This is a genomic window from Paenibacillus polygoni (genome assembly GCF_030263935.1).
GTDB lineage: Bacteria > Bacillota > Bacilli > Paenibacillales > Paenibacillaceae > Paenibacillus > Paenibacillus polygoni.
In genome coordinates, this window is record NZ_CP127162.1 from 1,857,676 (window position 1) to 2,088,361 (window position 230,686).

The window sequence follows — 230,686 nt, forward strand, 5'->3', positions numbered from 1 at the left end:
CAGAGTGGACACGCAGCTCACCGAAATCAAGAAAGAATTGATCCGGGTAGCGCTGGACAGCGAGGAGCGGACGACATATGAAGGTTCTTAGTTCACAGCGATACATGGATCAACTGAAACAACTGGACCCGGTTCGCATTAACGGAAAAGTTACTCAGGTCATCGGACTGATGGTGGAATCAGAAGGTCCGGATGCAAGTATAGGAGATGTCTGCTACATTTATCCAACGAATTCGGCTGTTCCGCTAAAAGCAGAAGTGGTCGGATTCCGGGATAACAAAGTGCTATTAATGCCCCTTGGTGATCTCCAGTCCATTGGTCCTGGTTGTGATGTAGTAGGAACGGGAAAACCTTTGAATATTCAAGTCGGATCCGAACTTCTGGGTAAAGTACTTGATGGTCTGGGTCAGCCCCTGGATGGTTCACTAATTCCCGCCCGTATGCAGCGTTATTCAACCTCAAGTGCACCGATTAATCCACTGAATAGACCCAGAGTACTTGAGCCGATCAGTATAGGTGTTCGTGCGATTGACGGACTGCTAACGATTGGTAAAGGGCAGCGGGTGGGGATCTTTGCCGGGTCAGGGGTAGGTAAAAGTACACTCATGGGGATGATTGCTCGTAATACATCAGCAGATGTCAATGTGATTGCTCTTATCGGAGAACGGGGACGGGAAGTATTAGACTTTATTGAACGAGATCTTGGACCTGAAGGGCTCGAACGTTCTGTTGTTATCGTAGCTACCTCGGATCAACCGGCACTTGTGCGTATCAAAGGAGCACTAATTGCCACTACCATTGCGGAGTACTTTCGAGACCGCGGCATGAATGTCATGCTGATGATGGATTCGGTGACAAGGTATGCGATGGCTCAGCGTGAAGTGGGTCTTGCGGTTGGTGAGCCGCCAGCAATGAGAGGTTATACACCTTCCGTATTTGCTAGTTTACCTAAACTATTGGAACGAGCAGGGACGGGTCCTGTAGGATCGATTACTGCTTTTTACACGGTCCTTGTGGATGGGGATGACATGAATGAGCCGATTGCTGACGCTGTCCGTGGTATTCTCGATGGACATATTGTGCTGAACCGGGGAATTGCGAATAAAGGACACTTTCCCGCTATAGATGTGCTGGCGAGTATAAGCCGGGTAATGAAAGATATTGCTCCCGCGGAACAGATTGATGCAGCTGAGAATATAAAACGTCTCATGTCAGTCTATAAGAACTCTGAAGACCTAATTAACATCGGTGCTTACCAAAAGGGATCGAATATAGAGATTGATGAGTCGATAGACCGTATAGAGGATATATGGAGGTTTACTCGGCAGAAGGTAGATGAAAAGGTAGTACTGGATGAAGTAAGACAAAGACTAATTACCGAGTTTTCAAGGAGATGACTTAGTACATTATGGGGTTTACTTATCATTTTCAAAAAGTTGTGGATCTCAAGGCGAAAGAGAAAACACAGGCAGAGTGGCTTCTCTCTTCTGCTATTGGAAAGCTGCAAGCCGAAGAAAATCATTTGCTGGAACTTGTGAGAGATCGAGAAAATCTCCTGGAAGGCATTTCTTCTTTCTCATTGCAAAGCGCTTCGGCTTCTAGTTTACAGGAGATGAATCGTTACATTCACTATCTAGATGAATGCATCAGCCGTAAGAATAATGATGTGGCTCATGCTGAAGTGAATGTCAAACAAAACCAAGCTTTTTTGAACGATAAAATGCTGGATGAAAAAGTATGGAACCAGGCGCGGGAAAAAGAAAAAATGCATTATCAACAGGAGATGCTCCTTAAGGAACAAAATGAACTGGATGAAATGGCAACGGTGCGCTTTGCAGTAAGAGCACGTTAAACGAATGTGCGGGCGTGATGCACCGAAGGAGGAATGATGGTTGGTAGACAAGGATCGAGAGGAACTGGAGCGAGAGTCCAGAGGGGCTTGGGAGAAATTTATGATTATTGGAATCCCTGTTGTCTTTTGTCTCGTACTGGTTACTGTACTGCTCGTCGTTCTGAATGTTGATTTCAGAAAAAATGCGATCGATATTGCAAGCAAAATTCCGGTAGTGAAGGAATGGATACCGGAGGAAGCGTTAGATCCAGCAACTCAAAAAGAAAGACAAGCCGAGAAACAAATTGAAAGTAATAAGGCAGTTATCGATAAATTAAAGACACAGCTTGCTGATGCAAAAACGGAGCTTGAGCAGGTGCAAGAGGAGAAAGCTAAACAGGATAGCAAAGTGCAGAAATTAGAAGATGAAATAAAAGAGCTACAGGTAACAACGAGTTCAAGTGGCGATGGAGCAGCCTCAAATGAAACAGAAATCATAGATCCATACTTAAAGCAAGTGAAAGATCTTGCTAAAATGTACGGTCAAATGAAGCCAAGTAAGGCGGCTCCTATTGTTCAAAGTATGACGCTCGAAGAGCAGGTTCAACTTCTTGCGGAGATGAAACCAGATGCACAACGCAGCATTCTGGAGAAAATGACGGCTAAGGCAGCTGCTGAGGTTACAGAGGCACTAAAAAATACAACGACTGCTGAAAGCCGGGCAATTGCTGCGTTGCAGTCCAAAATGAACAACAAACAGGCTTCATCAACGACTACATCTAACAATCGGAACTTGGATAAAAATGAACTGACACAAACCTTCTCATCGATGTCAGCAGACAGTGGGGCAAACTTAATTCTGGAGACGTATAAACTGAGCCCAGATCAAGCGATCACGATCTTAAAAACAGTAGACGATGCAACGAGAGCAAAATTACTAGATCAAATGTCTTCTGCTGATGCTGCTGTTGCTGCAAAAATATTAAATCGCCTGATGGGCAGTAAGAATTAGTTGAACTTTGATATCAAATAAGAGGAGGTGAAAAAAACAAATGATATCTTCTTTTTCACAAGTAGGAAAAGCAGTTCGTTTCATGGATTCTGGATCTGAGGCAAGTAAGACATTGGGAAATGAATCAACTGGGTTTCTAGCGGCTTTACAGGTGAACATGCAGACAACAAGTGAGGGAATGAATCAAGCGGGCAGCAAGGAAACGCCGGCAAAGTTTACTTTTCCTATAGTAAATCCAGATGAAAGTGTTACTCAGGATGGGAATTTAAATACGTTGGACGAAGCGACTCTACTGATGGAAGCAGAAACGATCATTGATGAACTCATTACCACACTTGAGCAAGATGAAGATCTGGATCGTAGTGAAGAACATGAAGAAATGATGGCCGATCTGAAGGGCTGGCTGCAGCAAGCCTTATATTATCTCTATCCTGCAAACAAGGAAGAATCAGCTGAGCAAAACGTATCTCTTAAGGCTGTGAATGCACTATCAGAGGAGCCGGCTACTGTAAAGTATGCACTGCAAGAAGTACTGCACCAGTTAGTAGAAGCAAGTAAAACAAAATCAGAAACAGCTGCACCATTTGAAGATCTTATACATACTCAGGAGCAGCTTACCGAAAATCTGAAAGAGATTTTAGGAAAATCAGATGTAAAAACAGATTCTGTTACAAAGTTAAATTCTCTGATGACCGAACTTAGCCTGTTGGCAAAAAGTAGTTTCGATTCAGCAGAAAAAGCAACGTTTTCGATCGAACCTTCCCTCTTATCGGGGGATGCTGAGAATCTGGATAAATTCAGTGAACAAGGCAGCAGTAACAAGTTAGCAACAAAAGAAGTAATCAAGGTAACGACTCTTGACGAGTCAATACAGCAGAATGCAGATCCCGAAACTTCTCAGGAAGTGAATTCCGAGGATACGCAGGATAATCAAGCAACAAACCTGATTACTGCAGGCCAGTTAGCTATAAAGAATGGAACAGCACCATTAACTAGATCAGAAACGGTTATACCCGTTCAGCAATTTTCGAAAGAAATGTCCGAATTTGTTGTCAGCAAATTTGAGATAGTGAAGCAACAGGGGATGACAGAAGCGGTCATCTCATTAAGACCTCAGCATTTAGGTCAACTGGACGTGCAGTTATCGATGCAAAATGGACATTTGGTTGCAAGGTTCATGACAGAACATGCAGGAGCGAAGGATTTGCTCGAACAGCAAATGACGCAGCTCAGAGCTGTACTTCAGGCTCAAGGGATTCAGGTTGAACGACTTGAAGTGACTCAGAACACCTCATTATCGTCACATATGTATCAGGACGGAGGCAGTTCAAACGGACAGCCCGGTAACCAGCGCAGATCTAAAGAACGAGAGCGTAACAGTGAAGATCTACTAACTACAGCAGAGATTCAGGACGAACTTCGTACTTGGATGCAGGAGCAGCAAGATTTGGAGTTATATACGGAAGGCGAGCAGACAAGCGGATTCACTGCCAAAATATAATGAGCGAAGCGGGGTGTGAACATGTCAGCAGATATCATTTCGACAACGAATATTTGGCCCAACTACTCAGCTTCTAATGTAACTACAGCGGCGAGTAAAGAATCCTCTGATGCGATGGGCAAAGATCAATTTTTGAAAATACTGATTACTCAGTTACAGAACCAGAATCCAATGCAGCCGATGGAAGATAAAGAATTTATCGCTCAAATGGCTCAGTTTACCTCAGTAGAACAATTGTCAAATATATCAGGTCAACTCCAAAATTTATCGCAATCTTTAGGTGCGGTTTCTGGACTGATCGGAAAACAAGTCAGCTGGATTGGTAAAAGTGAGGGTTCAAATGAAGGTGCTGTTCAGAGCGGTGTCGTGGAATCCATTATTATTCGCGATCAAATACAGTATGCGGTTATTCATAATAAAGAAATTCCATTAAAAGACATTACGCAGATCAGTGACGTGAAAACGGAAGATAAAGTCTTGGAAGCGAGTGCCTCTGCTCAGGAGAATAATGTTGTAAGTGAAGAAGCCGATGGGGCTGAGGGATGAGTGGCGTTGTTAGAGTAGGTCAGCTCTATGCAAGCACGGTGAAATCTCCAAGCACCCGTGATACCCATAAGTCCATATCAGAAGAGACCGTTTCTTTTAACAAGTTACTAGATAGTGAGTGTATAAAGCTTAGTTATCATGCTTCAAAAAGGTTAGAGCAGCGTGGAATAGAGCTTGGTAAAAATCATTTAGAAAAGATCGCTGAAGCTGTAGATAAAGCTGCAGCCAAAGGTTCCAAAGAAACACTTGTGCTGATGGAAGAGACCGCTTTTATTGTAAATGTAAAGAATCGAACGATCGTAACTGCGGTAAATGGCCCCTCGTTAACAGAAGGCGTATTCACCCAGATTGATAGTGCTGTTATTATTTCTTAATTTATTTGAAGGCTGGCCCTATCGGAAAGCCTATGGCTTGCGGATCGACAGAAGCAGCCAATCAACCAATCGGAGGTTAAATTAATTATGCTTAAATCCATGTACTCCGGAGTATCCGGCATGAGAGGGTTTCAAACGAAGCTGGATGTCATCGGTAATAATATCGCAAACGTGAATACAACAGGATTCAAATCAAGCCGAGTGATGTTTAAGGATATTATGAGTCAAACTACCGCTGGAGTAACCGCTCCTACAGATGATACCGGTGGTGTGAATTCTAAACAGATAGGGCTTGGAGTTAGTGTAGGATCGATCGATACGATGCATTTAGCAGGCAGTGCACAGACCACGAATAATCCCACAGATCTTCGTCTGGAAGGAGATGGATTTTTCCTGGTCAGCTTATCGGAAGATCAGGAAGTTCCTTACCTTACGCGGGCTGGAGATTTTCATGTAGATGCCAATCGCAGACTGGTTACCTCGGATGGACTGTTCGTGCTTGATTCTGGCGGCGCTCCTATTCAGCTTGATGATGATGTTGTCGCTTTTTCAATCGGTCAGGATGGAACCATTAACCAGCAAATGGCTGATGGAACGATGGAAGCCGGTGTTCAGCTAGGGATCGGTAAAGTATCTAATCCGAGCGGTCTGGATAAAATCGGCGGCAATTTGTATCGAATGACGATGAATGCAAATCTCGATGGTGAGTTTGAAATTGTAACGGCTAATAATGCAGAAGCAGGTACGGGTTCGATCGTGGCAGGGCAGCTTGAGATGTCAAATGTGGATCTAACCGGAGAGTTTACAGAGATGATCGTTGCACAGCGCGGCTTCCAGGCCAATTCCCGCATCATTACCACTTCTGATGAAATACTTCAAGAAGTCGTCAATCTGAAACGTTAATGACTAGTATCTGCGTCAGGGAGCAAAGGCTGCTCCCTGAGTCAGGTTACTGCAGGAGGTATAGAGATGATAGCAGTTACAAAGCTGAACGGAGAAAGCCTGTTTTTAAATGCGTTGCTCATTGAGACTGTAGAAGAAACACCGGATACATATATCACCCTGATCACAGGCAAACGTTTGATTGTTCTTGAGAAAGCAGAGGAAGTCATTGATAAGATCAAGGAATATAACCGGGGAATTGGTATCCATGCGGCGACAATTAAATTGCAGCAGCAAACGGAGGATATGTAAATGAAGAAAATGTTACCCTGGATCTCTACCATTATGCTTGCCGTTACACTGATTGTGCTGGTGGTCATCATTATGAAGGGGCAGATGAATCCGGGAAACGAACAGCCAGCCTCGAAGGTGAGCGAAAGCAAACCACACTTATCAGCAGATGAAATTGTTGAGGTAAGTTCAGAAATTATTGATATCAAAACAAACTTGGCTGATCCTAATTATCTTGTGCAAATGAACTTTGCCTTCCAATTGGATAGCAAAAAGGCAAATGAGGATTTTGAGAAAATTAAAGATTTGGTGGTAACTCCAATTATTATTCAAAAGCTGGCAGAGACAAGCCCTGAAACGCTGAATGTAACGTCAGGAAGAAAGAAATTTAACAGCGAGTTGAAAGTTCTAATTAACAAAGAACTGACAGAAGGCCAAATACAACATATTCGAATAACAAAGTTCCTTTCGACGCCAATGATGTAATGAGTCCTAAGCTCAATTTTAAACCTGCAAGGGGGTGAATGAAATGGTTGATGTATTATCACAAAATGAAATTGATGCCCTCCTCGCAGCACTTTCCTCTGGAGAAATGGATGCTGAAGAGCTGAAAAAGGAAGATAGTCAGAGGAAAATAAGGTCGTACGACTTTAAGAGAGCCGTTCGTTTTTCTAAAGATCATATTCGAAGTTTAACCCGAATTCATGAGAACTTTGCTCGGTATCTAACGACTTATTTTTCCGCTCAGCTGCGCACGTTTGTTCAGATCAATGTGGTTCAAGTAGAACAATTGCCATATGACGAGTTTATTCGCTCCATTCCTAAAATGACCATTTTGAATATCTTTGAGGCAGAACCGCTTCAAGGAAGAATGGTACTTGAGGTAAATCCGAATGTTGCTTATGCAATGCTCGATCGTCTGCTTGGGGGCCCAGGTACATCTACTGCGAAAGTAAACACCATGACTGAGATTGAAATCACCATTATGGAGCGCATTTTCAGCAAAGCATTCGACAGTTTGCAAGAAGCTTGGAAAACGGTTCTTGATATTAACCCCCGCATGGAGGCGTTAGAAACGAATCCACAGTTTATGCAAATTGTATCGCCAAATGAGACGATTGCTCTCATCTCGCTAAGCACAAAGATTGGGGATACGACAGGCATGATCAACCTTTGCATTCCACATGTCGTTGTGGAACCGATCATGTCCAAACTTTCAACCCATCAGTGGTTTATATCCGAGAAAAAATCACGGGCTCCTGAAGAAATGGTCGCTTTGAAAGAAAGAGTGAAAAAAGCCAAACTTCCGATTATCGCGGAGCTCGGTGAATCCCAAATATCGATTGCTGAGTTTCTGTCGCTTGGCGTCGGCGATGTGATCGCACTAGGTAAACCGGTAAACGAAGGATTAACCATTAAAGTAGGCGAAAAGGCCAAATTTATAGGAAGTCCAGGCAGTCTCAGAGACCGAGTAGCAGTACAGATAGATGAGATCCTCATTGAAGGAGTTGAAGAACTTGACGAGTAAAGACTTTTTGTCCCAGGAAGAGATCGATGCTTTATTAAAGCAAACCGAATCGATTTCCAGCGGTGAGCCGGTGGTGCAAACAGTGGATGATTATTTGACCCCGCTCGAACAGGATGCCCTCGGTGAGATTGGGAACATCACATTTGGCAGCGCGGCGACAGCACTTTCTACGTTATTAGGTAATAAAGTAGAAATAACAACACCGAAAATTTCGATTATTAAAAGATCAGAGTTTGAAAAGGAATTCCCTAAACCACATGTGACCGTTCATGTCACTTATGTAGACGGTTTTGAAGGGATAAATTCACTTGTAATCAAGAAAAGAGATGCACAAGTCATCGCGGATCTCATGCTTGGCGGTGAAGGGAATCCAGAGGACGAAGAACTGAATGAAATTCATATCAGTGCCGTTCAAGAAGCAATGAATCAAATGATGGGTTCATCAGCCACATCGATGTCTACTCTATTCAACCGATTCGTAAATATATCACCGCCAAGTATAGATATTCTTAACACAACTAGCGGGGAAGGGTTAAATAATTTCCCTGTGGATGAAACGATGATTAAAGTTTCATTCCGTCTGCTTATTGGGGATTTAATCGATTCTACGATTATGCAATTGCTGAGAGTTGATTTTTCAAAAGACATGGTAAGAATGCTCATTCATGGCACAGAAGAGATGGAAGAGGTTTCTACAGGCCATATGACCGAAGCATCTGCACAGGTGGAAGAACCAGCAAGTGCGCCGCCAGAACCGGCAGTGTATGAATCTCCTGCTTATGAGCAGCAAATGCATCAAGCACAACCGAATGTTCCTTACCAGGATCCTTGGCAAGCACCTATACCGCAGCAGCAGAACCCATATCCAAATTACCCTAACCAAGGGATGCAGCAACCTGCGCAAATGTCGAATCCAGAGCCTCACCATTACGGAAACATGCACGCGCGTGGTGTGAATGTGCAACCAGTGCAGTTCGCAAATTTCCAAAATGGAGCTTTTGGGCAAGCAAACGACAATAATTTGAATTTATTGATGGACATACCACTAAAAGTAACCGTAGAATTAGGAAGGACCCAAAAGCAAATTAAGGATATTCTGGAATTGTCTCAGGGCTCCATCATTGAACTCGATAAACTGGCTGGTGAGCCTGTGGATATCCTTGTCAATCAGAAGCTGATTGCGAAGGGCGAAGTGGTTGTCATTGATGAGAATTTTGGAGTACGAGTAACCGATATCGTAAGCGAGTGGGACCGACTGCAGAAAATACAATAAGCAACATATTCAAGGAGGATTTTAATTAACATGGCAAATCGAATTCTAATCGTGGACGACGCAGCATTTATGAGAATGATGATACGGGATATTTTGAGTAAGAACGGGTTTGAGGTTGTTGGTGAAGCTCAAGACGGAGCACAGGCAATTGAGAAGTTTAAAGAACTTCGCCCTGACTTGATTACAATGGATATTACGATGCCAGAGATGGATGGTATTGCTGCACTTAAAGAAATTAAAAAAGTAGATCCTAACGCTAAAGTGATTATGTGTTCCGCAATGGGACAACAAGCAATGGTAATTGATGCGATTCAAGCAGGAGCAAAAGACTTTATTGTGAAGCCTTTCCAATCGGATCGCGTAATTGAAGCAATTAATAAGACACTAGGCATTTAATGTAAATGACAGATTCAGGTCAAACGGATTCCTTGAGATCAAGTTACTTTGGATCGATCTTCTCTGTCGTATTCGTACTTATTATCATAGTCATTTGTATTGTTCTTTTGATTCGCTTTTTGGGAAGAAAGAATCAATCTTTTTTTCAGAAACGGACGATGAGAGTCATCGGTGGAGTGGGACTTGGACCTGGCAAGTCACTTCAAATTGTCGAAGTTGGCAGCAAGCTTTATATACTTGGGATTGGAGACGATGTGAATAGGATTGACACGTTGTCTGACCCTGAGGAGATCAGAGCGCTAGTCGCTCAGTTTGAAAGGGAAGGGACATCAGAACCTTCCTTCGCCAATCTCATCACAGGTGTAAAGAATAAGCTCAGTAAAAATAAAGCGGAGTCCTTCGACATGGAAGAAGCTTCATTTCATGCTTTATTCGAGAAGAAGCTTCGAGAGATGCCTGATCGTAAGGATCAAATGGAACGCTTGCTTGAAGAAGAAGAAACAAGAGAGCGGTCGAGAGATTCATGAACAAAAAGATGGTAATAGTCTGTTTACTATGGGCGGTTCTCCAACTCACGATGGGGACGGAAGCGTATGCTCAGCCCATCCCGGATATCAATATTGAGATTGGGAATGGGGATAGCGGAGAGCCTGGCACAAGCTCTTTATCCATCATTCTTTTTGTCACCATTATCAGTATTGCACCCGCCATTCTAGTACTGATGACAAGTTTTACTAGAATCGTTATTGTTTTAAGTTTTGTACGAACATCACTGGGTACCAATCAAATGCCGCCAAATCAGGTGCTCGTTGGACTAGCTCTTTTTCTTACTTTATTTATTATGTCTCCAACGATATCTACCATTAATGATGTTGCGCTTCAACCTTACTTAAAAGGCGAGTTAACACAAATGGAGGCACTGAATGAAGCCGCGGAACCCATGAAGAAATTTATGTTCTCACATACAAGGGAAAAAGATTTGCTTCTGTTCATGGATTACAACGGGATGGAGAAGCCGGAAACTTATGAGGATATTCCGCTCACTGTCATGGTTCCCGCGTATGCAATCAGTGAACTGAAAACCGCCTTTCAGATGGGATTCATGATTTTTATTCCCTTTTTGGTCGTTGATATTGTTGTGTCAAGTACCCTTATGGCAATGGGGATGATGATGTTGCCGCCGGTCATGATTTCTCTTCCTTTCAAAATTCTTCTTTTTGTACTGGTAGATGGCTGGTATCTCGTCGTTAAATCATTACTCCTTAGCTTCAGTCCGTAGTGCAAGGATCATCTAGACATTGGGAGGTGGCGCCTTGACAGGGGATTTTATTATTGAGCTAGCAGGGCAAGCAATCTTTGTCGCTCTGAAAATAAGTGCCCCCATGCTGGTCCTTGGACTTGTTGTAGGGCTGATCATTAGTATTTTTCAAGCAACAACGCAGATTCAAGAACAAACGTTAGCTTTTGTCCCTAAGATTGTAGCCGTTCTATTGGCACTATTGTTATTTGGCCCTTGGATTCTCGCAACCATGGTTGATTTCACTTATAACATCTTGGACAATCTTCACAACTATATCGGGTAGGTTGATCAATCATGGAGATGATACTTCAAGGATTTTCGGTAGCTTTGCTAATTTTTTGTCGAATAACAGCTTTTTTTGTAGTAGCGCCCGTGTTTTCTACACCAGGGGTACCTCAAATATTCAAAATAGGATTATCTGTTTTTATTACAATGATTGTTTATTTAACTTTTGGTACGGACCAAGTTATTGCGATGGATGCAGCTTACGTACTGCTTATATTTAAGGAAGTCTTAATGGGACTGCTGCTAGGTTATGTTGCACTTCTCATGATCACGGCGATACAAACAGCAGGAGCGTTCATTGATATCCAGATTGGTTTTAGTATGGCAAATGTGTTTGATCCAATGACAGGTACCTCAGTGCCTCTCACAGGGAATCTGAAGTATGCTTTTGCAATGCTGCTGTTTCTGACCATGAACGGACATCATAGGATGCTCGATGCCATCGTATACAGTTATAGATGGGTGCCTCTTGCTGGAAACGATATTTTTCAGGCATTTTCAAATGGTAGTGTTGCAGAACTCCTGATCCGTGCCTTTGCACAAGCTTTTATGCTTGCGTTTCAGATGGCTGCACCGCTGGTGGTTGCTTTATTTATGACCGACGTAGGGCTTGGATTTCTTGCCAGAACAGCACCGCAGTTTAATGTCTTTGTTATAGGGGTTCCACTGAAAATTATTGTAGGTCTCTCCATGATGTTACTCATCGTACCAGGCTTACTGTACGTTTTTGAAAATTTGTTCGGTGTTTTATTTGAAGCAATGCAAGGAGTCTTAGAGGTGGTTGGTCAGAGACCATAAATAAGGCAAATGCGGGAGGAGAGTAGGATGAGATTTAAACTGGACCTGCAGATGTTTTCCGGAGAGAAGACAGAAAAAGCGACGCCCAAGAAACGTCAGGAAACAAGAAAAAAAGGGCAAGTTGCAAAAAGTATGGAAGTTTCCGGAGCGGCCATTTTGCTCACCTGCTTTATGTGTTTCGTTATTTTTGGTGATTTTTATAAAGAACGAATAACCTATGCTTTTACAGATATCTTTATGCACAGGCTTACTATGGATGTTACGATTCCTAATGTCATGTCAATGTTCGGACAGCTCGGCATTCAGATTTTAATTATTCTTGCTCCTGTTTTTGCGGCTGGCGTTATCGTTGGAATCTTGGTGAATTATTTACAAGTCGGATTTTTGCTCACTGGAGAAGGTCTTACACCCAAATTTAACAAGCTTGATCCGATCAAAGGGTTTAAAAATATTCTATCCATGAAATCCATTGTAGAGCTGCTTAAGTCCGTTTTGAAAATGCTCATTATTGGTTTTCTTGTATATAACATTCTGTGGGGGGCAAAAGATCAGTTCGCCAGGCTCAGCCACCTAACATCAGAGGGAATCCTGACCTTTGCTGCAGAGATGACTAAGAAACTGGGGCTTAATATAGGCATCGCCTTGTTTGTCCTCGCTATACTCGATTATATGTACCAAAAATATGAATACGAGAAGAACATACGAATGTCGAAGCAGGATATCAAAGATGAGTATAAAAAGATGGAGGGCGACCCTCTCATCAAAGGGAAGATTCGTGAGCGTCAAAGACGTATGGCAATGCAGCGAATGATGCAGGAGATTCCAAATGCAGATGTCATCATTACAAATCCAACCCATTTTGCTGTAGCGCTAAAGTACGATGGAAATGAAATGGATGCTCCACAGGTGCTGGCAAAAGGGGCAGATCATGTAGCGCTCCGAATAAGGGAGATTGCGAAGGATAATGGAATTATGCTTATGGAAAATAAGCCGCTGGCTAGAGCATTGTTTCAGCGTGCAGAGATTGGCGATTCCATTCCTGCAGATCTTTTTCAGGCGGTCGCTGAAGTATTGGCATATGTGTATAACTTAAAAGGCAGAAATAAACCATCGGGGAATCGGAGGCACAGAAACCAGTGAAAATAAAAGAATTATCAGTTCTAGTTGGAATTATCGGCGTTGTGCTCATGATGATTCTACCTATACCCGTTGGATTACTAGATGTACTTTTGGTCATCAATATTGCAATTGCACTCATGATCTTGCTCGTAGCGATGAATACGAAGGAAGCTTTGGATTTCTCTATCTTTCCTTCTTTACTGCTTGTAACGACATTATTTCGACTGTCATTGAACATTTCAACTACCAAACATATTCTTGCTGATGCTTATGCCGGAAAAGTAGTTGCGACTTTCGGAAGCTGGATATCCAGCGGACAACCCATTGTTGGTTTTATCGTGTTCCTAATCTTGGTTGTTGTCCAGTTTATCGTGATTACAAAGGGGTCTGAACGTGTCGCTGAGGTAGGAGCAAGATTTACGCTCGATGCGATGCCGGGTAAACAAATGAGTATTGATGCGGATCTCAATGCAGGCCTTATTAACGAACAACAGGCAAAAGAGAGACGCAGTAAAATTGAACGAGAAGCTGACTTTTACGGGGCCATGGATGGTGCAAGTAAGTTTGTGAAAGGCGATGCGATTGCAAGTATTGTGATCTTGCTGATCAATCTCGTCGGCGGATTCATTATTGGGATGGTTATGTTAGGAATGAGCTTTGGCGATTCCATCTCTACGTATTCCCTGTTAACCATTGGGGATGGACTGGTAAGCCAGATTCCTGCACTCCTGATTTCTACAGCTTCCGGACTAATTGTAACTAGAGCAGCATCTGATGGTTCCTTTGCGGATGATATTACAGGTCAGTTATTTTCATATCCAAAGCTTATCTATATCGTGGCAGCTACGGTAACTTTCCTTGGAGTCTTTACGCCAATCGGTCCAATTACTACCTTGCCTCTGGCAGGGCTGCTATTTTTCGGAGGTTGGAAAATGCAGAAGAATCTGAATAGTAAGCAGATTTCCGAGGAACAGATGGAGGAAGAACAGCAGATTGAGGAAGTTCGAAGTCCAGAGAGTGTAATTAACCTGCTTCAGGTGGATCCTATTGAATTTGAATTTGGGTATGGACTCATTCCTCTTGCAGATACCGGACAAGGCGGAGATCTACTTGATCGGATCATTATGATCCGCAGGCAGTGTGCGCTTGAGCTCGGCCTTGTTGTTCCTGTAATTCGGATCCGCGACAATATACAGCTTAGACCTAGTGAATATGTAATCAAGATCAAAGGCAACGTCGTGGGCGGGGGAGAATTGTTACTTAACCATTACTTAGCAATGAGCCCAGGGTATGATGATGATTCGATCAGCGGTATTGAGACGATGGAACCGGCTTTTGGGCTTCCCGCGTTATGGATAGATGAGCTCACAAAAGACCGTGCAGAGTTATCAGGTTACACCGTCGTCGATCCTCCATCTGTTGTGGCAACACATCTGACAGAACTGATTAAGAGACATGCACATGAACTGTTAGGACGTCAAGAAACGAAAGCAATTATAGATAATTTAAGAGAAAGTTATCCAGCACTTGTAGATGAATTGATTCCTACTGTACTTTCAATCGGAGATGTTCAGAAAGTTCTAGCTAAGCTGCTTAGAGAGAAGATCTCTATACGTGACATGGTGACGATTGTAGAGACATTAGCGGACTATGGTACATATACAAAAGACCCAGATGTTCTCACGGAATATGTAAGACAAGCTCTATCAAGACAAATAACTCAGCAGTATACCCTGAAAGGGGAGACGATGCGGGTGATTACAGTAGGACCTAATCTTGAGAAAAAAATTGCCGAGAGTGTTCAGCAGTCAGAGCAAGGGAGCTATTTAGCACTAGATCCTGTATCAAGTCAAACACTGTATCAAAAATTGACGGAACAAGTCAATCGTCTGATTCAGTCGGGTCAACAACCTATTGTTCTTACATCACCTACCATTCGGATGTACCTCCGGCAGATTATTGAAAGAACGATGCAAGATATACCTGTGTTGTCCTACAGTGAGCTAGAACCAAATGTTGAAATTCAAAGCGTTGGGGTGGTGAACTTATGAAAATGAAAAAATACATCGTGGATACCATGCCCGAAGCCATGAAACTCATTCGGAACGAACTGGGACAAGATGCGGTGATCTTATCTACCAAAACCGTTCGAGCAAGTGGTTTAGCTGGAATACTTCGCAAACATAAGATCGAAGTCATCGCAGCAGTTGAAGAGGAGAAAGAACAGCAAAAGGAGCCTGCTGAGGTTCCTTCTGCTGCTATTCCTGCCATGCCGAGGGCTGCTGTTCCTGATGCATACCGAAAGGCAGGGAGTTTGCGTGCAAATGAGACAGCTGCTAGGCCTTTATCAAAAACGAACGAAATAAAGCCAAAGGCGACTCTGCAATATAAAACGCAAGAATCAGAAGAAGCTCCGAGTCCTCCTGCAGAGTTACAGCCGCACCCGGAAGGCGCGGATTTTTCCGTTTCTTTAAGGCAGGGGCTGCGGGCAGGTGAAATAGAAGCAGGAAGTCTGACGGAGCAACTTTTCCAAGAAATCAGTCAGATGAAAACGTTCATGGCTACAATCGCTGAGAGTCAATTAAATGAAGCAAGTTTACTTGGAGATTTGAATGAGATCCGCATGAAACTGAAAGATCAAGGAATTGCCACGGACATTTGGAGCAACTGGATGGATTCTGCAAAAGGGACTCTTCAGGAGTCAGGGGGAGAAGCGGGAGAAAGCATCGTTAGACCTCTGATCGAGGATTTTTTATCGAAGCGGATTACAGACGGAATTAACAAGTCCACTCGTATTGTATACGTGGCAGGCCCTACAGGCGTAGGCAAAACAACAACCATAGCGAAACTTGCTGCCGAGCAGATGTTTAAGCATAAACGAAAGGTGGGGCTCATTACTGCGGATACGTATCGTATTTCCGCTGTTGAACAGTTACGGACGTATGCGGCCATTCTCGGTATCCCGCTTGAAGTCGTGCAGTCACCTGCAGATACCATAAGAGCACTAGATCATCTCTCTGATTGTGATTTGATTCTGATGGACACAGCGGGCCGTAATTATCGTAATGAGATTACGGTTTCTGAACTCAAAAGCTTATTGCCGGATGAACCGGATAGCGAGCTTTTTGTGGTACTCAGCCTGACATCCAAAACAGAAGACATGCTGACGATACTGGATCATTTTCATAAATACGGAACCCCAAAACTGATTTTTACTAAAATCGATGAAACAGATACACTTGGATCACTCTTCAACGTCCTGAAACAGTATCCAAGTAAGCTGGCTTACATTACAACGGGGCAAAACGTACCGGAAGATATTATACTTCCTGATCCGAAGAAACTGGCCGATTTTATTCTCGGGAGTGAGCCGTCATGATAGATCAAGCGGCTTCTCTTAGAGAAATGATGTTGAACAATTCCCTTCCGCAGCTGAATGAGGAGAACTTGGTTCAGGGCAAGAAACTGAATCAAGCCAGACTCATTGCGATATCGAGCGGGAAAGGAGGCGTAGGCAAATCAAACTTCACACTGAATTTAGCTCTAAAACTTCATGCAGCCGGGAAAAAGGTACTGGTGTTTGATGCGGATCTGGGGATGGCGAATATCGATGTTTTAATGGGCGTATCTTCTCGGTTTAGTGTATATCACGTACTCAAGGGTGAAAAAAGAATTCAAGATATTATTCAATTTGGTCCGCATGGACTGCCTTTTGTGGCAGGTGGATCAGGGCTCATTGAACTTTTGACTCTATCGGAAGAAGACATTCATGGTTTTACATCTGACCTGGACCGGCTTTCTAACGAATACGATTATATTTTGTTTGACACCGGAGCTGGTCTGTCTCTAGAGAACAGACGTTTTATTGCCGCCGCTGATGAGTGCATTGTAGTTACGACGCCGGAGCCTACTTCAATTACGGATGCTTACGCATTAATAAAAGTGATGCACAGGCATCTTAGTGAACCAATACCTTTCAGCATGGTGGTGAACCGGGCTGAGAATAGAAGAGAAGCGGAACAAGTCAGCGCTAAAATTGGACTTGTTGCAAAACGATTTTTAAATGCTGCTATTCCTTTGCTGGGGCATGTTTCAGACGATCCGCATGTGATGCGAGCTGTGAAGAAGCAAACACCATTTACGGTGATGTATCCGCAGTGTACTGCCTCCCGAGATATGGAAAGAATTGCAGCAGGATATATGGACCTTGCATTACCTTTGACACAGAATACACAAGGATTCAAAGGTTTTATAAATAAATGGTTAAAGAAAACCATCTAATGTAGGTTTCACTTAAATTCAGGGGTGCCAAAACATGTCAGTCTATCAAGTACTTGTTGTAGATGATTCAGCTTTTATGAGGAAAATCATTACCGATTTAATTGAGCAAGATCCAGCCTTTAAAGTCATGGGTACCGCGGCTACAGGAAAAGAAGCAATAGAAAAAGCAAGAGAACACCACCCTGATCTTATAACCATGGATGTAGAGATGCCTGTACTTAATGGACTTGATGCCCTTAAAGTGATTGTGGCTGAGGACGAGATCCCTATTATTATGCTTTCGGGTATCAATGAAATGGGTTTACGAGAGACGATTATGTCACTAGAAGCGGGAGCATTTGATTTTATACGAAAACCGTCAATTAATCATGGACAGGACATCGAAGAAGTGGGGAAAGAGCTTCGGAATCAGATGAAAGAAGCCATGCTTATGAAGGCGAGGCGTGCAGAAAGAAAATTGAGTGAAGAGTCGCTGATGGAAAAACGAGACTTGCCAACACAAGGGCAGCATGAAGTTCCATCTCTCATCATTCAGAAATTGAATCATTCTCAACTCTCTAAGTCACGTCCTGTAAAAGAGACACAAATAAAAGAACCGAAGCCGATTTTTTCGCCGAAGCCAGTCACAGGTAAGAATAATAAGAGTTCTAAGAATAACAAGACCGACAAGATCGATAAAAAAGTCAAGAATAGCAATCCGAAAAAAACGAACGTTTCTTCATTTGAATTTCCTGTGTCTTTGGAAACTCATGATATGTCCAAAGCGTTTCAACGCAGAAATATAGCGAATATGCCGGAAGATATACAAAGTGAAAAAGAAAAGACCCATACGATGTTCCAGCAACTTGTAGCGATTGGATGTTCTACCGGTGGACCGCGGGCGCTTAAAACGTTGTTATCTCAAATTCCTAAAGATTTCCCCGCTCCCATCGTCATTGTGCAGCATATGCCGCCTGACTTTACCAGATCGCTTGCGAACCGGATTGATTCATTCAGCGAGATTCGGGTAGTTGAAGCAGAGCAAGGGATGCAGTTAGAAACAGGAGTAGCATATATTGCTCCAGGCGGATATCACGTGAGGGTGAAAGAAGGGACAAATGGAAAATACGAACTTCGTTTAAGCCAGGAAGAAATAGTAAATGGACATCGCCCTTCCGTAGATACACTTTTCGAATCGATTATTCCCTATTCTAAACTGCAAAGACATATCGTTCTTCTTACAGGGATGGGCAGTGATGGAGCTAGGATGATGAAGCGTCTTTACGATACAGGTGTTCGTTCCACTTTTGCAGAGAATGAAGAAAGCTGTGTTGTGTATGGAATGCCGCGTGCAGCAGTTGAACTCGCCTGTGCTGAGCAGGTATTGCCTCTAGAAGAATTAACCTCAAAGCTGATCCAAGCGGTTATGAACCAAACCTAATTCACGAAGGGGGTATTTCAAAGTGGATATGAATCAATATTTGTCCATGTTTATTGATGAGTCTAACGATCATCTGCAATCTTTGAACGAAAAAATGTTAGAGCTTGAACAAAGTCCCGAAGATTTATCGATTGTTCAAGTCATTTTTAGATCTGCACATACCTTAAAAGGGATGGCAGCAACGATGGGGTTTGAGGATCTTGCTTCTCTGACTCATAAAATGGAAAATGTGCTCGATCTTGTACGGAATGAAAAGCTCCAAATGAAGGAATCAATTTTTGATGTTTTGTTCCAAAGTCTTGATGCACTCGAGTCCATGGTACAGGATATCATGGCAGGTGGAGAGGGGAAGCTGGATGTTTCCCATATCGTTTCTTCTCTACAAGCCATTGAAAAAGGGGAAGAGAGTGATCCTTCTTCCATAGAAGTATCTAAAGATTCAAATACGGGGTCTGCAACTTCCATGCCTGCACTTGATGAGTTTCAAAACTCGGTACTCATACAGTCCATCCAAGCTGGACAAGGAGTTATGTTTATAAGAGTGATCATTAGCAGAACAAGCCAGTTGAAATCAGTTCGTGCTTATATGGTATTTGATTTGCTGGAACGTTCTGGTGATGTGGTCAAGACAGAGCCATCCGTGGAGCAGATCGAACAAGACCAATTTGAATATGAGTTTTCTTTATATTACATAACACAAATGCAATCAGAAGAGTTAAAGAAAGCAATTCTTAATATTTCAGAGATCGAAGAAGTGCACGTTATTCCATTAACAGAAGAAATGCTTGGACTTGGGGCTAATGAAGCAGCAGCAGCTGCGGAAGTGATCGAAAAGCCTGAAGTAATAGCAGAAGCAATATCAGAAGCAGATACGAATAGTAAGAACACAGAGACTCCTAAAGCAGTACCCGGCGATGAAAAAGAAAAAACAGTTCGAGCTGCTGCAAAAACAAATACCGCACCTGCAGCTTCTAAAACGATTCGCGTAGATATTGAAAGGTTAGACGTTCTAATGAACCTCTTTAGCGAATTATTAATTGATCGTTCTCGTTTAGAACAACTCTCTAATGAGCTGGAGCATACCGACTTAATCGAAACGGTTGCCCATATGAGCCGAGTTAGCTCGGATCTCCAAAATATCGTGCTTAAACTTCGAATGGTTCCTGTAGATACCGTGTTCAACCGGTTCCCAAGAATGATTCGGGATTTGGCTAAATCACTAAATAAAAAAGTGGATCTTGTTATTACAGGTGCGGATACAGAACTGGATCGTACAGTGATTGATGAGATTGGGGACCCGCTCGTTCATTTATTACGTAACGCAGTAGACCACGGGGTGGAGTCCATTTCTACTCGAGTGGAGTCGGGGAAATCCGAAACGGGTACGATTCAATTAAGGGCTTTCCATAGCGGCAACCATGTATTTATTGAGATTGAAGACGATGGAGCCGGGATATACCGAGATAAATTAGTCAAAGTTGCTATATCACGCGGTGTGGTAACCGAAGCCGAATCCGCAGCGATGACAGATCAGCAAGTCTTTCAGTTATTGTTTGCGCCTGGTTTTAGTACAGCAGAAACGATCTCAGACATCTCAGGCAGAGGCGTCGGTCTTGACGTAGTGAAGGCGAAAATTACTTCACTTGGCGGAAATGTGACCATACATTCCGTCCCGGGAAAAGGAACAAACTTTTCAGTTCAATTGCCGCTGACTCTTTCTATTATTTCAGCCATGCTCATTAAGCTTGGAAGCGAGAAATACGCGATCCCGCTTTCTTCCATCGTAGAAACAGGCATTGTGAAAAAAGAAAAAATTCGTATGGTTCATGGAACCAAAATGATCTCATTTAGAGAAGCGTTAGTTCCTTTCGTGTCACTTGCTGAGTTTTTTGATGTGGAAGACTACAGTGATGAAGCAGAGGACGAAATCGAGATTGTTGTTATTCGTAAAGGAGAGCAGCTTGCAGCTTTGGCAATCGATGATTTTATTGGACAGAACGAAATTGTTATTAAAACACTGGGCAAATATTTACCGAATATTCAAGGGATTTCAGGAGCAACGATTCTCGGTGATGGACAAGTCGCACTCATCATTGATCCTAACGGCTTAATTAAATAATTCTTTGCAAGCAGAAATTCTTATTACCTACTTACTTAGGAGGCATTAATCATGGCAGAAGACATGAAAGTAATCGTTTTTAAGCTTGGGACAGAGGAATATGGAATTGAAGTAGAACGTGTTCAGACGATCGAAAGAATGTTGCCGATTACCCGTGTTCCCAAGACGTATTCATTTGTAAAAGGGGTTGTTAACCTTCGCGGAGTCGTCATTCCGGTGATTGATTTAGGAGGACGTTTCTCCCTTCCAGAAGCAGAGTATACAGACCAAACACGAATTATTATCGTTACCGTTTCTGATATGCAGGTTGGTTTTATCGTTGATTCAGCAAATGACGTTGTAGATCTTAATGAAGATGATATTGAAACCCCTCCTGAAATTGTAGGAGGCGTGAAAGCAAAATATTTAAGAGGAGTAGCAAAATTAGGAGATGAAAGACTTCTCATTATGCTGAATCTCCATGAAGTATTGAATAAAAGTGAAATTATAAGTCTTGAGAGTATGGAAGGATAAGCGATGGCTGCGATAAATCAATTTCAAGAGTTTGAGATGGATATCTTGAAGGAGATCGGAAATATTGGAGCAGGGAATGCGGCTACAGCGCTTGCTACTCTGCTCAATAAACCTGTTGATATGGGAGTTCCGACTGTCAAAAGAGTACCTTTCGAAGCTATAGCGGAAAGTGTTGGCGGTGATGAGAGTATTGTAGCTGCTGTTTATTTCCGGGTAGAAGGAGAGGCTCCAGGGAATATGTTTTTTATGATGACCCCGGAGGCAGCCAAACAGCTATTATATCATTTTAACTCAGAAGTAAGCTGTGAACATCTCGATTTTACGGAAATGGAATGTTCGACAATCTCGGAGATTGGAAACATACTGGCCGGTTCCTACTTATCATCTCTTGCTGATTTTACTCATTTAAAAATGTTTCCTACTGTGCCTGGATTCGCACTAGATATGGCTGGAGCTATTTTGAGTTATGGATTACTTCACATGAGTCACACTGCTGATGAAGCCCTATTCATTGATACTCAATTTCTGGAAGGCCAAAACCAAGTACAGGGGCAATTTTTTCTAATACCTGATCCTGATTCTTTTCATGTCATCTTTGAGGCTTTAGGAGCTCTATCATGATTGAACAAAGAAATATGGTAAAGGTAGGAATGGCGGATCTCAACATCATTACTGAACCGGGTATCATTCGCACAACAGGGCTCGGATCCTGTGTGGGTGTAACTCTATATGATCCGCTGACTAGAATTGCAGGGATGGCGCATGTCATGCTGCCTTCCTCTTCCATTGCAAGAGAAGGTACCCTTAACAAGGCGAAATATGCGGATACGGCCATCGTAGCATTGGTAGAAAGAATGGTAGGAGCCGGCGCATCAAGCGCGAGACTCGTTGCCAAAATAGCCGGGGGATCACAGATGTTTCAATTTGCTGGAGCAGGTGATACGTTACGTATTGGACCTCGTAATACTGAGGTTTGCAAACAAATGATTCAAGACCTTCGCATTCCTCTTTTGGCTGAAGATTGCGGAGGGAATCATGGAAGAACCATTGAAATAGATCGGGACACTGGAATACTCACAATTCGAAGTGTACAGATGGGTGTGAAGGAACTATGAATAGAATGTTTGGGAATGTTCGAATTAATTTTTTAGCAGGAATTATCGGACTGATCCTCACGTTTTTCGTTTCATTTAGCAGTAACTTACTTTCTACAAGTCTTTTTCGGGCAGGAGCAGCTTTTATCATCTGGTTCTTACTAGCCTTTCTTCTAAGGTACGTACTGGGCAGTGTACTTGTTTCTCCACCTGACAAAGGAGGGCTGGAGAGTCTGGAATTTGAACAAGAGACGAAGGGGGCTCAGCTTGATGTCATTGCACCGAATGATGATGAAGTGCTGAAGGATATTCTGAATTATGCTCAAGCAGAACCAAATGAAGATCAAAAAAAACCATCACAATCTGCAGTGGATAGCGGCTTTGAACCACTTAATCCTCCGAAAATTGTTCGGACAAAAGATGCTGAAGAATTAGCACAAGCCGTTCGTCACCTGTCAGGCAAATAGAGGAGGGAAACGATATGAAAGAATCTAATTCATCCCATCTGGCCGACATGGACCTGTGGGAAAAATGGAAGGAGCACGGGGATTTAGATGCTAGGAAAACCTTGATTGAGAAGCATCTCCATATCGTTCATTATGTATCCAGCAGGTTAGCAGTAGGATTGCCTAAAAATGTGTCCAAAGATGACCTTGAGAGCAATGGTGCGCTAGGGCTCATCGATGCACTTGATAAATTTGATTATAAAAGAGGGCTTCAATTTGAGACCTATGCCTCTTGGAGAGTAAGAGGAGCGATACTGGATGGTCTTCGCCAAGGAGACTGGGTTCCACGTTCGGTTCGTGAGAAAGCAAAACGAATAGAAGAAGCTTATCAACATTTAGAACAGAAATACTCCCGTACCGTTAGTGATGAAGAGATGGGACAATATTTAGATTTATCAGCTAAGGATTTTCAACATATGGTACAAGAAGTAGCGGTAATGTCGTTATATTCACTTGAAGATCCGCTGAGAGAAGAAGATGCCGAGACAAGAATGTCACTATTGGTTGATGAGAGAGCTTATCCTCCTGAACAAACGGTTCGTGATATTCATCTAAAACAAGCACTAGTCACTGGATTAGATAAACTTACGGAAAAAGAACGAATCGTCGTATCTCTTCTATATTATGAAGACTTATCTCTTAGTGAAATTGCAGAAGTAATGTCTCTATCACCATCTCGAATTTCTCAGTTGCATTCTAAAGCGATTTTACGCCTTCGAGGAACTCTTGAGAAGCAGCGTGAACTGTTAATGAATCGGGATTAATAAAAGGTAGGATGATCACCTGAGAAAGAAGGAAGTTGTATATGACCCAGAAAATAGAGCTCAAACAACATGTGAAAGTACTGTTTTCGGAAGATCAAAGAAGTGCATGGATCGATTTATCAAATCTTACATCCGAGTTGAATTTTACCGAACAGGAACTAAACACATTTCTTCTAACAGAAGGTATTACGTATGGCATTAAAAAGGATACAATTCGTGCAATTGCTGCAAGTCCTCCGAATTTTTATGGTCAGAAGATATTAATAGCGGAGGGAGATGCTCCTGAAGCCGGTAAGGATGGAATCATTCAGTTTCTTGCAAGCACGAATTTAACAGGAGAACGAAGACCGCTCGAGACAGGTAACGGGAAAGTAGATTATAAGGAAATTACGCGTCTGAACAATGTGAAAAAAGGTCAGGTTATTGCTAAAAAAATAGATCCAAGCCCAGGCAAGCCCGGAAAAAGTGTGAAGGGAGACCTTATTCCTTTTTCTCCAGGTAAAGAAGCGAGATTCAAGATAGGAAAGAATGTGGTAGTTAGCAACGAAGGAAACGCCATGTATGCGTCGATCGATGGACTGATCACAACAACGGAAAATCAGCAAATCAATGTATTTCCTGTATTTGAAGTGAATGGTGATGTGGATTACCGAACAGGAAATATTGATTTTGTCGGCACCGTTGTTATTCGCGGAAATGTACTCTCTGGGTTTAAAGTAAAAGCCGCAGGAGATATTCGTGTAATCGGCGGTGTAGAGGGAGCGGAAGTCTATGCAGAAGGTTCTATTGAAGTAACAGGGGGAATTATAGGTTACAATAAAGGGCTTGTTCAAGCAGGTGTTGATGTAAAGAGCTCATTTATACAAGATGCGAATGTAGAAGCAGGTCAATGTATATATGTGTCGCAGAGTATCATGCATTCATCGATTAGAGCAGGAAAAGAATGTATTTGTGCAGGAACCAAGGGACTTATTGTGGGAGGTCTCATTCAAGCAGGTGAAAGAGTAGCCGCAAGAGTAGTTGGGAACCCGATGTCTACTGTAACAACCATTGAAGTTGGCGTAATGCCAAGACTGCGTAATGAACTTACAAATCTACGCCAGCAGCAATTGGGTTTGAGCGATAGTATAGATAAGACGGCCAAAGCTCTTCATCTTTTAGATCAAATGGCTGCTTCAGGACAGATATCAGATGATAAGATGCAAATGCGAATGAAGCTTCAGGTGACTCGTGAATCTAGCATGCAGCAAATGAAAGAGAACAGGGAGCAAATATTGAATATTGAAAAAGTGCTGGAAGATACCTCGAAAGCAAGAGTCGATGTAACAAAGATGATTTACGGAGGCTCTAAAATAGTTATCGGCAGATACACCAAATTTGTTAAAGATACAGCGACACAAATTTCATTTTTTTATCAAAACGGTGATATTTCGGCGGCTCCCCTAAAGAATGGGTAAGCGTATTTATTCTTGATAGCAGTGAAGGAGTGGAGAAGGTGAGCTTGAGAAATGTTGAACTTCAAATTGCGATACCTCGTACGGCTGAGGCAGGGCGATATCAAAGCGAATACGACCACAGGAGATCATCAGAACAGTCTTTACTAGCAACAAACGAGAATAAAAAGGCGAAAAAAGAAAGTAAACAAAGTCCAAAAACATCAGAATCCGAACAGACAGGGATAAGAGATCGTTCAGCTTCGCCCGGGAATTCGGAGTTGATAAATTCGAATGATCCTCAAGAAACTTCAGAAGACACACTGGCAGCTACGCCAGCGGAACACCCTTTTAAAGGGAAACACATTGACTACAGTTTATAAGTAGGCATACATGAATAGGAGAATAATCTCATGGAACCTTGGAGTACCCTCGTTGTGTTGGGTGTTGGTATCACCCTATTTGCCTGGTTTATGCCCAGATCAAAACCTCAAACAGGGGGAAAAGTGATTAAAGATGTAGAAGCCACGTTAGAGCAATATTTGGCTGAGATTGAACTAGAGAATGAAAAGGTTATAGAGACTATTCAAAAATGGAAACAGGACTTTTCACATACCAACAATCTAAGAGAAAAAGAAGTTCAAGATATGAAACAACAGATTCTAAACCTTGAACAGCAAGTTTCCGCATTAATAAATGTAAATGCTTCTTCCAGCACAAATATAGAAGCTTCTGTGAAAAAAGCGGACGATGCAGCAGCAGATGATACTGGGGTAGAAGAAATTACGATACAGGAAGAGTCGACCATTCATAAGCGTTATAATGAAGTCTTTCAATTGGAGTCAGAAGGAAAATCAATGGATTATATAGCTAAAAAGCTAGATATGCCCAAGGGAGAAGTTCAATTGATTCTAAGACTTGGTGAACGGGAGCGAACAGTATGATGAAGAATCGTTCCTTTCTTATGGGACTCGGAATAGGCATTGCAGCCTGCGCATTTATTCTAAAGCTTGCACTTATAGGGCAGGGTGTGTCAGAAGAAAATGCAATGAATGACTTATCCCGTACGGAACTAGAAGAACAGGCCGCAACAATGAATCTTAAGGTATACGATGCGAAAGATAAGGTAATGACTGAAGAAGAATGGGCAAAGCAAAAAGGAGCACGAGAAGAAAAAACGGAATCAGGTGCAGGTACAGCTGCAGAGTCACCTGATAAGCCAAATGTTCCGCAGAACGAAGCACCTGATGAGCCAAAACAGCCGACTTCGGAGAAGAAGACAGAGCCTTCTACAGAGGTAGTGAAATATAAGGTGATTCAAGGTGCAACCTTAAATGATGTAGCGGATCATTTAACTTCCTTACATGTGATTCAGAATGTGGAAGCTTTCTTAAAAGAAGCAAACCGCCAAAAAATCAACAGGAAAATCCAAACAGGCACCTATGAATTTAAGCAGAATGAATCTACCGATTCTATTATTAAGAAAATCACCTCTGCTCCTTAAATTCAGATTCTTATAATGATTTAGTTATTTAGAACTAAACATTGTTGCATCTCAGTTTCACTTATGATATATTAATTGACGGTGTTAAAACACACGCTACGCTAATTCTGTCGAGGGTGCTTTCTTTAAGGGAAGTCTTGTCGGGAAATGATGCTAGCGGAGGACACAAAAACCAAAATATTAGGAGGTGTGTGGAGATGGCAGTTATCTCCATGAAACAGCTTCTCGAAGCTGGGGTTCACTTCGGTCATCAGACTCGTCGTTGGAATCCAAAGATGGATCGTTATATCTTCACTGAAAGAAACGGTATTTACATCATTGACTTGCAAAAGACAGTGAAAAAAGTTGAGGAAGCTTACAACTTTGTTAAAAGTATTGCAGGAGAGAACGGTACTGTTCTTTTCGTAGGTACTAAAAAACAAGCACAAGATTCCGTAAAAGAAGAAGCAGAGCGCGCTGGTCAATTTTACATTAACCAACGTTGGCTGGGTGGTACTCTTACTAACTTCCAAACTATTCAAAAACGTATTGATCGTTTGAAAAAATTGGAAGCATGGGAAGAGGATGGCACATTTGAAGTTCTTCCTAAAAAAGAAGTTATCATTCTCCGTAAAGAGAAAGATCGTCTTGAGAAATTCCTCGGCGGTATCAAGAACATGAAGGGTCTTCCAAGTGCCCTGTTCATAATCGACCCTCGTAAAGAGCGTATTGCAGTAGCAGAAGCTCGTAAATTGGGTATCCCAATCGTAGGTATCGTTGATACAAACTGCGATCCGGACGAAATCGATTATGTTATTCCTGGTAACGATGACGCGATTCGCGCGGTTAAATTGCTTACTGGAAAAATGGCTGATGCTGTTATTGAAGCACATCAAGGCGAAGAAACTTCCGCTTAAGATTGCTTTCAAAGGCCTATCGTATATGAATTAAATGAAAAAGGGTGGTTGGCAGGTGGATAACCTCTCACTACCCTTTTTTTAGGGTCATACGCAAATTTATCCTCTGGAGGGAATTAACAATGGCAGTAGATGCAAAATTGGTGAAAGAACTTCGTGAAAAAACGGGCGCAGGTATGCTCGATTGCAAAAAAGCACTAGAAGAAGGAAACAACGATGTAAACAAAGCGATCGAAATCCTTCGTGAAAAAGGCTTGTCCGCAGCAGCGAACAAAGCTGGCCGTGCTGCAACAGAAGGCGTAGTACAATCTTACATTCACGCTGGTGGACGTATTGGTGTACTGGTTGAAGTTAACTGTGAGACTGACTTCGTTGCTATGACAGATCAATTTAAAGAATTTGCTCGCGACATCGCTATGCAAATCGCTGCTTCTAACCCACGTTACGTGAGCCGTGAAGAAGTTCCTCAAGATGAGATTGAGAAAGAAAAAGAAATTTTGAAAGCTCAAGCTCTGAATGAAGGTAAACCAGAAAAAATCGTTGAGAAAATGGTTGAAGGTCGTATTGGTAAATATTACGAAGAGTTCTGCTTGCTTGAGCAATCTTTCGTAAAAGACCCAGACAAAACAATCGAACAATTGCTGAACGAAAAAATCAGCACAATTGGCGAAAACATCTCAATCCGTCGCTTTACTCGTTATGAGCTTGGTGAAGGTCTTGAGAAAAAACAAGACAACTTCGTTGAAGAAGTTATGTCCCAAGTAAATAAATAAACAAAGAAAATGATCGAATCAAAAGACGGCCCATGTTATTCTTGAAGATAATGTAATGAATTACATCTTAGAGATTACACAGACAGCTTTATATGGAAAGAACAACTGGATTGTCCGAGATTCGGCTCAAAAGGTTTTCTTTAACTAAGAGTGGAACACAATCCGTGTTCCTTTCTTTTTAACTAATATAAGGTTAACATGTGCTTAATTGACGTGGGGAAGCGTCATTTCGAAGTGGAGGGTGAACATTTGGAACAGCCGGTATTTAAAAGAGTTGTGCTTAAAGTGAGTGGGGAATCTCTTTCTGGGCAAAATGGTTACGGGATTGATGCAGAAACAATCTCATCCATTGCTCAGCAAGTTAAAGAAGTAGTAGAACTTGGAGTCGAAGTTGCGATCGTATGCGGTGGCGGCAATATTTGGCGCGGCATTGCAGGCAGCGAGAATGGTATTGACCGTGCAACAGCTGACTACATGGGTATGCTTGCAACCGTTATGAACTCGCTTGCGCTGCAAGATGCATTAGAACAGATTGAAGTGCCGACACGTGTTCAAACTTCAATAGCGATGCAGCAGATTGCTGAGCCATATATCCGCCGTAGAGCGATTAGACATCTCGAAAAGGGTAGAGTTGTAATCTTTGCAGCAGGAACAGGTAATCCGTTCTTCTCCACAGATACAACGGCTGCTCTTCGTGCAGCTGAAATTGAGGCTGAAGTAATTCTCATGGCGAAGAATAAAGTGGACGGTGTATATTCTGCAGATCCGTTTAAAGATGAAACGGCTGTGAAATTTGAACAATTGACTTATCTTGATGTGTTGAACAAGAATTTAGGAGTTATGGACTCCACTGCTTCCTCACTCTGTATGGATAATAATATTCCTCTCATTGTATTTGCTATTACTGAGCAAGGTAATATCAAACGAGTTCTTCTCGGTGAAAAAATCGGGACAATTGTGAAAGGAAGTGTAGATTAATGCCGCAATCAATTAAAAAGAACGCAGAAGAACGCATGGAAAAAGCGATTCTTGCACTTAAACGTGATTTGTCAACACTTCGTGCAGGTCGCGCAACCCCTTCTTTGCTAGATCGAATTCAAGTTGAATATTATGGTGCACCTACGCCAATTAACCAACTTGCGAATATTACGACTCCAGATTCTCGTACTTTGATGATCCAACCTTGGGATAAATCTTCCTTGGCTGATATCGAACGTGCTATTATGAAATCAGATCTTGGTCTTACACCGCAAAATGATGGTGCTATGATCCGTCTGAGCATTCCGGCACTTACCGAAGAACGCAGAATCGAACTTGTGAAATTCACCAAAAAATTTGGGGAAGAAGCAAAAGTAGCGATTCGTAACATCCGTCGTGATGCAAATGATGATATTAAAAAGCTGGAGAAATCCGATATTTCTGAGGATGAATCTCGCAGACATCAAGACGATATTCAAAAGTCTACTGATAAATTTGTTGCAGAAGTAGATAAAGTTCTCGCTGCAAAAGAGAAAGAAATCATGGAAGTATAATATAATATGCTTACGGCCCCTCCGCCTTCGGTGGGGTTTGCTCTTTTCACAGCAAGGAAAAGAAACTTCATGGAATTTTGGAGGAAGTCGAATGATGAAACGCGCTCGGTCGTGGTGGAATAAGAACGGCAAAGAGACGCCTGAACTGTCAAAAGCTAATATTCCGCAGCACGTGGCTATTATTATGGATGGCAATGGTAGATGGGCCAAACAACAAGGTATGCCTCGCATCGTTGGACATCAAAGCGGTATGAAAGCTCTTAAACGGGCAACGATTGCTGCAGATGACTTGGGAATCAAGTATCTGACAATGTATGCCTTCTCGACAGAAAACTGGACGAGACCGAAAGATGAAGTGGATTTTTTGATGCGTCTGCCTGTTGATTTTCTTGCACAGGAGCTGGATGAATTAATCGAAAAAAACGTATGTGTACGAATGATGGGGTACGAAGAGAATTTGCCTGATCATACGGTAAAAGCACTTCGTGAAGCAATTCGAAAAACAAAAGATAATACCGGACTGGTTCTTACTTTTGCTTTGAATTATGGCAGTAGAAGTGAAATCACAGATGCGATGAAAGCAATTGCTCAGCAAATTGAATCGGGTGACCTGACAACGGATGATATTACACCTGATCTGATTGAGAAGCACTTGTTGTCTAAAGACCTGCCTGACCCGGATTTATTAATTCGAACAAGCGGAGAACTTAGAATAAGTAATTTTATGCTGTGGCAGCTTGCTTATAGCGAAATGTGGTTCACAGATATTTACTGGCCGGATTTTAATAGAGAACACTTATATGAAGCAGTAGCCGAATACCAACGCAGAACAAGAAGGTATGGCGGTCTGAAGTAATGGAGGATGGACCAAGTTGAAACAGCGAGTAATAACTGGAATTGTTGCCGGTGCTTTATTTTTGGGGTTTGTAATGCTGGGTGGACTCTGGTATAACTTCTTCATTTTTCTCATGGCACTTATCGGGTTTTACGAGTTCATACGAATGATCGGTGTTCCTGCTTTCTCGGGTACAGCAATCATTGGATATACCGGCATTATTTTCCTCATTTTTCCTGATTTGCTTGCAGAGCTGGGGTTAACGTTGACATTAAATCAGATATTGTGGGTTTTGATGATACTGCTGCTTATCGCAACCGTAACGACGAAAAACAAGATTACCGTTCAGACTGCGGCTTTAATTTTTATGGGTGTCGTATATGTTGGAATCGGTTTTTATTATATTGCAGTAACACGTCAATTACCGGCAGGATTGTTTTGGACTTTTCTTCTTTTGGCAAGTATCTGGGGTAGTGATGCAGGAGCTTATTTTGTAGGCAGGTCGTTCGGTAAAAATAAACTTTGGCCGATGATTAGTCCTAATAAGACCATAGAAGGTGCTATTGGCGGAATTGTTATAGCCATTATCATTGCACTCTTATTTGCTGGGTTCTCAGGGGGCCTCCTAGGATTCGGAAGGGCTGTACTCATTGGTTTGTCTGCTTCCGTTATTGGTCAATTAGGAGATCTGGCGCAGTCTGCTTATAAACGTGTGTATGGAATTAAAGATTCGGGGACTCTGCTTCCAGGACATGGCGGTATTCTGGATCGATGTGATAGTTGGATCTTTGTGTTTCCGTTCGTACATATCCTCATGCTCCTCCCTTACTAAGCAAAGACAAACGATTTTATGTCAATACAAGAGGTGTCATTTGTGAAGAAAATTTCAATTTTAGGTTCAACAGGCTCTATTGGAACTCAAACCTTAGATGTTGTTCGAATGCATCCGGAAGAGTTCAAGGTAGAGGGCTTGTCAGCGGGGACCAATGTAGAGCTGCTCATCGAGCAAGCGAAGACATATCGTCCTCGTAAAGTGTCCGTCAGTCGTAAAGAAGATGTAGATCATGTACGTATGCACGTGCCAGAAGGCACAGAAGTGTATTATGGCAACGAAGGTCTGATCGAGGTGGCTGCAGGGACAGATGCGGATACCGTCATTACAGCAGTAATGGGCAGTGTGGGACTCTCATCTACATTAGCCGCGATTAGAGAAGGAAAACAGATTGGCCTAGCTAACAAGGAGACGCTTGTAACAGCCGGTCATCTGGTTACTGCACTAGCTGAGGAAAAACAAGTACAGATTATCCCGGTAGACAGCGAACATTCGGCTATTTTTCAGTGTCTGAATGGGGAACAACTGCGTGAGGTTAAACAGATTACACTTACTGCCTCAGGCGGGTCGTTTCGAGATTTAACCAGACAGCAGCTTCAGCATGTAACGGTTGAAGATGCACTCAAACATCCGAATTGGTCGATGGGCTCCAAGATTACAATAGATTCAGCAACGATGGTGAATAAAGGACTAGAGGTAATAGAAGCAAGGTGGTTGTTCGATCTTCCTTATGAAAAGATCAACGTTCTGCTTCATCCAGAAAGCATTATTCATTCGTTCGTGGAGTTTCAAGATACAAGTATGATTGCACAAATGGGTAACCCGGACATGCGTGTTCCCATTCAGTATGCATTAACTTATCCGAATCGATTACCTTCCCCTGCTTCATCTTTATCACTTTCTGAGATCGGAACGCTGCATTTTAGAGAAATGGACATGGAGCGTTTTCCTTGCTTAAAGCTTGCTTATGAATGTGGTAAAATAGGTGGGACCGCAACAACGGCATTTAATGCTGCGAATGAAGTGGCGGTTGCTCGTTTTCTTAAAGGGGATATTTCTTTTCTGAAGATCGAGGAGATCATTGCAAGAGTACTAGATAATCATCAAAGCATTCCGAGTCCAGATTTAGAGCAGATTGAACAGGTTGATCAACAAGTGAGAGATATTGCAACCTCTTTATAAGACAAGGTTTCTTCCTGCCTGCAGCAAGAGAGAGTGGTTTTTAAGAATTTGCTTCTCTTGTATCGTACCTTTGAATAATGATAATGTAGTAGGACAAGATCAGCTCTTCTTAAGCAAAAGGAGGAAGGAAGTAATTGGAAACCTTGCAAATTGTAATTTTAACGGTGCTCATGTTTTTCGTCATCGTGACGGTACATGAATGGGGCCATTATTATTTTGCCAAACGAGCTGGCATTCTTGTAAGAGAATTTGCCATCGGCTTTGGTCCGAAGCTGTTTTCTTATAAGTACCAAGAGACCACATTCACACTGCGATTACTGCCATTTGGCGGTTATGCGAGGATGGCTGGAGAAGATCCTGAATTAATAGAAATTCAGCCTGGTCAGACGATTGCGGTTAAAACAGCCGATGGACAGGTCAAAACGATCTACTTGGATCAACTAGATAACCGAAAAAATGTGATTCGAGGAGAAGTTATTTCGATAGACCTGGAAAGACGATTGATGGTTGAACTTGATGTGGATGGTGAACCGCAGAATTTCCCTGTCCATCCAGCAGCCATGCTTGTTGCAAGAAATCAAGAAACACAGATTGCACCGAAAGATCGTCAGTTTAACAGTAAAACGGTCGGTCAAAGAGCGCTTGCCATTTTTGCCGGACCGTTTATGAACTTTTTACTGGCGTTTATCTTGTTTGCGGTTTATGCGATGGTTGCAGGCACACCTGTCGAGAATCCAACCTACGTTAAGATAGGAACGATCTCGGAAGGCATGCCAGCAGCTGAAGCGGATCTTCAAAAAGGGGACATTGTGGAGACAATCAATGGAGAGGCCATTGGTGGAGATTACACAAAAATGATTAACCTGATTGCTGATTCGCAGGATAAACCAATGGAATGGACTGTAAGACGAGGAGATAAAGTATTTGATCTCACAATTACTCCGCGTGCGATGGAAGGCCAAGTGGGAGGAAAAGTCGGGATTACCGCTGAGTTCCCTCGGGAAGAAGTTGGATTTGTTGAATCCTTTGCTGTGGCTGGTAAAAACATGGTAACCACTACAGAAAATATTTTTGAAGGGTTTAGACAACTCATCGCTAAGTTTAGTATTGATGATCTCGGTGGACCTGTACGTACGTTTGAAGTAACGGGTCAAATTGCGAAGCAAGGAATACTGCAGCTAACCCAGTGGACCGCGATACTTAGCCTTTATCTCGGTATTTTCAACTTACTACCGATTCCGGCACTAGATGGCAGTCGCCTTATTTTCCTTGGGATTGAAGGATTGCGTGGCAAGCCCATTGACCCCGCTCGTGAAGGTATGGTACATTTCATCGGGTTTGCGATGTTGTTCATTCTTATGATCGCAGTAACTTATAACGATATTTTACGATTAATTAAAGGATAATGGTGTTCCCTCGGAGCGGTCACTTTAGTGAGGCTCCTTGTAGGAACTACGGGAGGACGGAATCAAGTCTTATGTCAAACGATAAACAGTTTGTTACTGAAATTACACCCCAGTCAGAGGATTTCTCTCGCTGGTATATTGATACGATTAAAAAAGCGGATTTAATGGATTACTCCCCAGTTCGGGGCTGTATCGTATTTAAACCGGATGGTTATGAAATTTGGGAACACATCAAAGAAAATATGGATCGCCGTTTCAAGGAAACAGGACATCGTAATGCATATTTTCCTATGTTTATTCCAGAAAGCTTTTTCCAAAAAGAAAAAGAGCACGTGGAAGGATTTAACCCAGAGCTGCCATGGGTTACAGAAGCGGGCGGAGAGAAGCTGGAAGAACGCTTAGCGATTCGTCCAACGTCTGAAACGATTTTTGGTCATATGTACTCCAAGTGGATTCAATCCTACCGTGATCTTCCTGTCATGATTAACCAATGGGCTAACGTTGTTCGCTGGGAAAAACGGACAATGCCTTTCTTGCGTACAAGTGAATTTTTATGGCAAGAAGGTCATACGGCTCATGAGAATGAAGAAGAAGCTCGCAGGGAAACGATGCAGATGCTTGAAGTGTACCGCGAAGTAGTAGAGGATGTTCTTGCAATTCCAGTTATTACTGGACAGAAGACAAAATCCGAGAAGTTCGCTGGTGCAGTTGATACGTTCTCCATTGAAGCCATGATGAAAGACGGCCGTGCTGTACAAGCAGGTACTTCTCACTACATGGGAACTAACTTTGCTAAAGCATTTGAAATCCAGTATTTGAACCGTGAAAATGTGCTGGAATACGCTCATACGACTTCTTGGGGAACAAGTACTCGTCTCATCGGTGCTATGATTATGGTTCATGGTGATGATCGCGGTCTTGCTTTGCCACCGAAAGTAGCTCCAACTCAAGTTGTTATTATTCCAATTGGACCACCAAAAACACGTGATCAAGTGGTTGGACGTGGGGATGAATTGTTCGCAGAACTGAAAAAAGCGGGAATCCGAGTGAAAATGGATGATCGCAGTGATGTTCGTCCGGGTTGGAAATTCAATGAGTACGAAATGCGTGGTGTACCAGTTCGTATGGAAATTGGACCACGTGATATGGAAAATGGAGTATGTGTTCTCGTTTCCCGTATTACGGGTGAGAAGAAAGTCGTGCAACAGGATAACCTAACAGAAGAAGTTCAAGCCATGCTTGAACAGGTTCAAAAAGATATGTTTGATCGTGCAAAAGCTTTCTTGCAGGAACATTTTTATTCCGTAGATACGCTGGAAGAAATGAAGGCGTTAATGGAAGAAAAACGCGGTTTCTCACTAGCGGGCTGGTGTGGTTCAGAAGTTTGCGAAGATAAGGTGAAAGAGGTAACGGGAGCAACAAGCCGGAATATTCCTTTTGAACCATCCGAGGAAAAACATACTTGCCTCGTTTGTGGACAGAAAGCGGAACATACTGTAGTATTTGCTAGAGCGTATTAATATTGATTAGTTTTACAGAGTAATTCAAATGATAAGCTTCTGTCCGAAATGAGACGGTGCCCCTTTATGGATCGGTTCCCATTTTTGTGCGCAGAAGCTTTTCATGTTTTTTTGTTTGGAACGGGGGGGAAGAATCGTTTGAATGATAAAGCGGAACAAAGAAGAAGGTTCGAATTGTTAATGAAACAGGCAGATTTGCCTGCAGGTATAGCAGAACCTCATTTTGTTGATGGATATATTGATCATGTGGAAATTAGCCGTAGTAACCGTGACTGGCATATTACAATAGCCAAAGAAACGCTGGTTCCTGCACCAGTTTTTCGCGCTTTTTGTTTGCATATCCGTGAAAAGATGAGCCATATAGCCAAAATCAGTTTTACTTTTCACTATCAATCCGGGGTTACAGAGGCTGATATTGTAGCGGAATATTGGAATTTATTTCTTGAGTGGGTACATCAGCAGATTCCATCCGTCAACGGTTGGATGAACCGAGCTTCTCAAATTGTAGAGTCCGGCTTGCTTACGTTAACACTCAGCGATGGAATGGCGCTGGAACTTGCTCGAAAAAAACAGATTGATCAAGCGATCGTGAATTACTATGAACGTTTCTTCAAACTGCCGCTTAAAGTAAAAATGCTTGTGGGAGAGAGTAACCGCGAAGCAATGGTGCAGTTTGAACAGAAGAAGCGAGACGAAGAGCGGGAAGTTATTCAGAATATGATGACCATGATCGAAGCAGAAATGGCTCCTGTTGAGGAAGAAGAAGGAGACGTAAGGCTTCAGATGGGGTATGAAATTAAAGAACAAGCGGTACCTATGAAGGATATCCAAGACGAAGAGAAGAAAGTTACTTTGCAGGGAACGGTATTTGGACTTGATAAAAAGGAACTGCGTAACGGAAATACGCTTTATACTTTTTACCTTACCGACTTTACGGATTCCATGCAGATGAAAGTATTTGCTAAGTCGAAGGAAGATGTCCGAATTCTGAACCTGCTCGCTAACGGAAAATGGATCAAAGTTAGAGGGCGCGTAGAGTACGATCGCTTCATGCAAATTCCCGAACTCGCCATGATTCCATCTGATCTCGTAGAAGTACAGGCCCCGCCTGCTCGTAAGGACAATGCTGAACAAAAACGGGTAGAATTTCATCTTCACACGAAGATGAGTACGATGGATGCAGTCACTTCGATCGACAGCTACGTAAAAACGGCGGCAAGTTGGGGACATAAGGCAATTGCTGTTACAGATCATGCAGGTGTGCAGGTTTATCCAGAAGCTGCAAAGGCAGCCAAAAAACATGGTGTCAAAATGATGTATGGCTTAGAAGCAAATATTGTAAATGATGCGGTAGCTGTTGTACTGGAACCGAAGCCGCTTGATTTGAAAACATCGACGTACATCGTCTTTGATATAGAGACTACGGGTCTATCCGTAACACAGAACAAGATCATTGAAATTGCAGCGGTTAAAATGGTTGAAGATAAGGAAGTTGATCGATTTGCTACTTTTGTAAATCCTCATGAGCGTATTCCTTATAATATTCAGCAGTTGACCAATATTAATGATGACATGGTAAAAGATGCACCAGAACTTGAACCTGTTATGAAAGAATTCGTTACATTTGTTGGCGATGGGATTCTAGTTGCTCATAACGCAAGATTTGACATGGGCTTTATTCAAGCTAACTTGAAGACCCTTGGAATGACTCCGCTTGATAATCCGGTACTTGATACCCTTGAACTTGCACGGATGCTTCATCCATCGATGAAGAATCACAGGCTGAATACACTAGCCGATAAGTATAAAATATCGCTTGAGAATCACCACCGAGCGATCGATGATACGATTGCACTGGCTGGCATTTTAACAGGCCTCTTAAATGATGCCCTGCAGATCAAAGGAATTACGCAGCTTGATCGCTTGAATGATTACGTAGGCATGGATCTATCCAATTCTAGACCGTTTCACAGCGGTATATATGCACTGAATGCGGTAGGGAAGAAAAACTTGTACAAGCTGGTTTCTCTTTCGCATACAGAATATTTCAAACGAGTAGCTACGATTCCAAAATCTAAGCTGGTACAGCATAGAGAAGGTCTGCTCATTATGTCGGGTTGTGAAAAAGGCGAGTTTTTTGAGGCGGTTCTTAACAAATCAGTGGAAGAAGCCGAGGAAATTGCCCATTTTTATGATGTATTAGAAATCCAGCCGATTACAATGTATATGCATCTAGTGGATAAAGGGCTTGTAGCTACACCAGAAGAGATCAAAACAGCGATACGGAAAGTTGTTGAGATCGGAGAGAAACTCGGTAAACCAGTTGTAGCAACAGGGAATGTACATTATTTGGAGCCGCGCGACAAAATCTACCGAGATATTACGATTCACGGGATTACAGGCTATAGTCCGCTCAAGGATATTCGGAAACCAGATGCTCATTTCCGGACTACCAATGAAATGCTCGAAGAGTTCGAATTTCTTGGTAAAGAAAAAGCATTTGAAGTGGTTGTAACAAACACAAGCGATCTTGCTGATCGTTTTGAAGAAATTCAGTTATTCCCTAAAGAATTGTTCACACCGATTCTAGAAGGCGCTGAAGAAGAAATCCGCAGTAAATGTTATGATACGGCAAAAAGTATTTATGGCGAAGAAGTACCTGATGTGGTTGTAAAACGACTGGAAAAAGAACTTGAACCTATCATTAAATATGGATTCTCAGCCAACTATCTCATTTCAGAAAAACTTGTAAAAAAATCAAATGAAGATGGTTACTTGGTTGGTTCACGGGGTTCCGTAGGGTCGTCCGTTGTAGCTACTTTCTTGGGCATATCCGAAGTAAACCCGCTGCCACCGCACTATATTTGTGAAAATAATGAATGCAAGTATAGCGAGTGGTTCCTTGACGGAAGTATTCGAAGTGGATTTGACCTTCCGGTTAAAGAATGTCCGAAGTGCGGAACCTTGCTAAAAGGAGAAGGCCAAGATATTCCTTTTGAAACCTTCCTTGGATTTAAAGGGGATAAAGTACCGGATATCGACCTTAACTTCTCTGGGGAATACCAACCTAAAGCTCACCACTATACAAAAGTATTGTTTGGTGAGAAAAGTGTATTTAGAGCAGGAACCATTGGTACGGTAGCGGAGAAGACTGCTTTTGGATTTGCTAAGAAATATGAAGAATCGCATCAAAAATCGTGGCGTGGTGCAGAGCTTAATCGCTTGGCATCTGGTTGTACAGGAGTAAAGAGAAGTACAGGACAGCATCCCGGGGGGATTGTGGTTGTACCTGACTATATTGAAGTAGAAGACGTTACACCTGTGCAGTACCCTGCTGATGATACAAGTGCCGAGTGGAAAACGACTCATTTTGATTACCATGCTTTTGAAGATAATTTGCTTAAGCTGGATATTCTAGGACACGATGATCCTACGATGATGAGAATGCTTCAGGATTTGACCGGAGTAGATCCGACCACCATTCCGATGAACGACCCTAAGGTAATGAGTATGTTTAATTCCACCGAAGCGCTTGGCGTTTCACCTGAGAAAATACGTACTCCTGTAGCAACTTATGGAGTTCCTGAGATGGGAACTAAATTTGTTCGTCAAATGCTAGTTGAATCACAGCCTTCAAGTTTTGCCGATCTGCTGCAAATTTCGGGATTGTCTCATGGTACAGGCGTATGGCTAGGAAACGCACAGGAACTGATTAAGAATGGAACATGTGACATTAAAACCGTTATAGGTTGTCGTGATGATATCATGTTGTTCCTGATTTATAAGCACGGTATGGATGCTGCTCTTGCGTTTAAGATTACAGAAAGTGTGCGTAAAGGTCGGGGTCTTAGTCAGGAATGGATTGACGAAATGAAGAATTGTAAAGTACCGCAGTGGTATATCGATTCTTGTCTCAAAATTCAGTACATGTTCCCGAAAGCCCACGCGTCGGCTTATGTAATCTCTGCGGTACGAACCGCGTATTTCAAATTGTATTATCCAATTGAATATTATGCGACGTACTTCTCTGTCCGTGCTGAGGATTTCGATATTGAGCTGGCTTGTCAGGGCTATGATGCAATCTGCCGCAAAATTATTGAGATTGAACAGCTTGGTTTTCAGGCTTCTACGAAGGAAAAATCCATGCTCTCTGTTCTAGAGATGGCACTCGAAATGACTGCGCGCGGTTTTAGCTTCAAATCGATTGACTTGTATCGTTCTGATGCAACGCGCTTTATAGTGGATGAGGATTCTCTGATTCCTCCGTTCTCTGCTTTGCAAGGAATTGGGGACAATGCTGCACGTAATATTGCTGCAGCCAGAGATTATGGTGAATTTTTATCCATTGAGGATTTCCAGCAGAAATCAAAAGCAAGTAAAACGGCAGTAGAGTTACTCACGCAAATGGGCTGCTTCCGCGGACTGCCGGAAAGTAACCAACTATCTCTCTTTTAGCTATTAGAAGAGGGTAGATTTAATTTCCAACCCCGCTTTTCAGATTACCTGAGTAAAAGTCTAGTCAAGTGACTATACTTGTCACTAGTGACTGTCTATGTTATAATTTTAATGGTAATCATGTTGATAAAACCGTTGTTTAAAGAGTGGGGAAACCCACTCTTTACTCTTTGGTATATAGAAAATTCGCCGATTACCTTCGGCACTAACCTAATTTGGAGGTTATTGTATTTGAGCACAAAGATTAAAACTACCGTGGAAGAAATGATTAAGCCTTATCTGGAAGAGCATGCTTTTGAGCTCGTGGATGTAGAATACGTAAAGGAAGGCAGTAACTATTTCCTGCGTATTTACGTGGATAAAGAAGGTGGCATCGATTTGGATGATTGTGGACAGATCAGTGAATATGTAAGCACTGAGCTCGATAAGAATGATCCAATTCCTGACGCTTATTTTCTGGAAGTTTCATCTCCCGGTGCGGAACGCCCCCTGAAGAAATCTGCTGACGTCGTCAAAGCGGTAGGGAAAAACGTATATGTGACTACATATGAACCGATTGACGGACTGAAGGAATTTGAAGGTGAGTTGTTATCTTTTGAAAACGAAGAAATGGTAATCGCTTCTGGTAAAAAGAAGAAGCACACCGTTCCTTATTCAAAAGTGGCGAGTGCACGATTGGCTATTGTTTTATAGTGTTTAACTACACTCTATTATGAATTAAATTCATTCCGCGTGTAACGGCAAGGTTCTCTTCCTAAGTGAAGAGAATTTCGCCGTTTTACGCTATGGATGAGATGTTTGAAAGGGGGATTTACATTCATGAGTATGGATTTTATTGAAGCAATGAATGAATTAGAAAGAGATAAGGGGATCAGCAAGGACGTTTTGTTTGAAGCGATTGAAGCTGCTCTCATTTCAAGCTACAAACGCAATTTTAATGCTGCACAAAATGTTCGGGTTGATATGAACCGTAATTCCGGTGTTATAAGAGTATATGCCCGGAAAATGGTGGTGGAAGAGGTCCTCGATCCGCGAACTGAAATTTCTTTGACTGCTGCGCGTGAGATTAATCCGCATTTCCAGCTCGAAGATATTGCAGAGATTGAAGTAACGCCAAGAGACTTCGGTCGTATTGCTGCTCAAACAGCAAAACAAGTGGTTACCCAGCGCATTCGCGAAGCAGAACGCGGTCTCATATATAATGCGTTTGTAGACAAAGAAGAGGACATTGTAACTGGAGTGGTTCAACGTCAAGATCTTCGCAATATTTTTATCGACCTTGGCAAAGTGGAAGCTGTTCTGCCTCTTACAGAGCTGATGCCTAATGAAAAGTTTGTGCATGGCGAGCGTATTAAAGCGTATATCACGAAAGTAGAGAACACAACAAAGGGTCCTCAAATTATTCTTTCCCGTACGCATCCTGGGCTACTAAAACGCTTGTTTGAACTAGAAGTTCCCGAGATTTTCGATGGTGTGGTTGAAATTCGCTCGGTAGCTCGTGAAGCAGGCTTCCGTTCCAAAATTGCGGTGCATTCTCGTAATGAAGAAGTAGATCCTGTTGGTTCCTGTGTGGGTCCAAGAGGGGTACGCGTGCAGACCATTGTGGGTGAACTGCGCGGTGAGAAAATTGATATCGTGAAATATTCCGATGTTGTAGAGGAATACGTTGCCAATGCACTAAGTCCTTCCAAGGTACTCGAGGTACAGGTTTTTGAGAATGAAAAAATGGCTCGGGTTATCGTGCCTGACTATCAACTTTCTCTTGCGATCGGTATCAAAGGACAAAATGCGCGTCTTGCTGCGAAGCTGACAGGTTGGAAAATTGATATCAAGAGTGAAAGCCAGGCCGAACAGGAATACGGAAGAGAGAAAGATTCTTCTGAAGAAATGCATCAGGATTCCATCACCGTTGACTAACGGCGAATGATCGGGGGCCTACAAGATGAAACAACGTAAAGTACCGCTGCGAAAGTGTGTAGCGTGTCAGGAAATGATGCCAAAGAAACAGCTAATCCGGGTTGTAAGAACTCCCGAAGAAGAAGTGCTGATCGATTTGTCAGGTAAGAAATCGGGCCGTGGAGCTTATCTATGCGGCAAAGAAGCTTGTTTCCGGTTAGCTCAGAAGAACCGTTCCCTGGATCGAGCACTTAAAGCTCAAGTGGATTCTGGAATATATGAGCAACTAGCACAAGATTTTCTTCGTGCTGAGGATGAATTTCTAGAAGCGCAGAAAAGAGTGGACAATGAATAAGGCACTATCTTATATCGGGCTTGCAATGCGAGCAGGCAAGCTTGTTTCTGGTGATGAGATCGTACTCAAAGCCATTCGGTCATCTGAAGCGAAATTGGTTATCGTTGCGGGTAATGCTTCGGAAAATACACGTAAAAAATTTCGCGATAAGTGCAAATCGTACAACGTTCCTCTCGTGATTGGTTTTGATCGAGACTCCCTAGGCAGTGCCATGGGTAAACCTGAACGCATTGTGCTGGCGGTGACGGATCCCGGATTTGTAAGTATGATCTCGAAACAAGCCTTGACAATGTCGGAGGTGGAGTATATTGAGTAAACAGGAAAGCAAAGACAAACTGCGAGTTTATGAATATGCAAAATCAATCAACATGAGTAGCAAGGAAATCATTACCATTCTTAAAAAATTAGAAATTCCCGTGAATAATCATATGAGCGTAATGGAGAACGGATCTGTAGCAAAAGTGGAGCAATTTTTTAACAGCATAAAATCAGATGCTGCTTCCAAACGTGCACAGAATCCGGCTCAGGCGGTTTCAACTTCAGCGGTTAAAGATGATAAGCTTAATCGCTCGAACCCGTCTCTTCAAGGAGGTGCCAATTCGAATTTGAAGAACGAAATCAAAACAAATCAAGAGTCAGGCAATGTACAGAATGCTTCAAGTGACTCTCAACCAAAAAAACAACAGGAAAAGCAGGTAGGTATGAATAATAGACCAAATCAAAACACTAACAATGGAACACAAAGACAAGGCGGGCAAGATTCTCGCAGAACAAATGGCAGCGTAGGTCAATCAAGCAACGGACAAAGTAATCGTCCAAGCAGTGCAGGAAGCAATAGACCTGCTGGCCAAGGTAATAGCAGCAGACCAACTGGGCAAGGCAATAATACAAATAGACCTTCTGGTCAAAATAGACCGCAACAAGGCAGCACTACAGGTCGCCCAGCACAATCATCAGGCCAAGGCCGCACGAATAGTACTGGCGGTAACACGCAAGGTTCTAACAACAACCGCGGTGGAAACAGTAATCAAAACCGTGGCAACAGCAGTAACCGTCCAGGCGCTGGCCGCCGTTTTGAAGATGGTAACGGCAGAGGTAATTATCGTGGAAACAACCGCGGCGGTAAAAACAACCGTGGACGTAACCAAAACCAACCTCCTCGTGAGAAAATCGACAATACACCGAAGAAAATTATCGTTCGCGGTAATATGACGGTGGGTGACGCAGCAAAACTGCTTCACAAGGATGCTTCTGAAGTTATCAAGAAACTCATCTCCATGGGTGTTATGGCTACCATCAACCAGGAACTGGATCTCGATACAATCTTGCTTCTTGCAGGCGAGTTTGGTGTTGAGGTTGAAGTGAAGATTCCAGTAGAAGATGATCGTTTTGAGACAATGGAAGAAAATGATGATCCAGCAGATCTTCAAGCTCGTCCTCCCGTTGTAACCATTATGGGTCACGTTGACCATGGTAAAACGACCCTTCTTGATACCATTCGTTCTACTAGCGTGACAAGCGGTGAAGCTGGCGGTATTACGCAGCATATCGGTGCGTACCAAGTAGAGATCAATAACAAAAAAATCACATTCCTTGATACTCCAGGTCACGAAGCGTTTACAGCAATGCGTGCTCGTGGTGCGGAAGTAACGGATATGACGATTATTGTTGTTGCAGCTGATGATGGTGTTATGCCACAGACTGTTGAAGCAATTAACCATGCGAAAGCAGCGAACCTTCCAATTATCGTAGCAGTTAACAAAATCGATAAACCGGGCGTTGATCCGGATCGTGTAAAACAAGAACTTACGAACTATGAACTCGTTCCAGAAGAATGGGGCGGAGATACCATTTTCGTTAACGTTTCTGCGAAACAAAAAATGGGTATTGAAGAACTTCTTGAAATGATTTTGCTTGTAGCAGAAGTGAATGAATATAAAGCAAATCCTGTTAAACGTGCACGCGGTACAGTAATTGAAGCTGAACTTGATAAAGGCCGTGGACCTGTAATGCGTTTGCTTGTTCAAAATGGTACTTTGAAAGTCGGAGACGCTTTTGTTGCAGGTAACTGTTTCGGTCGTGTCCGTGCAATGGTTAATGACAAAGGCCGTAAGATTAAAGAAGCTGGTCCTTCTACTCCAGTTGAAATCACTGGTTTGCAAGAGGTGCCTCTTGCAGGCGATCCGTTCATGGTGTTTGAAGATGAGCGTAAAGCTCGTTCCATCGCAGACAAACGTGCGATAACACAACGTGAATCCGATCTTGGTACGCAAACAAGGGTTACCCTTGATGATCTGTTCCAGCATATTAAGGATGGCGAGATGAAAGCCCTGAACGTAATTATTAAAGGTGACGTTCAAGGTACCGTTGAGGCGCTTAAAGGCTCCCTCGCTAAGATTGAAGTAGAAGGCGTACGCGTGAAAATTATTCACAGCGGTGCAGGTGCGATTACTGAATCGGATATCATTCTCGCAGCAGCTTCTAATGCAATCGTCATTGGATTTAACGTTCGTCCTGAAGTTCAAGCGAAATCAACAGCAGAAGCTGAAAAAGTCGATGTTCGACTCTACAATGTTATTTACAACGTAATTGAAGAGATTGAACAAGCGATGAAAGGTATGCTTGATCCTGAATTTAAAGAGAAAGTTATTGGGCATGCTGAAATTAGAAATACATTCAAAATCAGCAAAGTGGGAACCATTGCAGGTTGTATGGTAACTTCTGGTAAGATTACTCGTGCATCACAAACTCGTATCATCCGTGATGGCATTGTTATCTTTGAAGGTAAACTTGATACCTTGAAACGCTTTAAGGACGAAGTGAAAGAAGTAGCTCAAGGTTATGAGTGCGGTATTACTATTGAGAACTTCAATGACATTAAAGAAGGCGACGTAATTGAAGCGTTCGTTATGGAAACGGTAGAACGTAAATAGCGTCCATTGCAAGAGAGGTGACATGAGTGGCTAAAATTAGAACTGGACGTGTAAGCGAACAGATAAAGAAAGAGATTAGCATACTGATCCAAACCGAACTTAAAGATCCAAGAATCGGTTTTGTTACAGTGACGGGTGTCGATCTGACTAACGATCTGTCCCAAGCTAAAATATACCTCAGTGTATTCGGAGACGATGAACAAAAAAATAATTCTTTGAAAGCTCTCGATAAAGCTAACGGCTTTTTGCGCAGCGAATTGGGAAAAAGAATTAAGCTTCGTCATGTGCCTGAATTAATATTTAAAATTGATGAATCCATTGAGTACGGTAGTCGTATTGAGAAATTACTTACGGAGATTGATACCAAGGATTCCAAATGAGATGAATAGAGGAGACGGCAATGCAGACCTATGAACAGGCGCTTCAACAAGGGAAGGAATTTCTTTTGGAGCATGATGACTTCCTGATCGTGTCGCATGTACAGCCGGACGGAGACGCAGTCAGCTCCACCGTAATGGTGGGCTGGCTTCTCTCATGTCTGGGGAAGAAATTCACGATGATTAATGAGGGACCCATTCCGCCAAGGATGCATTATATGTGGGGAACTTCACAAATTTTAAACGGAACTGTAACGGAACCGCCGAAAACATACGAACATGTTATCTGTGTAGACTGTGCCGATTACGAACGGGTCGGGCGTGTGAAACACTGGTTCGCGGAAGAAAAACAGATTCTGAACATAGATCATCATCCAACAAACAATGGATATGGCAAAGTGAATATCATCAAAGATGATGCGGCTGCTACGGCAGAAATTTTATATGATTTAATTGAAGTAATGGGCTTAACATGGGACAAAGATGTGGCTACAGCAGCTTATACGGGGATTCTTACCGATACCGGAGGGTTTCGTTATTCAAGCACCAGTCCTAAAATAATGGAAATGGCTTCTTCCCTGTTAAAACACGGAGTTAATGGTCCTGAATTAGCAGAAATTTTACTGGAGCAAATGACATTTCCGCAGCTGCAAGTGCTTACTAAAGCGCTGACTACTCTTCAATTAACGGAGGATAGAAAGATTGCTTGGGTCATAGTAACGCCTCAGGATATGGAAGACTGCGGTGCAGCAAATGATGATTTAGAAGGCATTGTCAACTACCCGCGTAATATTCAAGGGGTAGAAGTAGGTATCCTCTTCAAGGTCATCTCTGATGAAGTTATAAAAGCTAGCTTCCGATCTAACGGGAGAATCGATGTTGCGGCTCTTGCTAAAGATTTTGGAGGCGGCGGGCATACCCGCGCTGCCGGTGCTAGAGTGGAAGGTCCATGGATGGAAACAGTAAAACAAGTTGTAGAACGGGTGAAAAAAGAGTTATGAGTGGTTACGAAGGCGTACTTCCTGTACTGAAACCGGCAGGCTTTACCTCCCATGATGTAGTTGCTAAACTGAGAGGTATTCTGAAAATGAAAAGAATTGGGCACACAGGCACACTGGATCCCCAGGTTACAGGAGTCCTGCCTCTTTGCTTAGGAAAAGCTACAAGAGTTGTAGAGTACTTGCAAGAGCTTCCTAAAGAATATCATGCTACGCTTCGGCTTGGGATTGCGACAGATACGGAAGATATGACGGGTGAAGTAACAGCCCAAGTAGATGATGTTCAAGTGACGTATGAACAAGTAGAGGCAGCGCTGGGGCGGTTCAATGGGGTTATTTCACAGGTTCCTCCTATGTACTCCGCTGTGAAAGTTAACGGGAAAAGGCTTTATGAGATTGCCCGTGAAGGAAAAACAGTGGAACGCAAAAGCAGAGAAGTAACCATACATGAACTTGAACTTATACGTATGGAAGACGTAGACGGATTACCGGAAATTTCTTTTCGTGTACTGTGTTCCAAAGGGACTTATATTCGAACATTATGTGTAGACATTGGAGAGGCGCTAGGATATCCCTCTACCATGGTGAAACTTGAAAGAACGATGTCTGCTGGTATTCCGGCAGGGCGCTGTTTGACGATTGAAGAGATACAGCAGTGTGCTGAAAATGACACGTTGTCTAAATATCTAATCCCTACAGATCAATCGATTTGGCATTTCCCTTCCCATACGATTGAGTCGGAACAAGAGCGCTCTGTACTACAAGGTAAAAAAGTGTCCGCATCTTATGTCCAGCCTGCTTTGAAAGAGGAGGGATTGTTCCGACTTTACTCTAAGGAAGAACAATTTTTAGGGATTTATGAGTGGGATGCCGAATCAAATACAATTACCCCTAAAAAGGTTTTCTTACCGGAACCGAGTTGAAGTGTAATCAATAACAGATATGGCAACAGGATTATCATGGGAATTGCAGGTGAATTAGATTGAAAACAATAAATTTATCATTTCCTCTGACAGAAGAAGTGCGTAAAGAGATTGCCGTTCCCCAGGTACTTGCGATGGGGCAGTTTGATGGGCTGCACTTAGGACATGTAAGTGTAATTGAGTCCGCTGTAAGGTTATCCAAAGAACAGGGGATACAAGCTGCTGTCTTGACTTTTCATCCTCATCCAAAAGAAGTAATGCGTAAAGGTGACTATCAGGGTTATCTTACCCCGCTTCGTGATAAAGAAGAAATTCTTGAAAAAATGGGTGTAGATGTCCTATATGTTATCGAATTCAACGAGTCTTTTTCGAGTCTTCTGCCAGAACAGTTTGTAACTGAGTTTTTGATTCAATCCGAAGTAAAAGTAGCTGTGGTTGGTTTTGACTTTCGGTTTGGTCATAAAGGAGCTGGGGATGAACACAAACTTCGTGAACTCGGCATGCCTCATATGAACGTAGTGACCATTCCTCCGCTTATGCTGGATGGCAAGAAAGTGAGCAGTACTTCGATTCGTTCTGTCTTACATGAAGGAGATGTAAAGGAAGCTGAGCGTATGCTCGGCAGACGTTATTCTCTAAGAGGAACAGTGATTGACGGTGAAAAACGAGGACGCACGATTGGATTTCCTACAGCAAATGTAGAACCATCAGAAAGCTATGTTGTACCACGAAAAGGTGTATATGCCGTTTGGGTATTGCATGATAATCAGAAGTTTCCAGGTGTCATGAATATTGGCGTTAAACCTACTTTTCATAAAGATCGGATTAAACCTTCTTTTGAAGTGCATTTGCTCGATTACAGCGGGGATCTGTATGGACAGGAACTTACTGTGGAGTTGGTGGAGTTTCTGCGACCTGAACAGCGGTTTCCGTCCATCGACGAACTCATTGCTCAGATTCAGAGAGACTCAGAGACGGCGAAGCAAATTTTATCGAATTGATCTTAGCCTATTTAAATATTGAAGTTTAGATTTACATGGAATAGGCAAGTATGCTATACTAGGATACGTTGCTGGAAGGCAACCATAACCTTAGCTTTAGTTGAAGGCTCTCACCGGCCCCGACGAGGCTACAGGCGATTATAATGAAGGAGGTGAACAGGATGGCTTTGACTCAAGAACGTAAACAACAATTGATCGAAGAGCACAAAACTCATGAATCCGATACTGGATCTCCAGAGGTGCAAATTGCTATCCTTACGGAAAACATCAAGAGTTTGACGGATCACTTGCGTACTCACAAGAAAGATCACCATTCCCGTCGCGGGCTTTTGAAAATGGTAGGTCAACGTCGTAAGCTCTTGGCTTACTTGAAAAACAAAGATGTTAGACGTTATAGTGCTTTGATTGAGAAGCTTGGATTGCGCCGTTAATCTTCGTATATCCTAACAACGACAGCCTGGTTGTCCCTGTCTCTCTACTATAGAGGAACGGGTTCGCAGCCGGGTTGTTTTGTAGATTTAGGCTTCTTTTTTTTGTGGACTGGATTAGTCCTATCTAAAATTTTGCGAATATGTCAATACTAGGTCATACTAGTAAATAAAAAAACAATAAATGATGTAAAAGAAGGAGGGGTTTCATGGAACAACGTGTTGAGATGCAACTTGGCGGCAGAACACTGATTCTAGAAACAGGACGTCTTGCTAAACAGGCAAACGCTGCTGTAACTGTACGCTATGGAGATACCGTTATTTTATGTACCGTAACAGCGTCAACTGAACCTAAAGATTTGGACTTTTTCCCGCTTACGGTTAACTATGAGGAAAGACTATATGCAGTAGGTAAAATTCCAGGTGGATTCATTAAAAGAGAAGGTAGACCGAGCGAGAAAGCGATTCTTGCCAGCCGTCTGACAGATCGGCCCATCCGTCCTCTATTCCCGGAAGGTTTCCGTAATGATGTTCAGATTCAAAATATCGTAATGAGCGTTGATCAAGACTGCGAACCAGAAATCGCAGCAATGATCGGTACTTCTGCGGCACTAAGTATTTCAGATGTTCCATTTAATGGACCTATCGGCGGAGTAGCTGTTGGCCGTGTTAATGGTGAATTTGTAATTAACCCAGATGTTGCTGCTCAAGAAGCAAGTGATATCTACGTGGTGGTTGCAGGAACGAAAGATGCGATCATGATGGTAGAAGCAGAAGCAAATGAAGTACCAGAAGAAGTAATGCTCGAAGCGATTATGTTTGGTCATGAGGAGATTAAAAACATCGTTGCTGTAATCGAACAATTGGTACAAGTTGCTGGTAAAGAGAAAATGGCTGTCAAATTGCATGCAGTGAATGCGGACGTTAACGCTGAAGTTCGCGAGTATGCAGCAGCTCGTCTCGTTGAAGCAGTTCGTATTGAAGAAAAACATGCAAGACAAGATGCGATTGATGTAATTAACGATGAAACGGTTGCTTTCTTTGGTGATAAATACATAGAAACTCCTGAATTGTTAAAAGACGTGAAGGAAATCCTTCATGACATCGTTAAAGAAGAAGTTCGCAGACTGATCACGCATGATAAAGTGCGTCCAGATGGACGAGCATTGTCTGAAATTCGTCCGATCGATTGCGATACAAATCTCTTGCCGCGTACGCATGGATCTGGCTTGTTTACTCGTGGACAAACTCAGGCGCTCAGCGTATGTACATTAGGAGCACTAGGCGATGTTCAGATTCTAGATGGTATTGATCTGGAAGAAACCAAACGCTTCATGCACCATTATAACTTCCCGCCGTTTAGTGTCGGTGAAGCAAGACCGCTTCGTCCTCCAGGTCGTCGTGAAATTGGTCATGGTGCACTCGGTGAAAAAGCATTGTCTAAAGTAATTCCGTCTGAGACTGAATTCCCTTATACAATTCGTCTTGTATCTGAAGTTATTGAATCAAATGGTTCTACATCTCAGGCTAGTATCTGTGCTTCAACACTTGCTATGATGGATGCTGGGGTACCAATTAAAGCACCTGTAGCTGGTGTGGCAATGGGTCTGATTAAAGATGGAGATCATGTATCGATCCTGACTGATATTCAAGGTATGGAAGATCATCTTGGAGATATGGACTTTAAAGTAGCCGGTACTTCTGAAGGGGTTACCGCAATTCAAATGGATATTAAGATCGATGGTATTGATCGTAATATTCTATCTGAAGCTCTAAGCCAAGCAAAAGAAGGGCGTATGCACATTCTTGGTAAAATGATGGAAGCTATCCAAAAACCAAGAGAAACCTTATCTAAGTATGCACCTAAGATTCTTACCATGCACATTAACCCGGATAAGATCCGTGATGTTATTGGAGCAGGCGGTAAAATCATTAACAAGATTATTGAGGAAACGGGCGTTAAAATCGATATCGAACAAGATGGCCGTGTATTCATCTCTTCTGCTGATCAATCCATGAATGATAAAGCTCGCGAAATTATTGAAGGCATCGTTCGTGAAGTGGTTGTAGGTGAGATTTATGTAGGTAAAGTAAAACGTATTGAGAAGTTTGGCTGCTTTGTAGAAGTACTTCCTAACAAAGAAGGACTTGTGCATATCTCCCAGCTGTCTACAGAACGTGTAGCTAAAGTGGAAGACGTGGTCTCTATTGGAGATTCTATTACAGTAAAAGTAACAGAAATCGACCAACAAGGACGCATCAATCTTTCCCGCAAAGCAACTTTGACTGCAGAAACAAAAGCTTAAAAAAGCTTAATTTTCATATAGAACTTTCAAAAGAGACAGAAGTTTATTCTGGCTCTTTTTTTATACATATTCAGCCTCTTGTACACATAAGATGGGACAAACGTGACCGGGGGGCTGAAGCAGTGAAAACAAACTCGAAAAAGTGGGCTGCCGTGCTTGTTAGTGCGGCAGCCGTCGTTTTGATCGGACAAGTAACGGATGTAGCCAGTTTTATTACACATCAAAGAGTGGTTCATACCGAAGATGCTTTTGATATGTATGTGGATGCTGCACCAGAAGATGAACTGAAAAAGCAGATTACACTCAAAGCAGCAGAAATGAAAATAGAACCTATTGATGCGAAGCTAGATCGCGTCTGGAAAGCAATTCCCGGATACAATGGGTTAGAAGTAGATATAGAAGCAACGTATCAAAAAGCATTATCTTCTCCAAAGTCAGAGTCTATTTCTTATGTAATGAAAGAGATCGCGCCCAAAATCTCACTCGACGACATTGGCCCGCATCCGATATACCGAGGCAACCCGGAGAAAAAGATGGCCTCTTTTATGATCAATGTGGCTTGGGGCAATGAATATCTTACTCCTATGCTAGATACACTCGATAAATATAAAGTAAAGGCCACATTTTTCCTTGATGGCAGCTGGCTGAGTAAGAATAAAGAGCTTGCTCTAGAGATTAGAAAGCGCGGGCATGAACTGGAGAACCATGCGTATTCTCATCCTAATATGAGTAAGCTCAGCACAGAACGGGCCACTCTTGAGATTAGCAAGACAAAACAGCTGCTTAAAGAGTCACTTGGTGTAGATAATAAGTGGTTTGCTCCCCCTTCTGGTGACTTTGATCAGGAAACAGTGAATCTCGCTGCTGAGCAAGGTCTGAAGACGGTGCTATGGACGATTGATACGGTAGATTGGAAGAAACCTAGTTCTGAAAGCGTGGTTGCAAAGATCACTAAAGGCACCGAGGCAGGATCTCTTATTTTAATGCATCCAACGGCTGCTTCTGAAGGCGCTCTTGAAGGAATGATTCAAGGAATTACCCAAAAAGGAATCACACTTGGGACGGTAAGTGAGACGTTGTCATCCGCAAGACTTCAGACGAAAGTTGAGTAAGGTCATTTTTTTTGGTAGGATTATGATATTTGGTTGTGAACATAATTCAGTCAAAGCCATTTTAAGATATGATTCTTAAAAGTGAGTTATCAAATTTGGGGAGGCCAGCATGTGAAGAAAATGAAACTGAAAAATGGCCTTAGAGTGGTCATGGAAGAAATTCCAACAAGCCGATCGGTTTCTTTTGGGATCTGGGTTAAGAATGGTTCACGTAATGAAGATGATCTGAATAACGGAGTGTCTCATTTTATAGAGCATATGCTGTTTAAAGGCACCGATCGTTTTGACGCAAAAGCGATAGCAGAACAATTTGATGCCATTGGCGGTAATGTGAATGCCTTTACCTCAAAAGAATACACTTGTTATTATGCAAAAGTTCTTGATGAACATTTGCCGATTGCCGTAGATGTCTTATCAGACATGTTCTTTCATTCCAAGTTTGACAGCGAGGAACTTGCGAAAGAGAAAAATGTGATTTTAGAAGAAATCTCGATGTATGAAGATACGCCGGATGATATGGTTCACGATTTAATTTCGCTTGCAGCTTACGGAGATCATCCACTCGCTTATCCAATCCTCGGTACAGAAGAGAAACTAAATGCAATGGATCAGACAACACTTCGTGATTTTATGAAAGAACGTTATACGATTGAAAATACGGTGATCAGTCTTGCTGGGAATATTGATGCTGATCATATTATGGAACTGCTCGAAAAATATTTTGGTTCTTTTGATCTTCACGGAGAAATAAAAGAAGTATCTGAGCCTGTATTTAAAGGGGAACAATTGTTTCATAAAAAGAAAACAGAGCAAAATCACATCTGTTTAGCTTTTCCAGGATGTTCGATTCACGACAACAAGCAGTATGCAATGGCACTCATTAATAATGCGATTGGCGGCGGAATGAGTTCGAGACTGTTCCAGGAAATAAGAGAGAAACGCGGTCTTGCTTATTCTGTGTATTCCTATCATAGTGCACATGCAGACAGCGGCTTGTTTACGATCTATGCAGGAACAGCCCCTAAACAGACAAAAGAGGTAATGGAGCTTACGATTGCCCTTTTAAAAGATCTTGCTGTTAATGGTTTGTCTGAAGAAGAACTCCGTAAAGGAAAAGAACAGCTCAAAGGCAGCCTTATCTTGAGTCTGGAAGGTACAGGCAGCCGAATGAACCGGAATGGTAAAAATGAGCTGATGGTAGGGAAACACCAAACCCTTGACCAAATGATTGAAAAAATCGAAAATGTAACTATGGACGACATCAATGTTGTTTTAGACCGCATGTTCGCTGTACCTTATGCACTGGCTATGGTAGGCGCTTCGGATAAAGCAATTGCATCTATGAGGAGGAACGAGTTTGTCAGTATCCGTACAAATTAAAAGATTAGCTGGTAATGAAGATATTTCACTTCCTGCTCAAATGTCTGAACTCGCAGCAGGTTTTGACCTGTATGCCGCTGTGGAGGCTGATAAGACATTACATCCAGGGGAACGCAGTTTGATACCTACCGGATTTGCTATGGCTTTACCAGCTGGTTATGAAGCTCAGATTCGCCCAAGAAGCGGCTTAGCTTATAAACACGGGATCACCTGTCTTAATACGCCGGGAACCATTGATGCAGATTATCGTGGTGAAGTGAAGGTGCTGCTTGTGAACCTAGGACAAGAACCTTTCACAATCCGCCGGAATGAACGCATCGCACAAATGGTGATTCAAGTCGTACCTGCGGTTACCTTGATCGAAGTAGAAGAACTGTCTGAAACGGTTCGGGGTACCGGTGGTTTTGGCCACACAGGGAAATAAAACAAAAGAAAGAATGCAGCTGCTCTTCCAAAATGGGAGGGCAGCTTTTTTGTGTTTATCAATCACCAGGGCTACCTGTTAGGCATAGGATGATATCATACAGCTTTTGAAAGGAGTGACATCCTGATGTTGACCGGAGTTCGGATCGTCGTTTTAGGAGGAGATGCACGTCAGCTTGAGGTCATCCATCGCTGCGTAGAGCTTGATGCATCTGTAAGTATAGTAGGATTTGATACTTTGGAGCATTTTCCTGAAGGAGCTGTCAAGGAAACCTTGTCTGACCAGCTTCTTTCTACAGCAGACGTTTTAATACTGCCGGTGGTGGGATGTGACGACAGCGGAAACATCCAAGCTAAATATGCTGATAGTGATACAACGATAACTTTAACTGCAAAACTTGCAGCTGAATTACCAGAACATTGTACGATATTTACAGGTATGGCAAAACCTTATTTGAAAGAGATTTGTAAGCAAAATAGGATTCGTCTTATTGAACTTCTTGACCGGGATGATGTGGCTATTCATAATTCGATTCCAACAGCAGAGGGCGCGATCATGCTGGCTATTCAGCAGACTGATTTTACGATTCATAACTCGGTCGCGTTGGTACTCGGACTCGGTCGTACTGGTTTTACAATGGCAAAAACACTTCAAGGTTTGGGTGCGGATGTGAGGGTGGCTGTAAGACGCGAAGAGGACATTGCTAGAGCATCAGTGATGGGCTTAAAGCCTTTCCTGACGAGGGATTTAGAGAAACATGCAGGGCAAGCTGACTTGATTTTTAATACGATACCGTCTATGATAATCACAGCACAAATCCTGTCCAAAATGAAGTCGAAATCGTTTATTATTGATCTTGCCTCAGCACCTGGTGGAACCGATTTTCGGTATGCAGAGAAGCGCGGTATTCAAGCGATGCTCGCCCCTGGGCTCCCTGGCATTGTTGCTCCCAAAACAGCGGGTGTTATTATTGCCAACTCCATTGTTAAGCTGCTTTTAGGTGAACAAAATGATCGGGGGAATAAGCAATGAATTGGCAGGGAAAAACGGTTGGTTATGCGATAACAGGATCTCATTGTACTTTTGAAGAAGTGATGCCGGTAGTGCAAAGGTTTAAGGATGAAGGGGCAGATGTTGTGCCTATCATTTCTCAGACTGTACTCACTACAGACACTCGGTTTGGGACGTCTCAAAGCTGGCAGAAGCAGTTGAAAGATATAACGGGGAATGATATTATTTCTTCGATTGTCGAGGCAGAACCGCTGGGACCATCGAAGAGGCTCGATGTACTGGTTATAGCACCTTGCACAGGTAACACGACCAGTAAGCTAGCAAATGCAATGACGGATAGTCCTGTTCTCATGGCTGCAAAATCGCAAATGCGGAATCAACGACCTGTTGTTCTTGCGATTTCGACGAATGACGGCCTGGGACTAAACGCAGCGAATATTGCAAAGTTACTTGTAGCGAAGTATATCTATTTTGTTCCGTTTGGCCAGGATAACCCAGAGAATAAACCGAATTCACTCGTCGCTAAAATGCATCTGATTCCTGAAGCAGCTTATGCTGCCCTCGAAGGAAGACAATTGCAACCTATACTTATGTAAAGCGGCAAGTGGCATGTAACTTTACGAATGAGAGGTATCGAAAGATGCCTTTTTTCGAGGTGAGTATACTAAGCAATTTAGGTATACTTATCCTTCATATTTTTTATATTATATCTTTTTGAAAAAATGAATGATGTAGAACGTAGAACAGATTACTAACAAGCACTGCAAAGAATGCAGTTAATCAAATCATCGCATCTGAACGCTTAAGCAACGCAGAAGGTTTACATTCCATTTGTTCTACATCCTTTATGCTTAGGTCTTCTTGATACACAAATGGAGGAATTCGTGCATGGGCATTTTAGTGCAAAAATTTGGGGGGACTTCTCTTTCAACCCCCGCTGCTAGAGAACGTGTTCTTCAGCATATGAAACGTGAAATTAAAGCAGGGCATTCACTAGTTGTTGTTGTATCTGCAATGGGACGCAGAGGCGAACCTTATGCAACGGATACCCTTTTAGACTGGATTAGCAGTAACGGAGATGCTCTGCCTGCAAGAGAGAAGGATCTGCTGCTTTCTTGTGGCGAGTTTATTTCTGCAAGCACATTAACCAGTTTGGCACATAGTGAAGGAATCACAGCAACCGTTTTAACAGGCGGGCAAGCCGGAATTATTACCGATCGTCAATATGGCAATGCTAGAATCGTTGAGGTGAAGCCAGATCGGATCTTAGAAGAATTGAAATCTCATCAAGTGGTTATTGTTGCCGGTTTCCAAGGCATTAATGATATAGGTGATATTACTACTTTAGGACGCGGAGGCAGCGACACGTCAGCAACAGCTCTTGGAGCAGCACTCGGAGCGGATATGGTTGATATCTATACCGATGTCGAGGGAGTACTTACGGCAGATCCAAGAATTGTAGAAGATGCGAAGCCTCTTTTATATGTCAGTTATGCAGAGATTAGTAATATGGCCCACCAAGGCGCAAAGGTGATACATCCGCGTGCGGTAGAGATCGCCATGCAGTCACATATTCCGGTGCGTGTTCGCTCTACTTTTGGGGATGGGGAAGGAACGCTTATTACTCACCCAGAAGGAGTTCGAGATATTCAATCCGGCGTTGTAGATCGTCATGTAACCGGTATTGCACATGTGAGTAACGTAACGCAAATCACGGTTGAAGCCGAAGAGAATGTAGGTAAACTGCAGCTCCAGGTATTCAAAGCGATGGCAGAGAATGATATTAGTGTTGATTTTATTAATGTTTCACCATCTGGCGCCGTATATACCGTGTTTGATTATGATTCCGAAAAAGCGATCCGTGTCCTTCAAGAACTTGGACTGAAGCCGAAAAGTTTGTCCGGTTGTGCGAAGGTTTCGGTTATTGGCGGAGGGATTAACGGTGTCCCAGGCATTATGGCCCGTATTGTCGAATCGCTTGCAGAGGTGAATATTGATATTTTGCAGTCAGCCGACTCGAACACAACAATATGGGTATTGGTGAAAAAAGAAGATATGGTAGGCGCAGTTCGCGCTCTTCATACAAAATTTGAGCTCCACTTATAATCTAATTTGTAATAGTTCAAGGAGGATAAAAACGTGGAATTTGGAAGACTAATAACGGCCATGGTCACGCCTTTCAACGAACAAGGCGAGATTCACTGGGAAGAAACCTCCAGGCTCATCGATTATTTAATAGACGTACAAAAATCAGACGCACTGGTCGTATCAGGTACAACAGGAGAATCACCTACTCTATCAGATCAAGAAAAAGTGGAATTGTTTTCTTTTGCAGTAAAACATGCTGCTGGAAGAGCCAAAATTATAGCAGGTACTGGCAGCAACAGTACACACCATTCCATTACGCTTACGCAAGAGGCTGAAAAAGCGGGAGTAGACGGGGTTCTTTTGGTTGTTCCCTATTACAATAGACCAAATCAAGAAGGAATGTATAGACACTTCGAAGCGATTGCGAATTCTACTTCTTTACCTGTAATGCTGTATAATGTGCCGGGAAGAACTGCCGCGAGCCTTTCTGTAGAAACAACACTTCGACTTGCAGAGATCAAGAACATTGTCGCTACAAAAGAATGTGCATCCTTAGAACAAGTGACGCTGATTGCTGCGGGTGCTCCGAAAGGTTTTGCTGTTTATTCTGGCGATGACTCATCTACTTTGCCAGCCCTTTCCGTGGGAGCCTACGGCATCGTGAGTGTTGCGAGTCATATCATCGGTTCTTCTATGAAAGAGATGATTGAATCTTACTTGAACGGAGATGTACAGAAGGCTGCTTCCTTACATCAGAAGTTATTCCCTGTATTCAAGGGGTTGTTTGACGCGCCGCATCCGCTGCCGAATCCTGTAGCTGTTAAATATGCTTTAACACAAAAAGGCTATAAGGTGGGTTCCGTGCGTCTTCCGCTCGTGGCACCAACGGAACAAGAAACTAAGTTTATTACAGAACTGATTGCGAAGATTGATTGACATATTTGATAAAAAATAGAGCATCCTCGAACTCTTTGTTAGAGCTTCGGGGATTTTCTTTATATTTAGAGCTTCATTTTCACGTTGTTTTGAGGAATAAAAAACCAAAAGTATAAGTGAAATAAGGTTGTTTCCTGCATTTTATTTTGATTGTTTTTAGAGAAAACGGGAAAACTACACCTTACAAAGCATGCTCGACTTGTTTTTTCGCTTTTTAATCATGTATAATGATGTCAAGTGACTGGGTGCGGTATATTTTTGAAATATGTTTAATTAATGATAAGTGTGCAGGAACTTCGGCTGCGAAGCTGCAAGTTTCTTAAATAATAATTACAAATATTAACTATTATAAGGTACGACGTCCAACTACCATAGGAGGTTCAGATTCATTTGTCTAAGAAAAATAATAACGATAAATTGATGATTTTCGCTTTGGGCGGCGTCGGTGAAATCGGAAAAAACATGTATGTAGTTCAGTACGGTAATGACATTGTAGTCGTTGATGCGGGTCTTAAATTCCCAGAAGAGGATATGCTCGGCATTGATATTGTCATTCCTGATATTTCTTATCTTACCGAAAATCGTGACAAGGTAAGAGGGATCGTTCTGACGCATGGTCATGAAGATCACATCGGCGGTTTGCCTTACGTTCTAAAACACCTTAATGTTCCTGTATATGGAACAAAGCTTACGCTTGGTTTAGTAGAAAACAAATTAAAAGAAGCCAATTTACTTGGCGAAACAAAACGTATTCTGATTAACGAAGATTCCGTAATTGAGCTTGGTAACAGCCTCATGGTTTCATTCTTCGGAACGAACCACAGTATTCCAGACTCTGTCGGCGTATGTATTGAAACACCAGAAGGTGTAGTCGTGCATACCGGAGACTTCAAGTTTGATCACACACCAGTCAATGGTCAATTTGCAGATCTTCAGCGTATGGCTGAAATTGGAAGCAAAGGCGTTTTGGCTCTCTTGTCGGATAGTACGAACGCAGAGAAACCTGGTTTTACTCCTTCTGAGAGAAATGTCGGTATCGTTCTTGAAGATATTTTCCGTAAGGCTAGTCAACGTGTTGTTGTAGCTACTTTTGCTTCTAACGTACACCGTGTGCAACAAGTCATTAATGCAGCTGAAGTGACAGGTCGTAAAGTGGCAGTCATCGGTAGAAGTATGGTGAATGTTGTTAACATTGCTTCCGATCTAGGTTACCTTGACATTCCAGACGGAATGATCATTGAACCAGAAGAAGTAGGCAAAATGGCAGCTGACCGCGTGGTTATTCTGTGCACAGGTTCCCAAGGTGAGCCAATGTCAGCACTTACACGTATGGCCCGCTCTACACATCGTAAAGTAGATATTTTACCAGGAGATACCGTTATCATTGCGGCTACCCCTGTTCCAGGTAATGAGAAATACGTAGGACGTACAATTGATGAATTATTCCGCCTCGGCGCTGAAGTTCACTACAGCGGAGCTAACTCCGGCGTTCACGTTTCTGGTCACGGAAGCCAAGAAGAACTGAAACTGATGCTGAACCTAATGAAACCGAAATACTTTATTCCCATTCATGGTGAGTTCCGTATGCAACGTCGTCATGCGCTGCTTGCAGAAGCGGTTGGCGTAGAACGTGAAAACATCTTTATTACTGATATCGGTGAAGTTGTTGAGATTCAAGGTGGTTCTGCTCGTAAAGCCGGTAAAGTATCTTCCGGTAATGTACTGATTGACGGTCTTGGTGTCGGTGATGTAGGTAACATTGTACTCCGCGATCGTAAACTTTTATCACAAGACGGCATTCTGGTTGTAGTTGTAACACTAAGCAAACAGGATGGAAAAATTGTATCTGGCCCAGACATCATCTCCAGAGGGTTCGTGTATGTACGTGAATCGGAAGGTCTGCTGGATGAAGCAAACCGAATTGTGACAAGTACGCTTCAGAAATTAATGAGTGAGAATGTTAATGAATGGGCTTCACTCAAAACGAATGTAAAAGACTCTTTGGGTCGTTTCTTATATGAACAAACGCGTCGCAGACCAATGATTTTGCCAATCATCATGGAAGTGTAATACGTTTTAACAACAGATATAAAGATTCATCAAAAGGCACACAGTCGCCTCTTCAACCAACAGGTAATATTGGACGGTTCCCTGTTGGAATGAAGAGGCTTTTTTGTTTTATTTTGAATAGAAACTGATCCTTCTCTGCCATAATAAACAAATATGGACGTTTAACAATGGCAGAGAAGGGCGTGTTTATAAATGCAAGAATCAAATGATAAAACAAAAGAAACGAACAACGAAACTCCAATAACACCTCCAGAAGAGATCAAAAATAATCCCGTCGTAAATACGATTCAAGAACTCGGAACAACGTCGGTTCCTGTCCCGCCTGGAGAATCAAACATTTTTTGTATGACGATTATCGGCCAGATCGAAGGTCATCTGATATTACCGCCGCAAAACAAAACAACAAAATACGAGCACTTAATTCCACAACTTGTAGCTGCAGAGCAAAATCCGCGCATCGAGGGCATTCTCATCATTCTTAATACAGTGGGAGGAGATGTGGAAGCGGGGCTGGCTATTGCTGAAATGATAGCTTCGATGACGAAACCTACCGTTACGGTGGTCATTGGGGGAGGACACAGTATAGGTGTTCCCATAGCAGTCAGCAGCAGCTATTCCATCATTGCAGAGAGTGCAACCATGACGATTCATCCCATTCGAATGAATGGATTGTTTATTGGTGTACCTCAGACTTTTGAGTATATGGAAAAAATGCAGGAAAGAGTCGTTCGTTTTGTAACTTCGCACTCTCGGATAACTGAAGAGCAGTTTAAACAGCTCATGTTTAAGACAGGGGAACTTAACCGTGATATTGGAACCGCAGTTGCAGGCGCTGATGCAGTGGAGTATGGACTGATGGATGCGGTGGGCGGCATTGGAGACGCAATTAAAGAGCTGAATCGCCGTATTCAAGAAGCGAAAGATACTTCTATGCCGAAAGGACTAACACAATGACAATGTATACCGTAATGCCTACAGAGCAGCTCTGGGAAGGCATGTGGAAAGAACAGCTGCCTATGATGGAGATGAGTATAGCGGGGCGTCTAGTCCAAGTGATGCCGAAAGATGAGAAGACAGGAATTATCGTGAGAATGTTAAATGGAGGATTATACGACTATTTAGATCCTGCATACTCACCTGGCACAGAAATTCCGCTATATTCAGGGAAAATAGAACAAGGATAGCCTAAACATCGTGCCGAAAAAGAACATATGTGCTGATGTATGCACTTATGGTATAATATTCTTCTGGAGGTGACCTTTTTTGGCCAGAAAGAAGAAAAAGAAAAGAAAATCAACCCTTGGCGGGGTTCTTAAATACGAGATATATGGAATCATTTTGATTACCTTGTCTGTTATTGCCCTCTCTGGTGAGGCCACGGTTGGACGCTCTTTATCCAAAATGTTTGGACTTTTACTGGGTAAGTTTTATTTTGTAATTCCGCTTATCGGGATTTTTTATGGTCTCATGGTAATGATTCATCGAAAGTGGCCTGCAAGCTGGAATCTAAGAAAGAGTGGCTTGGTGTTACTTGTCCTTGCTTTGACCTTAATGAGCACGATCTCTGCTATGGAACAGAAGCTTGGTCCGATGAATCTGTTAAATGCATCCGAAGTGATGAATCAGATACATATCGATTTGCAAACTGAACTGCTAAGAGCTGATGAAACGAGTAATGCTTCCATGCTTGGTAGAGATATCAGCGGTGGATACATCGGAGCAGTAGAATACGCTGTATTGTTATGGTTATTTGGCAATATGGGTGCAAACTTAATGATGATTGTTATGTTCTTTATCAGTTTTATGTTAATTACCGGTCTATCTTATGTAGACTTAATACGAATATTCAAAACTCGTGTCCTACGTTCAGGACGCGCTCTTGCTACGAAATGGAAAGCTTCAGCTAAATCGGGGAATTCTCGCAAAACAAGTACAAAAAACAAGGCGAAACCTAAACCGAAGGTTATTCCATACCATGATGATGAGGAAGAAGAGGATCAGTACACTGAGGATCTTCCTAGTCGCAAAGCACCTTTATTCTTCCAATTGTTTGGCAATGCGAAGTCAAAGCAGCATTCAGATGGTGATTCTGATCTAGATCCGTATCAAGAAGATGGACAAGAGGTGGTTTATGGAGCGGCCTCTTCGAATACGAATCTGCCGTGGGCAGAAGTATACTCGGAGAACGGTAACTCTCTACCGAAAGATCCAGAAGTAAAATCGGGAGGTGCTGCAACTTCAGCGCCGATTATACGGGACTTTTTCGAAAATGTACGTAATGAAAATGCGGCGGAGGAAGATGATCTGGATGATGCTTATCCTCCTGAAGAGAATCTTGCTGTATCTTCAAACGCAGTGGAAGAGCCTGATTTAGAAGCAGCCCAATCAGGAGGCCTCTCTAAGGTAGATTCCCGAACAGCAGAAGAATCAGAAGAAGGTGCCATTCAGCAGCCGGCTCCACCGCCTAAACCTTATAAGCTTCCACCGTTTAAATTATTGTCAAGACCAAGTAACAGCGGTAAGGGTGGAGATCAGAATGATTACAAGCAAACGGCTCGCAAACTAGAAGCTACACTGGAGAGCTTTGGTGTCCGCGCTAAAGTACTTGAAGTTGTTCGTGGCCCGGCGGTAACAAGGTATGAAATTCAGCCCGATATCGGGGTTAAGGTCAGCCGAGTCGTCGGTTTAACGGATGATATTGCGCTTGCGCTTGCAGCGAAGGATATTCGTATGGAAGCTCCAATCCCAGGTAAATCTGCCATTGGTATTGAAGTGCCGAATGGAGAGGTTTCTGTTGTTACTATGCGTGAGGTGATGGAAACAACCGTCTTCCAAGAAGCGGATTCCAAGCTTTCAATCGCATTTGGCCGTGATATTTCAGGGCAAACAATTGTCGGAAATTTAGCAAAAATGCCCCATCTACTTGTTGCCGGTGCTACAGGTTCAGGAAAATCTGTGTGTATCAACGGAATCATCACAAGCATTCTGTATAAAGCGAAACCTGATGAAGTGAAGTTTCTGATGGTGGATCCCAAGATGGTAGAACTTAATATGTACAATGGGATTCCGCATCTGCTTGCCCCTGTGGTGACTGACCCGAAACGGGCTTCGCTTGCGCTTAAGAAAATTGTTGTCGAGATGGAAAAGCGGTATGAGCTGTTCTCTAAGTCAGGTACTCGGAACGTAGAAGGGTATAATAATCTGATGAAAGATAATCCAGCTGCCGTCCTTCCTTATATCGTTGTTATTGTCGATGAGCTTGCTGACCTTATGATGGTTGCAGCGAATGATGTGGAAGATGCCATAGCAAGACTTGCTCAGATGGCTCGTGCTGCCGGCATTCATCTAATCATTGCAACCCAAAGACCGTCGGTTGATGTTATTACCGGTGTAATTAAAGCAAATATTCCATCACGGATTGCTTTTGGTGTTTCTTCACAAGTCGACTCTCGTACGATACTTGATATGGGGGGAGCGGAGAAGCTTCTCGGCCGTGGGGACATGCTCTTTATGCCTGTTGGTTCTTCTAAGCCGGTGCGTGTACAAGGTGCGTTTTTGAGCGATCAGGAAGTAGAGAATATTGTGAGCTATGTTCGTGATCAGGCAGAGGCAGAATATGATGAATCTCTCGTACCTGAGATTGATGATACCCAGCAACAAACGGAAGAGATCCAAGATGAGCTTTATGATCAGGCTGTACAGATCATTATAGAAGCGAAGCAGGCATCTGTATCTCTCCTTCAGCGGCGAATGAGGGTAGGTTACACTCGCGCAGCAAGACTTATCGATTCTATGGAGGCTAGAGGGGTTATTGGTCCTTACGAGGGCAGTAAACCGAGAGAAGTTCTTATCTCTATGGAACAATTTCAAGCAAACAAAATCAGTTCATAATACGTCTAAGGAGACCCTTTCTCATGCGAAAGGGTCTCCTTTTTTATATTCATATTTACAATTTCCACTCTTTAACATGTTTTCTACTCTGACAAAACGTGCATAGGAACAATAACTGCTAAACATAATAAATGTAGCCAACAAGAGAACATAAAAGAAAGGTAGATTCTACTCATGCGAAAAATCAATCTTTGGATCCTCGCCGGCGTGATTTTACTATCGGCTTCTTCCTATCGTCTGATCCTGATGACAAATGAAGATAAGGCAGAACCGAGAATCGAGCAAAATGCCGAAGCAGTCCCTACGTTTAGTCAAAACATTGTTACATCAGGTGCCTATGGACAGGATGTATATGAACTTCAAGGCCGGCTTAAGTATCTTGGTTACTACTACGGTAAAATTGACAGCCATTTTGGACCCAAGACTTTAGGTTCCGTCAAATGGTTTCAATCGGAATTTGGTATTCAAGTGGATGGGGTAGTAGGTCCAAAGACAAAACTTAAACTGTATAACGCCACTAAAGACTGGCGTCCAACCGAGCCAGGACCAGGGCAAGCAGCTGGAGGCAACTCTTCGTCGGGTACGAACACGGGAGGCAACAGTGGTAACAACGGCAGCAGCGGTAATAATAGTATGGGGAGTACCAATTCACTGGGACTTACGGAAAATGAAATTAAAATAATGGCTAACGCCGTTTATGGAGAAGCGCGCGGGGAACCTTTTGAAGGTCAAGTGGCTGTAGCAGCTGTCATATTAAACCGTGTTGAATCTCCGCAGTTCCCGAATACACCTTCTGGTGTCATCTTTCAGCCAGGTGCATTTACGGCTGTAGCGGATGGACAAATTTATCTTGAACCGAACGAGCAAGCTCGAAAAGCGGTAATGCAAGCCTTAGATGGATGGGATCCATCAGGTGGATGTTTGTACTACTTCAACCCGAAAACAGCTACATCTAAATGGATATGGTCACGGCCTCAAGTGAAAACGATTGGTCAGCATATATTCTGTATGTAAGTTATAAAATGGGATGGGTGAGGTTATATACATTAGTAACGACAGCTTATCTCTTTATAAAGGAGTACGGACAGCAATCGGCGGAATTCCTCCGGTTGCTTCTGTGCTTTTGAATGAGTTAGAATGAAATCATACTAGGAAAATTAATGAAAAAATTATGACGTCGTAAAGGGGTTTTGAAACTTGACTAATACAGGATTCGAACGCGGCAGCAATCAGCATATTCGCATTCATGTGCTGCCTACCAAACGCTTTAAGACGTTTGCCATATCTCTGTATGTGGGCGCGCCGCTTAAAGAGGATACGGTTACGAGTACAGCACTGATTCCATTCGTTCTGCGTAGAGGAACATCATCATATCCAGAGACAATCCAGTTTCGTGAGCAGTTAGAAGAGCTTTACGGAGCAGGATTTGGTTTTGACGTATACAAAAGAGGAGATCACCAAATTATCCAGTTTCGTATGGATACCATTAATGACTCCTTTGTTCAAAGCAGTGATAAACTGCTTGATAGGTCCTTTGCTTTTCTTGGTGAAGTGGTTACCAGCCCTGCGAAGGAAAATGGTCATTTCCGTTCCTCCTATGTACAACAAGAGCGAGATACCGTTCGTAAAAGACTAGAGTCCATTGTAAACGATAAAATTCGTTATGCAGGAGAGCGTTGTATTGAAGAAATGTGTAAAGGAGAACCCTACCGCCTTCATCCTCTAGGAGAACGTAAAGATCTTCCGGGAATTGAACCAGAAGGGCTTTATAAGTCCTATGAACAATGGCTCCAGAACGCGGGAATGGATCTATACGTAGTAGGAGACACCACACTTGAAGAAGTTGAAAAGCTCGTAGAGAAGTATTTTCATCTGAATCGCAATACTTCATTTGAGTACAAGACGGAAGTGAGCAGCCGTCCGCACCGCGAAGTACAAACCGTTGTTGAGAAGCTGAATGTAAATCAGGGGAAACTGAATATGGGTCTTCGAACATCCATTACATATGGAGACGACCAGTATGCATCTGCCTTAATGTACAATGGTATTTTGGGTGGTTATCCTCACTCTAAACTGTTTGTTAACGTGAGGGAGAAACATAGTCTTGCTTACTATGCTTCTTCGAGATATGACGGTCATAAAGGGATTGCAACGATTCAATCAGGAATTGAGATCCCTAATTATGAGCAGGCAGTAGAGATTATAAAAAATCAATTATCCGATCTAAAAGAAGGTAAAATCTCTGACCTGGAGATGAACCAAACGAAGGCGATGATTCGTAATTTGCTGAGGGAAATCGGAGATTCTGCATTTGAGATGATTTCTTATGATTTCAATCGTCAATTGTCAGGTAAAGAACGAACAACGATGGAATTGCTTACGCAAATCGAGTCTTTAACGATAGAAGATGTTCAGAAGGCGGCGGAAACGTTCCAACTGGATACCATTTATTTCTTGAGAGATCAGAAGGGGGAATGACCGGTGGAGAGCATACGATATGAACATCTACAAGAAACTTTGTACTATGAAGTAATGGACAACGGTCTTTCTGTATATGTACTGCCTAAACCCGGATTTGAAAAAACCTATGCTACCTTTGCTACGAAGTTTGGTTCTGTAGACAACCATTTTCGTGTAGAGGGAAAAGAGGAACAGCAAGTACCCGACGGGATCGCTCACTTTTTGGAACACAAGATGTTTGAAGAGCCTGAAGGCGATATATTTGCTAAGTTTGCATCTCAAGGTGCTTCTGCTAATGCATTTACAAGTTTCGATCAGACCGTCTATTTATTTTCAGCTACCGAAAATATTAACGAAAACATCGAGACACTTGTGAATTTCGTGCAAAATCCTTATTTTACAGATCAAAATGTAGAAAAAGAAAAAGGGATTATCGGCCAAGAAATTAACATGTATCAGGATAATCCGGATTGGCGCGTTTATTTTGGATTAATCGAAGCCATGTTCCAGAAACATCCGGTGAGAATTGACATCGCAGGTACGATTGAATCCATCAGTACAATTACAAAAGAAACGCTTTATGATTGCTATAATGCATTTTATCATCCGAGCAATATGCTTCTCTTTGTCGTGGGTGGAGTGAACCCTGAGGAAGTCATGGATCTCATTCGTAACAATCAGGCCCAAAAGAATTACGAGAAGCAAGGCAAAATAGATCGTTTATTTGAAGAGGAACCGCTTGAAGTAGGCCAGAAACGCCGGGAAGTAAAACTTGCGGTATCTTTACCTAAATGTTTATTTGGATTTAAGGAACTAAGTAAAGGCCTGAGCGGTGAGGAATTGGTGCGAGAGGATTTAACCACTCGGTTAATGCTTGACTTATTGTTTGGTTCAAGTACGGAACTGTACCAGAAACTTTATGATGAAGATTTAATCTCAGATGGTTTTGGGCATGAGTATAACAGTTCAGCTCAGTATAGCTTTTCCGCTGTGGGTGGAGATACAAAAGATCCTGATCTTTTGTTAGAGCGTGTGCGTACCGAAGTGGAAGCGATGCAGCAAAAAGGTTTTGACCAAAATCACTTTGAGCGGACTCGCAAGAAAAAGATGGGTGGATACTTGCGTATGCTGAATTCCCCTGAGAGTATTGCACATGAATTTACTCGTTATCAATTCCGCGGCGGTGATTTATTCCGTGTACTGCCAATTTATGAATCCATTACTCTCGAAGATGTAAATCGTCGTCTTAGAGAACATATTAATTGGGATCAGCTCGCAGTATCTTTGGTGGTGAGTCCTTAACATGGAGAGAGAAGCCGGATCCTTTATGAAGCCTATACTCGATACAACGGTTCTGGTTACAGGAGCAAGCAGAGGGATTGGAGCAGCCATAGCTAAGCGTTTTGCGTCTGTTGGAATGAATGTAGTTATTCATTATATGAATTCACATGAAGCAGCCAACGAAGTCGCAAGGCAGTGCATGGATTTTGGCGGCAGAATTATGACCGTCAGTGCGGATTTGACCAGTAAAGAACAAATCGAGCGTATGGCTCAAAAATTAAAAGATTATGACATGATTCCTGATGTTCTGGTAAATAATGCCGGTATTTCTCATTATGGTCTTTTGTCTGATGTCTCGGAAGAAGAATGGGACCATGTTATGGCGGTTAATCTGAAAGGCACTTTCCTGTGCACACAAATGTTTATGCCGGGCATGGTCTCTCAGCGGTATGGCCGAATCATTAACGTCTCATCAATCTGGGGAATTTCAGGGGCTTCTTGTGAGGTTCTTTATTCAGCGACTAAGGGAGGAATCAATGCCTTCACGAAAGCGCTGGCCAAAGAACTAGCCCCCTCTGGTGTGACGGTGAATGCAGTGGCACCAGGTGCCGTGGATACAGATATGATGAGTTCCTTCGACGAGGAGGAAATACAAACATTAAGACAAGAAATTCCAGCGGGAAGGCTGGCTAAACCCGATGAGATTTCTTCACTCGTCTATTTTTTAGCGCTCCCTGAGTCTGGTTATATTAATGGACAGATTATATCGCCGAATGGAGGCTGGCTGACTTAGTACAGGAGTAAATTAATCCTTGTATAAGGATTACGTACCTTGCCCATATTAACTACTGCTCACTTTAAATCTCATGAGTAATGCGAAGGAGGATTTAATGATGTCAACAGTAGTCAGTAATTTTGATGCATGGAAAAAATTTCTGGGTGATCGTGTAGCGCAGGCCGAAAAACTCGGTATCAGCGAAGACGTCATTAATAAACTTGCTTACGAAATCGGTGATTTCCTTGATGAAAAAGTCGATCCGGCAAACCCATCCAACCGTGCATTAAAAGAACTATGGGACGTGGGTAATGAGGAAGAGCGTCGTACCATTGCTAAGCTCATGGTCAAATTGGCTAAGAAAAACGCATAGTGACGCATGGAAGAGCTCCCGAAAGGGAGCTTTTCTGTAATTGTTACATCCTTGGTTCTTGTAATTCATTTTTATTTTATATATCATTAGTAAGACCCATGTTTGATGGATTCAGATCCAAACATTTTCTGCTCGGGGAATGACTGATTATGTCGAATATTGAGGAATAAGCTTCAGAGGTGTTAATATGGAGTACAAACAATGGTATATGGAGTACAAAATACATAAGAACAGACCTGGACTCCTTGGTGATATTGCTTCCATGCTTGGAATGCTTGAAGTAAACATTTTGACTATTAATGGTGTTGAAGGAAAAACAAGAGGGATGCTGATCGAGTCAGATGATGATGAGAAGATCCAACTATTAGGTCAAATGCTGAAAAAAGTGAATAACATTACGGTGACAGCTCTTCGTGCGCCAAGACTTGTGGATATACTTGCGGTCAGACATGGCAGGTACATTGATCGAGATTCAGATGATCGTAAAACATTTCGTTTTACTAGGGATGAACTTGGGTTACTTGTTGATTTTTTGGGTGAAGTATTTAAGAAGGAAGGAAATCAGGTTATTGGTCTGCGGGGAATGCCGCGTGTAGGAAAGACGGAATCCATTATTGCCGGCAGTGTATGTGCAATGAAACGATGGACGTTTGTATCTTCTACCTTATTGCGCCAAACGATACGCAGTCAAATGTCTGAGGACGAAATGAACCCAAATAATGTCTTTATTGTCGACGGGATTGTGAGTACAATTCGTTCTAACGAGAAACATTATAATTTGCTGCAAGAGATCATGAGCATGCCGAGTACGAAAGTAATTGAGCATCCTGATATTTTCGTGCAAGAATCTGAGTATGACTATAATGATTTCGATATTATCATTGAACTTCGAAGCACTCCAGACGAAGAGATTATATATGATACGTTTACTGCAAATTATACCGATGATCTGTAAAGGTACAGCGATAATTTAAAGAAATGTGTTTTTTATAAATGAAATACATCTTGGATAAGACAAAAAAAGAGGAGGAATTCGCATGTCTGAACTGGGTCAGCAGTTGAAGGAGGCCCGGCTGCAAAAAGGACTAAGCCTTGATGATGTTCAAGAAATGACAAAGATTAGAAAAAGGTATCTTGAAGCAATTGAATCTGGAGATTATAAAGTTCTCCCTGGCAGCTTTTATGTGCGAGCATTTATTAAAACCTATGCAGAAACGGTAGGTTTGAACCCCGATGAGCTACTCGAAGGACATAAGAAGGATGTTCCAGATTCTGAACAAGAAGCTACAATGGAACCGGTTATTACGAAGCGTTCCAGCCGTCCGGCATCAGAGCGTAATAATAAATGGTTGACTACTGTATTACCTTGGACTTTTTTGGCTCTCATTCTAGTTCTCATTTACGTTTATGTAAGTAATGCGGATAAGAATCAAGCTGAGACTCCAAATAATCCTGATACGGAGCAACAGGTGAACCCACCTGTAAATGAGACGCCAACACCACCTGTAGACGAAGAGGTTCCCGGCGAGGATACAGAGGAGCCAGGTACCGATGTAGGCGGTGGGGATCAGCAAGATCCAAGTGATACAGAAGATATTCCAGCTGAAGAAGAACCTGCTGAGGAGCCTGCTGAACAGCCAGTGACGATTACGCAGAGCGGCAAAGCAGGGAATATTACCATCTTTGATGTTGCTGGCGGTAGTGCTGATGAACCGGTGAAGGTTGTAATTAAAGCTTCAGGTCTTAGCTGGATGGAAGTATATGCAGGTGAGAACTCAAGTGGTGAGAAATTATTCAGAGATAACACAGCAGAAGGCCAAACTTACAGCTTTGATCTTGGTCCAGAAGGAATGTACATTAAATCCGGCTATGCTCCCGCTACGGAAATTACCGTTAATGGTGAAGTAGTTACCGATGGTAAAACGACGAATCGAATTCGTCTAGAGCGAGTGGAAGGTTCAAATTCTGATCAGAGCAATACGGCAGGCGAAGATGAATCTTCAGATTCTGGCGAGTAATTGCCTACTCTAACATGTACAGCGAAGTGTCGCTGTACATGTTTTTTCGAGTAAGGTTATCTGACAAGACTTTGAAAGAGATTCGATTTATGAACCCTATTCTAATATAATGTTACATAGGGCATCATGACTAATGAAAGGAAGTGGATCATATGAGTGAAAGTTCATTTGATATTGTATCCAAATTAGATTTGGCGGAACTAACGAACGCCGTAACCCAAGCAGAGAAAGAAATTGGGAGCCGTTACGATTTTAAAGGTAGTAAGAGCAGTCTTAAAATAGAGAAAGATGCGCTTATTATCGTTTCAGACGATGAATATAAACTAAATGCAGTCATTGACGTTTTACAGTCAAAGATGGTCAAAAGAGGTCTTCCGCTAAAAAATCTGGATTATGGTAAAGTTGAGCCTGCTTCAATGGGTACCGTGCGTCAGCGTCTTGGTTTTAAACAAGGAATTGATCAAGATAACGCTAAAAAAATTAATACTTTGATTCGTGACTCGAAGCGGAAAGTCAAAAGTCAAATTCAAGGCGATCAAATCAGGGTTACTGGAAAAAGCCGGGACGATCTTCAAGCGATTATTCAGTTGTTGCGCTCAAGTGATTTGCCTCTTGATCTTCAGTTTACTAACATGAAATAAAACAAATATGAATTCATGAGTAAATCTCTAGATGTTTTCATGCTTGATAGATGTAAGGAGTAGGGACTCATTAATAGAGATGTTGAAGGACTCATTACATATCTCATGAATGACAAAAAGACATAGGCGGGATTTGCTATTACTGCAGATCCCAAGTACGATCTAAAGGGGAGGGCGTCTTTCTTGAATTTACCCAACCGAATCACACTAGCAAGAATTTTCATGATTCCACTCATGATGATCTTTTTGCTAGTTGATTTTGATTTTTATCCATCTCCAATCCAGTTTGGTGATTATTCTCTTCCTTATAACCAGCTCATTGCTGTGATTATTTTTATCGTAGCAGCGAGTACTGATGGGATTGACGGCTACATCGCGCGAAAACACAATCTGGTTACCAATCTTGGTAAACTGCTTGATCCGCTTGCAGATAAACTTTTAATTACAGCAGTGCTTGTTTCTTTAGTTGAAATGGGCAGTGTACCTTCATGGATGGCTGTAGTTATCATCAGTCGTGAATTTGCGGTAACAGGATTACGTCAGGTAGCGCTGCTGGATGGTTCCGTTGTAGCTGCCAGCTCTTGGGGCAAAGTGAAGACAGTAACTCAAATTATTGCAATTTCTCTTTTGTTATTGAATAATTTCCCGTTTGCTTTTATATCCATCCCGGTGGATGTTATTTTCATCTGGCTGGCAACGATCGTCACTCTGTACTCTGGAATCGACTATTTTGTTAAGAACAAGCATCTTCTTCGTCAAAATTAAGCTTAAACCTAAGCGTAATTGTTTAATATAATTTTATAATTCAACTTGAAAGAGCAATAGGTGAATCCTATTGCTCTTTTGGGGACTAGAAACATAAGCAGGGAGACTGGAGGAGTTAACATGAAAGCAGAGATCATCGCAGTAGGTACAGAACTTTTACTTGGTCAAATCGTGAATACGAATGCTCAGTTCCTATCAAAGGAGCTTGCTGCCATTGGTGTGGATGTATATTTTCAGACGGTTGTCGGCGATAATGCGAGCCGGATGAGAGAAGCGATAGAAACGGCGCGAAGCCGTGCAGATATTGTTGTTTTTTCAGGCGGAATCGGTCCGACTCAAGATGATATTACGAAGGATGTTTTAGCCGATCTTCTGGGACTGAATCTTCTGATGGATCAGCGTTCCTTGGATCAGATTGAGAAAATGTTCACTAGACGCGGTACGATGATGACCGAAAATAATAAACGTCAAGCTACTATTATAGAAGGAGCAAGTCCGCTGCTTAACGAAACGGGACTAGCACTTGGAAATGCGATTAGTCATGAAGGAACCCATTATATTATTCTTCCTGGTCCACCAAAAGAGCTTAAGCCCATGTTTACAAATCAGGTATTGCCTTGGCTGTATCAGCATGTTTTAGCTGGCGAAATGCCGATATATTCAAAAATGCTTAAGTTCGCCGGCATTGGTGAATCCATGCTGGAGGACAAGCTGAAAGATTTGATTACAAGTCAAACGGATCCTACAATTGCACCTTATGCAAGCGAAGGAGAGGTTACCGTACGAATCTCAACAAAGGCTCCAAGTGAAAGAGAAGCCATGGTGAAGTTAAACGAGCTTGAGCTTCTTATTCAGCAGCGTTTACCGGAGCATATGTATGCAAGCCATGATATTCCGATTGAACATGTGATCGTTGAAATGATGGCAGATCGCGAACAGACGCTTGCCGCAGCTGAAAGCTGCACAGGGGGACTCCTGATGGCCCTTCTAACTTCTATTCCAGGGAGCGGGACCATGCTTCGCGGCGGATTTGTAGTTTACTCTAATGAAATGAAAGAGAAGCTTCTGAATGTGCCGCATCATTATCTCGAAGGTGAGGATGCACCTGGGGCTGTGAGTCCTGAAGTAGCGAAAGTACTCGCAGAACAGGCTCGGATGGTTGCCGATTCAGACTTCGGACTATCCATTACGGGTGTGGCAGGTCCGGGATATTCAGAGCGAAAAGAAGTAGGTCTTGTCTACATTGGTATAGCTGAACGAGACAAAGAGACAGAAGTTCATGAATTAAAACTGAGCGGTAATCGGGAGACGATTCGAATTCGTTCTGCTAAAACCATTTTATATCGTTTGTGGCGCCGACTGGTTGAGAACGAAAAACTAAACTAGATCAACGGTTACAAAGCAGCTAAAGAACAAGTACGATCAGTACTATAAGTGAATCAATTTCATAATACATTTAGTTGCTCTAGTCAAAATTGTATATAGATCAAATTAGATTGATCTGTATATAGTTACTAGTTCATTATTTAGTGAGTTATAAAAATGATTCCATTTATAAATGTTTGACGCTTTTGATTTGAACCAGTATACTACAAGTAATCGGAAGAACCGGGCGCAAATCAGAATTTGCACAGGTTCTTCCTTTTTTATGCTCTGAGGATCAGCGGGCCCCTGGTCTCTCCAAAAAAAACGAATGTATGTTCTCAAAAAATGCTTGGCAAACGAGACCAAAGAGAGTATCATAGAGTTATAAACATAGAAGGATGTGAGTTTATTGTCAGATCGTCGTGCAGCGTTAGATATGGCGCTACGTCAAATAGAGAAACAATTCGGTAAAGGTTCAATTATGAAACTGGGTGAATCAACTCACATGCAAGTAGAAATTGTACCCAGTGGATCGATTGCTTTAGATATTGCACTAGGAACCGGCGGATTTCCAAGAGGTCGGATTATTGAAATATATGGACCAGAATCATCAGGTAAAACAACTGTTGCACTCCATGCTATTGCTGAAGTTCAAAAGGCAGGCGGACAAGCTGCATTTATTGATGCAGAACATGCGCTTGACCCGCAATATGCAAGCAAACTGGGTGTAAATATCGATGAACTACTTCTTTCTCAACCAGATACAGGGGAACAAGGTCTTGAAATTGCTGAAGCTCTTGTAAGAAGTGGTGCTGTTGATATTGTGGTTATTGACTCTGTTGCTGCACTTGTGCCTAAGGCAGAGATTGAAGGAGACATGGGAGATTCTCACGTAGGTCTTCAAGCTCGTCTGATGTCTCAAGCGCTTCGTAAGCTGTCTGGTGCAATCAGTAAGTCCAAGACGATTGCAATCTTTATTAATCAGCTCCGTGAAAAAGTAGGGGTTATGTTCGGTAATCCAGAGACAACGCCAGGTGGACGCGCACTGAAGTTCTATTCTACCGTTCGTCTTGATGTTCGCCGGATTGAAAGCATTAAAATGGGTAACGACGTTGTCGGAAACCGTACAAGAGTTAAAGTTGTCAAGAATAAAGTTGCTCCTCCGTTCAAACAAGCGGAAGTCGACATTATGTATGGTGAAGGGATTTCCAAGGAAGGAAGTCTTATTGATATCGGTACGGAACATGGGATTGTTGATAAGAGTGGTGCTTGGTACTCTTACAGCGGTGAGCGTTTAGGTCAAGGTCGTGAGAATGCAAAACAATTCTTGAAAGAGAATCCAGCGATCGCTCAAACGATTGAACAAAAGATTCGTGAAGCAAGCAATTTGACGACTGTGGTTGAAGCTCCTTCTGAAGCAGATAAAGCGAAAGAAGCGCAAGAGGAACAGGAATTGTTTGAGGTCGAATAAAAAGATTTGCCAAATTGAGAACAAGGTACCTGTAAAGGACATGTCTTTCCTGGCAGAATAGATGTTATTAATACTCTAATATAACGGTAATACAACAGTATGAACTGTCAGGAACGCTTTATAGTGTAAAAGTAAGAAACCGCGGCTTATTTTGGCTGCGGTTTTTTTATATGTAATAAGTCTAGACACAGTAGACAATAAAACAAGGCATCAGGGAAGGCGTGGTAAAGTGAGAGATTACGAGGAGTTCGATCGTAATGAAGAAGAACAAATAGGGATTAGCCATTTCCCTGATCAAATGCTTGAAATTACACGGGTAGAAAAAAAGAAAGGGCGCGATTCAAGGTATACCATCTATTTTGGAGAATATGAGTTATCCGTCCTTGAAGATGTAATGATTAAATATCGAATGATTAAAGGGAACACGTTTCATAAAAATGAGCTCGAAGAGATCGTAGTTGCAGATGAAAAACAGCGTGCTTATGTTCAGGGACTGCGTTTTCTCGGACGTAAAGCAAGAACTCGTCATGAAATAGCAAAGAAATTAAAAGAAAAAGAGTTCACACTGCCTATCATAGAAGAAATAGTAACAAGACTGGAGCAAGAGGGACTCATAGACGATACGTTATATGCTAAAGAGTGGACTAGACAGCGTATTTCAAATCATCGCAAGGGAAAACTGTGGGTAGGTCAGGAGCTGCGTCAGAAAGGCATTACGAAAGAAGATATTACAGAGGCACTTGGCGAAATCAGTGTGGAAGAAGAGTGGAACAGCGCTCTTTTGGTAGGACGCAAAAAATGGAATCAGATCAAAGGTGATCTTACGGAAAAGAAACGAAAAACGTACCCTTTTCTGATGAGAAGAGGATACTCAGGAGAAGTGACAAGAAAGGTAATGGCACAGCTTGAACTCGAAAGTTCTGAGGAGGAACAGGAGTTTGAAGAGGATTTTAGGTAAAACAGGGTGTCCTCGATCCCGAAAATGTTCATTCTCTTGACAATATCTTAATACGAATACTAAAATGTACATGAGCCTATGCAACAAAAAAAGTATTTTTTCCTTCCAAAAAAGTACATTTGATGCAGAGTCTTGTATAAAGGCAGTAGTGTAAGTCCGCCATGTCCTGCGGCGGTAGAGTGTACATGCCCTGGCGTGTACAAAAAAAGAAACAGTGAATTTCACTGTATGGATTTTTTTGTGAAAAGTGTAGTCTTGAAATGCAAACAAAAACATGAATATCCCAAGGAGAAATCCCTTGGAGGAATCAACGAGGAGGTGAACAGAATGAGTGCTATCGCCTGGTTAATTCTCGTTGTTGCCGCTTTAGTTTTTGGGATTATTGGGTTCCTTGCCGGATATTTTATTCGCAAATCTTTAGCTGAAGCTAAAATTTCCAGTGCTGAAGAAGCTGCAGTCCAAATCGTAGAAAATGCGAGAAAAGACGCAGAAGCATTGAAGAAAGAAACGGTACTTGAAGCGAAAGATGAAGTCCATCGTGTTCGTACCGAAGCTGAAAAAGACATTCGTGAACGTCGAAATGAAATTCAACGACAAGAAAGACGATTGTTGCAAAAGGAAGAATCGCTGGATAAAAAAATGGATTCCTTGGAACGCAAAGAAGAACAAGTGGCCAACAAAGAGAAGCGAATTGATGAGACGCAGCAACAAATTGAAACAATCTACAAGAGTCAGGTAACGGAGCTTGAAAGAATCTCCAATCTGACAATGGAAGATGCTCGGAGCATCATTCTGTCCAATGTAGAGCAAGAAGTTCGTCATGAAACGGCTCAAATGATTAAAGATATTGAGCAACAAGCGAAAGAAGAGGCGGATAAGAAATCCCGCGAGATTATTACACTGGCGATCCAGCGTTGTGCAGCTGATCATGTTGCCGAAACTACGGTATCGGTCGTGACACTGCCTAACGAAGAGATGAAAGGACGTATTATCGGTCGTGAAGGCCGTAATATTCGTGCACTTGAAACCCTTACAGGGATTGATCTCATTATTGATGATACTCCGGAAGCAGTTATTCTCTCTGGTTTTGACCCAATTCGTCGCGAGATTGCAAGAACCGCCTTGGAAAAATTGGTGGCAGATGGACGTATCCATCCTGCACGAATTGAAGAGATGGTTGAAAAATCGCGTAAAGAAGTGGATGAGCGTATTCGCGAATACGGTGAACAAGCTACTTTTGAAGTAGGAGTTCATGGTCTACATCCAGATCTAATCAAAATTCTCGGACGACTTAAATTCCGTACAAGCTATGGACAAAACGTGTTGAAGCATTCGATGGAAGTTGCTTATCTGACAGGGCTTATGGCTGGAGAGCTTGGCGAAGATATCGTACTTGCTAAAAGAGCTGGCCTGCTGCATGACATTGGTAAAGCACTCGATCACGAAGTGGAAGGTTCACACGTGGAAATCGGCGTGGAATTAGCGAAAAAATATAAAGAGCATCCTGTTGTTATTAATAGTATTGCTTCCCATCATGGTGATGAAGAAGCTACTTCTGTTATTGCAATGTTGGTTGGAGCAGCTGATGCATTATCTGCTGCAAGACCGGGTGCACGTCGTGAGACACTAGAGACTTACATTAAACGCTTGGAAAAACTAGAAGCAATCTCCGAATCATTCGATGGAGTTGAAAAATCGTACGCGATTCAAGCAGGTCGTGAAATTCGTGTTATGGTACAACCCGATAAGATCGATGATGCTGAAGCATTCCGCTTAGCACGCGATATTTCGAAAATGATTGAGAACGAATTAGATTATCCAGGACATATTAAAGTAACGGTCCTCAGAGAAACACGTGCGGTGGAATACGCTAAATAAGAATGAAACGAAGAAAAGTGGCCGAGCTTCGGCCACTTTTCTCATTCATAGATGATTAATTTTTTCGTATATAGGTTAAAAGGAGGCAATACACATTAAAGTTTTATTTATTGGAGACATCGTTGGTAGCGTAGGTCGGAAAGCATTGAAGGAAAACCTTCCATTACTCAAAACAAAATATAATCCTCATATCATCATTGCGAATGGTGAGAACTCAGCATCGGGCAGAGGCATAACGCAGTCCATTGCCAGACAATTCTTTGACTGGGGTGTCCATGGAATTACGATGGGTAATCATACTTGGGATAATCGTGATATCTTTGAATTTATCGACGATGAACCTCGATTGATTCGTCCAGCTAATTTTCCAGAAGACTCCACACCAGGTAAAGGCCATGCTGTAATCAAAGCAAATGGTAAAGAACTGGCTATTGTTAATTTACAAGGCCGTACCTTTTTACCGGCGCTAGATGATCCTTTCCGTAAAGCTGATGAGCTAGTGGATGAACTGAAGAAGAAACATAAATGTATTTTGGTTGATTTTCATGCGGAGGCAACCTCTGAGAAAATAGCGATGGCGTATTATTTGGATGGCAGAGCTTCAGTCGTTGTAGGTACACATACGCATGTGCAAACTAACGATGAACGAATCTTAGAGGAAGGTACTGCTGCAATCACCGATGTTGGGATGGTAGGACCAAAAGATGGAATTTTGGGTATGGAACGGGAAGCTGTACTTCATAAATTTCTAACCAGTTTGCCAGTACGTTTTAATGTGGACGAAGGGAAATGGCATTTCCACGCGGTACTCATTGATATCGATGAAAACACGGGTAAAGCAACAAAGATTGAAAAAATTCGGTTAGTTGAAGATGAATGGCGAATGGAATAAAGGATTTACAGATCTCTTTTGAGTCAAGCCTCTATACTTGATAAAAAGAAGGAATCTTTTCCATCCTCGCGAATAACATTTATTAGAGTCTGTTCATTCAGAAGATCAAGCTAAAACAACCGGGCGGACTATTGCATGAGCTAAAGAGACCGAGAGATTCAGTTAAGTTACTGCATTTATCACATGTTGGACCATGTCGTGGAAACAATCCATCATCCTATTCCCAGGGGAGGTACTTACCATGGAAGTATTAAAAGTTTCAGCCAAGTCCAATCCCAATTCAGTCGCAGGTGCATTAGCAGGTGTTCTTAGAGAACGCGGAAATGCTGAACTGCAAGCGATTGGTGCAGGAGCTCTTAATCAAGCAGTAAAAGCAGTAGCCATTGCCCGGGGATTTGTGGCACCGAGCGGAGTTGACCTCATTTGTATCCCTGCCTTTACGGATATCGTAATCGACGGGGAAGATCGGACAGCAATTAAACTGATTGTAGAACCCAGATAAATAAGCAGTAGTCTTAGCCTGTTTGCACTTGGTAGTGCAAATGGGCTTTTTTGCGTACGAATAAAGTCATGATACGTTTCATATAGCAGTAATGCTAAGAAGATAAAGGGGGTTCCTCCTATGAAGTTACATATTCCTGCTGTGGATATGCACTGCGATGTACTGTATAAAATGCAGTTTGAACCAAGTCTTGATTTTCTGAACGATTCTGAACTAGATGTGACGATGAGCAGGTTGCTGGAGGGAAAGGTGGCGCTTCAAACATTTGCTATCTATCTATCCGAGCGACTGGGTACGCCGCGATTTGAACATGTCTATAAGCAGATAGAGATATATGAGAGACTAACGGGACAAGAAAGCAGGGAGCTGAGTTTACGGCCTTTACGATGGAAGCAGGATGCACAGGAACTCCGAAATCTGATAAACCAAGGTGAATGGCAAAATAAGAATCAGATATGGAGTTTGTTATCACTAGAAGGGGTGGATGGTCTTGAAGGCAATCTATCTTATCTTGATCTCATTTATGATAAGGGTGTGCGGTTTATTGGTGTCACATGGAATTATGCGAACTGGGCTGCAGATGGAATTTTGGAAGAAAGAAACGGAGGATTCACGTATAAAGGAAATTTGTTCATTAAAAAATGTAATGAAATAGGACTGATCGTAGATGTATCTCATTTATCAGAGGCAGGGTTTTGGGAGCTTGCCGATCTGACGGAACGGCCCGTGATCGCTTCCCATTCGAATGCAAGAACGATATGCCCGAATCCTCGTAACCTTACAGATGATCAGATTCGTGCAATCATTGCACTGAATGGACGAATCGGGATGACTTTTGTTCCTTGGTTTGTGAAACAGGAGGAGAAAGTAACAAAAGCAGATCTCTTACAACATATCGATCACGTATGTTCTTTGGGAGGGGCAGATCATATTATGTTTGGATCGGACTTTGATGGTATCCATCAGTGGATCGAAGGCCTTGAACATCCTGGTAAGTATCCTGATCTTGTAGAGCTTTTGCAGAAACACTATTCCGAAACGATAGTCAGACAGTTTATGTATGATAATGTGCTTTCATTTCTATGTGAAAATTTAATGGAGAAACCTTAATTTATAGACTAAAAAGAACGGAAAGTGAAGGATGGCTTTTCAATTCGGTCTTAATGTGGGTATAATATAGGACGGACCAAATATATAGATAGAGAATTAAGGAGTGTTATTTGAAATGACTAAAACAGTACCAGTAGGTGTGTCTGCACGTCACATCCATCTAACCCAAGAACATGTGGAAGCTTTGTTCGGAGCTGGATATCAATTGACTGAATTTAAACCATTGTCCCAACCTGGACAATTTGCAGCGAACGAAACCGTTGCTGTTATTGGACCAAAAGGCCAATTCGATAAAGTAAGAATTTTGGGACCGGCACGTCCGGCAAGCCAATTGGAAATTTCTCGTACCGATTCTTTTGCAATTGGAGTAAAAGCGCCAGTTCGTGAATCAGGATCTATTGAAGGTACACCTGGTGTTACTCTTAAAGGACCTGCAGGCGAAGTAACTTTGGAAGAAGGCGTGATTGTCGCTGCAAGACATATTCATTTCCATACTTCTGATGCAGAAAAATGGAACATTAAAGACAAAGATTTGCTAAAAGTTCGCCTTGGTGGAGAACGTGGTCTTGTTTTGGAAAATGTCATTGCACGCGTATCTGATTCCTTCGCTCTTGATATGCATATCGATACAGACGAAGCAAATGCAGCTGGCGCTAAAACTGGCGACGTTGCTGAAATTATCGGTTAATTATCCGTCCTTATAAGTATAAAATCAGAAAGGGTTGTTCCAAGTGGATTTTTAATCCAAAGGGGACAACCCTTTTTTTTGTATTTTTATGATGGGGAAGTACGGTAGATATGGATTGTGAATCATGATATAATTTGGTGTAATGCCTTTTTGTGCTGGATGTTGATGATCGATAATGGATAGGAAATACGAAATAGATTTAGCGTAAGGAGTGACCGATCTACCATGACGAAAGATGCAAAGGATTACTCCAAGTATTTTGATTTTTCGGATGCAAAAGTTCTCTCTGAGGATGAGTTCGGCAAGAAGATCCGAATTCGTGGACGTGAAATCAATATTATGTCGGAGCCTAATCACAAACGCGAGAAACAACGGGGGAAAGAGAATATTGAGGTATTGTATGACAATGCAATTCCTGAGGACCTAAAAGCGATCGGTAAAGGTAAACATTATTTGGTGTATACTTATGGATGCCAGATGAATGAACATGATTCAGAGACGATCAAAGGAATGCTGGAAGAGATGGGATATCAGCCGACCGAAGATCGTAAGGAAGCGGATATTATTCTTCTAAACACTTGTGCCATTCGTGAAAATGCCGAGGACAAGGTATTCGGAGAACTAGGTCATCTGAAACATTTGAAGACCGAGAAACCGGATTTGTTACTTGGTGTATGTGGATGTATGTCACAAGAAGAAAATGTAGTAAACCGTATTCTGCAGAAGCATGGCTTTGTCGATATGATTTTTGGAACACATAATATTCATAGACTGCCGTATCTAATCAAAGAAGCATACTTTAGCAAGGAAATGGTCGTTGAGGTGTGGTCCAAAGAAGGCGATATTATTGAAAATATGCCTAAGAAGCGCCAAGGTTTGCGCGCATGGGTCAACATCATGTATGGATGCGATAAGTTCTGTACTTACTGTATTGTTCCATTCACTCGCGGTAAAGAGCGCAGCCGCCGGCCTGAAGATGTGATTGCGGAAGTCCGCGACTTAGCACGCCAAGGTTTCAAAGAGATTACGCTGCTAGGGCAAAACGTGAATGCGTATGGTAAAGACTTTACGGATATAAAGTATGGTTTCGGTGATCTCATGGACGAGATTCGCAAAATTGATATTCCAAGAGTGCGTTTCACTACTTCACATCCGCGTGATTTTGACGATCATCTGATTGAAGTCCTTGCCAAAGGTGGAAACCTGGTAGAGCATATTCACCTTCCGGTACAATCGGGAAGTACAGAAGTGCTGAAAAAAATGAGCCGTAAGTATTCTCGGGAACGCTATCTCGAACTTGCACACAAAATTAAACAAACCATCCCTGGTGCTGTCCTGACAACGGACATCATTGTTGGTTTCCCGGGAGAGACAGATGAACAGTTTGAAGATACGCTGTCACTCGTTCGGGAAGTGGGATTTGACTTTGCATATACCTATATTTATTCACCTCGTGAAGGAACACCGGCTGCTGTAATGGAAGACAATGTTCCGATGGAAGTGAAAAAAGAACGTCTACAACGCTTGAACAAAGCGGTTCAAGAATACAGCTATGAAGCACACGAGCGAATGAAAGGACAAGTTGTCGAAGTTCTTGTAGAAGGAGAAAGCAAGAACAATGACGAAGTACTGTCTGGTCGAACTCGCGGAAACAAACTTGTTCATTTCGAAGGACCAAAAGAATTAATCGGTACTTTTGTACAAGTGAAAATTACAGATGCTAAATCGTGGTACATCAAGGGTGAATGGCTCCCTTTACCACAAGCGGCGAATAACTAACATACAACAAGAGATACATTGCATTATGAGTCAACCTAACAGAATGGAGCGATCATTATGGAAAGCGATCAACAGAAAGTCAATCAATATGGTATGCCTTCATTTCGAACGCGGGATCTCATTATACGCGATGATATTATGAATAAGGCCAAAGAGCTCGCTGATTTAATTGGTACAAGCGAAGAAGTTCAACATTTCAAACAAGCTGAGATGAAAATTCAAGAACATGAGCGAATACAAGGGCTCATCCAAAAGATGAAAAAGAAACAGAAAGAAATTGTAGCTTTTGAGTCATTTCAGAATAAAGAAATGGTTGCTAAGATTGAAGCTGAGATCGAGCAACTGCAGGATGAGATTGATGGCATTCCGCTGGTCACTGAATTTCAACAAAGCCAGAGTGATATAAACTATTTATTACAGCTAGTGATGTCAGTCATCCACGATACGGTCTCCGAGAAAGTAAACGTGGAGACAGGAACGGATGCACCTCCATCACGATGTGATTAATACAGTAGAGGGTGCGGAAAAGATTCCGTGCTCTTTTTCTGTATAGTTAATGACAAGAGCAGGCTTAGAATACAGGGTATTCTAAAGCACGAACAGCATGAGGGGAGTTACACAATGAAGATAATCGAACAGATGGTTCAAGATGCGGATGACCGCTTTTGGGGATTATTAGGCTGCAAGTTGATCCAAGCTTCAGAAGACAAAGTTACGGTTTCTATGATTGCGGAGAAAAAGCATACGAATTCTATGGGAATCATTCATGGAGGGGTCTTATCTTCGCTAATGGATCAAACCATGGGCATGATCGCGGTAGCTAAAAAACAAGCAGATAACTGCGTAACTACGAATTTAAACGTTCATTATTTAGCACCAATGCATGAAGGGGAACTTTTGGTAACCGCTGAAGTGATTCACGAAGGGGGAAGAAGTTTAACAACCAGAGCAGAAGTAAAAAACGCAGATGGAGTGTTGGGCTGTATGGCTACAGCTTCTTTCCGTTTAGTTATACCTAAAAAATAATGGAGCAAGCAGATTAGCTTACCTTCATATGGATATGGTTGACAAACAGGATAATGATGTCATAATGAAAATATCAAAATGAAATCATAGCGGTGATAATAGATGAACGAAGAGATCAACGAATTTGCAGAAGACAATGATCCGGATCGTAAGCTTCCAAAAAAGAAGTATCGGACACCAGATGGTGTACCTGCTGACATTGTTATGTTTACATTAACGAAGCGTGAGCGTAAGACGGTCACGAAGACTCTTCCGATCAGAGAACTCAAGGTGATGCTGATTAAACGTAAATCTTGGCCGTTTGCGGGAAAATGGGCATTGCCAGGCGGATTCTGTCAAGAGAATGAATCGATTTACGATGCAGCAAAACGTGAACTTATGGAAGAGACCGGTGTAGATGGCGGACATTTGGAATATCTTGGGGTATATAGTCAACCAGGAAGAGACCCGCGCGGTTGGATTATCTCCCATGCATTTTTTGCTCTCGTGGAAGAATGGATGCTTGAACATAGGCAAGCAACAGATGATGCAGAAGATGTAGGCCTATTTACCATTGAAGAAGCACTGCAAAAGTTGGAACTTGGCTTCGATCATCGAACGATCATAGAAGATGCCTATAGAAGAATACAAGAGCAGATGCTGCAAACAACGATTGCAAGGCAGTTTTTGCCGGGACATTTTACGTTAAGTGAGTTATATCAGGTTATTCAGAGTGTCGTTCCTGATTTTGAGGAGCCAAATTTCATTCGCAAAATTACTTCAACAAGAAGCCGTAAGGGAATCATTGAAGAAGTGAGAGATGAAGAGGGGAATCCGCTTAGCTCGAATCAGTATTCGCAGCGTCCTGCGCAGCTCTACCGATTTACTGACCTAAGACCAAGATTATCTATTTATACGTAAAGAATAGAAATGAGGAGTGATAAGGATGAAAGCTTTGATTGTCATTGACTACACAAATGATTTTGTGGAAGGTAATTTACCCGTAGGGGAACCCGCAATCGCGATTGAGGAAAAAGTTGTGGACATTACAAAACAGTTTATAAATCATCATGATTATGTGGTAATGGCTGTTGATTTGCATGATGAGAAAGATGACTTTCATCCTGAAACTTCGTTATTTCCACCCCATAATATTCGAAATACAACCGGAAGAGAACTATACGGCAAACTCGGCACATTATATGAAGACAATAAAGAATCCATTTATTATATGGATAAAACACGATACAGTGCCTTTGCGGGCACGGATCTTGAGATGAAACTGCGTGAACGCGGAATTACCGAAGTTCATTTGATTGGCGTGTGCACTGATATTTGTGTACTTCATACCGCAGTTGATGCATACAACAAAGGTTTTTCCATCACAGTATATGAGGATGCTACTGCAAGCTTTAATGCAGAGGGTCATGTATGGGCACTTGGACATTTTAAGAATAGTCTCGGAGCAACTGTGAGGAAGCATACCGAGTAAATCATACCAATGAAATTGTTTGTGGCTTCACAAGAGGCCTGAGAGGATGAGACAGATGCAAACCACAAGCCTGGCATTACATACGGATAAATATCAAATTAATATGATGTATGCGCATTGGGTGAATGGAACTCACAAACGCAAAGCCGTATTTGAGGCTTATTTCCGCAAGTTGCCTTTTAAAAATGGTTACGCCGTTTTTGCAGGACTTGAACGGATCGTACATTATATTAGTAACCTCAAGTTCACAATGGAGGACATTACGTATTTATCCAGCCAGGAGGAAAATTATGATCCAGCATTTCTTGAAGAATTGCTGCAGTTTACTTTCCAAGGCACGATTTATGCAATGAAAGAAGGAGCACTCGTATTTCCGGATGAACCGCTAGTGCGCGTCGAAGGAAATATTATGGAAGCCCAGCTTGTTGAGACTGCGATCTTAAACTTTATGAACTATCAAACACTGATCGCTACCAAAGCTTCTCGAATTAAACAAGTTGCCGGCAACAATACATTACTAGAGTTTGGGACAAGAAGAGCACAAGAAGCGGATGCGGCAATATGGGGAGCACGTGCTGCTTATGTAGCAGGTTTTGATGCGACGTCGAACATGCTTGCTGGAGAGCAGTTTGGTATTCCAACAGCAGGTACGCATGCACATTCTTGGGTGCAAAGTTTTGAAAGTGAGCAGGAGGCATTTGATGCCTATGCTAAAGTAATGCCAGACCAGGTTACACTCCTCGTCGATACGTTTGATACCCTTGGAAGCGGTGTGCCTCATGCCATTGAGACAGCAAAGAAACTGGAAGCCCAAGGGAAGAAAATGAATGCGATTCGGCTCGATAGCGGTGACCTTGCTTACCTATCTATTCAGGCAAGAAAAATGCTTGATGAAGCCGGTTTTCCATATGTTAAAATTGTGGCTTCTAATGATCTGGACGAACACACCATCTTCAACCTAAAAGCTCAAGGAGCACAGATTGATACTTGGGGCGTAGGTACCCAGCTCATTACAGCAGCAGATCAGCCTTCCCTTGGCGGCGTCTATAAATTAGTAGAACGTGAAGTAGAAGAGGGCATGCAGCCGACAATCAAAATTTCTGCAAATCCCGAGAAGGTAACAACTCCCGGCAAAAAAGAAGTGTACCGGCTTGTAGACCCTAAAACGAAAAAAGCCATCGCTGATTATATCTGCTACCCTGATGATGAGCAGCCTAAGCAGAAAGAACCCTTGCAATTATTTAATCCTGTACATCCTTACATGAAAAAGACGATTAAAAATTACGATGTGGTTACTATGCTTGAGCCTATATTTGTGGAAGGTAAGAAAGTCTACGAACTTCCTACACTAGAACAAATTCGCGAATATCACCGGGAGCAAATTAATATGTTCTGGCCGGAATACTTGCGTAAGCTGAATCCGGAAATCTACCGGGTGAACATTAGCCCAGCTGCTTGGAATTTAAAACAAAAAATGATTGCGGACTATATCCATTCCTAAATAAGTCTTACTAAATCATTCTTAGATGAATCGATTTCAATGAATTTTGATATGATTCAAGTGAAATTAATTTATGAAAAAGGTCAAAGGTCGCCGTAAAGGCGGCCTTTTTCAATTGAAGAACACTCTGTGAATTTTACCCGGGAAATATTCACTTCATTTCTCTGAATCATTATTTCTCGGGAAAGCGCACCAGCTGGCATTTCTCGTCAAAATACTATGGACTTAGTCCTAGAGAAGTAGAATTCTGTCCCTGCGTTTCTCACCTTATATATAGGGTAATTTTATTAAATATTTTTGTTATATAACTCATGGAAAATGATAGTAAGTTATGCAACAATGGTGCAAGTATGAGATGGGTAAATAGATCAAGAGGAGAGATGAAGAAATGGGCGAAGTAAACAAACAGACGTTTCAAGCATATATGGTTCGTAAGGATGACAATGGGTTTCGGGCAGGACTGGAAACCGTCACATTAGCTGACTTACCTGAGGCAGATGTTACCGTTAAAGTAGAGTACTCCAGTGTCAATTATAAAGATGGACTAGCTAGCATAGAAGAAGGAAAAGTCGTTCGTGGATATCCGGTTATTCCAGGGATCGATCTCGCAGGGACTGTTACTCAGTCATCGGACGATAGATTCAAAAAAGGAGATAAGGTACTCGCCACAGGTTATGAACTGGGTGTGAAACACTTTGGCGGTTATAGTCCTTATGCGAAAGTGCCTGGAGATTGGCTGGTACCTCTTCCTGAGGGTTTAACAACGAAAGAAGCGATGGCGATTGGTACAGCAGGATTTACGGCAGCGATGTCAGTAGAGAGTCTCCTGCGGACAGGTATAAACCAAAATTCCGGTCCGGTTCTTGTAGCTGGTGCGAGCGGGGGTGTTGGAAGTATGGCAATTTCCATTCTGTCAGCCCTTGGCTTTGAAGTAACCGCAAGTACAGGGAAGAAAGAACAGGAAGAGGAACTACTTCAGAAGCTTGGAGCAACGCAGGTAATTACGCGAGAAGAAGCTTATGAGACGGGAAAAGGTCCTCTATCAGCCGAACGTTATGCAGGGGTAGTCGATCCTGTAGGAGGCAAAATGCTGCAGAGTGTGCTTGGATCTGTGAAATACGGGGGAGGCGTGGCTCTCTCTGGTATGACAGGCGGTTATCAGTTTGAATCCAGTGTCATTCCATTTATTTTACGCGGGGTACAGCTCATCGGTATTGATTCTGTATATTGCCCAGCTGATCGACGTGCTCAGCTTTGGAAACATCTTGGTAAAGAATGGAAACCCAAATCGGCGCTGCAACTGGGTGTAAATGAAATATCGCTGCAAGAATTGCCTGCCACATTAAATCGAATCTTGGATGGCAAAGCGGTAGGACGTACTGTTGTGAAGTTGTCATAGATGTCATAGAATAAGAAGATTAACAGAGTACGATAAAAAAGAGATATACAAGTGAGCTAAGCTCGCTTCTACATCTAGTAAACAAACAAGGCAACGGATGCTAGCGACAGTTGCCTTGTTTTTATATTTTAATTCGTTAACTGCTTATATATTTCAAATCATTAACTATTCCTGTATTTAAATTTGTTAACTATTTTTATATATCTCTCGCATAATATGACGCAATTCTGGAGCAATAATTCGGGTAATGGCGAGCTTGACTGCACCTCTCGACCCTGGCATAGAAAATACAGCTTTCGAACCGATTGTACCCGCAACCGCTCTGCTTAGAATAGCAGCTGTGCCGATATCCTCAGTAAAACTAAGGTATCGGAATATTTCCCCGAATCCGGGAAGTTCCTTGTCGAGCAAAGAGTGTACTGCTTCGTACGTATTGTCACGCGGTGAAATTCCCGTTCCCCCAGTTAATAAGATAGCTTCGATATCATCTCTCATTACCGCTTGATGAATCACGGACTGTATAGTAGCCGTCTCATCCGGGATAATGATATAATCGACAACAGCGTAGCCGTTTGTAAGAAGAAGTTCCTGCATGAGCTGTCCGCCGGTATCTGTATCTAAGGTACGCGTATCCGATACCGTAATGACCATACAGTTTACACTCGATGGCGCCTCCTGTTTGTGCTCTTCGACAGAATTCATAAAGATCAATCCTCCAAATTCAAGATATGAATCTACTTTAGACGATTACTTCATCAGACGCAAACGAAGCGAATATTTGTCCGTATTACAAAGAGAGAAGAAGCAGCTACTTAGTGATTAACAAGAAAATGATTTACTCTATGAGTAAAAAGAGAATGCACCAGATGGGAAGGAAGTAGGAAAGATGATATCCGAGCTAACAACGAATAATAAGACCATACCTGTATATATTTTATCTGGGTTTTTAGGAAGTGGAAAAACAACATTACTCGTGAAGCTGCTTGCGTATTGGAAAAGTAAAGGGATGACCCCTGCCGTTGTAATGAATGAGCTGGGGGAGGTTAACCTAGACGGTGAAATCATTGGCAAAGATGTAAGCATGGCTGAAATACTCGGAGGATGTATTTGTTGTTCTGTACGGGGTGACCTTGCTCCACAGCTCGTGGAGTTGGTACAGATTTCATCTCCCGATGTGATTGTGATTGAAGCAACGGGAGCCGCGAATCCCGTAGAAATTTTAGACGGGATTGCAGATACGTCCTTATATGTGAAACTTCAGATCCGGGAATTAATCTCTGTTGTAGACAGTATTCACTTGCTCGATACGTACAGGAAGCAGAAGGGAAAAACGTTCCGATTGATGCAAGAGCAGATTCGCGCTGCTTCTCAATTGCTGCTGAACAAAATTGACCTTGTCACGGAAGAGGAACGTCAGGAGCTGGTAGAATGTTTACGCAGGTGGAATCCGCATGCTGAGATTCATCTAACGAACTACTGTGCCACTCCCCCTACTGCGATCTTAAGAGAGAATGAACTCCCTGGAGTGTCTGCCGATCACCGTTCTGTATCTGCAGAAGAGGAGAATCATGAGAGTTCAGAATCTAATCGCACTCATTCACATGATCATGTAATGGCCTATACGCATTATTTCTCAAAACCCATTAATAGTGTACAGTTCGAGTCATGGCTAAAGCAGTTGCCAAGAGATATTTACCGTGCAAAAGGAATTGTTACTTTTTCGGATACCAACAGTCGATTTTTGTTCCAGTTCGCTTATCGCGAAGCCGACTTCACGAAGCTTCGAAGCAGCGATCGTTTAGAAGATGTAGGTGTTTTTATCGGAGAACATTTCTCAAAAACAGAGATAGAGCAGTCATTACGGCAGCTGGAAACGAATGAAGAAACCGCGGAATGAAAAATATAACATAAAAAGTCGAATCATAAGTATTGTCATTGCATATTGATTAGCGTATCCGTTCTTCGGGTAATAGAAGAACAAATAGCGAATACACGGAGGTATATCATAATGACATTGACAAACTTAGAGATTGAAAAACAAACCAAAATTGCAGCATGTATTGAAGCAATGAACGCGTGTAATAAATGCTATGTATCCAGCTTAAAAGAATATGATTTAGCTTCCCTATGTGAAAGCATGAAATATAATAAAGAAGCAGCGGAAATCTGCAGTTTTGCAGCAGCAGCGCTTAGCCGTGGAACGGTATTCGAACAAGAGATTTTGGCTCTTGTCGTAAAAGCTTGTGAGCAATGTGCCAATGAAAGCGAGAAATTTGAACATACACATTGCCAAAGCAGTGCAGAAGCATGCCGCCGATGTGCAGAGATCTGCTCGACAGTGAGCATAGCTGTATGATGTGTTGTTTCCTTTAATATGTGAGCACGGAAGAGAAAAAGCAGAAGAAGGAGTCAGATCCTTATTCTGCTTTTTTTGTGGGTTTCTGTGAAATTTTACTATCCGTTTATATTTAATTACTATAAACTTGTCTCTAACATAACTTAAAGACGTAGGAACTAGGAAAGGAATTCGCTGTCATGTGGGAAGAAACCTATGTTGAGACAAGCAGAGGAAGATTCGAGTATTTTATCTGTGGAGAAGGAGAACCAATAGCAGTTACGCATTTCTATATGGCTTTTGATGATCGCGGAAATTTGTTTGCGAGTCCATTTACAGAACGATATAAGGTGTATTTGATAAATGTAAGGGGAGCGGGGAAATCAGCTGAAGTTGAAAACGATAGCCAATTAAGTTTAAAAGAAATGGTTAAAGATTTAGAAGCGATTAGAGAAGCGTTAGGATTTGAAAAATGGTCTTTTGCAGGTCATTCAACGGGAGGAATGCTTGCACTACAATATGCCATTGAAGCACCCCATTCGCTGATAAAAGTAATCGCTGGATGTACCGCTGCAAGTAACGAATACGCTAGCCATCCAAGAAGCATGTACTGTTCAAAAAACGAGAATTTTCAGCGGATTATTGAAATTATGGAGTTACTTAACAACCCAAATACTTTACAAGAAGAACGTAAAAAATTGAACTACGAATGGGCTTTAATGTCGTATCATTCCGAGGAAAAACTAAAGCAAGCATTAACACTTCCAAATAGTGGACGAATTATTGGGAGAAGTCTTGATTATTTTAGAAAAGTAGAAGTTAAAAACTTTGACCTGCGTGAACAATTAAAAGAGGTACATATTCCGGTCTATGTGTTTGCAGGAAAATTTGATGCACAATGTCCGGTTGAATATGGTATTGAAATAGCAACATTAATACCTGATGCTAAATTGACGATTTTTAAAAACTCAAATCATAATCCATTCATAGAGGAAGAAGAAATATTCAAAGATTTCGTGAAATTAACATGATTATCCGGTTGATGACCATTTTACTTCGCCAAAGCAACAACCATTGAGGCAATAGAGCCCATAGCAAAAAAAATAATTCCTCAAAAAAAGTTGCACTTTAGAAGAACTAAATATATAATATTACAAAATTATACAATCGATGATCAAGAGAGTAATCCAGGACACCGTATGGATAGCGAACCGGGATGGTGGAAGCCGGTATAGAGGATCTGGTATGAAACGCACTTGGGAGATGGTATGCCGAAATCGCAGTAGGCATATTCGGTGATTGCGGACGTTAACCGCATATAAGGGGAATAGATGCCATTCGTTATGTTTTCACAGAAGCGAGTCGCCTTTAATCTATTCACAAAGAGTGGTACCGCGGGAATGATAGCTCTCGTCTCTGATAAACAGAGATGAGGGCTTTTTTTGATATCTAATTATAAAGGAGTGTAGTAAGGATGTTAACAAAAAAGATAGCTGGGATTTTAGAATTGCATATAGATATGACAGCACAAGAGATCGTCCCTATGTTAGAACAGCCGCCCCATCCTGAAATGGGGGACGTTGCCTTTCCCTGTTTTTTGCTGGCTAAGTCTCTGAGAAAATCACCCGCGGATATAGCTACCGAGCTAGCAGCTTCCATTCAAGAATCCGAGGTAACCGCGGAGGCAGCGGGTCCCTATGTTAATTTCTTTTTTCAGCGGAGTACGGCTGCCGAAGCGATATTCGCTCAGTTAAGTCATCCGGACTTTGGGAAGCTTACGATAGGAGAAGGGAAAAAAGTAGTCATTGATATGTCTTCTCCTAACATAGCTAAACCTTTTGGAATAGGCCATCTTCGTTCAACAGTAATTGGTGCTGCTCTATATAGAATGTACGAAATCGCAGGATACAGCGTAGAGAATGTAAATCACCTTGGAGATTGGGGAACCCAATTTGGTAAACAAATTGCTGCTTATAAAAGATGGGGGGATGATGAGAAACTGGCCAAAGAGCCCATAAAAGAATCACTTAACCTCTATGTGAAGTTTCATGATGAAGAAGAGCATGATCAAACGCTCGGCCAAGAAGCAAGAGAATGGTTTCGTAAATTAGAACAAGGTGATGAGGAAGCCACTAGGTTGTGGAATTATTTTGTTAAGATCAGTATGCAGGAATTTGAACGAATGTATAAGCGTCTTGGTGTAGACTTTGACCATGTTCTTGGCGAAAGTTTCTATATTGATAGAACGGAGGGAATGGTGACAAAGCTCCAGGAGTCTGGTCTTCTTATCGAAAGCGATGAAGCGCTCGTTGTCCCGCTGGAAGAGGAAGGATTGCCCCCATGTCTTATTATTAAGCAGGATGGAACGACGATTTATCCGACAAGAGATCTCGCAACAGCATATTATCGCCGTGAAGTAATGGGCGCAGATGAAATCCTCTATGTAGTAGGTGCAGAGCAAAAGCTTCATTTTCAGCAGGTCATCGCCGTTCTGCGCAAGTTGGGCGAGCCTTGGGCCGAAGACTGCATCCATGTTCCGTTTGGTCTAATGAAATTTGAAGGGCGCAAAATGTCCACGAGACGAGGAAAAGTCATTTTTCTAGAGGAGGTTCTAGATGAGGCTGTTCAGCGGGCACGTGAAATTATCGATTCAAAGAATCCCAATCTGCCAAATGCAGAAGAGGTAGCAGAGCAAGTAGGGATCGGAGCCATTGTATTTGGAGATCTCAAAAACCATCGGTTAAATGAAATAAATTTCTCACTCAAAGAGGCGCTTAGTTTTGAAGGAGAAACAGGCCCGTATGTGCAATATACGTATGCGAGAATCCAAAGCCTGCTTACAAAAGCAGCGGAGAACGTTCCGGGGGGCAATACAAGGTCCTTTATATCGTTAGATAAAATATCAATCAGTGATGCGGCTTGGAATTTGTTAAAGCATCTCTCCAGATACCCGGATTATCTTGAAAAAGCAGTCTGTTTAAAAGAACCTTCCATACTCGCGAGGTATGTTATTGATACGGCTCAATTATTCAATCGCTTCTATCATCATGAACGTATCCTGGACGGTGAACCGCAAGAACTGGAGTATAAACTTCTTTTAGCACAAGTGTCAGGTGAACGGATTCATCAGATTCTCACCTTGCTCGGAGTGGAAACACCGGAACGTATGTAAATGATTGTTGTTCAGTCAGGAGAGGGGAGGAGAGATCATGTTCATTCAATTAGATCGAGTATCCAAGAGGTATGGAGAGAAAGTTGTAATCTCGGATGTTTCTCTGCAAATTCATCAGGGAGAGTGTCTTGTGCTGATGGGGGATAATGGATCAGGCAAAACGACCCTCCTTCGATTACTTGCGGGGTTAATCTACCCAACGGAAGGCGAAGTACTAAGGAAAAAAAACGGTGGCACTAAAAAAACATTAAACAGAAAAACAGGATATGCGATTGATCGTCTACCCGTAACAAATTTTACAGCGATGGAATATTTACTTGCCATGGGACTCATGCAAGGTCTCAGTAAAAAGGAAATTCAGTATCAAACGGACAAGTGGTTTGAATTATTTGGACTTATAGAGGATAAAAATGAGCAGATTGCTTCTTATTCAAAGGGGATGAGACAGAAGGTAAATATCATGCAAAGCTTGCTCGGGGATCCAGAGCTTCTGCTGCTCGATGAACCTTTGTCTGGATTAGATCGGAACTCTCAGCGGAATCTGATTCAATTACTATTAGAGTACAAGAAAACAAAGACGACCCTAGTATGTGCGAGTCATGAACCATACATTGTAAGCGAACTTGCAGACCGCGTAGCAGAAATGCAAAGAGGAAAATTGATACGACTGCTGCAGCCTGAAGAAATAGTGACCATAGATACCACCCTAGTTCGCGTTACCAATCTTTCTGAAGCAGAAGCCAAACTCCTCTCTACCGCTGAAGGCATCATTGAACTTAGTATACAAAGTACACAGTCAAAAAAAGAAGCTGAACCCGAATTAACGATTATCATGCACTCCAGCCACAGCGATCTGTTACTGGCACATATTCTAGCACAAGGCGGATCGATACAATCCGTGACCAAAGAAGAAAAATAAATGGTTTTGAAAGGAGGGGGAAAAGTTGATTTTACCTAATATAACGTATCTTCTACGTACCTATCTGCGATCAAATGCTTATTTTGTACCTTGTATTCTATACGTTTTCATTACGATGTTATTGTATTCCTATAAGCCGAATCCAATTGCTGATAGTTACAGTATAACGGCAATCTTTCTCTTTTTCATTTCTTGCTGGGTAGGAAGAAGTTTATATCATGCAGAAAGCCCTGATCAGCGGGCAGTTACACTTACCCATTCTCCAAATAGGTGGAAATATTATTTATCCGAATGGTTATCTGCAATCACAGTGACCTTCATTTTAGCAGTCATCGCCATCCTCTATCCGGTGGTTACAGTGATGTTTCAAGGTTATCCGAATGTGAATGAATGGGTTACAGCAATTAGCGGGCATTTTACGCTTGGGATTTTAGGATCGTCTTTAGCACTGCTAACCCAGCGAAGTATGATTCCTCAGTTGAATTATGGATTAAATCTCCTTGTTTTATGGTCTATTACTGGCGTACTGCATACACAATTCATAGCAATCCTGCCTGATTCCGTCCAGTTTATCAGCTGGGTTTTACCTCCGGTATTACCACTTATTCAGCAGATGCTCACACCTGACTCGATTTGGCCTGTGTTAGGTTTGGGGCTTTATTCCATTATATACGCTGTTATCTTAGGTTCATGTTATGTTTATCTATCTTCTAAAAAAAGAGATGTTACGTTATAGCGCTTACATCTTTTTTTAATCATAAATGTAAGCGCTAACTATACAGAATTATTTTTTTAAATAAAAAAAACGCTGCTTTGTGTTACGATTACTAACATTATCATTGATTTTTATCAAATTTCGTTAATTACATATATAGTTTCCTCTCCAAGAAGGTTTTACAATATAAGCAAGAGGAGGGGGAACAATGTCACAGATCTCTACGGACACTAGAGTTATGGAACGCAAAAAAACAAGAGGTCTAGCGGTTCGGTTATGGAAACAATGGGAGCTCCAGCTTATGGTGATCCCGGCGTTGCTTATTGTATTCATATTTAGCTATATACCGATGTATGGTGTGCTGATGGCCTTTCAGGATTACAGTATCTTTGATGGATTTTGGGCAAGCCCTTGGGTAGGATTTAAACATTTTGAGATGTTCTTTAACGCACCAGAATTCTGGACCATTATGAGAAATACGCTTGTCATTAGTGCGTTGAAATTAATCATTGGTTTTCCTGCTCCTATCATTCTAGCATTGATGTTAAATGAAGTTAAACAGATGGCATTTAAACGAGTGATTCAGACCATTAGTTATTTACCGCATTTTCTGTCTTGGGTTATTGTTGCAGGATTTGCAATGTCAATTCTCTCAACGGATAACGGCAGCTTAAATATTTTACTGCTGTCTCTGCGTGTCATTGATGAACCTATTGGATTCCTTGGTACAGCTGAATATTTCTGGACGATTCTTGTGAGTACAAATGTGTGGAAAGAAATAGGTTTTAACTCAATAGTATACTTAGCAGCGATCGCAGGAATTAACCCAAGTCTATATGAAGCGGCGGAGATGGACGGGGCAAGTCGACTAAAACAAATTTCGTTTATTACGATACCTTCCATAATGCCCGTAATTATTATCTTCTTTATCCTTGCGATTGGTAACTTATTAAATGCAGGATTCGAAGACATCTTGTTGCTTGGATCAAACCCGGTTCTCCGAGAAGTTTCCGACGTTATTGACACCTATGTTTACCGAATTGGTATAGAGAATCAGCGTTTTTCTTACGCTACAGCTGCTGGGCTTTTTAAAGCGGTGATCAGTGTAACTCTCCTTACGGCAGCTAACTATATCGCACGCAGATCGGGGAACAGCTTATGGTAGGATTCATCGTGCAAAAAGGAGATATGTCACAAGGGGGGGCATCTAGATGAAACACCGAAGTTTGAATGATCGATTGATGATGTTTATCATCTACACTCTTCTTATTTTACTAGGATTCTCTACATTCTATCCTTTCTGGAATGCACTGGTGGTCTCTTTTAATGAAGGGATGGATACGGCTCTCGGAGGTATAACCTTTTGGCCCCGGGAGTGGACATTCGAGAACTACAGCATTGTATTCCAAGACAGCCGGATATTAAATGGATTTTACATAACGATCATGAGAACAGTCATCGGCACTTTATTTTCCGTTTTATTTACAGCGATGCTTGCGTTTGCGATGTCAAAACAGGACCTCATCGGCCGGAAATATTATATGGTCTTCTTTATCGTAACGATGTACTTCAGCGGTGGTTTGATTCCTTCATTTTTAGTAACACGGAGTCTTGGTCTGATGGATTCTTTCTGGGTGTTCATTATCCCGACGTTGATCAGTGTATGGAATATGATTATTTTCCGAACTTTCTTTCGTGGATTACCGGATGGGTTGCTTGAATCTGCGCAAATTGATGGGTGTGGTCATTTTAAAACTTTTTTCCGTATTGTCCTCCCGCTCTCCGGTCCTGTTATAGCGACTTTGTCTCTATTCACGGCAATCTTTCACTGGAATGAATGGTTCTTACCGAGTATTTACATTAACAATGAAAATTTATTACCAATCCAGTCCATGCTCCAACAGATACTGAATTCCAATATTATGAGTGAACAGATGTCGCAGTTAGACTCTGCTGCACAAGCCCGTATGTCTCGTATGCGAAGTGTTACCACAAAGTCGCTTTCTATGGCCACGATGATGGTTGCTACGCTTCCGATCATTGCCGTATATCCTTTTGTGCAAAAGTATTTTGTGAAGGGTGTACTGGTTGGCTCGCTGAAAGAATAGGTGGTTACAGTCATTTGACTTTGGACCATAGATTGTTTTGCCAGACATATTAAGGGGAGGGTTATGAAGATGTGGAAAAAAAGAAACAAGGGAACTAGCACCTTGCTAGCTGCACTGCTTGCATCAGCCATTGGAATTGCAGGATGTTCGAGTAGTAATGGAGGAACCGCTGTTACACCGGAAACAGAACCTGCTCCGCCAAAAGAAAACGTAGAATCCACTTCATTTGAACTGGGAAAAGAAGACTTGAACTTCACTTTCTATGGTCATTATGATTGGTACACCATGCCGCAGTGGGGCGGGGACGAAGCAAGTAGATGGATTAAAGACAATAAAAAGGTGAATGTATCTGCGATTAATTCCGGGGGAAATGCAGCTCAAAAACTAAACACGATGATTGCTGCTTCTGAACTTCCTGATGTCATCTGGATGGACCGTAATGCGGATGTGGAGCGTCTGCGTGAAGCGGGAGCACTTGTCCCATTTGACGATTATCTTGATAGATATCCGAACCTGAAAGAGTGGGCTGGTGAAGAAACGTTAAATATGCTTCGCTCCAGTGACGGCAAATTATATCAATTTCCGAATTGGTATACCTCGCAGCCCAACGGTAATGCGGGATACTTAGTTAACAAGAAGATGTATACAGAGCTGGATGAGCCAACACTCGAAACAACAGAAGACTTGTATAACTACCTTGTACAAGTGAAAGCAAAATATCCGAATGTAGTTCCATTCGAACCGGATCTTGCGGTAGACGGACAAGGACTAGATGTTCTTTACGGCTCCTTTGGCGAAGATCATCCTCCCGTCTTTGTTAAGGAAAGAGCCGTACCAAAAGATAATCAGCTGACTTCTATTTTCCTTGATCCAGTATTTAGAGAATCAACGCAATATGCAAGCAAATTGTTTCGTGAAAAATTAATGGCACAAGATGCACTTACTCAAACAAAAGATCAAATCAAGGAAAAAGTGTATACAGGGCGCGTTGCAGTAGCAGCAGGAGCAAGTCCGACAGAGTATGGTGCTGTGGGTGATATTGAGCTGAAGAAAAAAGATCCCAATGATGGTTACTTTATGATATGGCCTGTGCATAAAGAGGGTCTCGACAAAAACAAGATCTGGGCGGGTACGTATAACAGTCTTGGTTGGAACGTAAGTGTGATTACAAAAAGCGCGAAAGATCCAGAAAAAATCTTTGCTTTCCTTGATTGGTATACATCTCCTGAAGGCCAACGTGTTATTATGTGGGGACCTGAAGGGAAATACTGGGATGGGACAGATGAGGATGGGGCTCCGAAATTTACGGATGCTTATGTAACAGATGTAGAAGGACGTAACAAAATGATGGATGCTACAGTTAACCTTCAGTGGAATGGAAATACCGTTTTTGTTGATAATGCGAAAATGAAGTTTGAACAATCCCTTCCAGCAGATCAGCAAAACTGGGAGACAAAATATCAATCCGAAGTTACTTGGAAAACACAGTTCGATGCGACAGAGTATATTAACCTTACGGCAATGCCTGAGTCTGAAGAAGGAATTATTCAGCAACAATTGAATGAGATTTTTACAGAAGCAAGAGCAAAAGCGCTTTATGCGAAGAGTGATGAGGAAGTATTATCTATCCTGGATAAAGCTCAAGAAAATGCTGTGTCTATCGGATATGAAAAGTTGCTTGCTTACAAAACAAAAAAATGGCAAGATAATATCGCTAAAATTTCTGGAAAATAATACATCTTAGTTCTCTCAGGTTTCAATAAAGTGGAGTATAATATGGTAAACGGGCACCGTTCTTCTGAAGACCGGTGCTTTGCGTTTATCATTCATTTATTGTGAATTCTCTACAAGGGAGTGACAATATGTATCAAGTACTGATTGCAGATGATGAGATTTTAGATCTCGAAGGAATGCGTCAATTTATTCCTTGGACGGAAATAGGGCTTGAAGTGACGGGAGCCGTAAATAATGGGTTTGAAGCTCTGGAAGTGCTGGAAACAAAACATGTCGATATTTTAGTTACAGATGTACATATGCCTGGAATGTCAGGAATGGAGCTGGCACGTAAAGGTCTTGATCTGCGTCCAGATTTAAAATTGATTTTTGTAAGCGGATACCAGGACTTTGCCTATGTTAAGGAAGCTTTGTCCTTACAAGCCTATAGTTATGTGCTCAAACCAATGGATGATAAGGAATTGATTGCCGTCCTTCAAAAAATAACGAATGAACTGAATGAAAAACTTTTTCGTGAAGAAATGGACTTGGTATTTAGTCAGGCAGCGATCAAATCGATCGAGTATCATCTAATTGAAACACGCGTAGCTCATAAAAGTGAACAACATGCAGATATATACCGTCTTACGACGGATGCCAAAGCACTTATTTTTGATAAACCGCTGGATTGCTTGGTTTCCTATCTGCTTGCTTGTGACCGAGTTATGGTACAGGAAGAACTTAAAGAGATGCTTGGAATAGCTCATGGTGAAAATGTTAAATCTCAACTACATTTTATCGTGCTGTATTTACTTATACGTATCGATTATTACGTCAGTACTCAATTGAATTACCCTATCGGTTTTATTCCTCTGAGCGAGAATGAAGTAGAGAAAATCAAAAAAAATCAAACGAAAAGTGAGCTCCTCTCTTGGTTGACTGATCATTTATTGAATCTATTCGACATAGAGAATCACCCGAAGTTCAAGCAGAAGAAACATGCTAAGGTAATCGGGCGGGCTATCCATTATATAGAAGAACACTTACATCTGAATGTGACTCTCCGCGAGGTTGCGGACGTGCTGTCCTTTTCTCCAAATTATTTAGGAGCGATTTTCAAGGAAGAGACGGGGAAAAGTTACAATGAGTATATTATTACCCTGCGTATGGAGAAGGCCAGGGATTTATTGAAAGATCCAAAAATCAAAGTATATGAGGTAGCTGATCGCGTCGGATATCGGTATATGCCTTATTTCAGCAGACAATTCAAAGAAACATATGGTATGACTCCTATTGAATATCGTAGAAAAGCATAAGAAAGAATGAGGCTGGCTCTATGTATAAACGGATGAACCCGAGGATGAAATTTATACCTTTTGGTTGGAAATTATTTATTTCTTATCTCGTCTTCATTATTCTCCCGGTCGTGATTTTGGGATATACCGCTAACTCTATTCTGGTTGATTCCATGCGGACACAAACCATCACCAATTTACAGGGAACACTTGCCCAGATGAGAGATAATGTCAGCTATAAATTAAGGGATACCGAAAGAATATCAGATATGCTTTACTACGATGAGGCGCTTGCACTGAGTCTTAGGAGTTCAGAAGAAGGCTGGATTAGTTATGAGAAAACATCGACGACGCTTCTTCCGAAATTTAGGCAAGCGGTTGAATCAACGAACCAAAAATTATGGTTGTCTATTTATTTACGGGACCTGAACTTACCCGAAGTATATTATGATGCTGGACCGGTAGATTTACTGAAGGTGAAAGGTAAATATTTTGATGTATATCATGTTAATCGGATTCAATTTGAGGATTGGTATCGAAATTTTCCGCCTGAAAAGTATGGTAAGACAATGAAATGGTCTCAAGTGGATGATGATAAACAGTTTGAACGAATTTCGTTACTTCGAAGGTTAGTGAATACACTAGATCCGCTTGATTTGAAAGAAATTGGTTTTATTCGCGGCAGTATCTACCTATCTGAATTGTTTGAAAGTATGGATTATAATAAAATCGGCCCGGGCAGTAGGATAGAGGTTGTCGATCATAATGGCCAAAAAATGTACAATTCAAGTGAGCTGAATGCAGAAGGTCATTCTGTCAAGCGCAATGAGAGTGCTTCAAGTGAACTGATTATTCATGAGGAGATACCGGAGCTTGACTGGTCAATCACTGCCTATGTCCCTCAAGGGATTTTGGAAAAAGGAGTACAGAAAGTTACCCAGCTTACGCTTTCGATCTGCTTTTTGTTCATAGTATTAATCAGTGCAGTAGCCGCCTATTTCTCTAGATATATATCGAAAAGATTTGGCAAGCTAATTTCCGTACTTGTTATGTTTCAGCAGGGGGACTACCACAAACGAATTCATTATAAAGGAACAGATGAATTTACATTAATTGCAGATGCGCTTAATAAAATGGGGGAGCAAACGGAGCACTTAATTGGAGAAGTATATGAAACGAATCTGAAAAAAAAGCAGGCCGAACTCGAGTCGCTTCAAGCTCAGATTAATCCCCATTTTTTATATAACACACTTTCTTCGATCAGCAGGTTAGCGAAGTTCGGAAGAGTGGAGCAGCAACATGAGATGGTCATGAATTTAGCTAAATTTTACCGACTGACCTTAAATGACGGCCAGACCATCATTTCTATTTATAAAGAACTTGAACAAGTAAAGGCTTATCTGGATATTCAGAAGGTAAAATACGGTGATCGTATGGAGGTGGATTTTGATATTGATCCTGAGATATTAGGATATGAGACAATAAAGCTGATTTTACAGCCTTTTATTGAGAACGCATTAGAGCATGCTTGGTGTGGAGATCGAATTTATATCCGTATCATAGGGGAACAGAGAGAGGACAAGATCATATTTCAGATCATAGATGATGGGATTGGTATGAAGTCTCAGCATGCACAATCGTTGCTTAAAAAAGATAGAATAAAACCAAAAGGGTATGGAATATGTAATGTCCATGAACGAATTCAGTTGTCTTTTGGTGAAGAGTACGGTGTAACGATTTATAGTCAGCTGGGGATCGGAACAAATATCACGATTATCATACCAGTGCAGAAAATGGATGAAATCTCTCCAATGAAATCAGATTTTGGTTGATTTTACCACAACATTCCTAGTAACATAGGCATAAGAAAGTATAAAGGAGAGACATCTTATGCATGAGCATCGGCTGCTGGATAGTGAACATTCGAAGGAATTGTTCTCTTATTACGGTTTGGCGGTATACTACTCACAAGCCCTAGAACAACAACTCGTCAATTTGCTGGTGCTAATGAAGCTGACGCAAGGAAAGATTAGCCCGGAAGAGGAACTTACGAACTTATATTATAAGAAATTAGGAAGTTCCTTAGGTCAACTGGTTCACGAAATACAGCATAATTTTGATTTCTCAGAAGAGGAAAGTATCCTATTAAATAATATATGGAAAAAACGAAATTATATTGTGCATGATTATTTTAAGGAACGAATATTAGAAACCTTCACTCCCGAAGGTCGTTCTCAGATGATTGATGAGCTTATTGAATTTAAAGACCAAGCGCAAAAGCTAGAGTATAAACTACTGCATTACACTCAAGTTCTGATTAATCAGCTTGAACTCGAAGAGGAGACGGATCAAGAGTTAATCAATGAGGAATGAGAAGACAGCGATTCGGCTGATAGAAATGGAAATTCAAAGGAATAGCAAAAACCCTCTTGCAAAATTGTGATTGCTCAGTAAGCAACCGATTTTATAAGAGGGTTTTTTATGTGAGTTTGTGTATTGGTTATGGATTAATGCTGGGAAGATGTCTGCACTAGAGCTGGATGATTTACTTGATCTGTAACAGTGGAATCAGCGAGTATATTCCCTTGTTGCAGTTGATACATCTGATAGTATCGTCCGCCAAGCGCCATTAGTTCATCATGATTACCGCGCTCCGCAATCTGCCCTTGGTGAAGAACTAATATCTGATCACTGCTGCGAATCGTAGAGAGACGATGGGCTATGATAAAAGTCGTTCTCCCTTTTTTCAGAACTTCCAGCGCACTTTGGATGATAGCTTCTGTTTCTGTATCGATATTAGCCGTTGCTTCATCCAGGATCAGAATAGCAGGATCATAAGCCAGCGCCCTTGCAAAAGAAATCAATTGACGCTGACCAGCGGACAAGGTACTTCCTTTCTCTACGACAGGCTCGTCAAAACCTTGCGGAAGATGAGAGAGTAACTGTTCAGCACCCACATCCCGCAGGGCCTTTTCAATGGTATCTCGAGAAATTTTCTTATCATTTAAGCTGACATTGGACGCAATGGTACCCGTAAAAAGATAAGGATCTTGTAGTACGATGCCCATATGTTCTCTAATCCATTGTTTAGGAAGATCTCTGACATCCTGACCGTCAATCGTAATCGTACCTTTTTGCGGATCATAAAAACGAAACAATAGATTGATAATTGAACTTTTTCCTGATCCCGTATGACCAACTAGCGCAACAGTTTCTCCTTGTTTCGCTTCAAAAGATATATTTTTGAGCACATAATCCCTGTTATAAGCGAAGGAAACGTCTTTAAATTCTACATTGCCAAGATATCTTGGCATAGAACCGTCTGTGACTTGTTCGCCGGTCTCATCCATGAGTTCGAAGACACGACCTGCTGACACCATCGAAGAATCCAGATTAGCCAGCTGATTCACCATTCCTGTAACCGGCTGGAATAAACGGCTTAGTACATCAACGAATGCGTATAGTACACCAAGAGAGATGAGGCTTGATCCGTCTATTGAACCTGCACCGAAATAGAGAAGAACAATGGCAAATGCAAGGTTACGAAGTACGTTTACCAGGTTATGAGTGGTGAATGCGTTTAGATTAAGCATTTTGTTCTGATGATTCATGTAATCTTCGTTTAATGCTTCAAATTCCTCATATGTTTTCTTCTGACGCCGGAATATACGAATAATGGACATCCCTTGAATAGATTCATTAATCATGGCATTGATTTCACTTAGTCTCGAACGAATAATTGTATTATATTTGGTTGCAATTTTACGATATAGGACCATCCACAGCACGAGTAGAGGAACAACAAACAAGGAAATGAGCCCTAACTTTACATCTAAAATGAAGAGAGCAATATAAACCCCGATCATGGTGATAATTCCAGAGAAAAAATTAGAAAGCACGGCGACAAACAAATCTTTCACTGCTTCTGTATCATTCGTAATTCGAGATACGACTTTCCCTGCTGGTAAATTATCAAAATAATGAACAGGAAGTCTTTGAATATGAGCGTATACATCTGTGCGAAGCCGCTGAATGACTTTATTTGCTGAAGATTGCAGCCAGTACGTTTTTCCAAAATCCATAATGATTGCGATCACTAGAAATATAAAATAGAGTCCGACTAGCTTATAAATGCCTGGAAGCTCTGGCTTGTAGAAAGCGAACAGCTCATCTACCGATAGAGGAGATGCCTTATAAGACGCGCTCTGTTCCCCTCGTGTTACGGTGAGGACTCCATTTTCATAAGTAGAATTCCCGCTTTCTATGGTGACGGGTTCATTTACTAGATAAAAAGAGCGTCCGCTTTGTAAGATACGAATTTCTTCACCTTGTGTTTCTCCTTCATGAAATCGATCATACCGTTTGTAATGCTTTCCATGATATAGAACTGCATCCTGACCTTGTTCTGACTCAAAGTAAGGTTGTTCGATAGAGAGAACGTGATTATCAATCATATTTTTGGCAATAAACGGAGCAGTAAGGTCAGCAGCAACCCCGATCGATAACATAATAAGTGCGGCAATGAAGGTACCTTTCGATTTGAGTGCATAGGCAAATAATCTCTTAGTTACGTTTTTTGTATAATTCATATGGAAGACACCTCCTTAACGAGTGAGTGTGGATTCGACTTGTTGTCGTACGTATTGTTCTTTATACCAACCATCTTGGTTCAGAAGTTGTTCATGCGTACCTTGTTCAACAATCTTCCCTTGTTCAAGAACGATGATATGGTCGGCATGTTCTACTGCAGATAATCGATGGGTTGAGATGAGCGTCGTTTTGCCGGATCTCTGTTCTCGAATATTGGTTATGATTTTTGCTTCTGTACGTGCATCCACCGCGGATAAGGCATCATCAAGAATAAGAATGTCGGGGTCTGAGATGAATGCCCTTGCGAGAGACACCCGCTGTTTTTGGCCCCCTGATAAAGCAATTCCTTTTTCACCAACGAGCGTTTCTAGACCATCGGAAAGCGTACCCAAATCTCCGTCAAACGCCGCGGTGCGAATCGCCTCCATAATCATTTCTTCATTAGCGTGAGGTTTACCAAACTGGATGTTTTCACGTACGGTTTTTGAGAATAAAATCTGTTCTTGAGGAACATATCCGATCCAGCTGTGAAGTTGGTCTTTTGCGATGTCATCCATCTTGGTATCGTTAATTAAAAGATCTCCAGAACCAGAAGGATATTCATGAAGAAGTTGTTTGAGTAAGGTGGATTTCCCGCTTCCTGTTCTTCCGACCACACCAAGCGTCTGGCCTTGATGAATATCAAGGTTAATGTTGGTCAAATTAGGGACAGTTGAGGTTGGATAACGGAAGTTCAGGTCTTTCATTTGAATGCGTTGAGGTGTATTTACATGTACCGGTTTAGCAGGATCTTGCACATCGGGAGCCATATGTAGTGTTTCATTTACCCGGTCAAGGGAGGCATTACCTCGCTGCATGACATTGATCAGTTCCCCAATGGCAAACATCGGCCAGATCATCATTCCAAGATACATATTAAAAGACACAAGCTCTCCAAGTGTAATTTCATTTCGAAAAACAAGGTAGATTCCAAAGCCAAGACCGATAATATAACTGAGTCCAACGAATAGTCGTATGGTAGGTTCGAATAAAGCATCCATTTTAGCAACAGCTAAATTTTTACGATATACATCATCTGTAATCTCATTAAATCGTTCTTCATCATGTCGTTCTTGTACATAGGCCCGAATAACACGTACACCTGCTACAGATTCAAGGACTTGGTCATTCATTTTTCCAAAAGCATCTTGAGCAAGAGAGTAGCGCTCATGCACTTTTTTTCCATAGATCATCATGGCTATGGCGATAAAAGGAAGAGGCAGGGTAGCGGCGAGCGTGAGTTTCCAGCTGATCAGAAATCCCATTGCGAAGAGTACTGTCGTTAAATAGGCCGTTGAGTCGGTTAAGGTCAGCATTCCAAATCCTGCGGTTTGAGCAACAGAGCGAAGATCGTTAGTAGATCTTGCCATCAAATCGCCTGTGCGATTTCGTTCAAAGAATGGCGGGGTCATGCGAAGCAAGTGGCTCATGAATCTTGATCTAAGTAATTTTTCAACGAGGTTTGCTCCTCCAAATAGCTTGTGCATCCAAACATATGTAATAAAGTAGATCGCCAGAATAATACCAAGAATAAGTAAAATATACCGAGTGAGGGCGGGCCAGGTAATGGAACCGGTGACAATGTCATCAATTGCATGCCCGATCAGCCTTGGCGGGAGCAGTTCAGCAATGCCAACTAGAATGAGCAGCATCAAACCAACGATATATCGCTTTCGTTCCTGTTTAAAATACCAGCTTAAATTTTTAAGTACTGCGAACAAGGGAATCTCATCCTTTCTAAAATGAACTCGCGATTACGTTTTGTTACGATTCAGGGTCTTAGCGCAATCTTATAAACCACAAAAAAGGCATACCGTTCGCTAAACGGTATGCCTTCCTATATTCAGGTTCATACGCAGCAAATGTCACATGCGTGAGCAGAAGTCGCTAATGATTGGATGTGAAAAACAGATGTAAAAGTCGTGAGATACATTTATCACTGTTCAGAATTAATCCCAATCGTAAGGAGAGGCTGCTCCGTATTCAGTTGTCTGGCTGTAAATAATTCGTCCATAATTCTAAACATCGGAATCATCCTTTCTCCAATTGGTAATTAATTCTAACCGAGGAATCGTCTGAAAAAAATATTACCATCTGACAAATTATATGTCAAACAATTTCAAATAAATTACATATGTTGGGTGTTTCAAAAATTGTTCTCTATTTTATACATCATTCATACGGCTTAAGTATGACTTGAAGGGAATCAATATGATAATATAAAAACAAACGATGAGGAGTTGACATAACGATGAGCATACACGTAACGGAAGCAGCGGCAGAATGGTACAAGAAAGAGCTTGGAATAACAGATGGCGAAGCCATTCGATTTTTTGCTCGGTACAGCTCTGGCGGAGGTCTACATCCGGGCTTCTCACTCGGCATAGCTGTAGAACAACCCGAAGAACCGATTGACCGAACAGAAGTTTCAGGCATCACTTTCTTTATGGAAGAGCAAGACTACTGGTATTTGAAGGGTCACCGTTTGGATGTAACCTATGTGGAAGCAGAAGATGATATCTTGTACCGATACGAAACAGAATAACGAAGTTGAAGTCACTTAATTGCTTGTAGCTTACAGACAAGGAGGGAGGTCCTCGTGAATTCCAAAAAAGGAGATCTTGGGCAATTTGTAATGAAAAGATCCTTGATTGCAGTAAAAGCTGCAGTTGTCGTCTTGAACAAACAGGGTAAAATTTTACTTCAACAGCGTGCTGACGATGGTTTATGGTGCATACCTCTTGGCAACATGAAACCTGGCGAGATATTAGAAGAGACTGCGCTGCGTGAGTTATGGGAAGAAACAGGACTTAGAGCGGAAGGCATGAAGCTCGAATCACTGCTGTCTGGTCCAGAACTGAAGCGAACGTTTGCTACTGGAGACGAAGAGTATGATCTGATTGCAGTTTATTCTGCGCAAGGCCTGCTCTCTTCGGAACTAGATTACGGGGCTGTCAAAGAAGGGCCTTTGCGCTTTTTTGCAAAAGAGGAAACTCCAGAGCTTTGTCCAGTTACAAGTATGATGCTTTCTCGGCTATGAGTACACAAAAATAGCCTCTCCTGTGTCAGCAGGGGAGGCTATTCTTGTGCTGTAAACCAAATAAAAAGTCAAGATTCCGTAAAGTCGTTATTTTCGACAGCATATTCAAAATCATCAATATCATAAATTTGAACAGGCACCTTTGCTTCAAGAATTCGTGAAATCCATTCGACTTGATCTGTCAGAAGCGGAGTTTTAAAGCGCTGGGAGGTAAGAAGCAGTTCTGTCTCAATGGGATCAAAGGAATCACCTAGCGCAGCGGTATCGAGGGCGTTCACGATACGTATGGAAACTAGATCACTTAGCAGTATGGGTGAACTTAGCGCCCAAGGAACTTGAAGGGCTCTCCGTATTTTTTTCTGATTAAGCGGTTCTTCAAAGTATTGAAGCAGCTGACTTATTTTTTTCTTTACATGCTGATCCTCATGTTTCGATTCCATAAGCGGATCGAGGCTTGTTTGTAATTCGTATAATTCCACCACCGTGGTATAAGGTAACAGATATTCAACAGGCGCTGATGGCGCCAGTAACTGACCATATATAGCGATCATCACGGCTTCCGTAACCAGTGTTCGTGGCATTTGGGTAATCCTCCTGCTGCTGCGATGTATTTTTCTTGTTTTTGTCAATTGTTATGAGTATACCATATATCACTTTAGCTATATAGCTTAACAGCGGGGGGAGCATAACAAAAGACCATCCCTTTGGATAAAAGAGATGGTCTATTCGTGCTGTATTAGGATTTACCAATCAGTAAGGATAAGATCCCCGCAGCAATGAGCGGACCCACAGGGACGCCTCTAAACAGAGCGACACCAAGCACGGTTCCAATAAGCAGTCCAGCCACAACGGTAGGTTGCCCACTCATTAGGCTGGCGCCACGGCCGCCAAGGTAGGCTACTAGCATACCAATAGCAATGGCAAGAAGTGACTTCCAGTTTAGAAAAGTGGAGCCCAGCGTATCCAGGCTGATCTTCCCGCTGGCCAGAGGAGCCATGACGCCAATCGTAAGTATGATAATGCCAATGGTCAGACCGTACTTCTCAAGCCACGGAAAAGCTTGCTGCATACCGGTTACCCGGATAAGCAGAAGAACAACCACGGCAATTGTAATCGGGGTATTACTGCTGATAATCCCGAGAGCTGCAAAGGCTAACAGCAAAAGGGAAGTGACATCCATTGTTTTCATCCTTCCTTAACCACATCGGCAGCTTTAGATTTAATATGTTCTGCGATGAGCTTACCATGCCATCTTCCAGACTCGATAAATACTTCATTGGCATTTCGTCCCGAAGCAATAACACCCGCTATGTAAATTCCAGGAACACTGCTCTCCATTGTTTCTGGGTTAAAGAGAGGCTTGTCCATATCCTCAGACATCGTAACCCCAATAGAGGTGAGTAACTTGCGATCTGGACGGAACCCTGTCATGGCGAGTACAAAATCATTGGCAAGCTCGAAAGGAATACCTTCATTAGGCGTAACCACCACGTGATTTTCATGTATTTCGGTCACTCTTGAAGAAAGATGAAGTTTTATTTTCCCTTTAGCAACCATCCCTTCAAAAACGGGACGCACCCATGGTTTGATATGCTCGGATATACTGTTTCCACGGTAGACCATGTCAATATCAGCATCCACTCGGGCCAGTTCAAGAGCAGCATCAACAGCTGAATTACTGCCGCCAATAATGGTGACTTTTGTGCGTGCATAAGGATGGGCTTCCCGGAAGTAATGAGTTACTTTATCCATCTCTTCACCCGGGATACCGAGGTAATTAGGATGATCAAAATATCCAGTGGCAACAACTACATGTTGTGCCTCATAAATTGCGGTTTCATCTTTGCGATTCTTCGTTTTGACGTGAAACCCTCCTTCAGCAGAAGGTTCAATAGCATAAGCTTCTTCATATAAAGACATATCTAAATCATAATGCGAAGCAACTTTACGGTAATAGGCAAGTGCTTCATAACGATAGGGTTTGTCATTAGGCGAACTGAAGGGCACATTCCCAATTTCAAGCAGCTCTGCCGTGCTGAAGAATTGCATATTCGTTGGATACAGGTAAATGGACTGAACGACATTATATTTTTCAATGATGTGTGCAGACAGGCCGAGCTTTTTACATTCAATAGCAGCAGAAAGACCGCAGGGGCCTCCTCCAATGATAATTACATCTTTTTTCATAAAGCAAATTTCCTCCTTTAAACATTATCTCTCCATACTTCATGGATAAACATAGGTATTATTATCCTATCGTATTCATCATTTGATTGCCAGTAAACAGGTGTCAGGAATATGAATTGACAATAAATTGGGATTAGACTAACATCTAATTAGATGATTTTCTAAATAGAAAAGGAGGGATATTTAATGCAACTCGATAAAATTGTGAACTACCATAAGGCACTGGCTGACCCGACAAGAATGCGTATGTTACTGCTCTTATCTCATGAGGAAATGAACGGGCAACAGCTTGCAAAGCGACTTAACTTGTCACAGCCTACCGTTACACATCACGCAGCGAAGTTAAGAGGAGCAGGTCTTATTAAAGAACGGCGAGATAAGAATATAGTTTATTTTAGCTTATATCCCTACTTCATTCAGCAGCATGCCGAAGCATCCTTACACTTTATTTTTAAAGGAGAGATTGAAATGGAAAAAATGGATCAGAGCCAGAAGTTAAAGGATTCGGTAATGCGTAATTTTTTCAGTAAAGACGGTAAGCTTAGATCGATTCCTGCCCAGTATAAGAAAAAATTGATTGTGCTTCAGCATATGGTAGAGCAGCTTGATCAAGGAAAAAAATATGAAGAGAAAGAAATTAATGATTTCATTAAGACATATCATGAAGATTTTGCGACTTTGCGTCGGGAATTTATTATGCACCACTTTATGTACCGGGAAGATGGGGTCTATGAAGTGAATCCGGTTGAAATGTGGACTCGGTGGGACCAAGTAAAATAAAGTTTGACATGAAAACGTATTTTGAGTAATATATGGAAAAATGATGAAGGAGGCGGTACCTATGAGTAACCATATGATGATTTTGTTAGTTGCTTGTACACATCGTCTCCCAAACGGACCACAGTTTACTAAAGAGTAGTACGTTGTATACGTAATACTTCATTTGTAAACTGCTTAGCATCCGCAGGGGGAATTCCCTGTGGATGCTTTTTTTTATTGCTATATTACAATGATAGAGGGGAACGGCTATTTATATTCTCTTTGTCATGGATTATAGACATGAAAAGAATGCAGAACCGCAGGATGTTATTTCCTGCGGTTTTTTGTGTCTGTTTGGCGAGGTGAAAAATGACGTAAGAGCGAAAAGTGAAAATGGAGGGTTATCTTTGAATAATAACCGATTGGAACAGTGGGGCTGGGCAGAAGAATGGAACAAGAAATGGATAAAAACAATTGAATCGATGAGCGCGGAAGAAGAAGCAATTACAGCAGCTTATGAACCGGCACGTATCATTGCGGACTATGGTCAGAAGTTTGGTGTTATTACAGCGGAAGGAAGCAAGTTTGCATCTCTTACCGGTAAATTTAGACAAAGGCAAGAGGCGGGTGGAATGAAACCCGGTGTCGGTGATTTTATTGTGATTACTTCTCATGGAGCACAAGATGATGTGAAGGTGCATGCAGTTTTGGAACGAAGCAGTATCATTGCTAGACAGGCCGCTGGAAATGAGACAAAAGAACAAATTATTGCTACGAATGTGAACACCTTATTTATTGTGAGTGCACTAAATAAAGACTACAATGTAAGACGGTTAGAAAGATACCTAATTCTAGCCTGGAACAGTGGGGCAAATCCCGTTATTGTGCTTAGTAAATGTGATTTAAATGATGATGTAGCATTTAGGCTTGCAGAGACAGAAGAAATTGCGCCGGGCGTCCCCGTGATTGCGGTATCTGCAAAACTTGGCATAGGTAAAGATCTTCTTGATCAATATGCCTGTCATGGACAGACGGTAGCGCTTATCGGATCATCTGGTTCTGGTAAATCTACGATTATTAATTGGCTTACAGGTCAGGAGGAACAAATCATACAGGAGGTGCGTGAAGATGACAGCAGAGGAAGACACACGACAACGCATCGCGAAATATTCCTATTACGGAATGGCGGAGTTATCATTGATACACCTGGTATGAGGGAATTGTCGATCTGGGATGATGGTGATGGGATAGCACGTACGTTTAATGATATAGAACAATGGGCCAAACATTGCTATTTCGATGACTGTCAGCATGGGAGAGAAAAAGGCTGTGCTGTAAGAGAAGCAATAGAAACAGGAACGGTGGATGCAAGTCGGTTAATGAATTATCAAAAAATGCAGCGTGAGATTGCTTATCAACTGCGGAAAGAAGCGGAAGCTTCGAAAAGGAATAATAAATTTACAAAAAATGCTCCAAGGCGTAAAAAAAGAGGTGAGTGGCGCGCTGAAGTAGAAGAGGATTTAGGAGCCTCAAAATAAAGAGATGCATACGATAGGGCAGGAGGAGTTGCACATGCCAAATTATCGTATCATTGTGGACCAAAGTGATCATATGCTTTATCTGCTAGATCATGATGTTGTTGTGAAGGGGTATCCAGTAGCCATTGGAGCGATGGTTTCACAAACACCCGTTGGTGATTTTACGATTGTGAATAGACAGGCGAATCCTGGGGGCCCATTTGGGGCATATTGGCTTGGTTTATCGAAAGCTCATTATGGCATTCATGGGACTAATAACCCTTCATCGATTGGTCATAATGTATCTCATGGATGCATTCGTATGTATAACGAAGATGTACTTGATCTTGCTAGCAAGGTGACGGTGGGTACTAGAGTTACGATTCGTCCCTGAAGTTGATGGGGGAACCGTTTCTTTCGTGCCAATATTCTGTAGTGGTGACGGGAAACGTTCATTTCGGTGCTCAATTTTCTGTAATGGTGAGGGGAAACGTTCCTTCCGTGCTCAAGCTCCACTTGTTTTGTCTGGACGTAGGTAGATTCGAGAAGTAAGGATCCAGCCAAAGCCAAAAGTCGCCATGATCTCGGAATGATCTTATTCCCTGGAGTCACGTTGTCGGTAGGCGTAAAAAAAGATATATCGGTGCTCGGCGTTACTGTTGTGTCGAGAAACGTCCCTTCCGTGCTCAAGCTCCACTTGTTTTGTCTGGACGTAGGTAGATTCGGAGAAGTAAGGGTCCAGCCAAAGCCAAAAGTCGCCATGATCTCGGAATGATTTTATTCCCTGGAGTCACGTTGTCGGGTAAAGCAGCGCAAAGCTTACTCTCCACGTGAGGTAGAGGTAAAGGACGTCGCTGTTTCCTTAGGGTAAACAGCGAGTCACAGAAGGAAGAGGGAAGGCAGGCTAGTAAATAGCTGCCTTTTTTATGTGAGGATAAGAAGATAGTGTGTAAATGGCGATGGAGATGAGGAAAGATAACTTGTGGACAGTTTCCTTCCGTGCTCAAGCTTTGCTTGTTTTGACTGAATGTAGATTCGTAAGAAATAAGGTCCAGTCCAAGCCAAAAAGTTGCAATGATCTCGGAATGATCTTATTCTCTGGAGTCACGTTCTTGGGGTTGAAATGGGTACAGATTCCTTTCCATGTGTATTAGTACGGAAATCTACTTTTGCATTTAGAATGCTTTTCGTTGGTAAATGAACGTTGTAATGCTCCATGAGACCGCGTAAAGAAGCGCGATCACACTTGCCAATCCCATATACAAAGCCGGGGTAGATAAGCTCATGATAAAGTCGGTAAACGCTGGTAATTGTTCAGCTAAAAACGTGACAAAAGGCGGGGCCGCGCCTGTTAAGACAATAAAAGTAATGAGAATAACGGGTGTGATACTGCCTCTGAATATATAAAATAACGGGAATGTTAGCGCCACAAAAGCTAAGAATAAGCCACTGCCAATTGCAACATCAGTAATCGTAAAAGGTTTATTTAGAACAAATAAAGCTATACTTGTAACTCCAATGGATAAACCCATATAAACAATCGCACCTAGGTAGCGGGATGCAATAATTTGTTTACGTGTATATGGCAAAGAATTCAGCAAAACATTTGTCTCTGCTTTTTCATCGTAGGCATATGCATTAAAAGGGATAAAGATACTAGCCACTAGAAAAATAAACGCGGGATCTGTGTTCATCACGATAAAGAATAAGATAAAAGGCATAAAAACGAACAACTGTCTTTTCTGCAGAATGGCATCACGTCTAATTAAATTAAACATAGCATTTACTTCCTTTCATGTAATACATGATGTCTTCCAAAGATGCTCTTTCTATGACAACCGAATCCCCAAAGATGTTTTTTACTTCTTTAATATTATCCGTTAGCGCCTCAAATCCAGTGGGGGCAGAATGCATATGGACAAAGGCTTTTTGCGTGTCTCGATCTAACAAATCCATACCGCCTTTCACAAGTGCATAGTTCTCAGCGATATCAATAGTGGACTTATTAAATACCAATTCTCCGTTATGTATAAACGCAATATAATCTGCGATACGATCTAAATCTGTAGTAATATGCGTTGAAAAGAAAAGAGTACGATTACTATCTATCATTATTTCTTGTAAAAGATCCAGCAGCTCTCGTCTGAAAATAGGGTCTAAGCCTGCTGTTGGTTCATCCATTATGATGAGCTCCGCGTGATGGGATAGGGCAATCGCCAGTGATGCTTTCATTTGCATTCCTTTGGAAAAAGTCTTTATCACCTTATTAAGAGGTAAATTGAATTGTTCTACATATTGATAAAATAAGGCATCATCCCAGTTCTTATATGCAGGACCAACAATGCGCTTGATATCTTTTAAGTTCAGACCTTCAAAAAACACATTCCCATCGTACACAAACCCAATGCGCTCCTTAATTGCCTTCTCATGGGCCTTGTAGTCTAACCCAAAAACCTTAACTTCCCCATCATCTGGTTTTAATAAATTCATGATCATTTTGATCGTTGTCGACTTACCGGCACCATTTGCGCCGATGAAGCCCGTGACAAAGCCTTGTTTCACCTGCAAATTCATATTTTTTACGGAAAAACCTTTAAAATTTTTTGAGACATTTGTTAACTCAACGGTATTTTCCACTCATTTCACTCCTCATATAAAATCTTCAATAATTGCTGTAGTTCATCGAGTGACAGTCCAATTTCTTTACTATTCAAGATGACTGCACTTAGCTGATCCTCGATCGCCGTAAGCTTGCGTTCTCGAATAACTTCTAGATTTTGTTCAGCGACAAAAGAACCTTTGCCGACGATGGAGTATATAAAACCCGCCTTCTCCAATTCCTCATAGGCGCGCTTTGTTGTGATTACACTAATGTGTAAATCCTTTGCGAGTTGGCGCATAGAAGGTAACGCAGCCCCATCTTTTAAATCACCTGATAGAATAGACGATTTAATTTGATTCATGATTTGTTCATAGATCGGCTCTTTCGAACTATTAGCAAGAATTATTTGCATGTTAATCCCTCTTCTTTGTTTTTACAGAACTGCTTTTTCTAACTTTAGAGAATCCATATACACTAACGAATATTACAAATAATAAAAATACAATTATATTCGTTGTCGGATCGTTAATTCTTGGTATCGCATCCTGAAACATCTTTAAAAGAACGACTATTACGACAAAAATAACGCCTTTAATAGGGACATGCTTCATTATTCCTATCCTCCTCAACGTTTGGTGGGAAATGATAAATCTACTGGTTTTTATAAATATTGTATATATACGATATTTACATTATATTCAATTATATAACCTCATGCAACTCTTTTTATACATATATTTCCTTTTAAGAGTGGCGTCTATATGTGTCGGGAAACGTTCCTTCCGTGCTCAGCGTTACTATAGTGCTAATGGGAAACGTTCCTTCGGTACATAGCGTTACGTAACCCGGGGAATAAGATCATTCCGAGATCATGGCGACTTTTGGTTTTGGCTGGACCCTTACTTTTCCGAGTCTGCCTACGTCCAGACAAAATAAGTGGAGCTTGAACACGGAAAGACCGTTTCTCCACGCACAACAGTAAAGAGGCATCTATCTACTAGCCTGCCTTCCCTCTTCCTTCTATGACTTGCTGTTTACCCCAGGGAAACAGCAATACCTCTCCACATTTAGGGAGGAGTTTTTACCCGCATCCCCAAGAACGTAACTCTAGGGAATAAGATCATTCCGAGATCATGGCGACTTTTGGCTTTGGCTGGACTCTTACTTCTTCGAATCTACTTACGTCCAGACAAAACAAGTGGAGCTTGAGCACGGAAGGAACGTTTCCCGATCAGAATTGATTCAGATATGCCAAAATTATTGAATACAGATTGTACACGGAATGAGAGGTACTTACAGATTCAAATGCTATAATTGAGAAAGCAAATGCCGGACAAACAGACAAAAAATTATTCATAAAGACGCTGGAATCGGAACAGCTAAGATCAATTTCTTTACATTATAGGAAGGGAAAAAATATAGAGGATTATGTAACAGTCTTGGCTTCTTTTACGGACGGAGTGAAACAAGGGGTGCAGCAAGAAACAGGAATGACTGCAGAAAAAGGCATAATCAATGGAAAAGAGATTCTTTACTTGAAGTACGAAGGAAACAACCCCCATCAAGTGATTAAATGGATCGATGAAACGTCAGGGGCTTATTATCATATACAAGACACGAAGAAAAGCAACCTCAGTAAGCAAGATTTCTTGAAAATCGCGGAGGAATTCGTACATTAGTTTGTTTTGGTTAATATAAATACCTATTCTGATCAGGAAGGGAAGAAGAAAATGAGAATCCGCTCAGCCATAGAGTCAGATGCCGTTCAGATTGCTGAAATTCATGTAAGCAGTTGGAGAACAACGTATAAAGGAATCGTTCCAGATTCATATCTAGATAACTTATCTGTTGCAAAACGCACTTTACTATGGGAGAAGCAGTTAGATGAAGGAAACGAAGGAAGTAAAATATTTGTCGCTGAGAATGAGGCAGGACAGATTATAGGTTTTGTGAGTGGAGGACGCAATCGACTGGAAAGTATGCCTTTTGATAGTGAGATCTATGCTATCTATTTGCTTGAAGATTATCAAAGACAGGGCATTGGAGAACTACTCATGTCTTCTATTGCCAGTTTTTTAACCGATCAAGGATTTAAATCCACCTATTTGTGGGCTCTAGAAGACAATCGCTATCGATCTTTCTATGAGAAACGGGGAGGACTCCCTGCAGGGCGCGAAGACATAGAGATTGACAGTGTAAAACTTGGGGAAATTGCGTATGGTTGGCATCAGCTAGATCGCTTAAAAGCACAAAGCAAAAAATAAAATAAAACTCAAAGTAATTGTTTCAACAATGTAAATATATGGGTAATTCTGATGTACCGGAACATCACGTATCTTACAGTCACTTGGGAGATACCAAATGAAGAAGGAGGCTGTCACTTATGTCCAGCTCCATAGACCGTTTTATAATCAGAAAATTAAATAGCTGCGAAGAAGAACATACGAAAGAACATCTTTTAGAGCTGTTTATGATTCGAATTGAGATGGCAGAACAAATGGAGGAGCTGATGAGTCGGCGTAAATCAGTATTTTTATATCATTATGTATGTTAATGAAAAAGTGCTGCCTGAGGACTTCTCGTTGGAGAGGTTCTCTTTTCTTTGCGCGCATCACTACAGAGAAAAGCACCACCCCTTAATAAAGGGATAGTGCAAGTGTGTCATTCTCACTGATGCTGTGCAAAATAGCCTCACTACCAATAATCTCGATACTAATCAGCGTATTTAAACATTTCTGTAATGCACGTTTACCGTGGTTAATCTTTGTTTCTAAAGCACTGCTAAGAAGTTTTAATGTCTTTTGAACAGGTTGTTTGTTTTCTGTGTTAAAGTAAACTGGGATTTTTTTGTCTTGAAAAAAGATTAATGTTCTCATTGAAATCACCTCAACTAGATTACTAGAGTTATTTCATATTGCTAATACTATATTCCGTTGCTTAAAATTACCTTAAAATAAGCTTATGTAAACATAAAGAACACCAATGTTTGCAAAGTGTTCACAATTTGGTTGTGTGCAACTAATGATTCGCTATTGAAGAATACTTAAAAAATCTGTCGATAAGGATTCTTTTCAAAAATAAAAAATGAAAATAAGTAAGTCAATAGTAATAGATTTCCGTGTTGAAACTAGGTATTTAGCTTTAAAAATGAAATCATAACATTGCAATTAAGTATCTTCTGTAAGAAAATATGATAGATTATAGGATGAGCTTAGTCGTAATTGCACGTAAAATCTGATTTAGGACGATGGACATAGTCAAAAAGGGTGTGAATGGAATGATTCTCACAGTGGTACAAGGCAGACAGGGGACAGAGTGGCTTGACTTAGAAGTTCCGGATGAAAGCACCATTCAATATGTGAAGTCAGTGCTTGCTGTTCGAATTTTTAACGAGGCTCCACAAGATCATGTTCAATATATAGTAGAAGCTAAGTTTCCAGGTTCCCACTGGTTTGTGCTGCCGGATACGAAGCTACTGTCTGAAACCGGGCTTCGAGAAGGAAGTTATATTCGATTACAAAAAACGTTCTCTACAACAGATAAAGAGGCACCCGTTATTGGCAAACGTCTTTTATTTCAAACCGGATCTCATACATAGCCAAGAGGAGGAACTTGAATGAATATGATGTACCAGCGTTCCCCCCGTATGAAAGAAGTGCTCAAAAAAGAAACCGTGGAGATTTTACGTCCTCCGGTTGAACCGAGTAAACCGACCTTTTCTCTCATTTCTATTATTATACCGATCGTAATGACCGCCGTTACGGTTAGTTTGTATTTCTATTTAAGTAAGTCAGGGAAACTCAGTAACAACAGTTTTATGATAATTCAGCTGGTTATGATGTCGATGATGCTGATGACCTATACCATTCCATTTTTCGTATATTTAGGTAATAAGAAGGACTATAAGCGAAAGATTGAAGAGCGAGAACAGATGTATAGAACTGAACTTCAGAAACATCGGGATGAGCTTACAAGGGAAGCCGAGCGTCAGGTACAGGTAATGCATGACATTCATGGTGACCCAGAAGTTTGCTGTCAAATCGTAAAGAATAAGCACAGTTCTCTATGGGAACGGTCTCCCGAGGATAATGATTTCTTACAAGTACGAGCTGGAACCGGAGAGGTCCCGTTTCGAATTACTGTAGTGCCGCCCAGACAAGATGGATATGAGAAAGAACCGCTGATTGAGGCAGCACATGAACTGGCAGAGGATTTTCGTATGGTAAAAGATGCATCCATTGTTCTTCCTATCTATGAATCCAAAGTGGTAGGAATCGTCGGCGAGAGAGAAGATGTGTTGTCTATGCTTCGGGTAATTGTTACGCAGCTAACCACCCGTCATTCTCCTGACGAAATGAAGCTTGCTGCTTTTTATGAAGACAAAGAGGCAGATGAATGGGAATGGATGCGCTGGTTTCCTCATTTTTGGGATGATGAACGGGATCAGAGGTATATGGCTGACCGGCACAGTGGAGTGCATCAGTTAGCCGACCATCTATATACGTTACTTCACCGCCGTAAAATGATTCGAAAAGAAAGAGGAAAGAAAAGTCCGGATCTTCCTTGCTATGTGGTGTTGCTGTCTGAAAGAGACATTATTGAAGAGGAGCCTTTACTCCCTCTCATTCTAGAAGATGCTGAGGCAGTTACTACCTGTACGATCATTCTTGCCTCACGAAAAGAATACCTGCCTATGCATTGTCAGCTTGTGGTTGAAGCAGGAAAAAAACAAGGCAGTTACTCCAAAAAAACGGAGCAGGCAGATGTTATTCATGGGTCATTTGTTCCTGATCGAATGACTAGAGAAGAAGCAGAGATTAGTGCCAGGTATATGGCGCCGCTTCGATTGAAGCGTTCATCGGCCTCTGATATTCCGCCGCTACTTCCACTTTTTGATATGCTGGATGTTTCGAGAGTCGAGCAGCTAAATGTGGAATCCAGATGGGCTTGTAATCGTCATCCGAATACGCTGCCTGTTCCCATGGGAGTGCGAGCAGGCGGAAAACGCGTATATATTAATTTACATGATAAAATAGAGAGACAAGGCCACGGTCCTCATGGACTCATTGCAGGAACGACTGGTTCAGGGAAGAGTGAGGTTATTCAATCGATTGTAGCTTCGCTGGCTTCTGAGTTCCATCCGCATGATCTGGCATTTATGCTAATTGACTATAAGGGCGGAGGAATGTCTAACACATTCAATAACTTGCCTCATGTGGTAGGTACAATTACCAATCTTGATCAATCATTAATGGAAAGAGCTAAAATTTCACTGCGGGCAGAGCTTGTTAGAAGACAAAAGCTTCTGAATGACGCTGGGAATTTACAACACATTGATGAGTATTATAAATGGCTTGACTCGCATCACGCAGAACCGCTGCCTCATCTCGTCATTATTATTGATGAATTTGCTCAGCTGAAGAAAGAACAGCCTGAATTTATGGATGAGCTGATCAGTATTGCTGCAATCGGCAGAACCTTGGGCGTCCATCTTATCCTTGCTACACAGAAACCAGCAGGTGTTGTCGATGATAAAATATGGAGTAACTCAAGGTTCCGCATTTGTCTGCGAGTACAAAGTGAAGGCGATAGCCGGGATATGATCAAAATACCGAACGCAGCCTGGATTACAAAGCCCGGACGCGGCTATTTTCAGGTCGGCAGTGATGAAGTTTTCGAGGAAATGCAGTTTGCTTGGAGCGGAGCGCCATATACATCCAGTGAAGAAGACAGTGCTTCGTCCCTTCCGCTGATGGAAGTAAGGCTAAATGGTAAAAGAGAACCTTTGCTGACGGGAGAACGCGTAACGATGATGAAATCGGAAGGTTCTTCTAAACAGCTCCAGGTATTTATAGATTACATTGCTGAAACTGCTGAAAAGCAGGGAATCAAAAGGTTACAAGGTCCTTGGCTTCCCCCTTTGCCTGAACTTATTGAGCTTCAAGAGATTACATCTAAGGGATCTCTGACCCAAAATCAGGCACACGAAGGAATGACTTGGGAGCCGGTCGTCGGGTTACTGGATGATCTGCCGAATCAAAAACAGGTACCGCTGCGAATTTCTCTTCATTCTGGACATTATGCAATTTACGGGATGCCGGGCCTCGGGAAAACAACTTTTGTTCAAACGCTCCTGATGTCACTTGCCGAAGATAACGACAGTCCATGGCACGGCTACGTCATAGACATGGGCCGCATGATGAGAGAGTTCAAAAACTTACCTCAGATCGGCGGTGTGATGACTGCAGAGGATGATGATCGGATTAAACGTTTATTCCGTTACTTGTCCAAAGTACTCATGCAAAGAAGAGAGATGATCGCAGATGCGGGTGTCAAAACCATCTCTGCTTACCGCAGAGGAACCGGGCAAAGAATTCCGCAAGTTCTCGTAGTTATCGATGGATATTTATCTTTCCGTAACTCTTATCCCGATGAGAATGAACAACTTGAGATACTGCTAAGAGAAGGAGCAGGGCTAGGTATTACGTTTGTAATTACTGCAAACCGCATTACAGACATTTTTGAAAAAGTTAGGAGCAATATTTCGAATGCGATTTCTTTTGAAATGGCAGATCCAAGTGATTATTACTATGCAGTGGGAAGACCTTCACGGGTGCCGAGTGGTTACCCGCCAGGCAGAGCACTAGTTAAAGGACAAACCCCGCCGTTAGAATTTCAAGTAGCTCTTCCTGTTAGAGGAAGAGAGGAATCAGAGCGGGCAGAACAGCTTAAACTGCGTATTCAAAAAATCCATAATCAGTATTTGGGACCGGAGGCTCCGCAAATTAAGCCCCTGCCTGAGGTAGTAACGCTCTCGGAGCTCCTCACTGAAGAAGACAGACTGCAAGAGGAAACGGCTATTTATAAAGTCCCTGTGGGGCTAATGACAGATGACCTTTCCTTGTTTCATATCAGTCTTAGAGAAGGACCGCATTTTATGGTGGCAAGTCCCATGGAAGGCGGAAAATCCAGCTTTTTAATGACCTTCATGTTATCTCTTGCCTATCATCATTCGCCTGAACAGTTAAATATGTATACCATTGATACAAGGTATGGAGAGCACGGACTAGGTCAACTAAAAGATCTGCCGCATGTTTATAAACACGCGGCAAGAGAAGAGGAACTTGCTCCTCTCATCCAAGAGGTATATGAGAGAGTGATGAAACTATCTTCTGATACCTGTGGACCTGAGATTGTCTTATTCATTGATGATGCGGATACGTTAGCCAAACAGATGAATGATTTTACAATGAAAGATCAGCTTGGTGTGATTGTAAGACAGGGAAGAGACAGAGGAGTACATGTCGTACTGGCAGGTGTGGCTTCTGACTTTCCGACCTTTGGAGCGGATTGGGTGACGGATGTGAAAGCATCACAGAGTGGATTATTATTTGGCACGCTTGACCCTAATGATTTATCCTCCTTCCGTATACCTTATTCTGAATCGAGTGCGGCGTCGAATGGTCTAAAAGTCCTTCCGCCGGGTCAAGGGTACTATGTTAAGCGAAGGTTTTCTAGGATTAAAGCTGCTCTGCCATGGAATAACACCAAAGAATGTGCTGAATGGATTAAAAAAATTCGTGACCGATGGCATGTTGTAGTTTGAAGGGAGGTGGCTCATAATGTTGACGGTTCATCATTCCAAACAGAAGGTCGTAACATTGGAACAAACAGAGCTGTTTTTTCTGGCCGGAATCTTAGGATCTGACCGATTGCTAGGCATTGATGATCCTTTCCTTGGTTATTTAACAGATGATATTGCTAAGGAATGGGATAAAGCAAAAGAGGCATTGTTGCAAAAAGGTTACTTGATTCAAGAGGAAGGCTCCAGTGAGATCACGATGACACCGACCGTGTTCTCAAGAGTTGCCATTGCAGGATTATCAACGAGAGCATTTCGTTATCAATATGAAGATAAAGGGCGTAGTTATGAAGGGTACCTGCATTGCACTAATGAGCGCGTAGTGGAAGTGACCAGGGCACATGAAGAGCAGGTAACCTACCAATTATCCGATCTTGGTAACGTAGAACAGGCATGTGAAGCTGTTGTTTCTAAAATAGAATGGAGTCAAGAGGAAATAGGCGGGAATATTCCTGCATTAATGTTTTCAAAGAAAAAGTTTTATGAGAATATAAAGCAATACCAAGAATTGGACTCACTGAGTCAAGCTCTTGCAGAAGATTGTCATGACAGGCAAGGAGCTCACGCACTTGCTAAAACGATAATAGAAAAGCAGACAGAAGGGGAATTTCAGCTGCTTGTCTGGAACGGACAGGAGTGGGAATCTCAATCTGCTGCGTTTATATCTGGTCCTTCCGTTAATTGGTTGTTACGCATGAGTACGATGGGAAAAGGGGATTGGCTCATTGCTTCTCCGGCAACGAAAGAGCAGTTTAAAGAAATGCTTTTCGATTGGCTGAATCAGCCTCTAGATCAAGAAGAAAGGTGATGCATTATGCGCATTCGTGTGGAACCGAATGTGCTTCGAACGCTTAGCAGTCAATTGAAGCTCGCGGCGGAGCAAATTCAGCAAACTATTGTTGTTTTGGAGAGAGCTCTCAGTACTATCGAGGGAGATACAGCTGTACATGAAGGTATTGTATATGAATGGATGAGATCAAAGCAGCTGGCTTCCTTTATCGAAACAGAGCTTGAGAGGTTTAGCTCCGAGTTGTCGCGGAAGGCAGAAGATTTTACTCGTGCAGATGAAGATTATCATACCGTTTTATCTTATATTGATTATTCTAACGTCTCACCAATGCGCATGCTGCAATCTCAACAGATTACTTCTTTAAGAACTAACGAGCTGACCTCTTTTGCGGTATCTAATCCGAAATCAGCTTTGATGGCAATTCATCAATCAGATCGTTTTGATGATGGAAATGGGATCGGCGTTCTCCTCCAAGCTTCTGAAACCAATCCAAGAGGTTGGATTTTTAAGGACCCAGCTATAGGAGAAAAGGTGGGTTAAACGAATCTACCATACTTTGATTAGCTAACGATTAGCTTCCCATTTGTGTAAATATCGAATTAGAAGTGGATCTAACAAGTAAGAAAACCTTTACCAACTCTTTGTTTGCGGAAGTTTCATTCTTACTAAATTGGGTTTATTTACAATTAGGACCAATGACTTGGGACAGGTCTAAAGTCATTTTGGTACAATTTTTTCAGGAATTAACTATATTTTGAAGAATATGAAGGAGGAATATCATTATATGTCAGGTCGCATTCTCATTTCCCCGGAGCAAGTGGATCAAGTAGCAAATCAATTTAAACAAAGCGGTGAGCAAAGTCAACAAATCGTTTCTAGTTTGACTCAATCCATTAATGGTATGGAAGGTCAGTGGGAAGGGATGACAAAACAACGCTTTTTCACTGAGTTCCAGGAAGCAAGCAAGCAAATGCAAAGCTTTGTTCAAACCTTGAATAGCATCAGTACAGAACTTACCGCAATTGCTCAGAAATTCCGTTCCGTTGACCAATCTCGCTAATCAATTCATTGCAAGATTCAGGATACTTACATGAGTTATGAAACGGATTCATTATTATTTAATCATCGTTTTATCAACTTGGAAACCGGGAGTTAACATAACTTCCGGTTTTCTTGCATCGACAACGAAAAGAGAGGGATGTTCATGTCTTTTCAACCCAATCCGGGGGATCAGCTCCATATTAATGGAGTTACATACCAGGTGGGACAACATCCGGCTGCCCCCGGCATTGCATATGCACAGACGGGAAGACAAGGTACTGTATTTAAGTTGATTCCTGCCGACGGTAATGAATATGAATCAAAAGCCTTAAAAGTGTTTTTCCCTAAGTTCCGTGTCCCTGCTATGGTCTATCAATCTGAACAGATGGAAAAGTATAGCGAAGTGTCAGGCTTGCAGGTCTGCAATCGTGACGTGCTCACTCCTGAAAGAAACGGAAAATTAATTAGTGAGCATGGGGATCTATTATACTCAGTGCTTATGCCATGGATCGGCGGGATGACCTGGTTTGATATCATATGTGACAAAAAACGTTTGACTCCAAGTGAAAGTCTGGCACTTGCGGTCTCTTTTGCCGGGATCGGATCTGCTATGGAGCAAAGAGGGATTGCACACTGTGATCTATCAGCCCCCAATGTACTTATTCCGTTTTTTTCCGAAGATGAACAGCCTGAAGGCTCAGCAGCTGTAGAACTCGTAGATGTGGAACAGATTTATAGTCCGAAAATGGACAGACCTGATGCTTTATTAGCAGGTTCAGCTGGATATGCTGCCCATCGGATCGTAAACAGCGGTTTATGGAGCAGTTATGCAGATCGTTTTGCTGGGGCAGTCATTCTAGCTGAAATGCTTGGATACTGTGATAAAGATATCGTAGACCTAACCTATGGTGAAAGTTATTTTGATCAGCGTGAACTTCAAACAGGCTGTGAGAGATACATGAAGCTGATGCACTTTTTAGAAACAAGATATGGTCACAAAATTTCGGAATTATTCAGCAGAGCTTGGAATAGTCAGGATTTAAGCAGCTGTCCTACTTTTGGAGAATGGTTAATTGCCCTTTCCAATGTGGAACTACAGCCCGTAGAAGAAGAGGAAGAAGTTCATGCGGATACAGTAGAGGAAGGATTCACAGCAAGCACGGACTCCGCTTATCCTTTGGAAGCAGAATCAGCTATTCCTGCGATAGATCAGCAAGAGGTGACGGCTCCGCCTAAACTTTCAGCAGAATCTAGTGCTCAGAATGAGCAACCGACAAGCAAACTTTGGACATCCGAAGAATTACAATATCAGATTCAAAAAGCAAGAGACTTAGAGAAAAGCGGAGAGGTTATATCTGCGATAGAGGCTTATCGTTCTGCTCTTTCGAAAACAGAATCTCACAGCGCGTTATCCGTTGAGATTCGTGCTGCGATCGAGCAACTTGAAGCCGCCCATCTCAAAAAGGATGAAGACGATCCGAAAAAAGTTCCTCCATTCTGGCTGCGCAATAAAAAAGTAACGATAGCGGCAGCAGTTGTCGTGATTGTCTCAGCGATTGCGATCCCTGGGGTGCACACCCTCGCGGAACGTGCAGAGACAAAGCAAGCTCTTGAACTGCAACAGGCTGAGCAGCTAAAGAAACAAGAGGAAGCCCAGCAGGCTGCCGAAGCTGCCAAACTTGCAGAAGAGAAGAAGAAACAAGAAGCTGCGGCACTTGCTGAGAAGAAAGCGGAGGAAGAAGCTGCTAAACAAGCTGCTAAAAAAGCAGCACAGGAGAAAGCGGCATTACAAGCGAAATACGATAAGCAAGCGAAATATGAAGCTTATCTTGCTAAGGTAGAAGCCAAAAAAGAAGCTGCAAAAAAGGCGGAATTACAAGCCAAATACGATAAACAAGCGAAGTATGAAAAATATTTAGCAGATAAACAAGCCCTTAAACAAAAACAAGCGGAAGAACAAAAACAAAAGGAAGCGGCAGCAAAATTAGCAGCTCAAAAGGCAGCAGAGAAGAAAGCGGCTGAAAAAAAAGCGGCACAGAAAAAAGCAGAAGAAGCAGCAGCCTTAAAGAAAAAACGTGCTCAAAATGTAGTTCAGCTCATTGCTTCTTATAATCTGGCTTACAATGCTCAGAGAGGCAAGAAAATTGAAAATGCGAGAACGTATGCCAGGGAATTTATGGAATGGTATGAGAAAGACGCCAGTTACTATAACGGAGTCGGAAAAATATCTCAACGGGTAAAACATATCAAGAAATTTATCAGTAATCGAAGTTATCGTTTACCCAATATTTGATCCATCCTCAATTTATTATTTCTAATGATTTTAGAGGTGAAGGTACAAAAATGAATTATACAATACAAGCCTCACAGCGCACGCCCGCACTAATCATTTATTTAATTGATATTAGTGCTTCCATGAATATGATGATGGATAATCGTAGACGGATGGACATTGTGTATGATGCTTTGTCACTTGCCATACGCCAAATGGTTTTTCGCTCCACGAAAGGGAATAGACTCACTCCCAGATATCGAATTGCTATCCTGGCTTATAGTGATGATGTATATGATTTACTTGGCGGTGTGAAAGGAATTGATGAGATTGCAGCCATAGGCTCACTCCCAGACCTGACGCCGATGCGGTTTTCAGATTCCGCTAAAGCTTTTCTACAAGCGGAAAAGATCCTGCAAAGCGAGCTGCCTTATATGCAGGATTGTCCTGCACCGCTTATCTGTCACATGACAGATGGGGTTGCCACAGGCGAAGATCCTGAACCTATTGCAAAACGAATTATGGATATGAGTGTGCCGGATGGAAATGTTCTCATTGAAAATATATTTATTTCCGATCATCTTCTAGATGTGCCTGTTACAGAGCCAAGAAGATGGGGCGGTATTCTAAGAGATACGGAGCTGAAGGATGAACATGGGGAGAAGCTGCGTAACATGTCGTCCGTTCTTCCTGAAAGCTATCGGGAAATGTTGATAGAAGCGGACTACTTATTTTCCCCTGATTCGTTAATGATGCTGCCTGGCTCATGCGCAGAACTGGTCTCGATTGGATTCCAAATGTCTGCAGCTACCCCGGTAAGGTAAGGAGGAGAAGGGTTTGAAATCTTTGCGAACGTCGGTACCAGATCGTGGGAAGCCGCTCTTCTCTGAGGAATCTTTCCATTATGTAAGTTCACAACATACGAACCAGCCTTTATCCACGTATAAAGGACGCTGGTTCTGTCGTTATGGTTATGGTCTGTCCTTTGAGTCCGCATCTTATGGCGATAAAGGACAGGATTTTGCAGCAGTTCATATTCAGGGAGATGTATGCACTTTTGTACTCTGCGATGGGGTGTCCATGAGTTATCATGGGGATTTCGCTGCCAGGTATCTTGGAGAAGCGTTATGTGCTTGGATGAACGAAACCAAAGACTGGTCTTCTTCCTTGTTGTATCAGTTTCTGATGAGTCTTACGATTCCCGCTTCGAGGGAACTAAGCAACTACGCAGGAAGTCAGAATGCAAATATTCCTATGATGCTGCAGGAAGTGCTTGAAACAAAGAAAAAATTAGGAAGTCAGTCTATGTATATCTGCGGAAAAATAAAACTGGGCTCCGGTAAAAAAGGAAGCCGTTTGCAGCTTGCTTGGCAAGGTGACTCTCGAATTCGGCTTTTCCGCAGCGGCAAAGAGATGGATCTTTCTTTTGACAAAATGAGAAGGACATCAGAGCGATGGTCAACAGCAGAAGGACCCATCGGGGGAAGTCCCCATGTGTATGAAGAGACATTTCCACTCGGCGAAGATCTCGTACTTCGTTTATATACAGACGGGATGGGCGAACTTGATCCGATTGGAATTCATTTACCTAACGAGGAAATTCAAGTGTTAATGGACGCTCCGCATACAGGCGGACTTGAAGATGACGCTGCTTTTATAGAACTGAACTGGAAGTCATAAATATTTGTTAAAAATTCACTCCTTTGGGTAGGCTGTCTAAGAGAATTTCTATATATCTCTAGACCAGACACTTCAAAGGAGTGATTTTATATGTCATCATCTTCGGAAAATGGATTGCGCTTTTCAGGGAAAACAGCGATTGTTACAGGGGCAGGCTCTGGTATCGGCAAAGCAGCGGCGTTAAAGCTAGCGAAAGAAGGAGCGAATATTGCTTTATTTGATTTAATCGATGAACGTACGGAAGAAACGAAACAAGCGATTGAACAGATGAGGCTGGGTCAAGTGGTCTCTTATGATGTAGATATATCTGATCCGAAGCGTGTGGAGAAATCAGTAAAGGGTACGATCGATACGTTTGGTGGAATTGATATTGTGTTTGCAAATGCCGGCATTAATGGGGTTGTCGCTCCTATTGAAGACATTGATATACAGGATTGGCATAATACGATAAATACAAACTTAGGAGGCACCTTTTTTACGGTGAAATTTGTATTGCCTCATATGAAAAAAAGAAATGGCGGCAGTATTATCATTACCAGCTCCATTAATGGGAATTACACATTTTCAAATATAGGAATGTCAGCGTATAGTACTTCAAAGGCAGGTCAAGTTGCTTTTGCCAAAATGGCGGCGCTTGAACTCGCCAAATTTAAAATTCGGGTGAATGTGATCTGCCCGGGTGCGATTACGACACATATTGATCAAAGTACAGATACATCTGAAGAGCTTAGTGAAGTTTCGATTAAGATGGAATTTCCTGAGGGAAGACAGCCGCTTTCTCATGGCCCTGGTACACCCGATCAAGTTGCGGAACTGGTTGCTTTTTTAGCTTCTGATGCTTCAAAGCATATTACAGGGGCACAGATTGTAATTGATGGAGCAGAATCTCTCCTCAGCTAAATGCACTAGTGCCGCTTATTGCAGAGAATGGGATATGTTATTTGTCAAAATATCATATGGCTCAACCGTTTCCCTTGCGGGAGGCGGTTTTTTTCGCTATTTTAAATACATTACACCCGCATGATTAGCAGGGGAGGGCTTAGCAAATGGGCTGGATAGAACGAATGGCAGAACAGAAGATAGCAGAAGCCATGGAACGAGGAGAACTCGATGATCTGCCTGGAATGGGGAAACCTTTGGAAGTAGAGGATTTATCTCATGTGCCGGAAGATCTAAGAGCTTCCTATAAAATACTGAAAAACGCAGGTGTCTTACCCGAAGAACTGCTTGTACAACAAGATACGATTGCCTTGCAACATCTAATTAAGGCTTGTACAAATGGTTCGGAACTCGTCATACTTCAGAAGAAGCTGACGGAACAGCAGCTGCGGGTTCGTTTATTACTGGAACAGAGAGGGATTTATCAGAATCCTGCTTTCGCTATGTATGAGTCTAAGATTCGTGCAAAACTGGAAGATTAACAATCATGGAGACATGGAGAAAAGAGAAATAAAATGCGAAAAACGATATGGAATCAAGATCACGACCTTCCGATTTATCAAGTTATTCCTGATATCAAAAGCACGTTTCATCAAAAAAAATCGGCTGTTCTTGTTGCTGAGCCAGGGGCTGGGAAGACAACCGTTGTTCCTCTAGCATTATTAGAAGAAGAATGGATGCAGCATAAAAAGATAATCATGCTTGAACCTCGAAGACTGGCTGCAAGAAATGCCGCAATGAGAATGGCAAGAAGTATAGGTGAATCTGTTGGGGAAACAGTTGGCTATCGGGTTCGGATGGACAGCAAGGTAAGCAGTGATACCCGAATCGAAGTAGTAACCGAAGGAATCTTAACTCGAATGCTGCAGCATGATCAGGCACTTGAAGAGGTGGGGCTTCTTATATTTGATGAGTTCCATGAACGCAATTTACATGGTGACTTGGCTTTGGCACTCGCACTGGAGTGTCAATCTGTACTCAGGGAAGATTTACGAATTCTGGTCATGTCTGCGACGCTTGAAGCTGAACCGGTAACTTCTCTGCTCGGTGATGCTGCGCTGATTACTTGTACGGGAAGAACTTTTCCAGTAGAAACAAAGTACATGCCAAAGCTTCATCATCTGGATATGGAGACGCATATGGCTCAGGTTATTCCCCTTGCACTGACTCAGCAAGAAGGGCATGTCCTGGCTTTTCTGCCTGGGGCAAAAGAAATTCACCGCGTGATGAGAATGCTGGAGGGACAGAATCTAGGACCGGGCGTGAAAGTATACCCACTTTACGGAGCTTTATCGCAGCAAGAACAAGACCGTGCGATCACAGCTGCAGATACTTTTGAGCGAAAAGTAATTCTGGCCACAACGATCGCGGAATCGAGTTTAACTATTGAAGGGATTGGAGCAGTCGTAGACAGCGGCTTAAGAAAAGATTCTGTCTTTTCATCTCGTACGGGTATGAGCCGATTAGTGACAATTCCAATCTCTAAAACTTCCGCAGATCAGCGAAAGGGCCGGGCAGGAAGAACAGCAGAGGGCATATGCTACCGCTTATGGAGTACACTCGAGCAGGATGCCAAACCTGAAAAGAATCGACCTGAGATACTCACTGCAGATCTTGCTCCTGTAGCGCTTGAACTTGCGGTGTGGGGTGTGCAAAACCCGGAAGATTTACGCTGGCTTGATGTGCCGCCTGCGGGCGCTTATGCGGCAGCAACTGCGCTGCTTCAGCAGCTGGGCTGCCTCGATGACCGCGGCCATGTAGCTAGCCGCGGCAAACAAATAGCGGGGATGGGGACACATCCCCGCATTGGACACATGCTGCTGCAAGCGGCAAAGCTTGGACTGGCCAGGGATGCCAGTCTTCTCGGCGCGCTATTGCAGCATGGATCATCCCGCCTGCTCGGCCCGAAGGCGGGATGGGATCTTCGTCCGCAGTTAGAACATCTGCGGACAATCTCTGCTGCCGGCTCTGCCTCGGCAGCCTTCCAAGATGAGGCCCCGCTGCGCAGCCTCATCCAAGAGAGCCGCCAGCTGTACAGAGAGGTAGAGACACGCCAGACAGAAGGCGAGTCTCTACCTCCGCAGGAATTCTGCGGCTTACTGCTTGCCTTTGCCTATCCGGACCGGATCGGGCAAAGAAGAGAAGATGGCCGCTATTTCCTTTCGAGCGGCCGGGGTGTGCGGGCCTCTTCTGCGATGAGCGGACTCACCGCTCCTTATATCGTTGTTGCAGAAGCCGATGACCAAGGGGCAGATGGGCTTATTCGAACCTGCGCTCCGCTTGCACTTGCGGATATATACACTTATTTAAAAGAACTCATTACAACCCAAGAAAAAGTGTTCTGGGATAAAAACACACGCAGTGTGCGATCCTTACAATGGCAAAAACGCGGAGAGATTATCCTGAAAGAAATGGCTTATCCGAATCCGCCTGAAGAAGATATTCTACAAGCCTTATTAGCAGGAATCAGAGAAGAAGGATTGTCTGTCTTTTCGATGAATAAAACCACTCATCAGCTAGTGGAACGGATGCAGTTTTTGCATAAAGTAAATCCTGCATGGCCGGATCTTTCGGGTTCTGCTCTGCTTGAATACCTGCTGAGTCATATCCCGCCTTACTTGACAGGGGTGCGCTCCGCATCTGGTTTACAGCAAATATCCATTACATCTGTACTGTTAGACAGCTTATCCTGGGAACAACGACAGACACTTGAGAAGGAAGCTCCTACTCATTACACCGTACCCAGCGGCTCTAAGATTCCTATCAGATATGATGGACAAGGGGCTCCGTATATTGCTGTCAGACTGCAGGAAATGTTTGGACTTACGGAAAGCCCGCGACTGGGAGAAGGGCGTGTTCCCTTAACGCTTCATTTACTATCCCCTGCGCAAAGACCTGTACAAGTTACTTCGGATCTGAACAGTTTTTGGCGAGAAGGTTATTACGAGGTGAAGAAGGATCTGAAAGGCCGATATCCTAAACATTACTGGCCGGAAGATCCACTGCAGGCAGTAGCGACAAACCGTGTTAAACCGAAGGGTAAATAGTCTTAGTCACCCCATAAGAAGCATTTTATATTTGGCGTTTATGGTTTCGACCTTGTAAAGAAGGGTAATTAACAAGCACAGATTACTTTTCGATGAGGAGGAAATAGTAATGGCTAACAAGACTAAAAAAGTGGTAGGGGTATTTCAGTCCGAACAAGAAGCTGCACGGGCAATTGAGCAGTTACAAGACCGCGGATATCACAATAGTGAAATCTCAGTGATTACACGAAGTAAAGATGATATGAAAGCAATCGAATCGGAGACAGGGACGAAAGCTCCAGAAGGTGTGGCGGCGGGTGCAGCTACGGGCGGTGTGCTTGGTGGTCTAGCTGGATTGTTCGCAGGAATCGGTGCCCTCGCGATTCCAGGCATTGGTCCGATTTTGGCAGCAGGTCCGATAGCAGCTACGCTAACCGGTGCAGCAGTAGGTGCCGGTGCAGGCGGGTTAGTTGGCGGATTAGTTGGTCTTGGTATTCCAGAAGATGAAGCTGAGGAATATGAAAGAAATGTAGACGAAGGGCATATCCTCGTACTCGTCGATCAGAGAGGTACGGACCGTGAAATTCACGGTATTTTCCGAGATAATCGGTCGCTAAATGCAGATCGTTACCGTGATTATGAGGAAGAAAATAATCTCCCAGGTCCTGATCGGGTTGCAAGAGACCGGGTGGAAGAGGAAGCAATTAAAACCAATTTGGATCGTACCATTCGGTAACCATTCATAGTAGTTATAAAATCAGAATCGTTATATAAAAATCCTGAGTGCTCGAGTTTTTGCGAGTACCCAGGATTTTTTATTTAGTATATGGAATTGACGATAGCTAGATGATGAGAAGCAAAATCTCGAAAACTCATAGGATTTTTGTTGTCGTATTGTCCCGTAGCATGAATTTCTCCCCATTTGAGAATTAGACTGTATAAGAAATGGATAGACAGACGGGATGAAATATCATAAGGCGTACTGAGAAGATCTGCATTCTGAAGATAAGAAGAGAGAAAGAATTCAGCTCTTCTATGCTGCCCTTTCCATAGCAGCTGATTGGTAAACTTAACGACGTCTGCGAGGGGATCACCAAAATAAGCGGTCGTAAAATCGATAATACCGCTCACTTCCCATTCACCGGCATTTTGCTGTATCAAGATATTTTCTGATTTGTAATCTCCCATAACAAACGAATACATTTCTATATTACAGAAGGAGGACTCAGCAGCATTTTTTTGTTCGTGAACCCAGTCCATATCTGCATCTTCAATAGGAGAGTATTTCTTGGCGTCTTCGAGCCAGTATAAGATTTGCTCCTTAGAAAAGGAGTAGAGACCCTGAGGGAAGGGGCGTCGTTTTTCCGTTTCTGGATCATATTCAGCTGCTTCCTTTGTTCTCCAGGTGTGAAGTTCAAGAAGCGCAGCAGCAAGCTTAGACAGGATCAATTGATCTTCTTCTTCAGACAGAGCAAGTTTATCCAGATCATGATAATGAACCCCCGGCAGAAGAGGCATGAGTACATACGAATAGCCAAAAAGGTCTTCCGCTGAGTCGATCATATAAGGCGCTGGAACGGGAGCTTTGGTATGTATTTTTAGCTGCTGAATGATATATTGTTCTTCTTTCCATTGTCCTGGGTAGAGAGGATTTCCCTTAAATACATAATCTCCTGTGGAGGTATGAATAAAAAGGGTTTGCTTCATCACTCCGTGCTCTGTCGGCTTGTACGAGCGTAACGTACCAAGTCCCCAGCGTGATAACATTTCTTGAATGGACTGCTGCTGAATATTCGTAATTCGCGGAGCAGAAAAATAAATGCGGGTCGTCAGTATAACCACTCCTTCACTGTAATCACCTTATTTTACAATAAATGATACAGAAATAGAGAGAGTAAAGTAGAAATTTAGATAGACTTACCACAAAAAAACGTAATATATTAAATATTTTCAATATATGAAAAATTCATAAAAGATATTCAAAACAGCTCCCCAGCTACTCTTCCTATCAAACTTCATGAAATTTCCACTTATTCACTATGTTATATTACCTGTCACAAAATGCATATACGGAAAAATAGAAGGATGTCAAGACATAAAAAGAGGTTTATAATGGAACAAAGATGGTTATTTGATTGTTATGAGAGGAGGACATCAGTTGGCTTTTATGATATCCCAGCGTGCATTTATTAAGCTTTATTTAATTACCATGGTCGAGCAGCATAGAGGTTACGGCTATGAAATGCTGGAAGCCATGAAGGATGAATTCAAAGGGTTTGGTTATGTTCCCCCTCAGAGTGAAGTTTATCGAGCTTTACATGAATTGGTTCAAGAAGGCGTGTTCTATCGAACGAAGCGATTAAAAGGAAACGACCCTCGCGTTGATTTCCAAGAGATCGTATTATATCACTTTACGGATGATGGAGAAGAAAAAGCCTCTTTATATAAAAAGCAGGTAAAGGTCGATTTGGACAGGTGTCTTGGTATGCTTAATAAAGCAGAGCGAGATAACTTTTAGGATCCGCGGGAAAGCGGTTCATCTGTAACAGAAAGGGAGAATAGCGATGAGTGAGCTGATCAGATGGGGAATTTTAAGTACTGCGAAGATTGGTATTAATGCAGTGATTCCTGCTTTACAGCAATCGGAACGGGGTCAGGTCGTAGCTATTGCCAGCCGGGATGAGAGCCGGGCAGCAGAAATTGCAGCAGAATTAAATATTCCAAAAGCTTATGGAAGCTATGATGCACTGCTTGCAGATGAAGAGATTGATGCTGTGTATATTCCAGTGCCGAATCATCTGCATATGGAGTGGACGATTCGAGCAGCGGAGGCGGGTAAACACGTTTTATGTGAGAAGCCAGCAGCACTGAACGAAGAACAGGTTACTCAAATGATTGATGCGTGCAAGGCAGCAAATGTCGTTTTTGCAGAAGCCTTTATGTATCGATATCATCCTAAACACCAGCGCGTGAAAGAAATCATCGAGAGTGGAGAAATTGGCGAGGTTCGCGCCATTCATGCTAATTTCACCTACAATAATTGTGATGATAAAGAAAATGTTCGTTTTAAAAACGACATGGGCGGGGGTTCTCTTTACGATGTCGGCGTCTATCCTATTTCAGCAGCGCGTATGTTCCTTGAGAAAGAACCAGAGGCAGTTACCGTACACGCTTTATTCTCCCCGGAACATGATGATGTAGATATGATGGCATCGGGACTGGTTGAATTTCCCAACAAAGTTGCACTGACGTTTGATTGCGGAATGTGGGCTTGTGCGAGAGCAGAGTTTGAGATACTCGGGACAGAAGGAAGAATTGAACTTCCCAAAGTATTCGGCTGGGAGAACAGCGATATTCCTCCCCAGATTATTATTCATACCGATCATGTCACTCGGGAAGAACGAGTTTCGGTATCAAATTCCTTTGTACTTCAAGCAGAGGCCTTTGCAGATGCTGTTCTTGACGGCAAGCCGCTCCCTTTCGGACCAGAAGATGCGGTCCACAATATAAGAGTCATTGAAGCCTGTCTAGCGTCGGCTCGTAAAAGAGAACGAGTGACCTTGCCAGCGATGGTTCCTATGGTTTAACATTCTTCCGTTCTAGTAATGTTTTATAATCTAATAGTTATTTATAGAAAACGCCTCAGGTAGGATGTATATCCTTAAGAGGCGTTTTTGGCAGTTTTGACCCGTGCATCCGTACACTCTATAATAGTCATCAATCCTTATTAAAGGTGGGATCATTCATGGATGTAAAATTGTTGTCTACTACGGAAGAGATTAAGATCTATTCAGATCCTTATCGTTTGAGGATTTTACATGTGTTTCGCCGGTTTGGTAAACCGGCTACGGTGAAAGAAATTGCTGATGAACTTGGAGAACTTCCTGCTAAAGTGCATTACCATGTTAAAAAATTAGAGAAGATTGGCCTGTTATCTTTGGTAAATACAAAAGAAATTAACGGGATAGTGGCAAAGTATTATGCCGTCTTTTCTGGAGAAATAGAGATCGGACAGAAACATATAGAAAATGCAGAAATACAAGAAGTAGTTAAGGGAGAACAGGTTCAGCACCTGAATGAGTTATTTGACCGTCATAAAAACAACTTTATAAAGCGAACATCTGAGGATGCTTCTTCCGTACAGTTGTTTAATCGTACGCTGTATATGACAGAAGCAGAAGCAAAGATCTTACAGCAAGAACTGATCCGCTTATGTGAACCTTATTTTAGTAAAAAGAAAGATAAAGAGAAAGAAAAAGAGAAAGAGAAAGTGAGCTATGATCTCTTTGCTAGTTTTGTTCGTAACCCTCATTATTAACAGTATAAAAGAACCTTTCCTTAGATGGAAAGGTTCTTCTCATATGGTGGACAAGCCTTACATATCATCATAATTTGTAACGTCTCTTTTTGTAGAAGTAGCTGGTGAATCGGAGTTACCGAAGTCTTCTACCATTTCCCATGCATTCGCATTATCGAATTTACCGGCATTACGCTGGCTGATTTCTCCTGCACCGCGTGGAGGGGGGGTCATCACTTGTTCCTCTACAGGCCGTGTATCGTTAAGATCTCCTTCTTGTACTTTGGCCGCATCCTCCACACAAAGTGTGGTAAAGGGCAGTGCTTCTAGTCTTTCAAAGGGGATGGGCTTACCGCATATTTCACACTTTCCGTAAGAGCCTGCTTCGATTTGATCCAGGGCATGATTAATTTGATCAAGTTCATTGCTTTGATGTTCATCTACAGCGAGATCACGTGCGCGTTCGAAGGTTTCTGTACCTAAGTCGGCAGGATGATTATCAACCGCAGATAATTCTCCTATAGATTCTCTAAGAGAGTCGGGCTCGCCCTCAGTGCTCTCTCGGTTAATATCAAAATGATTCTCAATGGATTCTTTCTCCTCAAGAAGTCGTTCTTGTAATGTTTTTAATTCGGCTTTTGTTAGTGCTGCTGTCATAACTAACGTCTCCCTTCCAGATTTCGATTGTGTCATCTAATTACCCTGTTTTACTGAATTACAACCAAGTCTATGAATGTTGGGTTTTTAACCTATGGTATTTGGATAAGAAGTAAATTAATGGAGCGTAAAGCCAGGTTTTATACGGAATCGTTTTCTTAATCGCGTAAATTATGATATAAAATAGAAGGAACCTTTGTTTTACAGAGGGAAGGGTTTCCTTAGGAAAGATGTAATGGGGGTCGTTATGATGGATGAACATATGAAGCGTCGTTTAGATAAGCAAAAACAATTATTTAAACAGCTCGGCATTCAACTGGATGCTCTATCAATCCATGAAAAGCAATTTAATTATAAACTCAGAGGTTATGATCCAGATGAGGTGGATGAATTTTTGGACCTTGTCATTAAGGATTATGAACGTTTCTATGCCCATATTTCGGATTTGATGGATAAATGGCAAGAGCAGCAGTATACGATTCGAAGTATGAAAAATGCTCCAAAACCGGAAGCTGATCCAAATCTCATTGATCGTAAACAGCTCGAAGAAGTAGTGAAGCAACTTGAATACAGCATTCGTCAATTAAAAGGAAAATTGCCTCGGCCGGAAGCGAGAGATCCATATCTTGACTAAGTAAGTCATAGTAACCATTCATTTTTAATGAAGGAGACACGAATATGATCAAAATAACTGTTCTATCCGATACACATATGCCTAGAATGTCAAAAGTATTGCCAGCTCCGCTGCTTCATGATATTCAAGATTCTGACCTTATCTTTCATGCCGGTGACTGGAGTGATATGTCAGTCTATGAAGAGCTTTCATCCATGGGCAAGGTACATGGGGTAACAGGGAATACGGACCTTATTATGTTAAGGGGTATTCTGCCTGAGCAAACGATCGTAGAAGCAGGAGGAAAGCGTTTTGGGATCGTACATGGACATCTTGGAAAAGGGAGTACTGAGGAAAATGCACTAGCCGCATTCAGTGGAGAAGAGGTAGATTGTATTATTTTTGGACATTCTCATATCCCTTTATTAAAACAGCATGGTAACTGTATCTTGTTTAATTCAGGTTCACCGACTGACAAACGAAGACAACAGCAATATTCACATGGCGTGATCACCATCGATGGCGACATTCATGCAGAACATGTTTTTTATGATCATAAGTCGTAAAACGTACTTTTTTATAAAATCCACGAAATAACGCAGCCCCCCCTGTTCGCAGGACTAGAGGGGTTTGCGTTATTTTTATTTGCATGAGAGTGTTCATCTTCCTCTATCCGTTATCTGAGGTTCTTCTGTTTAGGAGGTAACGTATCTGTGCCTTTAAAGTGATGCTACGATAGTACTTGAATACGATTTTATTGGAGAGGAGGGCTCAAATTGAAGTTATCTGTATTTACGGTAGCAACTCCGGATATGACGCCACAGGAACTGGTAAAGGCTGCATCTGTAGCCGGAATCGAAGGCATCGAATGGAGATACAAAGGGATCCCAGATGAGGCAAGGGCGGATACCCCTTCGTTTTGGGGAAGAAATCTCGCGTCGATTGATCCAGCGGGAACGAAAGATAACATTCTGGATATACGAAACTTAACAGTTCAAGCAGGACTGACCTCTATTGCACTTGTTCCTTATTTATCGGTAACGGATCTTGCTTCTACTGAGCAGGCATTTGAGACAGCACATGTTTTAGGAGCTTCTATGATGCGGGTAGGTGTCCCTTCCTATAACAGAGCGGAAAACTATCATGATTTGTATAAACAGGCCGATGCGTACTTGTCTGAAGTTCAGGAAATGTCCCGAACCTATGGTGTAAAGGCACTTGTCGAAACACACCATGGAACCATTGCCCCAAGTGCTTCACTCGCTTATCGTCTGGTGTCCCGTTTTGATCCAGGTCATGTCGGTGTTTTATATGATCCGGGCAACATGGTGCACGAAGGATTTGAGAATTACAGAATGGGTCTGGAGTTGCTTGGTCCTTATCTTGCACATGTCCATGTTAAAAACGCAGTCTGGGCAAAAAAGGAAGGATTAAGTGGTGGTATAGGTTCCGCGGAGTCAGAATATGAGTGTAACTGGTCGCCATTGCTTGGTGGAGTAGTAAAGTGGAGTCAGGTGCTCCGAGACTTAGTATCTGTAGACTACAAAGGGTATCTAGGAATCGAGGATTTTAGTCAAAGTCTTCCTTCTGAGGAAATGCTGAAGCATTTCAGTCATCATATGAAAGCGCTTCTTAACGAGATATGGGCGGAGGTATAGCTATGGAATTCGTAAGAGTTGGTGTGATCGGGATCGGTAATATGGGTTCTTCACATGCATTGACGCTGGTGAAAGGTCAGATTGAAGGAGCCGTCCTAAGTGCTGTATGTGATGCCAGAGATTCAGCTAGGGTATGGGCGGAACAGAATCTGCCAGAAGGCATTACCTTTTATAATGACCCTTCCGAAATGCTGCAATCCGGTAAGGTCGATGCAGTAATTGTAGCAACGCCGCATTATCATCATGCGGAGCAAGCAATCGCAGCATTCGAAAGTAATATTCATGTACTTATTGAGAAACCAGCGGGCGTACATACCAAGCAAGTGCGTGAGATGAATGAAGCGGCAGCAAGAAGTGGTAACGTATTTTCCATTATGTATAATCAGCGTACGAATCCTCTGTATATCAAACTGAAGGAACTGATCTCATCTGGCGAGCTCGGAGAGATTAGGCGTACAAACTGGATCATTACGAACTGGTACCGTTCGCAGTCGTATTACAATTCGGGAGGCTGGCGTGCCACCTGGGCTGGTGAAGGCGGAGGGGTGCTCATTAACCAAGATCCTCATCAACTGGATTTATGGCAGTGGGCAACCGGCATGATGCCAAAGCGAATTCGTGCATTTTGTTCTTTTGGTAAATACCGTGATATAGAAGTGGAAGATGACGTTACGGCTTATGCAGAGTACGAAAACGGAGCGACAGGTGTATTTGTTACGACTACGGGAGATGCTCCGGGTACAAATCGGTTTGAAATCACAGGTGACCGCGGGAAAATTGTCATCGAAGATGGAGAGCTGACATTCTGGCAGCTGAGTGAACCGGAGAGTGAATTTAACAAGCGGAACACAAATCCTTTTGCCATACCTGAATATATAAAAAAGAAAATTCCTACTCCCGGGATCGAGACTGGACATCCTGGTATTATTCAAAATTTTATCGATGCGATTCTGAAGCAGAAACCGCTGATCGCTCCAGGAGAAGAAGGGATTAAGGGACTTACCTTATCGAATGCCATGTATTTATCTACTTGGACGGATGATTGGGTGGAACTTCCAATCGATGAAGAGTTATTTTATGAGCAGCTGCAGGATCGAATTCTTAGTTCTCAGGTTAGCAAGTCCGAAGGATACGAACAGACACAACCCATAGATTTGAAAGGTACTTTCTAACTTAGCAAAGTGACTTGCCTAATAACCATTTAACTGAATCTCAACGAAATGCCCAAAGAAGAATAGGAGGATTCTCATGAGTGCAAAGGATGGAATGTTATACTCCCCTCAGAGTGCAGCGCAGAAGGTAGTATGTGGTCCGGGAGAATTTATATTTGCCGCGGCAGCTTTGGATCATGGACATATTTACGGAATGTGCGGGAGTTTAATTGCGGCGGGGGGAGAACTGAGATGGGTGTACGACAAAGACCCTGAGAAAGTAAAATCATTCATTCAGCGGTATCCTGGGGTCAAAGCGGCTAGATCGCTCGAAGAGATATTGCAAGATTCTGAGGTAAAGATGGTGGCAGCAGCGGCCATTCCTTCAGAACGGGGCGATCTTGGGCTTGCTGTAATGGATGCAGGAAAAGATTATTTCACCGACAAAACACCATTTACCACTCTGGGTCAGCTAGAAGCTGCACGTAAAAAAACAAAAGAAACAGGCCAAAAATATATGGTCTATTATAGTGAACGTCTTCATGTAGAAAGTGCCGTTTATGCAGGGCAGCTTATTGACCAGGGAGCGATTGGACGCGTGATTCAGGTCATGGGGACAGGACCTCACAGGCTAAATGCTGCTAGTCGCCCAGATTGGTTTTTTCGTAAATCCCAATATGGAGGCATTATTTGTGATATTGGCAGCCATCAGGTGGAGCAGTTCCTTAGTTTTTCATCCTCTCAGGACGCAAAAGTAATGTACAGCCGGGCTGTGAATCTACATCATCCTGCCTATCCAGAGCTTGAAGACTTTGGAGAAACTTCACTTCTTGGCGATAACGGAGCTTCCGGTTATTTTCGAGTGGACTGGTTCACGCCAAATGGCCTGTCTACCTGGGGAGATGGAAGAACTACCATCCTCGGTACAGATGGATATATTGAACTTAGAAAGTATACGGACATTGCAAGGGATCGAGAAGGCGATCAAGTATACCTTGTAAATCACGAGGGAGAATATCACTTTGGAGTAAAAGGAAAGGTAGGGTATCCTTTCTTTGGTCAATTGATACTCGATTGTTTACATCGGACGGAGAACGCGATGACACAAGATCATGCCTTTAAAGCAGCTGAAATATGTCTATTAGCTCAGCAGCAGGCAGAGCAGCTTACCTTGGCTAAATAATTGTAAGATTGCAGGACAATGACTATAACAGCGGCAGACCGCATCATGTTACAATGGAGCCTAAGAACAGGGTAACGATTAAAGGAGTGACCTTACGATTGGCTTACACATTGCAGATGAAGGAGCCGCTTAATTTTAATTATCTGAATTGTGAACCCTTACATATGGAAGCGGTAGATGGATTTCATTCGCACCCTTACTATGAAATTTATTATTTTCACACGGGTAAATGCAACTATATTATTGGGGATCAAGTTCATGTACTTGAACCAGGGGATTTGATTCTTATGCATGGAATGACGTTGCATCAGGCACACCCTGAACCTGTCGTACCGTATATCCGTACTACACTTCATTTTTATCCTTCCGTAATCGAAGAATATGTACAGCCCGAGAAAGCAAAAAGGCTCCTTGAACCTTTTGAGAGACTAAGCAATGAAGTGATCCATCTCTCTAATGCACAGCAAACGGAAGTGGAGCTGATCTTCACACAGATGAATGAATTATTTCAAGGCCATGAGGAACGAGACTTTACTTATGATCGTTTTGTTTTTAAACTGTGCGATTTTCTTACGATGACTGCACTTTTCTCTGAAACGGCGATGAAGCATCGAAGGATTTTATCAGATAAAGAAGAACACTTGCAGCGGATTATAACCTATCTTGAAGTACATTATATGGAAGAAATAAATCTTTCCAATATTGCGAGTGCACTTCATTTATCTAAACCTTATATGGCTGCCCTGTTTAAAGAATTAACCGGTACTACGATCATCAAGTATTTATATCAAAGACGGATTAACCAAGCAAAACTCTTATTTCGCCTTCAGCCGGATCTCAGTGTAACAGAAGTCAGCCGCAAAGCAGGATTCAAACAGATCTCCCACTTTAGCCGTACATTTAAGCAAGCGGCAGGCTGTACACCAGAAGCTTATCGAACCAGCCAAGGATCTTGGTTACGTTAACTAAATCCCTTATGCAAATTCACGATCTTTATTCTGATGATATAGTCACAATTTGCCTTTCTTTCACGATAAGGAGTAAAGTGTTACTTGAAAGTGAATAAAGGATGTGAATAAAATCGTGAATGAAATGAACAAAGATATCAAGAATGAAGTGATGAATGAAAAAGGAATCGAAACATTTATTGTAAGTTCTAGTCAAGCTGATACGGAATCGAAAATAAAACTATCCGCCTTGCTGGAACGATTGCAAGATGGTGCTGACCGGCATTTACAGCAGCTTGGGATTACAATTTCTGAAATGCTGCGTGACGGTTTTGGATGGATGCTGATGACGATGGATCTTACAATTACTCAGCACCCTGTACTTGAGGAAAAGATGGAACTAACTACGTGGTCTAAGGGTTACCGGGGAGTTGTTTGGTTAAGAGACTACGAATTAATAGGATCTTCAGGAGCCGCAGGCTATGCTCGTTCGGCCTGGACGCTTGTGGATATTAACAAACGAAAAATTATGCGTCCAACTGCGTTTCCCTATGAGATTCCAATCGTAGAAGGAGAAGTTTCTGAGGGACCCCCAGATAAGGTAGCTGTTCCGCAAGAGTTAGAAATGAAAAAAGCTTATGAATTCATTGCTACATATAGTCTTATGGACAGTAATAGCCATGTGAATAATGCCAAATATGCAGATCTCTGTTACGATGCTTTAGAAGCAGATGAAGCTCGAAATCTGCGTATGAATCGCTTTCGGATTACCTATCACCGAGAAGTGAAACTTGGTGAACAGGGAATAATAGAACGTTCCGATCTCATAGATCAATCCATCTGGTTCAAAGGTATAAACGAAGAAGGAAAGATCATTTTTGAAGCGGAAATCCAGTTTGATGTTTAAATATGAAAACACTGCGGAGTTATCTGTAGTGTTTTTTTATTTTGATATAACCTTCATGTTTGAAATTTACTAGTTAATGGTAATGAATAGCAAGAACAACGGAAAGGGAGGGATTCGTAATGAGTCAAGTTCCAGATCGTCATCAACCAGACAAGAACAAGGATCCTGAACGTAACAACCAGAATAACTACAACACAATGGATCACCCAGAACAGTATAAGACAGAGGAAGAAAGTCTATTTGATCGTTTTGATGATGAGTTAAATGTTGATCCTATTCCTATGGAAGATCTGAATTTAGAGCAGCAGGAAGAAAAAGATAAAGAAGCGACAAAAAGCAATTCCTCGACAGAAGAAAAGTACCGTGCGGACTACCGAAAGTAAAGTCCGTTTCACTCGTTATAAGAGCAGCTTTTGTAGAGATCATGCAGAACATGGTCTCTTTTTTGTTGTTCGTATCCAAAATCAATTTCATAACTCAATTAAAACGATAAATTTGTAACTATATATAGACAAATAGAACCATTTTGATCTATATATAGTCATGACTAAAGCAACTAAAGGTATTATGAAATTGATTTGCCTACGTTTAAAATAAACCGAAATGTTTAAGGATAATGGAGATGATCTTTAGATCTTTTGGATAAATAGATAGAACGAGAAAGAAAGTAGGGATAGGATGATACAAGATTGCATTATTGTAGGTGGAGGAATTGCTGGACTTCAAGCGGCGATACAGCTGGGACGTTACGCGGAGCATAAGGTGCTCGTTATTGATTACGGAGAAGGCAGATCAAGTTTATGCCGAAGCTATCATAATATATTAGGTTTTCCGGACGGAATATCAGGGCAAGAACTTCGGAAGAGAGGAAGACAGCAAGCGGAATCCTATGGAATAGAGTTCATTCATGATCGTGTCGTTAAGGCACATAAAGAAGAGGAGATCATCACATTAACCGGAGAAAACGGCGCAGTGTATAAAGCAAAAACCCTACTGCTTGCAACCGGATTAACGGATCGTCATCCTGAACTTCCTGGACTAAAAAACACGCTTGGCATGTCGGTATATGTGTGCCCAGATTGCGATGGATATGAGATTAAGAATAAAAAAACAATTATCATGGGTTCGGGAACAGCGGGTGCGGGTATGGCTCGTATTCTTTCCAGCAAAACCCTCGATTTGACATATATTAATCACGAGCAGGCGGATATCCCAAGTGAAATTCTTCAAAAACTAAAAGATAAAAACATTGAGTATATTGAAGAACCGATTGAAAAAATAGAAGAACAAGATGGAATGATGTCCACTGTTATTTTAAAAAGCGGCAGAAGAATAGAAGCAGAACGCGGGTTTATTGCTTTTGGGAATAACAAAGTTCACTCTGAGCTTGCTGAACAACTTGGAGCAGAAGTAGCTGACAATAAACATGCAGCAGCAGATGCAAGATCCCGTATGTCCACAGTAGAGAATGTATGGATTGCTGGAGATCTGGGCATTCATTCAGAGCAAGCCGCAGTTGCCATGGGTGACGGAGTCTTGTGTGGAATCTGGATCAACAAAACCCTCCATCATATGAAAAAATAAAACGATCCCCCTCAAGTAGGAACATTATGTCCTATAGAGGGGTGTTTTTTTGCGGTTTTTTAATGATACATCAACAAAAACAGCTTCAGATGTAGTTAGTCATCATTTTGATACATACATATAAAGTAACGTCTATTTAGGAAGTGATCATATGCCGTTTATTGGCGGGATTATTCTTGTCTTTATTTTGGCTTTTGTCGTGTGGATACTGTTAACTCCAGTCTTCACTAAAGTGGGAGAGAAAGTGACGAAGAAATATAAACAATTTACGAAAGAGGAGAGTGCGAATGAAGAATCTAAAGACGTTTAAAATCGGTGGAATCGTGATCGGAGCTGTAATCATTATTGCTATATTAGTGGTTAGTTTATTTGTAACACGAATTCCAAACGGTTATGTTGGCGTCGTTTATTCACCAAATGGAGGAGTTAAAGATAATACACTGAGCCAAGGTTGGAAACTGGTAGGGGCATTCGACAAGGTGACTAAATATCCGATTCGGATTCAAACGGTAGAATACAAGGATATTCAGATTGCTACTTCTGATGGTAAGAGTATCACCATTGATTTTGCTTACAACTATCAAGTAGAACCAGATAAGGTATCATTCATTTTTAATAAATTTGGCCCGATTAGTATTGAAGAAATTGAAGACACCTATTTGAAAACCAGATTCCGTGATGCTGCACGTAAAGGAATTTCTAAGTTTACTGTCATTGATGTATATGGAGAGAAATCATCGGATGCAGCAATCGATGTACAACAACGTTTCTCAGATGACGTGGCAGGGCTTGGTTTCATTGTTTCCAATGTAACGGTCGGGGTACCGCAGCCAGATGCCAAAACACAAGAAGCTATTGATAAACGGGTAGAAGCTTCTCAAGAACTTGAACGCAAGACTACGGAACTTGAGATTGCTAAGAAAGAAGCAGATAGAAAAAGAGTGGAAGCACAAGGTAATGCTGATAAATTGTTAATTGAAGCAGAAGGCCAGGCCAAGGCAAATAAAGTTCTTCAACAATCATTAACGGAAGAATTAGTACAATATGAAACCGTTAAGAAATGGGATGGCGTATTACCGTATGTAAGTGGATCTAACATCCCTGTGATCCAGCTGCCTTCTCAGAAGACAGAAACAACTAAATAGCAACAGGGGGAGGAAACTCCCCTAATACTGGTTTATGCAGTTCCCTAAGTTATCAAGCAAGGTGTTTTCATCCCATTGTGTGTTTTAGAGGACAAGCGGCAGTTGCCATGGTGAGTGGATCTTCTGTGGAATCTGGTTCAACAATACGCTTCCTAAAATAAAAAAATAAAAGAAGTTGTGATTATCCACTGCTTTTTCTGTTTCAATGAGGAAGACAAGGTTAATAAAAAGTAAGACAAGCTATGTTATCGAAATGGAAAAAAATCGAAATGTGAAATTGGAGTGATATCTGATGTCAGAACAAACACATATGATTAATAAAGAAAAAGAAATGAAGCTTGATCAAGTCGAGAACGTGATCGAGCGTATGGATGCCGAGCAGAAAGAAGATATCTTGGAAAGCTTTGATGCATTCAAACAATACCTTCATAAACGCGTCTCACTCGGTGAATCCCTTGGTCTAAATGAAGAACAGTTGGCAAAAGTAGCCCAAAAAGTAGCGGATATTTTGGCAGCGAAGGAAGAGCCGCGTAATCGGGAAGAAAAGCTGCTTCAGGAGCTTTGGAATGTTGCGGATCCTGAGGAGAAAGATACGCTGGCAAGCATACTTGTACGGTTTGTTAAAAATTAATCTAGATCATACGCAGGCGGGTCCCTTAGGGGACCCAAAACACATTAAAATGAAAATTTATTATATTTTTAATAACAACTTTGAAACTCTTTCATCATTTACAACGTTTATAATATATCTAGAGCTGAAAAGTGCACAGAAATGAAAATTTAACCTACTTTTGATGGATGTACAGTTTATTCGACTCTAGGAACTAGTCAGATGATTTTGCATTAGGGGAATCATGCTGAACATGAGGAGAGATGCAAGATGAAAAAAACACTACTGACAATAAGTTTATTAAGCGTAATTTTTATGGGTTCCTTTACATATGGAAATTTGAATTATGAGGCATCGACAGTTTTAGCAAAACCAACGAATCCCGAGGTTCAGACGGAAAATAAAGATATAACGGATACGACCAAAGAAACGATTTATATAACAAATATCAATAACATAGATGGACAACTGGAAATTCAGGCAGATGATATCGAGTGGTTCGAAGGTAAGGCTGCGGATGAAGCTCTTGTCAAAAATGAACCGAATGCAGGCATCGACTATGCGCCAGATGGTTATTACATCGTTAATGACGATCCTTCCACTTACGAGTTAAAAGTTGCTCCTGATGCGGAGATATTAGTGCAAATTTACGACCGTACGGGTCAGCCAGAAGATATTGATATCAACTGGAACGAAAAAATCAGTCTTGAAAAATTCATCGCTCTCTACAATCAGAAAGATAACTTAGACATGAGCCAATTCCCTTATCATGTTACCGTTCAAGATGGAGAAGTGATTCAAATCGTTCAGCAGTATATTCCTTAAGGTTTATTATAAAAGAATAACGAAAAGCCCCTTCCTATTAGGTAAGGGGCTTTTCGTTATTAAGGCGACGAATAGGTGCCATTATGGAAGATAACTATGGAGTCTCTGTCTCTGTAGGAGTATTTACTGCGCCGTTCTGTGCGGGTCCTCCCAACCCGTTGTGAACTTGTATAGATATTGCATTCTGAGTTCCCTCTTCAAGCGTAATATTCACAATGTCATCAGCTTGTACACTGGTGGAAGGCATAGTAGTAGAGTCTGTAATCGTAATTTCCATGGTTTCATCCGTAAATAGATTGTCCATACTTGGCGGTGCAGCGCCATCTGCTGGCATGTCAGGGACAGTTCCTTCAGGAGCTTCACCTTGCTGTGGTGGAGTTGTTCCAGGGCCCGAGCCAGCAGCAGGCACTTCACCTTGCGAAGCCTCACCTTGCGGAGCCTCGCCTTGTGGAGCTTTCCTTGCAGGAGGATTCCCTCCATTCCCTTCCCTCGGCTGAGTTGGTGAAGTATAGATGGTCAGTGTACTGCCTTCGATCGATTTAACTTTCCCCAATAACAGGGTACCCTGGGTTTCTGATTCGTTTGTATTTGCAGAAGTCGAAGGATTCGCTTCTGTTACGGCGGCTGGATTCGACTCTGCATCGTCTGTAGTTGATCCGCAGCCTGATAACAAGGTGAGAACTAACACACTAGCCAGGCTCAGAGATGCAAGGATTGAGCTTTTTTTTCGTTTCATAATCAAATTCTCCTTCAATCTATGGTTTTTTAGATTTCATTGGTTCATTTTACTTTGTTCATATGAACTGAACATGTACGGAAATATAAACTCAGCTGAAAAATCCATGAAACAATAATGAAGTGATAGAGGACGTAGAACGATTATTTGCTGCATATAATGCCTAATGAGATCGCGAGATAAAAGAGGTGTAATTATGTATGATTGTATTATTATCGGGGGAGGACCCGCAGGACTTAGTGCAGCGTTAGTTCTTGGACGATCCATGCGGGAAGTCCTCTTATTTGATCATGGAAAACCCAGACATGCACCTGCCCGTCATTCTCACGGTTTTATAACCAGGGATGGAGTTACACCAGCAGAGTTCAGAAGACTAGCTCACAAGGATCTAAGTGCATACCCTACGATTCAAAAGAAAGAGGAAGAAATAGTAGATGTCCGCCATCATCATCACGGAGGATTTGAAGTGCTGTCTTCCACGGGAACACGCGAAACAGCCAGAACATTACTTTTAAGCAGCGGGATGCAGGAAAAATTACCTCAAATCAGAGGTTTAGATTCCTTTTATGGTCAGAGTTTGTTCAGTTGTCCGTACTGTGATGGTTATGAAGTAAGAGGAAAGAAGCTTGTTCTTATTACGGAATCGAAGAATGCTTTCGCAACAGCACAGATCATTCAACATTGGAGTAGAGCTTTAGTGTTATGTACGAATGGACATTCCATAGTAACACCAGATCAATACCGGATGCTGCAAGTCCGAGGAATTGAGGTAATAGATCAGCCCATTCATCAATTGCTTGGTAAAGACGGCCAGTTATCAGGCATTTCATTTACAAGTGGAGATAAACTTACCTGTGAAGCAGGATTTGTTACTCCCCAGCTGTCACATTCAGGTAATCTTAGCTACAAACTTCGTTGCCAAATGAACGACAAGGGAGCCATTCAGACAGATGGTTATGGTCGTACTTCAATTCGCGGAATCTATGCCGCTGGAGATAATTCGGTTATCTCCCCGACCCAGCTAGTCATTGCGGCAGGAGAAGGAAGTAGGGCAGCAATTGGGATTAATATGGACCTGATTCGTGCTGATTTTTGAGCAAAAGAAAAGAAGACTCCCATATATTTAAGGGGTCTTCTTTAAGATTATCATCTGATTAGTAATTACAAAATGCACTGGCGATAATAACAAGAAGGATAAAGAGTACTAAAATAGCACCGATGGACTTTCCTCCGTCAAATCCAGAAGTACCACAACCACAATCAAACCCGCCGTTACGTTGATCATTGCTCATATGAACTGACCTCCTCTCACTGACCTTAAGCATCTTATGTATGGAGGGCGGCAGAAGATTGGGCTATTCGATAAACTGCCCTTAATTTGGGCGGGCTTAACTTTAGGTTGTCAGATGAATGAGAATACGTTATGCTAATGGATAAAATTTCAAGGAGAGATAAATAATGAATAATCCATGTCATATGAACAGTAACAAACGACAGAGAATGATGAGAAAAGGAGGAGATCATGATGAACATAATGAATGCAGGGCATCCGGTGTAGCGTAATATAGCCATTTGCCCTCTAAATAGAGAGGGATGTAACCCATTGAATATGTATACATTTAAAAAAAGACATGCTCACTTTTTGCTGTCGAGTATAGGAATTTCTCATATTGGCGATTGGATCTATCTGATTGCTATTAATTTAATGATTCTACATATGACAGGATCCCCAGCAGCGGTTGGGCTGTTATATATTCTTAGGCCGATTGCTACGATGATTACTGCAGGATTTGCTGGAAGTTTGGTAGATCGGTGGAATACACGAAATATGATGATTTGGCTTGATCTGTTTCGGGCTCTTTTGATCCTCGCAGTTCCCTTTTTACCTTCGTTACCTCTTATTTATATCTTCGTATTTCTCATCAGTATGGCTAGTTCTTTGTTTGAACCGGCTTCACTCTCCTACACTGTTTCTTTCATTCCTGCTGCTTTACGAAAGAAATATAATGCATGGGTTTCTTTGACTCAGTCAGGTGCTTATGTTATTGGTCCTGCAGCAGCAGGTGGATTGTTTGCCATTTCCAGCAGTGAAACTGCGATCATGGTAAATGGGATCTCATTTCTAATGTCAGCACTTCTTCTTACAGGCTTACCTAAACTGGGAGCTGTCTCTACGCCTGATCATGAAAAAGCAGAGCAAAGTCATGGTCATAGAAGTGAAAAGTGGAGGATGCTCAAAAAAGACTGGTCGGTCGTATGGCAATTTAGTAAAACACATGTAAAAGTAATCATAATCTATGGGCTATTTCATGGAATCATGATCATGGCTGCTGCTTTGGATTCGCTGGAAGTTTCTTTTCTAACACAAGTTATTCACAGCAGTGATTCACAGTACAGTATGCTCTTAAGCATCACCGGAATTAGTTTTTTGCTGGGTTCCTTTATTCAGACTCGAATGGTAGATAGACTCCATACCATGACATTGCTGGGTTATGGTGCTTTACTATTTTCAACAGGTTATGTTATATACAGTTTTTCGCATCACTTGGTTGTTACAGGTGTAGGGTTTGTCATCTTGTCATTCTTCCAGGCTTTTATGAATACAGGCTATTATACATACATTCAGAATGAAATTCCTGTCTCCATGATCGGCCGAGTGACAAGTGTATACAGCTTCATTCAGTCCCTTCTTGAGATGGTTATGATCTGGCTGTTTAGCAGGTTTGCTGAACTTATAGATGTGAAAACAGCAGTAGTCTCCGCTTCATCGCTCCAGTGGATGGTCGCCGTAGTACTGCTGGTTTATTGTATATACTTTATGTTGCTTGAACGACGAAAATTAGATTCAACTTCGAGAGTCATCCAGTAAATGTAGACGTAACCCGTCTTGAATCGCTTGGAGAAACCTGCTGGCAGCTGGGGAAAGTTCGGATAATGAAGGAGCCGCAATCCCGATTAGACGGTATGGTTCTTCTTCAATGGGGATAACACGGACGGTATCAGGGAGTCTGGAAAGTACCATTTCAGGTAAAATGCTGATACCAAGTCCGTGTTGAACCATCCCAATGATTGCCTGCTCCTCGGCAATTTCATATTTTATATTCAGCTTTGTTTTATGTTCTTTGATCATCGTCTCAATCTCATCATCACCTCCCCATTTTGGCATAATAAAGGGTTCATTACTAAGTGAAGTAAGAGAAACAGAAGGGGCATCGGCAAGTGGATGTTCACTTGAAACGATACATACCATACGATCTTTCTTCAAAGGAATGTTGTCAAGCTGGGACTTACCTTGCAGTGTAATAAAGCCAAAATCAACGACACCAGAAGCAATCCAGTTTTTAATTTCCGCATAGTCACCTTCTCTCAATTTAATTTTTATTGCAGGAAATTCTTGGTGAAAAGATTTTATGACACCAGGAAGCCACTGAGAAGAGACGCTGGTAAAGGTACCTATACGTACAGTGCCTGTCTGAATTCCATGAAGCAAATCAATTTCTTGCTGCAGCATTTCCTGCCACTTTAGAATTTCTCTCATGTATTGGTAGATTCTTTCCCCATTTGTGGTGAGGCGAATTCCAGACTTCGCCCGGATAAGAAGGGGGAATCCGCAGTCTTTTTCTAGGCTTAAAATGGCGTGACTAACAGCAGATTGCGTTAAGTTAAGGATGGTAGCCGCTTTCGTTAAGCTGCCGACTTCAACGACAGTACATAAAATCGCATATTTAGTTATACTCACAACGATTTCTCCTTACATGAAAATATTTCATGTTATGTATTATAAACATTCATTTTTCTAATGGAAAGACTTGTTATATACTTTGTCTTGCTCTTATGAGAGCGGCCAGCTGACATACATAACAGGGAATAAGGGAGAAGAAGAAAGACATGTTTAGGCGAATGGACACAAAAAAACAAGCGGATTTGCAAATGCTGTTAGTCACTCTTTTATGGGGGTCTTCCTATTTGTTTATGAAAGAAGGTCTTGGTAGTATTCAAGAAATCAACCTGATTGCCTTACGGTTTGGTTTTGCATTTTTGCTGCTTGGTATATTGTTTTATAAAAAATGGTCCTATGTGACTGTAAGGCTTGTAGGACAAGGATTTATATTAGGTGCAGTTCTGTTTATGGCCTTTGTATTTATAACTTATGGCGTCAAACGGACAAGTACTTCTCAGGCAGGTTTTCTAATCAGTTTATCTGTCGTCTTTGTACCACTGTTTACCTCATTATGGGGACGAAAGCTTCCAAGCAGAAAAATGGCAGGTTGCATTATGCTGGCTGTCATCGGAATATCCTTATTAACACTAGATCAAAGCCTGAGTATTGGATCAGGAGATCTATTATGTATTTTAGGGGCGATGATGTATGCAGTATATATTATTGTCTCTGGAGTTATGGTGCGAAAAGGCGACGCTATCGTACTCAGTATTTTACAGCTTGGTTTCGCCGGCGGGATCGCTTTCATCTTTTCACTCCTATTTGAACAGCCAAAACTTCCGAATTCAAGCGAAGCATGGATAGCAGTTATGGGGCTGACTATACTGTGCAGTGCAGTAGCTTATACAATTCAAATTCTAGCACAGCGGCATATGACTTCAACCCGTGCAGGACTGATATTCTCACTTGAGCCTGTATTTGCAGCCGGATTTGCTTTTATTTTCTACGGTGAACGCTTGCCTTGGAATGGATTCATTGGTGCTTGTTTAATCTTATCAGGGGTGCTGCTTACAGAGATTACCCCGCGTTTGCCTCAGCGGTTTAGAAAACATAAACACACAGAACAAATAGGTGTTGAAATAAATCTTAGTGAAGGATCGTCGACATAGACGATCTTTTTATTTTTCATAAACATTATAACGTTATATTTACCTAACTGGAAAATCATGGTAATATAATCCCATAAATAATTAGAAAATATAGGAATAAGGAGGAGTGATATGGGGATAACAATCCTTCGCTCCGTACGAACGGCAGATCATCCAGAGCGCTTTGATCTAATCATTAAAGATGGCATAATCGCGGAAAAATCAGCAGCGGGTACAGCGTGTGGAGACGAAATCTTGGATTGCAGTGATTTGTTCGTATCCAGCGGCTGGATTGATATGCATGTCCATGCAATGGAAAGTTATCGGCCTTATGGAGATGAAATCGATGAGATTGGAGTACGGCAAGGTGTCACTACCATCGTTGACGCTGGCAGCTGTGGAGCCGATGATATCGGGAAACTGGCTGAGCTGAGTAAAATAACGGCTACGAGGGTACTCGCCTTTCTTAACATTTCGCGCATAGGGCTGGGAGAACGGCAGGATGAACTAAGTTCTGCGGGATGGATCGATGAGAGAACGATCGAGGCTTCAATTCGTGAGTTAGGTTCCTTTATCGTTGGACTTAAAGCCCGGATGAGCAGAAGTGTGGTTAAGGATGAAGGTATTCGCCCGCTTCATATGGCAAGATCTATGTCTGACAAAACAGGATTGCCTCTTATGGTACATATCGGTTCAGGACCGCCTGAAATCGAAGAAGTGCTGAACTTGCTTCAGAGTAAAGATATCATTACTCATTATTTGAATGGCAAGGAAAATAACATACTAGATGGGAAGGGGGAAGTGTTACCTGCTTTTCTTGCTGCTATAAAACGGGGAGTGCATTTAGATGTGGGTCACGGTACCGCAAGCTTCTCTTATCAGGTAGCAGAAAGGGTGAAAAAATCGGGTATTCACCCGGATACCATCAGCTCTGATATATACCGGGGTAATCGAATAAATGGCCCTGTACATAGCTTAGCTGAGGTCATGAGCAAATTTTTACTACTTGGCTATTCTCTAACGGATATCGTGAATGCGGTTACAGTGAAAGCTGCGACTTGGCTGAAGCGGCCTGAACTCGGACGAATTCAAGTAGGGGATAAAGCGAACCTCACTTTATTTAGACTTGTTCAAGGACAATATGTACTGGCCGATTCCATGGGCGAGATTCGCAGCACACAGACAATCATTGAAACGAAGGGAGCAATCATCGGTGACAAGTTCTATTCTTGAGCAATATGGATTAAAACGTGTAATTAATGCAAGTGGGAGAATGAGTATTCTTGGCGTATCGGCACCAACAGACACGGTTATGGAGGCAATGAAACAGGGTGGGCAGCAGTACGTAGAAATTGCGGATCTGACGAACAAAGCAGGAGATCACATTGCACGTGTATTAGGCTCGGAGTCAGCAGTTGTAGTGAATTCCGCATCAAGCGGGATCGCCCTTTCGGTCGCTGCAATGGTTACCCAAGGAAACAAGAGAAAGAGCGAAAAATTACATCAGGAACCCATTCAAAAGAATGAAATCGTCATGCTGAAAGGTCATAATGTGCAGTATGGGGCCCCAGTTGAAACGATGGTTTATCTTGGCGGGGGCAAACTTCTTGAAGTTGGTTATGCAAACGAAGGAAAAAAGGAACATATCGAAGAAGCAATTAATGAGCGAACAGCCGCTATTTTATATGTAAAATCCCATCACTGTGTCCAGAAAAATATGATATCCGCAGAGGAAGCCTATGAAGTAGCACAAATGTACCAAATTCCTCTCATTATTGATGCAGCTGCAGAAGAAGATTTGACAAGCTATATACCGATATCGGACCTGGTCATATTTAGCGGATCCAAAGCGATTGAAGGTCCTACTTCGGGGATTGTAGCAGGCAAAAAGCAGTATATAGATTGGTTGAAAGTTCAGCTGTCAGGTATTGGGCGGAGTATGAAAGTGGGGAAAGAAACGACGTTTGGACTGCTGAAAGCATTAGACGAATACCAGATGAAAACAGACAAAAGTGATCAGGAGAAACAAGAACTGCAGCAGCTTGCTCCTCTTTCCAAACTTAATGGTGTAGAGATGTCGATCGTACAAGATGAAGCAGGCAGACTTATATATCGCGGTCGTATTCGGATTCAGGAACAGATAACAGGAATTACCGCTGCTGAGGTTGCAGAGCAGCTTCGTACTGGAGATATAGCAATTTATACCCGTGATTATGGGGTAAGACAGGGCTATTTTGATATCGATCCAAGATCGTTAAAAGAAGATGATATGAACATCATTTACTCACGTATTCATCAAATTATATCGGGGGAATAGAGCTATATGACGACTATGGAGAAACGTTTATATAAAGGCAGGGCGGCCCTGAATGTACTGGCTGGCAGTGTGCAAAATGCCAAAGAAATCTTTGAAGCAGCGGATGGATATGTAGTCATCGGTGTTTTATCTAAAAATTATCCAGATGCAAGTTCTGCAGTGGAAGCAATGAAACAATATGGCGAAGTATGTGAAGATGCAGTATCCATTGGGCTTGGTGCAGGGGATCCAAGACAGTCTGAAGTTGTAGCTGAAATTGCAAGAGAATACGCAGGGACACATATCAACCAAGTGTTTACTGGAGTAGGTGTAACTCGTGCGAGTCTGAATGGAAAATCAAGCTGGATTAACAGCCTTGTTTCTCCTTGCGGAAAACCGGGATATGTAAATCTCTCGACAGGCCCACTAAGTTCTTCTGTCACGGAGAAGGCCATTGTTCCTGTGGAAGCTGCCATTGCTCTTGTCTCTGATATGGGCGGAAATGCATTGAAGTATTTTCCAATGAACGGGCTGGATACAAAAGAAGAATATATGGCTGTAGCGAGTGCTTGTGCCAAAGCAGGATTTGCACTAGAGCCAACGGGAGGAATAGATAAAGAGAACTTTCGTGAAATTTTAAAGATTGCACTAAAAGCCGGAGTCCCTGCAGTGATCCCTCACGTATATTCATCCATTATTGACAAAATAACAGGTCAGACCATCATTCAGGATGTTCAAGAGTTAACGAATATTCTAAAGTTCGAGGTGGATGCTTATGACAACGGGTAACCGTAAGCAGATTACATCATTTGGAGAAGTTATGATGCGGCTCGAGGTTCCCTCCCATCTGACTTTGAGTCAAAGCCGATCGCTGAACTATTCCTTCTCGGGAACGGGAGTCAATGTAGTTGCGGCTCTTATAAAGCTTGGGCATAAAGGCGCTATCGTAACCACACTGCCTGCCAATTCATTAGGAGATGCTGCAGAGGCAGCTCTTCGAGGACTCGGTTTTGATATGAAGTACGTACGAAGGGATGGGCAGCTGCTCGGATCTTATTTTCTTGAAACAGGATATGGGTCTAGAAAAAGTAAAGTAACCTATGCTAGCCGTGTCAATAGTGCGTTTAACACAACTTCACATCATGCTTACACAGACTTATCTTTTGCTGAAGACAGTCATTATTTTCATCTATGCGGGATTGGACTCGCGATGAATGAAGAGATGAGATACATAATGAAAACACTGGCAAGCGTGGTAAAATCAAAAGGCGGATCGGTCATCTTTGATTGCAACTTTCGGGCATCCTTATGGTCAGAGGAGGATAAGAAGCAGGCAAGGACTCATTACGAAGATATGCTGCATCTTGCCGATATTGTGATGATGAACGAACGTGATGCAATCTCTTTGCTAGGATATAAGTCATCTTCTGCTGACCGAATAGAGCAAATCAAAGAACTTATTCCGCAGATTGCGAAAGATTATGGTATTCGTGTCATTTCGGGAACACAGAGAACGATTGAAGCTGACAGTCATTATATCCAAGGTTTTTTATATCACAAAGATAAAGGGCTTACGTTTGGAAAACCGATGAAGGTACAAGTCCTTGACCGAATTGGTGCAGGGGATGCCTATACTGCTGGCGTGATTCATGGGGAGATTTGTGGATACGATCCAGGGTATACGGTTCAGTATGCAACCGCTGCTTCTGTCCTTGCCCATACCATCGTCGGAGATACAGCTCCGTCATCAGAAGAGGATATTCTTCAAGTTATGAATGAGCAAGTGTTAGATATTGAAAGGTAGTGATTCTGTGTCCCTGTCAAGAAAAAAAGGGCCGCTTTATTTGCAGCTAAAAAAAACGATTCGTGACCGCATTGTTCACGGCATATATCCAGTGGGTTCACTTATTCCTTCAGAACCGCAATTGGAACAAGAATTTAAAGTGAGTAAAATGACGGTGCGAAGTGCGATTCAGGAGTTAAAACAAGAGGGGTACGTACAGAAACAGAGCGGAGTCGGTACGACGGTGCTTCGAAATGCGGCTTCACCTCCACTATCCAAAGGTAAGAGATTTACAGAAATCCTGGTGGAGCAAGGGGACCGAATTGATAAGAAACTAATTGATAAAAAAGTGGAGCAAAACGGTCCAGACAGCGAGGCATATCATTTATTCGGCCCCTCATGTCTCTGCATAAAGCGACTTTACTATTTGAATGAAGTACCTTATATCTTTTATGAACACCGAGTTTTACCTGAAGCAGCAGGCAGATTAGACTGGATTCAGGGTGCTGATTTTTCTTTGTACGAGTGGCTGGAAGAGCAAAATCTCGTGGCGGAACGTTATCAGGATCAATTTACGATTGGTCCGCTGCCTGCAGAGGTTGCCGGGGAACTTGCGTTGCAAGAAGGCCAGATCGTGCTTCAAAGACATAGGTATACGTATGATGAGAGGAATCATGCCATAGAGTGGAGTGTTGGTTACTATAACACCAATTTAAAGCCGTACATTGTAGATTATCAGACATAGAGTATGCTTCTTACTCTGGAATATGATAAGATGTCGCTATATTGTGAACATTTTGACCATAGAAGACAGGTGAGAAGATGCGAAAAAAAGTGACAATGCAGCAAATCGCGGATACGGTTGGTGTATCTAAATTCGCTGTATCTAGAGCACTCACAGGCAAATCTGGAGTTAGCGAACAGACAAGAGATAAGATTATTCGTACGGCGGGACAGCTGGGTTATTTTAAGAATGGATTTGGCGGTGCTTCAAGAGTTGCTGCATTAGAGCAGGAAAAAGAGAAAGAGTTAACCCCCGATTGGCGAAAACAGACGGGTACAGTCTTGGTTCTTTTTCCGAATATAAGGTATCAGAACAAAGATTCTCTGTACTGGGGTCCTATGTTCGAAGGCATATCTGCTAGGCTCAATGAGAAGGGATTCGATATTCTGACCTTAACTGAACCTTCTTCAGATAAAGTGTTTTCGTTACTTAATCCCGATGCAATTCAAGGAGTAATCACGGTGGGTGCTGTATCTTCTGCGTTATTGCTTGAATTTCAGCGGATGCAGATTCCGGTTGTGATGTTAGATCATTCGGATTCCGCATTTCACTGTGACACTGTTTTTAGTGACAATATCAGTCTCATGAGAGAGATGATGAATCAACTAATTGCAACTGGTTATCGCAAGTTTCAGTTTGTAGGGAATATTTATGATGCACCCAGCTTTTTAGAACGATGGACGGCATTTCGAATGACACTCGATGAGCATAACATTCCTTTAGAGCAGAACACGAAACTGTTCCACGAAGAAACGGAGGGACTCATGCAAGCGGTAAGTGAGATTCCTAGAAGTCAGCTTCCTGAAGTATTCGTGTGTGTAAATGATTCAACCGCACTTTTTGTGCTTGAACAATTATCGAAACAAGATGTGTCCGTACCAGAAGATTGCGCTGTAACCGGTTTTGATAACGTAGAAACAAATCTTCCGCTGCTGGCTACCGTTGATGTAAATAAGTCATTACTTGGAAGAAGGGCAGTAGATCAATTATTATGGCGAGTAGATCATCCATCTTTGCCGGTGGAACGTCTTCTGATCCATGCAGATCTCATATACAGAGATACATATATGACAGCAAAAAGAGGATAAGCTAACACACGAGAACCATTAGTGATGGAATCTAATTTCCATGATTAATGGTTTTTTTTGCTTTTTGTTTTCTTGAAAATGGATAACAAAAAGAATGCTGTTTTATTTTTGTTATGTATAATAAATGATCCTGCCTCGATATGAAATTTGATATTTGAATTCTTATTTCTGTTAAATACATAAATATCACGGGGAAGTTGAAGGCTTTAACCTGTCATAATATAGACAAAATTTAGAAATAGAGACCTGCAAACTGGTTGTATGATCGACACAAGAAACAGCTGACACCATAGTGAAAAGCCAGATACATACTCTGGGAATAACAAAATGTTATTTATGTAAAATATTGTTTGACTAACATCAGATAGTGGTGTTATTGTTGTTTTGTAAAATGATTCCATTTATTTTACGGGTGCAATCATTTTTAGATAACAGAAAGCTATACTGTAACAAGGTGTCATCATTACGAAGGGGGCTATGTACTTTGAGAAACATGAAAGCGCTTTTAATTTTATTGTTGGTGTCGTGTTTTGTGATTGTAGCCGGATGCAGCGGAGGAAAAACAGCAGAAAATCCAACTCCGCCAAAAGAAGTGAATGAAGAACAAACGCCAGATAATACTGCAGAAAAAACGGAGGAACCAGAAGCGCCTGCCTTCGATCTTGGAGGTAGAACAATCAAGTTGTCAGCATGGTGGGATCTTGCACCTACCGATGCAGATGCTACAGGGCAAGCTCTTGTTGAGCAACAGAAGAAAGTAGAAGAAAAATATAATGTCACTATCGAATACGTTAACGTTCCCTTCGAAGAGTATATGGATAAGTTTACTACATCCGTTCTTGCAGGGGAACCATTCTCCGATATAGCCTACCTTGAATTCAAAAGTGCCGTACCTGCGATCCAAAAAGGCCAGCTTCTTAAAATTTCCGAATTTACTACAACGAATTCTAGTATTAACAAAGACCAGCGGCTAGCCAATCCCGCACCACCGCTTCTTGGAGAACAATATGCTTTTAACGGCGGAGTGAAAGGAAACTTTGGTCATGGAATTCATTATAATCGTGACCTATTTGAAAAACTGGGGCTTCCAGACCTCCAAGAGTTGTACGACAATGGCGAGTGGACCTGGAGTAAATTCCTTGAAATCGCGAAACAAGCAACCAAAGATACAAACAACGATGGGAAAATGGATACTTATGGGTTCTCTGGATGGGCAGCTGTAGTTGGACGTAACTTTATTGCAGCAAATGGTGGAAACACAGTTCTCGATCCAGAAGATGAGGCATCAAATGCTAAAGAAGGACTTACAGATCCGAAGGCAATTGAAGCCATTGAGTTTTTGGCATCTTTATACAGCAACAATGTAGTAAAAGTGAAGACAGGCGACAAAGTGAATTGGGAAGAAGGCGACACCTTTAAAGACGGAGACGTTGCGATGTTCCATGCAGCACAGTGGATGATCGGTGACCTGAACTTTGAAGTTGGTGTTGTCCCTTATCCAATTGGACCCCAAGGGAGCCCGGAAATCACTTATGCGGATACAGGTTTGAATGCTTATTTCATTCCGAAAGGCGTAAAAGATCCAGAAGCGGTATATCAAGTGTTTGAAGAACTATTTGACGTTCCTCAACTAGAAGAGTATCCAACGCAAAACTATTTGGAGAGTTTATACTCCACGGAAGATGACACACGTATTATTCGTGAACATATTACAGGCACAGGACTTGTTGGGTTGGATGAAGCTTACCCAGAGTATCCATACAATGACTTTATTGCTGATGTTATCGTAAATAATGCTTCTGTTGCATCTGCGGCAGAGAAATATAAGCAGCAGGCACAAGCCTCAATTGATAAGCTGGGAGCAGTAAAATAAGAATGAAGTACAGCAATCTGCGAGAACAGGGGAGCAATTTCAAAAACTAGCTCCCTCTTCCGTAGATTTATCTGCCTAAGATAGCAGAGGGGGGAGTTCCTATTGAAGGGCCAGAGAAGAGTCCGCTTATGGATCAGGAAAAGTATTATCACTGCGGGTTGTGTATCGCTTGTACTTGCCGGAGGTAACAGCCAATTGGCTTTTGCTGGTTCAGTAAATACGGATCGTGTTGCATCAGATAAGGCTGATTTGTCAGTAACGCCTACTTCCATGATTGAGGATCATAGCTTTCAACTTTCCACTGCCGAATTCTACAGTGAGTATATGGAGAAGTATAAAGATGAACCTGTCCCAGCAAGCGAAATCGTATTAGGTGCGGAGATGGTCAGTGAACTGATTGGGGAAGACAGCGAAGTGATCACTGATTTTGAGGGAAAATCCGGGAAATCGATAAAAACCGGTGAAAAAAGCAGTGTCACATGGACCTTTGAAGTAGCAGATCCAGGTTTGTATCAGCTGGAAACGAGCTATTATCCAATCGAAGGAAAAAGTTCTGCCATAGAACGAAGTGTTCTGATTGATGGGAAACTTCCTTTTCAAGAAGCTGCTTTTATTCAGTTGGACAGAGTGTGGGGCAATGTAAAAGATGAGCCGCAGCAGGACAATCGAGGGAATGACCTGAGGCCTCAGCAGCAGGAAAAACCAGTATGGCAAACGACTTTGTTTAAAGATTCCAATGGATATTATGAAGAGCCATTTACTTTTTATTTTAGCAAAGGAAGACACACATTAACGCTTACCTCCCAGCGTGAGCCAGTAGTAATCAGTGAAATCAGACTGTTACATGAGGAGCTTCCGCCCGAATATACTACATATGCTGCAGAGTATAAGGATCAGGTGCAGCGTACGCCTGACGATGTGTTCATAGAACTTCAAGCAGAGAAAGCGTCAGCTAAATCCTCACCTACTCTCTATCCGCTAATGGACCGTTCTTCGCCGGCAGTAGAGCCTTATAGTCCGTCCGTATCTAAAATCAACACGATCGGTGGATATAACTGGCGGATTCCTGGACAGTGGATTGAATGGAATGTAGAAGTTCCCGAGGAAGGCATGTACGAGCTCGCTTTTAAAGCAAAGCAAAACTTCTCTCGAGGCGTCTATTCTACTCGAAAAATTATGATTAACGGTGAGGTCCCTTTTCAGGAAATGAATAGAGTATCCTTCCGCTACAAGAGCAGCTATGCGATGCAGGTTATGGGGGATGATACGCCTTATTTATATCATTTGAAAAAGGGAACAAACGTCATCCGAATGGAAGTTAGCTTAGGTGAATTTGCATCACTAATTAGAGAGGTACAAGAAAGTTTGACAGAACTGAATGCCATGTACCGAAAGATATTGATGATCACAGGTACAGCTCCTGATGAAGTTCGAGATTATCGACTTAGTGAACGAGTGCCTAATATACTTGATGTTTTTGCGAACGAAAGCGAGCGTCTACAAGCAGTAGGAAAACGTTTGCGAGAGTTGTCGGACGAAAAAGGGGATCAAGATGCGCTGCTCAAGACGATGGCTTTGCAGCTCGACGAAATGATTGAAGATCCAGATACGATACCAAGGAGGTTATCGGCTTACAAAACCAATACAGGAGGACTTGGAACTTGGCTTCAGCAAACAAGGGAACAGCCTCTTGAAATTGATGCAATCTATGTTACTTCTCCTGGAAAAAAAGTTTCCGGAAAAGGGATGGGATGGTTTGCTCGAACTTGGCATGAGATCGTAACCTTCCTCTATTCTTTCTTTATTGATTATGACCAAATTGGCAATGCAGCAACGGACAAAACGCAAAAGACAATTACCGTATGGATCGGCAGCGGACGTGATCAGGCCAATACCATTAAGGCGATGATTGATGAAACGTTTACGCCGGAATCTGGAATACAAGTTAACCTCAAGCTTGTTCCGATGAATTCCCTGCTTCCTGCTACTCTTTCGGGTGAAGGACCCGATGTAGCCATGCAGATGGGGAATGATGTTCCTGTGAATTATGCGATGAGGAAAGCGGCGGCTGATTTGTCTCAGTTTGATGATTTTAATGAAGTGAAACAGCAGTTCAGAGAGAGTGCTATGGTACCGTACACTTTTGAGAACGGAGTATATGCGTTACCTGAAACGCAGACCTTTAATATGTTGTTTTACCGAAAAGATGTACTAGAAGAGCTTGGACTCCAAATACCGCAAACATGGGAAGAAGTAGGAAGCCTGCTGACCGTTCTTGATAAAAATCATATGGATTTTGGCCTGCCGCTGGTAACGCAGCCCCAATATCCTGGTGAAAACGTCCCGCCGAATTCCGTGTACTCGATGCTCTTATTCCAAGGCGGCGGCGAGTTCTACAGAGATGGAAGCAAGGAATCAAATCTGGACTCGAAGATCGGAATGGAAGCGTTTAAACAGTGGACTGAATTCTATACGGACTACAAGCTAGAGCGTGAATACGACTTTGCGAACCGATTTAGAACAGGCGAAATGCCGATTGGCATCGCAGATTACACTACGTATAACCAGTTGACGGTGTTTGCTCCTGAGATTCGAGGAATGTGGGGATTCACGATCATCCCGGGTACGGTGCAAGCAGACGGATCTACCGACCATACGGTTGCGAGCGGCGGCAGCGGTGTACTGATGCTCGAAGATGCAGATGATAAACAAGCGGCATGGGAATATATGAAGTGGTGGACAAGTGAAGAAACACAAGTCAAATTCGGAAGAGAAATGGAAGGACTGATGGGTGCAGCAGCCAGATATCCAACAGCGAATATCGCAGCACTGGAGAAACTTCCTTGGCCAGTCGAAGATTATGAGAATCTGCAAAAGCAAATGGAATGGGTAAGAGGAATACCGGAAGTACCAGGTGGATATTTTACGGGGCGTCATCTCATTAATGCCTTCTATCGTTCTGTTGATGGAAAGATCGAACCAAGAGAAGCACTCATGGACTATGTACAGTATATCCAGGATGAAATTCGTGTAAAACGCAATGAATTCGGTCTGCCGGAGTAAAGGAGGGTGAGACGTCATGTCTGATTTACAACTTAAAAATAAGGTGAGGGGCGTCCCTCCAAAGGAACGTTCGCTTCGGCGCCGTGAACGGCGGCAACAAAAGATTCATCAGATCAAAATTAATAAACATTTGTATATCCTGATGGCGCCTTACATGATTCTGTTTTTATTGTTTACGATATTGCCTGTTCTATTATCTATAGTGATTAGCTTTACCTATTTTAATATGCTCGAAATGCCCAAATTTGTAGGGTGGCAGAACTACACAAGATTGTTTCTAGAAGATGATATTTTTCTCATTGCTTTGAAAAACACATTTTTGTTCGCTGCCATCACAGGTCCTGTCAGTTACTTAGCCTGTTTTATATTTGCATGGATTATTAATGAACTCAGCCCGAAATTACGGGCATTCATGACCCTGATTTTTTACGCACCCTCTATTTCAGGAAACGTATTTTTTATCTGGCTTCTCATCTTTTCGGGAGACCGTTACGGAATTATCAATGGTTTGCTTATTAAGCTGGGCATTCTGCTGGAACCAATTCAGTGGCTCAAAACAGAAGCTTATATCATGCCAATTATCATACTCGTGCAGCTATGGCTAAGTCTTGGAACTGGATTCTTGGCATTCATTGCAGGACTGCAAACGGTAGATAAGACGCTGTATGAAGCAGGTGCAGTGGACGGAATTAAAAACCGCTGGCAAGAGCTTTGGTATATCACGCTGCCTTCGATGAAGCCGCAGCTCATGTTTGGTGCTGTAATTCAAATTACTTCCTCGTTTGCCGTGGCTGATGTATCCATCCAGCTGGCCGGTTTTCCGAGCGTCAATTATGCAGCAGAAACGGTTGTTACTCACTTAATGGATTTCGGAACCATTCGGTTTGAGATGGGCTTTGCATCCGCCATTGCAACCGTCTTGTTCATGTTAATGGTGGGATCTAACATGATTATTCAAAAACTGCTCAGGAAAGTGGGTGAGTAAAGCGATGAATTTTACGCTCGGCATGTTCCGTAAGAAAAGAGTGAATCGCTCTTTCTGGGGCAGCTTCTTCCTCTTCCTGCTCCTTGCCGTTATCGGTGCATTTATGGTTCTGCCTTTGGTTTATGCGATCAATGCGGCTTTTAAACCGCTGGACGAAATCTTTATTTTTCCTCCAACTCTGTTCGTAAGAAATCCTACCTTGGATAACTTTGCAGACTTAATCAATCTGCTGAGTGCTTCGTGGGTTCCTTTTACAAGGTACATCTTTAATACGATATTTATTACAGGAGTAGGGATCGTTGGGCACGTACTATTAGCATCTGCTGCTGCTTATCCGCTTGCCAAACATCGTATACCAGGCACTAACGTCATGTTTAAACTCATTGTATTGTCACTGATGTTTACCCCTGCCGTTACTGCTATTCCTACGTACATGATCATGTCCTTTTTAGGATGGGTTGACACTTACTGGGCGGTTATTATCCCGGCATTCTCTTATCCGCTGGGGCTGTATCTAATGAAGCAGTTCATGGAGCAGATTCCGGATGCCCTGATCGAAGCAGCAAAAATCGATGGGGCAACGGAGTATCGGATATTCTGGACCATCGTAATGCCTAATGTAAAGCCTGCATGGCTGACTTTAATTATTCTACTATTTCAAATTTTATGGGGAACGGATGGCAACGGCTTCATTTATAGTGAGCAGCTTAAGACACTGACTTCGGCTACGACCAATATCGTACAAGGCGGGATCGCAAGAGCTGGGGTAGGAGCTGCGGTTGCACTGATGATGATGAGTGTGCCAATTACGATTTTTGTGTTCTCACAAAGCCGGATAATTGAAACAATGGCCACATCCGGAATGAAGGAATGAGGAGGGGTGGATACCAATGAAGCAAGCATATAAACGTCTTCTCAGCCGCACAATTCTGGGTGTTGCTGTATGTTCCATGGCACTTGCTTCCCATGGCACCGCAGTACTAGCTAAAGCTCCTTATGAGAGTTATACCTACAATTATTACGAGGAAGCAGTACCTGCTCCAGATGCCTATTTGCCTGAAAGAAGCATATCGGGAATTGATCTCGGAATCGGCAGCTTTTCCACACCTCAAGATCTCTTTGTGTCAAGTAAGGGAGAAGTTTACATTGCAGATACGGGAAATAACCGAATTGTGATTTTGGAGGATGATTGGAAGGTCAAAAAAGTGATCACCACCTTCGAGCATGATTCAAAAGAAGATACTTTTTTATCCCCTAGCGGGGTTGTCGTAAGTGAAGAAGGAAATTTGTATGTAGCAGATACGGAACATAAACGAGTTGTTGTTCTGTCACCAGAAGGAAAACTAATGCAAATCATTGAAAATCCGCAGTCGGATTTGCTGGGTTCTTCTTTTTCCTTTGTACCCCTTAAGTTGTCAGTAGACGCCGGAGGCCGGATCTTTGTCATCGCTAGAGGGGCATATGAAGGAATGCTGCAATTCGATAAGAGTGGAGAATTCATCGGATACTCGGGAACCAACAAAGTTCGGCGTGATTTTGCAGACTACATATGGAGGCTCCTTGCAAGTGATGCGCAAAAGAAACAGATGCAGTTATATATACCAACGGAGTTTTCGAATCTAGATATGGGGAATAAAGGTTTCCTCTATGCCACGAACGTAGATCCAGGATCAACGGAACCTGTAAAAAGGCTGAATCCTTCCGGAGAAGATGTGCTGAAGCGTTATGGTTACTTTGAGGTCAAAGGTGATCTTGTGTATCGCCTAAGAGGTGCATCGGGAGGTCCTTCGAGACTGGTTGATATTAAATACTGGGGTAACGGAATGTACAGTGTTCTTGATGCACTTCGGGGCCGGGTGTTCACTTATGATGACGAAGGTAATCTATTGTACATTTTTGGAGGAATCGGTACGCAGATCGGAACTTTCCGTACACCCGTAGCATTAGATCGAATGGGTAATAAGCAGCTGATACTCGATCAGGGTAAAGAAACGATTACCATTTTCCAGCCGACTGAATATGGTGCTGCGATCCAGGAAGCTGTAGCTAACCACCATGCGGGTGATGACCAAAGAGCAGTTGAAAAATGGAGAGAGGTTCTGCGTCTTAACGCAAACTATGATATCGCATATATCGGAATTGGAAAATCGCTTCTATATGATAAGCAAAATAAAGAAGCAATGGAGTATTTTAAGCTTGGAATGGACCGTAAAAATTACTCAGTTGCCTTTAAAAGATATCGGAAAGAAGTGCTGCAGGAACACTTCGGTACCTTTTTGACAGTGACTACAGGCGGAGTTGTACTCATTATTGCTTTGCGGGCAGTCCGTTCACGGAGCAGAAGGAGGGGGGAGCAACATGAAGCAGGACTTTTTTAAGTTCCCAATGCATCTGATCGTACATCCATTTGATGGTTTCTGGGATTTGAAATATGAAGGAAAAGGAAAAGTCAAAGTGGCACTCGTGATTGTATTCGTTCTTTTTCTTACGTTTGTCCTTCAGCGTCAATATGCAGGTTTTCTAGTGAACTATAATGACCCAAGAACGCTGAACAGTCTAGCTGAACTTCAATATGTTATCCTTCCTTTTTTTCTATGGTGCGTTTCGGGCTGGTCAATTACGACGCTTATGGAGGGAGAGGGGAAATTTCGCGAAATTTTGATGGCTACAGCCTACTCTCTTGTTCCAATCATTTTGATTTATTTACCGATGACGTTGATTAGCCGGTTTTTGACCACAGAGGAAAGCTCCTTCTATTACTTACTCAATACGTTTGCGATTATTTGGTTCCTTTATCTATTGTTTGTAGGTACGATGACGGTCCATCAGTATACCCCGGCGAAGACAGTGATTACGATGCTGTTAACGGTGGTAACGATGGGGATTATGGTTTTTCTAGGTACCCTGGTCTTTAGTCTCATTCAGCAAATTATCGAGTTTATCGTTAATATCTACCGAGAGCTGGTATTCCGAATATAAAGGAGGCGTAAGTCTAGTGAACATCAAAAAAAGCACCTATATCCTGCTGGCTTGCGTCCTTTTGCTTGCGAGTTCTGTATTCTTCCTGCTCGGAAGCGGGCGTCTTACCAGCATTGAACCGCAAAATTATTTTCAGTCTGTAACATCAGAACAGGGAGAGTATGAACCATTTCGGGCGATGAGTGATCAGAGTAAAGGGATTCCAGGTATGACACTGGCTGCACAGAATGATTCGCTCCGTCTCTACATCGATCCGAAAACAACGGTAATCGCGGTAATAGACGATAAATCGGGAGATATATGGTACTCCAATCCCGAAGAGCGTGCGGAAGATTCACTCGCGACCGCTTTTGAGAAGGATGTCATGTCATCACAGCTATCCATCTCTTTCCGTAACACACTTGGCGTGCAAGATACGTATACGAATCATAAACTGAGTATCGAAAAAGAGCAGTTCGAATTGTTTAGCATTCAGGACGGGGTCCGTATTGAATATACGATCGGTGATACAGAGCTTGGTATTGATGCTCTCCCTAAACTGATTAGTAAACAGCGTCTGCAAGAGAAAGTACTTGATAAACTAAGTCCAGCAACGGCGAAATACGTAGAGACAAGATACCTGGTATCGGACGCAAGTCCGGAAATCCTGGAGAGGGCAGATGCTCAGGTTGGCCGGCCGCTCGTACTCCGGAAAATGACAGCTGCTTTTGAAGAAGCAGGATATACCGCAGAAGATCTTGCTGCGGATAACGAAGAGAATGGAATTGCTGCCTCTGGCGGGCAAGGGAAAGCGAAGTTTAAAATCCCGCTTGAATACCGGCTTGAAGGGGAGACACTTACGGCAACCGTTCCACTAAGTCAGATGGAAGAAAGTGAAGGGCAGCGCATTCAAAGTATCGATCTGCTTGCTTATTTTGGCGCAGCCAAAGCAGGTGAAGAAGGATATATGTTTGTTCCCGATGGAACAGGCAGCTTAATCTATTTAGATAACGGAAAAACCAAAGAAGAGCAGTACGTTCAGCCGCTATATGGTGCCGATGCGAATGATAACAGCCGGTCAAGAGGTCAGGTGGCTGAAAAAGCACGTATGCCGGTATATGGTCTCGTGAGCGGTGATCGTGCATTTCTTGCAGTCATCGAAAAAGGCGATGGGAATGCGAGTGTTGCTGCTGATATCAGTGGAAAACAAAATTCCTACAATCATGTGTACAGCCGCTTTATTGTGAGAGGCGAAGATGAACTCGAACTTTATACAGGCAGCAAAATTCAAGAAATCCAGCTCTTATCTGATGATAAATATACCGGCGATGTGCAGGTGAAATACACCTTCTTATCTGGCGATGAGGCGAACTATTCGGGCATGGCAAGAACCTATCAGGAGATGCTGGTGAAGGCGGGGAAATTGACTCAAACAACAGAAGAGGGGGATCTTCCTTTCTATGTGGATGTACTAGGTTCTGTTGATAAGAGAGAGTCTTTTCTCGGCGTACCTTATAAGGCAACGGTACCAATGACTACGTTTGAAGAAGCAAAGCAAATAACGGAAGCGCTTCAGAGAGAGGGCATATCAAGTATACAAATGCGTTATCTTGGTTGGTTTGGAGAAGGGATCGAACATGAACTCCCTGTCAGGCTTTCATCTTCAGGACTTGGAAGTACAAAAGAGCTCAGATCGCTCAATGATTTGCTTCAAAACAGTGGCGGCGGTCTTTATCCCGATGTTGCTTTCTTACATGTCTATCATAAAGGAAATGGATTCCGTACTTCGCGGGATGCTTCCCGGTTTATTACAAAAGAAGAAGCATTATTATCCCCTTACGACAGAGCACTGAATCGGATGTCAACGAGACTTGACAGTTACTATTTACTTTCTCCATCTAAAGTGCCGGACGTCGTTGCTAAATTTATGGAGGAATACGAAAGCAAAGAGATTACAGGTCTTTCACTTCGCGATCTGGGAGATTCACTGCATTCGGATTATCGAAATAAACGTATCATTTTTAAAGAAACGGCAAGACAAATCTCAGAAGAGCAAACAGCTCTCTTAGCAGCTGAATACCCGAATCTGATGATATCAGGAGGCAATATATATGCTCTTGGATCGGCCAAACATATTATTAATACCCCTGCAGGATCAAGTGGTTTTCAGTTAACCGATGAATCCGTTCCTTTTTATCAAATGGTAATCCATGGTTACAAAGATTACACAGGTGAACCTATGAATTTGGCAGCAGATACGAATGTTACATCACAGCTGCTCCAAAGCTTGGAACAAGGAAAAGCACCTCATTTTCTATGGAGTTCAGAACCTGCTTCCGAACTTAAATTTACTCGTCATGACACCCTGTATTCTACCGATTATGAGGCATGGATTGATGAAGCGACGAAGATGTATCAGGAAATAAGCGGAATTCTAGCTCCTCTTCGTACTGTTCAGATCGATGAACGCGTAGTTCATCAGCCGGGAGTGATTGAAATGCAGTACAGTAATGGAACTCATATATGGATTAATTATAACGATAAGCCGGTAGTTATAGGCGAGGTTTCGATCCCAGCACAGCATTACTTCGTAGGCGGTGATGAATCATGAAAGGGATGGGACTCACTTTAACGAGAAAAAGATCTCTCCTCGGGTTATTTTTCATATCGCCGTGGCTGGTAGGATTTATCATCCTGTTTCTCATGCCAATGATTCAATCCATTCGGTTCAGCATGAGTGATCTAAGTATTGTTCCAGGAGGTTATGAGCTGAAATTCACAGCTTGGAATAACTTTCGGGAAGCGCTGTTCATAGACGCAAATTACAATCGAATCTTAACAGAATCGGTGTTACAAATGGCGGTAAATGTACCGCTGATTTTATTCTTTAGCCTCTTCTCCGCTGTGCTGCTGAATCAGAAGTTCAGAGGACGTTCACTTGCGCGGGCGATTTTCTTTCTGCCCGTGATCCTTGCCTCTGGAGCTGTTGCTTCGGCGGAAGCAGCCGGCCTGATTAATCTGATCGGGAACGCTACAGCAGCGGAGGAAGCGGGGCTGTCTTCTTCGCAGTTTAATACTATGGCCATGGTAGATTTGCTTGCAGAAGCAGGGATGCCGCTCGTCATGACCGATTATATCGTTGATGCCGTCATGCGTATCTACGATATCATCCGCAGCTCAGGCGTACAGATTCTTATTTTTCTAGCCGCACTTCAATCTGTACCTACGACGATGTATGAAGTAGCCAAAATGGAGGGCGCTACAGGTTATGAGTCTTTCTGGAAAATCACATTTCCTATGGTAAGTCCGTTAATTCTGACGAATGTCATCTATACGGTGATTGATTCTTTTACAACAAGTCCGATTACGCAAACCATCTATACGACGGCATTTCAAACACAAAATTTTGGGCTGAGTGCTTCTATGTCCTGGCTTTATACGATAGTTGTCGGCATACTGCTCCTCATCATTGGATTCTTCATTTCGAAAAAAGTTCATTATAACTGAGTTCACATTAGATCACGTATGGGGAGGTGGAGGCTCATGGAAACGGCAACAAAACAGGGGAGAAGTGAAGCCGTTGTATTTAAAATGCAGCGAACGAAAAATAAATTGATCGATGCCCTGTGGTCTATTTTTCGCTATGTGCTTATCATAGGTATATCATTTGTCATTTTGTATCCGATCCTAATGAAAATCTCGACAGCCTTTAAAGACAAAACAGATATTTATAATCCCACGATTTATATGATTCCTGTCCATTTTACGATGGATAATATCAAGCTTGCGTCCGAGGTATTGAACTACTTCCCGCTGCTCGGTAACACGCTGCTCTATGTATTTGTGGTGATGGTTCTTACGACGGTTTCCACTGCTCTTGCAGGTTACGGATTTGCTAGATTTGAATTTCCAGGAAGCAAAATCTTATTCGCAATGGTCATCCTCACTATTCTAGTGCCTACAAGTACGCTCATGGTACCCATGTATTTGCACTTTCGAAGTTTTGATGTGCTTGGTTTGATATCGCTTTTCACGGGAAAAGAAGGAGTGAATCTACTTAACACCTACTGGCCATCCATGATTACAGCAGGCACGGCGACAGGACTGAAAGCGGGACTTTTCATCTATATTTTCCGTCAATTTTTCAAAGGAATGCCGAAAGAAATCGAGGAAGCAGCCTTAATTGATGGTGCTGGAGGAATAAAGACCTTTATACGAATCATGCTTCCTAATGCAATTCCGCCGATGATCACGGTTATGCTGTTTTCATTTGTGTGGACTTACAATGACACCTTTTATCCTTCGCTGTTTATGAGTGAGACGAATTTGATGTCATTAAAAGTGGCTTCTCTTCCATCGCAGATTAATCTGATTATTCCGCAGTTACTTGGACTTGCGGGAACGGATATTAAAGCAGATCCAAACCATGTAGCGATGCTTGTGGATACGGGAATCCTGCTCGCAATTGCTCCTCTTATTATATTGTATCTATTTGTGCAGCGTTATTTCGTTGAAAGTGTAGAGAGAACGGGAGTTGTAGGTTGATTTGCTAGTGAACAACATAACATTTTTACTGTTAGTTAATTAGTTATTTAACAGACTAAATTAGGATAACAAAAAGAATTGAAACGTTTTCGATAACATGAGACAATGAGCAGAGGAAAATTTTATTAGGAACAAAGAAGCTTAGAAAATTGGGTTGATCTTTGGATCGGTCCAATTTTCCGTCTTTTCTTGGTTTAAGATTTAGTGATGTATGAAAGGCTTCAAGGAAATTTAACATGTGGAGGATTTCAAATCATGCAGGAAACAAAGGTAGTTTTAAACAAAGATTGGACTTTTAAGGCATGTGACGAGCAGGATTGGAAAAATGCAGTCGTTCCTGGTTTTGTTCATACAGACCTGCTTAAAAATGGACTCATTCAAGATCCTTTCTATGGTACGAATGAAAAGCTCGTTCAATGGATTGATAAGAAAGACTGGGAGTATAAAACTACGTTTCAAGTTGCAGATGAGATTCGAAGTGAGGAACATGTAGATCTCATATTTCATGGACTGGATACATATGCGGATGTCTATCTAAACGGTATACCTATTTTATCTGCGGATAATATGTTTCGTGTATGGGATGTGAATGTAAAAACGATTTTGAAAGCGGTTGATAACGAACTGCGTATTGTATTTCGTTCCCCTATTCAAGAAGACTTACCTAAGCTGGAAGAGCTAGGATATCAGCTGCCGGCTGCAAATGACCAATCCGAAGTAGGTGGACTTAGCCAAAAAAGAGTGAGTATTTTCGCTAGGAAAGCGCCTTATCATTATGGTTGGGACTGGGGTCCAAGATTTGTGACAAGTGGAATTTGGCGTGACATTGAGCTGAGAGCTTGGTCTGAAGATTACATTGCAGATGCCTATATTCATCAGAATAAAGTAAGCGAAAGCGTCGCAACTCTTACAGCAGTATTAGAAGTTAACGTTGATCAGGCAGGCCCAAGAGTGATCCGGATCGAAACAGATGGCGGCGAATGGACCAAAGAAGCAAGTCTCCCTGCTGGAGAATCGAAAGTGAGTGTAGACTTTGAGCTTGAATCACCGAAGCTGTGGTGGTCTCGAGGTCTTGGTGAACCTCATATGTATACCTTTAAAGTTCAACTACTGGATACTACAGGAAGCCGCGCCAAAGCAGAGCGTCAGATCAAAACTGGTATTCGCAGTATTCGTCTTGTCCAAGAAGCAGATGAATATGGCACATCGTTCTATTTTGAACTTAACGGGGTTCCTGTCTTTGCTAAAGGGGCTAACCATATTCCGAATGACAGCTTTATTACAGAGGTGACTTACGAAAGATATCGTCATGAGATCGAGTCAGCTGCGCTGGCGAACATGAATATGCTTCGTGTTTGGGGCGGAGGGATATACGAGCAGGATGTTTTTTATGATCTGTGTGATGAATATGGCATTTTGGTATGGCAGGACTTTATGTTTGCTTGCAGTATGTATCCGGGAGATGAAGCGTTCTTAGCCAGTGTCCGGCATGAAGCTATAGATAATATGAAACGCCTGCGGAATCATCCGAGTATTGCTCTATGGTGCGGTAATAACGAGATGGACTCCGCTTGGGCGCATTATAACGAAAATGGCGGCTGGGGCTGGAAGAAAGACTTTACCCAAGAGCAGCGCGAAAAAATTTGGGCAGACTATGAAGCTATTTTCCATCACCTGCTTCCCGAAGTAATAGAAGAGCTTGTACCAGGTGCGGACTACTGGCCATCCTCTCCCATTGTATCGATCTCCAATGACATTAACCAGCATGCAACAACGAGTTCGGTTACAGGTGATGTACATTACTGGGGCGTATGGCACAACGCAGAACCATTTGAAAATTATAATCTTCAGTTAGGAAGATTTATGAGTGAATATGGTTTTCAATCTTTCCCTGAACATAAATCTGTACTAAGGTATGCAGAGCCTTTGGATCTAGAACTGACTTCGGACGTCATGATGGCTCACCAGAAGAATGGGGATGGGAACCGTCTGATTAAAGAGTATATGGATATGTATATGACAGAGCCGAAGGATTTCCCTTCCTTTTTGTATATGAGCCAAGTCCTGCAGGCAGATGCGATGAAAGTGGCAATTGAAGCGCACCGAAGAAATCGACCTTTCGTGATGGGAACACTGTATTGGCAGATGAATGACACATGGCCTGTAGCTTCCTGGGCAGGTATGGATTACTACGGTAACTGGAAAGCGCTGCATTACTATGCAAAACGCAGTTTTGCTGATGAGATGATCTCGATTGATGATACGAAGCCGGGAAGAGTGGATCTATATCTGCTGTCCGATGTACTTCAGCCGCTGGAAGGAAATATCAGTATTCGAATTGCTGACTTTGACGGTACACTGCATGAAGTTCAGACACACTTGGTAAGTATAGCGGGCAATACAACGGGGCTTGTCCTTTCACTAGATAGAGAGCAGCTTCTTCGTGGAAGAGACGAGCAGCGTACGGTGATGATTGTGGAACTTGTCCGTAAGGGCGAAGTGATTGACAGTCAGAAACACTATTTTGTCCCTTTCAAAGATATGAAGTTAACCAAGGCCCAAATCGAAATTACAGAAGTAGAAGGTTCAGAAGGAACCAAATTCCATTTGAAAACCTCGGTTCTAGCCAAACAAGTATGGCTTGATAGTAACCAAGAAGGGATCTTCAGCGATAATTTCTTTGACCTTATTCCAGGCGAGACAAAAGAAGTATCCTTCTTTGCGCGCAGGGGCGGGGAGCAGGCGTTTGAACTTGCGAATCCAGGAGAGCTGAAGATACGCTCCATGTCTGATTTTATTAAAGAAACACAAGTGCAGAAATAGTAATTATAGAATGATGGTTGGTCAATTCCCGGTTGTATTATCTACAGCCGGGGATTGTTTATAACTTATTTATTTTCAGAAGGGAGAATACATGATGGACGAGATACAGTACGCAGCAGCGGTGAACCAGATAGGTTATCCGATAAACGGACAGAAAACAGCCATCTTCACTGAAAAGACATCTGAATTTCATATTGAAGAGGAGGGGACGAAAAAGATTGTCTATCGCGGAAGAACCTCGCAGCCTGCTTACGATCAATCCTCAGGGAGTAAAGTGAGAAGAGCTGATTTTTCTGAACTAGCTAAGCCAGGTACTTATGTTGTAGTAGATGATGAAGGAAACCGATCGACTCCTTTTGCCTTGGAAGAAAGACCTTATCGTGAATTACATAAAGGATTATTGAAGGCGTTTTATTATTTGCGCTGTGGAGTAACACTTGATGAGAAGTATGCAGGGGAATGGGGACATGAATCTTGTCATACAAAGAAAGGTGCGGTTCACGGGGAAGAAGGGTTATACCTTGACGGAAATGGGGGATGGCATGATGCAGGAGATTATGGAAAGTATGTGGTTGCTGGGGCGAAAGCGGTAGCTGATTTACTGCTGGCCTATGAAATGTACCCCAATGCATTCGGTGAATCCATTCCTCTCCCAGAGTCGGATCAAGTTATGCCAGATGTGCTGCATGAATGTAAAGTGGAGCTGGATTTTTTGTTTAAAATGCAAGACCAAAGAAGTGGAGGAGTGTATCACAAACTGACAACTAGGCACTTCCCGGGCCTATCTGTAATGCCAGAAGATGACCTTGCTGAACTGGTGTTTTCACCCATTTCCGCAACCGCGACAGCATGTTATGCAGCCATCATGGCATATGCATCCCGCGTATACCGTTCGTACGATCCTTCCTATGCAGATCGTTGTCTACATTCTGCTGAGTATGCTTGGGAGTGGCTTGAGAAGCATCCGAAAGCAGGAGGATTTAAGAATCCACCGGATATTACCACGGGGGAGTATGGAGATGATTGTATAACCGACGAGAAGTACTGGGCTGCTGCAGAACTGTATCATACAACTAGTCTGGAGAAATATCATACTGCTTTCCAGCAATACAGCAAGGAATCCTTTCCTAAATGTGAGCTAGGCTGGGCAGATGTAGGAGGATACGGCACAATTAGCTACTTGCGTAAAGGAAAGACAGATGAGAATCAAGCTCTATTGAGCTCATTACAGCAAGAACTGATTTTGGAAGCGGAGCGTCTTTTACAGATCTGCGAAAAAGATGGATATGGTATATCTCTTGAAGAAAAAGATTATGTGCGGGGCAGTAATATGGGTCTTATGAACCGAGCGATGATACTGCTATTCGCAATGGAATGGTCTTCCAAACCAGAATATGAAAAAGCAGCTGCTCAGCATTTGCATTATTTGTTAGGGCAAAACACACTTCATATCTCGTATGTTACAGGCTTTGGAACACATTCTGTAATGAACCCGCATCATCGTCCATCCGTAGGAGATCATGTGGATGCACCGGTACCCGGAATGGTAGCAGGAGGTCCTAATCGAAATCTGAATGATGAGATTATGGAGCGTACGTTAAAAGGGAAACCGGCTGCAGCAAGTTATATCGATCATGAAGACAGTTATGCAGGTAACGAGATTACGATCTACTGGAATTCACCAGCAGTATTTGTTGTTTCTTACTTTAATCAATGAGTACAGCTTGTCATTATAAATCGCCTCGTCTCACGAAGAGATGGGGTGATTTATTTTTTACTATTTTTTGAAACACGAGGTTCTTCGCATAAACGAGAAATGGAGCGGTAAATAGAGTTTCTGTCGCCTGCATAACCACTCGAATTGTCGGAAAATAGGCCTTATCTTCGGAAGGAAAGATGAATTTAAAAATCCTAGCCACTCATAGAAGGGATTTTCGTGTGATTACCGAAATAACTTCGGTAGTAACACGAAAGGGATGAAAGAGAATATGCATGAACAGTTGCTCCTTTCACTTGATTTACCGCAAAGAACCATTATTTTAAGTCTTCAGCCGGGACCTTACGAGGAAATACGAAAGGGCCAAAAGAAGATCGAATTCCGCCGAAGGTTTATAAATGAACCGGTAGGTGCTTTTATTTATGTATCTTCGCCGATCAAACAAATTAAAGCTTATATCGAGTTTGGTAAGCCAGCCCATGAGGAGATATCTACATTGGTTTTTCTTTCAGAAAAAATGTATCCAGGGACTGGAGAAAGCTTGAAGGAATATTTTAAGGGACTGAATTCCGGGTATGCCATTCCAATTCTTTCCTTTACGGAATTTTCGCCTCTCTCACTAGAGTTATTAAAGGGAGGCTATGATTTTAAACCTCCTCAATCGTATATGAATTTGTCTGCTAATCCGCTTTTAGAAAAAGCGTTGTTCCAAAAGATAAAGGAACAGAAATTAAAATAGAAGGATTGAAGATGAAAAGTCTTCGGTCCTTCTTTTTTTATTTGTTATTGTTTTTGTTATCTTTGTTATTCTGTTATTATCCATATTTGCAATTATTCTGTTTGAGATAAGAATTGTTAAAAATATTAAATTATTTACGGAAAAAGGTATGAAAGCGGTATGTAATGCTATATAATCGGTATTGTTAAGGTGTTTTATATATGTGTCTTAAAGAAAATGTAGGATAACAATATACTATTAATATAGCGAATGTTATTTTATATAAATAACAGAATGAAAATGTGTTTGGTATAATTGTTTGATGTATTAGTTTGATTTTGATGTATTCGTTTGTGTATTTGCTTGTTTATTCGTTTGTTTTGATTTACATATGGTGACTGTAAGTGTTGTATTCAGATCCATACTATAGATGGTTTTGAATTGATAGTTTTGAAGGGAGGTGTTGCCTAACTTGAAAGCGCTTCACGATTGTGCTTGAGGGAAGTAAATATATCCAATTGTACTTAGGAGGGAATGTATGAAACAAAAACCTTTAGTGCTTTTCCTTGTGTTGTCTATGATGGCTGTATTGATGCCGGCTAACGAATCTAAACTTACAGCAGCGCCTATTGTTTATGAGGCAGAAGAAGCGACTTTATCTGGTGTTGAAGTTTTAACTGAAATGGAGGGATATTCCGGCACTGGATATGTGGGTGGATTCGATCTAGCGGAAGATAAACTGACCTTTGAAGTTTCTGTTCCAGAGACGGCTCTATATAACCTTGAGATTGGATATTCCTCACCTTATGGCGATAAGTACACTTCACTCATGATTAATGATGAATCTCAAGGAGAAGTTGCTCTAAAACAAAACTCAGGATTCACACAAATTCAGGCTGGTAAGATCCTTCTGCAAGAAGGTACGAACCAAATTAGCTTTTTAACGAATTGGGGATGGTATTTTATCGATTATATTCGGTTAGAACAAGCTGCTAGTCCGCCGCCGCATACCATTAATAAGGAACTTGTTAACTCGAAAGCTTCCAAAGAAGCGAAGGCACTCTATAACTACTTGAAATCTGAATATGGCAATCATATCTTGTCAGGACAACAGACTTTGGCAGATGCAAATTGGATTGAAGAGAATATCGGTAAGAAACCAGCGGTATTGGGGCTTGACCTCATGGATTATTCCCCTTCGCGCGTAGAAAGAGGGACGACTTCATCTGATGTTGAGCATGCCATTCAGTGGGATCAGGAAGGCGGAATTGTTACTTTTGCTTGGCACTGGAACGCGCCTAAAGACCTGATTGATGAACCGGGAAAAGAATGGTGGAGAGGTTTTTATACGGATTCCACAACTTTCGATCTCGAGTATGCACTGGCTAACAAAAACTCAGAAGATTATAAGCTTTTGATTCGGGATATGGATGTCATTGCAGATGAACTCAAACGACTGGAGAAATCGAAAGTTCCTGTCCTTTGGAGACCTTTGCATGAAGCAGAAGGCGGCTGGTTCTGGTGGGGAGCTAAAGGTCCTGAGCCTGCTAAAGAACTGTACCGCATTATGTATGACCGTTTTACAAAAGTACACAAATTGAACAATCTCATCTGGGTGTGGAACTCAGAAAATCCGGAATGGTATCCCGGCGATGAGTATGTCGATATTGTAAGTGTGGATAGTTACCCGGCTGCAGGCGATTATGGTCCGGTCAGCAGCCGGTATGAAAATCTCAAAGCCCTTGTTAATGACCGAAAGCTGATCGCACTGACGGAGAATGGGCCTATCCCAGATCCGGATTTACTGCAGATTTACCGGGCAGACTGGAGCTGGTTTGTTACTTGGAACGGGAACTTTATCAATGATGGTATACAGAACAAACGGGAGCATCTTGTGAAGGTATATGAAAGTCCTTATGTGATAACGCTCGATGAACTTCCGGATTGGAAAAAGAAATTCAAGAAATAATCAAAGTCGAGGAAGCAAGCAAGTTGCTTGCTTAAAGACGAGGAGAATCTTCCTTAGGAAAAAGTAGTCTGATGCTAAGGGACATCGCATTCTGCTTTCCCTTAGCAGTATTCTTACTAATATGAGATTAGAGAGGAGCAAGATACAATGCCGATTTACATAGAGAAAGAAACGTTACGATTTCATCTACAAGGAAAAACAACAAGTTATCTAATGCAAGTCGTTGATGGTTATTTGGTTCATTTATATTGGGGAAAGAAAATAAGACATGAACAGGATTTAAGTCATGTACCAGGCGTGCCGAATCACCAAAATCTTGACCTCATTCCACAGGAATATCCGCAGTACGGCAGCGGTGATTTTAGGGAACCTGCTTATCAGGTTCAATTAACAGATGGAACACGCATTACAGAACTTGTCTACTCTTCGTATGAGATTACAGAAGGGAAACCTGCACTTGATGGTCTTCCTGCCGTATATACCGAATCTAATGAAGAGGCTCAGACACTCACGATTGAACTTAAGGATGTTTACACGGGATTGTCTGTTTTTGTAAGCTACAGTGTTTTTCATCATATGGATTCCATTATTCGATCCGTTCGATATGAACATAAAGGAAAAGACAAACTGCGCCTGCTTCGTGCACTCAGCATGAGTGTGGATATGAATGTATCGGATTATGAGTTTGTCTATTTAAGCGGGGCATGGGCCAGAGAAGCAAACATCGTTAAACGGCCACTTGGACCAGGGAGTACTCGTATTGAGAGTAAACGTGGTATGAGCAGCCATCAGCTCAATCCGTTTATGGCACTTGCCAGCAAAGGAACAAATGAAGCCAGGGGAGAAGTGTACGGTTTTAGTCTGGTTTACAGCGGCAATTTCATCGGATCAGCAGAAGTAGACCCTCAGCGAAAAGTAAGAATTCAAATGGGAATCAATCCGTTTGATTTTGATTGGGTACTTTCACCAGGTGAGTCCTTCCAGACTCCGGAAGTAGTTATGGTTTATTCTTCTGAAGGATTTGGCGGAATGTCAAGAACGTACCATAAGCTTTACCGAACTAGACTTGTGAGAGGCAAGTACCGTGATAAAGAACGTCCGATACTCGTGAATAACTGGGAAGCAACTTATTTTAACTTTACTGCAGACAAGATTGAAGATATTGCGAAGGTGGGGGCTGAACTCGGGATTGAACTTTTTGTTCTAGACGACGGTTGGTTCGGCAAACGAAATGATGATACCACTTCGCTTGGAGACTGGACAGTGGATCGAAACAAACTGCCAAATGGTCTGACAGACTTAGCTGAGAAGATCAATCAGAAAGGACTTCAGTTTGGGCTATGGGTGGAGCCGGAGATGGTATCGCCGGATAGTAATCTATATCGAAGCCATCCGGATTGGTGTCTCCATGTAGAAGGCAGAAGAAGAACATTAGCGAGATCACAGCTCGTACTCGATCTGTCCCGAACTGAGGTGAGAGAATATCTTTATCAGGCATTAAGCGATATTTTTGAAAGTGTACCGATCTCGTATATTAAATGGGACATGAACCGTGGACTATCTGAGATTGCATCAGCGGCAGCATCTCCAGATCATCAGGGTGAAATTGCTCATAGGTATGTACTCGGATTGTACGATCTGTTAGCAAAACTCACAACGAAGTTTCCGCACATTCTTTTTGAAAGCTGCGCAAGCGGGGGCGGCAGATTTGATCCCGGGATGCTCTACTATATGCCGCAAACATGGACAAGTGATAATACGGATGCCGTAGAGAGATTAAAAATTCAGTATGGGACAAGCCTTGTATACCCTGCAAGTGCGATCGGGGCTCACGTCTCGGCTGTGCCGAATCATCAGTTAGGAAGATCCACATCACTCTCGATGAGAGGTAATGTAGCGATGTCCGGTAATTTTGGGTATGAACTGGATTTGACCAAGTTTTCGGAGGAAGAGAAAGAAGAAGTTCGAGGTCAGGTTGCTGAGTACAAAAGGTTCCGCAGTCTAGTTCAGCAGGGGGATCAATTCCGACTGCTTAGTCCATTTGAGGGTAATGAAGCATCCTGGATGTTTGTTTCCGCTGATCAAAGTGAAGCGATCTTGTTTTATTTTAAAGTACTAGCAGAGCCTTATGCGCTTCCTAGCCTTATCAAGCTGCAAGGACTTGACCCTGATGCTTCCTATGATATCGAAGGTGCAGGCACCTATGGTGGAGATCTTTTGATGAATGTTGGATTAACAATTCCTGCTCCTCACGGAGATTTTGGAAGTCATGTGTTCTATATGAGGAAGGATGAGTCGTCTTATGCCGAATGATGACCTGAACCATAATATAATTGGCGAACATTAGCTGTAATCTGATTTTATTCGACTTTATAAGCGAGAGAAAACGTCATATTTGCGGACCGTTTACATCACCTGAAGGATAAAGCAATGCACAAAAGTAGGATAAATATCACAAAAACATAAAAAAAGGAGAGAAAATTTGTCTTTTTTGTGATCTTCATATTTAAATCCTTTACCTGATATGGTAATCTTTTAAAAAGGCGGCTTCTATGCCTTAGAAGTATTACGAAAGCGATATCATTTCTAAAGTAGAGGAGATGTAACGATGCCGAAAACTCCGTTATTTATTGTGACAGGTGCAAGTTGTGTTGGTAAAACGTCTGTTATCCCTTATGTGCGTAGTCAGCTTTCGGAATTCGATGTGTTTGATATGGATTTAGAGGGATCATTAACTCCTGAGCATGCGATCGACCACTGGTTGAAAGTTGCTCATCAGATCTCATTAAGTGATCGGGGAACCGTACTATTTGGAACCATCACCCCCGAAGCCGTGCAAAAAAGTGAGATCAAAAATCGATTCAGCCATATCTACTATATAAATCTGCATTGTGATGATGAAGTGCGTGCAAAACGTTTACGAGAGAAAGGGGCAGAAGAGGGACAGATCCAGAAGCATGCTATTCTTGCGAACTGGTTTATCCAAAATGCAGATTCTGCTTTTACTCCGCCTATTTCAACCATCGATACATCACAGCACTCTCCAGAACAATGTGCCAAATTCATTCGAAAATGGGTGCTTAAATACTGGAGTTCTCGCTATCCTTTAGAAATACGTGCTAATTAGTTAGAAGATCAATCTCAAACGATAGCTTATAGCTATCGTTTGTTTCATTCCATGATTCGAAAGGGAATTATTACATATTCTATAGCCTCGCAGTAGAAAAAGGAATATAATGAATTATTATTAACAATTTATGAATCGTGAATCTTTTACTATCATCTTCCTTGTTCTCAACTACGCTAGTGCTTAAATTCCATAAATGTGAGGTTGATTATGTCCATGATCATTGAAAGACTGGATTCAGAAGAAACGGCTCTAAGTTGGAAGAAAGCGTTTGAACAACATAAAATTGTGCGCCCAGACTCTTTTTATGAACAGTGTTTGCATGAAAATAGAATTGGACTTCGGGTTACTCTGCTCGTCTATCTGGACGGAGGGAAGCTTGCGGGGTGTGCGCATTTGAAATTTGAATCCGATTACCTCTATTTTAAGTCACAAGGCATTCCTGAAATTAATGATGTTAACATTTTTCCGGAATTTCGCCGAAGAGGGATTGGAAATCAGTTGATTGAAGAATTTGAGAGTATTGCCGCTTATAATGCATATGACAGTATCGGAATTGGAATGGGATTACATAAGGAATTTGGTGCGGCACAGCGGATTTACTGTAAAAGAGGTTATGTGCCTGACGGAAATGGAGTCATGTATGAGCACCGGGAAGTTTCCGAAGGAGAAACGGTCCAAGTGAACGACGATTTGCTTCTTTATTTTGTGAAAGAGCTTGGTGTTCCGGGAACATAATTAGACGATCAGATGCCATGCCGATGTACATAGGGATGAAGTAAAGAGCGGACCGTAGGTTAATAGAATCACGGTCTTTTTTTGAATTCGGAAACAGAGAGAGGAGATTCTAAGGTGATGATTCGAATGATTACCCCGCAGGATGCAGAAGCATTCTTACGATTGAACAATCAATTGGACAAGGAAACAAAGTTTATGTTGTATGAACCCGGGGAGAGAAAAACAACCGTTCAAGCGCAGGAAAAAGCAATTCGTTCCATGCTGGACGGCGGCCACTCTACTATTATCGTTGCTGAGCAGGATGGAACACTTATAGGACAGATTACAGTCGTTGGTTCCTCACTAATGAGAAAGAAACATACGGCTTATATAGTCATTGGAATTAAACAGGAATTTACAGGTCAGGGACTTGGCAGTAAACTTTTCTCTGCTATGGAGGAATGGTGCAGGGAGAAAGGTGTGCATCGTTTAGAGCTTACCGTGATGAAACCTAACATAGCGGCATTACGTTTGTACGAAAAGGCCGGATTTAAAATAGAAGGTTCAAAGATACACTCGCTCGTTCTGGACGGTGAGTACATAGATGAATATTGTATGGCGAAATGTCTGTAATAAGGCTGTACCGGAAGGAGTTCCTGTACCGTCTTTTTTAATTCAAAAATTTGCCAATAACAACGGATTGAAGCTATGATATGTATAGTAAACAGAAGGAGCGTGATTGATATGATGGATTCGAAAGAACGATTCTTAGAACGTGTAGATACTTATGTGAAGTATCGGCCTAGTTATCCGGTAGAGGCGGTGGATTACCTATATGATACAGTCGGGATAAGTCAGAAAAGTATCGTAGCTGACATAGGCGCTGGTACCGGAATTATGTCCGAATTATTGCTTGCTAGAGGCAGTAAGGTCATTGCTGTAGAACCTAACGCAGACATGCGTCAAAAGGCTGAAAAACGTCTGTCTAATAATCCAAACTTTCGGATCCAGCCTTGTCCAGCTGAAGAAACCGGACTCGATGATCAATCCGTTGATGCTATCATTTGTGCACAATCTTTTCATTGGTTTGATAAACAGGCCGCAAAACTTGAATTTCAGCGCATTTTAAAGCCGAAAGGCAAAGTAATACTCATATGGAATTCTAGGCTAACGGAAGGAAGCGAATTTCTGACTGAATATGAACAGCTCTTACATGAATACGGTACAGACTACAAAGAGGTAAAACATACGAATATAACAACCGATCAGTTTGATTCATTTTTTAAGGAAGGAACACTGCAACTGAAAGAATTTGCAAACAGGCAAATTTTTGATTACGAAGGTCTAAAAGGCAGACTTCTTTCCTCTTCCTATAGTCCCGTCCCGGGACATCCTAAGCATGAACCCATGCTTCATGAACTGCAGTCTTTATTTGATCGGACTCAGAACAATAACGAAGTTTATTTTGATTACAAGACTCAGGTGTTTTGGGGAGAGGTATAAATCATATTTTCCTTTAAAAAATGGATGAATTTTCACGAAGACAAGGGGAAGAATGTGAGATTAGCAGTAGAAAGGAATAAGAAGAGATTGTACAGGACAATGAAGACCAACCTTTTTTATGTAGCTGCGGGAATATATATTGGTATCGCCATTGTATCTTTTATTCCTTGGATACAGATCGGTACAAAGATTACTGCATATAGCAGTATCCTCGCCTTATTTATTACAATCTATGACTCATCTAAAGTAGGTTATCAAATAGCTAGAACAGAAGGAAACCCGAAAAATCAAAAATTTCATTATATTTTTATGTTATCGATGAAGATATTGTTGATCATTTCACCATTCGCCCTGCTGTATTGGATTAATTATGAAGACGATGAAGCCGTGATATCTAAAATAAGTAATTATGTAACTTTTGCTGCTATAGGCGTTGTGTTTTTTACGAGAGGGATGGAACTAAAAAAACAACCCAAACACGAGCTCGAGTAAACCAAGTGGCGAATACTTGCATAAGAAGCGGTAAATGAAAAAAGAGTGGGGGGAATGCCTGCAGTTCATTGCTTTCATCCAACTGCAGGGGCCCCATTTCTAAGATAGGAGATATTTATAATCTTTTATCATGAAGGGGGAGCCCATATGTCAGAAGGATTAAACGAAGAACTGTTAAAAGAACTGAAAGAAATCAACAAGAAATTAGACGATATGAGTTCACCTAGAGGTCTATCCGGCTCGCTGAAAGTAGTTGCTTTAGTATTTGGATTCGTAGTAATAGGCCCTATCCTTCTTGTAATAATGGGAATCTTATTTAGTCTATTATAGGTGGAAACAAGACAACAACCTTAGGATGTACATGAGAGGTGATACGCTACGATCATAGCGAAAAGTGAAGATTCCTCTGTCGGTATTCGTAAATTACAGCCGGAAGATGCAGGGCTTCTCGAAAAGTGGTTATCAGATCCGGAAGTACTGGAGTATTATGAAGGACGAGACCGTCCTCATGATGCTGAACTTGTTCAGCGTCATTTTTATGAGAATGATGATGAAGTTTATGCCTATATCATTCAGTATAAGGAAGTAGATATCGGGTACATCCAGTATTATGCAGTGAAGTCCGATGAAGCAGAAGAAATGGGATTATCGATACTCCGAGGGGAACTTGTCTATGGAATGGATCAATTCATTGGTGAAGTATCATTTTGGAATTGCGGAATAGGTACCAAATTACTGCATCTCATGGTTCGTTATTTGACTAGCGAATGTGGAGTTGACCGCATTATAATGGACCCGCAAACGTGGAATCAAAGGGCAATACATGTGTATGAAAAAGCAGGTTTTCGCAAAGTGAACTTGTTACCGAACCATGAATGGCACGAAGGAACATACAGAGATTGTTGGCTTATGGAGTATTCTTTGCCGAAGACCAGAGAGTCGCATGTTACATAACGTTTCGAAAAAAGGCAGCTATGGGTAGCTATGTGAATGGGTAGAAAAAGATGATTACATAATCGAAGCAGCTTCTTACAACAGAAGCTGCTTTTTCTATGCTAAAGCTTAAAAGAGAAAGCAAAGGTTAACATAATGTGAATGATTTTACCGAATTTAAGATAAAGGGTTTCTTTTATAACTATCTTTTCTTATGATAGAAATAGAGAAAATCTGCTAAAAGTGGTTTGATTCGACATTTGGCGTTTAGTAGGTTACAAGTTCTCTTTGCATGGACAGGAATATATATTGAGGAGGTTTCTGCATGGTGAAAGTACAAGAACGTCGGCATCTAGTCTTAATTGGCAACGGGATGGCTGGGATCAACACGGTGGAACAGATATTAAAACTGGCGCCCAGCACCTACAGGATCACCGTATTTGGGAGCGAGCCTTATCCCAACTACAATCGTATTCAGTTATCGTACGTGCTAGAGAAGAGTAAAGCAGTAGAAGACATCATTTTGAACGATTGGAACTGGTACTTAGAGAACGAGATAGAGCTGTATACGGGAACGACGGTAACGCATATTGATACGGAACAAAAAATCGTGAAGGCAGACAATGGGATAGAGGTTCCATATGACGCGCTCATTATTGCAACCGGTTCCAATCCATTCTTGCTTCCGGTTCCAGGTGCGGATAAAGAAGGCATTGTAGGTTTCCGAGATATCGCAGATTGTCAGAACATGCTGCATGCAGCAGATCAGTACAAAAAGGCTGCGGTTATTGGCGGTGGCTTGCTTGGACTTGAGGCGGCTAAGGGATTGCTTAAACTGGGGATGGATGTGACAGTAGTCCATCTGTTTGAGGAGATTATGGAACGGCAGCTCGATCATACTGCCTCATTAATGCTTCAGGCAGAACTGGAAAGCCAGGGCTTGAAATTTGCTACCGGCAAACAGACTGAGGAGTTCCTGGGCGATGAACGGGTCAGCGGTATTCGTTTTTCTGATGGAACGACACTGGATGCGGAATTTGTAGTCATGGCGGTAGGGATCAGACCTAATATTCTATTAGCCAAAGAAAGCGGCATAGCGGTGAATCGCGGCATTCTTGTCGATGATTATATGCGTACTTCAGCACCGGATGTATATGCGGTAGGGGAGTGTAACGAGCATCGGGGCACTACTTATGGGCTCGTAGCTCCGCTGTTTGAGCAGGGGGCTGTTCTTGCGAAGTATCTGTGCGGAGTGGAAACGAAGCCATATGAAGGATCTGTGGTATCTACTCAGCTCAAAATATCTGGCGTAGATGTGTTCTCCGCAGGTGAGTTTATGGATGCAGAAGGGCTGTCTGTTGTGCGGATGCATGATGACTGGCTGCGTATTTACAAAAAAGTGCTCTTGCGCGGCGGACGGATCGTCGGCGGTGTTCTGATCGGTGACGGTAAGGAATCCTCCAGACTGCAGCAGTGGATTCGAACAGGCACCGTGATGACAGAAGCTATCCATAATGCCATTGTGGGACAATCCGCAGTTGAAACCGGGAATACGGCCGCAGAGCTGGCGGATGAAGAAATTGTATGCGGCTGTAATGGTGTCACGAAGAAACACATTGTGGATGCCATTAACGAAAAAGGATTAACCACAGTAGAAGAGATCAAGGTGGCAACAAGTGCATCGCGCTCTTGTGGAGGCTGCAGGCCTGTCGTAGAGCAGATTCTTCAATACGTGCTTGGGGACAAATATGATTCAGCAGCGGCGAAACAGGAAGCAATCTGTTCCTGTACCACACTGAGCAGAGATGAAGTCGTTACGGCGATTAAAGAAAAGGGGTTAATTACATCTAAAGAAGTAAGATATGCGCTGGAATGGGATAATCCGGAGGGCTGTTCCAAATGTCGACCTGCGCTGAACTATTATCTGGGAATGATCTGGCCGGCTGAGCATGTGGACGAGAAGGATTCACGTTTTGTGAATGAGCGTATGCATGCGAACATCCAAAAGGATGGAACGTTTGGCGTCGTGCCGCGGATGTATGGCGGGGTAACCACACCAGACGATCTCAGACTTATTGCGGATATTGCGGTGAAATACAACGTTAAGCTGGTTAAAGTAACCGGTGGTCAGCGACTTGACCTGCTTGGGGTTAAAAAGGAGGACCTGCCGAAGATCTGGAAGGACCTTGGCATGCCGTCCGGTTATGCGTATGCGAAGGCACTGCGTACGGTTAAGACCTGCGTGGGATCACAATTCTGCCGATTTGGCACGAAGGATTCAATGGGCATGGGAATACTACTCGAGAAGAAATTCGAGCGGCTAGATATGCCAGCCAAATTCAAGCTTGCTGTAAACGGTTGTCCTCGTAACTGTGCGGAGTCATCGACCAAGGATATTGGGATCGTCGGCAATGAGGGGGCTTGGGAAATTTACGTGGGCGGTAATGGCGGAATTAAAGCCCGACTTGCAGAACTGCTGTGCAAGGTGCGAACAGATGAAGAGCTTCTCGAAATTGTCTCCGCGTTCATGCAGTACTACCGGGAAACAGGAAAATACTTGGAGCGGACCTCGGATTGGATTGAACGGATGGGACTTGAGTCCGTCACCGAAGCAATAGTTAATGATCTGGATAACCGCCGGGCTTTGGCTGAGCGAATGGAAGTCGCTCTGGCGCAGGTAAAGGAACCTTGGAGTGAAATTCTGAATAATTCAAATTTAAGAGAGCGGATGTTTGAAGAGATTAGTGTCTCCACGAAACAGGACTAGGAATAGGAAGGGGCTGCAAGATGGAACCGATATTGAATAAAGACGAGTATACGTTTTACCTGATAGGCAATGTCGATGATTTCACGGAGAGATTGGGACGGGTTGTGCGTTTGGGTAAGGAAGAAATTGCGGTATTTAAGACAACGGACGAACAAATCTACGCCCTTGAGAATAAGAGCCCTGGGCCGCGCGGAGGCACGATTGCAGAAGGAATTATATCAGGGGAGGTCCTGTTCGATCCGATCTGTGACTGGAAAATTTCGCTGAAAGATGGTCAGGTGCTGGACCCTGATACGGGTCAGGTTCGGACCTATCCGGTTCATGTCCATGGTAACGAGGTAAGAGTTGGGTTAGTCAAGAATGAGGGAGGGCGATTCCATGAGTAAAGATCTTCAGAACAAGAAAATTGTCATTGCCGGGTCGCAAAAAACGGATGAAATGGCTGAGATTATTGAACGAAGAGGCGGAGTCCCTCTTGTCCGATCCCTTCAGGGATTAACGGATTCTGATCCGGTTGAAGTCGAAGAAGATGTTAGGCGTTTTATCGAGCAGGGGGCAGATTGGTTTATTTTCACGACAGGTATTGGATTTGAAGCCATGATTCAAGCTGCGGAGAGACTAAACACCGTATCCGAATTCGAAAAGAGATTGAAAGAAACGAAGATCGCTTGCCGCGGGTACAAAACAAATGCTTATTTAAAGAAATCGGGTATTCATCCGGTCGTCTGTGATGATGATGGAACGATTGCCAGTATGATCGAAAAGCTTGAGTTATTTGATTTTACCGATCAAAAGGTGTGGATTCAGCTTCATGGCGAGTTGTCTTCGCAGTTACATCAATTCATCCAAAGCAAGGGCAGCATGGATGTTCAGGTCGTACTTCCTTATCGTTATCATGCTCCTGAGCAGGAGACGCTTGCATCGCTTATGAATGAACTCATTTTGCGAGAAGTGGATGCTGTTTGTTTCACGACAAGAGTTCAAGTCGGATATTTATTTGATTACGCGAAAGAACATGGACGTGAAGAAGAATTGAAATCCGTCTTTGATCAAGATGTACTGGCTGCCGCTGTCGGCAAAGTAACAGCTGAAGCGCTCCAGGATAAAGGAGTAAGCCGGATCATCGTGCCGGAGAAAGAAAGAATGGGTGCGTTAATTGTAGAGATCGCGCATTACTATGAAGGTCAGCAAAGTGGAATAAAGACGGACTAAATGCAGAGAATACAACATCTAGAGTAAAGTTTGAAATATATAAAGCTGTCCCACTCGGTTAGAGAGTGGGACAGCTTTTGCTTTTTTATAGTAATTTGCACTTTGTTGTATGAATGATTATTAGCGGTGTGTTCTAACGAATGAGTTGTTATTTACCAAAAACAAGAGTTGTGTTAGAGGAACCAGCATACTTGGTTACAAACTCCCGTGCATAGTTCGAATCCCGTACTTCATAACTGTAATTGCTGCTGGGTCTCCAGTTCGTTTTTGGAGATGTAGGTGCATTTAAAGCTGGCGTGCTGCCAGAATCGGTGAATTCCCCTTTGCCTTTGTCATCAAGAATGCCGCCTTTTTCAGCACCGGCGCCAAAATAATTGTTTTCTGAGTAAATTCGAGCCTTTTCGCCAATCGTAATTGCTTGGTTGAAATTGTTTGCGTAATTGTTTTTGATATGAAAATAGCCGTATCTCATCAGTCCAGGGCCGCGGACATACAGATTTTCAAAGTAATTGTTGGCGATCGTCACATGAGGCACGCCGTTATAACTGCTATTGCCATCATTAGGGTGACCTAGAATAATTCCGTATTTGTGATTTGCGAATTTGGAATTGCTGATCGTAATATAATCCGCATTATCACCAATATAAAGCAGTTTATCTAGATCGCTGCCGCTAGAGCTGTAGCTATGACCCGCGAAAGTGACATGATCGATCCAATAGTTTGACCCAGTGGTAATATACATTTGAATATCATCGTTTGCGTTGATGTTAGCAGAATGAACAAAGGTGAGGTTCTGGAAAATAACATTGCTTGAGGAGGAAGTAGATCGGAAGTGGATGTTTGTTAGTGTATGGTTGTCATATGAGCCGACGATCGTTTTATTAGCTCCAAAGTTGACTTTTTGTAAAGTGGAAGACGAAATATTACTTTCAATAACAAGAATTATGGGTGTGGTGTCAGCGATCTGTGTCCTAAGATCATTTAGATTACTAATGTAAATAATTTGGCCATTTTTGCCGCCTGTTACGGCTGACTTCAGAGCGCCATTTTCATTCTTCGCATTTCCGGCAAATCCTGTTAGACCGGTCGATCCCGTATTCGGAAAGTTGGCTGCCCCATAGGTAGAGGGAAGAGAGGGAAAGTTCAAAACTAAGAGTACGACGGCAAGCAGCAGAAATGAAAGCCTTTTCATAAATAACCACCACCTTAAATGTTTTTTTACATGTTCATTGTATTAGATGGCATTATATGTGTCAATTATTACTTACATTAGCTTTTACTGGAATTAGCTGAGCACTCCTAAATGGTTAATAACATGACTTTTAAAATAGTTATTGCTAAATATATGCAGGTCTGTTACGATGTAACAAATTTTATGTAACCGTATACATTTATTGCAAAATTACAACGTTGTAAAAACGGACTGTTAATGACGAGTTAACATTGTCAGGTGATATCCATGCGTTTAACCGCACTTTAGCAAAAAGGATGCATGGGTAGATACATAAAAATTACAACGTTGTAATTTTGAACGAAGGGATGTGTTTTAAGGTGAAAAAACGGATATCCACGTTAGTCCATCTAGTGAAACGAGATAAGTATTTGCTGCTTATGTTCGCCCCTATCTTTTTGTATTACGTTATTTTTATGTACATCCCTATGCCGGGTATATTGCTCGCTTTTCGCAATTTTATGCCGGGTCAAGGCATGTTTAGCGGTGAATGGGTAGGCCTCAAATGGTTCGACCAATTTGTGAATTCAATCTATTTTTGGAGACTGCTTCGTAACACGTTTTTGCTTGCTTTTCTACCACTGCTCTTCGGTTTTCCTATCCCCATCCTTTTCGCTGTTTGCATCGTAGAGATCAAGAACCGGACATTCAAACGTTTTGCCCAAACGGTCACGTATCTCCCTCACTTCATCTCGACCGTGGTTGTAGCAGGTATGATTATCAATTTTCTATCACCTACAGATGGCATTGTGAACACTCTCATCGCTAAGCTTGGAATGGAAAAAGTCAACTTCATGATGGATGCTTCCTGGTTCCGTACGATTTTCACAAGTTCTGATATCTGGCAGAGTTTTGGTTTCAGCTCAATTATCTACATTGCGGCCATTATGGGCATTGATCAGGAGATGTATGATTCCGGAAAAATTGATGGTGTGAACAAGTTTCAGGAACTCTGGCATCTAACTCTTCCGAGTATTAAGCCGACCATCGTTATTCTGCTGCTTCTGTCCCTTGGGGGCATTATGAGCGTAGGTTTTGAAAAGGTATATCTGCTCTACAACGGGGCCACCTACGAGACTGCCGACGTATTATCTACTTATGTATACCGTATGGGGATTGAAGGTCAGAACTATGGTTTCGCAACAGCTGTGGGTCTGTTTAACTCCATTATCACGTTTATCCTTGTTTTTGCAGCGAACACAATGACACGGCGCCTGACCAAAATGTCACTTTGGTAAGATCCAAATACTGAATCAAAGGAGACCTGTATGCAAAAATCGAGAAGTGATCGGTTGTTCTACACCATGATCTACCTGCTTACCATATTGGCGGTCGTCGTCACGTTGTACCCCTTCCTGTATGTAGTAAGTATTTCATTCAGCTCGGTAGATGCCATCGATAAACAAAAAGTCATGTTATGGCCAGTAGGTTTTACGTTTTCCGGATACAAAATGGTTCTCCAATACAGAGAGCTATGGGTATCCTTCTATAACACGCTTTGGTATACAGTGGTGGGAACGCTGCTTAATATTGTGGCAACTTGCCTTGCTGCTTTTCCGTTATCCAGACAGAAATTTTTTCTGCGCAGGAGGCTGAACTTTTTTATCGCTTTCACGATGTATTTCTCAGGCGGGCTCATTCCCGTCTACATGCTGATTACATCACTTGGGCTGTACAATACCCGCTGGGTAATGGTGCTGCCTGTACTAGTCATTACGTTTAACGTAATGATCTGCCGCTCCGCATTTGAAGGTATTCCTAACGAGATTTTTGAGAGTGCAAGTATAGACGGAGCAAATGAACTCACTATGCTCTATCGCCTGGCCGTACCCATTATTAAGCCGACACTTGCTGTACTCACCCTCTACTATGCAGTGTTCCATTGGAACAATTTCTTCTCTGCTCTACTATATTTGGGCAAACAGGATATGCAGCCGCTGCAGATGTTCCTGCGAAGGGTACTGATTATGGCTTCCCCTGAAGTGATGCAAAAAATGGGAGGCACAATGACCTCAGGTGCACTAGCTGTCTCTACACTTCAGGTTCGATATGTATCTATTGTGGTCAGTATTCTACCCATTGTTACGATCTACCCTTTTATCCAGCGGTACTTCGTCAAAGGTATTACCCTCGGAGCCGTGAAAGGATAGCCTTTTACCAAGCATGTAGATTAACAAAGTTTGTTTAAAACAAGGAGGAATAATGGATGAGATTTAAAGGGGCAGGAAGAAAAAGTGTAATGGCAGCGATCCTTGCAGTGAGTCTTGCGGGATGTAGTAGTGCAGCGGATGGAGGAGGGGGCAGTACACCCAGCAGCTCGGAGCCGGCATTTAATTACACCGGTGCAGGACCTGTAACGGACCAACCAGGTGCCAAGCTATCCATCCTCGGGACAAATGCATGGACGACTAATGTGGATCTGTCTACCGCTGCTATTGTGAAGGAAATTGAAAAGAATGCGGGTGTCGAAGTAGATTGGGATCTGATTCCGCCGCAAAATTATGCAGATGCTGTGAATCCAAGACTGGCCGCTGGTACGGGACTACCCGATATCGTATATTTGCCTGATCAAGATCAGCTTATGAAGTACATTAACAGTGGACTTTTTATTCCGATTGATGAGTTGGTGGAGAAGTATGGGGTGAATCTCAAAAAAATATATGAAAAATCTCCTTCCGTTAAGGCCAGTTTAACGACACCAGATGGTAAAATGTACTATATACCTCAGCAAACGTTAACCAGGAATTACATGCCTGTATTCATGCTCAATCAGCGCTGGCTGAAGAAGCTCGGACTGAGTGAGCCTACAACATTGGATGAGTTCACGGCGATGCTTCGCAAATTCAAGACAGATGACCCTAATGGCAACGGGCAAGCAGATGAGATCCCATTATCCATGGAGTCGAAGTTTGTGCCAATGGCGTTTGGACCGGTCTTTGGTCTAGATCTATCTAATCAATTTTATGCGGATGATCAGGGCAAAGTTCATTTTAGCTACTATGAGCCTGCTTACAAAGAATACTTAACTTATTTGAACGGACTTTACAAAGAAGGCCTGCTTGGCGTGGATTATGCGAGTACAACGAGCGATCAGGTGACCTCACGAATCTCACAGGATGTAACGGGTGCAACGTTTAATTTTAGCTGGTATATGTCGATGGTTTATAGCCCGCTGTTCAAGGATTATGATCCGTCTGAGCCAATCTTCAAGGGAATACTGCCATTAAAAGGTCCTCACGGAGATCAGTTCTATGTAGGACGTACCCCGGTTAGTGGTATTTTCGGCATTACACGTGACAGCAAAAATCCAGAACTTGCTTTTCGCTTTTTGGATTATGCGGTAAGTGAGGAAGCACAGACGTATTATACATGGGGAATTAAGGATGATACGTATACAGAAAAGGACGGTGTAAAGACGTTTACGGACAAAGGCAAGGATAATGAGTATATCCAGAAACTCGGTATCGGTCCAGTTAACCTGCCTAACATTCAATCTACTGACTCTGCAGACTCCGTGGTGGCGGCGTGGCATGAGAAACTAGACAAGGAGCTAGAGCCTTATGTTCGGGAACCCTTCCCATTTGTTTATGCTCTGCCAGAAGAAGCGAGCGTAGAAAGCATGTCGATGCCAGATATTACAACGTATGTCGAAGAGATGAATTTCAAATTTATTAGCGGAGATACAAGCCTCGATCAGTTTGATAGTTATATTGAAACATTGAAAAAGATGAATATTGAGCAAGTGATTGCGGGAAGACAGGCACAATATGACCGCTATAAAACTGCACAGCAGTAAATGGTCCAACGTGTCAGCATGAAGGGCGTTGATTGAACTTGATAACGATTAAGGACATTGCCAAACTTGCGGGGGTAAGCTATAGCACTGTATCAAAGGCGCTTAATGGCGACCCGAGGATCAAACCGGCGACGAAACAGAAAGTCCTTGCTATTGCCGAGAAACATCAGTATCGAAAAAATATATTAGCTCAGCAGCTCTCTACGGGTAGAAGCAATATTATCGGTTTTGTGCTTGGTGAATTAAGCAATCCATTATTCTCAAATATTTCAGGTAAACTGCATGCGGAACTAAAAAAGCGTGGATACCAAATGATTCTAGTCGTCGCGCATGATGGAGTGGATGTGTTCAGTCAGCTTCGCGTAGATGGCTGTATATTGTGGGACAATGCACTGGATTATCAGGATGCATTCTGGAAAAAGTTTTCTGCTCTTACGATGCCATGCTTTGTACTTGGTACAGATGAGTCGCTGAGTTCTCCTTATATCAAAGTAGATCGTAAAGAGGGAATATTTAAGGCGGTGGAGTATTTGAATTCCCTCGGGCACACACGTATTGGTTTTATTGGTAACTCGCAAAATATTAAGCTGGAAGGATACAAGGAAGCATTGCAGCGTACAGGTCTGAATTTTGAAGAAGATTACGTGCTGCCTGCACATTCCTCTTGGGAGGACGGATATTTTGCTATTCGAAATTATTCGTTTGGCGTGAACGCACCGACGGCTTTTATCGGTCTAAATAACCTGGTAACTCGCGGAGCGCTGCGGGGGCTATTGGAGGCTGGCTATAACGTCCCCCGCGACATTTCGTTAATCGGTTATGACGATTTGCCAGATATGCAGTATGCTGAAGTGGCACTGAGCACCATTGGACCTGAACTGGATGAATTGGCAGTTCAGGCCGCAGAACTCATCGTATCGTTGATTCGTGATGAAGTGGTGGATTATCCGATCGTTATTCAACCAAAGCTGATTCACCGAAGTTCAACGGCAGTATACCGGGGAGAGCTGTTTGATGAATAGCGACTCTAAGAAGAGGTGAGATATGCAGATACACAAAAGCACATCGGGTCTGAACAAAAGTGAGGAAGAAGCTAAGAAAAATCAGGTGTCAAAAGGCTGTCCATCTCGTCACTATACAGTGGCTCAGGATGGAAGTGGTGATTTTACTACGATTCAGGCTGCAATTAATGCGGTGCCGGAGAATGCCACTGATCAGACGGAGATTCGGATTAAACAAGGGGTTTACTATGAAAAGCTTCATATTGAAAAGCCTAAGATTCATCTAATCGGTGAGGGGGCTGAACAAACGGTTATTACTTATGATGATTATGCGTTGAAGAAGTTCCCGGACGGGGAGATGTATCATACTTTCCATTCATATACGGCCTTCATTGGAGAAGATGATTTCACAGCAGAGGGACTTTCCTTCGTGAATTCTGCTGGTCCTGGGAAGGATGTTGGGCAGGCCCTTGCTATATATGTGGATGGGGACCGTGCAGCCTTCCGACATTGCCGCTTTATTGGGCATCAGGATACGATATTCACGGGACCGCTCCCGCCGCAGCCCATTGATCGGAGCTATTTCGGGGGACCGCGTGATGGCGCAGAACGCCGGAATCTGCGTCAGTATTACGAGGATTGCTATATTGAAGGTGATGTTGATTTTATTTTTGGTTCGGCTACGGCTGTATTTAAGGGCTGTGAAATCTTTGCCAAGAATCGTTTGAAAAGTAATGCAGCAGTAGAGAACGAGGTAAATGGCTGGATTACAGCGGCCTCTACGCCGGAAGGCGTCCGTTATGGGTATGTCTTCATGGATTGTACGCTAGAGAGCAATGCTCCCTTGCAATCAGTATACCTCGGCAGGCCATGGAGAAATCATGCCAAGGTGTGTTTCCTGAACTGCTGGATGGGTGCTCATGTGAAACAGGAGGGCTGGCACAACTGGAACAAAACGGATGCAGAATCTACCGCTTTGTTTGCTGAATTTAATAGTGTTGGTCCGGGAGCAGGGAGTAAAACTGAGCGGGTTCCATGGGCTGCGATGCTGACTGAGGAAGAAGCATCTGAGTATACGGTGGCTTCTATTCTATCTGGCAGCGATGACTGGATTCCCTTCGGTCAGGCTATAACATAATGAAATGGTATAGGACCATGTAAGTATGTTTGATAAGATGAGTTGCCAAGAGGGATGGATCGTCTATATATAATAGTAAGAAAACAGGTCAAATTTAATACGTACAAATTAAAATAATCATGAAATTGTAAGCTAGTTAGCGCAGGATGATCCTGCGCTTTTTGTTATGGCTTTAGCCAGTTGAGTGCGTGAAACGCGCGAAACAAAAAACCACCCGCTATGCGGGTGGAACAATCAAAGGTTTGACCACTAAGACCATTCCGATAGAATTGAGATGTTCAGGCTCAAAGAAAGGAATGGTCTTAGATGGCAAACAAGAGCTACAGCCTAGCTCACACAAAGTGGATGTGCAAATACCACATTGTATTCACCCCGAAGTATAGACGGAAAGAGATCTATAATCAAGTAAGAAAAGATCTAATTGAAATATTCAAACGTCTATGTAAGTACAAAGGAGTAGAAATTATAGAAGGCCACATGATGCCAGACCACGTGCACATGTTGGTAGCAATCCCACCCAAAATTGCAGTCTCATCGTTCATGGGATATCTAAAAGGTAAAAGTTCTCTAATGATCTTTGAGAAACATGCCCAACTAAAATACAAATACGGGAATCGAAAATTCTGGGCAGAAGGATATTATGTAAGTACGGTGGGCTTAAATGAAGCGACGGTACGAAAATACATTCGAGAACAAGAAGCACATGACCAAGCAGTGGATAAGCTGAGTGTAAAAGAGTACGAAGATCCATTCATCAGCAACAGGAGCAAAAAGAAATAAACCAGTTTAACTGGTAAGTGAAAGTGACAAATAACAATGAGCCTGAACAGTTTTATGGTCAGGCTAGCGTCTTTAGGCGCAGTTTGGCGACAAGGGGTTATACCCCAAGTACAAACCACCCGTTTTACGGGTGGTCCTGATTTTTTATGAAATATATCCCATTGTAGGGAAGACAATTACTTGCCGTTTCCTGAGAGTGTGATCAAAAGAATAATAGAACTGTTCTATTTGGAGATCACCACATGATCAGAAGTTTTTATTATGTTGCAGGAGTTGAGCATGAAAGGAAACCGTATTTCTAGTAACTAAATTAGTTATTTTTACGTCATCGTCATATCAGCTATGAATTCTATTTTAATAGAGAAAAATTAAACGCATTCCGTATGGGATAATTTACAATTAGAAAAAACCTGTTTCATATGATATATTATTTTTCGTTCTCAACTTCTAAGAAAGTTCAACATAGCAAGGCCCGTTGGTCAAGGGGTTAAGACACCTCCCTTTCACGGAGGTAACAGGGGTTCGAATCCCCTACGGGTCATTTAATATGGAGATTTAGCTCAGCTGGGAGAGCATCTGCCTTACAAGCAGAGGGTCGGGGGTTCGATCCCCTCAATCTCCACCATATCTATATCGCGAGCTCTCGCTGCTCGGTAACTCGCCTAGCTTATAACCCGAAAGTCAAAGGTTTCAAATCCTGCCCTACAATTTTTCGTATTTGACCATTGCGGACGTGGCTCAGCGGTAGATCATCGTCTTGCTAAGGCGGGGTCACAGGTATCATTCGGCGCCATAGCCAAGTGGTAAGGCATAGCTCTGCAAAAGCTTGATCCCCAGTTCGAATCTGGGTGGCGCCTTCATTTATTTTATGTTCTTAAATGACTCTGATAAGCCCCTGTTTAGGAACAGGGGATGTGTTTAAATTTTAGAATTTTACGCGGGTGTAGTTCAATGGTAGAACTTCAGCCTTCCAAGCTGATAGCGTGGGTTCGATTCCCATCACCCGCTTTATAGTAAAACCCCTTTGCGAAAGCAAAGGGGTTTTACTATATTTATCAGCAGTATTTTATTAGCTGCATTTCTAAAGTCTAAGATGAGAAGTAACCTTCAAATGTATTGCTTCTTATCAGGATAAAAGATATTTGTGTAAAGGAAAATATCCTAAACTTATAGAAGATATTGATATAGTCTATGCTTCTTATTAGCTGATTAGGGTCAGTAATTGTGATGACTCTTTATACTTTACCTGAAAAAGAGGGTACGCTAGAAAGTGAACCTATGTTCAGCCCGAAAATATCTGAACAATGTAAAGAACAGAATGGAGTTGGTATTATCATGAAATACCGGAAATTAGGAAGAACGGGTCTTGATGTATCCGTACTTAGTCTCGGTGCTTCTTCGCTCGGCTCCGTATTCCGTCAGACAGATGACAATGAGAGTATATACACTGTTCATGCTGCTATTGATGCGGGTATCAATTACATTGATGTATCCCCTTATTATGGACATACCAAAGCAGAAAGTGTGCTCGGCAGGGCGTTACAGCAAATTCCTCGGGATACATTTTTGCTCTCCTCTAAGGCGGGGCGTTATGGTGAGAACTGTTTTGATTTCACTGCGGAGCGGATTCTAACAAGCGTGGAGGAAAGCCTCGAACGCCTGCACACCAATTATTTAGATGTCCTTTTCTTGCATGATATTGAGTTTGTTCCTGCTCAAATCATTCTCACAGAGGCTGTTCCTGCTCTTTATAAGTTAAAGAATCAAGGGAAAATCCGTTACTGCGGGATAAGTGGATTGCCATTGAAGCTCTTTAACACAATTCTTCCGCAAATTGAAGTTGATACAATCCTGTCCTATTGTCATTATTCATTAAATGATACCTCATTGTTGGAGTTACTCCCCCTCTTAACTCACAGAAATATAGGACTTGTCAATGCCTCCCCGTTATCCATGGGCTTGCTAAGCAACCGCGAGACTCCGGATTGGCATCCGGCCAGCAAGGAACTTAAAGCAACATGTGCTAAAGCGGCAGAATACTGTGCATCACACGGCGTTGATATCGCCAAATTGGCCATACAGTTCTCAACAGAAAATGAAAACATCCCTACAACGCTCGTAAGTACTGCGAATCCAGATAATATTGTGAGAAATGCAGTATGGACTGAGGAGCCACTCGACCGATCCCTCTTAAAGGAAGTTCTTGAGATACTGAAACCGGTTCACAATCTATCTTGGAAGAGTGGACTAGACGAATACAATGAAACAGCTCAAGATTAAAGGAGGAACCGTGTAATGAAGGTGATTGTATGTGAAGAGATCGGAAGATTAACATTCAGGCATGATCTAGAAGAACCTGTATTAAAATCAGGAAATGCAATTGTACATATTCGGCGGATTGGCATCTGCGGTACCGATTATCATGCATTTTTAGGTAACCAGCCTTTCTTTCATTACCCGAGGATACTTGGTCATGAACTAGCTGGAGTAATTGAAGAGATTGGAGAGAATGATTTTGGGCTTCGGCCCGGCGACCAGGTAAGTATTGTTCCCTATATGCACTGTGGCCGCTGTATTGCATGTCGAAACGGAAAAACTAACTGCTGCCAGAACATGAGAGTACTTGGTGTTCATATTGACGGGGGAATGAGAGAGCGGATCTGCATTCCGGTCGAACAATTAATCAATACAAACAGTATGACCTTGGATCAGTCCGTTATCCTCGAACCTTTGGCTGTTGGAGCTCATGCGATAAGAAGATGCGGGGTGACTGCTGACAGTACGGTGCTGGTCATTGGTGCAGGTCCAATAGGTCTTGGGGTCATGGCCTTGGCAAAATTCGCGGGTGCCCGTGTATTTGCAATGGATGTGAACGAAGAGCGTCTGGCTTTTTGCAAGTCCTGGGCTAAGGTTGAAGATACGCTGAATGCAATGCAGACTCCTAAGGAGAAACTTGCTGAAATGACAAATGGTGATCTTGCTCCTGTCATAATCGATGCTACGGGCAATGCAAAATCAATGATGAATACATTTGATATGGTATCGCATGGCGGATTGATAACCTATGTGGGCTTGGTGAACGGTGACATTTCTTTTCATGATCCGGACTTCCACAGTCGTGAAATTACTTTGATGGGAAGTAGAAATGCTACCAGAGAGGATTTCGATCTTGTAATTCAGGCAGTCTCCACAGGATATATTAAGCCCAGCGGATATTTGACACATCGCGCAAGTTTCGAGGGTATGATTGAAGAATTTCATACCTGGCTTCAACCTGCATCGGGCGTCATTAAGGCAGTAGTTGAGTTATAAGCGATAGGTAAGGCGGCTGGATTGGATAATCTATGAGAATAACGGGCAGGGAAAGCAGAAGGCGGTTTTGTCTTGTTAGCGGAAGATTTGTAGACGTACAGTTCGGCAAAAAAATCGGTTACAGAAACAGAATAGATACACAACCCACGTTAATAACAATTTAGATTACTTGAAGGGAGAGTTGTCTGACATGATATCTACGGAAACCCATATTTATATGGTTAGACATGCAGAATCGATATATATCCATGGAGAGGCACGTTCGCGAGGTCTTACGGAGAAAGGTTTAGAGTACGCGAGGTGTGTTGCAAATGTGTTCTCCGGTATTAAGGTAGATCTTGTGGCCTCAAGTCCATATAGAAGAGCGATTCAGACGGTTCAGTATGTAGCAGAGCAAAAAGGGCTTTCGATCGTAGAATACGAAAATTTGCGTGAACGTTTGATAAAAGGCCCCCTTTACGAGGAAAAATGGGAAGTTGTTCTCGAGGCCATCAAAACGTCGTTCGATGACAAGGATTATGCGCTAGACGGAGGGGAGTCGACAAAGCAGGCGCAAAAGCGGTCTATCCCTGTACTTGAACTTCTGCTGAAACAATATGCAGGAAAGCATGTTGTCATGGGCACGAACGGAAATATTATGACCCTAATGATGAACTATTATGATTCAAATTATGGTTTTTCTTTTTGGAAACAAACGACGATGCCGGATATCTACCATTTAATTTTTCGTGATATGAAGCTGACTAAAGTAGAGCGCATATGGAATACCCCCATACATCAAGAGTAGAGGTGAATCAATTTTATGAAGAACGATACCATTAAAGCATATTGTCTTTCTAAAAAGGGGGCAATGGAAGATTACCCTTTTGGTCCTGCGCCCCTTGTTGTCAAAATTGGAGGCAAGATGTTTGCCTTAATAACGTTGAGCGAGAAGCAGGAAGCGACTGATATTTCTCTCAAATGTGATCCCGTGATTGCTGAGAATTTGCGAGAACAGCACGAAGAAGTAGTCCCCGGTTATCATCTCAACAAGAAGCACTGGAATTCAATATCTCTTCAAGGAAGTTTATCACATGAGGATATAATATCCATGATAGATCATTCCTATGAGCTCGTACTGAACAGCCTGACGAAAAAACAACAAGAGCTAATCCTTACTTTGTAAACGGAAAGTCTTTTTGCAGAAGTTTCGGAAAAAAGGACATCCTCCTGATTCGCTTAATTTGTCACGTTGACCTAATTCGTGTAATCAATTTCGCATAGATCATTCACGTAGACACCTAATTTTCATAGACACCTTATTCACATAGATCATCCTGTAAACCTAAACCAAGAAGGCTTGCTCCCAAACCAAGGGGTAAGCCTTTTTTTTGCTTTAAGCTAGTTAGTCTCAGTCTGATGATGTGCTTAAAGTTCAATTCTTAATGATGAAATATTCATCAACTTAAATATCTTAGAGAATTCACAAATCCAAATGAAGGTTTTAAGATCAAGAGAAAATAGTAATGTAATTAAACTTTTATGTACTGAATTAGATAATGTTCTGAGCGCTGGTGGCAGTCCTTAAGGCGTCAAATATTAGGAACAGATTCAGTGAAAAAGAATAGGCAAATAATAAAATGCAATCCTATGGAAGATAAAGAACAGATCAACTAGAAAAAGGGTAATGATTATAAAAGTAATAGTGGAAGAGAGCCGTGAGGTAGATCTCATGTTGGATTGATATCTTTGGCTCATATCTTTAATTTTTAAAATATTGTGACAGAATAAATGAGTAGTGATAGTTTTTGAATACTTTTGATAGAAAATGATTGTTTTTTGATGATTTTATGATACTATAAGAGCTGTCAGGAGGAATGGGAATGCTTACTGAAGAACGATACCGATTGATTTTAGAACGCTTACAATCACGCGGCGTTGTCAAACTGCAAGAGCTTGTAGAGTTGCTAGGTGCTTCTGAATCAACGGTTAGAAGAGATCTTATTGATCTGGAAGCCAATCGTCTGCTTAAGCGAGTCCATGGCGGTGCTTCATTAATAACACAGAAAAGTACCGAACCAGGTATGGATGAAAAAACGTTCAAAAACATTTATGAGAAAAATAAAATTGCCAGGCTTGCAGCCATGCAATTGCAAAATGGCGATTGTATCTATCTAGATGCTGGTACAACTACCCTTTCCATGATTCCTTATATAGAAGCACAGAATATTACCGTAGTAACGAACGGATTGTCTCATGTGGATGCGTTAGTCTCCAAAAATATTCGCAGTTACTTGCTTGGCGGCTTGATGAAAACGCATACGAAAGCAGTTATAGGGAGTATTGCGCTTCAAAATATGAATCAATTCCGTTTTGATAAATCGTTTATTGGTACGAATGGAATTGATGTAAAGATGGGGTATACTACTCCTGACCCGGAGGAAGCCTTAATAAAACGGAACGCGCATTTGTTGTCTGGTGAAACTTATGTGCTGGCTGATTCCAGTAAATTTGGTGAAATTACGTTTGCTAAGTTGTTTGACTTGAACGAAGCAACGCTAATTACTGATATGGTGCCTGAACCATATCAAGTTCCCATTGGACAGAAATATAAAGTAATCGAGGGATGAACAATGATCTATACAGTGACACTGAATCCTTCCATTGATTACATCGTGGAAGTTGAACAATTACAGCTCGGTCATTTAAACCGAATGAAGCGGGATTTGAAGTTACCTGGAGGAAAAGGGATTAACGTTTCTAGAGTACTTACCCAGCTTGGTGCAGAAAATACAGCGATGGGATTCCTTGGCGGTTTCACAGGTGAATTCATTCGTGATTTCTTATCCAAGAGCACGGTTGCTTCCGACTTTGTATCGATTTCTGATGATACAAGAATTAATGTGAAGCTGAAGCATGGTGATGAAACGGAAGTTAATGGACTTGGACCTGCAATTACGAAGGAAGAAGCACAAGCCCTTGTAGCAAAGCTCTCTCAACTGAAAAAAGGCGATATTCTCGTTCTTTCGGGCAGTGTACCACCTTCTCTTGGCAGTGACTTTTATGAGCGATTAATTCAGGTTTGTAAAGAAGCAGGGGCTGATTTTGTTATCGATACAACGGGAGAAGCCTTGTTACAAGCACTGAAAGACAAACCTCTGCTTGTTAAGCCGAATCATCATGAACTGGCAGAACTATTCGGCGTTACCATTGATACGAAAGAGGATTTGGTGAAATATGGCCGGAAACTACTTGAAAATGGTGCTAAGCATGTGCTGATCTCTATGGCGGGTGAAGGTGCATTGTTAATTACGGATAACGAGGTGTATCACGCTAATGTTCCTGCTGGTAAAGTGAAAAATTCAGTAGGTGCTGGAGATTCCATGATTGCTGGATTTATTGGAACGTTTGCTCTGACAGGCGATGTACTGAAAGCGTTCCGTACGGGAGTTGCTTCAGGTAGTGCTACTGCGTTCTCCGACGATCTTGCAGTGAAAGAACAGATTGAAGCACTGATCCCTGAGGTCCAAATTAATGAGTGGAAATAACATACATCATGGGTAAGGAAATTCGATTTTTCATACTTGCCTAAGTAAAGGAGTGCATACTGTGAGAATTACAGATCTAATGATCAAAGAAGTAATGATAATGGACTTAAAGGCAACAACAAAGGCCGAAGCCATTGATGAACTGATTGCGAGCCTTAACAAAAGCGGAAGAATTAACGACCCGGAATTGTTCAAGGAAGCGATCTATAAGAGAGAAGAGCAATCAAGTACGGGGATTGGTGGAGGTATTGCGATGCCGCATGCCAAAACCATAGCAGTGAATGAACCAACGGTCGTTTTTGCAAAAAGTAAAGCAGGAATTGACTTTGATTCTTTAGATGGAGCACCAGCTCATGTATTCTTTATGATTGCTGCCCCAGAAGGAGCAGGGAATACACATCTTCGTACACTTGCTGCGTTGTCTAAGTTATTAATTGACGCTGATTTCATCGAGCAATTGATGAATACGAAAACACCGGATGAAGTAACTGCGTTATTTGATGAAAAACAACAAAGTGAAGAAGAGCAAGCGAAAAAAGAAGCAGAAAAGAAAGCTACTACGGAAGCAGCACCTGCAGAAACAAAAGCAGAAACAAAATCAAAAACAGAAGCAGAAACCAAAGCGGATTCTTCGGAAGATTTTGTTGTAGCTGTTACAGCTTGTCCGACAGGAATTGCTCATACTTTTATGGCAGAAGATGCATTGCTTAAAAAAGCGAAAGAGATGGGAGTAAGTATCCGAGTTGAGACGAACGGAGCAGAAGGAGCGAAGAACGTTCTGACTGAAGATGAAATTCGCCGGGCAAAAGGGGTCATCATTGCAGCTGGTAAAAAGGTGGATCTGGACCGTTTCCATGGAAAACCTGTACTTCAGCGCCCTGTAGCGGACGGTATTCGCAAACCAGAAGAGCTGATTACTAAGGCTTTAAACGGAGATGCACCTATACTTCAGGCGGATGCTGGGTCTTCCACTTCCTCTGCAGACGAAGAAAAGACAAGCATAGGAAGTACGCTCTATAAAAACCTCATGAACGGGATTTCGCATATGCTTCCATTCGTGGTGGGTGGAGGTATCCTGCTTGCTATCTCTTTCTTGATCGAACAAGCAGCTGGTTCGGACAGTCCGCTCTTCCAGTTACTCCAGACCATTGGAGGCGGAGATGGAGCATTCCACTTCCTGATTCCGGTCCTTGCTGGTTTTATTGCGATGAGTATTGGAGATCGTTCAGCTCTCATGCCCGGTATGGTCGGCGGTTTAATGGCAGTAAATGCAAACGCCGGGTTCCTTGGGGGGCTTGCAGCCGGTTTTCTAGCGGGTTATGTAATTCTTGGTCTGCGTAGAGTATTTAAATATTTACCATCAGCGATTGATGGACTGAAATCCATTATGCTATATCCTGTTTTTGGTCTTCTGATTACCGGTGCAGCAATGTACTACGTTCTTTCACCAATTTTCAGTTGGATTAACGTAGGTTTGATAGATATACTGAATAACCTCGGTACAGGAAACATGGTGCTTCTTGGTGTCATTCTTGGAGGAATGATGTCCGTTGATATGGGTGGTCCGTTTAATAAAGCAGCATATACATTCTCCATTGGTGTCTTTACTTCCAGCGGAAACGAGAATGGGCTGATGATGGCAGCAGTAATGGCTGGCGGTATGGTTCCGCCGCTTGCAATTGCCCTAGCTACCACGTTCTTCAAGAACAAGTTTACGGAACAAGAACGTAAATCAGGGGTGACCAACTACGTGCTGGGACTTTCCTTCATCACCGAAGGTGCGATTCCATTTGCAGCAGCAGATCCGCTTCGTGTTCTGACTTCCTGTATTATTGGTTCCGGTATTGCAGGCGGACTAACACAATTGTGGGGAATTAACCTTCCTGCTCCGCATGGCGGTATTTTTGTAGCCGCGCTTGCTAACCATGCACTGCTGTTCTTACTTGCTGTAGCGATTGGTGCCGTTGTGTCTGGTTTGATTCTTGGACTTTGGAAGAAGCCAATTGAAGTAAAAGCATAAGATATGAATGATGAAACCTGGAAGGGAATAACCTTCCGGGTTTTATTTTTTTATCAGGCGCGTGCCCAGCTAAGCACGCATCTTCTAGCCGGTGAAAGTCCGGTCACGGGAGGGGCCAAGCCCCTGTGTAGCTAGGATACCTACGTACGGTGAAAACTGTGCGTAGAAGCGTATCGACAAAAGTATCTGTTGGAGACAGAGCGAGCAACATACCAGGCCGTAACATCAAGTGAATCCTGCCGCGTCGTCAAAAAGGCCTCGCAAGAGGGACGAGGGGAAGCCGAACCCCGGCTTAATGGGTGAAGGCCACGGAAACTGCTAAGAACTTGGAGCGGCAGTGAAGAATTCTCCGGCGTAAGGGGATCGGCATGGTATGAAAGAAGATGCAGTGAACTGGGAGACCCTCCCCTGCACGGATTTTTTTTTTAACCCGTAACAAAGTGGTCTATAAGTCCAAAAGACGAAATGATCTACTTGCAGGAAGGGAGTCCGAGGGGCTCATAGTACTGAGGAACTGTAGGACAACACAACCTGCAGGAGGGAAGGAGCCCTGCTTTGTTCATGTTTTTTTTAGGAGGTACGAATTAGTGAATGCCAAACGGCTAACGACACCAAAAGAAAACGTTCAACAACTCCAAAAGAAACTAGGTCATGCGGCCAAGGAAAACAAGAAGCGCAGATTCCACGCATTGTACGACAAGGTCTACCGAATGGATGTATTAGAGGAAGCCTGGCGAAGAGTACGAGCTAACAAAGGATCGGCTGGCGTCGATGGAGAAACTCTTTCGGATATTGAGGAAAAGGGAGAAGCATTTTTCCTGTACGAATGCCAACGATGCTTGAAGGAAAACAAATACCATCCACAGCCCGTACGACGGCATTATATTCCGAAGAAAGACGGGAAGCAAAGACCGCTGGGTATCCCAACCGTCCGAGACCGCGTCATTCAGATGGCAGCGAAACTGGTCATGGAACCGATCTTTGAAGCGGACTTTCAGGAATCTTCATTTGGATTCCGTCCAAAACGAAGTGCGAAAGGGGCACTGGACCGTATCCGAAAAGCCTGCAACCGGAAAGGGAATTGGGTGGTCGACGTCGACATCCAAGGCTACTTCGACAACATCAACCAAGAGAAACTAATGAAACTGGTGGAGATGCGAATCAGCGACAGGCGCGTCCTGAAGCTGGTACGGAAGTGGCTGAACACGGGAGTGATGGAAGAAGGCAAGGTCAGACGATCCGATCTGGGTACACCACAAGGCGGCGTGATATCCCCTCTTCTCGCGAATATCTATTTGAATTATTTTGATATTCTGTGGGAACGACATGGCAGTGGAATCGGGGAACTTACGCGATACGCAGATGACCTTGTTGTTGTATGCAAAACGAAGAAAGATGCAGAACGGGCGTATGCACTCATACGTGCGATTATGGATCGTCTGGAACTGACCTTGCATCCGACGAAAACGCGGATTGTAGGATTATGGACGGGAGAAGAAGGGTTTGATTTTCTAGGCATGCATCATCGCAAGACAAAAGCTGAAACATCCTACGGAAAAGTGTACTATACCACGCAGCAGTGGCTGTGCCGGAAAGCGGAGGAACGCATCCGGGAAGTGGTAAAAGAGCGCTTAGCTCCGTCCAGCCAGAGACATAAGTCACTCGCGGAGCACGTAGGTTGGCTGAACCCGAAGATTCAGGGGTGGCGCAATTACTACCACACGTCTTACAGCCAACGAAAAATGGCGAAGTTAGATTGGTACATTGTGTTGCGTTTGGCAAAATGGTATGCAAAGAAAAGGCAACGTTCTCGGTGGCAAAGTGCGGTCCAAGAAGTGCGGTACATGGCGAGACAATGTGGACTCAAAACGCTCTTGTAATCTGTATGCACATGAATGACGAACATCGGAAAGCCGTATGAGGGAAAACCTCACGTACGGTTTGATGAGGAGGGGCTGGTTTACCCAGCCCTTTACTCTAGTAATCCAAAAGTATGACTTCATCGCCTTCGGTAACTATACCTGTCTGCAGTACAGAAGCATAAATACCAAACTGATTTTTTCGCTCTGTAACTACCTTCTTTAGTAGAGAGGGGTCGCGTTTGGCGCTTTCTGGATCAACATTAATAATGGAGCAGCGCTTACAAGGACGTTTAATAAGTAAAATAACATTCTCTCCGATTTGCATCCTTTTACCAAACCATTGTTCTTCAATAAAAGGTACCTGATGGGCAAGAGACAATACGAAGTTGGGCCGAAATCTACGTGAATCCACTTTATTATTTGCCCATCGTTTCTCAAGTTCTGTAATGGAAGCATCTGTGACAAGTTGAATCGGTTCTTCTTCAATCGCTCCTAGGGGCACATGAGCAGGTTGGAACTGGATTGGCATGATTTCTTTTTTATACAGCTCCTCTAATGTACGAGTCAGTTCCTCATCACCAAAATAATATTTCTGTCCCTGAGGTGTAACGACTTTTACACGAGGGTAATGTTCCTGGTCTTCTTGATCAGTAAAATGTGCCTGAAAACTAGCCATTTGCGGCAACTGAGTAATCGTTACATATTGATTTTGATTTGATTTGTGTACAAAAGCATGACTGCGATCCCCATAAAGTCCATATTCCATCACTTGAGTACGGGGTATCCGTTCTCCTTGGAATGATTTTATAGGATGACGTACGATTTCTTTGATCCGGCCGACATACATAGCTTTTCAGTCCTTTCTATTTCATGAAAAGGTAGAGCAGGCGGTAGATAACACTTATAGATATATAATAACTTGTTAATGGCATTTTTTGGAGTAACATTAAAGGAAAACAGGGAAAGAGGATGCGAATGGGACAAATTGTCTTAAAACCATATGAAGATTCATGTCATGAACAAGTTGTACAGTTGTATCTAGCGGTAACAGCAAAGTATAAACATGCCATTTTTTGGTGGCCAGGTCCGGAAGAGAATCACACTAATGTGTATTTGGCCTTTGACGGAGAGATTCTTGCTGGCTAAGGACAAGTCGAAATCATAACCATTCAATCTCAGGATGGTACCGGTGAATACGAAGGAACGAGAGACGGTACAGTAGCGAGTTACCACCAAATCTATATGAATATAAAGGTCAGGCCTGAGGTATCTAATCAGGAGGAAGTCTTTCAATTACTTTACGGTGCATTATATGAACGTGCGCTTGTCCTCGCTCAAGAACTTCCTAAGACGCATTCCGTACAGCTTTGTGTAGGAAATCATCAGGCAGAACAAGAGAATTCAGCGCTTTTTGAGAAGTGTGGTTTTACTCCGATGTATCGCCAGTATGAGATGGAAAAAGAGCTGAATCGTGTACAGGAAACTCCCGAATTACACCTCCCTGAACTTCAGTTCATCCAAACTGCACTTGAATCATCAGAAGAAGAGCAGCGCTATCTGCGAACAGAAAGCACGATATGGCCAGAAAATCCACTGGGGCTACATCGTCTGCGCCGGTTAAAAGGAAGTACTGATTTCACTAGCTTTGCTGCACTAGATCCGGATAGCCAGCTCGTAGCGAGCGTTATGGTGTGTCAAGAAGATGATAAGACAGGTTCCATTGAAGAAGTCTTTGTCGTACCGGCTTGGCGAAAAAAAGGAATTGCAACACATTTTATCCGCTATGGATTACAATACTTACAGAAAAAAGGGTATGCTGCAGCAAGACTAAGTGTACTGACAAAGAACGAAAAAGCATTGGAGCTTTACCAATCTCTCGGCTTTACGATCTCAGGTGAAGAGCATCGTTATGGAAAAGAGCTGGTCAAGGTCGAATCCCTCTCACGCGGATAAGAAAGTTCTTTTGTTCATAACTAACAAATTATATAATGACGGATTGTAATATGAAGTGCGACACCTAGTTCAAAATTAAAAATGACCCATGGCCGGATTCGTGTAGAATGGAGTTACCACACAACACCTACAAGGAGAATCCGCCATGAGCTACACACATCTTAGCATAATTGAACGCAGTAAACTAGAAGTATTACATCAACTGGGGCTGTCCGCCCGAGCCATTGCTCGCGAATTGGATCGTCATCATTCCACGATCAGCCGGGAACTGAGGAAAAATCAAAGCCTAAATGGTTATCAAGCGGTAGCATCAGAGCATCGTTATAAGCATCTTCGCCAAGCTCAGAAACCTAGAGAAAAATGGACGGAGACACTCGGAAAAGAAATTGAACAGCGACTTCACGAAACCTGGTCTCCTGAGCAAATCTCTATGCGTTATAGACTGAAAGGAGAGCCCATGGTTTCGTTCAAAACGATCTATCGCTGGCTTTATCAAGGACGTATGATTCGTAACACCGTTCAGCAGTTAAGACACAAAGGAAAAAGACAAAAACCCCAAGAAAAACGAGGTCGCTTCCTCGTAGGCACTTCTATCAAACAACGGCCTAAAGAGATTCGTTCCCGTGAAACCTTTGGACACTGGGAACTGGACACGGTCGTCTCCAGCCGAGGAAAAAGTAAGGCTTGTGTCGCTACATGTATCGAGCGAAAAACAAGGCTATACACTGCTATTAAAATGCCAGATCGCACTTCATTATCTATGGAAATTGCTATTGGTGTAGTTGCTGCACAGTACCCTGCCCAAACCTTCCAGACAGCTACCGTAGACCGTGGTAAAGAGTTCGCGTGCTTTCGTGAATTGGAAGAGTCACACGGTATGACGGTATATTTTGCAGATCCTTATTCCTCATGGCAACGAGGCTCCAATGAGAATGGAAACGGGCTCCTTCGAGAGTTCTTCCCAAAAGGAAAGGACTTTGCAAAGGTGACCGAGGAAGAATTAGAACACGCCCTCCAACTTATTAACAACAGACCAAGGAAATGTTTGGGATGGAAAACTGCTCACGAATCATTTGAAGAAGAAGTGTCGCACTTGGATTGACAATCCGTCTAATAGTAAAAACTGGATAAACCCGGATTTCCTTCCTAGGAAAAAACGGGTTTCTTTATTTTATGGTGGAGGAAATATATTTGGTATATACATGCATGTAAACAAAACGCCTAGTATGTATGATCCTGAAGGGGAAATATCGTAGTTATTTCCTGTTTTCTTATTTGAAACAAGAGTGTCTGGTTCTTATAAATCGATAAATGTGTGCGAGTTTTTACTCTTTTCATCAGGAGTTTCCCAAGGTTCCTGACAAGAAAACATAAACTTTGTCAAAGAAAATAATATCCTGCGATTACCCGAGAAATAACAGGGGTTACGAGCAAGAAATCGGGAGGAAAGGTGCGTAATGAGTGACATCGAGATTGGTGATCTACGATTATCAGAGCTTCGAGAACAACCTGAAGATTACCAAAATATTTGCCGTAAACTGTACGGATATAATGTAAGAGCGAGTAAGGGGCTTTTGCAGAAGCCAGGACAAAACATCCACTTGTATTTGAAAAATGCCAGTTCAGAGGTCGTCGGAGGTATTTTTTGTGAGTCATGGTTATACGGGCTGTACATTGATGTGCTGTGGATATCAGAAGATTACCGAAGAGCGGGGTATGGCAGGGAGATGCTGTTTGAGGCTGAGCGAAGAGGGAAGGAGATGGGCTGCTTATTCGCACATACTTCTACGTTTTCTTATCAAGCTCCCTCCTTTTATGAGAAGAATGGATATGAAATCTACGGCGTAAATGATGAATACCCAGAGGGGATCAAACAGTATTTTTTGAAAAAAAGACTGTAATGAATATGTAGATTAGGGGTGAGGAGTTGAGCAAAATATCGCGTTTTGTACTTGAAGGGGCAGTGGTTCTCATGCTGATTTTTGTGATTATGCCCATTTTATCGGGAATGCTTATGACATGGATGTATGTTCCTCAGATGATACAAAGTGAGTCTTCATCAGTTCAATCATTTGAAGCTTCTCCTCTACTGATGTTTGGTTTGGCTATATTGACGTTCTTCGTCTATATAATGATTCGAACTGGAATAACACGGGTGATCAGGAAGGGGAAACCGAGTGAGTGAACAAATACATGTGGTAAGAAGAAAAAGAGATATAGCAGTAGTCGTTTGTTTCATCCCGTTACTTTCATCTTATATTTATTCTCTGGTCAGAAATAGCACGCTTGAAATTCCGCTGCTTCTGTATGTCTTATCCGTATGTTGTTATATGTATGTGATTGGACTTTTCGGTTATAAGTTATTTCTAATCCTAAGGTATAGCTTTAGATACTACCCACTTCGCTTCGTTGAACTTGAATTATTACCCGGGTCATTTCGTCTAGGCTCTTGCAGCGTGAAGACTTCGGAGATTGAAGCCATTCGCATCGATGGATACTGGAATTCCACAATAGGGGTTAAGCTGAAGGGGAGAAAACAAATTCCTCTTCATTTAAGGATGAAATATCAGAATACGCTGCAGGAAGATGAAATTATGAAGGAGCTTCGAACCTGGTCCGAAATCCACCAGATTCCAATCCAGTACAAACGCATATTTTACTAAGTTTGCAGAGAGGAAGGATACAAAGATGGAGCAGAAGCAATATGTCATTACGAAAAAAGATCGTAAATCACAGCTGGCAGCTACGATATTATTATTTTTTATGCTGTTAGGTATTAGCATTCTTCAGCGGAAGAGTGATCATGTATTGTTATACGCTCTTTTATTCGTTTTGATTCTGGTATATATCGTGCTTATAGGTTATGAGCTTTATTATTACTTTACTTATACTCGCACCCGTAGAGAACAATTACTGATCATCAAGGAAGATAAACTTATACTACAAGGAGAGGTGGTATTCCCTTCTCAGATCGATGTGATTGTCTCAGAAGGATATATCAATTCTTCGATAGGAATTAAACTAAAGAAACGCAAATGGATTCCTCAGCGTCTACAATTTATATTTGCCAATGCTAATAAGGAACAAGAAGCGTTTGATCAGTTGCAGGAATGGGCAGATACATATCAGATTGAAATCCGGGAGGGAAAGATCAGATCGATAATATAGCATAAAAGGAAGGGGGAAGATTTATGAATGAGCCTCAGATTGAAGTAATTTCGAGGAGAAGATACAGGAATCTGATCGCCATGGGGATGTACCCCTTATTAATGGGGGGATACAAAGCCACAGCTCATAGGGACCTAGATTACATAAATGTATTCATAGTTATAACCGCTGTACTATTTCTTTTTGAACTAGGACTGCTGCTATATCAATGGTCTGTCAAACCTAAAACCATCCAACTTCATGAAGGACGTCTTATCGTAGGTAACCGTATATTTCATACTGATGAGCTGAAGTCCATTATTATAGAAGAATATTACGGGCCGCATATTGGAATCAAACCTAAAAATAAAAGACTCGTACCCTTATGGCTTGCATTTCGCGTGCTGGATAAGCAACAAGCAGATCATGCCTTCGATGAAATCCATGAATGGGGAGAGCGAAACGAAGTTCCCGTACTCACCCAGCGAATCTGGACACTATAAATAGATACGAAAAAACCTCCCGAACCTGCTTTCATAGCAGCATAGGAGGTTTTTTTGATGGGATTAATAGTTAACAACATGAAATATAAACCGGATTAAATTCACCTTTTAAATTGGCGAGCATCATTCTTGTGATCTTGAAACCAAATCGTTATCCATAAAGAGATGATCAATATGAGCTCAAAAATATTGGTGGCTGCAGAACTTTCGAAAGGAAGGGGAATCAGTTGTCCTATGAAAAGTAACGCCGTCCCGACAAACATCCATATCCATTTTTGGCGGAAGATTAAGATGGTGCCGACGATCAGCAGTATTATACCCACCACAATAACCATGATAGGTGGCCCTGAGGTGCCTTCTGCAGCGTAGCGCAGAACACCGTATTCCTTAACGAGTTGCAGATTTTTCACTTCATGTAAGGTCTGTGCAAAGATCTGATACAGTATCAATGCTAATGTTATTATCCAGGCGGAGATTCGTATGTATGTTTTTGAAGCAATCGCTGCTCCTGATCTTTGGAGTATGTAATAACCTACAAGGACAAGACCCGGTGTGACAAAAGCATGAATCCAAAAACGAAGACTGCTTAATACCATAAGAGTCTTACCTTCGCCAATGGCATTGCCAGCAGCAATGATTCCATTATCGTAAGCAAGGCCGAGTGCCAAGATCACGAGTAAAATAGGGTAATGAAACCACCGCCTTGTCCGTGACAAATGGGTGAACATGAAAAGTAACAAGATGATGTAAGCAATTGTAATGATTGAGTAAATCCAGAAATCCATGCAATCCCACCTTCTATTCGAGTTTGTAATCTTCTTTATACCATAAGCCTATTCACCAATATGTATATTCATGAAACGAGTGCAACTTCAGTTTCGGCAAAATAAAATAGATAAAATCATGCTGAATATAGCATAAAGTATTATCCATAATCCAACAAATCCATAACCAAATGGCGGCTCGGTCCGAGTGCCGCATTCTTTGCTCAAGATATGTATGCATAATTTTACCTCCCGTTGTACATAGTAAAGGAAAATTCAGGGGGGTTACAAAGGATGTGTAGACGTTATTCGCTTGCAGCAGATTTGGATGAAGTTCGTGATCATTTTGGTGTGCAGCGGGTTATGTATTACTACAAGAATCGTTACAATATTAGCCCGACACAACATGCTCCGCTCATACTTTATGAAGATGGGGAACGTATCATGGACGAATATCGTTGGGGATTTATTCCTTTTTGGGGCAAGGATGCTGTTAACGCAGACTTGATGTCTGTTCATAATAATGTGACTTATCGGAGAATGGTAGAAACGAAACGGTGTATTATTCCTTGTAATGGTTTCTTTTACTGGCGTCAGGATGGCAAACGTAAATACGCTGTTCGCGTAGTTATGCCGGATCGGTCTATGTTTGGAGTTGCGGGTCTCTATGAGATCTGGAAAGATACCAATAAGGTTCCCCTTCGAACCTGTACCATGCTGATGTCAAATGCAAATCTAACAATTCGAGAATTTGATACCCGAATGCCGGCGATTTTAACCAAAGAAGCGATGGATGCCTGGCTTGATCCAGGAATTACGGAAGTACATCAACTGCTTCCTTATCTAACATCTCATCGGGATACACCGATGGAAGTCTATCCCGTATCTTCGCTAGTGGGCAATGACAACCATGATTCAATGGATTGTGTAAAAGAAGTAGATATGCGAATGGCTATGATCAAACCATAACACGGTTACATCGTTACTACACATGACCATACCAGGACGGCTGCAAAGCCGTTTTTGGTATGGTCATGTGTATTTTTACATTCTTATTATTTATGGTGGCTTGCATAGAAACTTTAAAGTAACTATACTTGTTTCAGTAAGCAAGGAAAAGTTTACTAATTTCATAGCTTTAAATGTGGGAGTGATAGAGATGAATTCAAAATATAATCTTCTTTTTGATCAAGTTACTTTACCGAATGGAATGATCTTAAAAAATAAAATCATGATGGCACCGATGACAAATTGGTCTTCTAATGAGGACGGAACTGTATCGGACGCAGAGCTGGAATATTATGCTCGCCGCTCTAATGGAGCGAGTGTTGTTGTAACTGCAGTTGCGTATGTAACCGATAACGGGGTAGGTTTTCCAGGTCAGTTTTCGGTATCGAACGATTCTTTTGTGCCAGGTCTTAAGAAACTGGCGGATACCATTAAAAAGCAAGGCGCAAAAGCGGTGTTACAGATTTTCCATGCGGGCAGACTATCTCCCCCTGATTTGGTAGGCGGAGATGTTGTAAGCGCGAGTGCAATTGCAAGTGAAAGACCAGGATCGCCTGAACCGCGTGAACTGCAGGATGCTGAGATCGTTTCAATTATTGAGGATTTTGGAGAAGCGACTCGCCGTGCAATCGAAGCAGGTTTTGACGGGGTTGAGATTCATGGAGCTAATGGTTACTTAATCCAGCAGTTTTTCTCCCCTCATTCCAACCGTAGAGAAGACCGCTGGGGTGGAGATGTGGAGAAACGACTTACATTCCCGCTTGCTGTGATCGATTCGATTCAAGCCGCAGTTAAGAAATATGCAAAAGGACCGTTCATTGTTGGATACCGCTTTTCACCAGAAGAACCGGAGACACCGGGGCTGACAATGGAAGATACCTTCGTATTAACGGATGCGCTGCTTGAGAAAAATTTGGATTATCTTCATATTTCGCTTACCGATTTCTGGTCCAAACCAAGACGCGGAGCTGATGATTCCAAAACTCGACTGGAATGGATTGCAGAGCGTACCGGAGATAGAATTCCGCTGGTCGGAGTTGGTAACATTCATACAGCGGATGAGGCACTAAGTGCACTGAATACCAGTGTATCCATGATAGCACTTGGCAGAGAATTGATTATTGAACCCGACTGGGTTGAAAAGATTGAATCCGGCAATGAAGAACATATTGCTGTGCATTTAACAAAAGAAGATCAGGAACGTCTTGTCATTCCGGATCCGCTGTGGAATATGATTCTCGGAGTTCCGGGCTGGTTCCCGGTACTTGATTCAGAAGAATCAAAATAATATGATGAGTGTAAGGTCGGAAGCTTCCCGAAGCTTTCCGGCTTTATTGCTTTTTCTAAGATGCTTTATAATATAGTAAAAAACAAAAGAGAGGATGTTTGCAGCTTGAAGCACCCATTTGTACTCGAAGCTGTATGGAACGGTGGACGTAACAGTACCGGCACGATTGAAGCAGGACAGCTTCAAACCAAAATCTCGATTCCTAAAGAGATGGGAGGACCGGGGATTGGAACGAATCCGGATGAGATGCTGCTTGGAGCAGCTGCGACCTGCTATCTGATTACTCTTGCCGCAATGATGGAGCGTTCTGAACTTCCTGTAGAACAGCTTACTTTAACTTCAGAAGCGACCGTCGATGTAACAAACAACATATTTACGTATGAAGCAATTACTCATCGGCCGGTAGTAACTTTAAAGCATGGCTCAACAGATTCGAATGTGGAAAAAGCACTTCTTCTGTCGCATAAAGCAGAAAGTTCTTGTATGATCTCAAGAGCTGTTGCAGGAAATGTACAAATAAAAACAGAGCCAAGTGTGCTCGTAGCCAGTATGTAGGGGAGGAAATACAAGATGACAAATTCAAAATTATTAGTGTTTACAGGTTCTTATGCAGAAAAAGAAAATCCAGGAATTCATGTATATGAACTCGATGAGAATACATACGAGCTTTCTCTGCGCAGTAAGCAGGAAGGTGTGAAGAATCCAACCTTTCTTCAAGTCGATTCGGATTCAAAACAACTTATTTCCATTGGTGAAATGGTGACAACCGACGGCTTGAAGTCAGGAGAAGCGCTGGCTTATCAGATTTTACCGGAGACAGGTGAACTCGAACTTATTAATCGGGGTCAGTCTGCTTATGCACCTACATGCCATGTTCAAAAGGATCCTCAAGGTGAGTATCTTGTGATCTCAAGCTACCATGGAGGCACAGTAAGTCTGGTATCTCGAAAAGAAGATGGAAGCATTGGTAAAATGCTCGATTCCAAGCAGCATAAAGGTCATGGGACACATCCAGAACGTCAGGATCGTCCTCATGTTCATTCTGCTTTCTTCTCGCCAGATGGAAAGTTCATCATGGTTCAAGACTTAGGCCTGGATACGATTTTTGTATATCAGATCGACCGGAAAGAGAATAAACTTGTGCTGCATCGTGAAGTGCATACGCATGACGCTGCAGGTCCGCGCCATCTTGTATTCCATCCCAATGGCAAGTATGCCTATGTAATTAACGAAGTAGATTCGACGGTAACTTCATATGCATATGACGCTGAAGAAGGGAATCTAACGGCAATTCAAACGTTACCTACGTTGCCAAGTGATTTCACAGGGGAAAACACTTGTGCAGAGATTACAATCTCCGAGGATGGACGCTTCGTATATGGGTCTAACAGGGGGCATGACAGTATTGTCGTGTATGCCGCATCGGCAGACGGAACACTCGAACATGTACAGCATATCTCTACGGAAGGTGCTCATCCAAGACACTTTTCACTTACACCAAAGGGTAATCTGATGCTTGTCACAAATCGAGATACGAATAATATTGTTGTATTCGAAGTGAACAAAGAGACAGGGGGATTGACTTATACAGGCAAACAAGTAGAGTCACCTAAGCCAGTCTGCGTATGGTCCGTATATATGTAGTGTAGACACAGGACATGTGACTGCAAGAATAAAACAGCACCCCATGTTTCACGATAATATCGTGCGGACATAGGGTGCTGTTTTTCTTATTGTTTAAGAGGAAGCTGGGATACATAACTATGTGACAGATCGAAGAGAGAAAGGGCATGATAGAATTCACTCTCTGTCGTTATATGATCCGTATCCATTATATTCTTCAGTACATGATGTTCTCCATCATCAAATCCGCTGCCGGAAATGAACACTTCATTGCTGTTTACAAACGAGCCGGTAGGCAGATAATAGCGTTCAGGCAGTATATTATAATCTTTTTGATTCAGTAAATTTTGCCCAAAATGAATATGATCCTCTAGTGAAATACCAAGCAGACCTGCTACCGTAGGCAAAATATCCACCTGTCCGCCAATTTGTTTCTGCTCTCCTACAGGTGTGACACCGGAAGAAGCAATGACGAGAGGAATATTGATCATATCCGAGTAATCATAAGGATGCCCGAGGATTTCATTCAGCAATGACAAGTCTTGGTTATCTAGTGATGTAGTCGGCAGTCCAACATGATCTCCATACAGGACAACAACACTGTTATCCCATATCCCGCGATTTTTCAAATCTGCAATGAATGTCCCAAGTTCAGCATCTGCATAATGCTGTGCACGAATATAGTTCCCAACAAACGTATCATCATAACGCTCAGGAAGCGGCAATGTCATTTTCTCTTCGGGAAGCGTAAACGGATGGTGAGCAGACATGGAAATGACCTGGGCATAAAATGGATTTGCTTCTTGATCCATCTCTTCTAGTTTCTCCGCTGTTTTTTGATAGAGTACATGGTCGGAAGCTCCAAAGAATACCGTGTCTTCTTCGCCAAAGAATGACTTGTCATAATAGTGATCAAACCCGAGTGATGAATAGAGTTCCCCGCGATTCCAGAATTCAACAACGTTAGTGTGGAACGTAGCTGTTTCGTAACCTTTATCTTTCAGAAGTCTTGGCAGGCTCGGCAACACTTTGTCTACGTAATTCTGGACAGCCGCTCCCTCAGGTGGGACATAATAGGAAGTGTTTACTACAAACTCAGCATCCGATGTATTCCCTTGACCGACCTGATGATAAAAATGAGAGAAATAAGTATGATCTTGAACGAGCTTATTTAAGTTCGGTGTAATCTCTTGACCATCGATTTTAAGATGAATCAGAAAATTTTGAAGGGATTCCATCTGAATAATAATGAGATTTTTTCCTTCTAAAGCTCCGTGCAGTTGTAAATCGACAGCTTTATTTTCTGATAATCCTTTTAGTTCATTAATCCGTTCTTGCGTAATCTCTTCTGATGGAATAAGCTCTGCTTTCTTTTGGTTAAGCAAAGTATACGCTTCGTAATTGAAAATCCCCATTTGTTCTGCTTTGACTACTTCATTAAAACTGCCGCGGTTTGTATAAATATTCAGTGATGTAATAAGGAGCGAGATGGAAAAAAGACAAGCAATGATTTTTTTATTTGCTGGTCTTCGTATCGCTTGTTTCCAGTTTTTCGCCGATTTATTCCTAAGTAATAAATAGCCAAACACGAGAACGTCCGTGAAGATCAGTAGATACTGCGGGTCGATTAGTGAGAATACACTGTTGCTGACTGCGGTTACCTGATTCACTTGTTCTAAAGCTTTGTAGGTGGCAATAACTCCATAGTATTTGTAGTAAATAATAACGGCAAAGAAAATAGCGGTTAGCAGCAAATTAAAAATAGTATACATGATTAATTTTCGTTTGGTGGCAAACCATTCAATAAGACAGAAGATGAGCAGGATGAAAGGTAATTCTTTGAGCATAATGGCCCACGAAGGTCCGTCATCAAAAACGCCAAACCAAGCTATATAACTCTTAAACAGCATAATTAGAGAGAAGAATAATAATGAGCGTGTGCAGATCATGGTGAGGACGTTAGAAGCTTTGGCAAAAAATGTAGACTTTTGCTCAGGTGAAGCTGGATCGTAGTTTATTAATGCTTCGTCCTGAGTTTTTACTTTCTCGAGTGGTGGTTTCATCAATTGTACTTAAGCCGGAATTTCATCTGCCGGACAAAAGTTTTCCCTCCCTGCTAGATTCTATCGTTTTCCAAATATTTATCATATCTTCTAGCATTATAGTATAGGTCTTACTGGCTAATCAATTGTGCTTAATCCGTACAGTTCAAAAGTTCCATTGTTTATCTAAAAAATCAACATTCTGCCCATTAGTATACTCTAGGTAACTACCCTACTTTAAAGTGCGTACTTCCTATTTGTATATCTAGTATTTAGTATAAAGGGGAGCTGACAAACGGAAGCCAGCTTGTTATGAAAACGAACGATAAAGGAGCGAATAATAATGAAATTACAATTAGCACTTGACCTTGTAAATATCCCAGAAGCCATTGAACTTGTAAAAGAGGTTGAATCTTATATTGATATTGTAGAAATTGGAACACCGATCGTCATTAATGAAGGACTTCATGCAGTAAAAGAAATGAAAGCAGCATTCCCTAATCTTACGGTGCTCGCAGATCTTAAAATTATGGATGCGGGCGGTTACGAAATTATGAAAGCATCTGAAGCGGGCGCGGATATTATTACTGTACTTGGTGCTACGGACGATATGACAATCAAAGGTTCCGTAGAAGAAGCTAAAAAACAAGGCAAAGAAATCCTCGTAGATATGATTAATGTGAAAAACATTGAACAGCGTGCGAAAGAGATCGATGCGCTTGGCGTAGATTATATTTGTGTCCATACTGGATATGATCTTCAAGCCGTAGGCCAAAACTCATTTGAAGATTTGCAAACGATTAAGAGAGCTGTAACCAATGCAAAAACAGCAATAGCAGGTGGAATTAAGCTGGAGACTTTGCCTGAAGTAATCAAAGCTGGACCTGATCTCATTATTGTCGGCGGGGGAATCACTACCCAAGATGACAAAAAAGCAGTAGCAGCTGAGATGCAAGAAATGATTAAACAAGGGTAATCAAAAGCGATGGTCAAAAATGATGTAGTATCTATTCTTAGGGAACTAGAGACGGCAGCGGCTCTTCTTAGTGAAACCGAGCTAACGGAAGCGATGAATCTAATCGCAGGAGCAGGTCAGGTGTTCGTAGCGGGAGCAGGTCGATCTGGGCTGATGGGAAAATCCTTTGCCATGAGACTGGCTCATTTAGGTAAGCCTACATTTGTAATTGGAGAAACAACGACTCCTCCCATACGCAAAGGAGATGTTCTGATTCTTTGCAGCGGGTCAGGTGAAACGAAAAGTTTGTTATCCATGGCCCAAAAGGCAAAAGGAATGGATGCTTCGGTCGTGGTTCTTACGATTCATCAGAACTCTTCGATTGGACAGCGCGCGGATGCAATCATTCAAATTCATGCGGCAGCGAAGGAAGATGAAGGTAAGCGTCAATCTATTCAGCCAATGGGTTCACTATTTGAACAAAGTCTAATCATTACGCTCGATGGAATCATTCTATCCTTAATGAGAAAGATGGATCAGGATACAGCAACAATGTTTGAAAGACATGCCAATCTTGAATAGTCTCTTTCCCCCCTTTTGCTGAGATATAGGAAATTATAGTAGACTTAGGTGGAGGGGGCTTGGTATCAAGTGGCAACAGAAATAAAAGATCGCATTAATCTAAAAGAAATTAATTGTGAGAAAGAACTGACGCTTGCTGTCATAGGCGGAAAGTGGAAGTTAATTATATTGTGGCACTTGGGACTTGAAGGGACCAAACGTTTTAGTGAACTGAAAAAGATGATCCCTCATATTACACAGAAGATGTTAACCCATCAGCTGCGCGAACTTGAACAAGATCTTCTTGTTCATCGCAAAGTGTATGCAGAAGTTCCACCACGCGTGGAATATTCTTTGACAGATCATGGACAAAGCCTGATGCCTGTTTTACAGGCGATGTACAATTGGGGCAAACAATATGGTGAGAACGTGATATGGAAAGACGACGGTGAAAAGTCGCCAGATACGGATCATGAGCTGGTAACCGAATAATTCGTTCCTCGCTGATCATAGAATACAGACACTCACCCTAAGGACTCGCTTCTGGATACAGAAGCGGGTTCTTTTTTTGTTTTTTTACAAAGGGTACTCCAGATATTTTATGATACAATGACATAAATTAGGAAGATTATAACAGGAACAGAGGGGAGAAGGAACAATATGTCCAAAATTTTATCAAGGTCTGAAGTACGAACAGAAACCACTTGGAATCTGGATGATATATTCGCTACGAAAGAAGATTGGGAGGAAGAGCGCAAAGCCATCGAGAGGGATATAGCTTCCGTTACACAATATGAAGGAAGGCTGGGAGAGGGTGCAGAAGTACTGCTTGCTTGTCTGGAGGCTCAGGAGAAGCTTCAGGGAAGGCTGCAGCGAATGAGTGCTTACTCCTATCTGCATCAATCGGGCGATAGTACGAACCCTCAGAATCAAATGGATGCCGCAAAGGCGAGAGACGTATCTTCTGCGGTAAGCTCTGCACTCTCGTTTATACGTTCAGAGATTTTGTCCCTTCCAGATGGAAAAGTGGGAGCCTATATAGAAGAAGAGCCTGGACTTCGAGTGTTCGAAAGAAGTTTGAAGTTGCTGCTTGAGACCAAGCGTCACCGGCTTAGTGCAGAAACCGAAAAAGTACTTGCTTCTTTTGGTGAAGTGCTAAACGCACCTTACCGTATTTATGAACGGAGTAAGCTGGCGGACATGACCTTTCCTTCCACTAAAGATGGACACGGTGAAGAAGTTCCTGTATCCTTCGCACTCTATGAGAATAAATATGTAGAGTCTGCTGATCCTGTACTGCGCCGAAATTCGTTTAACGTGTTTAGTGAAACGCTCTATAAATATCGAAATACGTTCGCAGAAGCGTATGGAACAGAAGTAAAGCGCCAAGTGATTGAATCTCGTCTTCGGGGATATGATTCGGTAACGGACATGTTACTTAAGCCTCAGCAGGTAACTACAGCGATGTACAATCATATTCTTGACATTATTCAGACAGACCTTGCACCACATATGCGGAGATATGCAGCGCTGAAGAAGCGCGTGTTGGGATTATCGGAGATGACGTTTGCTGATTTAAAAGCTCCGCTCGATCCTGATTTTAGCCCCGGTATTTCATTTGAAGAAGCAGGTGAACTCATCAAAGAAGCACTGCAAATTCTCGGACCGGAATATGGCAAGATTGTGGCTGACGCTTTCAGTGATCGCTGGATTGATTATGCAGATAATGCTGGAAAACGAACAGGTGCTTTCTGCATGTCTATTCCAGACGTCCATTCTTACATTCTCATTAGCTGGTCAGATAACATGAGAGGTGCTTTTACCCTCGCTCATGAAGTGGGTCATGCAGGACATTTAATGCTTGCTGGGAAAAATCAACGTCTTACTAACGCCAGACCTTCACTTTATTTTATAGAAGCTCCTTCTACCCTGAATGAGCTGCTGCTGGCAGATCATTTAATCAAGCGTTCTACTGATCCGCGTATGCGCCGCTGGGTAATTTCTCAGCTGTTAGGAACGTATTTCCATAACTTTGTAACCCACTTATTAGAAGGAGAACTGCAGCGTCAAGTGTACGAACTCGCCATGAATAATGAGCCGATTACTGCTGCGAAACTGTGCGAACTAAAAGGCAATATTCTATCTTCTTTCTGGGGAGAAGATGTTGTCATTGATGATCATGCTGCCCTTACATGGATGCGTCAGCCGCATTATTACATGAGTCTCTATCCTTATACGTATGCAGCAGGTCTCACGGCTTCGACTGCTGTTGCTGAGCAGATTCGAAGTGAAGGACAGCCTGCGGTTGATCGCTGGTTAGAAGTCCTAAAAGCCGGTGGAAGCAAAAGTCCCTTGGAACTCATGAAGCTGGCTGGTGTGGATATGTCGCAGCCGGAACCCATACGCAGTGCCGTACGTTATGTAGGCGAACTGATCGAAGAACTCGAGAGTTTATATTGATATTTACAAAAGTTTTTATGACCACCAAGGGAGAGAAACGTCATGAGCGTTCAATTTTATTTATTTGGCAATGGATTTAACGATGGAGATATTTTTTCTGACGAAGGACCTGGTTTCTTCTCAGGATTAGGCAGCTTTTTTGTTGGCGCACCTCCTTTATTCACCTTTTTCTTCTCAGCAATTTTATTAATGATTATCAGTGTTGTTCTTTATTCAATTATAAAAGGAGTTACCACCTACACTCGTAATAATGCGGCTGAACGTTTGAGTGAACGCGCACGTGTGTTAACCAAAAGAACCGAAGTGAGTGGAGGCTCTGGTAACAGCAGGGCATATACTAACTATTATCTAACCTTTGAATTTGAAGATGGTCGTCGAACAGAATTTGAGGTGCGGGCGGAAGAATATGGTCTGCTGGTGGAAGGGGACGAGGGCACACTTACTCATCAAGGAACTCGGTATTTAGGATTTGAACGGATGGGAAGTTCGCTTAGGTCCTAAAAACAGATCTTCATTACTCACCAAGTTACTCGCTAAGCATTGCTGCTGATTCACTAAAAAACTGTCTGGTCATCTCAGTAGAGGGGTGATTTAGGCAGTTTTTTATCATGAAATATCGTTATATACGATAATCTTACAAAATGGGTATGGATTAAGGCCGTTCACTTATTTTATAATAGAGAAGTTATCTACAAGTGAAGGGAATAATGAACATGACGATAAGAAAAGCATTAACGGTAGCAGGCTCGGATACAAGCGGAGGCGCTGGAATTCAAGCTGATTTGAAGACATTTCAAGAATATGATGTTTACGGAATGACGGCTTTAACAACGATTGTATGCATGGAACCAAAAACATGGGATCATCAAGTATTTCCTGTGGATCTTGGGATTGTGGAGACGCAGCTTAAAACGGTAATGGAAGGTATTGGTTTTGATGCTATGAAGACAGGGATGCTGGGGTCTGTTGATATTATTGAACTCGTGTCTCGTTATATTGACCAGTACAAGCTAGATCGAATTGTTATTGACCCTGTTATGGTCTGCAAAGGTACAGATGAAGTACTGCAGCCAGAAAATACAGAAGCAATGATTGAATTCCTTCTTCCGCGTGCGGATCTTGTAACTCCAAACATTTTTGAAGCTTCACAACTTGCTAAAACAGGTCCGATTACGACACTGGAAAAAATGCAGGAAGCAGCAACGATCATTCATGATCTCGGAGCAAAACATGTTCTGATTAAAGATAGAGGGAAAATCCGTCCAGGTAAAGCAGTGGATCTGCTGTATGATGGACAAACTTATGAATGGTTTGAAGCAGATGCGATTGAAACCCAATATACGCATGGTGCGGGCTGCACATCTTCGGCTGCAATTACAGCGGGGCTTGCAAAAGGACGTTCCGTTCGTGAATCCGTATCTGGAGCGAAAACGTTTGTAACACAGGCGATCTCAAATGGGTTCCCGCTTAACCAGTTTGTTGGCCCGACAAGACATTCTGCACACCGGATCCCGTCTGTGAAATAATACTCAGGCACGTTATGTTAGTAACACTAAAAAGAAACATTAAATGAAACACTAAAAAGAGCTGTCCCATGATGTAGCGTGTGATTCAGGCTACACCATGGACAACTCTTTTTTTTTATGAATACATAGAAGTGGACTCAGCATCTCCTGTGCTCGCTGTAATCCATTCGAACATTCGGGTAATCGCCGCACGGTGCGTTTCCTGCGGGAAATGATGACCAAGACCTTCATAACGATGGAAATTCACATCGGCTTTGGCTTCGCTTAACGAGTTGTACATTTTCTCACCTTGACTGTAGGATACCTGGACATCCTTCGTACCATGGACGATAAGCACAGGACAACTGAGCTCTCCAGCGATCGTGACAGGTGAGCGATCTTTATATGCTTCCGGTACTTTTGTTGGAGTACCCCCGATGACGCGTTTAAACGTACGGCGCAGATCAATTCGTTCCTCATAGGTCTGAGCCATATCGGATACACCGCTCCAGAGCACCAGTTTATGAATATTTGGGAGGGTATGCGCTGTATAGGCTGCATTAATTGAACCTCGCGAAAAACCCATAATACTGATTCGATCGGGATCAACAAAAGGCAGTTCTGACAGAAGTCTTACAGCAGAATACACGTCTTCTTTATCATCTCCGCCAAATAGATCCCGCCCTTCACCGCCTTCTGTACCACGGTAGGAGGGAGCAAACACGATATGATCATGCATCGCAAATTCCTCGACCCATGGAGTACGGACCTTACCAAAATTACCAATGCCGCCGCGGCAATAAATAAACACAGGCCACTTTTTAGAGGTGAAATCTTGATCTGTAGAATGGAGAGGAGTATTTAGTTGTACAGCGGGATAGGTATCACTGCTGAATTTGCCAAGCAGCAACTGGCGAACTTCGTCTTCTGGAAGCTGGTAGCCGTAGGGCAGACTAAGATAACCTTTTACATGAAGTCCTTCAGATGGATAGGTCACATGATAAATCATAGTACATGCTCATCACCTTTGGTCATAGTTGTTATTTTACGCTTGTACTATTATACCCCACAGACAATGTACATCAAACGCAAGGTCACTTTTATCATCTTCTTATAGAGTTACGTATTTTTAATAAAATCTAGCAATGTGGCCTGAAAGCGATTCTTCTCTTCGTATAAAAGTCCATGACCGCTTTCCTCAAAACGATATAACAAAGAACCAGGGATAGCCTGCTGAGTTGCAACTGCGCCTTGAAACTGGGCGATCTGATCATGAGCACCGTGAAAAATACCAGTAGGTATTTGAATCTGAGACAGATCGGAGGAAACATCTTCGTTTCTTAGTGCAACTCCGCTCTGTAAAATGGCGTGGGAAGCACCTTCGAGGCACATCTGCTGAAACCAGCTTTTGTATTCCGGGCTGATATATTGATAATAGAAAGTACCGCCAAAATCCGAGATCGCTTGAGGCATATCAATCTGCATCTGCTGAAGTAAATGATCGATCTGAGCTAAAGGCAGACCAAAAGTAGATTGATTCTCTTTTTTTACGAGAAAAGGGGTTGTTGCACCGGCAAGGACGAGTTTTTCCACTCTAGCTCCCGTATCATATTTCGTAATGAGACGAGTACAGATGGCTCCGCCCATGGAGAATCCGACAAGTACTACATTTTCTAGATTGAGTACATCCATGATGAAGGAGATATCTTCAGCAAATCGATCATAATAATATCCATGCCATGGTTTATCAGACTTGCCAAACCCTCGAAGATCAAGAGTAATACAGCGATATCCCAAGTAGGGCAGCATTTGCATCTGGTAATCAAAAATCCGGTGACTTACAGGCCAGCCCGCGACAAAAAAGAGGGTTTGTCCATTTCCTCCGTCCACAGGACGAAGATCTTCTACGTACAGCTGAACTCCATTTTCAACTTCAATCATCATATGCCGTTCCTCCTTTGTTGCTACTAATGCAACATATCGTTCCCATGTACATTTCTATTGTCACTATCATATGCAGCTCGCACAGATGGAATGTCCTATCTGCAAAAGAAGATCTTTCAAAGAGAGAAAGAGGTAGTTATGCGAGATTTAAATTGACAACGCTTTATTTGTTTGAAACAAAGATATATACCTGTTTTCCTATTGTTTTTTCTGCAAAAAACAGAAAAATACATACTCAAACCCAAATAAAAGTGGTATACTCCCGTTAAGTAATGACAAATTATCCTAAATATAGAACCTTTGGAGGGCTGGTTACACTATGGTACAAAACTTATGGGACAACGAGAAAGCGAAGCAACTGAATAAAGGGCTTGATGAACTTGTGTATCGCTCCAATCTTATTGGAACGGATCGCCGTGTGTGTAATTGGGGCGGGGGAAATACGTCAACCAAAACGGTGATTAAGGATTTTCGGGGTAGAGATGTAGAGGTTATGTATGTAAAAGGCAGCGGATCTGATCTTGGAACCATGCAAGCAAAACATTTTACGGGACTTCGGCTTGAAGATATCAATCCTTTATATGAATTAGATGAAATGCCAGATGAAGAAATGGTGGCATACCTCAGCAATTGTATGATTGATTCAAAACACCCAAGGGCATCAATTGAAACCTTGCTTCATGCATTTCTGCCATTTCCACAGGTTGATCATACACACCCGGATGCC

General features: G+C 42.2%; 223 protein-coding genes, 4 tRNA genes and 1 other annotated feature (2 of these 228 running past the window's edge). Of the genes, 206 read left to right on the forward strand and 21 right to left on the reverse strand.

Features of this window, described 5'->3' with window-relative positions; genetic code table 11:
- The 88 genes from QPK24_RS08925 to QPK24_RS09360 form a co-directional block, all read left to right on the forward strand.
- A protein-coding gene (locus QPK24_RS08925; protein ID WP_285747973.1) for a FliH/SctL family protein crosses the window boundary here: on the forward strand, nt 1-91 show its 3' end. 764 nt of this gene lie to the left of the window's left edge; 91 of the gene's 855 nt are visible here — the last part of the coding sequence; its start codon lies off the left edge, out of view; its stop codon occupies nt 89-91.
- The gene (gene fliI, locus QPK24_RS08930) at nt 78-1,397 is read left to right on the forward strand and encodes a flagellar protein export ATPase FliI (protein ID WP_285747975.1); all 1,320 of its coding nucleotides are present in this window, start codon (nt 78-80) and stop codon (nt 1,395-1,397) included. Before QPK24_RS08925 ends, fliI begins: the two co-directional genes overlap by 14 nt.
- Before the next feature lie 11 nt (nt 1,398-1,408).
- Nucleotides 1,409-1,852 carry a flagellar export protein FliJ gene (fliJ, locus tag QPK24_RS08935; protein ID WP_285747977.1) on the forward strand — a complete coding sequence of 148 codons (444 nt, stop codon included), beginning with the start codon at nt 1,409-1,411 and terminating at the stop codon, nt 1,850-1,852.
- A 40-nt stretch (nt 1,853-1,892) separates the two neighbouring features.
- Nucleotides 1,893-2,843, forward strand: coding sequence for a magnesium transporter MgtE N-terminal domain-containing protein (locus QPK24_RS08940; RefSeq protein ID WP_285747979.1), 951 nt, complete (start codon nt 1,893-1,895; stop codon nt 2,841-2,843).
- 40 nt (nt 2,844-2,883) lie between these two features.
- Nucleotides 2,884-4,344, forward strand: a complete 1,461-nt coding sequence (locus QPK24_RS08945; RefSeq protein WP_285747981.1) for a flagellar hook-length control protein FliK — start codon at nt 2,884-2,886, stop codon at nt 4,342-4,344.
- Nucleotides 4,345-4,365: 21 nt separating this feature from the next.
- Nucleotides 4,366-4,890, forward strand: a complete 525-nt coding sequence (locus QPK24_RS08950; protein ID WP_285747983.1) for a flagellar hook capping FlgD N-terminal domain-containing protein — start codon at nt 4,366-4,368, stop codon at nt 4,888-4,890.
- Nucleotides 4,887-5,264 carry a TIGR02530 family flagellar biosynthesis protein gene (locus tag QPK24_RS08955; RefSeq protein WP_285747985.1) on the forward strand — a complete coding sequence of 126 codons (378 nt, stop codon included), beginning with the start codon at nt 4,887-4,889 and terminating at the stop codon, nt 5,262-5,264. The genes QPK24_RS08950 and QPK24_RS08955 overlap by 4 nt, the downstream gene beginning before the upstream one ends.
- 87 nt (nt 5,265-5,351) lie before the next feature.
- A complete protein-coding gene (flgG, locus tag QPK24_RS08960) occupies nt 5,352-6,167 on the forward strand; it encodes a flagellar basal body rod protein FlgG (protein WP_285747987.1) in 816 nt (271 codons plus the stop codon).
- Nucleotides 6,168-6,233: 66 nt separating this feature from the next.
- On the forward strand, nt 6,234-6,458 hold the full coding sequence (locus QPK24_RS08965) for a flagellar FlbD family protein (RefSeq protein ID WP_285747989.1): 225 nt from the start codon (nt 6,234-6,236) through the stop codon (nt 6,456-6,458).
- Nucleotides 6,459-6,923 (forward strand): flagellar basal body-associated FliL family protein, encoded by a 465-nt coding sequence (locus tag QPK24_RS08970; protein ID WP_285747991.1) that lies wholly within the window; start codon nt 6,459-6,461, stop codon nt 6,921-6,923. It begins immediately after the preceding gene.
- Nucleotides 6,924-6,966: 43 nt separating this feature from the next.
- Nucleotides 6,967-7,965, forward strand: coding sequence for a flagellar motor switch protein FliM (gene fliM, locus QPK24_RS08975; protein ID WP_213532562.1), 999 nt, complete (start codon nt 6,967-6,969; stop codon nt 7,963-7,965).
- Complete coding sequence (gene fliY, locus QPK24_RS08980) at nt 7,955-9,238, forward strand: flagellar motor switch phosphatase FliY (protein ID WP_285747995.1); 1,284 nt, start codon at nt 7,955-7,957, stop codon at nt 9,236-9,238. The genes fliM and fliY overlap by 11 nt, the downstream gene beginning before the upstream one ends.
- 30 nt (nt 9,239-9,268) lie before the next feature.
- Nucleotides 9,269-9,634: a response regulator gene (locus QPK24_RS08985; RefSeq protein WP_191798395.1), complete on the forward strand. Its 366-nt coding sequence runs from the start codon at nt 9,269-9,271 to the stop codon at nt 9,632-9,634.
- A gap of 5 nt (nt 9,635-9,639) precedes the next feature.
- Nucleotides 9,640-10,161: a flagellar biosynthetic protein FliO gene (locus tag QPK24_RS08990; RefSeq protein ID WP_285747998.1), complete on the forward strand. Its 522-nt coding sequence runs from the start codon at nt 9,640-9,642 to the stop codon at nt 10,159-10,161.
- On the forward strand, nt 10,158-10,913 hold the full coding sequence (gene fliP, locus QPK24_RS08995; RefSeq protein WP_285748000.1) for a flagellar type III secretion system pore protein FliP: 756 nt from the start codon (nt 10,158-10,160) through the stop codon (nt 10,911-10,913). The genes QPK24_RS08990 and fliP overlap by 4 nt, the downstream gene beginning before the upstream one ends.
- Before the next feature lie 34 nt (nt 10,914-10,947).
- Nucleotides 10,948-11,217 (forward strand): flagellar biosynthesis protein FliQ, encoded by a 270-nt coding sequence (fliQ, locus tag QPK24_RS09000; RefSeq protein ID WP_285748002.1) that lies wholly within the window; start codon nt 10,948-10,950, stop codon nt 11,215-11,217.
- An 11-nt stretch (nt 11,218-11,228) separates the two neighbouring features.
- Nucleotides 11,229-12,017, forward strand: a complete 789-nt coding sequence (fliR, locus tag QPK24_RS09005) for a flagellar biosynthetic protein FliR (RefSeq protein ID WP_285748004.1) — start codon at nt 11,229-11,231, stop codon at nt 12,015-12,017.
- A 27-nt stretch (nt 12,018-12,044) separates the two neighbouring features.
- Nucleotides 12,045-13,157 carry a flagellar biosynthesis protein FlhB gene (gene flhB / locus QPK24_RS09010; protein ID WP_285748006.1) on the forward strand — a complete coding sequence of 371 codons (1,113 nt, stop codon included), beginning with the start codon at nt 12,045-12,047 and terminating at the stop codon, nt 13,155-13,157.
- Nucleotides 13,154-15,187: a flagellar biosynthesis protein FlhA gene (gene flhA / locus QPK24_RS09015; protein WP_285748008.1), complete on the forward strand. Its 2,034-nt coding sequence runs from the start codon at nt 13,154-13,156 to the stop codon at nt 15,185-15,187. Before flhB ends, flhA begins: the two co-directional genes overlap by 4 nt.
- Nucleotides 15,184-16,515, forward strand: a complete 1,332-nt coding sequence (flhF, locus tag QPK24_RS09020; RefSeq protein WP_285748010.1) for a flagellar biosynthesis GTPase FlhF — start codon at nt 15,184-15,186, stop codon at nt 16,513-16,515. The genes flhA and flhF overlap by 4 nt, the downstream gene beginning before the upstream one ends.
- Entirely contained in the window at nt 16,512-17,417 is a 906-nt protein-coding gene (locus tag QPK24_RS09025; RefSeq protein ID WP_285748012.1) for a MinD/ParA family protein, read from the forward strand. Before flhF ends, QPK24_RS09025 begins: the two co-directional genes overlap by 4 nt.
- A gap of 34 nt (nt 17,418-17,451) precedes the next feature.
- Entirely contained in the window at nt 17,452-18,837 is a 1,386-nt protein-coding gene (locus QPK24_RS09030; RefSeq protein ID WP_285748014.1) for a chemotaxis protein CheB, read from the forward strand.
- A gap of 22 nt (nt 18,838-18,859) precedes the next feature.
- Complete coding sequence (locus QPK24_RS09035) at nt 18,860-20,956, forward strand: chemotaxis protein CheA (RefSeq protein WP_285748016.1); 2,097 nt, start codon at nt 18,860-18,862, stop codon at nt 20,954-20,956.
- Between the two features lie 51 nt (nt 20,957-21,007).
- Nucleotides 21,008-21,469 carry a chemotaxis protein CheW gene (locus QPK24_RS09040; protein ID WP_285748018.1) on the forward strand — a complete coding sequence of 154 codons (462 nt, stop codon included), beginning with the start codon at nt 21,008-21,010 and terminating at the stop codon, nt 21,467-21,469.
- A 3-nt stretch (nt 21,470-21,472) separates the two neighbouring features.
- On the forward strand, nt 21,473-22,090 hold the full coding sequence (locus tag QPK24_RS09045) for a chemotaxis protein CheC (RefSeq protein ID WP_285748020.1): 618 nt from the start codon (nt 21,473-21,475) through the stop codon (nt 22,088-22,090).
- A complete protein-coding gene (locus tag QPK24_RS09050) occupies nt 22,087-22,584 on the forward strand; it encodes a chemotaxis protein CheD (protein WP_285748022.1) in 498 nt (165 codons plus the stop codon). Before QPK24_RS09045 ends, QPK24_RS09050 begins: the two co-directional genes overlap by 4 nt.
- Nucleotides 22,581-23,030 (forward strand): hypothetical protein, encoded by a 450-nt coding sequence (locus QPK24_RS09055; RefSeq protein WP_285748024.1) that lies wholly within the window; start codon nt 22,581-22,583, stop codon nt 23,028-23,030. The genes QPK24_RS09050 and QPK24_RS09055 overlap by 4 nt, the downstream gene beginning before the upstream one ends.
- Nucleotides 23,031-23,044: 14 nt before the next feature.
- The gene (locus QPK24_RS09060; protein WP_285748026.1) at nt 23,045-23,833 is read left to right on the forward strand and encodes a FliA/WhiG family RNA polymerase sigma factor; all 789 of its coding nucleotides are present in this window, start codon (nt 23,045-23,047) and stop codon (nt 23,831-23,833) included.
- Nucleotides 23,834-23,874: 41 nt separating this feature from the next.
- Nucleotides 23,875-25,290, forward strand: coding sequence for a flagellar assembly protein A (locus tag QPK24_RS09065; RefSeq protein WP_285748028.1), 1,416 nt, complete (start codon nt 23,875-23,877; stop codon nt 25,288-25,290).
- A 38-nt stretch (nt 25,291-25,328) separates the two neighbouring features.
- Nucleotides 25,329-25,649, forward strand: a complete 321-nt coding sequence (locus QPK24_RS09070; protein ID WP_285748030.1) for a hypothetical protein — start codon at nt 25,329-25,331, stop codon at nt 25,647-25,649.
- Between the two features lie 30 nt (nt 25,650-25,679).
- The gene (locus QPK24_RS09075; protein ID WP_285748032.1) at nt 25,680-26,210 is read left to right on the forward strand and encodes a DUF6115 domain-containing protein; all 531 of its coding nucleotides are present in this window, start codon (nt 25,680-25,682) and stop codon (nt 26,208-26,210) included.
- Nucleotides 26,207-26,770 (forward strand): hypothetical protein, encoded by a 564-nt coding sequence (locus tag QPK24_RS09080; RefSeq protein WP_285748034.1) that lies wholly within the window; start codon nt 26,207-26,209, stop codon nt 26,768-26,770. The genes QPK24_RS09075 and QPK24_RS09080 overlap by 4 nt, the downstream gene beginning before the upstream one ends.
- A gap of 197 nt (nt 26,771-26,967) precedes the next feature.
- Nucleotides 26,968-27,666, forward strand: a complete 699-nt coding sequence (rpsB, locus tag QPK24_RS09085; protein ID WP_213532578.1) for a 30S ribosomal protein S2 — start codon at nt 26,968-26,970, stop codon at nt 27,664-27,666.
- A gap of 122 nt (nt 27,667-27,788) precedes the next feature.
- Nucleotides 27,789-28,439 (forward strand): translation elongation factor Ts, encoded by a 651-nt coding sequence (gene tsf, locus QPK24_RS09090; RefSeq protein ID WP_285748037.1) that lies wholly within the window; start codon nt 27,789-27,791, stop codon nt 28,437-28,439.
- Nucleotides 28,440-28,688: 249 nt separating this feature from the next.
- On the forward strand, nt 28,689-29,417 hold the full coding sequence (pyrH, locus tag QPK24_RS09095) for a UMP kinase (protein ID WP_191798657.1): 729 nt from the start codon (nt 28,689-28,691) through the stop codon (nt 29,415-29,417).
- The gene (gene frr / locus QPK24_RS09100; protein WP_285748040.1) at nt 29,417-29,971 is read left to right on the forward strand and encodes a ribosome recycling factor; all 555 of its coding nucleotides are present in this window, start codon (nt 29,417-29,419) and stop codon (nt 29,969-29,971) included. Before pyrH ends, frr begins: the two co-directional genes overlap by 1 nt.
- 91 nt (nt 29,972-30,062) lie before the next feature.
- Complete coding sequence (locus tag QPK24_RS09105; RefSeq protein ID WP_213532581.1) at nt 30,063-30,827, forward strand: undecaprenyl pyrophosphate synthase; 765 nt, start codon at nt 30,063-30,065, stop codon at nt 30,825-30,827.
- A gap of 16 nt (nt 30,828-30,843) precedes the next feature.
- Entirely contained in the window at nt 30,844-31,638 is a 795-nt protein-coding gene (locus QPK24_RS09110; RefSeq protein WP_285748042.1) for a phosphatidate cytidylyltransferase, read from the forward strand.
- A 42-nt stretch (nt 31,639-31,680) separates the two neighbouring features.
- Nucleotides 31,681-32,820 carry a 1-deoxy-D-xylulose-5-phosphate reductoisomerase gene (locus QPK24_RS09115; RefSeq protein ID WP_285748044.1) on the forward strand — a complete coding sequence of 380 codons (1,140 nt, stop codon included), beginning with the start codon at nt 31,681-31,683 and terminating at the stop codon, nt 32,818-32,820.
- 134 nt (nt 32,821-32,954) lie between these two features.
- Complete coding sequence (gene rseP, locus QPK24_RS09120; protein ID WP_285748045.1) at nt 32,955-34,226, forward strand: RIP metalloprotease RseP; 1,272 nt, start codon at nt 32,955-32,957, stop codon at nt 34,224-34,226.
- 71 nt (nt 34,227-34,297) lie between these two features.
- Nucleotides 34,298-35,746: a proline--tRNA ligase gene (gene proS / locus QPK24_RS09125; protein WP_285748047.1), complete on the forward strand. Its 1,449-nt coding sequence runs from the start codon at nt 34,298-34,300 to the stop codon at nt 35,744-35,746.
- 138 nt (nt 35,747-35,884) lie between these two features.
- The gene (locus tag QPK24_RS09130) at nt 35,885-40,201 is read left to right on the forward strand and encodes a PolC-type DNA polymerase III (RefSeq protein WP_407082969.1); all 4,317 of its coding nucleotides are present in this window, start codon (nt 35,885-35,887) and stop codon (nt 40,199-40,201) included.
- A gap of 231 nt (nt 40,202-40,432) precedes the next feature.
- Nucleotides 40,433-40,894, forward strand: a complete 462-nt coding sequence (gene rimP / locus QPK24_RS09135; protein ID WP_285748049.1) for a ribosome maturation factor RimP — start codon at nt 40,433-40,435, stop codon at nt 40,892-40,894.
- A gap of 126 nt (nt 40,895-41,020) precedes the next feature.
- Nucleotides 41,021-42,118, forward strand: coding sequence for a transcription termination factor NusA (gene nusA / locus QPK24_RS09140; protein ID WP_285748051.1), 1,098 nt, complete (start codon nt 41,021-41,023; stop codon nt 42,116-42,118).
- A 25-nt stretch (nt 42,119-42,143) separates the two neighbouring features.
- Nucleotides 42,144-42,452, forward strand: coding sequence for an RNase P modulator RnpM (gene rnpM, locus QPK24_RS09145; RefSeq protein ID WP_285748053.1), 309 nt, complete (start codon nt 42,144-42,146; stop codon nt 42,450-42,452).
- Nucleotides 42,445-42,768 (forward strand): L7Ae/L30e/S12e/Gadd45 family ribosomal protein, encoded by a 324-nt coding sequence (locus tag QPK24_RS09150; RefSeq protein ID WP_191798454.1) that lies wholly within the window; start codon nt 42,445-42,447, stop codon nt 42,766-42,768. The genes rnpM and QPK24_RS09150 overlap by 8 nt, the downstream gene beginning before the upstream one ends.
- A complete protein-coding gene (infB, locus tag QPK24_RS09155; protein ID WP_285748058.1) occupies nt 42,761-45,385 on the forward strand; it encodes a translation initiation factor IF-2 in 2,625 nt (874 codons plus the stop codon). The genes QPK24_RS09150 and infB overlap by 8 nt, the downstream gene beginning before the upstream one ends.
- 26 nt (nt 45,386-45,411) lie before the next feature.
- On the forward strand, nt 45,412-45,765 hold the full coding sequence (gene rbfA, locus QPK24_RS09160) for a 30S ribosome-binding factor RbfA (protein WP_213532591.1): 354 nt from the start codon (nt 45,412-45,414) through the stop codon (nt 45,763-45,765).
- 20 nt (nt 45,766-45,785) lie between these two features.
- Nucleotides 45,786-46,763, forward strand: a complete 978-nt coding sequence (locus QPK24_RS09165; RefSeq protein WP_285748061.1) for a DHH family phosphoesterase — start codon at nt 45,786-45,788, stop codon at nt 46,761-46,763.
- On the forward strand, nt 46,760-47,683 hold the full coding sequence (gene truB / locus QPK24_RS09170; protein ID WP_285748063.1) for a tRNA pseudouridine(55) synthase TruB: 924 nt from the start codon (nt 46,760-46,762) through the stop codon (nt 47,681-47,683). Before QPK24_RS09165 ends, truB begins: the two co-directional genes overlap by 4 nt.
- Before the next feature lie 59 nt (nt 47,684-47,742).
- Nucleotides 47,743-48,684 carry a bifunctional riboflavin kinase/FAD synthetase gene (locus QPK24_RS09175; RefSeq protein WP_285748065.1) on the forward strand — a complete coding sequence of 314 codons (942 nt, stop codon included), beginning with the start codon at nt 47,743-47,745 and terminating at the stop codon, nt 48,682-48,684.
- A gap of 161 nt (nt 48,685-48,845) precedes the next feature.
- Nucleotides 48,846-49,115 (forward strand): 30S ribosomal protein S15, encoded by a 270-nt coding sequence (rpsO, locus tag QPK24_RS09180; RefSeq protein ID WP_213532595.1) that lies wholly within the window; start codon nt 48,846-48,848, stop codon nt 49,113-49,115.
- A 206-nt stretch (nt 49,116-49,321) separates the two neighbouring features.
- Nucleotides 49,322-51,418: a polyribonucleotide nucleotidyltransferase gene (pnp, locus tag QPK24_RS09185; RefSeq protein WP_285748068.1), complete on the forward strand. Its 2,097-nt coding sequence runs from the start codon at nt 49,322-49,324 to the stop codon at nt 51,416-51,418.
- A gap of 122 nt (nt 51,419-51,540) precedes the next feature.
- A complete protein-coding gene (locus QPK24_RS09190; RefSeq protein WP_285748070.1) occupies nt 51,541-52,530 on the forward strand; it encodes a polysaccharide deacetylase family protein in 990 nt (329 codons plus the stop codon).
- A 120-nt stretch (nt 52,531-52,650) separates the two neighbouring features.
- Nucleotides 52,651-53,910 (forward strand): M16 family metallopeptidase, encoded by a 1,260-nt coding sequence (locus QPK24_RS09195; protein WP_407083003.1) that lies wholly within the window; start codon nt 52,651-52,653, stop codon nt 53,908-53,910.
- Nucleotides 53,888-54,334, forward strand: coding sequence for a dUTP diphosphatase (dut, locus tag QPK24_RS09200; protein ID WP_285748074.1), 447 nt, complete (start codon nt 53,888-53,890; stop codon nt 54,332-54,334). The genes QPK24_RS09195 and dut overlap by 23 nt, the downstream gene beginning before the upstream one ends.
- Before the next feature lie 126 nt (nt 54,335-54,460).
- The gene (gene dpsA / locus QPK24_RS09205) at nt 54,461-55,366 is read left to right on the forward strand and encodes a dipicolinate synthase subunit DpsA (protein ID WP_285748076.1); all 906 of its coding nucleotides are present in this window, start codon (nt 54,461-54,463) and stop codon (nt 55,364-55,366) included.
- Nucleotides 55,363-55,941: a dipicolinate synthase subunit B gene (locus tag QPK24_RS09210; protein ID WP_285748078.1), complete on the forward strand. Its 579-nt coding sequence runs from the start codon at nt 55,363-55,365 to the stop codon at nt 55,939-55,941. The genes dpsA and QPK24_RS09210 overlap by 4 nt, the downstream gene beginning before the upstream one ends.
- A gap of 292 nt (nt 55,942-56,233) precedes the next feature.
- Nucleotides 56,234-57,451, forward strand: coding sequence for an aspartate kinase (gene dapG, locus QPK24_RS09215; protein ID WP_285748079.1), 1,218 nt, complete (start codon nt 56,234-56,236; stop codon nt 57,449-57,451).
- Between the two features lie 33 nt (nt 57,452-57,484).
- Complete coding sequence (gene dapA, locus QPK24_RS09220) at nt 57,485-58,369, forward strand: 4-hydroxy-tetrahydrodipicolinate synthase (protein ID WP_285748081.1); 885 nt, start codon at nt 57,485-57,487, stop codon at nt 58,367-58,369.
- Nucleotides 58,370-58,759: 390 nt separating this feature from the next.
- Nucleotides 58,760-60,439, forward strand: coding sequence for a ribonuclease J (locus tag QPK24_RS09225; protein WP_285748083.1), 1,680 nt, complete (start codon nt 58,760-58,762; stop codon nt 60,437-60,439).
- 192 nt (nt 60,440-60,631) lie between these two features.
- A complete protein-coding gene (locus QPK24_RS09230) occupies nt 60,632-61,393 on the forward strand; it encodes a ClpP family protease (RefSeq protein ID WP_285748085.1) in 762 nt (253 codons plus the stop codon).
- Nucleotides 61,390-61,623: a YlzJ-like family protein gene (locus tag QPK24_RS09235; RefSeq protein ID WP_285748087.1), complete on the forward strand. Its 234-nt coding sequence runs from the start codon at nt 61,390-61,392 to the stop codon at nt 61,621-61,623. The genes QPK24_RS09230 and QPK24_RS09235 overlap by 4 nt, the downstream gene beginning before the upstream one ends.
- A 79-nt stretch (nt 61,624-61,702) precedes the next feature.
- On the forward strand, nt 61,703-64,330 hold the full coding sequence (locus QPK24_RS09240; protein WP_285748089.1) for an FtsK/SpoIIIE family DNA translocase: 2,628 nt from the start codon (nt 61,703-61,705) through the stop codon (nt 64,328-64,330).
- Nucleotides 64,331-64,504: 174 nt separating this feature from the next.
- Nucleotides 64,505-65,344 carry a spore cortex-lytic enzyme gene (gene sleB, locus QPK24_RS09245; protein ID WP_285748091.1) on the forward strand — a complete coding sequence of 280 codons (840 nt, stop codon included), beginning with the start codon at nt 64,505-64,507 and terminating at the stop codon, nt 65,342-65,344.
- 183 nt (nt 65,345-65,527) lie between these two features.
- Nucleotides 65,528-66,808, forward strand: a complete 1,281-nt coding sequence (gene yfmF / locus QPK24_RS09250; RefSeq protein WP_285748093.1) for an EF-P 5-aminopentanol modification-associated protein YfmF — start codon at nt 65,528-65,530, stop codon at nt 66,806-66,808.
- 3 nt (nt 66,809-66,811) lie between these two features.
- A complete protein-coding gene (gene yfmH / locus QPK24_RS09255; protein WP_285748095.1) occupies nt 66,812-68,092 on the forward strand; it encodes an EF-P 5-aminopentanol modification-associated protein YfmH in 1,281 nt (426 codons plus the stop codon).
- A 1-nt stretch (nt 68,093) separates the two neighbouring features.
- Entirely contained in the window at nt 68,094-68,864 is a 771-nt protein-coding gene (gene ymfI / locus QPK24_RS09260; RefSeq protein ID WP_285748097.1) for an elongation factor P 5-aminopentanone reductase, read from the forward strand.
- 100 nt (nt 68,865-68,964) lie between these two features.
- A complete protein-coding gene (locus QPK24_RS09265; RefSeq protein WP_213532611.1) occupies nt 68,965-69,219 on the forward strand; it encodes a DUF3243 domain-containing protein in 255 nt (84 codons plus the stop codon).
- A gap of 187 nt (nt 69,220-69,406) precedes the next feature.
- On the forward strand, nt 69,407-70,174 hold the full coding sequence (locus QPK24_RS09270) for a DUF3388 domain-containing protein (RefSeq protein ID WP_213532612.1): 768 nt from the start codon (nt 69,407-69,409) through the stop codon (nt 70,172-70,174).
- 82 nt (nt 70,175-70,256) lie between these two features.
- Nucleotides 70,257-71,237, forward strand: a complete 981-nt coding sequence (locus tag QPK24_RS09275; RefSeq protein ID WP_285748099.1) for a helix-turn-helix domain-containing protein — start codon at nt 70,257-70,259, stop codon at nt 71,235-71,237.
- Nucleotides 71,238-71,389: 152 nt separating this feature from the next.
- On the forward strand, nt 71,390-71,878 hold the full coding sequence (locus QPK24_RS09280; RefSeq protein WP_285748100.1) for a YajQ family cyclic di-GMP-binding protein: 489 nt from the start codon (nt 71,390-71,392) through the stop codon (nt 71,876-71,878).
- A gap of 183 nt (nt 71,879-72,061) precedes the next feature.
- Nucleotides 72,062-72,643: a CDP-diacylglycerol--glycerol-3-phosphate 3-phosphatidyltransferase gene (gene pgsA / locus QPK24_RS09285; RefSeq protein WP_285748102.1), complete on the forward strand. Its 582-nt coding sequence runs from the start codon at nt 72,062-72,064 to the stop codon at nt 72,641-72,643.
- 120 nt (nt 72,644-72,763) lie between these two features.
- Nucleotides 72,764-74,029 carry a competence/damage-inducible protein A gene (locus tag QPK24_RS09290; RefSeq protein WP_285748104.1) on the forward strand — a complete coding sequence of 422 codons (1,266 nt, stop codon included), beginning with the start codon at nt 72,764-72,766 and terminating at the stop codon, nt 74,027-74,029.
- 388 nt (nt 74,030-74,417) lie between these two features.
- Entirely contained in the window at nt 74,418-75,479 is a 1,062-nt protein-coding gene (gene recA, locus QPK24_RS09295) for a recombinase RecA (protein ID WP_285748106.1), read from the forward strand.
- A 229-nt stretch (nt 75,480-75,708) separates the two neighbouring features.
- Complete coding sequence (locus QPK24_RS09300) at nt 75,709-76,437, forward strand: regulatory protein RecX (RefSeq protein WP_285748108.1); 729 nt, start codon at nt 75,709-75,711, stop codon at nt 76,435-76,437.
- A gap of 327 nt (nt 76,438-76,764) precedes the next feature.
- The gene (rny, locus tag QPK24_RS09305; protein WP_213532617.1) at nt 76,765-78,315 is read left to right on the forward strand and encodes a ribonuclease Y; all 1,551 of its coding nucleotides are present in this window, start codon (nt 76,765-76,767) and stop codon (nt 78,313-78,315) included.
- 94 nt (nt 78,316-78,409) lie between these two features.
- Nucleotides 78,410-79,207 (forward strand): TIGR00282 family metallophosphoesterase, encoded by a 798-nt coding sequence (locus QPK24_RS09310; RefSeq protein ID WP_285749216.1) that lies wholly within the window; start codon nt 78,410-78,412, stop codon nt 79,205-79,207.
- Between the two features lie 241 nt (nt 79,208-79,448).
- Nucleotides 79,449-79,709, forward strand: a complete 261-nt coding sequence (locus tag QPK24_RS09315) for a stage V sporulation protein S (protein ID WP_213532618.1) — start codon at nt 79,449-79,451, stop codon at nt 79,707-79,709.
- A gap of 120 nt (nt 79,710-79,829) precedes the next feature.
- Nucleotides 79,830-80,819 carry a dipeptidase gene (locus QPK24_RS09320; RefSeq protein WP_285748110.1) on the forward strand — a complete coding sequence of 330 codons (990 nt, stop codon included), beginning with the start codon at nt 79,830-79,832 and terminating at the stop codon, nt 80,817-80,819.
- 115 nt (nt 80,820-80,934) lie between these two features.
- Nucleotides 80,935-81,507 carry a phosphate propanoyltransferase gene (gene pduL / locus QPK24_RS09325; protein WP_285748113.1) on the forward strand — a complete coding sequence of 191 codons (573 nt, stop codon included), beginning with the start codon at nt 80,935-80,937 and terminating at the stop codon, nt 81,505-81,507.
- A 225-nt stretch (nt 81,508-81,732) separates the two neighbouring features.
- The gene (miaB, locus tag QPK24_RS09330) at nt 81,733-83,286 is read left to right on the forward strand and encodes a tRNA (N6-isopentenyl adenosine(37)-C2)-methylthiotransferase MiaB (RefSeq protein ID WP_285748115.1); all 1,554 of its coding nucleotides are present in this window, start codon (nt 81,733-81,735) and stop codon (nt 83,284-83,286) included.
- Between the two features lie 57 nt (nt 83,287-83,343).
- Nucleotides 83,344-83,793: a YlbF/YmcA family competence regulator gene (locus QPK24_RS09335; RefSeq protein WP_285748117.1), complete on the forward strand. Its 450-nt coding sequence runs from the start codon at nt 83,344-83,346 to the stop codon at nt 83,791-83,793.
- Nucleotides 83,794-83,907: 114 nt separating this feature from the next.
- A complete protein-coding gene (locus QPK24_RS09340) occupies nt 83,908-84,312 on the forward strand; it encodes a PaaI family thioesterase (RefSeq protein WP_285748119.1) in 405 nt (134 codons plus the stop codon).
- A gap of 102 nt (nt 84,313-84,414) precedes the next feature.
- Complete coding sequence (locus tag QPK24_RS09345; protein WP_285748121.1) at nt 84,415-85,212, forward strand: NUDIX hydrolase; 798 nt, start codon at nt 84,415-84,417, stop codon at nt 85,210-85,212.
- A 25-nt stretch (nt 85,213-85,237) separates the two neighbouring features.
- Nucleotides 85,238-85,783: a cysteine hydrolase family protein gene (locus QPK24_RS09350; protein WP_285748123.1), complete on the forward strand. Its 546-nt coding sequence runs from the start codon at nt 85,238-85,240 to the stop codon at nt 85,781-85,783.
- A gap of 55 nt (nt 85,784-85,838) precedes the next feature.
- Complete coding sequence (locus tag QPK24_RS09355; protein WP_285749218.1) at nt 85,839-87,284, forward strand: nicotinate phosphoribosyltransferase; 1,446 nt, start codon at nt 85,839-85,841, stop codon at nt 87,282-87,284.
- A gap of 388 nt (nt 87,285-87,672) precedes the next feature.
- On the forward strand, nt 87,673-88,683 hold the full coding sequence (locus QPK24_RS09360; RefSeq protein WP_285748125.1) for an acrylyl-CoA reductase family protein: 1,011 nt from the start codon (nt 87,673-87,675) through the stop codon (nt 88,681-88,683).
- A 186-nt stretch (nt 88,684-88,869) separates the two neighbouring features.
- On the opposite strand, the gene QPK24_RS09365 is transcribed toward QPK24_RS09360, so the two are convergent.
- Nucleotides 88,870-89,391, reverse strand: a complete 522-nt coding sequence (locus tag QPK24_RS09365) for a MogA/MoaB family molybdenum cofactor biosynthesis protein (protein ID WP_285749220.1) — start codon at nt 89,389-89,391, stop codon at nt 88,870-88,872.
- A gap of 178 nt (nt 89,392-89,569) precedes the next feature.
- Here QPK24_RS09365 and QPK24_RS09370 point away from each other — a divergent pair, with 178 nt between their 5' ends.
- The 12 genes from QPK24_RS09370 (at nt 89,570) to QPK24_RS09425 (ending at nt 103,313) form a co-directional block, all read left to right on the forward strand.
- Nucleotides 89,570-90,580 carry a CobW family GTP-binding protein gene (locus tag QPK24_RS09370; protein WP_285748127.1) on the forward strand — a complete coding sequence of 337 codons (1,011 nt, stop codon included), beginning with the start codon at nt 89,570-89,572 and terminating at the stop codon, nt 90,578-90,580.
- Between the two features lie 111 nt (nt 90,581-90,691).
- Nucleotides 90,692-91,039 carry a four-helix bundle copper-binding protein gene (locus QPK24_RS09375; protein ID WP_285748129.1) on the forward strand — a complete coding sequence of 116 codons (348 nt, stop codon included), beginning with the start codon at nt 90,692-90,694 and terminating at the stop codon, nt 91,037-91,039.
- A 179-nt stretch (nt 91,040-91,218) separates the two neighbouring features.
- Entirely contained in the window at nt 91,219-92,049 is an 831-nt protein-coding gene (locus QPK24_RS09380; RefSeq protein WP_285748131.1) for an alpha/beta fold hydrolase, read from the forward strand.
- A 130-nt stretch (nt 92,050-92,179) separates the two neighbouring features.
- Nucleotides 92,180-92,439, forward strand: a binding site (T-box leader).
- Between the two features lie 53 nt (nt 92,440-92,492).
- Entirely contained in the window at nt 92,493-94,190 is a 1,698-nt protein-coding gene (gene argS, locus QPK24_RS09385) for an arginine--tRNA ligase (protein ID WP_285748132.1), read from the forward strand.
- A gap of 37 nt (nt 94,191-94,227) precedes the next feature.
- Nucleotides 94,228-95,109, forward strand: a complete 882-nt coding sequence (locus QPK24_RS09390; RefSeq protein WP_285748134.1) for an ATP-binding cassette domain-containing protein — start codon at nt 94,228-94,230, stop codon at nt 95,107-95,109.
- Between the two features lie 25 nt (nt 95,110-95,134).
- A complete protein-coding gene (locus QPK24_RS09395) occupies nt 95,135-95,845 on the forward strand; it encodes a hypothetical protein (protein WP_285748135.1) in 711 nt (236 codons plus the stop codon).
- A 187-nt stretch (nt 95,846-96,032) separates the two neighbouring features.
- A complete protein-coding gene (locus QPK24_RS09400; RefSeq protein ID WP_407082970.1) occupies nt 96,033-96,989 on the forward strand; it encodes an ABC transporter permease in 957 nt (318 codons plus the stop codon).
- Between the two features lie 46 nt (nt 96,990-97,035).
- Nucleotides 97,036-97,932 carry a carbohydrate ABC transporter permease gene (locus QPK24_RS09405; RefSeq protein WP_285748136.1) on the forward strand — a complete coding sequence of 299 codons (897 nt, stop codon included), beginning with the start codon at nt 97,036-97,038 and terminating at the stop codon, nt 97,930-97,932.
- A gap of 63 nt (nt 97,933-97,995) precedes the next feature.
- Nucleotides 97,996-99,666, forward strand: coding sequence for an extracellular solute-binding protein (locus QPK24_RS09410; protein WP_407082971.1), 1,671 nt, complete (start codon nt 97,996-97,998; stop codon nt 99,664-99,666).
- Between the two features lie 128 nt (nt 99,667-99,794).
- Nucleotides 99,795-100,961: a response regulator transcription factor gene (locus QPK24_RS09415; protein ID WP_285748140.1), complete on the forward strand. Its 1,167-nt coding sequence runs from the start codon at nt 99,795-99,797 to the stop codon at nt 100,959-100,961.
- 44 nt (nt 100,962-101,005) lie between these two features.
- Nucleotides 101,006-102,772, forward strand: coding sequence for a sensor histidine kinase (locus tag QPK24_RS09420; RefSeq protein ID WP_285748142.1), 1,767 nt, complete (start codon nt 101,006-101,008; stop codon nt 102,770-102,772).
- Between the two features lie 58 nt (nt 102,773-102,830).
- Entirely contained in the window at nt 102,831-103,313 is a 483-nt protein-coding gene (locus tag QPK24_RS09425; RefSeq protein WP_285748143.1) for a hypothetical protein, read from the forward strand.
- A 134-nt stretch (nt 103,314-103,447) separates the two neighbouring features.
- Here the strand turns inward: QPK24_RS09425 and QPK24_RS09430 are convergent, their stop codons facing one another.
- Together QPK24_RS09430 and QPK24_RS09435 are read right to left on the reverse strand one after the other, a co-directional pair.
- Nucleotides 103,448-105,529, reverse strand: coding sequence for an ABC transporter ATP-binding protein (locus QPK24_RS09430; protein ID WP_285748146.1), 2,082 nt, complete (start codon nt 105,527-105,529; stop codon nt 103,448-103,450).
- 15 nt (nt 105,530-105,544) lie between these two features.
- On the reverse strand, nt 105,545-107,290 hold the full coding sequence (locus QPK24_RS09435) for an ABC transporter ATP-binding protein (protein ID WP_285748148.1): 1,746 nt from the start codon (nt 107,288-107,290) through the stop codon (nt 105,545-105,547).
- Between the two features lie 530 nt (nt 107,291-107,820).
- On the opposite strand from QPK24_RS09435, the gene QPK24_RS09440 reads away from it, so the two are divergent.
- Nucleotides 107,821-108,114: a HesB/YadR/YfhF family protein gene (locus tag QPK24_RS09440; RefSeq protein WP_285748150.1), complete on the forward strand. Its 294-nt coding sequence runs from the start codon at nt 107,821-107,823 to the stop codon at nt 108,112-108,114.
- Between the two features lie 54 nt (nt 108,115-108,168).
- Nucleotides 108,169-108,609 carry an NUDIX domain-containing protein gene (locus QPK24_RS09445; RefSeq protein WP_285748152.1) on the forward strand — a complete coding sequence of 147 codons (441 nt, stop codon included), beginning with the start codon at nt 108,169-108,171 and terminating at the stop codon, nt 108,607-108,609.
- 68 nt (nt 108,610-108,677) lie between these two features.
- Here the strand turns inward: QPK24_RS09445 and QPK24_RS09450 are convergent, their stop codons facing one another.
- From QPK24_RS09450 to QPK24_RS09460, 3 genes are all read right to left on the reverse strand, one after another.
- Nucleotides 108,678-109,190, reverse strand: coding sequence for an ADP-heptose synthase (locus tag QPK24_RS09450; protein ID WP_285748154.1), 513 nt, complete (start codon nt 109,188-109,190; stop codon nt 108,678-108,680).
- 155 nt (nt 109,191-109,345) lie between these two features.
- Nucleotides 109,346-109,789, reverse strand: a complete 444-nt coding sequence (locus QPK24_RS09455; protein ID WP_285749224.1) for a DUF441 domain-containing protein — start codon at nt 109,787-109,789, stop codon at nt 109,346-109,348.
- Nucleotides 109,790-109,794: 5 nt separating this feature from the next.
- A complete protein-coding gene (locus tag QPK24_RS09460; RefSeq protein WP_285748156.1) occupies nt 109,795-110,796 on the reverse strand; it encodes a YpdA family putative bacillithiol disulfide reductase in 1,002 nt (333 codons plus the stop codon).
- A gap of 186 nt (nt 110,797-110,982) precedes the next feature.
- On the opposite strand from QPK24_RS09460, the gene QPK24_RS09465 reads away from it, so the two are divergent.
- From QPK24_RS09465 to QPK24_RS09475, 3 genes are all read left to right on the forward strand, one after another.
- Nucleotides 110,983-111,576 carry a DUF2087 domain-containing protein gene (locus QPK24_RS09465; RefSeq protein WP_285748158.1) on the forward strand — a complete coding sequence of 198 codons (594 nt, stop codon included), beginning with the start codon at nt 110,983-110,985 and terminating at the stop codon, nt 111,574-111,576.
- Nucleotides 111,577-111,962: 386 nt separating this feature from the next.
- Complete coding sequence (rsgA, locus tag QPK24_RS09470; RefSeq protein ID WP_285748160.1) at nt 111,963-113,093, forward strand: ribosome small subunit-dependent GTPase A; 1,131 nt, start codon at nt 111,963-111,965, stop codon at nt 113,091-113,093.
- Nucleotides 113,094-113,127: 34 nt separating this feature from the next.
- Complete coding sequence (locus QPK24_RS09475; RefSeq protein ID WP_285748161.1) at nt 113,128-113,466, forward strand: L,D-transpeptidase; 339 nt, start codon at nt 113,128-113,130, stop codon at nt 113,464-113,466.
- A gap of 781 nt (nt 113,467-114,247) precedes the next feature.
- On the opposite strand, the gene QPK24_RS09480 is transcribed toward QPK24_RS09475, so the two are convergent.
- Genes QPK24_RS09480 through QPK24_RS09490 form a run of 3 tightly spaced genes read right to left on the reverse strand, consistent with a single transcriptional unit; the run spans nt 114,248 to nt 116,086 of the window.
- A complete protein-coding gene (locus QPK24_RS09480; RefSeq protein ID WP_285748163.1) occupies nt 114,248-114,850 on the reverse strand; it encodes an ABC-2 transporter permease in 603 nt (200 codons plus the stop codon).
- Nucleotides 114,843-115,709 (reverse strand): ABC transporter ATP-binding protein, encoded by an 867-nt coding sequence (locus QPK24_RS09485; RefSeq protein WP_285748164.1) that lies wholly within the window; start codon nt 115,707-115,709, stop codon nt 114,843-114,845. Before QPK24_RS09485 ends, QPK24_RS09480 begins: the two co-directional genes overlap by 8 nt.
- 5 nt (nt 115,710-115,714) lie before the next feature.
- Nucleotides 115,715-116,086 (reverse strand): GntR family transcriptional regulator, encoded by a 372-nt coding sequence (locus QPK24_RS09490; RefSeq protein ID WP_285748166.1) that lies wholly within the window; start codon nt 116,084-116,086, stop codon nt 115,715-115,717.
- Nucleotides 116,087-117,038: 952 nt separating this feature from the next.
- Between QPK24_RS09490 and QPK24_RS09495 the strand changes: the two genes are divergently transcribed.
- The 3 genes from QPK24_RS09495 (at nt 117,039) to QPK24_RS09505 (ending at nt 118,228) form a co-directional block, all read left to right on the forward strand.
- A complete protein-coding gene (locus QPK24_RS09495) occupies nt 117,039-117,353 on the forward strand; it encodes a DUF4367 domain-containing protein (protein ID WP_407083004.1) in 315 nt (104 codons plus the stop codon).
- 51 nt (nt 117,354-117,404) lie between these two features.
- Entirely contained in the window at nt 117,405-117,938 is a 534-nt protein-coding gene (locus QPK24_RS09500) for a GNAT family N-acetyltransferase (RefSeq protein WP_285748168.1), read from the forward strand.
- Between the two features lie 119 nt (nt 117,939-118,057).
- Entirely contained in the window at nt 118,058-118,228 is a 171-nt protein-coding gene (locus tag QPK24_RS09505; protein ID WP_285748170.1) for a hypothetical protein, read from the forward strand.
- An 82-nt stretch (nt 118,229-118,310) separates the two neighbouring features.
- Here QPK24_RS09505 and QPK24_RS09510 read toward each other — a convergent pair whose 3' ends face one another.
- Nucleotides 118,311-118,550 carry a hypothetical protein gene (locus QPK24_RS09510; protein WP_191798524.1) on the reverse strand — a complete coding sequence of 80 codons (240 nt, stop codon included), beginning with the start codon at nt 118,548-118,550 and terminating at the stop codon, nt 118,311-118,313.
- 401 nt (nt 118,551-118,951) lie between these two features.
- Here QPK24_RS09510 and QPK24_RS09515 point away from each other — a divergent pair, with 401 nt between their 5' ends.
- The 12 genes from QPK24_RS09515 to QPK24_RS09570 all read left to right on the forward strand — a co-directional run bounded on the left by QPK24_RS09515 (nt 118,952) and on the right by QPK24_RS09570 (nt 133,800).
- On the forward strand, nt 118,952-119,272 hold the full coding sequence (locus QPK24_RS09515; RefSeq protein ID WP_285748172.1) for a hypothetical protein: 321 nt from the start codon (nt 118,952-118,954) through the stop codon (nt 119,270-119,272).
- 18 nt (nt 119,273-119,290) lie between these two features.
- Nucleotides 119,291-123,280 (forward strand): type VII secretion protein EssC, encoded by a 3,990-nt coding sequence (gene essC / locus QPK24_RS09520; protein WP_285748174.1) that lies wholly within the window; start codon nt 119,291-119,293, stop codon nt 123,278-123,280.
- Between the two features lie 16 nt (nt 123,281-123,296).
- Nucleotides 123,297-124,124 carry a hypothetical protein gene (locus QPK24_RS09525; RefSeq protein WP_285748176.1) on the forward strand — a complete coding sequence of 276 codons (828 nt, stop codon included), beginning with the start codon at nt 123,297-123,299 and terminating at the stop codon, nt 124,122-124,124.
- A 6-nt stretch (nt 124,125-124,130) separates the two neighbouring features.
- The gene (locus QPK24_RS09530; protein ID WP_285748178.1) at nt 124,131-124,646 is read left to right on the forward strand and encodes a WXG100 family type VII secretion target; all 516 of its coding nucleotides are present in this window, start codon (nt 124,131-124,133) and stop codon (nt 124,644-124,646) included.
- A gap of 244 nt (nt 124,647-124,890) precedes the next feature.
- Entirely contained in the window at nt 124,891-125,166 is a 276-nt protein-coding gene (locus QPK24_RS09535) for a WXG100 family type VII secretion target (RefSeq protein ID WP_191798528.1), read from the forward strand.
- Nucleotides 125,167-125,310: 144 nt separating this feature from the next.
- Nucleotides 125,311-127,440 (forward strand): protein kinase family protein, encoded by a 2,130-nt coding sequence (locus QPK24_RS09540; RefSeq protein ID WP_285748179.1) that lies wholly within the window; start codon nt 125,311-125,313, stop codon nt 127,438-127,440.
- A 50-nt stretch (nt 127,441-127,490) separates the two neighbouring features.
- Complete coding sequence (locus QPK24_RS09545) at nt 127,491-128,243, forward strand: vWA domain-containing protein (RefSeq protein WP_285748181.1); 753 nt, start codon at nt 127,491-127,493, stop codon at nt 128,241-128,243.
- A gap of 13 nt (nt 128,244-128,256) precedes the next feature.
- Entirely contained in the window at nt 128,257-129,099 is an 843-nt protein-coding gene (locus QPK24_RS09550; RefSeq protein ID WP_285748182.1) for a hypothetical protein, read from the forward strand.
- Nucleotides 129,100-129,189: 90 nt separating this feature from the next.
- Nucleotides 129,190-129,999 carry an SDR family oxidoreductase gene (locus tag QPK24_RS09555; RefSeq protein WP_285748184.1) on the forward strand — a complete coding sequence of 270 codons (810 nt, stop codon included), beginning with the start codon at nt 129,190-129,192 and terminating at the stop codon, nt 129,997-129,999.
- Between the two features lie 146 nt (nt 130,000-130,145).
- A complete protein-coding gene (locus tag QPK24_RS09560) occupies nt 130,146-130,520 on the forward strand; it encodes a DnaJ family domain-containing protein (RefSeq protein WP_285748186.1) in 375 nt (124 codons plus the stop codon).
- A 33-nt stretch (nt 130,521-130,553) separates the two neighbouring features.
- On the forward strand, nt 130,554-133,085 hold the full coding sequence (hrpB, locus tag QPK24_RS09565) for an ATP-dependent helicase HrpB (protein WP_285748187.1): 2,532 nt from the start codon (nt 130,554-130,556) through the stop codon (nt 133,083-133,085).
- A gap of 109 nt (nt 133,086-133,194) precedes the next feature.
- Complete coding sequence (locus QPK24_RS09570; RefSeq protein ID WP_285748188.1) at nt 133,195-133,800, forward strand: general stress protein; 606 nt, start codon at nt 133,195-133,197, stop codon at nt 133,798-133,800.
- An 83-nt stretch (nt 133,801-133,883) separates the two neighbouring features.
- Here QPK24_RS09570 and QPK24_RS09575 read toward each other — a convergent pair whose 3' ends face one another.
- The gene (locus QPK24_RS09575) at nt 133,884-134,906 is read right to left on the reverse strand and encodes a phosphotransferase family protein (protein ID WP_285748189.1); all 1,023 of its coding nucleotides are present in this window, start codon (nt 134,904-134,906) and stop codon (nt 133,884-133,886) included.
- Between the two features lie 316 nt (nt 134,907-135,222).
- Here QPK24_RS09575 and QPK24_RS09580 point away from each other — a divergent pair, with 316 nt between their 5' ends.
- From QPK24_RS09580 to QPK24_RS09590, 3 genes are all read left to right on the forward strand, one after another.
- Nucleotides 135,223-135,582: a replication termination protein gene (locus QPK24_RS09580; protein WP_213532666.1), complete on the forward strand. Its 360-nt coding sequence runs from the start codon at nt 135,223-135,225 to the stop codon at nt 135,580-135,582.
- A gap of 46 nt (nt 135,583-135,628) precedes the next feature.
- Complete coding sequence (locus QPK24_RS09585; protein ID WP_285748190.1) at nt 135,629-136,651, forward strand: Gfo/Idh/MocA family protein; 1,023 nt, start codon at nt 135,629-135,631, stop codon at nt 136,649-136,651.
- A 158-nt stretch (nt 136,652-136,809) separates the two neighbouring features.
- Nucleotides 136,810-137,382 (forward strand): ArsR/SmtB family transcription factor, encoded by a 573-nt coding sequence (locus tag QPK24_RS09590; RefSeq protein WP_285748191.1) that lies wholly within the window; start codon nt 136,810-136,812, stop codon nt 137,380-137,382.
- A 57-nt stretch (nt 137,383-137,439) separates the two neighbouring features.
- Here the strand turns inward: QPK24_RS09590 and QPK24_RS09595 are convergent, their stop codons facing one another.
- Nucleotides 137,440-138,018, reverse strand: a complete 579-nt coding sequence (locus QPK24_RS09595; protein WP_285748193.1) for a TraR/DksA C4-type zinc finger protein — start codon at nt 138,016-138,018, stop codon at nt 137,440-137,442.
- A gap of 250 nt (nt 138,019-138,268) precedes the next feature.
- On the opposite strand from QPK24_RS09595, the gene QPK24_RS09600 reads away from it, so the two are divergent.
- From QPK24_RS09600 to QPK24_RS09660, 13 genes are all read left to right on the forward strand, one after another.
- Nucleotides 138,269-138,652 carry a DivIVA domain-containing protein gene (locus QPK24_RS09600; RefSeq protein ID WP_285749227.1) on the forward strand — a complete coding sequence of 128 codons (384 nt, stop codon included), beginning with the start codon at nt 138,269-138,271 and terminating at the stop codon, nt 138,650-138,652.
- Nucleotides 138,653-138,699: 47 nt separating this feature from the next.
- The gene (locus QPK24_RS09605; protein ID WP_285749229.1) at nt 138,700-139,197 is read left to right on the forward strand and encodes a metallophosphoesterase family protein; all 498 of its coding nucleotides are present in this window, start codon (nt 138,700-138,702) and stop codon (nt 139,195-139,197) included.
- A 210-nt stretch (nt 139,198-139,407) separates the two neighbouring features.
- Nucleotides 139,408-140,289 (forward strand): sugar phosphate isomerase/epimerase family protein, encoded by an 882-nt coding sequence (locus QPK24_RS09610; protein ID WP_285748197.1) that lies wholly within the window; start codon nt 139,408-139,410, stop codon nt 140,287-140,289.
- Nucleotides 140,290-140,291: 2 nt separating this feature from the next.
- Complete coding sequence (locus QPK24_RS09615) at nt 140,292-141,461, forward strand: Gfo/Idh/MocA family protein (protein WP_285748199.1); 1,170 nt, start codon at nt 140,292-140,294, stop codon at nt 141,459-141,461.
- A 76-nt stretch (nt 141,462-141,537) separates the two neighbouring features.
- Nucleotides 141,538-142,623: a Gfo/Idh/MocA family protein gene (locus QPK24_RS09620; protein ID WP_285748201.1), complete on the forward strand. Its 1,086-nt coding sequence runs from the start codon at nt 141,538-141,540 to the stop codon at nt 142,621-142,623.
- A 98-nt stretch (nt 142,624-142,721) separates the two neighbouring features.
- Nucleotides 142,722-143,588 carry an AraC family transcriptional regulator gene (locus QPK24_RS09625; RefSeq protein ID WP_285748203.1) on the forward strand — a complete coding sequence of 289 codons (867 nt, stop codon included), beginning with the start codon at nt 142,722-142,724 and terminating at the stop codon, nt 143,586-143,588.
- 127 nt (nt 143,589-143,715) lie between these two features.
- Nucleotides 143,716-144,477 carry an acyl-[acyl-carrier-protein] thioesterase gene (locus QPK24_RS09630; RefSeq protein ID WP_285749231.1) on the forward strand — a complete coding sequence of 254 codons (762 nt, stop codon included), beginning with the start codon at nt 143,716-143,718 and terminating at the stop codon, nt 144,475-144,477.
- A 119-nt stretch (nt 144,478-144,596) separates the two neighbouring features.
- Nucleotides 144,597-144,860 (forward strand): hypothetical protein, encoded by a 264-nt coding sequence (locus QPK24_RS09635; RefSeq protein WP_407082972.1) that lies wholly within the window; start codon nt 144,597-144,599, stop codon nt 144,858-144,860.
- Between the two features lie 295 nt (nt 144,861-145,155).
- Nucleotides 145,156-146,061 (forward strand): NAD(P)/FAD-dependent oxidoreductase, encoded by a 906-nt coding sequence (locus QPK24_RS09640; RefSeq protein WP_285748205.1) that lies wholly within the window; start codon nt 145,156-145,158, stop codon nt 146,059-146,061.
- A gap of 151 nt (nt 146,062-146,212) precedes the next feature.
- On the forward strand, nt 146,213-146,371 hold the full coding sequence (locus QPK24_RS09645; protein WP_285748207.1) for a hypothetical protein: 159 nt from the start codon (nt 146,213-146,215) through the stop codon (nt 146,369-146,371).
- Nucleotides 146,349-147,206, forward strand: coding sequence for a prohibitin family protein (locus QPK24_RS09650; protein WP_285748209.1), 858 nt, complete (start codon nt 146,349-146,351; stop codon nt 147,204-147,206). The genes QPK24_RS09645 and QPK24_RS09650 overlap by 23 nt, the downstream gene beginning before the upstream one ends.
- 292 nt (nt 147,207-147,498) lie before the next feature.
- On the forward strand, nt 147,499-147,837 hold the full coding sequence (locus QPK24_RS09655; RefSeq protein ID WP_285748211.1) for a DUF3243 domain-containing protein: 339 nt from the start codon (nt 147,499-147,501) through the stop codon (nt 147,835-147,837).
- Nucleotides 147,838-148,086: 249 nt separating this feature from the next.
- A complete protein-coding gene (locus QPK24_RS09660) occupies nt 148,087-148,641 on the forward strand; it encodes a hypothetical protein (RefSeq protein ID WP_285748213.1) in 555 nt (184 codons plus the stop codon).
- Between the two features lie 94 nt (nt 148,642-148,735).
- On the opposite strand, the gene QPK24_RS09665 is transcribed toward QPK24_RS09660, so the two are convergent.
- Nucleotides 148,736-149,377, reverse strand: a complete 642-nt coding sequence (locus tag QPK24_RS09665) for a hypothetical protein (protein ID WP_285748216.1) — start codon at nt 149,375-149,377, stop codon at nt 148,736-148,738.
- A gap of 196 nt (nt 149,378-149,573) precedes the next feature.
- Between QPK24_RS09665 and QPK24_RS09670 the strand changes: the two genes are divergently transcribed.
- On the forward strand, nt 149,574-150,473 hold the full coding sequence (locus tag QPK24_RS09670) for an NAD(P)/FAD-dependent oxidoreductase (RefSeq protein ID WP_285748218.1): 900 nt from the start codon (nt 149,574-149,576) through the stop codon (nt 150,471-150,473).
- A 58-nt stretch (nt 150,474-150,531) separates the two neighbouring features.
- Here QPK24_RS09670 and QPK24_RS09675 read toward each other — a convergent pair whose 3' ends face one another.
- Nucleotides 150,532-150,669 (reverse strand): YjcZ family sporulation protein, encoded by a 138-nt coding sequence (locus QPK24_RS09675; RefSeq protein WP_285748220.1) that lies wholly within the window; start codon nt 150,667-150,669, stop codon nt 150,532-150,534.
- Between the two features lie 317 nt (nt 150,670-150,986).
- On the opposite strand from QPK24_RS09675, the gene QPK24_RS09680 reads away from it, so the two are divergent.
- A complete protein-coding gene (locus QPK24_RS09680) occupies nt 150,987-152,246 on the forward strand; it encodes an MFS transporter (RefSeq protein ID WP_285749235.1) in 1,260 nt (419 codons plus the stop codon).
- On the opposite strand, the gene QPK24_RS09685 is transcribed toward QPK24_RS09680, so the two are convergent.
- Complete coding sequence (locus QPK24_RS09685; protein ID WP_285748222.1) at nt 152,223-153,116, reverse strand: LysR family transcriptional regulator; 894 nt, start codon at nt 153,114-153,116, stop codon at nt 152,223-152,225. The two genes, QPK24_RS09680 and QPK24_RS09685, sit on opposite strands and share 24 nt — an antisense overlap.
- Nucleotides 153,117-153,265: 149 nt before the next feature.
- Between QPK24_RS09685 and QPK24_RS09690 the strand changes: the two genes are divergently transcribed.
- The 31 genes from QPK24_RS09690 (at nt 153,266) to QPK24_RS09840 (ending at nt 191,539) form a co-directional block, all read left to right on the forward strand.
- Nucleotides 153,266-154,207, forward strand: a complete 942-nt coding sequence (locus QPK24_RS09690; RefSeq protein ID WP_285748224.1) for a DMT family transporter — start codon at nt 153,266-153,268, stop codon at nt 154,205-154,207.
- Between the two features lie 111 nt (nt 154,208-154,318).
- Nucleotides 154,319-155,419 carry an amidohydrolase/deacetylase family metallohydrolase gene (locus QPK24_RS09695; RefSeq protein WP_285748226.1) on the forward strand — a complete coding sequence of 367 codons (1,101 nt, stop codon included), beginning with the start codon at nt 154,319-154,321 and terminating at the stop codon, nt 155,417-155,419.
- Nucleotides 155,420-155,459: 40 nt separating this feature from the next.
- Nucleotides 155,460-156,503: a DgaE family pyridoxal phosphate-dependent ammonia lyase gene (locus QPK24_RS09700; RefSeq protein WP_285749237.1), complete on the forward strand. Its 1,044-nt coding sequence runs from the start codon at nt 155,460-155,462 to the stop codon at nt 156,501-156,503.
- Between the two features lie 6 nt (nt 156,504-156,509).
- Nucleotides 156,510-157,271, forward strand: a complete 762-nt coding sequence (gene dagF / locus QPK24_RS09705; protein ID WP_285748228.1) for a 2-dehydro-3-deoxy-phosphogluconate aldolase — start codon at nt 156,510-156,512, stop codon at nt 157,269-157,271.
- A complete protein-coding gene (locus QPK24_RS09710; RefSeq protein ID WP_285748230.1) occupies nt 157,258-158,286 on the forward strand; it encodes a sugar kinase in 1,029 nt (342 codons plus the stop codon). The genes dagF and QPK24_RS09710 overlap by 14 nt, the downstream gene beginning before the upstream one ends.
- Before the next feature lie 7 nt (nt 158,287-158,293).
- The gene (locus tag QPK24_RS09715) at nt 158,294-159,010 is read left to right on the forward strand and encodes a GntR family transcriptional regulator (protein WP_285748231.1); all 717 of its coding nucleotides are present in this window, start codon (nt 158,294-158,296) and stop codon (nt 159,008-159,010) included.
- A 77-nt stretch (nt 159,011-159,087) separates the two neighbouring features.
- Complete coding sequence (locus tag QPK24_RS09720; protein ID WP_285748233.1) at nt 159,088-160,137, forward strand: substrate-binding domain-containing protein; 1,050 nt, start codon at nt 159,088-159,090, stop codon at nt 160,135-160,137.
- A gap of 493 nt (nt 160,138-160,630) precedes the next feature.
- Nucleotides 160,631-162,010 carry an ABC transporter substrate-binding protein gene (locus QPK24_RS09725; protein ID WP_285749239.1) on the forward strand — a complete coding sequence of 460 codons (1,380 nt, stop codon included), beginning with the start codon at nt 160,631-160,633 and terminating at the stop codon, nt 162,008-162,010.
- 102 nt (nt 162,011-162,112) lie between these two features.
- Nucleotides 162,113-165,073: an extracellular solute-binding protein gene (locus tag QPK24_RS09730; protein WP_285748235.1), complete on the forward strand. Its 2,961-nt coding sequence runs from the start codon at nt 162,113-162,115 to the stop codon at nt 165,071-165,073.
- Nucleotides 165,074-165,089: 16 nt separating this feature from the next.
- Nucleotides 165,090-166,058, forward strand: coding sequence for a carbohydrate ABC transporter permease (locus tag QPK24_RS09735; protein ID WP_285748236.1), 969 nt, complete (start codon nt 165,090-165,092; stop codon nt 166,056-166,058).
- A 4-nt stretch (nt 166,059-166,062) separates the two neighbouring features.
- A complete protein-coding gene (locus QPK24_RS09740; RefSeq protein WP_285748238.1) occupies nt 166,063-166,932 on the forward strand; it encodes a carbohydrate ABC transporter permease in 870 nt (289 codons plus the stop codon).
- 16 nt (nt 166,933-166,948) lie between these two features.
- Nucleotides 166,949-168,436: an NHL repeat-containing protein gene (locus QPK24_RS09745; RefSeq protein ID WP_285748240.1), complete on the forward strand. Its 1,488-nt coding sequence runs from the start codon at nt 166,949-166,951 to the stop codon at nt 168,434-168,436.
- On the forward strand, nt 168,417-169,037 hold the full coding sequence (locus QPK24_RS09750; protein ID WP_285748242.1) for a Yip1 family protein: 621 nt from the start codon (nt 168,417-168,419) through the stop codon (nt 169,035-169,037). Before QPK24_RS09745 ends, QPK24_RS09750 begins: the two co-directional genes overlap by 20 nt.
- 16 nt (nt 169,038-169,053) lie before the next feature.
- Nucleotides 169,054-171,627, forward strand: a complete 2,574-nt coding sequence (locus tag QPK24_RS09755; protein WP_285748244.1) for a DUF5696 domain-containing protein — start codon at nt 169,054-169,056, stop codon at nt 171,625-171,627.
- Nucleotides 171,624-172,523 carry a carbohydrate ABC transporter permease gene (locus QPK24_RS09760; RefSeq protein WP_285748246.1) on the forward strand — a complete coding sequence of 300 codons (900 nt, stop codon included), beginning with the start codon at nt 171,624-171,626 and terminating at the stop codon, nt 172,521-172,523. The genes QPK24_RS09755 and QPK24_RS09760 overlap by 4 nt, the downstream gene beginning before the upstream one ends.
- 84 nt (nt 172,524-172,607) lie before the next feature.
- Nucleotides 172,608-173,561 carry a carbohydrate ABC transporter permease gene (locus QPK24_RS09765; protein WP_407083005.1) on the forward strand — a complete coding sequence of 318 codons (954 nt, stop codon included), beginning with the start codon at nt 172,608-172,610 and terminating at the stop codon, nt 173,559-173,561.
- Between the two features lie 255 nt (nt 173,562-173,816).
- Nucleotides 173,817-176,384: a beta-mannosidase gene (locus tag QPK24_RS09770; RefSeq protein ID WP_285748250.1), complete on the forward strand. Its 2,568-nt coding sequence runs from the start codon at nt 173,817-173,819 to the stop codon at nt 176,382-176,384.
- Nucleotides 176,385-176,475: 91 nt separating this feature from the next.
- Nucleotides 176,476-178,101 (forward strand): glycoside hydrolase family 9 protein, encoded by a 1,626-nt coding sequence (locus QPK24_RS09775; RefSeq protein ID WP_285748252.1) that lies wholly within the window; start codon nt 176,476-176,478, stop codon nt 178,099-178,101.
- A 271-nt stretch (nt 178,102-178,372) separates the two neighbouring features.
- The gene (locus tag QPK24_RS09780; RefSeq protein WP_285748254.1) at nt 178,373-178,840 is read left to right on the forward strand and encodes a hypothetical protein; all 468 of its coding nucleotides are present in this window, start codon (nt 178,373-178,375) and stop codon (nt 178,838-178,840) included.
- Between the two features lie 517 nt (nt 178,841-179,357).
- A complete protein-coding gene (locus tag QPK24_RS09785) occupies nt 179,358-180,788 on the forward strand; it encodes a glycosyl hydrolase (protein WP_320416915.1) in 1,431 nt (476 codons plus the stop codon).
- A 147-nt stretch (nt 180,789-180,935) separates the two neighbouring features.
- Nucleotides 180,936-183,101, forward strand: a complete 2,166-nt coding sequence (locus QPK24_RS09790) for an alpha-galactosidase (RefSeq protein ID WP_285748255.1) — start codon at nt 180,936-180,938, stop codon at nt 183,099-183,101.
- A 295-nt stretch (nt 183,102-183,396) separates the two neighbouring features.
- The gene (locus QPK24_RS09795) at nt 183,397-183,915 is read left to right on the forward strand and encodes a DEAD/DEAH box helicase family protein (protein WP_285748257.1); all 519 of its coding nucleotides are present in this window, start codon (nt 183,397-183,399) and stop codon (nt 183,913-183,915) included.
- A gap of 210 nt (nt 183,916-184,125) precedes the next feature.
- Complete coding sequence (locus tag QPK24_RS09800; RefSeq protein WP_213532711.1) at nt 184,126-184,653, forward strand: GNAT family N-acetyltransferase; 528 nt, start codon at nt 184,126-184,128, stop codon at nt 184,651-184,653.
- 117 nt (nt 184,654-184,770) lie between these two features.
- On the forward strand, nt 184,771-185,265 hold the full coding sequence (locus QPK24_RS09805; protein WP_285749241.1) for a GNAT family N-acetyltransferase: 495 nt from the start codon (nt 184,771-184,773) through the stop codon (nt 185,263-185,265).
- Between the two features lie 114 nt (nt 185,266-185,379).
- Nucleotides 185,380-186,135 carry a class I SAM-dependent methyltransferase gene (locus tag QPK24_RS09810; RefSeq protein ID WP_285749242.1) on the forward strand — a complete coding sequence of 252 codons (756 nt, stop codon included), beginning with the start codon at nt 185,380-185,382 and terminating at the stop codon, nt 186,133-186,135.
- A 99-nt stretch (nt 186,136-186,234) separates the two neighbouring features.
- Complete coding sequence (locus QPK24_RS09815; RefSeq protein ID WP_285748260.1) at nt 186,235-186,627, forward strand: hypothetical protein; 393 nt, start codon at nt 186,235-186,237, stop codon at nt 186,625-186,627.
- 147 nt (nt 186,628-186,774) lie between these two features.
- Complete coding sequence (locus tag QPK24_RS09820) at nt 186,775-186,957, forward strand: hypothetical protein (RefSeq protein WP_285748262.1); 183 nt, start codon at nt 186,775-186,777, stop codon at nt 186,955-186,957.
- A gap of 84 nt (nt 186,958-187,041) precedes the next feature.
- Nucleotides 187,042-187,581: a GNAT family N-acetyltransferase gene (locus QPK24_RS09825; protein WP_320416922.1), complete on the forward strand. Its 540-nt coding sequence runs from the start codon at nt 187,042-187,044 to the stop codon at nt 187,579-187,581.
- Nucleotides 187,582-187,885: 304 nt separating this feature from the next.
- Nucleotides 187,886-190,327 carry a nitrite reductase large subunit NirB gene (nirB, locus tag QPK24_RS09830; protein WP_285748263.1) on the forward strand — a complete coding sequence of 814 codons (2,442 nt, stop codon included), beginning with the start codon at nt 187,886-187,888 and terminating at the stop codon, nt 190,325-190,327.
- A 20-nt stretch (nt 190,328-190,347) separates the two neighbouring features.
- On the forward strand, nt 190,348-190,713 hold the full coding sequence (nirD, locus tag QPK24_RS09835) for a nitrite reductase small subunit NirD (protein WP_285748265.1): 366 nt from the start codon (nt 190,348-190,350) through the stop codon (nt 190,711-190,713).
- Entirely contained in the window at nt 190,706-191,539 is an 834-nt protein-coding gene (locus QPK24_RS09840; protein ID WP_285748267.1) for a uroporphyrinogen-III synthase, read from the forward strand. Before nirD ends, QPK24_RS09840 begins: the two co-directional genes overlap by 8 nt.
- A gap of 148 nt (nt 191,540-191,687) precedes the next feature.
- Here the strand turns inward: QPK24_RS09840 and QPK24_RS09845 are convergent, their stop codons facing one another.
- A complete protein-coding gene (locus QPK24_RS09845; protein WP_285748269.1) occupies nt 191,688-192,731 on the reverse strand; it encodes a polysaccharide lyase family 1 protein in 1,044 nt (347 codons plus the stop codon).
- A gap of 347 nt (nt 192,732-193,078) precedes the next feature.
- Between QPK24_RS09845 and QPK24_RS09850 the strand changes: the two genes are divergently transcribed.
- From QPK24_RS09850 to ltrA, 18 genes are all read left to right on the forward strand, one after another.
- The gene (locus tag QPK24_RS09850) at nt 193,079-194,008 is read left to right on the forward strand and encodes an ABC transporter permease (RefSeq protein WP_285748271.1); all 930 of its coding nucleotides are present in this window, start codon (nt 193,079-193,081) and stop codon (nt 194,006-194,008) included.
- A 30-nt stretch (nt 194,009-194,038) separates the two neighbouring features.
- Nucleotides 194,039-194,920: a carbohydrate ABC transporter permease gene (locus tag QPK24_RS09855; RefSeq protein ID WP_285748273.1), complete on the forward strand. Its 882-nt coding sequence runs from the start codon at nt 194,039-194,041 to the stop codon at nt 194,918-194,920.
- 56 nt (nt 194,921-194,976) lie between these two features.
- On the forward strand, nt 194,977-196,566 hold the full coding sequence (locus QPK24_RS09860; protein WP_285748275.1) for an extracellular solute-binding protein: 1,590 nt from the start codon (nt 194,977-194,979) through the stop codon (nt 196,564-196,566).
- 32 nt (nt 196,567-196,598) lie between these two features.
- Nucleotides 196,599-197,588, forward strand: coding sequence for a LacI family DNA-binding transcriptional regulator (locus QPK24_RS09865; RefSeq protein WP_285748276.1), 990 nt, complete (start codon nt 196,599-196,601; stop codon nt 197,586-197,588).
- A 22-nt stretch (nt 197,589-197,610) separates the two neighbouring features.
- Nucleotides 197,611-198,705, forward strand: coding sequence for a pectinesterase family protein (locus tag QPK24_RS09870; protein WP_285748278.1), 1,095 nt, complete (start codon nt 197,611-197,613; stop codon nt 198,703-198,705).
- 306 nt (nt 198,706-199,011) lie between these two features.
- The gene (tnpA, locus tag QPK24_RS09875) at nt 199,012-199,485 is read left to right on the forward strand and encodes an IS200/IS605 family transposase (protein ID WP_213530591.1); all 474 of its coding nucleotides are present in this window, start codon (nt 199,012-199,014) and stop codon (nt 199,483-199,485) included.
- A gap of 469 nt (nt 199,486-199,954) precedes the next feature.
- Nucleotides 199,955-200,026, forward strand: a tRNA-Glu gene (locus QPK24_RS09880).
- Nucleotides 200,027-200,034: 8 nt separating this feature from the next.
- A tRNA-Val gene (locus QPK24_RS09885) sits at nt 200,035-200,110 on the forward strand.
- A 161-nt stretch (nt 200,111-200,271) separates the two neighbouring features.
- Nucleotides 200,272-200,342: transfer RNA gene (locus QPK24_RS09890), tRNA-Cys, on the forward strand.
- An 80-nt stretch (nt 200,343-200,422) separates the two neighbouring features.
- Nucleotides 200,423-200,493, forward strand: a tRNA-Gly gene (locus tag QPK24_RS09895).
- 327 nt (nt 200,494-200,820) lie between these two features.
- Nucleotides 200,821-201,765 carry an aldo/keto reductase gene (locus QPK24_RS09900; protein ID WP_285749246.1) on the forward strand — a complete coding sequence of 315 codons (945 nt, stop codon included), beginning with the start codon at nt 200,821-200,823 and terminating at the stop codon, nt 201,763-201,765.
- A 15-nt stretch (nt 201,766-201,780) separates the two neighbouring features.
- Entirely contained in the window at nt 201,781-202,797 is a 1,017-nt protein-coding gene (locus QPK24_RS09905; protein WP_285748280.1) for a zinc-binding alcohol dehydrogenase family protein, read from the forward strand.
- Nucleotides 202,798-202,987: 190 nt separating this feature from the next.
- The gene (locus tag QPK24_RS09910) at nt 202,988-203,584 is read left to right on the forward strand and encodes a histidine phosphatase family protein (RefSeq protein ID WP_285748282.1); all 597 of its coding nucleotides are present in this window, start codon (nt 202,988-202,990) and stop codon (nt 203,582-203,584) included.
- 15 nt (nt 203,585-203,599) lie between these two features.
- Nucleotides 203,600-203,962, forward strand: a complete 363-nt coding sequence (locus QPK24_RS09915; RefSeq protein ID WP_285748284.1) for an MmcQ/YjbR family DNA-binding protein — start codon at nt 203,600-203,602, stop codon at nt 203,960-203,962.
- 697 nt (nt 203,963-204,659) lie between these two features.
- Nucleotides 204,660-205,406: a DeoR/GlpR family DNA-binding transcription regulator gene (locus tag QPK24_RS09920; RefSeq protein WP_285748286.1), complete on the forward strand. Its 747-nt coding sequence runs from the start codon at nt 204,660-204,662 to the stop codon at nt 205,404-205,406.
- A gap of 3 nt (nt 205,407-205,409) precedes the next feature.
- Nucleotides 205,410-206,324 (forward strand): 1-phosphofructokinase, encoded by a 915-nt coding sequence (gene pfkB / locus QPK24_RS09925; protein WP_285748288.1) that lies wholly within the window; start codon nt 205,410-205,412, stop codon nt 206,322-206,324.
- 61 nt (nt 206,325-206,385) lie between these two features.
- The gene (locus QPK24_RS09930) at nt 206,386-208,344 is read left to right on the forward strand and encodes a PTS fructose transporter subunit IIABC (RefSeq protein ID WP_285748289.1); all 1,959 of its coding nucleotides are present in this window, start codon (nt 206,386-206,388) and stop codon (nt 208,342-208,344) included.
- Nucleotides 208,345-208,931: 587 nt separating this feature from the next.
- Nucleotides 208,932-210,224 carry a group II intron reverse transcriptase/maturase gene (gene ltrA / locus QPK24_RS09935; RefSeq protein ID WP_191805290.1) on the forward strand — a complete coding sequence of 431 codons (1,293 nt, stop codon included), beginning with the start codon at nt 208,932-208,934 and terminating at the stop codon, nt 210,222-210,224.
- 97 nt (nt 210,225-210,321) lie between these two features.
- On the opposite strand, the gene QPK24_RS09940 is transcribed toward ltrA, so the two are convergent.
- Nucleotides 210,322-211,053: an MOSC domain-containing protein gene (locus tag QPK24_RS09940; protein WP_285748291.1), complete on the reverse strand. Its 732-nt coding sequence runs from the start codon at nt 211,051-211,053 to the stop codon at nt 210,322-210,324.
- 128 nt (nt 211,054-211,181) lie between these two features.
- Here QPK24_RS09940 and QPK24_RS09945 point away from each other — a divergent pair, with 128 nt between their 5' ends.
- The 8 genes from QPK24_RS09945 (at nt 211,182) to QPK24_RS09980 (ending at nt 215,809) form a co-directional block, all read left to right on the forward strand.
- A complete protein-coding gene (locus QPK24_RS09945; RefSeq protein WP_285748293.1) occupies nt 211,182-211,352 on the forward strand; it encodes a hypothetical protein in 171 nt (56 codons plus the stop codon).
- Nucleotides 211,353-211,448: 96 nt separating this feature from the next.
- Nucleotides 211,449-212,159 (forward strand): GNAT family N-acetyltransferase, encoded by a 711-nt coding sequence (locus QPK24_RS09950; RefSeq protein WP_285748295.1) that lies wholly within the window; start codon nt 211,449-211,451, stop codon nt 212,157-212,159.
- Between the two features lie 145 nt (nt 212,160-212,304).
- Nucleotides 212,305-213,261 carry an IS30 family transposase gene (locus QPK24_RS09955; protein ID WP_285741540.1) on the forward strand — a complete coding sequence of 319 codons (957 nt, stop codon included), beginning with the start codon at nt 212,305-212,307 and terminating at the stop codon, nt 213,259-213,261.
- Between the two features lie 355 nt (nt 213,262-213,616).
- The gene (locus QPK24_RS09960; protein ID WP_285748297.1) at nt 213,617-214,060 is read left to right on the forward strand and encodes a GNAT family N-acetyltransferase; all 444 of its coding nucleotides are present in this window, start codon (nt 213,617-213,619) and stop codon (nt 214,058-214,060) included.
- 26 nt (nt 214,061-214,086) lie between these two features.
- Nucleotides 214,087-214,344 (forward strand): hypothetical protein, encoded by a 258-nt coding sequence (locus QPK24_RS09965; RefSeq protein ID WP_285748299.1) that lies wholly within the window; start codon nt 214,087-214,089, stop codon nt 214,342-214,344.
- A complete protein-coding gene (locus QPK24_RS09970) occupies nt 214,337-214,822 on the forward strand; it encodes a hypothetical protein (RefSeq protein ID WP_285748301.1) in 486 nt (161 codons plus the stop codon). Before QPK24_RS09965 ends, QPK24_RS09970 begins: the two co-directional genes overlap by 8 nt.
- 25 nt (nt 214,823-214,847) lie before the next feature.
- Nucleotides 214,848-215,327, forward strand: coding sequence for a hypothetical protein (locus tag QPK24_RS09975; RefSeq protein WP_285748302.1), 480 nt, complete (start codon nt 214,848-214,850; stop codon nt 215,325-215,327).
- Between the two features lie 23 nt (nt 215,328-215,350).
- Nucleotides 215,351-215,809, forward strand: coding sequence for a hypothetical protein (locus tag QPK24_RS09980; RefSeq protein ID WP_285748304.1), 459 nt, complete (start codon nt 215,351-215,353; stop codon nt 215,807-215,809).
- 101 nt (nt 215,810-215,910) lie between these two features.
- Here QPK24_RS09980 and QPK24_RS09985 read toward each other — a convergent pair whose 3' ends face one another.
- Complete coding sequence (locus QPK24_RS09985; RefSeq protein WP_285748306.1) at nt 215,911-216,594, reverse strand: hypothetical protein; 684 nt, start codon at nt 216,592-216,594, stop codon at nt 215,911-215,913.
- A gap of 273 nt (nt 216,595-216,867) precedes the next feature.
- Between QPK24_RS09985 and QPK24_RS09990 the strand changes: the two genes are divergently transcribed.
- The 4 genes from QPK24_RS09990 (at nt 216,868) to QPK24_RS10005 (ending at nt 220,513) form a co-directional block, all read left to right on the forward strand.
- Complete coding sequence (locus QPK24_RS09990) at nt 216,868-217,542, forward strand: SOS response-associated peptidase (protein WP_285748308.1); 675 nt, start codon at nt 216,868-216,870, stop codon at nt 217,540-217,542.
- A 190-nt stretch (nt 217,543-217,732) separates the two neighbouring features.
- Complete coding sequence (locus tag QPK24_RS09995; RefSeq protein WP_285748309.1) at nt 217,733-218,869, forward strand: NADH-dependent flavin oxidoreductase; 1,137 nt, start codon at nt 217,733-217,735, stop codon at nt 218,867-218,869.
- Nucleotides 218,870-218,974: 105 nt separating this feature from the next.
- A complete protein-coding gene (locus tag QPK24_RS10000) occupies nt 218,975-219,424 on the forward strand; it encodes an OsmC family protein (protein ID WP_285748310.1) in 450 nt (149 codons plus the stop codon).
- Nucleotides 219,425-219,439: 15 nt separating this feature from the next.
- A complete protein-coding gene (locus tag QPK24_RS10005; RefSeq protein WP_285748311.1) occupies nt 219,440-220,513 on the forward strand; it encodes a lactonase family protein in 1,074 nt (357 codons plus the stop codon).
- An 86-nt stretch (nt 220,514-220,599) separates the two neighbouring features.
- On the opposite strand, the gene QPK24_RS10010 is transcribed toward QPK24_RS10005, so the two are convergent.
- Nucleotides 220,600-222,441 (reverse strand): LTA synthase family protein, encoded by a 1,842-nt coding sequence (locus QPK24_RS10010; protein WP_285749248.1) that lies wholly within the window; start codon nt 222,439-222,441, stop codon nt 220,600-220,602.
- A gap of 436 nt (nt 222,442-222,877) precedes the next feature.
- Between QPK24_RS10010 and hxlA the strand changes: the two genes are divergently transcribed.
- The 6 genes from hxlA (at nt 222,878) to pdxK (ending at nt 228,036) form a co-directional block, all read left to right on the forward strand.
- Nucleotides 222,878-223,510, forward strand: a complete 633-nt coding sequence (gene hxlA / locus QPK24_RS10015; RefSeq protein WP_160036222.1) for a 3-hexulose-6-phosphate synthase — start codon at nt 222,878-222,880, stop codon at nt 223,508-223,510.
- A gap of 9 nt (nt 223,511-223,519) precedes the next feature.
- On the forward strand, nt 223,520-224,071 hold the full coding sequence (gene hxlB, locus QPK24_RS10020; protein WP_285748312.1) for a 6-phospho-3-hexuloisomerase: 552 nt from the start codon (nt 223,520-223,522) through the stop codon (nt 224,069-224,071).
- A gap of 69 nt (nt 224,072-224,140) precedes the next feature.
- The gene (locus QPK24_RS10025) at nt 224,141-224,542 is read left to right on the forward strand and encodes a winged helix-turn-helix transcriptional regulator (protein WP_285748313.1); all 402 of its coding nucleotides are present in this window, start codon (nt 224,141-224,143) and stop codon (nt 224,540-224,542) included.
- 168 nt (nt 224,543-224,710) lie between these two features.
- A complete protein-coding gene (gene pepF / locus QPK24_RS10030) occupies nt 224,711-226,510 on the forward strand; it encodes an oligoendopeptidase F (protein WP_285748315.1) in 1,800 nt (599 codons plus the stop codon).
- A gap of 42 nt (nt 226,511-226,552) precedes the next feature.
- On the forward strand, nt 226,553-227,011 hold the full coding sequence (locus QPK24_RS10035; protein WP_285748317.1) for a DUF2500 domain-containing protein: 459 nt from the start codon (nt 226,553-226,555) through the stop codon (nt 227,009-227,011).
- 212 nt (nt 227,012-227,223) lie between these two features.
- Nucleotides 227,224-228,036 carry a pyridoxine/pyridoxal/pyridoxamine kinase gene (pdxK, locus tag QPK24_RS10040; RefSeq protein WP_285748319.1) on the forward strand — a complete coding sequence of 271 codons (813 nt, stop codon included), beginning with the start codon at nt 227,224-227,226 and terminating at the stop codon, nt 228,034-228,036.
- A 115-nt stretch (nt 228,037-228,151) separates the two neighbouring features.
- Here the strand turns inward: pdxK and QPK24_RS10045 are convergent, their stop codons facing one another.
- Both QPK24_RS10045 and QPK24_RS10050 read right to left on the reverse strand, forming a co-directional pair.
- Complete coding sequence (locus QPK24_RS10045; RefSeq protein ID WP_285748321.1) at nt 228,152-229,024, reverse strand: alpha/beta hydrolase family protein; 873 nt, start codon at nt 229,022-229,024, stop codon at nt 228,152-228,154.
- 110 nt (nt 229,025-229,134) lie between these two features.
- A complete protein-coding gene (locus QPK24_RS10050) occupies nt 229,135-229,959 on the reverse strand; it encodes an alpha/beta fold hydrolase (RefSeq protein ID WP_285748323.1) in 825 nt (274 codons plus the stop codon).
- A gap of 319 nt (nt 229,960-230,278) precedes the next feature.
- Between QPK24_RS10050 and QPK24_RS10055 the strand changes: the two genes are divergently transcribed.
- Nucleotides 230,279-230,686, forward strand: the start of a protein-coding gene (locus QPK24_RS10055; protein ID WP_285748325.1) for a bifunctional aldolase/short-chain dehydrogenase. Its footprint extends 1,662 nt past the window's final position; 408 of the gene's 2,070 nt are visible here — the first part of the coding sequence; its start codon is at nt 230,279-230,281; its stop codon lies off the right edge, out of view.

Excerpts from the sequence above, each read along its gene's own strand:
- QPK24_RS09430 (WP_285748146.1), bottom strand. The coding sequence starts at position 105,529 with ATGAATTATACAAAAAACGTAACTAAGAGATTATTTGCCTATGCACTC.
- QPK24_RS09275 (WP_285748099.1), top strand. The coding sequence starts at position 70,257 with ATGTCTGAACTGGGTCAGCAGTTGAAGGAGGCCCGGCTGCAAAAAGGA.
- QPK24_RS09525 (WP_285748176.1), top strand. The coding sequence starts at position 123,297 with ATGTTGACGGTTCATCATTCCAAACAGAAGGTCGTAACATTGGAACAA.
- QPK24_RS09165 (WP_285748061.1), top strand. The coding sequence starts at position 45,786 with ATGCAGACCTATGAACAGGCGCTTCAACAAGGGAAGGAATTTCTTTTG.
- proS (WP_285748047.1), top strand. The coding sequence starts at position 34,298 with ATGTCAAACGATAAACAGTTTGTTACTGAAATTACACCCCAGTCAGAG.
- QPK24_RS10035 (WP_285748317.1), top strand. The coding sequence starts at position 226,553 with ATGAGCGTTCAATTTTATTTATTTGGCAATGGATTTAACGATGGAGAT.
- QPK24_RS09420 (WP_285748142.1), top strand. The coding sequence starts at position 101,006 with ATGAAATTTATACCTTTTGGTTGGAAATTATTTATTTCTTATCTCGTC.
- QPK24_RS09735 (WP_285748236.1), top strand. The coding sequence starts at position 165,090 with ATGTCTGATTTACAACTTAAAAATAAGGTGAGGGGCGTCCCTCCAAAG.
- rpsO (WP_213532595.1), top strand. The coding sequence starts at position 48,846 with ATGGCTTTGACTCAAGAACGTAAACAACAATTGATCGAAGAGCACAAA.
- sleB (WP_285748091.1), top strand. The coding sequence starts at position 64,505 with ATGCGAAAAATCAATCTTTGGATCCTCGCCGGCGTGATTTTACTATCG.
- dpsA (WP_285748076.1), top strand. The coding sequence starts at position 54,461 with ATGTTGACCGGAGTTCGGATCGTCGTTTTAGGAGGAGATGCACGTCAG.
- QPK24_RS09700 (WP_285749237.1), top strand. The coding sequence starts at position 155,460 with ATGAGTATTCTTGGCGTATCGGCACCAACAGACACGGTTATGGAGGCA.
- QPK24_RS09280 (WP_285748100.1), top strand. The coding sequence starts at position 71,390 with ATGAGTGAAAGTTCATTTGATATTGTATCCAAATTAGATTTGGCGGAA.
- QPK24_RS09355 (WP_285749218.1), top strand. The coding sequence starts at position 85,839 with ATGCAAACCACAAGCCTGGCATTACATACGGATAAATATCAAATTAAT.
- QPK24_RS09480 (WP_285748163.1), bottom strand. The coding sequence starts at position 114,850 with ATGTTTAATTTAATTAGACGTGATGCCATTCTGCAGAAAAGACAGTTG.
- hxlA (WP_160036222.1), top strand. The coding sequence starts at position 222,878 with ATGAAATTACAATTAGCACTTGACCTTGTAAATATCCCAGAAGCCATT.
- QPK24_RS09980 (WP_285748304.1), top strand. The coding sequence starts at position 215,351 with ATGAATGAGCCTCAGATTGAAGTAATTTCGAGGAGAAGATACAGGAAT.
- flhF (WP_285748010.1), top strand. The coding sequence starts at position 15,184 with ATGAAAATGAAAAAATACATCGTGGATACCATGCCCGAAGCCATGAAA.
- QPK24_RS09405 (WP_285748136.1), top strand. The coding sequence starts at position 97,036 with ATGAAACACCGAAGTTTGAATGATCGATTGATGATGTTTATCATCTAC.
- QPK24_RS09350 (WP_285748123.1), top strand. The coding sequence starts at position 85,238 with ATGAAAGCTTTGATTGTCATTGACTACACAAATGATTTTGTGGAAGGT.
- QPK24_RS09725 (WP_285749239.1), top strand. The coding sequence starts at position 160,631 with ATGAAAGCGCTTTTAATTTTATTGTTGGTGTCGTGTTTTGTGATTGTA.
- QPK24_RS09195 (WP_407083003.1), top strand. The coding sequence starts at position 52,651 with ATGAAACTGAAAAATGGCCTTAGAGTGGTCATGGAAGAAATTCCAACA.
- QPK24_RS09750 (WP_285748242.1), top strand. The coding sequence starts at position 168,417 with ATGAAGCAGGACTTTTTTAAGTTCCCAATGCATCTGATCGTACATCCA.
- QPK24_RS09510 (WP_191798524.1), bottom strand. The coding sequence starts at position 118,550 with ATGAGAACATTAATCTTTTTTCAAGACAAAAAAATCCCAGTTTACTTT.
- QPK24_RS09630 (WP_285749231.1), top strand. The coding sequence starts at position 143,716 with ATGAACAAAGATATCAAGAATGAAGTGATGAATGAAAAAGGAATCGAA.
- QPK24_RS09590 (WP_285748191.1), top strand. The coding sequence starts at position 136,810 with ATGGATGTAAAATTGTTGTCTACTACGGAAGAGATTAAGATCTATTCA.
- QPK24_RS09995 (WP_285748309.1), top strand. The coding sequence starts at position 217,733 with ATGAATTCAAAATATAATCTTCTTTTTGATCAAGTTACTTTACCGAAT.
- QPK24_RS09690 (WP_285748224.1), top strand. The coding sequence starts at position 153,266 with ATGTTTAGGCGAATGGACACAAAAAAACAAGCGGATTTGCAAATGCTG.
- QPK24_RS09315 (WP_213532618.1), top strand. The coding sequence starts at position 79,449 with ATGGAAGTATTAAAAGTTTCAGCCAAGTCCAATCCCAATTCAGTCGCA.
- QPK24_RS09650 (WP_285748209.1), top strand. The coding sequence starts at position 146,349 with ATGAAGAATCTAAAGACGTTTAAAATCGGTGGAATCGTGATCGGAGCT.
- QPK24_RS08955 (WP_285747985.1), top strand. The coding sequence starts at position 4,887 with ATGAGTGGCGTTGTTAGAGTAGGTCAGCTCTATGCAAGCACGGTGAAA.
- QPK24_RS09955 (WP_285741540.1), top strand. The coding sequence starts at position 212,305 with ATGAGCTACACACATCTTAGCATAATTGAACGCAGTAAACTAGAAGTA.
- QPK24_RS09945 (WP_285748293.1), top strand. The coding sequence starts at position 211,182 with ATGGGACAAATTGTCTTAAAACCATATGAAGATTCATGTCATGAACAA.
- QPK24_RS09900 (WP_285749246.1), top strand. The coding sequence starts at position 200,821 with ATGAAATACCGGAAATTAGGAAGAACGGGTCTTGATGTATCCGTACTT.
- QPK24_RS09345 (WP_285748121.1), top strand. The coding sequence starts at position 84,415 with ATGAACGAAGAGATCAACGAATTTGCAGAAGACAATGATCCGGATCGT.
- QPK24_RS09990 (WP_285748308.1), top strand. The coding sequence starts at position 216,868 with ATGTGTAGACGTTATTCGCTTGCAGCAGATTTGGATGAAGTTCGTGAT.
- nusA (WP_285748051.1), top strand. The coding sequence starts at position 41,021 with ATGAGTATGGATTTTATTGAAGCAATGAATGAATTAGAAAGAGATAAG.
- ymfI (WP_285748097.1), top strand. The coding sequence starts at position 68,094 with ATGGAGAGAGAAGCCGGATCCTTTATGAAGCCTATACTCGATACAACG.
- QPK24_RS09745 (WP_285748240.1), top strand. The coding sequence starts at position 166,949 with ATGAAGCAAGCATATAAACGTCTTCTCAGCCGCACAATTCTGGGTGTT.
- QPK24_RS09640 (WP_285748205.1), top strand. The coding sequence starts at position 145,156 with ATGATACAAGATTGCATTATTGTAGGTGGAGGAATTGCTGGACTTCAA.
- QPK24_RS09770 (WP_285748250.1), top strand. The coding sequence starts at position 173,817 with ATGCAGGAAACAAAGGTAGTTTTAAACAAAGATTGGACTTTTAAGGCA.
- QPK24_RS09540 (WP_285748179.1), top strand. The coding sequence starts at position 125,311 with ATGTCTTTTCAACCCAATCCGGGGGATCAGCTCCATATTAATGGAGTT.
- QPK24_RS09920 (WP_285748286.1), top strand. The coding sequence starts at position 204,660 with ATGCTTACTGAAGAACGATACCGATTGATTTTAGAACGCTTACAATCA.
- flgG (WP_285747987.1), top strand. The coding sequence starts at position 5,352 with ATGCTTAAATCCATGTACTCCGGAGTATCCGGCATGAGAGGGTTTCAA.
- QPK24_RS09375 (WP_285748129.1), top strand. The coding sequence starts at position 90,692 with ATGACATTGACAAACTTAGAGATTGAAAAACAAACCAAAATTGCAGCA.
- tsf (WP_285748037.1), top strand. The coding sequence starts at position 27,789 with ATGGCAGTAGATGCAAAATTGGTGAAAGAACTTCGTGAAAAAACGGGC.
- fliI (WP_285747975.1), top strand. The coding sequence starts at position 78 with ATGAAGGTTCTTAGTTCACAGCGATACATGGATCAACTGAAACAACTG.
- QPK24_RS09440 (WP_285748150.1), top strand. The coding sequence starts at position 107,821 with ATGAGCATACACGTAACGGAAGCAGCGGCAGAATGGTACAAGAAAGAG.
- QPK24_RS09665 (WP_285748216.1), bottom strand. The coding sequence starts at position 149,377 with ATGAAACGAAAAAAAAGCTCAATCCTTGCATCTCTGAGCCTGGCTAGT.
- QPK24_RS09660 (WP_285748213.1), top strand. The coding sequence starts at position 148,087 with ATGAAAAAAACACTACTGACAATAAGTTTATTAAGCGTAATTTTTATG.
- QPK24_RS09450 (WP_285748154.1), bottom strand. The coding sequence starts at position 109,190 with ATGCCACGAACACTGGTTACGGAAGCCGTGATGATCGCTATATATGGT.
- QPK24_RS09490 (WP_285748166.1), bottom strand. The coding sequence starts at position 116,086 with ATGCAAATAATTCTTGCTAATAGTTCGAAAGAGCCGATCTATGAACAA.
- QPK24_RS09390 (WP_285748134.1), top strand. The coding sequence starts at position 94,228 with ATGTTCATTCAATTAGATCGAGTATCCAAGAGGTATGGAGAGAAAGTT.
- QPK24_RS09370 (WP_285748127.1), top strand. The coding sequence starts at position 89,570 with ATGATATCCGAGCTAACAACGAATAATAAGACCATACCTGTATATATT.
- QPK24_RS09950 (WP_285748295.1), top strand. The coding sequence starts at position 211,449 with ATGAATATAAAGGTCAGGCCTGAGGTATCTAATCAGGAGGAAGTCTTT.
- QPK24_RS09475 (WP_285748161.1), top strand. The coding sequence starts at position 113,128 with ATGCCAAATTATCGTATCATTGTGGACCAAAGTGATCATATGCTTTAT.
- QPK24_RS09425 (WP_285748143.1), top strand. The coding sequence starts at position 102,831 with ATGCATGAGCATCGGCTGCTGGATAGTGAACATTCGAAGGAATTGTTC.
- QPK24_RS09555 (WP_285748184.1), top strand. The coding sequence starts at position 129,190 with ATGTCATCATCTTCGGAAAATGGATTGCGCTTTTCAGGGAAAACAGCG.
- QPK24_RS09465 (WP_285748158.1), top strand. The coding sequence starts at position 110,983 with ATGCAACTCGATAAAATTGTGAACTACCATAAGGCACTGGCTGACCCG.
- QPK24_RS09380 (WP_285748131.1), top strand. The coding sequence starts at position 91,219 with ATGTGGGAAGAAACCTATGTTGAGACAAGCAGAGGAAGATTCGAGTAT.
- QPK24_RS09940 (WP_285748291.1), bottom strand. The coding sequence starts at position 211,053 with ATGTATGTCGGCCGGATCAAAGAAATCGTACGTCATCCTATAAAATCA.
- QPK24_RS09815 (WP_285748260.1), top strand. The coding sequence starts at position 186,235 with ATGAAGACCAACCTTTTTTATGTAGCTGCGGGAATATATATTGGTATC.
- QPK24_RS09645 (WP_285748207.1), top strand. The coding sequence starts at position 146,213 with ATGCCGTTTATTGGCGGGATTATTCTTGTCTTTATTTTGGCTTTTGTC.
- QPK24_RS09210 (WP_285748078.1), top strand. The coding sequence starts at position 55,363 with ATGAATTGGCAGGGAAAAACGGTTGGTTATGCGATAACAGGATCTCAT.
- QPK24_RS09760 (WP_285748246.1), top strand. The coding sequence starts at position 171,624 with ATGAAAGGGATGGGACTCACTTTAACGAGAAAAAGATCTCTCCTCGGG.
- QPK24_RS09455 (WP_285749224.1), bottom strand. The coding sequence starts at position 109,789 with ATGGATGTCACTTCCCTTTTGCTGTTAGCCTTTGCAGCTCTCGGGATT.
- QPK24_RS09800 (WP_213532711.1), top strand. The coding sequence starts at position 184,126 with ATGTCCATGATCATTGAAAGACTGGATTCAGAAGAAACGGCTCTAAGT.
- QPK24_RS09515 (WP_285748172.1), top strand. The coding sequence starts at position 118,952 with ATGATTCTCACAGTGGTACAAGGCAGACAGGGGACAGAGTGGCTTGAC.
- truB (WP_285748063.1), top strand. The coding sequence starts at position 46,760 with ATGAGTGGTTACGAAGGCGTACTTCCTGTACTGAAACCGGCAGGCTTT.
- QPK24_RS09410 (WP_407082971.1), top strand. The coding sequence starts at position 97,996 with ATGAAGATGTGGAAAAAAAGAAACAAGGGAACTAGCACCTTGCTAGCT.
- QPK24_RS09780 (WP_285748254.1), top strand. The coding sequence starts at position 178,373 with ATGCATGAACAGTTGCTCCTTTCACTTGATTTACCGCAAAGAACCATT.
- QPK24_RS09080 (WP_285748034.1), top strand. The coding sequence starts at position 26,207 with ATGATGAAGAATCGTTCCTTTCTTATGGGACTCGGAATAGGCATTGCA.
- QPK24_RS09265 (WP_213532611.1), top strand. The coding sequence starts at position 68,965 with ATGTCAACAGTAGTCAGTAATTTTGATGCATGGAAAAAATTTCTGGGT.
- QPK24_RS10045 (WP_285748321.1), bottom strand. The coding sequence starts at position 229,024 with ATGATTTATCATGTGACCTATCCATCTGAAGGACTTCATGTAAAAGGT.
- QPK24_RS08965 (WP_285747989.1), top strand. The coding sequence starts at position 6,234 with ATGATAGCAGTTACAAAGCTGAACGGAGAAAGCCTGTTTTTAAATGCG.
- QPK24_RS09500 (WP_285748168.1), top strand. The coding sequence starts at position 117,405 with ATGAGAATCCGCTCAGCCATAGAGTCAGATGCCGTTCAGATTGCTGAA.
- QPK24_RS09985 (WP_285748306.1), bottom strand. The coding sequence starts at position 216,594 with ATGGATTTCTGGATTTACTCAATCATTACAATTGCTTACATCATCTTG.
- QPK24_RS09150 (WP_191798454.1), top strand. The coding sequence starts at position 42,445 with ATGAATAAGGCACTATCTTATATCGGGCTTGCAATGCGAGCAGGCAAG.
- QPK24_RS09545 (WP_285748181.1), top strand. The coding sequence starts at position 127,491 with ATGAATTATACAATACAAGCCTCACAGCGCACGCCCGCACTAATCATT.
- pdxK (WP_285748319.1), top strand. The coding sequence starts at position 227,224 with ATGACGATAAGAAAAGCATTAACGGTAGCAGGCTCGGATACAAGCGGA.
- QPK24_RS09340 (WP_285748119.1), top strand. The coding sequence starts at position 83,908 with ATGAAGATAATCGAACAGATGGTTCAAGATGCGGATGACCGCTTTTGG.
- QPK24_RS09805 (WP_285749241.1), top strand. The coding sequence starts at position 184,771 with ATGATTCGAATGATTACCCCGCAGGATGCAGAAGCATTCTTACGATTG.
- QPK24_RS09530 (WP_285748178.1), top strand. The coding sequence starts at position 124,131 with ATGCGCATTCGTGTGGAACCGAATGTGCTTCGAACGCTTAGCAGTCAA.
- QPK24_RS09620 (WP_285748201.1), top strand. The coding sequence starts at position 141,538 with ATGAGTGCAAAGGATGGAATGTTATACTCCCCTCAGAGTGCAGCGCAG.
- QPK24_RS09615 (WP_285748199.1), top strand. The coding sequence starts at position 140,292 with ATGGAATTCGTAAGAGTTGGTGTGATCGGGATCGGTAATATGGGTTCT.
- QPK24_RS09460 (WP_285748156.1), bottom strand. The coding sequence starts at position 110,796 with ATGAAAAAAGATGTAATTATCATTGGAGGAGGCCCCTGCGGTCTTTCT.
- QPK24_RS09105 (WP_213532581.1), top strand. The coding sequence starts at position 30,063 with ATGATGAAACGCGCTCGGTCGTGGTGGAATAAGAACGGCAAAGAGACG.
- flhB (WP_285748006.1), top strand. The coding sequence starts at position 12,045 with ATGAGATTTAAACTGGACCTGCAGATGTTTTCCGGAGAGAAGACAGAA.
- QPK24_RS09025 (WP_285748012.1), top strand. The coding sequence starts at position 16,512 with ATGATAGATCAAGCGGCTTCTCTTAGAGAAATGATGTTGAACAATTCC.
- QPK24_RS09810 (WP_285749242.1), top strand. The coding sequence starts at position 185,380 with ATGGATTCGAAAGAACGATTCTTAGAACGTGTAGATACTTATGTGAAG.
- QPK24_RS09710 (WP_285748230.1), top strand. The coding sequence starts at position 157,258 with ATGACAACGGGTAACCGTAAGCAGATTACATCATTTGGAGAAGTTATG.
- QPK24_RS09870 (WP_285748278.1), top strand. The coding sequence starts at position 197,611 with ATGCAGATACACAAAAGCACATCGGGTCTGAACAAAAGTGAGGAAGAA.
- QPK24_RS09065 (WP_285748028.1), top strand. The coding sequence starts at position 23,875 with ATGACCCAGAAAATAGAGCTCAAACAACATGTGAAAGTACTGTTTTCG.
- QPK24_RS09855 (WP_285748273.1), top strand. The coding sequence starts at position 194,039 with ATGCAAAAATCGAGAAGTGATCGGTTGTTCTACACCATGATCTACCTG.
- QPK24_RS09030 (WP_285748014.1), top strand. The coding sequence starts at position 17,452 with ATGTCAGTCTATCAAGTACTTGTTGTAGATGATTCAGCTTTTATGAGG.
- QPK24_RS09960 (WP_285748297.1), top strand. The coding sequence starts at position 213,617 with ATGAGTGACATCGAGATTGGTGATCTACGATTATCAGAGCTTCGAGAA.
- QPK24_RS09050 (WP_285748022.1), top strand. The coding sequence starts at position 22,087 with ATGATTGAACAAAGAAATATGGTAAAGGTAGGAATGGCGGATCTCAAC.
- QPK24_RS09905 (WP_285748280.1), top strand. The coding sequence starts at position 201,781 with ATGAAGGTGATTGTATGTGAAGAGATCGGAAGATTAACATTCAGGCAT.
- QPK24_RS09680 (WP_285749235.1), top strand. The coding sequence starts at position 150,987 with ATGTATACATTTAAAAAAAGACATGCTCACTTTTTGCTGTCGAGTATA.
- QPK24_RS09670 (WP_285748218.1), top strand. The coding sequence starts at position 149,574 with ATGTATGATTGTATTATTATCGGGGGAGGACCCGCAGGACTTAGTGCA.
- nirB (WP_285748263.1), top strand. The coding sequence starts at position 187,886 with ATGGTGAAAGTACAAGAACGTCGGCATCTAGTCTTAATTGGCAACGGG.
- hxlB (WP_285748312.1), top strand. The coding sequence starts at position 223,520 with ATGGTCAAAAATGATGTAGTATCTATTCTTAGGGAACTAGAGACGGCA.
- QPK24_RS09675 (WP_285748220.1), bottom strand. The coding sequence starts at position 150,669 with ATGAGCAATGATCAACGTAACGGCGGGTTTGATTGTGGTTGTGGTACT.
- QPK24_RS08985 (WP_191798395.1), top strand. The coding sequence starts at position 9,269 with ATGGCAAATCGAATTCTAATCGTGGACGACGCAGCATTTATGAGAATG.
- QPK24_RS09235 (WP_285748087.1), top strand. The coding sequence starts at position 61,390 with ATGACAATGTATACCGTAATGCCTACAGAGCAGCTCTGGGAAGGCATG.
- QPK24_RS09740 (WP_285748238.1), top strand. The coding sequence starts at position 166,063 with ATGAATTTTACGCTCGGCATGTTCCGTAAGAAAAGAGTGAATCGCTCT.
- QPK24_RS08950 (WP_285747983.1), top strand. The coding sequence starts at position 4,366 with ATGTCAGCAGATATCATTTCGACAACGAATATTTGGCCCAACTACTCA.
- QPK24_RS09075 (WP_285748032.1), top strand. The coding sequence starts at position 25,680 with ATGGAACCTTGGAGTACCCTCGTTGTGTTGGGTGTTGGTATCACCCTA.
- QPK24_RS08990 (WP_285747998.1), top strand. The coding sequence starts at position 9,640 with ATGACAGATTCAGGTCAAACGGATTCCTTGAGATCAAGTTACTTTGGA.
- QPK24_RS09820 (WP_285748262.1), top strand. The coding sequence starts at position 186,775 with ATGTCAGAAGGATTAAACGAAGAACTGTTAAAAGAACTGAAAGAAATC.
- QPK24_RS08945 (WP_285747981.1), top strand. The coding sequence starts at position 2,884 with ATGATATCTTCTTTTTCACAAGTAGGAAAAGCAGTTCGTTTCATGGAT.
- QPK24_RS09415 (WP_285748140.1), top strand. The coding sequence starts at position 99,795 with ATGTATCAAGTACTGATTGCAGATGATGAGATTTTAGATCTCGAAGGA.
- QPK24_RS09795 (WP_285748257.1), top strand. The coding sequence starts at position 183,397 with ATGCCGAAAACTCCGTTATTTATTGTGACAGGTGCAAGTTGTGTTGGT.
- QPK24_RS09570 (WP_285748188.1), top strand. The coding sequence starts at position 133,195 with ATGGCTAACAAGACTAAAAAAGTGGTAGGGGTATTTCAGTCCGAACAA.
- QPK24_RS09775 (WP_285748252.1), top strand. The coding sequence starts at position 176,476 with ATGATGGACGAGATACAGTACGCAGCAGCGGTGAACCAGATAGGTTAT.
- QPK24_RS08970 (WP_285747991.1), top strand. The coding sequence starts at position 6,459 with ATGAAGAAAATGTTACCCTGGATCTCTACCATTATGCTTGCCGTTACA.
- QPK24_RS09055 (WP_285748024.1), top strand. The coding sequence starts at position 22,581 with ATGAATAGAATGTTTGGGAATGTTCGAATTAATTTTTTAGCAGGAATT.
- dapG (WP_285748079.1), top strand. The coding sequence starts at position 56,234 with ATGGGCATTTTAGTGCAAAAATTTGGGGGGACTTCTCTTTCAACCCCC.
- fliR (WP_285748004.1), top strand. The coding sequence starts at position 11,229 with ATGGAGATGATACTTCAAGGATTTTCGGTAGCTTTGCTAATTTTTTGT.
- QPK24_RS09850 (WP_285748271.1), top strand. The coding sequence starts at position 193,079 with ATGTGTTTTAAGGTGAAAAAACGGATATCCACGTTAGTCCATCTAGTG.
- QPK24_RS10005 (WP_285748311.1), top strand. The coding sequence starts at position 219,440 with ATGACAAATTCAAAATTATTAGTGTTTACAGGTTCTTATGCAGAAAAA.
- QPK24_RS09505 (WP_285748170.1), top strand. The coding sequence starts at position 118,058 with ATGTCCAGCTCCATAGACCGTTTTATAATCAGAAAATTAAATAGCTGC.
- QPK24_RS09915 (WP_285748284.1), top strand. The coding sequence starts at position 203,600 with ATGAAGAACGATACCATTAAAGCATATTGTCTTTCTAAAAAGGGGGCA.
- QPK24_RS09785 (WP_320416915.1), top strand. The coding sequence starts at position 179,358 with ATGAAACAAAAACCTTTAGTGCTTTTCCTTGTGTTGTCTATGATGGCT.
- QPK24_RS09060 (WP_285748026.1), top strand. The coding sequence starts at position 23,045 with ATGAAAGAATCTAATTCATCCCATCTGGCCGACATGGACCTGTGGGAA.
- pfkB (WP_285748288.1), top strand. The coding sequence starts at position 205,410 with ATGATCTATACAGTGACACTGAATCCTTCCATTGATTACATCGTGGAA.
- QPK24_RS09695 (WP_285748226.1), top strand. The coding sequence starts at position 154,319 with ATGGGGATAACAATCCTTCGCTCCGTACGAACGGCAGATCATCCAGAG.
- QPK24_RS09655 (WP_285748211.1), top strand. The coding sequence starts at position 147,499 with ATGTCAGAACAAACACATATGATTAATAAAGAAAAAGAAATGAAGCTT.
- QPK24_RS09360 (WP_285748125.1), top strand. The coding sequence starts at position 87,673 with ATGGGCGAAGTAAACAAACAGACGTTTCAAGCATATATGGTTCGTAAG.
- QPK24_RS09975 (WP_285748302.1), top strand. The coding sequence starts at position 214,848 with ATGGAGCAGAAGCAATATGTCATTACGAAAAAAGATCGTAAATCACAG.
- essC (WP_285748174.1), top strand. The coding sequence starts at position 119,291 with ATGAATATGATGTACCAGCGTTCCCCCCGTATGAAAGAAGTGCTCAAA.
- QPK24_RS09230 (WP_285748085.1), top strand. The coding sequence starts at position 60,632 with ATGCAAGAATCAAATGATAAAACAAAAGAAACGAACAACGAAACTCCA.
- fliJ (WP_285747977.1), top strand. The coding sequence starts at position 1,409 with ATGGGGTTTACTTATCATTTTCAAAAAGTTGTGGATCTCAAGGCGAAA.
- QPK24_RS09290 (WP_285748104.1), top strand. The coding sequence starts at position 72,764 with ATGAAAGCAGAGATCATCGCAGTAGGTACAGAACTTTTACTTGGTCAA.
- tnpA (WP_213530591.1), top strand. The coding sequence starts at position 199,012 with ATGGCAAACAAGAGCTACAGCCTAGCTCACACAAAGTGGATGTGCAAA.
- QPK24_RS09400 (WP_407082970.1), top strand. The coding sequence starts at position 96,033 with ATGTCACAGATCTCTACGGACACTAGAGTTATGGAACGCAAAAAAACA.
- QPK24_RS09270 (WP_213532612.1), top strand. The coding sequence starts at position 69,407 with ATGGAGTACAAACAATGGTATATGGAGTACAAAATACATAAGAACAGA.
- fliM (WP_213532562.1), top strand. The coding sequence starts at position 6,967 with ATGGTTGATGTATTATCACAAAATGAAATTGATGCCCTCCTCGCAGCA.
- QPK24_RS10010 (WP_285749248.1), bottom strand. The coding sequence starts at position 222,441 with ATGATCTGCACACGCTCATTATTATTCTTCTCTCTAATTATGCTGTTT.
- QPK24_RS09320 (WP_285748110.1), top strand. The coding sequence starts at position 79,830 with ATGAAGTTACATATTCCTGCTGTGGATATGCACTGCGATGTACTGTAT.
- QPK24_RS09040 (WP_285748018.1), top strand. The coding sequence starts at position 21,008 with ATGGCAGAAGACATGAAAGTAATCGTTTTTAAGCTTGGGACAGAGGAA.
- rpsB (WP_213532578.1), top strand. The coding sequence starts at position 26,968 with ATGGCAGTTATCTCCATGAAACAGCTTCTCGAAGCTGGGGTTCACTTC.
- nirD (WP_285748265.1), top strand. The coding sequence starts at position 190,348 with ATGGAACCGATATTGAATAAAGACGAGTATACGTTTTACCTGATAGGC.
- QPK24_RS09045 (WP_285748020.1), top strand. The coding sequence starts at position 21,473 with ATGGCTGCGATAAATCAATTTCAAGAGTTTGAGATGGATATCTTGAAG.
- QPK24_RS09860 (WP_285748275.1), top strand. The coding sequence starts at position 194,977 with ATGAGATTTAAAGGGGCAGGAAGAAAAAGTGTAATGGCAGCGATCCTT.
- hrpB (WP_285748187.1), top strand. The coding sequence starts at position 130,554 with ATGCGAAAAACGATATGGAATCAAGATCACGACCTTCCGATTTATCAA.
- QPK24_RS09635 (WP_407082972.1), top strand. The coding sequence starts at position 144,597 with ATGAGTCAAGTTCCAGATCGTCATCAACCAGACAAGAACAAGGATCCT.
- QPK24_RS09790 (WP_285748255.1), top strand. The coding sequence starts at position 180,936 with ATGCCGATTTACATAGAGAAAGAAACGTTACGATTTCATCTACAAGGA.
- rny (WP_213532617.1), top strand. The coding sequence starts at position 76,765 with ATGAGTGCTATCGCCTGGTTAATTCTCGTTGTTGCCGCTTTAGTTTTT.
- QPK24_RS09910 (WP_285748282.1), top strand. The coding sequence starts at position 202,988 with ATGATATCTACGGAAACCCATATTTATATGGTTAGACATGCAGAATCG.
- QPK24_RS09600 (WP_285749227.1), top strand. The coding sequence starts at position 138,269 with ATGGATGAACATATGAAGCGTCGTTTAGATAAGCAAAAACAATTATTT.
- dagF (WP_285748228.1), top strand. The coding sequence starts at position 156,510 with ATGACGACTATGGAGAAACGTTTATATAAAGGCAGGGCGGCCCTGAAT.
- QPK24_RS09595 (WP_285748193.1), bottom strand. The coding sequence starts at position 138,018 with ATGACAGCAGCACTAACAAAAGCCGAATTAAAAACATTACAAGAACGA.
- pepF (WP_285748315.1), top strand. The coding sequence starts at position 224,711 with ATGTCCAAAATTTTATCAAGGTCTGAAGTACGAACAGAAACCACTTGG.
- QPK24_RS09585 (WP_285748190.1), top strand. The coding sequence starts at position 135,629 with ATGAGTGAGCTGATCAGATGGGGAATTTTAAGTACTGCGAAGATTGGT.
- pduL (WP_285748113.1), top strand. The coding sequence starts at position 80,935 with ATGACTAAAACAGTACCAGTAGGTGTGTCTGCACGTCACATCCATCTA.
- QPK24_RS09535 (WP_191798528.1), top strand. The coding sequence starts at position 124,891 with ATGTCAGGTCGCATTCTCATTTCCCCGGAGCAAGTGGATCAAGTAGCA.
- fliP (WP_285748000.1), top strand. The coding sequence starts at position 10,158 with ATGAACAAAAAGATGGTAATAGTCTGTTTACTATGGGCGGTTCTCCAA.
- QPK24_RS09335 (WP_285748117.1), top strand. The coding sequence starts at position 83,344 with ATGGAAAGCGATCAACAGAAAGTCAATCAATATGGTATGCCTTCATTT.
- miaB (WP_285748115.1), top strand. The coding sequence starts at position 81,733 with ATGACGAAAGATGCAAAGGATTACTCCAAGTATTTTGATTTTTCGGAT.
- argS (WP_285748132.1), top strand. The coding sequence starts at position 92,493 with ATGTTAACAAAAAAGATAGCTGGGATTTTAGAATTGCATATAGATATG.
- rnpM (WP_285748053.1), top strand. The coding sequence starts at position 42,144 with ATGAAACAACGTAAAGTACCGCTGCGAAAGTGTGTAGCGTGTCAGGAA.
- QPK24_RS09560 (WP_285748186.1), top strand. The coding sequence starts at position 130,146 with ATGGGCTGGATAGAACGAATGGCAGAACAGAAGATAGCAGAAGCCATG.
- pnp (WP_285748068.1), top strand. The coding sequence starts at position 49,322 with ATGGAACAACGTGTTGAGATGCAACTTGGCGGCAGAACACTGATTCTA.
- frr (WP_285748040.1), top strand. The coding sequence starts at position 29,417 with ATGCCGCAATCAATTAAAAAGAACGCAGAAGAACGCATGGAAAAAGCG.
- QPK24_RS10050 (WP_285748323.1), bottom strand. The coding sequence starts at position 229,959 with ATGATGATTGAAGTTGAAAATGGAGTTCAGCTGTACGTAGAAGATCTT.
- QPK24_RS09845 (WP_285748269.1), bottom strand. The coding sequence starts at position 192,731 with ATGAAAAGGCTTTCATTTCTGCTGCTTGCCGTCGTACTCTTAGTTTTG.
- QPK24_RS09720 (WP_285748233.1), top strand. The coding sequence starts at position 159,088 with ATGCGAAAAAAAGTGACAATGCAGCAAATCGCGGATACGGTTGGTGTA.
- QPK24_RS09840 (WP_285748267.1), top strand. The coding sequence starts at position 190,706 with ATGAGTAAAGATCTTCAGAACAAGAAAATTGTCATTGCCGGGTCGCAA.
- QPK24_RS09765 (WP_407083005.1), top strand. The coding sequence starts at position 172,608 with ATGCAGCGAACGAAAAATAAATTGATCGATGCCCTGTGGTCTATTTTT.